The organism is Streptomyces sp. NPDC005811 (genome assembly GCF_040630405.1).
Lineage (GTDB): Bacteria > Actinomycetota > Actinomycetes > Streptomycetales > Streptomycetaceae > Streptomyces.
On record NZ_JBEXXK010000008.1, the window covers coordinates 1 to 230,104 of the forward strand.

The 230,104-nt window shown below is 72.0% G+C and carries 200 protein-coding genes, 1 tRNA gene and 2 pseudogenes (1 of these 203 cut by a window edge); 84 read left to right on the forward strand and 119 right to left on the reverse strand.

Annotation, left to right across the window (positions count from 1 at the left end):
* Positions 1-140 precede the first annotated feature (140 nt).
* A complete protein-coding gene (locus tag ABZ490_RS10630; protein ID WP_358987427.1) occupies positions 141-1,097 on the reverse strand; it encodes a heme o synthase in 957 nt (318 codons plus the stop codon).
* Between the two features lie 431 nt (positions 1,098-1,528).
* Between ABZ490_RS10630 and tkt the strand changes: the two genes are divergently transcribed.
* Genes tkt through pgl form a run of 5 tightly spaced genes read left to right on the forward strand, consistent with a single transcriptional unit; the run spans position 1,529 to position 8,287 of the window.
* Positions 1,529-3,616: a transketolase gene (gene tkt, locus ABZ490_RS10635; protein ID WP_358987430.1), complete on the forward strand. Its 2,088-nt coding sequence runs from the start codon at positions 1,529-1,531 to the stop codon at positions 3,614-3,616.
* A 34-nt stretch (positions 3,617-3,650) separates the two neighbouring features.
* Complete coding sequence (tal, locus tag ABZ490_RS10640; protein WP_358987433.1) at positions 3,651-4,769, forward strand: transaldolase; 1,119 nt, start codon at positions 3,651-3,653, stop codon at positions 4,767-4,769.
* Positions 4,770-4,773: 4 nt separating this feature from the next.
* Positions 4,774-6,312 carry a glucose-6-phosphate dehydrogenase gene (zwf, locus tag ABZ490_RS10645; protein ID WP_358987436.1) on the forward strand — a complete coding sequence of 513 codons (1,539 nt, stop codon included), beginning with the start codon at positions 4,774-4,776 and terminating at the stop codon, positions 6,310-6,312.
* Positions 6,309-7,508 carry a glucose-6-phosphate dehydrogenase assembly protein OpcA gene (gene opcA / locus ABZ490_RS10650; protein ID WP_358987439.1) on the forward strand — a complete coding sequence of 400 codons (1,200 nt, stop codon included), beginning with the start codon at positions 6,309-6,311 and terminating at the stop codon, positions 7,506-7,508. Before zwf ends, opcA begins: the two co-directional genes overlap by 4 nt.
* Entirely contained in the window at positions 7,505-8,287 is a 783-nt protein-coding gene (gene pgl, locus ABZ490_RS10655; protein WP_358987442.1) for a 6-phosphogluconolactonase, read from the forward strand. Before opcA ends, pgl begins: the two co-directional genes overlap by 4 nt.
* 27 nt (positions 8,288-8,314) lie before the next feature.
* Here pgl and ABZ490_RS10660 read toward each other — a convergent pair whose 3' ends face one another.
* The 13 genes and pseudogenes from ABZ490_RS10660 to uvrC all read right to left on the reverse strand — a co-directional run bounded on the left by ABZ490_RS10660 (position 8,315) and on the right by uvrC (position 24,102).
* Positions 8,315-9,094, reverse strand: a complete 780-nt coding sequence (locus ABZ490_RS10660; RefSeq protein WP_358987444.1) for a hypothetical protein — start codon at positions 9,092-9,094, stop codon at positions 8,315-8,317.
* A gap of 62 nt (positions 9,095-9,156) precedes the next feature.
* A complete protein-coding gene (gene pgi / locus ABZ490_RS10665) occupies positions 9,157-10,809 on the reverse strand; it encodes a glucose-6-phosphate isomerase (protein WP_358987452.1) in 1,653 nt (550 codons plus the stop codon).
* A 175-nt stretch (positions 10,810-10,984) separates the two neighbouring features.
* Positions 10,985-11,521 (reverse strand): annotated as a pseudogene (locus ABZ490_RS10670) (hypothetical protein); the annotation flags it as partial.
* A 32-nt stretch (positions 11,522-11,553) separates the two neighbouring features.
* The gene (locus ABZ490_RS10675) at positions 11,554-11,889 is read right to left on the reverse strand and encodes an RNA polymerase-binding protein RbpA (protein WP_003957010.1); all 336 of its coding nucleotides are present in this window, start codon (positions 11,887-11,889) and stop codon (positions 11,554-11,556) included.
* Between the two features lie 210 nt (positions 11,890-12,099).
* A complete protein-coding gene (gene secG / locus ABZ490_RS10680) occupies positions 12,100-12,336 on the reverse strand; it encodes a preprotein translocase subunit SecG (RefSeq protein WP_358987455.1) in 237 nt (78 codons plus the stop codon).
* A gap of 107 nt (positions 12,337-12,443) precedes the next feature.
* Positions 12,444-13,220: a triose-phosphate isomerase gene (gene tpiA / locus ABZ490_RS10685; RefSeq protein WP_358987458.1), complete on the reverse strand. Its 777-nt coding sequence runs from the start codon at positions 13,218-13,220 to the stop codon at positions 12,444-12,446.
* A 6-nt stretch (positions 13,221-13,226) separates the two neighbouring features.
* Positions 13,227-14,438 (reverse strand): phosphoglycerate kinase, encoded by a 1,212-nt coding sequence (locus ABZ490_RS10690; protein WP_358987461.1) that lies wholly within the window; start codon positions 14,436-14,438, stop codon positions 13,227-13,229.
* A gap of 133 nt (positions 14,439-14,571) precedes the next feature.
* Positions 14,572-15,582, reverse strand: coding sequence for a type I glyceraldehyde-3-phosphate dehydrogenase (gene gap / locus ABZ490_RS10695; RefSeq protein ID WP_055634811.1), 1,011 nt, complete (start codon positions 15,580-15,582; stop codon positions 14,572-14,574).
* A 228-nt stretch (positions 15,583-15,810) separates the two neighbouring features.
* The gene (locus tag ABZ490_RS10700; protein WP_358987465.1) at positions 15,811-18,765 is read right to left on the reverse strand and encodes a M14 family zinc carboxypeptidase; all 2,955 of its coding nucleotides are present in this window, start codon (positions 18,763-18,765) and stop codon (positions 15,811-15,813) included.
* A gap of 165 nt (positions 18,766-18,930) precedes the next feature.
* On the reverse strand, positions 18,931-19,920 hold the full coding sequence (gene whiA, locus ABZ490_RS10705; RefSeq protein WP_055634810.1) for a DNA-binding protein WhiA: 990 nt from the start codon (positions 19,918-19,920) through the stop codon (positions 18,931-18,933).
* Complete coding sequence (yvcK, locus tag ABZ490_RS10710) at positions 19,911-20,978, reverse strand: uridine diphosphate-N-acetylglucosamine-binding protein YvcK (RefSeq protein ID WP_358987468.1); 1,068 nt, start codon at positions 20,976-20,978, stop codon at positions 19,911-19,913. Before yvcK ends, whiA begins: the two co-directional genes overlap by 10 nt.
* Positions 20,975-21,976 carry an RNase adapter RapZ gene (gene rapZ, locus ABZ490_RS10715; protein WP_358987471.1) on the reverse strand — a complete coding sequence of 334 codons (1,002 nt, stop codon included), beginning with the start codon at positions 21,974-21,976 and terminating at the stop codon, positions 20,975-20,977. The genes yvcK and rapZ overlap by 4 nt, the downstream gene beginning before the upstream one ends.
* Entirely contained in the window at positions 21,973-24,102 is a 2,130-nt protein-coding gene (gene uvrC / locus ABZ490_RS10720) for an excinuclease ABC subunit UvrC (protein WP_358987474.1), read from the reverse strand. The genes rapZ and uvrC overlap by 4 nt, the downstream gene beginning before the upstream one ends.
* Before the next feature lie 464 nt (positions 24,103-24,566).
* On the opposite strand from uvrC, the gene ABZ490_RS10725 reads away from it, so the two are divergent.
* Positions 24,567-25,538 (forward strand): hypothetical protein, encoded by a 972-nt coding sequence (locus tag ABZ490_RS10725; RefSeq protein WP_358987477.1) that lies wholly within the window; start codon positions 24,567-24,569, stop codon positions 25,536-25,538.
* 222 nt (positions 25,539-25,760) lie between these two features.
* On the forward strand, positions 25,761-26,693 hold the full coding sequence (locus ABZ490_RS10730) for a carbohydrate kinase (protein ID WP_358987479.1): 933 nt from the start codon (positions 25,761-25,763) through the stop codon (positions 26,691-26,693).
* Positions 26,694-26,839: 146 nt separating this feature from the next.
* On the opposite strand, the gene uvrA is transcribed toward ABZ490_RS10730, so the two are convergent.
* Positions 26,840-29,818, reverse strand: a complete 2,979-nt coding sequence (gene uvrA / locus ABZ490_RS10735; RefSeq protein WP_358987482.1) for an excinuclease ABC subunit UvrA — start codon at positions 29,816-29,818, stop codon at positions 26,840-26,842.
* Between the two features lie 227 nt (positions 29,819-30,045).
* Here uvrA and ABZ490_RS10740 point away from each other — a divergent pair, with 227 nt between their 5' ends.
* The 5 genes from ABZ490_RS10740 (at position 30,046) to ABZ490_RS10760 (ending at position 34,275) form a co-directional block, all read left to right on the forward strand.
* Positions 30,046-30,732 (forward strand): maleylpyruvate isomerase family mycothiol-dependent enzyme, encoded by a 687-nt coding sequence (locus tag ABZ490_RS10740; RefSeq protein WP_358987485.1) that lies wholly within the window; start codon positions 30,046-30,048, stop codon positions 30,730-30,732.
* 10 nt (positions 30,733-30,742) lie between these two features.
* A complete protein-coding gene (locus ABZ490_RS10745; protein ID WP_358987488.1) occupies positions 30,743-31,399 on the forward strand; it encodes an MBL fold metallo-hydrolase in 657 nt (218 codons plus the stop codon).
* Positions 31,400-31,727: 328 nt separating this feature from the next.
* The gene (locus tag ABZ490_RS10750; RefSeq protein ID WP_358987491.1) at positions 31,728-32,612 is read left to right on the forward strand and encodes an ABC transporter substrate-binding protein; all 885 of its coding nucleotides are present in this window, start codon (positions 31,728-31,730) and stop codon (positions 32,610-32,612) included.
* A complete protein-coding gene (locus tag ABZ490_RS10755; protein ID WP_358987494.1) occupies positions 32,609-33,526 on the forward strand; it encodes an amino acid ABC transporter permease in 918 nt (305 codons plus the stop codon). Before ABZ490_RS10750 ends, ABZ490_RS10755 begins: the two co-directional genes overlap by 4 nt.
* Positions 33,523-34,275, forward strand: coding sequence for an amino acid ABC transporter ATP-binding protein (locus tag ABZ490_RS10760; protein WP_358987497.1), 753 nt, complete (start codon positions 33,523-33,525; stop codon positions 34,273-34,275). The genes ABZ490_RS10755 and ABZ490_RS10760 overlap by 4 nt, the downstream gene beginning before the upstream one ends.
* Before the next feature lie 54 nt (positions 34,276-34,329).
* On the opposite strand, the gene aroQ is transcribed toward ABZ490_RS10760, so the two are convergent.
* Positions 34,330-34,803, reverse strand: a complete 474-nt coding sequence (aroQ, locus tag ABZ490_RS10765) for a type II 3-dehydroquinate dehydratase (RefSeq protein WP_358987500.1) — start codon at positions 34,801-34,803, stop codon at positions 34,330-34,332.
* A 196-nt stretch (positions 34,804-34,999) separates the two neighbouring features.
* Here aroQ and ABZ490_RS10770 point away from each other — a divergent pair, with 196 nt between their 5' ends.
* Positions 35,000-36,271 carry an MFS transporter gene (locus tag ABZ490_RS10770; RefSeq protein WP_358987503.1) on the forward strand — a complete coding sequence of 424 codons (1,272 nt, stop codon included), beginning with the start codon at positions 35,000-35,002 and terminating at the stop codon, positions 36,269-36,271.
* A gap of 34 nt (positions 36,272-36,305) precedes the next feature.
* Here the strand turns inward: ABZ490_RS10770 and ABZ490_RS10775 are convergent, their stop codons facing one another.
* The 7 genes from ABZ490_RS10775 to ABZ490_RS10805 all read right to left on the reverse strand — a co-directional run bounded on the left by ABZ490_RS10775 (position 36,306) and on the right by ABZ490_RS10805 (position 45,069).
* Entirely contained in the window at positions 36,306-37,406 is a 1,101-nt protein-coding gene (locus tag ABZ490_RS10775) for an ionic transporter y4hA (protein ID WP_358987506.1), read from the reverse strand.
* 66 nt (positions 37,407-37,472) lie between these two features.
* A complete protein-coding gene (locus tag ABZ490_RS10780; RefSeq protein WP_358987508.1) occupies positions 37,473-37,790 on the reverse strand; it encodes a hypothetical protein in 318 nt (105 codons plus the stop codon).
* 125 nt (positions 37,791-37,915) lie between these two features.
* Entirely contained in the window at positions 37,916-38,917 is a 1,002-nt protein-coding gene (locus ABZ490_RS10785; RefSeq protein ID WP_358987510.1) for a TerC family protein, read from the reverse strand.
* A 233-nt stretch (positions 38,918-39,150) separates the two neighbouring features.
* On the reverse strand, positions 39,151-41,175 hold the full coding sequence (locus ABZ490_RS10790; RefSeq protein ID WP_358987513.1) for a TerD family protein: 2,025 nt from the start codon (positions 41,173-41,175) through the stop codon (positions 39,151-39,153).
* 54 nt (positions 41,176-41,229) lie between these two features.
* Positions 41,230-41,808 (reverse strand): TerD family protein, encoded by a 579-nt coding sequence (locus tag ABZ490_RS10795; protein ID WP_358987516.1) that lies wholly within the window; start codon positions 41,806-41,808, stop codon positions 41,230-41,232.
* Positions 41,809-41,968: 160 nt separating this feature from the next.
* Entirely contained in the window at positions 41,969-44,122 is a 2,154-nt protein-coding gene (gene uvrB / locus ABZ490_RS10800) for an excinuclease ABC subunit UvrB (RefSeq protein ID WP_358987519.1), read from the reverse strand.
* An 83-nt stretch (positions 44,123-44,205) separates the two neighbouring features.
* A complete protein-coding gene (locus ABZ490_RS10805; RefSeq protein WP_358987522.1) occupies positions 44,206-45,069 on the reverse strand; it encodes an MHYT domain-containing protein in 864 nt (287 codons plus the stop codon).
* Positions 45,070-45,345: 276 nt separating this feature from the next.
* On the opposite strand from ABZ490_RS10805, the gene ABZ490_RS10810 reads away from it, so the two are divergent.
* From ABZ490_RS10810 to ABZ490_RS10825, 4 genes are all read left to right on the forward strand, one after another.
* Complete coding sequence (locus ABZ490_RS10810; protein WP_358987525.1) at positions 45,346-46,218, forward strand: glycerophosphodiester phosphodiesterase family protein; 873 nt, start codon at positions 45,346-45,348, stop codon at positions 46,216-46,218.
* Between the two features lie 60 nt (positions 46,219-46,278).
* Positions 46,279-46,833, forward strand: a complete 555-nt coding sequence (locus ABZ490_RS10815; protein ID WP_358987528.1) for a methylated-DNA--[protein]-cysteine S-methyltransferase — start codon at positions 46,279-46,281, stop codon at positions 46,831-46,833.
* A 149-nt stretch (positions 46,834-46,982) separates the two neighbouring features.
* Positions 46,983-47,891, forward strand: a complete 909-nt coding sequence (locus ABZ490_RS10820) for a pseudouridine-5'-phosphate glycosidase (RefSeq protein WP_358987531.1) — start codon at positions 46,983-46,985, stop codon at positions 47,889-47,891.
* Positions 47,888-48,847: a sugar kinase gene (locus ABZ490_RS10825; protein ID WP_358987534.1), complete on the forward strand. Its 960-nt coding sequence runs from the start codon at positions 47,888-47,890 to the stop codon at positions 48,845-48,847. The genes ABZ490_RS10820 and ABZ490_RS10825 overlap by 4 nt, the downstream gene beginning before the upstream one ends.
* A 258-nt stretch (positions 48,848-49,105) precedes the next feature.
* On the opposite strand, the gene ABZ490_RS10830 is transcribed toward ABZ490_RS10825, so the two are convergent.
* Positions 49,106-49,900 carry a methyltransferase gene (locus ABZ490_RS10830; RefSeq protein WP_358987536.1) on the reverse strand — a complete coding sequence of 265 codons (795 nt, stop codon included), beginning with the start codon at positions 49,898-49,900 and terminating at the stop codon, positions 49,106-49,108.
* A 258-nt stretch (positions 49,901-50,158) separates the two neighbouring features.
* On the opposite strand from ABZ490_RS10830, the gene ABZ490_RS10835 reads away from it, so the two are divergent.
* Positions 50,159-51,286, forward strand: a complete 1,128-nt coding sequence (locus tag ABZ490_RS10835; protein ID WP_358987538.1) for a magnesium and cobalt transport protein CorA — start codon at positions 50,159-50,161, stop codon at positions 51,284-51,286.
* Between the two features lie 51 nt (positions 51,287-51,337).
* Here ABZ490_RS10835 and ABZ490_RS10840 read toward each other — a convergent pair whose 3' ends face one another.
* Positions 51,338-51,763, reverse strand: a complete 426-nt coding sequence (locus ABZ490_RS10840; protein ID WP_358987541.1) for a CBS domain-containing protein — start codon at positions 51,761-51,763, stop codon at positions 51,338-51,340.
* A 123-nt stretch (positions 51,764-51,886) separates the two neighbouring features.
* Entirely contained in the window at positions 51,887-52,528 is a 642-nt protein-coding gene (locus ABZ490_RS10845) for a uridine kinase (protein ID WP_358987544.1), read from the reverse strand.
* A gap of 122 nt (positions 52,529-52,650) precedes the next feature.
* On the opposite strand from ABZ490_RS10845, the gene ABZ490_RS10850 reads away from it, so the two are divergent.
* The 3 genes from ABZ490_RS10850 (at position 52,651) to ABZ490_RS10860 (ending at position 55,616) form a co-directional block, all read left to right on the forward strand.
* On the forward strand, positions 52,651-53,499 hold the full coding sequence (locus tag ABZ490_RS10850; RefSeq protein ID WP_358987547.1) for a DUF2293 domain-containing protein: 849 nt from the start codon (positions 52,651-52,653) through the stop codon (positions 53,497-53,499).
* Positions 53,500-53,501: 2 nt separating this feature from the next.
* Complete coding sequence (locus ABZ490_RS10855; protein WP_358988026.1) at positions 53,502-53,981, forward strand: anthrone oxygenase family protein; 480 nt, start codon at positions 53,502-53,504, stop codon at positions 53,979-53,981.
* A gap of 147 nt (positions 53,982-54,128) precedes the next feature.
* Positions 54,129-55,616, forward strand: coding sequence for a glutamate synthase subunit beta (locus ABZ490_RS10860; protein WP_358987550.1), 1,488 nt, complete (start codon positions 54,129-54,131; stop codon positions 55,614-55,616).
* Between the two features lie 134 nt (positions 55,617-55,750).
* Here the strand turns inward: ABZ490_RS10860 and ABZ490_RS10865 are convergent, their stop codons facing one another.
* The 3 genes from ABZ490_RS10865 to ABZ490_RS10875 all read right to left on the reverse strand — a co-directional run bounded on the left by ABZ490_RS10865 (position 55,751) and on the right by ABZ490_RS10875 (position 57,804).
* Positions 55,751-56,563, reverse strand: a complete 813-nt coding sequence (locus ABZ490_RS10865) for an SAM-dependent methyltransferase (RefSeq protein WP_358987553.1) — start codon at positions 56,561-56,563, stop codon at positions 55,751-55,753.
* A 125-nt stretch (positions 56,564-56,688) separates the two neighbouring features.
* Positions 56,689-56,943 carry a DUF397 domain-containing protein gene (locus ABZ490_RS10870; RefSeq protein WP_055638138.1) on the reverse strand — a complete coding sequence of 85 codons (255 nt, stop codon included), beginning with the start codon at positions 56,941-56,943 and terminating at the stop codon, positions 56,689-56,691.
* Positions 56,944-57,804: a helix-turn-helix transcriptional regulator gene (locus ABZ490_RS10875; RefSeq protein WP_358987556.1), complete on the reverse strand. Its 861-nt coding sequence runs from the start codon at positions 57,802-57,804 to the stop codon at positions 56,944-56,946. It lies immediately after the preceding gene.
* 274 nt (positions 57,805-58,078) lie between these two features.
* Between ABZ490_RS10875 and ABZ490_RS10880 the strand changes: the two are divergent.
* The 4 genes and pseudogenes from ABZ490_RS10880 to ABZ490_RS10895 all read left to right on the forward strand — a co-directional run.
* Positions 58,079-58,738: pseudogene (locus ABZ490_RS10880) on the forward strand (ATP-binding protein); the annotation flags it as partial.
* Positions 58,739-59,098: 360 nt separating this feature from the next.
* On the forward strand, positions 59,099-59,755 hold the full coding sequence (locus ABZ490_RS10885) for a hypothetical protein (RefSeq protein WP_358988049.1): 657 nt from the start codon (positions 59,099-59,101) through the stop codon (positions 59,753-59,755).
* Positions 59,752-60,192, forward strand: a complete 441-nt coding sequence (locus ABZ490_RS10890; RefSeq protein WP_358987559.1) for a hypothetical protein — start codon at positions 59,752-59,754, stop codon at positions 60,190-60,192. The genes ABZ490_RS10885 and ABZ490_RS10890 overlap by 4 nt, the downstream gene beginning before the upstream one ends.
* Positions 60,193-60,539: 347 nt before the next feature.
* On the forward strand, positions 60,540-62,402 hold the full coding sequence (locus ABZ490_RS10895; protein ID WP_358988029.1) for an ABC transporter ATP-binding protein: 1,863 nt from the start codon (positions 60,540-60,542) through the stop codon (positions 62,400-62,402).
* Between the two features lie 3 nt (positions 62,403-62,405).
* On the opposite strand, the gene ABZ490_RS10900 is transcribed toward ABZ490_RS10895, so the two are convergent.
* Both ABZ490_RS10900 and ABZ490_RS10905 read right to left on the reverse strand, forming a co-directional pair.
* Positions 62,406-62,582 carry a hypothetical protein gene (locus ABZ490_RS10900; protein ID WP_358987562.1) on the reverse strand — a complete coding sequence of 59 codons (177 nt, stop codon included), beginning with the start codon at positions 62,580-62,582 and terminating at the stop codon, positions 62,406-62,408.
* 154 nt (positions 62,583-62,736) lie between these two features.
* On the reverse strand, positions 62,737-63,393 hold the full coding sequence (locus tag ABZ490_RS10905; protein WP_358987565.1) for a DUF899 domain-containing protein: 657 nt from the start codon (positions 63,391-63,393) through the stop codon (positions 62,737-62,739).
* Positions 63,394-63,642: 249 nt separating this feature from the next.
* Between ABZ490_RS10905 and ABZ490_RS10910 the strand changes: the two genes are divergently transcribed.
* Positions 63,643-64,599, forward strand: coding sequence for an endonuclease/exonuclease/phosphatase family protein (locus ABZ490_RS10910; protein WP_358987569.1), 957 nt, complete (start codon positions 63,643-63,645; stop codon positions 64,597-64,599).
* A gap of 127 nt (positions 64,600-64,726) precedes the next feature.
* Here ABZ490_RS10910 and ABZ490_RS10915 read toward each other — a convergent pair whose 3' ends face one another.
* From ABZ490_RS10915 to ABZ490_RS10935, 5 genes are all read right to left on the reverse strand, one after another.
* Positions 64,727-66,616 carry an FUSC family protein gene (locus ABZ490_RS10915; RefSeq protein WP_358987572.1) on the reverse strand — a complete coding sequence of 630 codons (1,890 nt, stop codon included), beginning with the start codon at positions 66,614-66,616 and terminating at the stop codon, positions 64,727-64,729.
* Between the two features lie 513 nt (positions 66,617-67,129).
* Positions 67,130-67,861, reverse strand: a complete 732-nt coding sequence (locus tag ABZ490_RS10920) for a hypothetical protein (RefSeq protein ID WP_358987575.1) — start codon at positions 67,859-67,861, stop codon at positions 67,130-67,132.
* 41 nt (positions 67,862-67,902) lie between these two features.
* A complete protein-coding gene (locus ABZ490_RS10925) occupies positions 67,903-68,703 on the reverse strand; it encodes a nucleotidyltransferase domain-containing protein (RefSeq protein ID WP_358987578.1) in 801 nt (266 codons plus the stop codon).
* 146 nt (positions 68,704-68,849) lie between these two features.
* Positions 68,850-69,572 carry an aspartate/glutamate racemase family protein gene (locus tag ABZ490_RS10930; RefSeq protein WP_358987581.1) on the reverse strand — a complete coding sequence of 241 codons (723 nt, stop codon included), beginning with the start codon at positions 69,570-69,572 and terminating at the stop codon, positions 68,850-68,852.
* A 5-nt stretch (positions 69,573-69,577) separates the two neighbouring features.
* Positions 69,578-71,044, reverse strand: a complete 1,467-nt coding sequence (locus tag ABZ490_RS10935; RefSeq protein WP_358987584.1) for an NCS1 family nucleobase:cation symporter-1 — start codon at positions 71,042-71,044, stop codon at positions 69,578-69,580.
* Between the two features lie 147 nt (positions 71,045-71,191).
* Here ABZ490_RS10935 and ABZ490_RS10940 point away from each other — a divergent pair, with 147 nt between their 5' ends.
* Both ABZ490_RS10940 and ABZ490_RS10945 read left to right on the forward strand, forming a co-directional pair.
* Complete coding sequence (locus ABZ490_RS10940; RefSeq protein WP_358987587.1) at positions 71,192-71,869, forward strand: GntR family transcriptional regulator; 678 nt, start codon at positions 71,192-71,194, stop codon at positions 71,867-71,869.
* 41 nt (positions 71,870-71,910) lie between these two features.
* Positions 71,911-73,380: a LamG domain-containing protein gene (locus ABZ490_RS10945; protein WP_358987590.1), complete on the forward strand. Its 1,470-nt coding sequence runs from the start codon at positions 71,911-71,913 to the stop codon at positions 73,378-73,380.
* A gap of 27 nt (positions 73,381-73,407) precedes the next feature.
* On the opposite strand, the gene pip is transcribed toward ABZ490_RS10945, so the two are convergent.
* The 4 genes from pip to ABZ490_RS10965 all read right to left on the reverse strand — a co-directional run bounded on the left by pip (position 73,408) and on the right by ABZ490_RS10965 (position 76,983).
* Complete coding sequence (pip, locus tag ABZ490_RS10950) at positions 73,408-74,373, reverse strand: prolyl aminopeptidase (protein ID WP_358987593.1); 966 nt, start codon at positions 74,371-74,373, stop codon at positions 73,408-73,410.
* A gap of 72 nt (positions 74,374-74,445) precedes the next feature.
* Positions 74,446-75,198: a uracil-DNA glycosylase gene (locus ABZ490_RS10955; protein WP_358987596.1), complete on the reverse strand. Its 753-nt coding sequence runs from the start codon at positions 75,196-75,198 to the stop codon at positions 74,446-74,448.
* Between the two features lie 33 nt (positions 75,199-75,231).
* Complete coding sequence (locus tag ABZ490_RS10960) at positions 75,232-75,915, reverse strand: class I SAM-dependent methyltransferase (RefSeq protein ID WP_358987599.1); 684 nt, start codon at positions 75,913-75,915, stop codon at positions 75,232-75,234.
* Positions 75,916-76,050: 135 nt separating this feature from the next.
* Positions 76,051-76,983: an acyltransferase domain-containing protein gene (locus tag ABZ490_RS10965; protein ID WP_358987603.1), complete on the reverse strand. Its 933-nt coding sequence runs from the start codon at positions 76,981-76,983 to the stop codon at positions 76,051-76,053.
* An 84-nt stretch (positions 76,984-77,067) separates the two neighbouring features.
* Here ABZ490_RS10965 and ABZ490_RS10970 point away from each other — a divergent pair, with 84 nt between their 5' ends.
* Positions 77,068-77,334, forward strand: a complete 267-nt coding sequence (locus tag ABZ490_RS10970) for a DUF6343 family protein (protein ID WP_358987606.1) — start codon at positions 77,068-77,070, stop codon at positions 77,332-77,334.
* Positions 77,335-77,350: 16 nt separating this feature from the next.
* Here ABZ490_RS10970 and ABZ490_RS10975 read toward each other — a convergent pair whose 3' ends face one another.
* The 4 genes from ABZ490_RS10975 to rpsA form a co-directional block, all read right to left on the reverse strand.
* A complete protein-coding gene (locus tag ABZ490_RS10975; protein ID WP_055637991.1) occupies positions 77,351-77,731 on the reverse strand; it encodes a tetratricopeptide repeat protein in 381 nt (126 codons plus the stop codon).
* 50 nt (positions 77,732-77,781) lie between these two features.
* The gene (coaE, locus tag ABZ490_RS10980; protein WP_358987611.1) at positions 77,782-78,390 is read right to left on the reverse strand and encodes a dephospho-CoA kinase; all 609 of its coding nucleotides are present in this window, start codon (positions 78,388-78,390) and stop codon (positions 77,782-77,784) included.
* 93 nt (positions 78,391-78,483) lie between these two features.
* Positions 78,484-79,422 carry a PAC2 family protein gene (locus ABZ490_RS10985; protein WP_358987614.1) on the reverse strand — a complete coding sequence of 313 codons (939 nt, stop codon included), beginning with the start codon at positions 79,420-79,422 and terminating at the stop codon, positions 78,484-78,486.
* Positions 79,423-79,601: 179 nt separating this feature from the next.
* Positions 79,602-81,095 carry a 30S ribosomal protein S1 gene (gene rpsA / locus ABZ490_RS10990; RefSeq protein WP_358987617.1) on the reverse strand — a complete coding sequence of 498 codons (1,494 nt, stop codon included), beginning with the start codon at positions 81,093-81,095 and terminating at the stop codon, positions 79,602-79,604.
* Between the two features lie 341 nt (positions 81,096-81,436).
* Between rpsA and ABZ490_RS10995 the strand changes: the two genes are divergently transcribed.
* Together ABZ490_RS10995 and hrpB are read left to right on the forward strand one after the other, a co-directional pair.
* Complete coding sequence (locus ABZ490_RS10995) at positions 81,437-82,330, forward strand: class I SAM-dependent methyltransferase (protein ID WP_358987620.1); 894 nt, start codon at positions 81,437-81,439, stop codon at positions 82,328-82,330.
* A gap of 43 nt (positions 82,331-82,373) precedes the next feature.
* Positions 82,374-84,914, forward strand: coding sequence for an ATP-dependent helicase HrpB (gene hrpB / locus ABZ490_RS11000; RefSeq protein WP_358988032.1), 2,541 nt, complete (start codon positions 82,374-82,376; stop codon positions 84,912-84,914).
* Here the strand turns inward: hrpB and ABZ490_RS11005 are convergent.
* The 3 genes from ABZ490_RS11005 to ABZ490_RS11015 form a co-directional block, all read right to left on the reverse strand.
* Complete coding sequence (locus ABZ490_RS11005) at positions 84,904-85,896, reverse strand: DUF3068 domain-containing protein (RefSeq protein ID WP_358987623.1); 993 nt, start codon at positions 85,894-85,896, stop codon at positions 84,904-84,906. The genes hrpB and ABZ490_RS11005 overlap by 11 nt on opposite strands.
* 21 nt (positions 85,897-85,917) lie before the next feature.
* A complete protein-coding gene (locus ABZ490_RS11010) occupies positions 85,918-86,052 on the reverse strand; it encodes an SPW_0924 family protein (protein ID WP_358987627.1) in 135 nt (44 codons plus the stop codon).
* A 166-nt stretch (positions 86,053-86,218) separates the two neighbouring features.
* Positions 86,219-87,994, reverse strand: coding sequence for a lytic transglycosylase domain-containing protein (locus ABZ490_RS11015; protein ID WP_358987631.1), 1,776 nt, complete (start codon positions 87,992-87,994; stop codon positions 86,219-86,221).
* A gap of 333 nt (positions 87,995-88,327) precedes the next feature.
* Here ABZ490_RS11015 and ABZ490_RS11020 point away from each other — a divergent pair, with 333 nt between their 5' ends.
* A complete protein-coding gene (locus ABZ490_RS11020; RefSeq protein ID WP_358987634.1) occupies positions 88,328-89,191 on the forward strand; it encodes a DUF4184 family protein in 864 nt (287 codons plus the stop codon).
* Here ABZ490_RS11020 and ABZ490_RS11025 read toward each other — a convergent pair.
* On the reverse strand, positions 89,157-89,480 hold the full coding sequence (locus tag ABZ490_RS11025) for a hypothetical protein (protein WP_358987637.1): 324 nt from the start codon (positions 89,478-89,480) through the stop codon (positions 89,157-89,159). The two genes, ABZ490_RS11020 and ABZ490_RS11025, sit on opposite strands and share 35 nt — an antisense overlap.
* A 232-nt stretch (positions 89,481-89,712) precedes the next feature.
* Positions 89,713-92,439, reverse strand: coding sequence for a DNA polymerase I (polA, locus tag ABZ490_RS11030; protein ID WP_358987640.1), 2,727 nt, complete (start codon positions 92,437-92,439; stop codon positions 89,713-89,715).
* A gap of 247 nt (positions 92,440-92,686) precedes the next feature.
* Here polA and ABZ490_RS11035 point away from each other — a divergent pair, with 247 nt between their 5' ends.
* The 9 genes from ABZ490_RS11035 (at position 92,687) to ABZ490_RS11075 (ending at position 102,624) form a co-directional block, all read left to right on the forward strand.
* Positions 92,687-94,966 carry an FdhF/YdeP family oxidoreductase gene (locus tag ABZ490_RS11035; protein WP_358987644.1) on the forward strand — a complete coding sequence of 760 codons (2,280 nt, stop codon included), beginning with the start codon at positions 92,687-92,689 and terminating at the stop codon, positions 94,964-94,966.
* Positions 94,967-95,014: 48 nt separating this feature from the next.
* Complete coding sequence (locus ABZ490_RS11040) at positions 95,015-95,479, forward strand: hotdog fold thioesterase (protein WP_067245415.1); 465 nt, start codon at positions 95,015-95,017, stop codon at positions 95,477-95,479.
* A gap of 91 nt (positions 95,480-95,570) precedes the next feature.
* The gene (locus ABZ490_RS11045; protein WP_358987649.1) at positions 95,571-95,975 is read left to right on the forward strand and encodes a hypothetical protein; all 405 of its coding nucleotides are present in this window, start codon (positions 95,571-95,573) and stop codon (positions 95,973-95,975) included.
* Positions 95,972-96,607: a Tat pathway signal sequence domain protein gene (locus tag ABZ490_RS11050; protein ID WP_358987652.1), complete on the forward strand. Its 636-nt coding sequence runs from the start codon at positions 95,972-95,974 to the stop codon at positions 96,605-96,607. Before ABZ490_RS11045 ends, ABZ490_RS11050 begins: the two co-directional genes overlap by 4 nt.
* Before the next feature lie 288 nt (positions 96,608-96,895).
* Complete coding sequence (locus tag ABZ490_RS11055) at positions 96,896-98,125, forward strand: branched-chain amino acid ABC transporter substrate-binding protein (RefSeq protein WP_358987655.1); 1,230 nt, start codon at positions 96,896-96,898, stop codon at positions 98,123-98,125.
* Between the two features lie 110 nt (positions 98,126-98,235).
* Positions 98,236-99,168 carry a branched-chain amino acid ABC transporter permease gene (locus tag ABZ490_RS11060; RefSeq protein ID WP_358987658.1) on the forward strand — a complete coding sequence of 311 codons (933 nt, stop codon included), beginning with the start codon at positions 98,236-98,238 and terminating at the stop codon, positions 99,166-99,168.
* Between the two features lie 5 nt (positions 99,169-99,173).
* Positions 99,174-100,997 carry a branched-chain amino acid ABC transporter permease gene (locus ABZ490_RS11065; RefSeq protein ID WP_358987661.1) on the forward strand — a complete coding sequence of 608 codons (1,824 nt, stop codon included), beginning with the start codon at positions 99,174-99,176 and terminating at the stop codon, positions 100,995-100,997.
* Positions 100,998-101,002: 5 nt separating this feature from the next.
* Complete coding sequence (locus ABZ490_RS11070) at positions 101,003-101,911, forward strand: ABC transporter ATP-binding protein (RefSeq protein WP_358987663.1); 909 nt, start codon at positions 101,003-101,005, stop codon at positions 101,909-101,911.
* Positions 101,908-102,624 (forward strand): ABC transporter ATP-binding protein, encoded by a 717-nt coding sequence (locus tag ABZ490_RS11075; RefSeq protein ID WP_358987666.1) that lies wholly within the window; start codon positions 101,908-101,910, stop codon positions 102,622-102,624. Before ABZ490_RS11070 ends, ABZ490_RS11075 begins: the two co-directional genes overlap by 4 nt.
* A gap of 77 nt (positions 102,625-102,701) precedes the next feature.
* On the opposite strand, the gene ABZ490_RS11080 is transcribed toward ABZ490_RS11075, so the two are convergent.
* Entirely contained in the window at positions 102,702-103,358 is a 657-nt protein-coding gene (locus tag ABZ490_RS11080) for a response regulator (protein ID WP_358987669.1), read from the reverse strand.
* A 102-nt stretch (positions 103,359-103,460) separates the two neighbouring features.
* On the opposite strand from ABZ490_RS11080, the gene ABZ490_RS11085 reads away from it, so the two are divergent.
* Positions 103,461-103,533: transfer RNA gene (locus tag ABZ490_RS11085), tRNA-Leu, on the forward strand.
* A gap of 106 nt (positions 103,534-103,639) precedes the next feature.
* Positions 103,640-104,407, forward strand: coding sequence for a helix-turn-helix domain-containing protein (locus tag ABZ490_RS11090; protein WP_358987671.1), 768 nt, complete (start codon positions 103,640-103,642; stop codon positions 104,405-104,407).
* 7 nt (positions 104,408-104,414) lie between these two features.
* Here ABZ490_RS11090 and pyk read toward each other — a convergent pair whose 3' ends face one another.
* Together pyk and ABZ490_RS11100 are read right to left on the reverse strand one after the other, a co-directional pair.
* Positions 104,415-105,851 carry a pyruvate kinase gene (gene pyk, locus ABZ490_RS11095; protein WP_358987674.1) on the reverse strand — a complete coding sequence of 479 codons (1,437 nt, stop codon included), beginning with the start codon at positions 105,849-105,851 and terminating at the stop codon, positions 104,415-104,417.
* A gap of 156 nt (positions 105,852-106,007) precedes the next feature.
* Positions 106,008-106,712, reverse strand: a complete 705-nt coding sequence (locus ABZ490_RS11100) for an SIMPL domain-containing protein (protein ID WP_358987677.1) — start codon at positions 106,710-106,712, stop codon at positions 106,008-106,010.
* A gap of 174 nt (positions 106,713-106,886) precedes the next feature.
* Between ABZ490_RS11100 and ABZ490_RS11105 the strand changes: the two genes are divergently transcribed.
* Entirely contained in the window at positions 106,887-108,701 is a 1,815-nt protein-coding gene (locus ABZ490_RS11105; RefSeq protein WP_358987680.1) for a 5'-nucleotidase C-terminal domain-containing protein, read from the forward strand.
* A 27-nt stretch (positions 108,702-108,728) separates the two neighbouring features.
* Here ABZ490_RS11105 and ABZ490_RS11110 read toward each other — a convergent pair whose 3' ends face one another.
* The 4 genes from ABZ490_RS11110 to ABZ490_RS11125 all read right to left on the reverse strand — a co-directional run bounded on the left by ABZ490_RS11110 (position 108,729) and on the right by ABZ490_RS11125 (position 114,702).
* Positions 108,729-110,150 (reverse strand): SidA/IucD/PvdA family monooxygenase, encoded by a 1,422-nt coding sequence (locus ABZ490_RS11110; RefSeq protein WP_358987683.1) that lies wholly within the window; start codon positions 110,148-110,150, stop codon positions 108,729-108,731.
* Positions 110,147-111,592 carry an aminotransferase class V-fold PLP-dependent enzyme gene (locus tag ABZ490_RS11115; RefSeq protein ID WP_358987686.1) on the reverse strand — a complete coding sequence of 482 codons (1,446 nt, stop codon included), beginning with the start codon at positions 111,590-111,592 and terminating at the stop codon, positions 110,147-110,149. Before ABZ490_RS11115 ends, ABZ490_RS11110 begins: the two co-directional genes overlap by 4 nt.
* Before the next feature lie 132 nt (positions 111,593-111,724).
* Positions 111,725-114,208 carry an aminopeptidase N gene (gene pepN, locus ABZ490_RS11120; RefSeq protein WP_358987689.1) on the reverse strand — a complete coding sequence of 828 codons (2,484 nt, stop codon included), beginning with the start codon at positions 114,206-114,208 and terminating at the stop codon, positions 111,725-111,727.
* 143 nt (positions 114,209-114,351) lie between these two features.
* Positions 114,352-114,702, reverse strand: a complete 351-nt coding sequence (locus ABZ490_RS11125; RefSeq protein WP_055638471.1) for a chorismate mutase — start codon at positions 114,700-114,702, stop codon at positions 114,352-114,354.
* A 68-nt stretch (positions 114,703-114,770) separates the two neighbouring features.
* Here ABZ490_RS11125 and ABZ490_RS11130 point away from each other — a divergent pair, with 68 nt between their 5' ends.
* Positions 114,771-115,682 (forward strand): hypothetical protein, encoded by a 912-nt coding sequence (locus ABZ490_RS11130; protein WP_358987693.1) that lies wholly within the window; start codon positions 114,771-114,773, stop codon positions 115,680-115,682.
* A 72-nt stretch (positions 115,683-115,754) separates the two neighbouring features.
* On the opposite strand, the gene ABZ490_RS11135 is transcribed toward ABZ490_RS11130, so the two are convergent.
* Positions 115,755-117,188: an MFS transporter gene (locus tag ABZ490_RS11135; protein ID WP_358987696.1), complete on the reverse strand. Its 1,434-nt coding sequence runs from the start codon at positions 117,186-117,188 to the stop codon at positions 115,755-115,757.
* Between the two features lie 131 nt (positions 117,189-117,319).
* On the opposite strand from ABZ490_RS11135, the gene ABZ490_RS11140 reads away from it, so the two are divergent.
* Positions 117,320-117,781, forward strand: coding sequence for a MarR family transcriptional regulator (locus tag ABZ490_RS11140; RefSeq protein ID WP_358987699.1), 462 nt, complete (start codon positions 117,320-117,322; stop codon positions 117,779-117,781).
* Positions 117,782-117,805: 24 nt separating this feature from the next.
* Here the strand turns inward: ABZ490_RS11140 and ABZ490_RS11145 are convergent, their stop codons facing one another.
* The gene (locus tag ABZ490_RS11145) at positions 117,806-118,711 is read right to left on the reverse strand and encodes an SDR family oxidoreductase (protein ID WP_358987702.1); all 906 of its coding nucleotides are present in this window, start codon (positions 118,709-118,711) and stop codon (positions 117,806-117,808) included.
* Positions 118,708-119,466, reverse strand: coding sequence for an SDR family oxidoreductase (locus tag ABZ490_RS11150; protein ID WP_358987705.1), 759 nt, complete (start codon positions 119,464-119,466; stop codon positions 118,708-118,710). Before ABZ490_RS11150 ends, ABZ490_RS11145 begins: the two co-directional genes overlap by 4 nt.
* 55 nt (positions 119,467-119,521) lie before the next feature.
* Here ABZ490_RS11150 and ABZ490_RS11155 point away from each other — a divergent pair, with 55 nt between their 5' ends.
* Genes ABZ490_RS11155 through ABZ490_RS11170 form a run of 4 tightly spaced genes read left to right on the forward strand, consistent with a single transcriptional unit; the run spans position 119,522 to position 122,861 of the window.
* Positions 119,522-120,265 (forward strand): enoyl-CoA hydratase family protein, encoded by a 744-nt coding sequence (locus tag ABZ490_RS11155; protein ID WP_358987708.1) that lies wholly within the window; start codon positions 119,522-119,524, stop codon positions 120,263-120,265.
* Complete coding sequence (locus tag ABZ490_RS11160; RefSeq protein ID WP_358987710.1) at positions 120,266-121,102, forward strand: CoA-transferase; 837 nt, start codon at positions 120,266-120,268, stop codon at positions 121,100-121,102.
* A complete protein-coding gene (locus ABZ490_RS11165; protein WP_358987713.1) occupies positions 121,099-121,812 on the forward strand; it encodes a CoA-transferase in 714 nt (237 codons plus the stop codon). Before ABZ490_RS11160 ends, ABZ490_RS11165 begins: the two co-directional genes overlap by 4 nt.
* A complete protein-coding gene (locus tag ABZ490_RS11170) occupies positions 121,812-122,861 on the forward strand; it encodes a nitronate monooxygenase (protein ID WP_358987716.1) in 1,050 nt (349 codons plus the stop codon). The genes ABZ490_RS11165 and ABZ490_RS11170 overlap by 1 nt, the downstream gene beginning before the upstream one ends.
* Before the next feature lie 150 nt (positions 122,862-123,011).
* Here ABZ490_RS11170 and ABZ490_RS11175 read toward each other — a convergent pair whose 3' ends face one another.
* Genes ABZ490_RS11175 through ABZ490_RS11185 form a run of 3 tightly spaced genes read right to left on the reverse strand, consistent with a single transcriptional unit; the run spans position 123,012 to position 125,602 of the window.
* Complete coding sequence (locus ABZ490_RS11175; RefSeq protein ID WP_358987719.1) at positions 123,012-124,169, reverse strand: acetyl-CoA C-acetyltransferase; 1,158 nt, start codon at positions 124,167-124,169, stop codon at positions 123,012-123,014.
* A 17-nt stretch (positions 124,170-124,186) separates the two neighbouring features.
* Positions 124,187-124,798 carry a TetR/AcrR family transcriptional regulator gene (locus ABZ490_RS11180; RefSeq protein ID WP_358987722.1) on the reverse strand — a complete coding sequence of 204 codons (612 nt, stop codon included), beginning with the start codon at positions 124,796-124,798 and terminating at the stop codon, positions 124,187-124,189.
* A 15-nt stretch (positions 124,799-124,813) separates the two neighbouring features.
* Entirely contained in the window at positions 124,814-125,602 is a 789-nt protein-coding gene (locus ABZ490_RS11185; protein WP_358987725.1) for an SDR family oxidoreductase, read from the reverse strand.
* Positions 125,603-125,687: 85 nt separating this feature from the next.
* Between ABZ490_RS11185 and ABZ490_RS11190 the strand changes: the two genes are divergently transcribed.
* Positions 125,688-126,827 carry an acyl-CoA dehydrogenase family protein gene (locus ABZ490_RS11190; RefSeq protein ID WP_358987728.1) on the forward strand — a complete coding sequence of 380 codons (1,140 nt, stop codon included), beginning with the start codon at positions 125,688-125,690 and terminating at the stop codon, positions 126,825-126,827.
* Positions 126,827-127,777, forward strand: coding sequence for an acyl-CoA dehydrogenase family protein (locus tag ABZ490_RS11195; protein ID WP_358987731.1), 951 nt, complete (start codon positions 126,827-126,829; stop codon positions 127,775-127,777). Before ABZ490_RS11190 ends, ABZ490_RS11195 begins: the two co-directional genes overlap by 1 nt.
* Before the next feature lie 3 nt (positions 127,778-127,780).
* Here ABZ490_RS11195 and ABZ490_RS11200 read toward each other — a convergent pair whose 3' ends face one another.
* Entirely contained in the window at positions 127,781-128,272 is a 492-nt protein-coding gene (locus tag ABZ490_RS11200) for an FBP domain-containing protein (protein ID WP_358987734.1), read from the reverse strand.
* Between the two features lie 84 nt (positions 128,273-128,356).
* On the opposite strand from ABZ490_RS11200, the gene ABZ490_RS11205 reads away from it, so the two are divergent.
* Positions 128,357-128,926: a WHG domain-containing protein gene (locus tag ABZ490_RS11205; RefSeq protein ID WP_358987736.1), complete on the forward strand. Its 570-nt coding sequence runs from the start codon at positions 128,357-128,359 to the stop codon at positions 128,924-128,926.
* Complete coding sequence (locus ABZ490_RS11210) at positions 128,923-130,080, forward strand: GDSL-type esterase/lipase family protein (RefSeq protein WP_358987739.1); 1,158 nt, start codon at positions 128,923-128,925, stop codon at positions 130,078-130,080. Before ABZ490_RS11205 ends, ABZ490_RS11210 begins: the two co-directional genes overlap by 4 nt.
* Positions 130,081-130,084: 4 nt before the next feature.
* On the opposite strand, the gene ABZ490_RS11215 is transcribed toward ABZ490_RS11210, so the two are convergent.
* On the reverse strand, positions 130,085-130,807 hold the full coding sequence (locus ABZ490_RS11215; RefSeq protein ID WP_358987742.1) for a VWA domain-containing protein: 723 nt from the start codon (positions 130,805-130,807) through the stop codon (positions 130,085-130,087).
* Positions 130,808-130,898: 91 nt separating this feature from the next.
* Between ABZ490_RS11215 and ABZ490_RS11220 the strand changes: the two genes are divergently transcribed.
* Positions 130,899-131,762, forward strand: coding sequence for a rhomboid family intramembrane serine protease (locus ABZ490_RS11220; protein WP_358987745.1), 864 nt, complete (start codon positions 130,899-130,901; stop codon positions 131,760-131,762).
* 42 nt (positions 131,763-131,804) lie between these two features.
* On the opposite strand, the gene ABZ490_RS11225 is transcribed toward ABZ490_RS11220, so the two are convergent.
* Positions 131,805-132,533, reverse strand: coding sequence for an ABC transporter ATP-binding protein (locus ABZ490_RS11225; RefSeq protein WP_358987748.1), 729 nt, complete (start codon positions 132,531-132,533; stop codon positions 131,805-131,807).
* A 130-nt stretch (positions 132,534-132,663) separates the two neighbouring features.
* Between ABZ490_RS11225 and ABZ490_RS11230 the strand changes: the two genes are divergently transcribed.
* Genes ABZ490_RS11230 through ABZ490_RS11240 form a run of 3 tightly spaced genes read left to right on the forward strand, consistent with a single transcriptional unit; the run spans position 132,664 to position 139,638 of the window.
* On the forward strand, positions 132,664-135,951 hold the full coding sequence (locus ABZ490_RS11230; RefSeq protein WP_358987751.1) for an FtsX-like permease family protein: 3,288 nt from the start codon (positions 132,664-132,666) through the stop codon (positions 135,949-135,951).
* 1 nt (position 135,952) lies between these two features.
* On the forward strand, positions 135,953-138,673 hold the full coding sequence (locus ABZ490_RS11235; protein ID WP_358987755.1) for an ABC transporter permease: 2,721 nt from the start codon (positions 135,953-135,955) through the stop codon (positions 138,671-138,673).
* A complete protein-coding gene (locus ABZ490_RS11240) occupies positions 138,670-139,638 on the forward strand; it encodes an ABC transporter ATP-binding protein (RefSeq protein ID WP_358987758.1) in 969 nt (322 codons plus the stop codon). Before ABZ490_RS11235 ends, ABZ490_RS11240 begins: the two co-directional genes overlap by 4 nt.
* A 139-nt stretch (positions 139,639-139,777) precedes the next feature.
* Here ABZ490_RS11240 and ABZ490_RS11245 read toward each other — a convergent pair whose 3' ends face one another.
* From ABZ490_RS11245 to ABZ490_RS11255, 3 genes are all read right to left on the reverse strand, one after another.
* Entirely contained in the window at positions 139,778-141,238 is a 1,461-nt protein-coding gene (locus tag ABZ490_RS11245) for a glutamate synthase subunit beta (protein WP_358987761.1), read from the reverse strand.
* A complete protein-coding gene (gene gltB / locus ABZ490_RS11250) occupies positions 141,231-145,829 on the reverse strand; it encodes a glutamate synthase large subunit (RefSeq protein ID WP_358987764.1) in 4,599 nt (1,532 codons plus the stop codon). The genes ABZ490_RS11245 and gltB overlap by 8 nt, the downstream gene beginning before the upstream one ends.
* A gap of 372 nt (positions 145,830-146,201) precedes the next feature.
* Positions 146,202-146,933 carry a VIT1/CCC1 transporter family protein gene (locus tag ABZ490_RS11255; RefSeq protein ID WP_358987767.1) on the reverse strand — a complete coding sequence of 244 codons (732 nt, stop codon included), beginning with the start codon at positions 146,931-146,933 and terminating at the stop codon, positions 146,202-146,204.
* 283 nt (positions 146,934-147,216) lie between these two features.
* On the opposite strand from ABZ490_RS11255, the gene ABZ490_RS11260 reads away from it, so the two are divergent.
* From ABZ490_RS11260 to ABZ490_RS11290, 7 genes are read left to right on the forward strand one after another with little or no spacing between them, the layout of a single operon-like run.
* Positions 147,217-148,263 (forward strand): ADP-ribosylglycohydrolase family protein, encoded by a 1,047-nt coding sequence (locus tag ABZ490_RS11260; protein ID WP_358987770.1) that lies wholly within the window; start codon positions 147,217-147,219, stop codon positions 148,261-148,263.
* Positions 148,260-149,555 (forward strand): ADP-ribosylglycohydrolase family protein, encoded by a 1,296-nt coding sequence (locus ABZ490_RS11265; RefSeq protein ID WP_358987773.1) that lies wholly within the window; start codon positions 148,260-148,262, stop codon positions 149,553-149,555. Before ABZ490_RS11260 ends, ABZ490_RS11265 begins: the two co-directional genes overlap by 4 nt.
* 8 nt (positions 149,556-149,563) lie before the next feature.
* Positions 149,564-150,733 carry an ADP-ribosylglycohydrolase family protein gene (locus ABZ490_RS11270; RefSeq protein WP_358987776.1) on the forward strand — a complete coding sequence of 390 codons (1,170 nt, stop codon included), beginning with the start codon at positions 149,564-149,566 and terminating at the stop codon, positions 150,731-150,733.
* A complete protein-coding gene (locus ABZ490_RS11275) occupies positions 150,721-152,094 on the forward strand; it encodes an ADP-ribosylglycohydrolase family protein (RefSeq protein WP_358987779.1) in 1,374 nt (457 codons plus the stop codon). Before ABZ490_RS11270 ends, ABZ490_RS11275 begins: the two co-directional genes overlap by 13 nt.
* On the forward strand, positions 152,091-152,984 hold the full coding sequence (gene rbsK / locus ABZ490_RS11280; protein ID WP_358987782.1) for a ribokinase: 894 nt from the start codon (positions 152,091-152,093) through the stop codon (positions 152,982-152,984). The genes ABZ490_RS11275 and rbsK overlap by 4 nt, the downstream gene beginning before the upstream one ends.
* A complete protein-coding gene (locus ABZ490_RS11285) occupies positions 152,981-154,189 on the forward strand; it encodes a CoA transferase (RefSeq protein ID WP_358987785.1) in 1,209 nt (402 codons plus the stop codon). The genes rbsK and ABZ490_RS11285 overlap by 4 nt, the downstream gene beginning before the upstream one ends.
* Positions 154,186-155,019: a CoA ester lyase gene (locus ABZ490_RS11290; RefSeq protein WP_358987788.1), complete on the forward strand. Its 834-nt coding sequence runs from the start codon at positions 154,186-154,188 to the stop codon at positions 155,017-155,019. The genes ABZ490_RS11285 and ABZ490_RS11290 overlap by 4 nt, the downstream gene beginning before the upstream one ends.
* 66 nt (positions 155,020-155,085) lie before the next feature.
* Here ABZ490_RS11290 and lgt read toward each other — a convergent pair whose 3' ends face one another.
* The 10 genes from lgt to hisI all read right to left on the reverse strand — a co-directional run bounded on the left by lgt (position 155,086) and on the right by hisI (position 163,910).
* Positions 155,086-156,060, reverse strand: coding sequence for a prolipoprotein diacylglyceryl transferase (gene lgt, locus ABZ490_RS11295; RefSeq protein WP_358987791.1), 975 nt, complete (start codon positions 156,058-156,060; stop codon positions 155,086-155,088).
* Positions 156,061-156,142: 82 nt separating this feature from the next.
* The gene (locus ABZ490_RS11300) at positions 156,143-156,919 is read right to left on the reverse strand and encodes a thioredoxin domain-containing protein (protein ID WP_358987794.1); all 777 of its coding nucleotides are present in this window, start codon (positions 156,917-156,919) and stop codon (positions 156,143-156,145) included.
* Between the two features lie 106 nt (positions 156,920-157,025).
* Positions 157,026-157,844 carry a tryptophan synthase subunit alpha gene (gene trpA / locus ABZ490_RS11305; protein WP_358987798.1) on the reverse strand — a complete coding sequence of 273 codons (819 nt, stop codon included), beginning with the start codon at positions 157,842-157,844 and terminating at the stop codon, positions 157,026-157,028.
* The gene (gene trpB / locus ABZ490_RS11310) at positions 157,841-159,124 is read right to left on the reverse strand and encodes a tryptophan synthase subunit beta (protein ID WP_358987801.1); all 1,284 of its coding nucleotides are present in this window, start codon (positions 159,122-159,124) and stop codon (positions 157,841-157,843) included. Before trpB ends, trpA begins: the two co-directional genes overlap by 4 nt.
* A 296-nt stretch (positions 159,125-159,420) precedes the next feature.
* On the reverse strand, positions 159,421-160,230 hold the full coding sequence (gene trpC / locus ABZ490_RS11315; protein WP_358987804.1) for an indole-3-glycerol phosphate synthase TrpC: 810 nt from the start codon (positions 160,228-160,230) through the stop codon (positions 159,421-159,423).
* A gap of 122 nt (positions 160,231-160,352) precedes the next feature.
* Positions 160,353-160,787 (reverse strand): DUF2752 domain-containing protein, encoded by a 435-nt coding sequence (locus tag ABZ490_RS11320; protein WP_358987807.1) that lies wholly within the window; start codon positions 160,785-160,787, stop codon positions 160,353-160,355.
* A gap of 82 nt (positions 160,788-160,869) precedes the next feature.
* On the reverse strand, positions 160,870-161,127 hold the full coding sequence (locus ABZ490_RS11325; protein ID WP_358988035.1) for an HGxxPAAW family protein: 258 nt from the start codon (positions 161,125-161,127) through the stop codon (positions 160,870-160,872).
* Positions 161,128-161,294: 167 nt separating this feature from the next.
* Positions 161,295-161,945 carry a TIGR02234 family membrane protein gene (locus tag ABZ490_RS11330; RefSeq protein ID WP_358987810.1) on the reverse strand — a complete coding sequence of 217 codons (651 nt, stop codon included), beginning with the start codon at positions 161,943-161,945 and terminating at the stop codon, positions 161,295-161,297.
* Between the two features lie 67 nt (positions 161,946-162,012).
* Entirely contained in the window at positions 162,013-163,506 is a 1,494-nt protein-coding gene (locus ABZ490_RS11335) for an anthranilate synthase component I (protein ID WP_358987813.1), read from the reverse strand.
* An 11-nt stretch (positions 163,507-163,517) separates the two neighbouring features.
* On the reverse strand, positions 163,518-163,910 hold the full coding sequence (gene hisI, locus ABZ490_RS11340) for a phosphoribosyl-AMP cyclohydrolase (RefSeq protein ID WP_358987817.1): 393 nt from the start codon (positions 163,908-163,910) through the stop codon (positions 163,518-163,520).
* 83 nt (positions 163,911-163,993) lie between these two features.
* On the opposite strand from hisI, the gene ABZ490_RS11345 reads away from it, so the two are divergent.
* Entirely contained in the window at positions 163,994-164,629 is a 636-nt protein-coding gene (locus tag ABZ490_RS11345; protein ID WP_358987820.1) for a TIGR03085 family metal-binding protein, read from the forward strand.
* 36 nt (positions 164,630-164,665) lie between these two features.
* Positions 164,666-165,064, forward strand: a complete 399-nt coding sequence (locus ABZ490_RS11350) for a VOC family protein (protein WP_358987823.1) — start codon at positions 164,666-164,668, stop codon at positions 165,062-165,064.
* On the opposite strand, the gene ABZ490_RS11355 is transcribed toward ABZ490_RS11350, so the two are convergent.
* The 10 genes from ABZ490_RS11355 to hisD form a co-directional block, all read right to left on the reverse strand.
* Complete coding sequence (locus tag ABZ490_RS11355) at positions 165,065-166,327, reverse strand: MFS transporter (protein ID WP_358987826.1); 1,263 nt, start codon at positions 166,325-166,327, stop codon at positions 165,065-165,067.
* 14 nt (positions 166,328-166,341) lie between these two features.
* Positions 166,342-166,932, reverse strand: coding sequence for a helix-turn-helix domain-containing protein (locus tag ABZ490_RS11360; RefSeq protein ID WP_358987829.1), 591 nt, complete (start codon positions 166,930-166,932; stop codon positions 166,342-166,344).
* A 124-nt stretch (positions 166,933-167,056) separates the two neighbouring features.
* Positions 167,057-167,812 carry an imidazole glycerol phosphate synthase subunit HisF gene (hisF, locus tag ABZ490_RS11365; RefSeq protein ID WP_358987832.1) on the reverse strand — a complete coding sequence of 252 codons (756 nt, stop codon included), beginning with the start codon at positions 167,810-167,812 and terminating at the stop codon, positions 167,057-167,059.
* A complete protein-coding gene (locus tag ABZ490_RS11370) occupies positions 167,809-168,213 on the reverse strand; it encodes a RidA family protein (RefSeq protein ID WP_358987835.1) in 405 nt (134 codons plus the stop codon). The genes hisF and ABZ490_RS11370 overlap by 4 nt, the downstream gene beginning before the upstream one ends.
* The gene (priA, locus tag ABZ490_RS11375) at positions 168,210-168,935 is read right to left on the reverse strand and encodes a bifunctional 1-(5-phosphoribosyl)-5-((5-phosphoribosylamino)methylideneamino)imidazole-4-carboxamide isomerase/phosphoribosylanthranilate isomerase PriA (RefSeq protein ID WP_358987838.1); all 726 of its coding nucleotides are present in this window, start codon (positions 168,933-168,935) and stop codon (positions 168,210-168,212) included. Before priA ends, ABZ490_RS11370 begins: the two co-directional genes overlap by 4 nt.
* Positions 168,932-169,576: an imidazole glycerol phosphate synthase subunit HisH gene (gene hisH, locus ABZ490_RS11380; RefSeq protein WP_358987840.1), complete on the reverse strand. Its 645-nt coding sequence runs from the start codon at positions 169,574-169,576 to the stop codon at positions 168,932-168,934. Before hisH ends, priA begins: the two co-directional genes overlap by 4 nt.
* Complete coding sequence (locus ABZ490_RS11385) at positions 169,573-169,737, reverse strand: hypothetical protein (protein ID WP_055632935.1); 165 nt, start codon at positions 169,735-169,737, stop codon at positions 169,573-169,575. The genes hisH and ABZ490_RS11385 overlap by 4 nt, the downstream gene beginning before the upstream one ends.
* Positions 169,738-169,741: 4 nt before the next feature.
* Positions 169,742-170,335 (reverse strand): imidazoleglycerol-phosphate dehydratase HisB, encoded by a 594-nt coding sequence (hisB, locus tag ABZ490_RS11390; protein WP_358987844.1) that lies wholly within the window; start codon positions 170,333-170,335, stop codon positions 169,742-169,744.
* Complete coding sequence (locus ABZ490_RS11395) at positions 170,332-171,441, reverse strand: histidinol-phosphate transaminase (protein WP_358987847.1); 1,110 nt, start codon at positions 171,439-171,441, stop codon at positions 170,332-170,334. The genes hisB and ABZ490_RS11395 overlap by 4 nt, the downstream gene beginning before the upstream one ends.
* Positions 171,438-172,763, reverse strand: coding sequence for a histidinol dehydrogenase (gene hisD, locus ABZ490_RS11400; protein ID WP_358987850.1), 1,326 nt, complete (start codon positions 172,761-172,763; stop codon positions 171,438-171,440). Before hisD ends, ABZ490_RS11395 begins: the two co-directional genes overlap by 4 nt.
* A 156-nt stretch (positions 172,764-172,919) precedes the next feature.
* On the opposite strand from hisD, the gene ABZ490_RS11405 reads away from it, so the two are divergent.
* From ABZ490_RS11405 to ybaK, 4 genes are all read left to right on the forward strand, one after another.
* The gene (locus ABZ490_RS11405) at positions 172,920-174,497 is read left to right on the forward strand and encodes an oxidoreductase (RefSeq protein ID WP_358988038.1); all 1,578 of its coding nucleotides are present in this window, start codon (positions 172,920-172,922) and stop codon (positions 174,495-174,497) included.
* Positions 174,498-174,695: 198 nt separating this feature from the next.
* Positions 174,696-175,742: a hypothetical protein gene (locus ABZ490_RS11410; RefSeq protein ID WP_358987853.1), complete on the forward strand. Its 1,047-nt coding sequence runs from the start codon at positions 174,696-174,698 to the stop codon at positions 175,740-175,742.
* Between the two features lie 11 nt (positions 175,743-175,753).
* Complete coding sequence (locus ABZ490_RS11415) at positions 175,754-176,494, forward strand: LON peptidase substrate-binding domain-containing protein (RefSeq protein ID WP_358987857.1); 741 nt, start codon at positions 175,754-175,756, stop codon at positions 176,492-176,494.
* A gap of 35 nt (positions 176,495-176,529) precedes the next feature.
* Positions 176,530-177,033, forward strand: coding sequence for a Cys-tRNA(Pro) deacylase (gene ybaK / locus ABZ490_RS11420; RefSeq protein ID WP_358987860.1), 504 nt, complete (start codon positions 176,530-176,532; stop codon positions 177,031-177,033).
* A 119-nt stretch (positions 177,034-177,152) separates the two neighbouring features.
* Here ybaK and ABZ490_RS11425 read toward each other — a convergent pair whose 3' ends face one another.
* From ABZ490_RS11425 to ABZ490_RS11440, 4 genes are all read right to left on the reverse strand, one after another.
* Entirely contained in the window at positions 177,153-177,851 is a 699-nt protein-coding gene (locus ABZ490_RS11425; protein ID WP_358987863.1) for a hypothetical protein, read from the reverse strand.
* 34 nt (positions 177,852-177,885) lie between these two features.
* Complete coding sequence (locus ABZ490_RS11430) at positions 177,886-178,707, reverse strand: ABC transporter permease (RefSeq protein WP_358987866.1); 822 nt, start codon at positions 178,705-178,707, stop codon at positions 177,886-177,888.
* 109 nt (positions 178,708-178,816) lie between these two features.
* Positions 178,817-179,791, reverse strand: a complete 975-nt coding sequence (locus ABZ490_RS11435; RefSeq protein WP_358988041.1) for an ABC transporter ATP-binding protein — start codon at positions 179,789-179,791, stop codon at positions 178,817-178,819.
* Positions 179,792-179,897: 106 nt separating this feature from the next.
* Positions 179,898-181,118 carry an NYN domain-containing protein gene (locus ABZ490_RS11440; protein ID WP_358987869.1) on the reverse strand — a complete coding sequence of 407 codons (1,221 nt, stop codon included), beginning with the start codon at positions 181,116-181,118 and terminating at the stop codon, positions 179,898-179,900.
* Between the two features lie 224 nt (positions 181,119-181,342).
* Between ABZ490_RS11440 and ABZ490_RS11445 the strand changes: the two genes are divergently transcribed.
* On the forward strand, positions 181,343-181,507 hold the full coding sequence (locus ABZ490_RS11445; RefSeq protein ID WP_099053949.1) for a hypothetical protein: 165 nt from the start codon (positions 181,343-181,345) through the stop codon (positions 181,505-181,507).
* Between the two features lie 92 nt (positions 181,508-181,599).
* Here ABZ490_RS11445 and dnaE read toward each other — a convergent pair whose 3' ends face one another.
* On the reverse strand, positions 181,600-185,139 hold the full coding sequence (dnaE, locus tag ABZ490_RS11450) for a DNA polymerase III subunit alpha (protein ID WP_358987874.1): 3,540 nt from the start codon (positions 185,137-185,139) through the stop codon (positions 181,600-181,602).
* Between the two features lie 179 nt (positions 185,140-185,318).
* Between dnaE and ABZ490_RS11455 the strand changes: the two genes are divergently transcribed.
* The 4 genes from ABZ490_RS11455 to ABZ490_RS11470 all read left to right on the forward strand — a co-directional run bounded on the left by ABZ490_RS11455 (position 185,319) and on the right by ABZ490_RS11470 (position 190,105).
* Positions 185,319-186,644 (forward strand): DUF2252 domain-containing protein, encoded by a 1,326-nt coding sequence (locus ABZ490_RS11455; protein ID WP_358987877.1) that lies wholly within the window; start codon positions 185,319-185,321, stop codon positions 186,642-186,644.
* A 67-nt stretch (positions 186,645-186,711) separates the two neighbouring features.
* Positions 186,712-187,413, forward strand: coding sequence for a hypothetical protein (locus tag ABZ490_RS11460; protein ID WP_358987880.1), 702 nt, complete (start codon positions 186,712-186,714; stop codon positions 187,411-187,413).
* Between the two features lie 97 nt (positions 187,414-187,510).
* Positions 187,511-188,323 (forward strand): thioredoxin domain-containing protein, encoded by an 813-nt coding sequence (locus ABZ490_RS11465; protein WP_358987883.1) that lies wholly within the window; start codon positions 187,511-187,513, stop codon positions 188,321-188,323.
* A gap of 99 nt (positions 188,324-188,422) precedes the next feature.
* On the forward strand, positions 188,423-190,105 hold the full coding sequence (locus tag ABZ490_RS11470; protein ID WP_358987886.1) for an alkaline phosphatase D family protein: 1,683 nt from the start codon (positions 188,423-188,425) through the stop codon (positions 190,103-190,105).
* 16 nt (positions 190,106-190,121) lie between these two features.
* Here the strand turns inward: ABZ490_RS11470 and ABZ490_RS11475 are convergent, their stop codons facing one another.
* Positions 190,122-190,691: a dienelactone hydrolase family protein gene (locus tag ABZ490_RS11475; RefSeq protein WP_358987889.1), complete on the reverse strand. Its 570-nt coding sequence runs from the start codon at positions 190,689-190,691 to the stop codon at positions 190,122-190,124.
* A 98-nt stretch (positions 190,692-190,789) separates the two neighbouring features.
* Here ABZ490_RS11475 and ABZ490_RS11480 point away from each other — a divergent pair, with 98 nt between their 5' ends.
* Entirely contained in the window at positions 190,790-191,881 is a 1,092-nt protein-coding gene (locus ABZ490_RS11480) for a mechanosensitive ion channel domain-containing protein (RefSeq protein WP_358987892.1), read from the forward strand.
* Positions 191,882-191,890: 9 nt separating this feature from the next.
* Here ABZ490_RS11480 and ABZ490_RS11485 read toward each other — a convergent pair whose 3' ends face one another.
* The 6 genes from ABZ490_RS11485 to ABZ490_RS11510 all read right to left on the reverse strand — a co-directional run bounded on the left by ABZ490_RS11485 (position 191,891) and on the right by ABZ490_RS11510 (position 197,917).
* Complete coding sequence (locus ABZ490_RS11485; RefSeq protein ID WP_358987895.1) at positions 191,891-192,631, reverse strand: SDR family oxidoreductase; 741 nt, start codon at positions 192,629-192,631, stop codon at positions 191,891-191,893.
* A 98-nt stretch (positions 192,632-192,729) separates the two neighbouring features.
* On the reverse strand, positions 192,730-194,316 hold the full coding sequence (locus ABZ490_RS11490) for a Na+/H+ antiporter (protein WP_358987898.1): 1,587 nt from the start codon (positions 194,314-194,316) through the stop codon (positions 192,730-192,732).
* A gap of 72 nt (positions 194,317-194,388) precedes the next feature.
* Positions 194,389-194,862, reverse strand: coding sequence for a GNAT family N-acetyltransferase (locus ABZ490_RS11495; protein ID WP_358987901.1), 474 nt, complete (start codon positions 194,860-194,862; stop codon positions 194,389-194,391).
* Positions 194,859-195,803 carry an RluA family pseudouridine synthase gene (locus tag ABZ490_RS11500; protein WP_358987904.1) on the reverse strand — a complete coding sequence of 315 codons (945 nt, stop codon included), beginning with the start codon at positions 195,801-195,803 and terminating at the stop codon, positions 194,859-194,861. Before ABZ490_RS11500 ends, ABZ490_RS11495 begins: the two co-directional genes overlap by 4 nt.
* Positions 195,804-195,879: 76 nt before the next feature.
* A complete protein-coding gene (gene lspA, locus ABZ490_RS11505) occupies positions 195,880-196,488 on the reverse strand; it encodes a signal peptidase II (RefSeq protein ID WP_358987907.1) in 609 nt (202 codons plus the stop codon).
* Positions 196,489-196,555: 67 nt separating this feature from the next.
* Entirely contained in the window at positions 196,556-197,917 is a 1,362-nt protein-coding gene (locus tag ABZ490_RS11510; RefSeq protein ID WP_358987910.1) for a TraR/DksA C4-type zinc finger protein, read from the reverse strand.
* 603 nt (positions 197,918-198,520) lie between these two features.
* On the opposite strand from ABZ490_RS11510, the gene ileS reads away from it, so the two are divergent.
* Positions 198,521-201,658, forward strand: coding sequence for an isoleucine--tRNA ligase (gene ileS / locus ABZ490_RS11515; RefSeq protein ID WP_358987913.1), 3,138 nt, complete (start codon positions 198,521-198,523; stop codon positions 201,656-201,658).
* 183 nt (positions 201,659-201,841) lie between these two features.
* On the opposite strand, the gene ABZ490_RS11520 is transcribed toward ileS, so the two are convergent.
* From ABZ490_RS11520 to rsmH, 16 genes are all read right to left on the reverse strand, one after another.
* The gene (locus tag ABZ490_RS11520; protein WP_358987916.1) at positions 201,842-203,191 is read right to left on the reverse strand and encodes a DivIVA domain-containing protein; all 1,350 of its coding nucleotides are present in this window, start codon (positions 203,189-203,191) and stop codon (positions 201,842-201,844) included.
* Positions 203,192-203,243: 52 nt separating this feature from the next.
* Positions 203,244-203,528: a YggT family protein gene (locus ABZ490_RS11525; RefSeq protein WP_055633825.1), complete on the reverse strand. Its 285-nt coding sequence runs from the start codon at positions 203,526-203,528 to the stop codon at positions 203,244-203,246.
* Between the two features lie 83 nt (positions 203,529-203,611).
* Positions 203,612-204,253, reverse strand: a complete 642-nt coding sequence (gene sepF / locus ABZ490_RS11530) for a cell division protein SepF (RefSeq protein ID WP_055633826.1) — start codon at positions 204,251-204,253, stop codon at positions 203,612-203,614.
* Between the two features lie 128 nt (positions 204,254-204,381).
* Positions 204,382-205,101, reverse strand: coding sequence for a YggS family pyridoxal phosphate-dependent enzyme (locus ABZ490_RS11535; RefSeq protein WP_358987920.1), 720 nt, complete (start codon positions 205,099-205,101; stop codon positions 204,382-204,384).
* 5 nt (positions 205,102-205,106) lie between these two features.
* The gene (gene pgeF / locus ABZ490_RS11540; protein ID WP_358987923.1) at positions 205,107-205,835 is read right to left on the reverse strand and encodes a peptidoglycan editing factor PgeF; all 729 of its coding nucleotides are present in this window, start codon (positions 205,833-205,835) and stop codon (positions 205,107-205,109) included.
* Positions 205,832-207,028 (reverse strand): cell division protein FtsZ, encoded by a 1,197-nt coding sequence (ftsZ, locus tag ABZ490_RS11545; protein ID WP_358987926.1) that lies wholly within the window; start codon positions 207,026-207,028, stop codon positions 205,832-205,834. Before ftsZ ends, pgeF begins: the two co-directional genes overlap by 4 nt.
* Before the next feature lie 277 nt (positions 207,029-207,305).
* Positions 207,306-208,112: an FtsQ-type POTRA domain-containing protein gene (locus tag ABZ490_RS11550; protein WP_358987930.1), complete on the reverse strand. Its 807-nt coding sequence runs from the start codon at positions 208,110-208,112 to the stop codon at positions 207,306-207,308.
* 35 nt (positions 208,113-208,147) lie between these two features.
* Complete coding sequence (gene murG, locus ABZ490_RS11555) at positions 208,148-209,245, reverse strand: undecaprenyldiphospho-muramoylpentapeptide beta-N-acetylglucosaminyltransferase (RefSeq protein WP_358987933.1); 1,098 nt, start codon at positions 209,243-209,245, stop codon at positions 208,148-208,150.
* Positions 209,246-209,251: 6 nt separating this feature from the next.
* Complete coding sequence (gene ftsW / locus ABZ490_RS11560; protein ID WP_358987936.1) at positions 209,252-210,616, reverse strand: putative lipid II flippase FtsW; 1,365 nt, start codon at positions 210,614-210,616, stop codon at positions 209,252-209,254.
* Positions 210,617-210,737: 121 nt separating this feature from the next.
* The gene (gene murD / locus ABZ490_RS11565; protein WP_358987939.1) at positions 210,738-212,168 is read right to left on the reverse strand and encodes a UDP-N-acetylmuramoyl-L-alanine--D-glutamate ligase; all 1,431 of its coding nucleotides are present in this window, start codon (positions 212,166-212,168) and stop codon (positions 210,738-210,740) included.
* A complete protein-coding gene (gene mraY, locus ABZ490_RS11570) occupies positions 212,150-213,223 on the reverse strand; it encodes a phospho-N-acetylmuramoyl-pentapeptide-transferase (protein WP_358987942.1) in 1,074 nt (357 codons plus the stop codon). Before mraY ends, murD begins: the two co-directional genes overlap by 19 nt.
* Positions 213,220-214,635, reverse strand: coding sequence for a UDP-N-acetylmuramoyl-tripeptide--D-alanyl-D-alanine ligase (gene murF / locus ABZ490_RS11575; protein ID WP_358987945.1), 1,416 nt, complete (start codon positions 214,633-214,635; stop codon positions 213,220-213,222). Before murF ends, mraY begins: the two co-directional genes overlap by 4 nt.
* Positions 214,636-214,639: 4 nt before the next feature.
* Positions 214,640-216,295: a UDP-N-acetylmuramoyl-L-alanyl-D-glutamate--2,6-diaminopimelate ligase gene (locus ABZ490_RS11580; protein ID WP_358987947.1), complete on the reverse strand. Its 1,656-nt coding sequence runs from the start codon at positions 216,293-216,295 to the stop codon at positions 214,640-214,642.
* A gap of 57 nt (positions 216,296-216,352) precedes the next feature.
* The gene (locus tag ABZ490_RS11585; protein ID WP_358987950.1) at positions 216,353-218,314 is read right to left on the reverse strand and encodes a penicillin-binding protein 2; all 1,962 of its coding nucleotides are present in this window, start codon (positions 218,312-218,314) and stop codon (positions 216,353-216,355) included.
* Positions 218,315-218,319: 5 nt separating this feature from the next.
* Positions 218,320-218,856 (reverse strand): septum formation initiator family protein, encoded by a 537-nt coding sequence (locus ABZ490_RS11590; protein WP_358987953.1) that lies wholly within the window; start codon positions 218,854-218,856, stop codon positions 218,320-218,322.
* A 46-nt stretch (positions 218,857-218,902) separates the two neighbouring features.
* Positions 218,903-219,859 (reverse strand): 16S rRNA (cytosine(1402)-N(4))-methyltransferase RsmH, encoded by a 957-nt coding sequence (rsmH, locus tag ABZ490_RS11595; protein ID WP_358987956.1) that lies wholly within the window; start codon positions 219,857-219,859, stop codon positions 218,903-218,905.
* A 341-nt stretch (positions 219,860-220,200) separates the two neighbouring features.
* On the opposite strand from rsmH, the gene ABZ490_RS11600 reads away from it, so the two are divergent.
* From ABZ490_RS11600 to ABZ490_RS11615, 4 genes are all read left to right on the forward strand, one after another.
* Positions 220,201-220,746, forward strand: a complete 546-nt coding sequence (locus ABZ490_RS11600; RefSeq protein ID WP_055639095.1) for a carbonic anhydrase — start codon at positions 220,201-220,203, stop codon at positions 220,744-220,746.
* Positions 220,747-221,007: 261 nt separating this feature from the next.
* The gene (locus tag ABZ490_RS11605) at positions 221,008-222,045 is read left to right on the forward strand and encodes a MoxR family ATPase (protein WP_358987960.1); all 1,038 of its coding nucleotides are present in this window, start codon (positions 221,008-221,010) and stop codon (positions 222,043-222,045) included.
* A complete protein-coding gene (locus ABZ490_RS11610) occupies positions 222,045-223,427 on the forward strand; it encodes a DUF58 domain-containing protein (protein ID WP_358987963.1) in 1,383 nt (460 codons plus the stop codon). The genes ABZ490_RS11605 and ABZ490_RS11610 overlap by 1 nt, the downstream gene beginning before the upstream one ends.
* Positions 223,424-225,928, forward strand: coding sequence for a DUF3488 and transglutaminase-like domain-containing protein (locus tag ABZ490_RS11615; RefSeq protein WP_358987966.1), 2,505 nt, complete (start codon positions 223,424-223,426; stop codon positions 225,926-225,928). The genes ABZ490_RS11610 and ABZ490_RS11615 overlap by 4 nt, the downstream gene beginning before the upstream one ends.
* Positions 225,929-226,007: 79 nt before the next feature.
* Here the strand turns inward: ABZ490_RS11615 and ABZ490_RS11620 are convergent, their stop codons facing one another.
* The 3 genes from ABZ490_RS11620 to ABZ490_RS11630 all read right to left on the reverse strand — a co-directional run bounded on the left by ABZ490_RS11620 (position 226,008) and on the right by ABZ490_RS11630 (position 228,726).
* A complete protein-coding gene (locus tag ABZ490_RS11620) occupies positions 226,008-226,400 on the reverse strand; it encodes a DUF3040 domain-containing protein (protein ID WP_358987969.1) in 393 nt (130 codons plus the stop codon).
* A gap of 275 nt (positions 226,401-226,675) precedes the next feature.
* Entirely contained in the window at positions 226,676-227,446 is a 771-nt protein-coding gene (locus tag ABZ490_RS11625) for a methyltransferase (protein ID WP_358987972.1), read from the reverse strand.
* A gap of 716 nt (positions 227,447-228,162) precedes the next feature.
* Positions 228,163-228,726, reverse strand: a complete 564-nt coding sequence (locus ABZ490_RS11630) for an SAV_6107 family HEPN domain-containing protein (RefSeq protein WP_358987975.1) — start codon at positions 228,724-228,726, stop codon at positions 228,163-228,165.
* Between the two features lie 177 nt (positions 228,727-228,903).
* Here ABZ490_RS11630 and ABZ490_RS11635 point away from each other — a divergent pair, with 177 nt between their 5' ends.
* Both ABZ490_RS11635 and ABZ490_RS11640 read left to right on the forward strand, forming a co-directional pair.
* Positions 228,904-229,695, forward strand: coding sequence for an ATP-binding cassette domain-containing protein (locus ABZ490_RS11635; RefSeq protein WP_358987978.1), 792 nt, complete (start codon positions 228,904-228,906; stop codon positions 229,693-229,695).
* Positions 229,667-230,104 carry the 5' portion of a YhgE/Pip domain-containing protein gene (locus ABZ490_RS11640; RefSeq protein WP_358987981.1) on the forward strand. Its footprint extends 1,647 nt past the window's final position, so only the first 438 of its 2,085 coding nucleotides appear in the window; the start codon lies at positions 229,667-229,669; the stop codon falls past the right edge of the window. The genes ABZ490_RS11635 and ABZ490_RS11640 overlap by 29 nt, the downstream gene beginning before the upstream one ends.

Genomic DNA, 230,104 nt, shown 5'->3' on the forward strand with positions numbered 1-230,104 from the left:
CCCGGCCCTGCGCGTGGGCTGGTTGTTTTTGGGCGTGTCGTCCTTGGGTTTTTTGTTTCCGGCGGGTTTCACCCCCGGGGGCGGGGGGGGGGGGGGGCCCCCCCCCCCCCCCCCCGGCCGCGACACGGGAACGGAAGGGGCTAGCGCAGGAACGGGTCCACCGCGATCGCCACGAACAGCAGCGAGACATAGGTGATGGACCAGTGGAACAGCCGCATCTCCTTCAGCTTCGCGCCCGTGACCTCGCCCTTCGCACGGTTCTGGAGCGCGTGCGCCTCCCACAGCCACCAGCCGCCCGCCACCAGCGCGACGGAGGTGTAGAACCAGCCGGTGTAGCCGAGCGGGGTGAGCAGCAGCGAGACGGCGACCATCACCCAGCTGTAGATCACGATCTGCTTGGCGACCACCTTGTTGGAGGCGACGACCGGCAGCATCGGGACACCCACGCGCGCGTAGTCCTCGCGGACCTTCATGGACAGCGGCCAGTAGTGCGGCGGCGTCCAGAAGAAGATGACCAGGAAGAGGACCAGCGGCGCCCAGGACAGCGAGTTCGTCACGGCCGACCAGCCGATCAGCACCGGCATGCAGCCGGCGATGCCGCCCCAGACGATGTTCTGCGAGGTGCGCCGCTTGAGGATCATCGTGTACACCACGACATAGAAGAGGAGCGCTCCGAGCGACAGCCAGGCGGACAGCCAGTTGACGGTCAGCCCGAACAGCAGGGTCGAGACCACCGCGAGGGTGACGCCGAAGGCGAGGCACTCGCGCGGCGAGACCATGCCGGTGACCAGCGGGCGCTGCGAGGTGCGGTCCATCAGGGCGTCGATGTCGCGGTCGATGTACATGTTCAGCGCGTTGGCGCCGCCCGCGGACAGATAGCCGCCGAGGCAGGTGAGCAGCACCAGGCCGAGGTCCGGCACACCCTGCTGCGCCAGGAACATCACCGGAACGGTGGTGATCAGCAGCAGCTCGATGATCCGCGGCTTGGTCAGCGCCACGAACCCCATGACCCGGGCCCTCGGCGGCCGCCGGCTCGGGCTCTGGCTCGTCCCGATCTCCCCCACTGCCCAATGGGCGTGGGTGGTACCCCCACCCACTGGACGGGATTCAACGGCCGTCACGCACACCCCTGACAGAGACTCCCAGCAAGCCTCCCCATGTGAATGCGGGGTAAAGGCTCGCGCGTACCACGCCACTGTAGACGTTGCCCATACCCCGGCCTTCGCGGGGGTGGGGTCGTGTTGGGAGGGGCCCCGGAGAGGGGTGCGCGAAGGGCTTCGGATGAGTCGTACTGAGGCTCGATTGAGCAGTCAGATGAGCGGCTCCGTATTCAAGTGCCAAGTGCGGTTCCGGCCAGCCGGCGGGCGGATCGCGGCCAGGCCCGTCAGTCTGGAATGACTCGAAAAAACGCACGTCCCCGCAGGGGTAGGCTCGACAGCGGCCGGTGGGCATCCAGTCCCCCGGAAGCCGGTGGGCGCGTGCCCGGAACAGCCGGTATTCGACATGTGGAGAGGAGCCCTGACCCAGGGTGAGCACCAAGCCGACCACCACAGACCTCGAGTGGACCGCATTGGACCAGCGGGCCGTCGACACCGCGCGTGTCCTGGCCGCCGACGCCGTACAGAAGGTCGGCAACGGCCATCCCGGCACGGCGATGAGCCTGGCGCCCGCGGCCTACACCCTCTTCCAGAAGGTGATGCGGCACGACCCGGCGGACGCCGACTGGGTGGGCCGCGACCGTTTCGTGCTGTCCGCGGGCCATTCGTCCCTGACCCTCTACACCCAGCTGTACCTGGCCGGTTTCGGCCTTGAGCTGGACGATCTGAAGGCTTTCCGCACCTGGGGTTCGAAGACCCCCGGCCACCCCGAGTACGGCCACACGGTGGGCGTCGAGACCACCACCGGCCCGCTGGGCCAGGGCGTCGCGAACGCCGTCGGCATGGCGATGGCCGCCCGCTACGAGCGCGGTCTGTTCGACCCCGAGGCCCCCGCGGGCGAGTCCCCCTTCGACCACTTCGTGTACGTGATCGCGGGTGACGGCTGCCTCCAGGAGGGCATCTCCGCCGAGGCCTCCTCCATGGCCGGCCACCAGAAGCTGGGCAACCTGGTCCTGCTGTGGGACGACAACCACATCTCGATCGAGGGCGACACCGAGACGGCCGTCTCCGAGGACACCGTCAAGCGGTACGAGGCCTACGGCTGGCATGTGCAGCGCGTCGCCCCGAAGCCGGACGGCGACCTCGACCCGCACGCCCTCTACAACGCGATCGAGGCCGCGAAGCAGGTGACGGACAAGCCGTCCTTCATCGCGATGCGCTCGATCATCGCCTGGCCCGCCCCCAACGCGCAGAACACCGAGGCCGCGCACGGCTCGGCGCTCGGCGACGACGAGGTGGCCGCGACCAAGCGCGTCCTCGGCTTCGACCCGGAGCAGTCCTTCGAGGTCGCCGACGAGGTCATCGCCCACACCCGCCGGGCGCTGGAGCGCGGCGCGGACGCGAAGGCCGCGTGGGAGAAGTCCTTCCAGCTGTGGCGGGACGACAACGCCGAGCGCGCCGCCGAGTTCGACCGGATCGACGCGGGCGAGCTGCCGGCCGGCTGGGAGGACAAGCTCCCGGTCTTCGAGCCCGGCAAGGGCGTCGCCACGCGTGCCGCCTCCGGCAAGGTGCTCCAGGCCCTCGGCGCGGTGCTGCCGGAGCTGTGGGGCGGCTCGGCCGACCTCGCGGGCTCCAACAACACGACGATCGACAAGACGTCGTCGTTCCTCCCGGCGGACAACCCGCTGCCGGAGGCGAACCCGTACGGCCGCACGATCCACTTCGGCATCCGCGAGCACTCCATGGCCGCGGAGATGAACGGCATCGCGCTGCACGGCAACACCCGTGTCTACGGCGGCACGTTCCTCGTGTTCTCCGACTACATGCGCAACGCCGTCCGGCTCTCGGCGCTGATGCACCTGCCGGTGACGTACGTGTGGACGCACGACTCCATCGGCCTCGGCGAGGACGGCCCGACCCACCAGCCGGTCGAGCACCTGGCCTCGCTGCGCGCCATCCCCGGGCTGAACGTGGTCCGCCCGGCCGACGCCAACGAGACCGCGATCGCCTGGCGCGAGATCCTCAAGCGGTACACCAAGGTCTTCGGCAAGGGCGCCCCGCACGGTCTGGCGCTGACCCGGCAGGGCGTGCCGACGTACGAGCCCAACGAGGATGCCGCTCGTGGCGGTTACATCCTCTTCGAGGCGTCGAACGGCGCGCCGGAGGTCGTCCTCATCGCCACCGGCTCCGAGGTGCACGTGGCCGTCGGGGCGCGCGAGGCGCTGGAGGCCGACGGGGTGCCGACGCGGGTGGTGTCCATGCCGTCCGTGGAGTGGTTCGAGGAGCAGGACCAGGGGTACCGGGACAGCGTTCTGCCGCCGTCGGTGAAGGCGCGTGTCTCGGTCGAGGCCGGGATCGGTCTGACGTGGCACAAGTACGTCGGGGACGCCGGCCGCATCGTTTCCCTGGAGCACTTCGGTGCTTCGGCCGACGGCAAGGTCCTCTTCCAGGAGTACGGCTTCACTGCCGAGAACGTGGCGGCCAAGGCGCGGGAATCCCTCGCCGACGCCCGGCGCTGACGCTCACATACGACACGTAGGAGATGCATTTTCCATGACAGACGCACTCAAGCGCCTCTCCGAGGAGGGCGTCGCGATCTGGCTGGACGACCTGTCGCGCAAGCGGATCACGTCCGGCAACCTGGCCGAGCTGATCGACCAGCAGCACGTCGTGGGCGTCACCACCAACCCGTCGATCTTCCAGAAGGCGATCAGCGGCGGTGACGGCTACGAGCAGCAGCTCGCCGACCTCGCGGCCCGCAAGGTCACCGTCGAAGAGGCCATCCGCATGATCACCACGGCGGACGTCCGGGACGCGGCCGACATCCTGCGCCCGGTCTTCGACGCCACCGGCGGCCAGGACGGCCGGGTGTCGATCGAGGTCGACCCGCGCCTGGCGCACGAGACCCGTGCGACGGTCGCCGAGGCCAAGCAGCTCGCCTGGCTGGTGGACCGCCCCAACACGCTGATCAAGATCCCGGCCACCAGGGCGGGTCTGCCGGCGATCACCGAGGTCATCGGCAACGGCATCAGCGTCAACGTCACGCTGATCTTCTCGCTGGAGCGCTACCGCGAGGTGATGGACGCCTACCTGGCCGGTCTGGAGAAGGCCAAGGAGAAGGGTCTCGACCTCTCGCTGATCCACTCGGTGGCGTCCTTCTTCGTGTCCCGCGTGGACACCGAGATCGACAAGCGCCTGGACGCGCTGGGCACCGACGAGGCGAAGGCCGCGCGCGGCAAGGCCGCCCTCGCCAACGCCCGGCTCGCCTACGAGGCGTACGAGGAGGTGTTCTCGACCGAGCGCTGGAGCAAGCTCGAGAGCGCCGGCGCCAACAAGCAGCGTCCGCTGTGGGCCTCGACCGGGGTGAAGGACCCGGCGTACAAGGACACCCTGTACGTCGACGACCTGGTCGCGCCGAACACGGTCAACACCATGCCGGAGGCCACCCTCCAGGCCACCGAGCAGCGCGGCGAGATCACCGGCAACACCATCGCCGGGACCTACGAGCAGGCCCGCGCCGACATCGCGGCCGTCGAGCGGCTCGGCATCTCGTACGACGAGGTCGTGCAGCTGCTCGAGGACGAGGGCGTCGAGAAGTTCGAGGCGTCCTGGAACGACCTGCTCAAGTCGACCGAGGCGGAACTGGAGCGCCTCGCTCCTTCGGAGGGCTGATTCCTTGCCTCCCCTTTCCGGTTCCGGGGCGAATCCGCTTCGCGACCCCGCCGACCGACGGCTCCCGCGTATCGCGGGGCCGTCGGGCCTGGTCATCTTCGGCGTGACGGGCGACCTGTCCCGCAAGAAGCTGATGCCCGCCGTGTACGACCTCGCCAACCGGGGTCTGCTGCCGCCGGGCTTCTCGCTGGTCGGGTTCGCCCGCCGCGAATGGGCGCACGAGGACTTCGCTCAGGAGGTCCACGACGCCGTCAAGGAGCACTCCCGCACGCCCTTCCGTGAGGAGGTCTGGCAGCAGCTCATCCAGGGCATGCGCTTCGTGCAGGGCACCTTCGACGACGACGACGCCTTCGAGCGGCTGCGCGCGACGATCGAGGAGCTCGACAAGGCCCAGGGCACGGGCGGCAACTTCGCCTTCTACCTGTCGGTGCCGCCGCGCTCCTTCCCCGTGGTCATCCAGCAGCTGAAGAAGCACGGGCTGGCCGACCAGACGAAGGACTCCTGGCGGCGTGCCGTCATCGAGAAGCCGTTCGGGCACGACCTGGCCTCCGCGGAGGAGCTCAACAAGGTCGTCCACGAGGTCTTCGCCCCGGACCAGGTCTTCCGCATCGACCACTACCTGGGCAAGGAGACCGTCCAGAACATCCTGGCGCTGCGGTTCGCCAACACGATGTTCGAGCCGATCTGGAACCGGTCCTTCGTGGACCACGTCCAGATCACGATGGCCGAGGACATCGGCATCGGCGGCCGGGCGGGCTACTACGACGGCATCGGCGCGGCTCGTGACGTCATCCAGAACCACCTGCTCCAGCTGATGGCGCTGACCGCGATGGAGGAGCCCGCCTCCTTCGACGCGGACGCGCTGGCCGCGGAGAAGACCAAGGTGCTCGGGGCGGTACGGCTGCCCGAGGACCTGGGCCGGGACACCGTGCGGGCGCAGTACGCGGCCGGGTGGCAGGGCGGCGAGAAGGCCATCGGCTATCTCGAAGAGGACGGCATCGACCCCAAGTCGAAGACCGACACCTACGCGGCCATCAAGGTCGAGGTGGACAACCGCCGCTGGGCGGGCGTCCCCTTCTATCTGCGCACCGGCAAGCGGCTCGGCCGCCGGGTCACCGAGATCGCGGTCGTCTTCCAGCGCGCCCCGCACTCCCCCTTCGACCACACGGCGACGGAGGAGCTGGGCAAGAACGCGATCGTCATCCGCGTCCAGCCCGACGAGGGCGTGACCGTCCGCTTCGGCTCCAAGGTGCCCGGCACCTCGATGGAGATCCGGGACGTGTCCATGGACTTCGCCTACGGCGAGTCGTTCACGGAGTCCTCGCCCGAGGCGTACGAGCGCCTCATCCTCGATGTGCTGCTCGGCGACTCGAACCTCTTCCCCCGCACGGAAGAGGTGGAGCTGTCGTGGAAGATCCTCGACCCGATCGAGCGGTACTGGGACCAGAACGGCCGGCCCGCGCAGTACCCGGCCGGCACCTGGGGGCCCGTCGAGGCGGACCAGATGCTCGAACGAGACGGACGGAGCTGGCGCCGGCCATGAAGATAGACCTCACGGACACCACCGCCAGCAAGATCAACAAGGCGCTGGTACAGGGCCGCCGGGCGATCGGCACCCCGGCCGTGGGCATGGTGCTCACACTCGTCATCGTCACCGACGAGGAGAACGCGTACGACGCGCTCAAGGCCGCCAACGACGCCTCCCGCGAGCACCCCTCGCGCACGCTCGTGGTCATCCGGCGTGTCTCGCGCACGCCCCGCGACCGCACGCAGTCCCGGCTGGACGCCGAGGTGCGGGTGGGCGCGGACGCGGGCACCGGCGAGACGGTCGTGCTGCGGCTGCACGGCGAGGTCTCCGACCACGCCCAGTCGATCGTCCTGCCGCTGCTGCTGCCGGACGCCCCGGTCGTCGTGTGGTGGCCGGTGAACGCGCCGCTGGACCCGGCCGCCGACCCGCTCGGCGCGCTGGCCCAGCGCCGGGTCACCGACACCTACGCCTGCGAGCAGCCGGTGCGCGAGCTGGGCGCCCGCGCCGACACCTACACCCCCGGTGACACGGACCTGTCGTGGACCCGCATCACGCCCTGGCGCTCGATGCTGGCCGCGGCGCTGGACCAGGTCACCTGCGAGGTGGAGTCGGTCGAGGTGGAGGGCGAGGAGTTCAACCCGAGCTGCGAGCTGCTGGCGATGTGGCTCGCGGACCGGCTGGACGTCCCCGTCCGGCGCTCGCTGTCCGGTGGCCCGGGGCTGACGGCCGTGCGCATGGCCACCAGCAGCGGGCCGATCACCCTGGACCGGGCCGACGGTTCCCTGGCCACGCTCTCCATCGAGGGCCAGCCCGACCGTGCGGTGGCGCTCAAGCGCCGCGAGACGGCCGAGCTGATCGCGGAGGAGCTGCGCCGGCTGGACCCGGACGACACCTACGCCTCCGCGCTGCGGTTCGGGGTGGAGCGGCTGAACGCGTCGGCCGCGGCGGCGGTGCCGGCGCCGGCCGGGGTCGAGAAGGCCCGGGCCGCCCTGGAGAAGGCGGAGGCGGCGCTGGTGCAGGCCGGGGCCGCCGTGGAGCAGGCCGAGGCGGACTCCGAGCCGGAATCCGAGGTGGGCTCCGAGCCGGCCAAAGGAGAACGGGACGGCGAGGACGGCGTCGAAGGCCTTGCGGAAGCTCCCGGGGCGGAAGGGGCGGCGTCGGCACCACTGACGGCGGTCCCCTCCGGTCTGACCGGCAAGGCGGCGCGGTGAACGCCCCGCAGCTGGTCGTGCACCGCGACAAGGAACTGATGGCGCAGGCCGCCGCGGCCCGCCTCATCACCCGGATCGTGGACGCGCAGGCCTCCCGGGGCTACGCGTCCGTGGTGCTCACCGGCGGCCGCAACGGCAACGGTCTGCTGGCCGCGCTGGCGTCCGCGCCGGCCCGGGACGCGATCGACTGGGGCCGGCTCGACCTGTGGTGGGGCGACGAGCGCTTCCTGCCCGAGGGCGACCCGGAACGCAACGTCACCCAGGCCCGCGAGGCCCTGCTGGACGCCGTACCGCTGGACCCGAAGCGCGTGCACGCCATGCCCGCGTCCGACGGTCCGTACGGCGCCGACGTCGAGGCGGCCGCGGAGGCGTACGCGCAGGAGCTGGCCCGTGCGGCCGGCCCCGAGAACCATGGCACCGTGCCCACCTTCGACGTCCTGATGCTGGGCGTCGGCCCGGACACCCATGTGGCCTCGCTCTTCCCCGAGCTGCCGGCCGTACGGGAGACCGAGCGCACGGTGGTCGGGGTGCACGGCGCGCCCAAGCCCCCGCCGACCCGGGTCACGCTGACCCTGCCGGCCATCCGGGCGGCCCGTGAGGTGTGGCTGCTCGCGGCGGGCGAGGACAAGGCGAACGCCGCGGCGATCGCCCTGTCGGACGCGGGGGAGATACAGGCACCGGCGGCGGGCGCCCGCGGCCGGGCCCGCACCCTGTGGCTCCTTGACCAGGCGGCGGCCTCGCGGTTGCCCAGGTCGCTGTATCCGCCGGCGTCTCCCTGAGACGACGCGCTCACGGAACCCGTACGGTCAACCGCCGTACGGGTTCCGGCCGTTGTGGGCAGGGACGAGAAGGGCCGGGTGGGCCATGAGGCGGATGCCGTAGCGCTTCTTGAGGCGATGGGTCTCCAGCAGGGCGATCGCCGTGACCGTCACCGGAGCGGCCAGGATGCAGCCGACGCCGATGACGTTGTCCATACTGCGGTCACCGCTGTCGGCCAGATCGGACAGGGCCAGCACCCAGCTCGTCACCGTGGCCAGCAGGGGCGGCAGACAGCGGTGTACCGCTCCCGTACCGAAGAAGTTGCCGGTGAGCTGGACCGCTCCGGCGATCACGAAGAGGCCCGTCCACAGGCCGAGGCCCGCCAGGGCGATCTTCGGGAGCGTCCCGACCATGTCGCCGACCGCGAACAGCGCGAGACAGGCGAAGGCCGAGGCGGTGAAGAGCGAGAGCAGCTTGGCCGTGTCGAAAAGCCGCGCCCGCAGCCGACGCACGGTACCGCCGCGCCGCCACACCAGGAGCATCGCACCGGTCGCCAGCGGGGTGACGCAGAACAGCACGAGGGCCGCGGTCGCGGCGTTCCTCGGCAGCTCGTCCCAGGAGAACCTGATCTCGAAGAACAGGTGGACGCCGAGGGCCGCGACGAATCCGACGGCGACCCGGGCCTTCTTCAGGCGCTCCACGACCGGGTCGAGCGCCTCCGGGATCCACGCGGGGTGGAACACCGCGCGGGCCACTCGATGGGGCAGCAGGAAGGAGCCGAACGTCAGGTCACCGTCGGTCCACCGTCTGCGGTGTGTGTTGCCCACGTGAGGCTCCCGGACAGTCGTGTGCATGATCGCCCGGGAGTCTACACACGGGATGTTGTCGATTAACTGCCGCGCAGCTCGCGGTACTTGGCCACGAGTGCCCGGGTCGAGGCGTCCAGGCCGGGGACCTCGGCGCCCTCCGTCAGCGCGGGCTCGACGCGCTTGGCGAGGACCTTGCCGAGCTCCACACCCCACTGGTCGAAGGAGTCGATGTTCCACACGGCGCCCTGCACGAACACCTTGTGCTCGTAGAGGGCGACGAGCTGGCCGAGGACCGACGGGGTCAGCTCGGCGGCGAGGACCGTGGTCGTCGGGTGGTTGCCCTTGAACGTCTTGTGGGCCACCAGCTCCTCCGGCACGCCCTCCGCGCGCACCTCCTCGGGCGTCTTGCCGAAGGCCAGCGCCTGGGTCTGGGCGAAGAAGTTCGCCATCAGCAGGTCGTGCTGGGCCTTGAGCTCACCGCTCAGCTCGTCGACCGGGCGGGCGAAGCCGATGAAGTCCGCCGGGATCAGCTTGGTGCCCTGGTGGATCAACTGGTAGTAGGCGTGCTGCCCGTTGGTGCCGGGCGTGCCCCACACCACCGGCCCGGTCTGCCAGTCGACCTCCTTGCCGTCCCGGCCGACGTACTTGCCGTTCGACTCCATGTCCAACTGCTGGAGATAGGCGGCGAACTTGGACAGGTAGTGGCTGTAGGGCAGCACCGCGTGGGACTGCGCGTCGTGGAAGTTGCCGTACCAGATGCCCAGCAGGCCCAGCAGCAGCGGCACATTGGCCTCGGCGGGGGCGGTGCGGAAGTGGTCGTCGACGAGGTGGAAGCCGTCGAGCATCTCGCGGAAGCGGTCCGGGCCGATGGCGATCATCAGGGAGAGGCCGATGGCGGAGTCGTAGGAGTAGCGGCCGCCGACCCAGTCCCAGAACTCGAACATGTTGGCCGTGTCGATGCCGAAGTCCGCGACCTTCCCGGCGTTCGTCGACAGGGCGACGAAGTGCCGTGCGACCGCCTTCTCGTCGCCGCCGAGTCCGTCGAGGAGCCAGGTGCGGGCCGAGGTGGCGTTGGTGATCGTCTCGATCGTGGTGAACGTCTTGGACGCGATGACGAACAGCGTCTCGGCCGGGTCCAGGTCACGGGTGGCCTCGTGCAGGTCGGCGCCGTCGACGTTCGACACGAAACGGACCGTGAGGTCGCGGTCGGTGTAGCTGCGCAGCACCTCGAAGGCCATGGCCGGGCCGAGGTCGGAGCCGCCGATGCCGATGTTGACGACGTTCCTGATCCGCCGCCCGGTGTGGCCGGTCCAGGCCCCGGAGCGGACCCGGTCGGCGAAGTCGCCCATCCTCGCGAGCACGGCGTGCACCTGGGGCACGACGTTCTCGCCGTCGACCTCGATCACCGCGTCGGCGGGGGCGCGCAGGGCGGTGTGCAGGACCGCGCGGTCCTCGGTGGTGTTGATCTTCTCGCCGCGGAACATGGCGTCCCGCAGGCCGAAGACGTCGGCCGCCTCGGCCAGTTCCCGCAGCAGCCTCAGCGTCTCGTCGGTGACGAGGTGCTTGGAGTAGTCGATGTGCAGGTCGCCGACCTGCAGGGTGTATCCGCTGCCGCGCTGGGGGTCGGCGGCGAACAGCTCGCGCAGCTGTACCTCGCCGAGCTCCTCCCGGTGCTTGGCCAGAGCCGTCCACTCGGGCGTCTGGTTGAGCCTCGTACGGCCGTCTGCGTTCATGTCGGACTTCAGCCCTTCCTTGCCTGTCCGTGCTGCTGTGCACGGTGTGCCCCGCCGGTTCCAACCTAGTTGATCAGCGCGCCGCGCGAGCGGACGCGGAACCGTCCTGCGGGCCAACAAGAGGTACGTCCGCCCCGCCCGCGGGTATCAACGCGACGACGGCGAGGACGAACCTGCCGAGGGTGTACGCCGTCGTCGCGGCGGCGTGTCCGGTGCTGTCCGCGTGCAGCCGGCGCGTCACGTGCAGGACCAGGGTGGCGACGAGGGCGCCCATGCCGATGTCGTACAGGGTGCTGCCGGAGGGGCGCGGCTTCCGCTCGGGCGGCCGGGTGCGCGAAAAGACGACCAGGGCGGCGGCCGGCAGACAGGTGCCCGCGTCGGCGGCGAACGGCAGAAGGCGCCGGCGCCCGGCAGCAGGGGGGGGCCGAAGGGTCCGGCCGGCAGGCCGCCGGCCGGTCATCGGCCGGGCGTCGGCGCCGCCGAGCGCGGGGCCGTGGCGGCGTTGTCGCCGAACAGCAGCCAGGGGAGCTGCGCGCAGGCGGTCACGGAGGCGACGGCCAGCGGCTCGTCCGTGAGCCGCACGGCGAGCAGCGGCAGCGCGATGTCCGCGGCACGTCCCGCAGCGGGGGAGCACGGCGGCACTCCACAGCCGTCCGAGACCGCCGCGCCACGCGGGCGCCCGGGCCTCCCCCGTCACGACGGGTCCGGCCAGGCGCCCGTCGGGCACCCGGCCGGTGTCAACTGCTAGATCTCGCCCCGCAGTTTGGCGAGCGCCTCGGCGAGGATCGCCTCGCCGTCCGCGTCGCTGCGCCGCTCCCGCACATAGGCGAGGTGCGTCTTGTAGGGCTCGGTGCGCGGCGGGTCCGGGGGGTTGTCCCGGTCCTGTCCGGCCGGGAAGCCGCAGCGCGGGCAGTCCCAGGTGTCGGGGACCTGCGCGTCGCTGGCGAAGCTGGGCTGCGTCTCGTGCCCGTTGGAGCACCAGAAGGAGATGCGCAGGCGGGGCGCGGACTCGCCCCGCTCGGCCTCGCCCATCGGCCCCGCCCCGACCCGGCTTCCTCGGATCGCGTTGCCACTTGCCACGGTCGTAACTCCCTGCGTGATGGTGCCGCAAAGCGAGTCGGCGTTTCGCTTCGCTGCGAGCGCCTCAGTCTACGTAAGGCCCAACGCGCGTCCAGTGATTGGAGTTACAGCTCCCGCACCTAGACGCAAGCCCCATGATAGGCCGCGCTCAGCTGCGCGTACCGAACATGGGGCCTTACGTACGGATTGTGCGTGCCTGTGAGAGGCTTGTCAGCTGCTCGACTTCATGAGCATGCCGAGGACGATGATGCAGGCGAACCAGAGCACACCCACGACGATGGTGATGCGGTCGAGGTTGCGCTCGGCGACCGAGGAGCCGCCGACGGAGGACTGCATGCCGCCTCCGAACATGTCGGAGAGGCCGCCGCCCTTCCCCTTGTGCATCAGCACCAGCAGCATCATCAGCAGGCTGAAGACGATCAGGGCGATCGAGAACCCCAGAACCACGGCTGGACCAACTTCCTCGGATTCGGATGATGACGGGGGCACGGCACCGTGGCCATGCCCCCGCAAGGGTACGACGGATCGCCGCTACCGCCTACTCACGGCCCGGCTCACTGGTCGCGGAAGCGCACGATCTTGACGAACTCGTCGGCGTCCAGCGAGGCGCCGCCGACCAGCGCGCCGTCGATGTCGGCCTGCGCCATGATCTCGGCGACGTTGCCGGCCTTGACGGAGCCGCCGTACTGGATGCGGACCTTGTCGGCCAGCTCCTGGTCGTACAGCTCGGCGAGCTTGCCGCGGATGGCGGCGCAGACCTCCTGGGCGTCCCCGGCGCCGCAGACCTTGCCGGTGCCGATGGCCCAGACGGGCTCGTAGGCGATCACGACGGTGGCGGCCTGGTCGGCCGGGATGTCCTTCAGACCGCCCTCGACCTGGGCGAGGGTGTGGGAGACGTGGTGGCCCGCCTCGCGGACCTCCAGCTCCTCGCCGACGCACAGGATCGGGGTGAGGCCGTGCTTGAAGGCGGCCTTGGCCTTGGCGTTGACCTGCTCGTCGGTCTCGGCGTGGTACTGGCGGCGCTCGGAGTGGCCGACCGCCACGTACGTGCACTTCAGCTTGGCGAGCATGGGTCCGGAGATCTCGCCGGTGTAGGCGCCGGACTCCTGGGCCGAGATGTCCTGGGCGCCGTACTTGATGGCGAGCTTGTCGCCCTCGACCAGGGTCTGCACGGAGCGCAGGTCGGTGAAGGGCGGCAGGACGGCGACCTCGACGGCCTCGTAGTCCTTGTCGGACAGGGCGAAGGCGAGCTTCTGGGTGTGGGCGATGGCCTCGAGGTGGTTGAGGTTCATCTTCCAGTTGCCCGCCATCAGCGGCGTACGGGTGCTCATGTGCGGTCAGTCCTCCAGTGCGGCGAGGCCGGGGAGCGTCTTGCCCTCGAGGTATTCGAGGGAGGCGCCGCCACCGGTCGAGATGTGGCCGAATGCGTTCTCGTCGAAGCCCAGGATCCGGACGGCCGCGGCGGAGTCGCCACCGCCGACGACCGTGAAGGCCGAGGAGTCGAGGAGAGCCTGGGCGACCGACTTGGTGCCCTCGGCGAATTCGGGGTGTTCGAAGACGCCCATCGGGCCGTTCCAGAAGACGGTGGCGGCGTCGGTGATCTTCGAGGCGTACAGCTTGCCGGACGCCGGGCCGATGTCCAGGCCCATCCGGTCGGCCGGGATGGCCTCCGCGGCGACGGTGGTGGAGTCGGCCGGGGCCTTGGTCTTCAGGTCCGGGAAGGCGGGGGCGACCACCGCGTCGACCGGCAGGACCAGCTCGACGCCGGTCTTCTCGGCGCGCTCGATGTACTCCAGGACCGCCGGGATCTGGTCCTCCTGGAGGAGGGACGCGCCGACCTCGTGGCCCTTGGCCTTGAGGAAGGTGAAGGCCATGCCGCCGCCGATGAGGATGCGGTCGGCCTTGCCGAGCAGCTCGTCGATGACGGCGAGCTTGTCGGAGACCTTGGCGCCGCCGAGCACCACCACGTAGGGGCGCTGCACACCCTCGGTGAGCTTCTTCAGGACGCGGACCTCGGTGGCGATGAGGAAGCCCGCGGCGTGCGGCAGCCGGGCGGGGAGGTCGTAGACGGAGGCGTGCTTGCGGTGCACGGCGCCGAAGCCGTCGCCGACGTAGACGTCCGCGAGCCGGGCGAGCTCGTCGGCGAAGGCGCCGCGCTCGACGTCGTCCTTCGAGGTCTCGCCCGCGTTGAAGCGGAGGTTCTCGATGACGGCGACCTGTCCGTCGGCAAGGCCGGCGACGGTCTCCTGGGCGGAGTCGCCGACGGTGTCGGTCGCGAAGGCCACGGCGGTGCCGAGGAGTTCGCCGAGCCGGGCGGCGGCGGGGGCGAGGGAGAACGCCGGGTCCGGGGCGCCCTTGGGGCGGCCCAGGTGCGAGGCGACGACGACCTTGGCGCCCGCCTCCGCGAGGGCCGCGACGGTCGGCAGGACGGCGCGGATGCGGCCGTCGTCGGTGATGGTGGTGCCGTCCAGCGGCACGTTGAGGTCGGCGCGGACGAAGACCCGCCGGCCGGCCACTCCTTCGGCGAGGAGTTCGTCGATCGTCTTCATGAAAAGGGCTCCCGAGGGCTGGTGATGCTCCGTGATCGTAGACAGGGCGGTTCTGCACGTGACTCAGGGCCCGGGCGGCGCGTCCCTGCGCCGCCCGGGCCCTGCGTTCACACCGTGGTGCCTGATCCGACGATCAGAGCTGGCCGCCGACGAAGACCGTCAGGTCGACGAGGCGGTTGGAGTAGCCCCACTCGTTGTCGTACCAGCCGAGGATCTTCACCGTGTTGCCCTCCTGGACCATGGTCAGGGAGGAGTCGAAGGTGCAGGAGGCGGGGTCGCTGACGATGTCCGAGGAGACGATCTCGTCCTCGGTGTAGGCCAGGTAGCCCTTGAGGTCGCCGTCCTCGGAGGCCTTCTTGAACGCGGCGTTGACCTCGTCCTTGGTGACCTCGCGCTGGAGGGTGACCACGAGGTCGGTGGCCGAGCCGGTCGGGACCGGGACGCGCATGGCGATGCCGTCCAGCTTGCCCTTGAGCTGCGGGAGGACCAGGGCGGTGGCCTTCGCGGCACCCGTCGTGGTCGGGATGATGTTCTCGGCGGCGGCGCGGGCGCGGCGCAGGTCCGAGTGCGGGAAGTCCAGGATGCGCTGGTCGTTGGTGTACGCGTGGACCGTCGTCATCAGGCCCTTGACGATGCCGAAGTTCTCGTCGAGGACCTTGGCCATCGGCGCCACACAGTTGGTGGTGCAGGAGGCGTTGGAGATGACGTGGTGGTTCGCCGGGTCGTACTTGTCCTGGTTGACGCCCATCACGATGGTGATGTCCTCGTCCTTGGCCGGAGCCGAGATGAGGACCTTCTTGGCGCCGCCGGCGAGGTGCTTCGCGGCGTCGGCCTTCTTGGTGAAGATGCCGGTCGACTCGATGACGATGTCGACACCGAGCTCGCCCCACGGGATGTCGGCGGGGTTGCGCTCGGACAGGACCTTGATGGTGTGGCCGTCGACGGTGATCGTGTCGGCGGTGTGCGACACCTCGGCCTTGAGGCGGCCCAGGATGGTGTCGTACTTGAGCAGGTGAGCGGTGGTCGCGGTGTCACCCAGGTCGTTGACAGCCACGATCTCGATGTCAGCACCCTGCTCCAGCAGCGCGCGGAAGTAGTTACGACCGATGCGGCCAAAGCCGTTGATGCCTACGCGGATCGTCACGAACCGATCTCCTCGTTGGTACGCCGGCCATGCGGTGCCGGCGAGCTGTATTTGGGATGTCCCCGACCGCCTACGACCCTACCTCTCCGAGGCCCCGTCGGTGACATCGACTTCGCCCATACACGGCAGGACGGTCCGTACCCGCCAGTAGGGGTACGGACCGCCCAGGCCTGGGGCGTTTTGTGCCCTTATTCCGTCACGGTGCGTCGAGCGCCGTTGGCCGGTGTGTCACTGATCAAGTGATACGAGAGCCTTTCCGATGAGCGTTTTACGGTCCGCCGCGGAGGTCAGGTGCTCCAGGCCGAAGCCGAGCAGCACGGTGTCGTCGGTGGTGACCGCGCCGTACGTCTGGAACAGCGTTCCGGTGCGGGCCCAGTCCTTCAGGACGGCGGGGCTGCCCGCGGGCGGACCGGCGGCCCGCCAGGCGCCGAGCGAGGTCTCGAAGCCCTCGGTCTCGGTGGCCGTGCCGCCGACCACGAGCGAGGCGTCGTCGGCGAGGACGCCGTGGCCGCCGCTGCCGGGGTCGGTGACATAGCTGATCGAGACCTCGATGTTCTTGCCCGCGTAGGCGCTCAGGTCGAAGGAGACCTGCTGCCAGCCGTTGGAGGCGCCGGTGAGGGCGTTCCAGGAGCCGGTGGTGCCGTTCGCGGTGCAGGTGTTGTTCCCGAGGGTCAGGTAGTGCTTGAGCCACGGGTGGTCGGCGATGTAGAAGCCGGCGCCGCACTCGGCCGGGACCGCGGTGCCGGTCGCGCCGCCCTTCTCGGGGAGCGTGGTCCAGTCGTCGGCGCCGACGGTGTGGACCTCGACGATCGCGTTGTCGTAGCCGGGCTCGGTGTCCCAGAGCAGCCGGGTGCTCAGGGTGGGCTGGCTCGCCGCGGTGACAGCGCCGAGGTCGACGGTGCGGGTGAGGCGCTTGTAGGCGTCGTCGGTGTGCACCGCGGCGGCCATGTACGAGCCCGCGTACGGGCCGTACGGGTTGACCGTCCCGGAGAACTGTCCGGCGCCGGCGCTGGCGAACTGCGGGTACGTGGCGGCCGGCAGCTCGTCGGAGGTCGCACCGTAGGCGCCCGCCCTGTCCAGCGGGTTGCCGGGGGCGGCGCCGAGGGCCCCGCCGGCGCCCGCGAGCGCCCCGGAGCCGGTGAAGCCGGTGGCGCCGGGGGTCGACGTACGGGAGTAGGCGCCGAGGTAGTACTGGCTGAAGTCGTCGGAGGGGGTGCCGTCGCCGAGGTCGACGGTGCCGCCGGCCAGCTCGCCCGCCTCGATCAGCTTGCCGCCCTCGTTGAGGAAGGCGCGCAGTTCGAGCTGGGTCGGGTTGCCGGGGGTGCTCGCGCCCGTGTAGTGGACGACGGTCCGGAAGTGGTTCAGCACGCCGAGCGCGTCGGGCACGCCCTGGGTGGCGACGTCCCAGACGACCGCCTTGCGGCCGTTGGCCTTCAGCGCGTCGACGTAGGTCTGCGCCTGCGTGGCGGCCGCGCCCTCCTCGGCGACGACCAGGGTGTCGGCCTGGGGCCGTACGGCGACCGTGTAGGTGAAGTGCGCGCTGGAGACCTTCTTGCCGGCCTTGGTGGCGCCGGTGAACCACACCTCGACCTTGTCGCCGGGCCTGCCGCCCCGCACCTTGGCCCGGTACTCGTCGAAGTACAGGTTGTCGTCCCCGCCGTAGGTCTCGCCGCCCTTCCAGGCCTTGAGCGACCGGTCCTGCGTACGACCGCCGTTGACGCGGTACTTGAGCTGCTTGTCGCGCAGCGCCTTCCGTACGACGACGGAGACCTGCTGGTCGGCGCCGCGCGCGTACGAGGTGGTGAACGGCGCGAGGGTGAAGTCGGCGGCGCTCAGACCGACCGAGGACTTCGGCTGGTCGGGGCGGGCGGCGGAGTCGGCGACGGAGAGCGCGAACGGGATGTTCTTGGTGAACTCCTGCTGGATCAGCTTCTCGTCGTCGGGGAAGTTGAAGACCGACTGGCAGTCGGAGGCGTTCCACTGGTCGTTCGGGTCGATGTTCGACGCGGTCTGGCAGGTCGACATCTCCGGGGTGAACATCGCCGTGCCGTTGACGTTCGCCGCGTGGCCGTCCGCCTCGCCGTTGGTGGTGTACAGCTCCGAGGACACCTGCGGGTGGTAGCCCGGGATCGCGGAGTTGTCGGGGGTGCCGGCCAGCGTCCTGTAGAGGACGTCGTCCGGGGTGTCGGTGGCGACCTGCCAGCCGACGCCGTAGAGCAGCAGCTCGGCGGCGGAGTGGTAGTTGATGCCGTACGTGAACCCGATCCGCTTCTCGAAGGCGTCGAGCGCCTTCGTCTCGGGCTCGGAGCCGGCGCTCGCGCCGCGGTAGGTCTGGCTGGTGGGGTTGGGGGACGAACCCTCGTCGTCGTAGCCCCACTTGTAGGGGAAGTTGCGGTTGAGGTCGACGCCGTCGCCGGTGGAGATCACGCCGTCGCCGTTGACGTCCCGCAGGTTCTTGCGCCACAGGCGGTTGTCGGTGTTCTGGAAGGTGTAGTCGTAGCCATCGGGGTTGGCCGACAGGACGAACCACAGCTCGGTGGAGTCGACGATCTTCCTGATGCGCCGGTCGGTCTTGTAGTTGTCCAGGTAGTAGTGCATCAGCCGGCGGGTCATCTCCGGTGTGATCCACTCACGGGCGTGCTGGTTGGACATGTACAGCACCGAGGGCTTGGAGCCGTCCTTGGCCTTCTTCGCGTCCTTGGTCAGTTTGAGCGCGAGGATGTCCTGGCCGTTGACGGTCTTGCCGAGGGAGACGACCTTGGTCAGGCCCGGGTTCTGCTGCCCGGTGCGGACGATCTCCTCCTTCAGGCCGCCGCTGCCGCTGTACGGGCGGAACACTCCGTCGGAGGCCGCCTGCACCCGCTTCTCGGCCTTGGCCGAAAGGGTGTGCTCGGTGAGCTCGACGCCCTGCTTCTCCAGCTTGGCCGCCTGCTTGTCGGTGAGGTAGACCTCGACGGTGGCGGTGCCCTTCTCGGGCGCCTGCTCACTGAGTTCGTGGCCGTCCTGGCCGGCCGCCAGCAGCAGGGGTACCTGCTTCTTGGTGACCTCGGCCCGGAACACCTTGACCTCGTCCGGGTCGGGTTTCGCGGTGGATGCGGGCTGCGCCTGGGCGATGGGCGCGAGGGCCGCTCCGCCGAGCAGGAGTGCGCCGACAGCGAGGATCGATCTCGCTCTACGTCTCATGAACCCCCCTTGCGTAGGTTCGCCACAGCAGCGAACTCTGCCAGGCTCATGACAGTTCATGATCCAGTCAAGGGCGCCTCAAGGACAGCAAAACGCCGGTGATATCACCCTATTGGGTTACACCACCGGCGTCCTGAGAACGCGTCAACGCGTCCTGAGCGTCCGTCAGCCCACGAGGTTGTCGGCCAGCTCCTCGCTGAGGTTGGCCTCCGTGCCCGGGATGCCGAGGTCGGAGGCCCGCTTGTCGGCCATCGCCAGCAGCCGCCGGATCCGGCCGGCCACCGCGTCCTTGGTCAGCGGCGGGTCGGCGAGCGCGCCCAGCTCCTCCAGCGAGGCCTGCTTGTGCTCCATCCGCAGCCGGCCGGCCGCCGCGAGATGCTCGGGCACCTCGTCGGCGAGGATCTCCAGGGCGCGCTGCACCCGGGCCCCGGCGGCCACCGCCGCGCGGGCGGAACGGCGCAGGTTCGCGTCGTCGAAGTTGGCGAGCCGGTTCGCGGTGGCCCGCACCTCGCGGCGCATCCGGCGCTCCTCCCAGGCCAGCACCGACTCGTGCGCGCCGAGCCGGGTCAGCAGCGCGCCGATCGCGTCGCCGTCCCGCACGACCACCCGGTCCACCCCGCGCACCTCGCGGGCCTTCGCGGCGATCGACAGCCGGCGGGCGGCGCCGACCAGCGCGAGCGCGGCCTCGGGACCCGGGCAGGTCACCTCCAGGGAGGAGGAGCGGCCGGGCTCGGTCAGCGAGCCGTGCGCCAGGAACGCCCCGCGCCAGGCCGCCTCGGCGTCACAGGTCGCGCCGGAGACCACCTGCGGGGGAAGCCCGCGGATCGGCCGCCCGCGCCCGTCGACCAGACCGGTCTGACGGGCCAGCTGATCCCCGCCCGCGACCACGCGCACGACATAGCGCGAGCCGCGGCGCAGACCGCCCGGGGCCATCACGATCAGTTCCGAGCTGTGGCCGAAGATCTCCAGGATGTCCCGCTTGAGGCGGCGGGCCGCCATCGCCGTGTCCAGCTCCGCCTCGATCACGATGCGGCCGCTCACCAGGTGCAGGCCGCCGGCGAACCGCAGCACGGCGGAGACCTCCGCCTTTCTGCAGCAGGTCCGGGTGACGGGGAGCCGGGAGATCTCGTCCTTCACCGCTGCCGTCATCGCCATGGGCCGATCCTTCCATGCATCCGAAAAATACGGTCGTACGCGGCGGCGAGGAGCTCCGGGTCGTGCCGGGGCGTTCCGTCGGTCCGGGCCACCTTCGCCAGCTCGACAGCGGCCCCGAACCGGGTGGCGGCGTCGGTCAGGGAGTCGCGGTCGGGCACGGCGGCCTCGTCGGCCAGCACCACGTCCAGGGCGAGTTTAGGGGCGTGTCGTCCCAAAACCTCCAAATGACGCTGCGGGGAGAAGCCGTCGGTTTCTCCGGGCTGCGGCGCGAGGTTCAGCGAGAGTACCCGGCGTGCCTTGGTCTCGATGAGGGCGTCCAGCAGTTCGGGCACGAGGAGGTGCGGGATCACCGAGGAGAACCAGGACCCGGGGCCGAGGACCACCCAGTCCGCGTCCAGCACCGCCGCCACCGCCTCGGGGACGGCCGGCGGGTCGTGCGGCACGAGGTGCACGGACTGCACCTCACCGGGCGTGAGGGCCACGGTCGCCTGTCCGCGCACGGTGTCGACGTCCTCCGGGCGGCGCGGATCGTGCCCCTTGACCAGGGCCTGCAGCTCCAGCGGCACGGCGGACATGGGCAGCACCCGGCCGTGCGCGCCCAGCAGCTTGCCGACCAGGTCCAGGGCCTGGACATGGTCGCCGAGCTGCTCCCACAGGGCGACGATCAGCAGATTGCCGACCGCGTGGCCGTTGATCTCGCCCTGGGACTGGAAGCGGTGCTGGATGACCCGGGACCAGGTCTGGCCCCAGTCGTCGTCGCCGCACAGCGCGGCCAGCGCCTTGCGCAGATCGCCGGGCGGCAGCACGCCCAGCTCGTCCCTCAGCCGCCCGCTGGAGCCGCCGTCGTCGGCGACGGTGACCACGGCGGTGAGGTCACCGGTGATCCGGCGCAGCGCGGCGAGCGAGGCGGACAGGCCCATCCCGCCGCCCAGCGCGACCACCTTGGGCTGGGTGCCACGGCGGCGCGGCCTCGCGCCCCGGGCCTCGACCGGTCGGCTCGCGCGCCCCTCGGGGGGCATCCTGCGCAGTCGGCCCAGCCGCGGAGTACGTCCTGTCATTCCCGTCCCATGTCCCGGTGCACGACCACCGTCTCCACGCCCTCGGCCGCGAGACGCGCGGCGAGCTTCTCCGACATCGCGACCGAACGGTGCTTGCCGCCCGTACAGCCGACCGCGATGGTCACATAGCGCTTGCCCTCCCGGCGGTAGCCCGCGGCGATCAGCTGGAGGAGCTCCGCGTACCGGTCGAGGAACTCCTTCGCGCCGGGCTGGTTGAGGACATAGGTGGCGACCTCGTCGTTGAGTCCGGTGTAGGGGCGCAGCTCCGGGACCCAGTGCGGGTTGGGCAGGAAGCGCATGTCCACCACCAGGTCGGCGTCGACCGGGAGGCCGTACTTGAAGCCGAAGGACATGACGGTGGCCCGCAGCTCGGGCTCCTCCTCGCCCGCGAACTGGGCGTCCATCTTGGCGCGCAGCTCGTGCACGTTGAGGCTGGAGGTGTCGATCACCAGGTCGGCGTCGCCGCGCAGCTCGCGCAGCAGTTCGCGCTCGGCGGCGATGCCGTCGACGATCCGGCCGTCGCCCTGGAGGGGGTGCGGGCGGCGCACGGACTCGAAGCGGCGCACCAGGGCGTCGTCGGAGGACTCCAGGAAGACGATCCGCCGGGTGACGTTCTTCGACTCCAGGTCGGCGAGGGACTCGCGGAGGTTGTCGAAGAAGCGCCGGCCGCGGACGTCGACGACGACCGCGATCCGCGCCACGTTGCCCTGGGACCGGGCGCCCAGCTCCACCATGGTGGGGATCAGGGCGGGCGGGAGGTTGTCGACGACGAACCAGCCGAGGTCCTCCAGACACTTGGCTGCCGTCGAGCGGCCCGCCCCGGACATGCCGGAGATGATCACCAGCTCGGGGATGGCCGCCTCGGGGATCCCGGGCGGCGTGCTGTCCGTACTCACCTGTGCTCCGTCTTCGTGACCTGTGTCGTGTTCATGGGGCGCCGTGCCCGGCGCCTGGTCTCGCTCGTCCGTGGGATGCGCGTCGTGCTCGTGCTCGCTCATGTCTCCTGCCCCCGTCGTTCTTCCGGGGCGCCCGCGGTCACGGGATCTCCGGGGGAACCCGCCGTCGTACCGGGTTCCTCGTCTTCAATGATCTCTCCGGTCGCCGTGTTCACGGCGGGGGCGGGCGGAGCCGCCTGGGCGAGGGCCACGGCGATCGTCTCGGCCGTCTTGCGGCCTATGCCCGGGACCTCGCAGATCTGGTCGAGGGTCGCGGCGCGCAGCTTCTTCACCGAGCCGAAGTGCTTGATGAGCGCCTGTTTGCGCGTCTCGCCCAGGCCCGGTACGTCGTCCAGGGGGCCGGAGCGCAGCCGCTTGGCCCGCTTGGCGCGCTGGTAGGTGATCGCGAAGCGGTGGGCCTCGTCGCGGACGCGCTGGAGGAGGTAGAGGCCCTCGCTGGTGCGGGGCAGGATCACCGGGTCCTCGTCGTGCGGCAGCCAGACCTCCTCCAGGCGCTTGGCGAGGCCGCAGACGGCGATGTCGTCGATGCCGAGCTCGTCGAGGGCACGGCGGGCGGCCGCGACCTGGGGCCGGCCGCCGTCGACGACGACGAGCTGGGGCGGATAGGCGAAGCGCTTGGGGCGGCCCTCGTCGTCCTTGAGTCCGGCGGCGAGGGGGGCTTCCGTCCCGTTGGCGAGGATCGCCACGTCGGTGTCCTCGGCCACCTCGGGGCCGGGGCCGTCGCCGTCGGGGAGGGCGCTCCCGGCGTCGGTCCACTCCCCCGTGCGCTCCTTCTCCACGAGGTAGCGGCGGAAGCGGCGGGTGATCACCTCGTGCATGGAGCGGACGTCGTCCTGGCCCTCGAAGCCCTTGATCTGGAAGCGGCGGTACTCGCTCTTGCGGGCGAGCCCGTCCTCGAAGACGACCATGGAGGCCACGACGTCGTCCCCCTGGAGGTGCGAGATGTCGTAGCACTCGATCCGCAGCGGGGCGCTGTCCAGGTCCAGGGCCTCGGCGATCTCCTCCAGGGCACGCGAGCGCGTGGTCAGGTCGGAGGCGCGCCTGGTCTTGTGCAGGACGAGCGCCTGCTGGGCGTTGCGCTCGACGGTCTCCATCAGGGCCCGCTTGTCGCCGCGCTGCGGGATGCGCAGCGAGACGCCCGAGCCGCGGCGGACGGTGAGCCACTCCTGGACGGGTTCGACCGGGTCGGGCAGGGCGGGGACGAGCACCTCCTTGGGGACGGCGTCGCCGGTCTCCTCGCCGTAGAGCTGCTGGAGGGCGTGTTCGACGAGGGCGCCGGTGGTGATCTCCTCGACCTTGTCGGTGACCCAGCCGCGCTGGCCGCGCACCCGTCCGCCGCGGACGTGGAAGATCTGGACGGCGGCCTCCAGCTCGTCCTCGGCGACCGCGATCAGATCGGCGTCGGTCGCGTCCGCGAGCACGACCGCGTTCTTCTCCATGGCCTTCTTCAGGGCCTCGATGTCGTCCCGCAGCCGGGCGGCCCGCTCGTACTCCATCTCCTCGGCCGCCTCCGTCATCTGCCGCTCCAGACGGCGGAGGTGGGTGCCGGTGCGGCCGGCCATGAAGTCGCAGAACTCGTCGGCCAGTTCGCCGTGGTCCTCGGCGGAGATCCGGCCGACGCAGGGCGCCGAGCACTTGCCGATGTAGCCCAGCAGACAGGGGCGGCCGGTGCGGGAGGCGTTCTTGAAGACGCCCGCCGAGCAGGTGCGTACGGGGAAGACGCGCAGCAGCAGGTCGACGGTGTCGCGGATCGCCCACGCGTGCGCGTACGGCCCGAAGTAGCGGACGCCCTTCTTCTTGTGGCCGCGCATGACCTGCACCCGCGGGAACTCCTCGTTCATCGTCACCGCGAGGTAGGGGTAGCTCTTGTCGTCGCGGTACTTCACGTTGAACCGGGGGTCGTACTCCTTGATCCAGGAGTACTCCAGCTGCAGCGCCTCGACCTCCGTGGACACGACCGTCCACTCCACCGACGCGGCCGTGGTGACCATCGTGCGGGTGCGCGGGTGCAGGCCCGCGAGGTCCTGGAAGTAGTTCGCCAGGCGCTGGCGCAGGCTCTTCGCCTTTCCGACGTAGATCACCCGGCGGTGCTCGTCGCGGAACCTGTACACCCCGGGGGAGTCCGGGATCTGTCCCGGCTTGGGGCGGTAGCTGGAGGGGTCGGCCATGTCTCACACCCTACTGGCGCGGGGTGACACTCCGACGGCCCTGTGGACAACCTTCGGCCGCTGTCGGCGGCCCTGTGGAAAACCGTGGGGAACGCCTGTACGGCGGGGCTCGGGCGGCCAAGAGGTGCCGCGGGCCTGCACGGCGATTCCGCATGTTTCCGGACAGCCGGTCGTCATCCGCCCGTACGGCGTACCCCGTCCCCGCCGCCCGTGCCGGGCCCCGGGCGGTGCCCGGCCACGGGATCTCCGCCCGCCGGGCGAGCCGCGCACACCGGCCAGACGCATGTGCCACTCGGACATCAGGTGTTGTCGGGACTTGGTCAACACGCTTCAATGCGGGGGAACTCGGGGCCCTGAAGGACGCCTTACGGATGTGAAGGAGCCCCCCGGCGTCAACGGGGAAGCCCCGACCCCTCACGCGCGGTCCGACCAGCCGTCGCGAGCATTCACAGAAAGGCCCCTGCATGCCGCACGCCACACAGCACGCGGACGCCGCCGAGGACGTCGCCGTCGCGGAACTGGACACGGTCCTGCGGGGCGGCCCGTTCCATGTCGCGCTGCGTGCCGCGATCGCCGCCCGTGGACTGCCCCTGCAGCGCGTCCAGCACCATCTGTCGCGCCACGGGGTCAAGGTCGGCGTCACGAGTCTGAGTTACTGGCAGCAGGGCGCCCGGCGTCCCCAGCGTCCGGAGTCGCTGCGGGCCGTCCGCGCGCTGGAGGAGATCCTCCGCCTGCCGGACGAGTCCCTGATCCGGCTGCTGGAGGACCCGGGCGCGCAGACCGGCGCCACCACGGCCGCCGGGCAGCCCACGGGCCGCTCCTACCGCTCCGTCCTGGAGGCCTCGGACGTCCTTGAACGTCTGCACGCCGAACTGGAGTACCCACTCGACAGCGGGCTGCACACCCTGGGCCATCACGAGCGCGTCCGCATCGGGGCGCGCCGCGAGCTGCTGGGCCGCGAGTCGCAGCACATCGTGCGCGCCCATCGCGACGGCGTCGACCGCTTCCTCGCCGTCCACCAGGGGGATCCCGGCTGCGCGCCCGAGCGGATGACCGTGCACGCCCTGGAGAACTGCCGCGCCGGACGGGTCCGCCGCCACCACGACACCGGCGTCCTGGTGGCCGAGCTGCTGTTCGACACCCGGCTGCGGGCCGGTGAGACGTTTCTCTTCCGCTACGCCGTCGAGGACGGCACGGCCGGCGTCTGCCGGGAGTACGTCCGTGGTTTCGGCGCGGCGGGCGGCCAGTACGCGCTCCAGATCCGGTTCGCGGAGCAGGCGCTGCCCGTGCGCTGTCACCGGTTCACCCAGCACTCGGCGGCGGCACCGCGCGGCGGCCGTCAGGAGCTGCCGCTCAGCTTCCGCCACTGCTCGGTCCACCTCGTGGAGCCCCGGGTGCGGTCGGGGGTGGTGGGCATCGGCTGGGACTGGGAGTGAGCGGGGAGGGCGCGAGGGCAGGGCAGGGCGGGGGCGGCACGGGGGCTCGGCGGGGGCGCGGCGGGTGTCGGCCGTTCGGCTCCGGTGGCGGGGCGATCGGTGGGGGCGATCGGTGGGGGCGATCGCCCGGACTCGTCCGTTCCGTCCCGCGGCGCCTCGGGGAGCGGGCAGACTCGGCATGAGCCATGAGCAGCCCGAAGTGTCCGCGAAAGGAACCGCCCCGTGATCGTCGTCGCCGGTGAGGCCCTCATCGACCTGGTACCACGGGGCCCGGGTGCCCTCGCGGCGCTGCAGCCGGCGCTCGGCGGCGGGCCCTTCAACACGGCCGTCGCCCTCGGCCGGCTGGGCTCACCCACCGCCTTCTGCTCCCGGGTGTCGTACGACGCGTTCGGCGAGGCGCTGCTCGGCGGGCTGCGGGAGGCGGGCGTGGACGCCTCCGCCGTGCAGCGGGGGCCCGAGCCGACCACGCTCGCGGTCGCCACGGTCGGCGACGGGGGCTCGGCGGCGTATTCCTTCTACGTCGAAGGCACCGCCGACCGTCTCTTCACCGCACCGGCCGCCCTCCCGGCGGGGACGCGCGCGGTGTCGTTCGGCACCTGCTCGCTGGTGCTGGAGCCGGGTGCGAGCGCGTACGAGGAGCTGCTGCGGACCGCGGCCGGGCAGGGTGTGTTCACCGTGCTCGATCCGAACATCCGGCCGGGGCTGATCCCGGACGCCGACGCCTACCGCGCCCGTTTCAAGGGCTGGCTGTCCTCGGTGGACCTGCTCAAGCTGTCGGAGGAGGACGCCCTGTGGCTGGGCGGCACTCCGCAGGAGTGGCTGTCGGCGGGTCCTTCGGCCGTAGTCATCACGCACGGCGCCGCCGGGCTGAGCGTCGTGACCGGCGAGCACGCCGTGTACGCCGTCCCGGGCGAGGCGGTCGACGTCGTGGACACGATCGGGGCCGGGGACACCGTGAACGCCGCGCTGCTGCACGGTCTGGCGGTGCGGGACGCCCTGTCCCCGGCCGGTGTGGCGGGGCTGGGGGCCGAGGGCTGGCGGCAGCTGCTGGGGTTCGCCGCCCGCGCGGCGGCGATCACCTGCTCCCGGGCGGGCGCGGAGCCGCCGTACGCGTCGGAACTGGGCGACTCGTGGGCGGTCCCGGGCCGCGGCTAGGCGGTCCGGGGCCCCGGCGAGGCGGTCCTCGGCGGCCGCCGGACGATCCTGGGCGGCGGCCCCATCCGGTTCGACGAGCGGCGCCCCGCGGGAAGTTCCCGGGGGCGCCGTGTTCGTGACGGGGCAGGGCCGGCCCGCCGCGCGGCTCAGGCCTTGCGGGCCCGGGTCGTCCTCTTCGCGGGGGCGGCCTTCTTCGTCGCCGTGTTGTTGGCTGTCCTGGCCGCGGCCGTCTTCTTGGCCGCCGTCGTGCGCGGGGCCTTCACCGGCGCCGCGTCGCTGACGCGGTCGGCGCCGAGGATCTCGCGCAGGAACTTGCCGGTGTGGCTGGCCGGGACCCCGGCGACCTCCTCCGGTGTGCCCTCGGCGACGACCAGGCCACCGCCCGCGCCGCCCTCGGGGCCCATGTCGACGACCCAGTCGGCGGTCTTGATCACATCGAGGTTGTGCTCGATGACGATGACCGTGTTGCCCTTGTCGACGAGACCGGCGAGGACCTTGAGGAGCTTGCTGATGTCCTCGAAGTGCAGGCCCGTGGTCGGCTCGTCCAGGACGTAGACCGTACGGCCGGTGGAGCGGCGCTGGAGCTCGCTGGCGAGCTTGACGCGCTGGGCCTCACCGCCGGAGAGGGTGGTCGCGGACTGCCCGAGCCGGACATAGCCGAGCCCGACGTCCTTCAGCGTGTTGAGGTGGCGGGCGATCGCCGGGACGGCCTCGAAGAAGTCCGTGGCCTCCTCGATCGGCATGTTCAGCACGTCGGCGATGGACTTGCCCTTGTAGTGGACCTCCAGGGTCTCCCGGTTGTACCGGGCGCCGTGGCAGACCTCGCACGGGACGTAGACGTCCGGGAGGAAGTTCATCTCGATCTTGATGGTGCCGTCGCCCGCGCAGTTCTCGCAGCGGCCGCCCTTGACGTTGAAGGAGAAGCGGCCGGGCAGGTAGCCGCGGACCTTCGCCTCGGTGGTCTCGGCGAACAGCTTGCGGACGTGGTCGAAGACGCCGGTGTACGTGGCCGGGTTGGAGCGGGGGGTGCGGCCGATGGGCGACTGGTCGACGTGCACGACCTTGTCGACGAGGTCGTCACCGTCCACGCGGGTGTGCCGGCCCGGGACGTTCCTCGCGCCGTTGAGCTCGCGGGCCAGGTGGGTGTACAGGATGTCGTTGACCAGGGTCGACTTGCCGGAGCCGGAGACACCGGTGACGGCCGTGAACACGCCCAGCGGGAAGGACACGTCGATGTCCTGGAGGTTGTTCTCGCGGGCTCCGTGCACGGTGAGCTGCCGGGACGGGTCGCGCGGGCGCCGGATGTCCGGCAGCGGGATCGACTTCTTGCCGGCCAGGTACTGACCGGTCTGCGACTCCGCGTTGGCGAGCAGCTCCTTCAGGGAGCCGCTGTGCACGACCTTGCCGCCGTGCTCGCCGGCGCCGGGGCCGATGTCGACGACCCAGTCGGCGACCTTGATGGTGTCCTCGTCGTGCTCGACGACGATGAGCGTGTTGCCCATGTCGCGCAGCCGGACCAGGGTCTCGATCAGCCGGTGGTTGTCGCGCTGGTGCAGGCCGATGGACGGCTCGTCGAGGACGTAGAGCACGCCGACGAGTCCGGAGCCGATCTGGGTGGCCAGGCGGATGCGCTGGGCCTCGCCGCCGGAGAGCGTGCCGGCCGCGCGGTTGAGGGAGAGGTAGTCGAGGCCGACGTCGACGAGGAAGCGCAGTCGTTCGTTGACCTCCTTCAGGACGCGTTCGGCGATCTTCTTGTCGCGGGCGTTGAGCTTCAGCTCGCCCAGGAAGTCCGCGCAGTCGCTGATGGACATCGCGGAGACCTCGGCGATCGACTTCTCCATGACGGTGACCGCGAGGACGATCGGCTTCAGGCGCGTGCCCTGACAGGTGGGGCAGGGCACCTCGCGCATGTAGCCCTCGAAGCGCTCGCGGCTGGCGTCGCTCTCGGCCTCGCCGTGCCGGCGCTTGACGAACGGGACGGCGCCCTCGAAGGGCGTGGTGTACACGCGCTCGCGGCCGTAGCGGTTGCGGTAGCGGACCTCGATCTGGGTCTTGTGGCCGTACAGCAGGGCCTTCCTGGCGCGCTGCGGCAGGCCGGCGAAGGGGATGTCGGTCCGGAAGCCCAGCGCGTCCGCGAGGGCCCCGATGAGACGGCCGAAGTAGTCCTTGGTGTGGCCGTGCGACCAGGGGTGGATGGCGCCCTCGTCGAGGGACTTGTCCTCGTCCGGGACGATCAGCTCGGGGTCGACCTCCATGCGCGTGCCGATGCCGGTGCACTCGGGGCAGGCGCCGAAGGGCGAGTTGAAGGAGAAGGAGCGGGGCTCCAGCTCCTCGAAGGACAGGTCGTCGTACGGGCAGTAGAGGTGCTCCGAGAACATGCGCTCGCGCTCGGGGTCGTCCTCGGGGAGGTCGACGAAGTCGAGCACGACCATGCCGCCGGAGAGGCCGAGGGCGGTCTCCACGGAGTCGGTGAGGCGGCGCTTGGCGGAGTCCTTGACGGTGAGGCGGTCGACGACCACCTCGATGGTGTGCTTCTCCTGCTTCTTCAGCGTGGGCGGGCTGGAGAGCTGGATCGTCTCGCCGTCCACACGCGCGCGGGAGTAGCCCTTGGTCTGGAGGTCGGCGAAGAGGTCGACGAACTCTCCCTTGCGCTCGCGCACGAGCGGCGAGAGCACCTGGAAGCGGCTGCCCTCGGGCAGCTCCAGGACCCGGTCGACGATGGCCTGCGGCGACTGGCGGGAGATCGGGCGGCCGCACTCGGGACAGTGCGGCTTGCCGATGCGCGCGAAGAGCAGACGCAGGTAGTCGTAGACCTCGGTGATGGTGCCGACCGTCGAGCGCGGGTTGCGCGAGGTCGACTTCTGGTCGATGGAGACGGCCGGCGACAGACCTTCGATGAAGTCGACGTCCGGCTTGTCCATCTGGCCGAGGAACTGGCGGGCGTACGAGGAGAGCGATTCCACGTAGCGCCGCTGGCCCTCGGCGAAGATGGTGTCGAAGGCCAGCGAGGACTTGCCCGACCCCGACAGGCCCGTGAAGACGATGAGCGAGTCGCGCGGCAGGTCGAGCGAGACATTCTTGAGGTTGTGCTCGCGCGCGCCACGGACGATGAGACGGTCGGCCACGCCGGTCCGCACCTTTCTTGCTGGAGAGGAGTGACAGGGGCGGGGCCCCCGTCGTTCTCAGACTAGGGGGAGCCACTGACAGCGCCGGTTCGGATTCTCCGGTTCACAACAGTCCCCGGTCATCCAGCATGCCCGATGCCGCCACCGACCTTATAGCACGCACATTCGATTTTGGGCCGCGCTCCGCCACCTTCACCCGAAGGAGTGGCGGGACTAAGGTCAGCAGCATGATTGATCACGCTCATGACCTGGTGTCTGTACGTGAAGCGACCGACCGGCTCCTCAGCGCAGTCGGCAAACTGGACGACGCGGCGGTGGCGGAGCCGTCGCTGCTGCCCGGCTGGAGCCGGGGTCATGTCCTCGCCCATCTCGCCCGCAACGCGGACGCCCTCGTGAACGTCTTCGAGGGCCGCCCCATGTACGCCGACGCGTCCGTCCGCGACGCCGACATCGCCCGGGACGCCCCGCGTGCCCTGGAGGTCCAGCACGCCGACGTACGGGAGAGCGCGGCCCGCTTCCAGGCGGCCGCGGCCGTGCCCGCCGACTGGTCGCGCACGGTGGAACTGCGCAACGGCGTCACCGACCGGGCCGCCCTGGTGCCCTTCAGACGCTGGGGGGAGGTGGAGCTGCACCACGTCGACCTCGGCATCGGCTACGCGCTGGAGGACCTGCCGGAGGAGTTCACCGGGCGGGAGACCGGCTTCCTCGCGGACCGCTTCGAGGGGCACGCCGACGTACCGCCGACCCGGCTGACGGACGGCACGCACGCGTGGCGCACGGGACGGGAGGCCACCGACCCCGAGGTGACCGTCACCGGCGCCCCGGCCGACCTCCTGGGCTGGCTCTCCGGGCGCCGCGACGGATCCGGGCTGACGGTGTCCGGCGGTCCGCTCCCGGCCCTGCCGCCGCTATAGGCTGGCCGTCATGACGTACAGCGGAGAGGTGACGGTCGGCGGCCCGGCGGACGTGCACGAGCTCAAGGACCTGATGATCACCAAGATCGCGGTCGGCCCGATGAACAACAACGCCTATCTGCTGCGCTGCCGGGCGACGGACGAGCAGGTGCTGATCGACGCGGCCAACGACGCACAGGCGCTGCTCGGGACGATCGGTGACGACGGCATCGCGTCCGTCGTCACCACCCATCAGCACGGCGACCACTGGCAGGCGCTCGCCGAGGTCGTGGCGGCCACGGGCGCGCGCACGTACGCGGGGCGGGAGGACGCCGGAGGCATCCCCGTGCCGACCGACGTCCTGCTCGACGACGGCGACACCGTCCGCGTGGGGAACGTCGAGCTCACCGCGCGGCACCTGGTCGGGCACACACCGGGCTCGATCGCGCTCGTCTACGACGACCCGCACGGGCATCCCCATGTCTTCACGGGCGACTGCCTGTTCCCGGGCGGCGTGGGCAACACCCGGAAGGATCCGGAGGCGTTCGCCAGCCTGATCCACGACGTCGAGACGAAGATCTTCGCCGTCCTCCCGGACGAGACCTGGGTCTACCCGGGCCACGGCAACGACACCACGCTGGGCGCGGAGCGGCCGCATCTGCCGGAGTGGCACGCGCGCGGGTGGTGAGTTCGCGGTCGACACAGGGGCACGGGTGGTGAGTTCCTGGCACGGGGCGCGCGGAGTCGTTCGCGCGCCCCGTGTGAATCGTGCGCACGCGCCGGTGCCTCGCGCGCGCTCCCCGCACACGTGGTTGCGCGGTCAACTGGTCTCAGCCCCGCGCGGGATGACGGCTCCGGCGCGGAATGGGCCGCCGGTCTTCGATCCCCGCCCTCGGCCGGCGGCCCAGGCCCTCCCCTGGCGCACTTGTTCACGAGAACGCAACACCTGTTCCCACCATGCGGACAAACACGGGCGTGACCTGGACAGACGTCGATTTCGCTGCCACTCTCCCGCCATGCACCTCGCCCCTCGTGTTCTGCGCCGCGCCGCCGCCGGCGCCACCGTCGCCCTCCTCGCGACCGCGGTCGGCTGCGCCCCGCAGCCCGAGGCCGACGCGTCCGCCTCGTCCTCCGCCTCGGCCGGAAAGACCTGCGCCAAGGGCGAGTTGGCGACCAAGACCTCGGGAAAGCTGACGATCGCCACCGACGAACCGGCGTACGAGCCCTGGTTCAAGGACGACAAGCCGTCCGACGGCGAGGGCTTCGAGTCGGCGGTGGCCTACGCCGTGGCCCGCCAACTCGGGTACGACAAGGGCGCCGTCGTCTGGCAGAGCGTGCCGTTCAACAAGGCGTTCGCGCCGGGTGAGAAGACCTTCGACTTCGACATCAACCAGGTGTCCATCAGCGCCGAGCGCAAGCAGGCCGTGGACTTCTCCTCCGGCTACTACGACGTCCGGCAGGCCGTCATCGCGCTGAAGGGCAGCAAGGCCGCGAAGGCGAAGAGCATCGCGGACCTCAAGGGCCTCAAGCTGGGCGCCCAGGTCGGCACCACCAGCCTCGACTACATCGACGACCTGGTGAAGCCGAGTCGGGACGCCGCCGTCTACGCCAAGAACGACCAGGCCAAGTCCGCCCTGAAGAACGGCCAGGTGGACGCCATCGTGGTCGACCTGCCGACCGCGTTCTACATCACCTCCGCCGAGGTCACGGACGCCGAGATCGTCGGCCAGTTCGAGAACCAGGGCGGTACGCCCGAGCAGTTCGGGCTCGTCCTCGACAAGGGCAGCGCCCTCACCTCCTGCGTGACGGACGCCGTGGACGCCCTCCGCAAGGACGGCACCCTGGCGAAGATCGAGCAGCAGTGGCTCTCCGACGCCGTCGACGCCCCGGTGCTCAAGTGACGGTCACGAAGGAGGAGTCCGGCCAGGAGGGGTCGGACGACCAGGGCGACATGTCCGGGGGCGGCGACGCCTACGTCCCGTCGCAGCGCCGGCTGGACCGCGAGCGCTACCGGCGTACGCGGGCCCGTCGCGCCACGGCCGTCGCCGCCCTGTCGACGCTGGTCACCGCCGTCGTCCTCTATCTGGTCGTCGTCGGCGCACCCGGCTGGCCCCGCACCAAGGAGACCTTCTTCAGCGGGCAGTACGCGCGCGAGGCGTTCCCCAAGGTCCTGGAAGGGCTCTGGCTGAACGTCCGGCTGCTGTTCGTCTGCGGTGCCGCCGTCCTCGTCCTCGGCATGCTCATCGCCGTGGCCCGCACCCTGCGCGGTCCGGTGTTCTTCCCGCTGCGGGTGCTGGCGGCCGCGTACACGGACTTCTTCCGCGGACTGCCGCTGATCATCAACCTGATGATCGTGGTCCTCGGCGTTCCCGCGCTGCGGCTCCAGGGCGTGACGGTCGACCCGGTGCTGCTCGGCGGCACGGCGCTGACCCTGACGTACTCGGCGTACGTCGCCGAGGTGTTCCGCGCCGGCATCGAGTCCGTGCACCCCTCGCAGCGCGCGGCGGCCCGCTCCCTCGGCCTGTCCAACCGTCAGGCGCTGCGGTACGTCGTGCTGCCCCAGGCGGTGCGCCGCCAGGTGCCGCCGTTGCTGAACGACCTGGTGTCCCTGCAGAAGGACACCGGTCTGGTGTCGATCGGCGGCGCCATCGACGCCGTACGCGCGGCGGACATCATCGTGGGCCGCAGTCTCAACTACACGCCGTACATCGTGGCGGGGCTGGTCTTCGTCGCGCTGACCATCCCGATGACCCGCTTCACGGACTGGGTGACGGCCCGGATGGACGGCCGGCGGGCCCAAGGAGGAACGACATGAGCGACGCCCCGGTGCTGCGGATGGAGTCCGTCCGCAAGACCTTCGGCGACTCGGTCGTCCTGCGGGACGTCGACCTGGAGGTCGCCCCGCACACCGTGACCGCGCTGATCGGCGCCTCCGGCTCCGGCAAGTCCACCCTGCTGCGCTGCGCCAACCTCCTGGAGGACATCGACGACGGCGCGATCTGGCTGGACGGCGAGGAGATCACCGACCCGCGCACCGACCAGGACGCGGTACGGCGCCGTATCGGCGTGGTCTTCCAGTCGTACAACCTGTTCCCGCACATGACCGTGCTGGAGAACATCACGCTGGCCCCGCGCCGGGTGCACGGCGTGGCGCGCGCGGAGGCCGAGGAACGCGCCAGGGAGCTGCTGGAGCGGCTCGGGCTGGGCGCCCGGGCCGGGGAGTACCCCGACCGGCTCAGCGGCGGCCAGCAGCAGCGTGTGGCGATCGCCCGCGCCCTCGCCGTACGTCCCCGGCTGCTGCTGCTCGACGAGATCACCGCCGCGCTCGACCCGGAGCTGGTCGGCGAGGTCCTGAACGTCGTCCGGGATCTGAAGGGCGACGGCATGACCATGGTGCTGGCCACGCACGAGATGGGCTTCGCCCGCGAGGTCGCCGACCAGGTCTGCTTCCTGGACGGAGGCGTCGTGCTGGAGCGCGGCACGGCCGGGCAGATCTTCGGCGACCCGCAGCAGGAGCGCACCCGGCGCTTCCTGCGACGGATCGTGGAGGCCGGCCGGCTGTGACCGCCGGCGGGCGGGGGCGGCGCCGGTAAGGGGCGTGCTCCTGGAGGTCGGTGCTTACGTGTCGGCCTTCCCCGTGCCCGCCAGCGCGGCGACCCGCTCGACCCCGAACACGTACCCCTGCACCCCGCATCCCGCGATGACCCCGTCGGCGCGCAGGGAGACGTACGAGTGGTGGCGGAAGGACTCCCGCCGGTGGATGTTGGAGATGTGGACCTCCAGCACCGGCAGGCCGTCGCAGGTGTTGAGGGCGTCCAGGATCGCCACGGACGTGTGCGAGTAGGCGCCCGGGTTGATCACGATGCCGCAGTGGCCGAGGCGCGCCTCGTGGATCCAGTCGACGAGCTGCCCCTCGTGGTTGGACTGGCGGAAGTCGACCGTGCCGCCGTGGGCCGCCGCCGCCTTCACGCACAGCGCCTCGACGTCGGCGAGCGTGTCGGACCCGTAGATCTCCGGCTGGCGCTGACCCAGGAGGTTCAGGTTGGGGCCGTTCAGGATCATGATCGGGGCGGTGGCCAGGGTGTGCGGCACGGTTCCTCCGGTCCGTTCGGGGCGGTCCGTCGGGAACCGCCGCTCGGACCCGGTCTATCACGGGGGAACGGCGCACCGGGAAGCCGTCCCGGCCCTCCGCCGCCCCTGCGGTCACCCCCGTGCGCCCCCGTAACCGGTCGTCACCATGGGTAGTTGACGCGGCATGCACGATGTACGCACCGTAAAGGCGCCCTCCATGCCACGCCTCGCCACCGCCTCGCTCGCGGGGACGGCCATCGAGTTCTACGACTTCTTCGTCTACGGCACGGCGGCCGCGCTGGTCCTCGGGCCGCTGTTCTTCCCGACGTTCTCGCCGCTGGCGGGGACGCTGGCCGCGTTCGCGACGTTCGGCGTGGGCTTCGTGGCGCGGCCGCTCGGATCGGTGCTCTTCGGGCACATCGGGGACCGGCGCGGGCGGCGTCCGGTCCTCGTCGCCTCGCTGCTGCTGACCGGGGCGTCCACCGTCGCGGTCGGCTGCCTCCCGACGTACGACCGCATCGGGGTGACCGCGCCGCTGCTGCTGCTCGTGCTGCGGTTCCTCCAGGGGCTGGGGCTCGGCGGGGAGTGGGGCGGGGCGGTGCTGCTCACGGCGGAGCACGCGCCCGCCGACCGGCGCGGGCTGTGGTCGAGCTTTCCGCAGGTCGGACCGGCGGTCGGGTTCGTCCTGGCCAACGGGGTGGTGCTGGTGCTGTCGGCGACGCTGACGGAGGCGCAGTTCGCGGCGTGGGGGTGGCGGGTGCCGTTCTGGGCGGCCGGGGTGCCGGCCGTGCTCGGGCTGTGGCTGAGGTCGTCGCTCCCGGAGAGTCCCCGGTTCCTGGAGCTCGGCGACCACGCGCGCGTGCCGCTCGCGGAGGTCGTGCGCGACCACTGGCGGCTGGTCCTGCTGACCGCGGGCGGGCTGGCCGTCGGGTACGCGATCTTCTACGCCGTGACCACCTGGTCCCTCGCCTACGCCACCGAACGCCTCGGCGTGAGCCGCACCGTGATGCTGACCTGCATCATGGGCGCGGTGGTGGTGAAGGGCGCGCTGACGCCGGTGGCGGCGATGCTGGGCGACCGGTTCGGACGCCGGCCCCTGTGTCTCGTGGGCTGTGCGGCGGCTGCGTTGTGGATGCTGCCGATGGTGGCGCTGCTGTCGACCGGCGCTCCCCTGGCGATGTTCCTCGGGTTCCTGGGGGCGCTTCTCGCGTTCGTCACGATGTTCGGGGTGATCGCGGCCTATCTTCCCGAGCTGTACGAGCCGCGGGTGCGCTGCACGGGCGCGGCGGTCGGCTACAACCTCGGCGGTGTCCTCGGGGGTGCGCTCACGCCGATCGTGGCGACGGCCCTGGCGGAGCACTCGGGGCGGGTCCCGTGGGGGGTGGGCGCCTATCTCACGGTGATCGCGCTGGTCAGCCTGGGCTGCTTCGCGCTGCTGCCGGAGACCCGGCCGGTGCGGCTGCCGGCCGTGCAGCCGGTCCTGGAGTGATCCGTGGCGAAACGTCGGGGCGGCCGGGGCGGCGTCAGGGGTTGATCGCCAGTTCCAGGTAGGCCAGGAAGAGGACGAGGTGGACGCCGCCCTGGAGCGGGGTGGCCCGTCCCGGCACCACGGTCAGGGAGCTGACCACGACGGTCAGCGCGAGCAGCACCATGTAGGTGGCGCCCAGGCCCAGGACGAGGGGGCCGGAGAGCCAGACGGAGGCGAGGGCGACCGCGGGGATCGTCAGGCCGATGCTGGCCATGGCGGAGCCGAGCGCCAGGTTGAGGCTGGTCTGCACCCGGTCGCGACGGGCCGAGCGCAGGGCGGCGATGGTCTCGGGGAGCAGCACGAGCAGCGCGATGACCACGCCGACGACGGCATGGTGCAGTCCGGCCGCCTCCACCCCGGACTCGATCGTGGGCGAGACGCCCTTCGCCAGGCCCACCACCCCGATCAGGGCCAGGCCGAGGAGGCCGAGGCTGATCCGTGCCTCCCGGGAGGACGGGACTCCCGCGTGGTCGTCGGCGGTGATCACTTCTCCCTGGCGGGTGACCGGCAGGAAGTAGTCGCGGTGCCGGACGGTCTGGGTCGCCACGAACAGGCCGTACAGGATCAGTGAGGACAGTGCGGCGAAGGTGAGCTGGACGGCGGAGAACTCCGGTCCCGGTTTGCTGGTCGTGAAGGTCGGCAGGACCAGGCTGAGGGTGGCGAGTGTCGCCACGGTGGCGAGGGCGGCGCCCGTGCCCTCGGGGTTGAACACGGCCGTGCCGTGCCGCAGCGAGGCGACGAGGAGGCAGATGCCGACCACGCCGTTGCAGGTGATCATCACGGCGGCGAAGACCGTGTCCCGCGCCAGGGTCGAGGACTTGTCGCCGCCGTCCACCATGAGGGTCACGATCAGGGCGACCTCGATGACCGTCACGGCGATCGCGAGGACGAGGGAGCCGAAGGGTTCGCCGACCCGGTGGGCGACGACCTCGGCATGGTGCACGGCGGCCAGGACGGATGCGGCGAGGACCGCGGTGACCAGCACGACGACCGCCACAGGAAGGTCGCGGCCCCAGGTCAGGACCAGGAGCACCACGGCCAGCACCGGCACGAGGGTCGTCCACCGGGTGGTGAGCGTCCTGAGCCGAGCGATCATGCAGCGATCGTCGCAGAGCTGTCGGGGCTTCGCATTCCGGCTCCTACGGCCGGTGCGGCCCTCGCGTCATTCGAACGCGGTGACGTCCTCGACGTCGCAGTCGGTGAAGGACGGGGGCTTGGTGCAGAGCGCTGCCATCCGCTCGGCGAACTTGCTCGTCCCGGGGGATTCGCTGTTGCGCATGGCCTCCTCGTAGGAGTCGAACTCGACCACGACCAGGTAGCGGTCCGGCCGGGTCCTGTCCTTGAGGACGAGGCGCCGCACGGGGCCGCCGGCGCCGTCCCCGAGTGTCTGGTCGCCCTCCTCGGCGAGTGCGCGCATCTCGTCGATCCGGTCGGTCTCGAAGTCGATGATCTGGACGAACTTCTGTGAACTGCCGCTCATGGTGCCTCCGCCCGTAACGGGCGCCCCTGGTGCGGGCGCCCGTGTCCAAAGGAAGCACCGGGGGCGGCGGTCGGCAATGCGCCGCGCGCCGCCGGCCGGGCTGGTTGTTCCTACGTCGTCCGTGGTCAGGCCTGGATGCTGTCCTTCGGAGCGCCTTCGCTCTCCGTCCGCGCCGCCTCGGCCGCCGCCTGCTTCTTCGAGGCGCGCAGGCTGGTGATCGTGGTGACGATCAGGACGGCGCAGATGACGCCGAGCGAGACCGGGATGCTGATCTCGGGGACGTGGACGCCGGACTCGTGCAGTGCGTGCAGCACCAGCTTGACGCCGATGAAGCCCAGGATGATCGACAGGCCGTAGCTGAGGTGGACCAGCTTCTTCAGCAGGCCGCCGATGAGGAAGTACAGCTGCCTCAGGCCCATCAGCGCGAAGGCGTTGGCGGTGAAGACGATGTACGGGTCCTGCGTGAGGCCGAAGATCGCGGGGATGGAGTCCAGCGCGAACAGGACGTCGGTGGTGCCGATCGCGAGCATCACGACGAGCATCGGGGTCATGACCCGCTTGCCGTTCTGCTCGATCCACAGCTTGGTGCCGTGGTAGCGGTCGGCCACGCCGAACCTGCGCTCGACCGCCTTGAGCAGCTTGTTCTCCTCGAACTCCTCATCCTCCTCGTCGGCCCGGGCCTCCTGGATCAGCTTCCAGGCGGTCCAGATGAGGAAGGCGCCGAAGAGGTAGAACACCCAGGCGAAGCTGGCGAGGATCGCGGCGCCCGCGGCGATGAAGACGGCCCGCAGGACCAGGGCTATGAGCACGCCCACCAGCAGGACCCGCTGCTGGTACTGCGACGGGACGGCGAACTTCGCCATGACCAGGACGAAGACGAAGAGGTTGTCGACGCTGAGCGACTTCTCGGTGATGAAGCCGGCGAAGAACTCTCCGGCGGGCTGGCCGCCGCCGAAGACGAGGAGGCCGAGGCCGAAGAGCCCGGCCAGGGCGATCCAGACGACGGTCCAGATGCCCGCTTCCTTGATCGACACGTCATGCGGCTTGCGGCCGATGAAGAAGTCGACCGCGATCAGGGCGGCCAGACCCACGATGGTGAGAACCCACAGGTTCAGGGAAACATCCACTGCGCCTCCGGCAGTACGTAACGGCAGGTGATCAGCGTCGTCGCGCTGCCGGAGGTCTCTTCCACCCGTCCCCGGCGGGACGGGCCGGCGTCCCGGGATCCACTTCGATCCGTATTGACGGGTGCGCCGCAGCCAGGGAGTACTCCCCTCCGTACGGAAAACAGTACCCCAATCACCAAGGAAAGGTAAAGGGGCAAGTAAAAGAAAGACCAAATTCCCTGGTCAGGGCGGCTTTACGTGTACTTGGTACGCGCGCTCGCGACCTGGGCCAGCACCTGCTGGAGGATCTCGCTGCCGGGCGGCACGAGCGCCGGTTCATAGGTCCAGGCGTGCCCCACCCAGGGGTCCGCGAGATGGTCGTCGGGCACCGGGGTCAGCCGGAGCAGCCCCCGCCACAGCGGATCCAGCAACGGTCCGTAACCGGAGGCGTCCTCCCGGTCGGCGACCAGCATCAGATGGACACCCACGGCGGGACCCTCGTCCGCGAGGTACCGGAGCTGGTTGACGGCGCGGTCGTCGAAGCCGTGCGGGAAGTCGTTGACGACGAGGAGCTGCTGGGAGGTGTCGAAGCCGGGCGGGAGGGAGTCGGCGGCGCCTCCGCGCACCGCCATCTGCACCAGGTCGACGCGCTGGGTCAGCCGGCCCAGGACGTCCGCCACCCCCGCCGCGCCGGCGGCCGGCGGGGCCGCGAGCACCCCGGCCCGGACGAGCGGTGCGAGGGCCTGCGCCCCGGAGCCCGCCGGATCGACGACGTGCACGGTGAACTCGTCCGCCGGATACACCGCCAGCAGCCGGGCGGTGTGCGCCACGGCCGACACCAGGGCGAGATGCCGCAGCTCGTGGGAGTCGACGAACGGCTCCTCGGCCGATCCCGAGGCGCCGCTGTCGATCCACAGCCCGCGCTCCAGCGGGAGACGGACCAGCATCGGGATGCGCAGCGGGTCGCTCTCGGGGAGGTGGAGGTCGCCGAGGCGCAGCGCCATGGGCATCTCCATCGGGACGCGGTAGGCGTGCCAGACGGGGCTGTCCCAGCGGGCGTAGGCCGGGGGCAGCGCCGGTTCGACGACGTCGGACTCGGCGCCGAGCTGGACGAGGTCCCGCTCCAGGGCCTGCCGGGCCTGGTCGACGAGTTGGATGTGCCGGGCCTGGGCCGCCTCGCGGGCCGCGTCCCCCTGGCCGCCGATCCTGCTCCGCGGGTCGGACAGGACCTGGTCGAGCTCCTTCTCCATACGGGTGTCGGCGAAGTCGACGGCGGAGCGGTAGGCGGACGTGGTGCGGGCCAGGTCCTCGAACATGCCCCAGACCTGGTTGTAGAGCCGCTCCTCCATCGACCAGCCGGTCGCGTCGCCCGCGACGGGCACGGCGGGCTGCCCCGGCCGGGCCGGCGGCGCGGTGGGCGGGGGCGGCGGCGGAGCGGCGTTCCGTCGGCCGGGGTGGACGTAGTCGACCGGACCGCCGGCGGTGGGCGGAGTAGGTGGGACCGGCTGAGGGGTGCCGGAGTCCGCGGGTGCCGTGCCCGTGGGAACGGGATCCGACGGCCCGCCCGTCGGCGCGGAACCCGTGGGAGCGCCGGGCTGGTAGCCGGTGGCGCCCTGCGCGCCGTACCCGGAGCCGCTCTGGTCCGGGCCGAGGGCGGACGCGGCCGCCTGCCGGGACCGGTCACCGTCGGACGTACGCGAGGGCGGGGCCGGGACCGAACGGGCCAGCCCCTGGGCCACCGCCTCGTTGATTCCGGCCGCGAGCTGCTGCGCCTGCGGCAGTCCCTGGTCGGTGAGGAGTTCGGCGAGGCCGCCCGCGTACCCCTGGCCGACGGCCCGCACCTTCCAGGCGCCCTGGCGCCGGTAGAGCTCCAGGGCGACGACCGCCGACTCGGCGCCCAGACCGGTGACGGTGTACCCGGCGACCTCGGTGCCGTCGAGGCCGGTCACCTTGACGGCGGGGGGCGGCACGGAGCCGAAGCTGACCGGGCCTCCCCCGTCGCCGGTGGGCAGGGAGAGCAGGACGTTGACCCGGTGCACGCTCGCCGGCATGGCGTCCAGGTCCACGGCGAGCCGGTGATCGGCGGCCGCCTGCCGGGAGACCTCCAGACCGGGCAGGGTCGGGGAGCCCGGGTGGGCCACCCATTCGACGCCCTGCGCCCTGCCGTTCTCGTCGCTGAGCGTGGCCGCGGCCACGACCGGCGTGCCGGCCGAGATCCTGATCTCGAGGCGAACCGTGGAGAGCGGGTGGTTCTGCCCCCGCACCAGCTCGGCCGTCATCGCCTGTCCCCCTGTGTCGCGTGTGGTGATGTCGTGTCGGTCGGCCGGGGCCTGTTACAGGAGCGGCACGAGGGCCGGCATCAGGTCCTGGAAGGTACGGCCGTTGGCCGGGGCACCGAGGGCCGTCATGGTCCAGCCCGCGCCCGAGCGGTGCACCTTGGCCATGATCTGGGCCGTGTACGCGCCACCGCCCGCGAGCGTGTAGCGCGCCAGCTCCTGGCCGTTGGTCTCGTCGACCAGGCGGCAGAAGGCGTTCTGCACCTCCTGGAACGTCTGGCCCGTGAAGGAGTTCACGGTGAAGACGATCTGGTCGATGTGGACCGGGATGCGCGCGAGGTCGACGAGGATCGCCTCGTCGTCGCCGCCCTGGCCGACACCGCCGACGAGGTTGTCACCGGTGTGCCGGACGGAGCCGTCGTCGCTCACCAGGTGACGGAAGAACACGACGTCCACGGGCTGCTTGTCCGCGAACAGCACGGCGGAGGCGTCGAGGTCGATCTCCCGGGTACGGGAGCCGAACAGGCCACGCCGCGGGGCCGCCTGCCAACCGAGACCCATGCGGACCGCGGTCAGGCTGCCCCCGTCGTTCTTCTGCAGACTGATGGCCTGGCCCTTGGTCATGTTGACGGTCACGGGCTGATTCCCCTCTCGAACTGTCCCCTGTTGCCGCGGAGTCCGCGGTTGCGGAAAACCCTACGCACAGGCACTGACCGTGCCGTACCCGGGCACGCACTTTGTGTCGGTCTTGCAACACTGCGCGTCGCGGACCGGGCACGGCGACCGCACGGGTCCGTCAGGCCAGACCCGCCTCCCTCATCTGACGCAGTTCCTTCTTCATCTCGGAGACCTCGTCGCGGATCCGGGCGGCGACCTCGAACTGCAGGTCCGCGGCGGCGGCCCGCATGCGCTCCGTCATCTCCTCGATCTGCTCGGCGAGTTGGGCCGCCGGGCGGTCGGTGGGGACGGTCTCCTTGGCCTTGCCCTTGGCGGACTTGGACGGGGTGCCCCCGGCCGCCCGGGCCGCCTTGTCGCTGAGGGAGGGCACGGGGGCCTTGGTGCCGCGTCCGTCCTTCTTCGCCCGGTAGCCCGAGCCGAGCAGCTGCTCGGTGTCGACCTCCTCGCGGGCGATCTGCGCGACGATGTCGTTGATCTTCTTGCGGAGCGGCTGCGGGTCGATGCCGTTCGCCTTGTTGTAGGCGACCTGCTTCTCGCGGCGGCGGTTGGTCTCGTCGATGGCCCGCTCCATGCCGGGCGTGATCTTGTCGGCGTACATGTGCACCTGGCCGGAGACATTGCGCGCCGCGCGGCCGATGGTCTGGATCAGCGAGGTGCCGGAGCGCAGGAAGCCCTCCTTGTCGGCGTCGAGGATCGCCACCAGGGAGACCTCGGGCAGGTCGAGCCCCTCCCGCAGGAGGTTGATGCCGACCAGGACGTCGAACTCACCGGCGCGCAGCTCGCGCAGCAGCTCGATGCGGCGCAGGGTGTCGACGTCGCTGTGCAGGTAGCGCACCTGGATGCCGAGTTCCAGGAAGTACTCCGTGAGGTCCTCGGCCATCTTCTTGGTGAGCGTGGTGACCAGGACGCGCTCGTCCTTCTCCACACGGGTGCGGATCTCGTGCACCAGGTCGTCGATCTGGCCCTCGGTGGGCTTGACGACCACCTCGGGGTCGACGAGGCCGGTGGGGCGGATGATCTGTTCGACGACCCCGTCCCCGCGGGAGAGCTCGTACTTGCCGGGCGTCGCCGACAGATACACGGTCTGCCCGATGCGCCCCTGGAACTCCTCCCACTTCAGGGGACGGTTGTCGAGGGCGGAGGGCAGCCGGAAGCCGTGGTCGACGAGGGTCCGCTTGCGGGAGGCGTCGCCCTCGTACATCGCGCCGATCTGCGGGACGGTCACATGCGACTCGTCGATGACGAGCAGGAAGTCGTCCGGGAAGTAGTCGAGCAGGGTGTTCGGCGGGGAACCGGGCTCACGGCCGTCGAAGTGCATCGAGTAGTTCTCCACGCCGGAGCACGAGCCGATCTGGCGGAGCATCTCGATGTCGTAGGTGGTCCGCATCCGCAGCCGCTGGGCCTCCAGGAGCTTGCCCTGCTTCTCCAGCTCGGCCAGGCGCTCCCCCAGTTCCTTCTCGATGTCGTTGACGGCCCGCTCCATCCGCTCCGGGCCGGCGACGTAGTGGGACGCGGGGAAGACGTACAGATGCTCGTCGTCGCTGATGATCTCGCCGGTGAGGGGGTGCAGCGTGGACAGGGCCTCGATCTCGTCGCCGAACATCTCGATGCGGACGGCGAGCTCCTCGTAGACCGGGAAGATCTCGATGGTGTCGCCGCGCACCCGGAAGGTGCCGCGGGTGAACGCCAGGTCGTTGCGCGTGTACTGGATGTCCACGAAGCGGCGCAGCAGCTCGTCGCGGTCGATCTCCTCGCCGACCTTCAGCGGGACCATCCGGTCCACGTACTCCTGCGGTGTGCCGAGGCCGTAGATGCAGGACACCGAGGCGACCACGACGACGTCACGCCGGGTGAGCAGCGAGTTGGTTGCGGAGTGGCGCAGCCGCTCGACCTCCTCGTTGATCGAGGAGTCCTTCTCGATGTAGGTGTCCGACTGCGGTACGTACGCCTCGGGCTGGTAGTAGTCGTAGTACGAGACGAAGTATTCGACCGCGTTGTTCGGGAGGAGCTCGCGGAATTCGTTCGCCAGCTGGGCGGCCAGGGTCTTGTTCGGCGCCATCACCAGGGTGGGCCGCTGGAGCTTCTCGATCATCCACGCGGTGGTGGCGGACTTGCCGGTGCCGGTCGCGCCGAGGAGGACGACGTCCTTCTCGCCGGCCTCGACGCGCCGGGCGAGCTCGGCGATGGCCGTCGGCTGGTCGCCGCTGGGCTGGTAGGGGCTGACGACCTCGAAGGGCGCCACCGTGCGTTCGATGTGAGAGACGGGCCGCATGCCATCCACCGTACGACCCCCCACTGACAACGGGGCCGGATCAGCGGTTTCGTGCGGGCGGACCGCGTTCCGGAGGCGCGGGGTCAGCGGTTCTGCGGGGTGCGGGACTCGCGGTGGGAGACCTTGCGGCGGGGCCGCAGCACCGGGCGGCGGGCGGAGTGCTGCACGCTCGGATGCGCCGGGACACCGGGCTTGTGTTCGACGGGGGTCCAGCGGGGCTTGCCCACCATGAGGGGGTCGAACATCACGACGACGCCGGCCAGCACCAGGAAGGCAAGGGGGCCGATCAGCATCGGCGCGAGGAGGGTCGCGGGAGAGTCGCCCTCGGCCGGGCTGCCGGTCGTGTGCAGGTGGACGCTCAGCGCGGCCATGCCCGTGTAGTGCATGCCGGTGACGGCGAGCCCCATGACGAGGCTGGCGCCCACGCTCCACAGGAAGCCCCTGACCTGTCCGGCCGACCACAGTGCCGCGGTGGCCGCGGCCATGGCTATCGCGACGGAGAAGCCGACGGTGACGGTGTTGTACTCCAGCTTGCCGTTGAACCGCATCCCGGCCATGCCCAGGTAGTGCATCGACGCGATGCCCAGGCCGGTGATGGTGCCGCCGGTGAACAGGGCGGTTCCGGTCGCGCCCCGGTAGCCGACGATGAAGACCCCCACGCCCACCATGAGGATGGCGACGCCGAGGCTGGCGTAGGTCGTGGGCTTGTCGTAGTGGATCGGGGCACCCCTGACGGTGAAGCCCATCATCGCGATGAAGTGCATGGTCCAGATGCCGGAGCCGATCGCGGCGGAACCGAGGGCCAGCCATCCGGGGCGCCAGGAATGGGCGACGAGCAGGGCTCTGGTGGTGCAGCGCAGGCCGAGCGCACCGCCGAGGCAGGCCATGAGGTAGGCCACCAGCGGGGTGACGATTCCGTAGCTGAATCCGTCGACCGTGCCTTGCATGCGCGGTTGCCCTTCCGCCCTGTTGCTTGCTTTTTTCCTTTACGCGCCCCTCCCAGGGCCGCGCGAGCGGCCAAGGCTGAGAGAGAGTATGACTCCCACCGGAATGGTCGAACGATTTTCCGGCAAAGAAACACGTCCTTGCCGCACATGTGCGGCAGCGGTAAACAGCCTCGATCGTCTCCTTCTTTCATCCTCCGGTCATCCCGCACCCCCTCCGTCGTCGACTCTGTGCTGTCACAGTTGAGCTGTACGTGAGCGTCGACGCGAGGAGTACCCATGCATGCGCGCACAGTAGCCGTCGCGACCACCGCGCTCCTGGGTACCGTCGCCCTCGTGCTCCCCGTCCACGACGCCCGGGCGGGCATCGCCACCCACGCCGTGGTCGTCGCCCACCGGGGTGCCTCGGCGCTCGCCCCGGAGAACACCCTGGGCGCCGTCGACGAGGCGGCCGCCCTGGGCATCGTCTGGGTGGAGAACGACGTCCAGCGCACCAAGGACGGCGAGCTCGTGGTGATCCACGACGACAGCCTCCGCCGTACGACGAACGTGGCGGAGGTCTTTCCCGGCCGTGCACCCTGGAAGGTGAAGGACTTCACGGCGGCCGAGATCGCCCGGCTGGACGCGGGAAGCTGGTTCGGCGCGATGTACACGGGCACGCGCGTGCCCACACTGAAGCAGTACATGCAGCGCGTGGAGCACCATCACCAGAAACTGCTGCTGGAGATCAAGAACCCCGAGCTGTATCCGGGGATCGAGCAGCAGACGCTGAAGCTGCTGGGCAACGAGGGCTGGCTCGACCAGCAGCATGTGAGCGGACGGCTGATCGTGCAGAGCTTCAGCGCCGACAGTCTGCGCACGGTGCACGAACTGAAACCGGCGGTACGGACCGGCCTGCTGGGCAGGCCGGCCGAGGCGGACCTGGCGCGGTACGCGGTCTTCGCCGATCAGATCAACCCCTCGCACACCGGCCTGGCCCGGGACTATGTCGACGCGGTGCACGCCCTGAAGGGACCGCACGGCAAGCCGATGAAGGTCTTCGTCTGGACGGTCGACGACGCCGCCAGGGCGAGGACCGTCGCCCGGTACGGGGTCGACGGTGTGATCACCAACAAGCCCGACGTGGTGCGCAGGGCCCTGTACCGGTACTGAACGGCCTGGTCAGGGCCGTTGTCGGCGGCGTTGTCAGTGGCAGGCCGTACGGTGGGGCCCATGAACAGTCTTGGGCGGGACGGGCAGCAGGTCGTCTGGGCCGTGGTCGGCACCGACATCGGTCCGCTGCTGCTGGCCGCGACCCACGAGGGCCTGGTCAACGTCGTGTTCCACGCCACCGGGGCGGTCCGTGACCAGGCGCTCGGCAGGCTCGCGGGCCGACTGGGCGCGGAGCCCGTCGAGGCGCCCGGCTCCCCGCTGCTCGCCGAGGCGATACGCCAGGTCGACGCCTATTTCGCGGGTGAGCGGCACACGTTCGACCTGCCTCTGGACTGGTCGCTGATCTCGGGCTTCAACCGCCAGGTCCTGCGCGAGCTGGCCTCCGGAGTGCCGTACGGCGCGGTCGTCGGCTACGGCGATCTGGCCCGGCGGGTCGGGCAGCCGGGGGCGGCGCAGGCGGTGGGGACGGCGATGGGCGCCAATCCGCTGCCGGTCGTCGTGCCCTGTCATCGGGTCGTCGAGCGCGACGGCGGCATCGGCGGGTTCGGGGGCGGTCTGGAGACCAAGCGGAAGCTGCTCGCGCTGGAAGGGGTCCTGCCCGAGCCCCTGTTCTGAGGGTCCTCCGGGCCACCGGGCTCCTCGCCGACGGACGTCGCCTCCGCCATGCGTCGCGGGCCGGTGGTGTCCCCCACAGACGGCCGGGGTTTGGCCGGGTGCGCCGCCCGCCAGAGATGAGGGAAGGCCCGAGGACAGGAGACAGGCACATGGTGCTGGTGGTGTCGGAAGAGGTGCGGGAGGCGGTCGACGCGCGTCGCCCCGTGGTGGCTCTGGAGTCCACGATCATCGCTCATGGGCTGCCGCGCCCGCGCAACCTCCAGGTCGCGCGGGAGCTGGAGGCCGCCGTCCGCGCGGAGGGCGCCGTTCCGGCGACGATCGCCGTACTGGACGGGCGGCCCCATATCGGCCTCGACAAGGAGCAGGTGGAGCGGGTCGCCAACGAGGACGGCATCCGCAAGCTGGGCCATCGTGATCTGCCGCTCGCGGTGGCCTCGGGGGCGAGCGGGGCGACCACGGTGTCGGCGACGGCGCTGCTCGCGGCGCTGGCGGGGGTCCGGGTGTTCGCGACGGGCGGGCTCGGCGGGGTGCACCGGGAGTGGACGGTGACCCAGGACGAGTCGGCCGACCTGGGGCTGCTCGCGCGGACCAGGATCACGGTGGTGTGCGCGGGCGTGAAGTCGATCCTGGACGTTCCGGCGACCTTGCAGCGTCTGGAGACCCTGGGCGTGGCCGTCGCCGGATACGGCACGGACCGCTTCCCGGGCTTCTATCTGTCCGACTCGGGGCATCCGGTGGGCTGGACGCTGGAGACGCCCGCGCAGGTGGCCGGAGTGATGCGGGCCCAGGACGCGCTCGGCGGGCCGGAGTCGGCGCTGATCGTCGCCAACCCGGTGCCCGAGGAGGAGCAACTGGATCCCGAGGTGCACGCGCGGGTGCTCGCGGACGCGCTGCACGCGTGCGAGGAGGCGGGCGTCACCGGTCAGGGGGTCACTCCGTTCCTCCTCGACCACCTGGTCCGGCACACCGACGGGGCGTCGCTGAGCGCGAATCTGGCGGCCGTGCGCGGCAACGTCCGCCTGGCGGCCCGGATCGCGGCGGCCTGGGCCGAGGGATGACCGGACGCCCGGGCGGGGCGCTGCTGGTCGTCGGGGACGTGGTGACGGACGTCGTCGCACGGCACCGGGGGCCGCTGACGCCGGGAACGGACACGGCGGCCGTGATCCGGACCCTGCCGGGTGGCGCGGGCGCCAACGTGGCGTGCTGGGCGGCGCACCGGGGCTGTGCGGACGTACGGCTGCTCGGCCGGGTGGGTGCGGACTCGGCGGCCTGGCACGAACGCGAGCTGACCGCGTGCGGGGTACGGCCCCGGCTCGTCGTCGATCCGCAGGCACCGACCGGGACGGTGATCTGTCTGGTGGACGCGCAGGCGGCGGCCGAGCGGACGTTCCTCACCGACAGCGGGGCCGCGCTCCGGCTGGAGCCCGACGACTGGTCGGACACCCTGCTGGACGGGGTGGGCCGTCTGCATCTGTCGGGCTATCTGATGTTCTCCGCGTCCGGTCGGGCCCTGGTCCGTACGGCGTTGGCGTCGGCACGGGCGCGCGGGGTGCCGACGAGCCTCGATCCGGCGTCGGCGGGCTTCCTCGTGGAGCTGGGCGCCGAGCGTTTCCTCACGCTCGTCGCGGGGGTGGACATCCTGCTGCCCAGCCGTGACGAGTCGTGTCTGCTGACCGGGTCCCCGGACGGGGCGGAGGCGGCGGCCGAGCTGAGCCGCCGGGTCCCGCTGGTGGTGGCCAAGCAGGGGGCCGACGGGGCGCTGATCGCGCGCGGCGGCGCGGTCGTCGCCGCCGTCCCGGCCGTCCCCGCGACGCCCCGCGACACCACGGGCGCGGGCGACGCCTTCACGGGCGCCTTCCTCGCCTCCCTCCTCCGGGGCGACGAGCCCGCGGAAGCGGCCGCCGAGGGGTGCCGGGCGGGAGCCCGCGCGGTGGAACGGATCGGCGCCCGCCCGCCCACGCCGGGCGACGAGACGACCCAGGCGGTCACGAACGGGGCCCGGGTCACCGGATGAGGCGACGTCGACGGGACGCATCGGCTCGGTCACCGGCGGGTGGCCGAGCGGTCTCCGGCGCGTGGATGAGCAGTTTCCGGGGGGGACGGCCCAGTGGTCCCCTGATCGGGTGGCCCGGTGCTTGACGGACGGCCGACGGGTGCTCGGCGGACGGCCGGGCCGGCGCCGGGCGCCGGCGCTGGCGCTGGCGCTGGCCGTGGACATCCGATCGCGGGACCGCTGGGCCGTCGCCGTCCCCGACGGGCAGTCCCTTCGGCTCTACGCCTTGCGCCCCCACGCGGAGATCATGGGTGCCGTGGCCAGGTCCATCGTGCCGGAGGCGACATGGGTCAGGTGGCGGTCGATCTCCTCGGCGGTCGCGAGACCGGCGCTGACGAGTCCGTCGCGGATCTGGCGGACCGTCGCCGACTCCAGGGCGGCGCACGCGGGTGAGGTGACCGGGAAGTAGGCGTCGGCCTCGACGCGCTGGAGTCCGGCCTCGCGAAGCAGGCGGGGGAGCTTACGGCCGTAGGAGAGGTCGGCGCCGCGGTCGGCGAGCAGCGTGCGGAAGCCGTGGCGCAGCCGGTTGGCGAGCTGCTGTTCGGGGCCGTGCTCGTCGGGGCAGAGCAGGGGCTGAAGGGCGGGGTCGCCGTCCTCGACGAGCAGGCGTCCGCCGGGGCGCAGGGCCGCCACCATGGAACGCAACGCCCGCTCCCGGTCCGGGACATGGACCAGGACGAGCCGGGCGTGCACCAGGTCGAAGCCCTCGGCGGGCGGTTCCTCGACGCCGACGTCGTGGACGCGCACCTCGACCGGGGGGCGAGCGGCGGCGGCGAGCCGTGAGGTGTCGATGTCGGTCGCGACGACCTTCCCGGTGGGGCCGACCTTCTTCGCCAGCCAGGCCACGACCGAGGTCCCGCCGGCCCCGACCTCCCAGCAGCGCCAGCCGGGGCCGACGCCCAGCCCTTCGAGGTGGCGGAACGTCGTGGGGTCGAAAAGGGTGGCGAAGGCGTCGAAGCGTTCCGCCGCCTCGGACTGCCGGTTGTCGAGAAGGTACCCGTCGGTTCGCGTCATGTGCTGATCATCCCAGTTTCCCCTCTTTCCGGAGGCGGTCGACGCGGCCATGAATCCATGGCGGGGCACAGGGGTGTTCCTCTCGGAGAGGGCGGGGAATCGGTACCGGTGGTGGCCCGCAGCCCCGTTGTCCACAGGCGGGAACAAACCGGAACCAGCCCTTTCCACAGGCTTACCCACGGCATACGCGAGCCTGGCAGACTGGCCCGACCAGGGCGCGGGAGTACGGCGCGAGGAGAGCCACGCAAGGAGATCCAGATGACCATGGCAGGGAATCTGCGGAAGGTCACCGGCCTCGGCCGGGTCGGCGGCCTGCGCGGGGTGGCCCGGCTGGCCCGGCGCCGTGCCCGGGTCGATCTCAGTCACCACGCGCGCTCCCCGCTGGGCTCCTCGGTGGTGAACTGCGTGACCTACCAGGAGGGTGTGAGGGCCCCTGTCTGCGAGGATCTGGTCGAAACGGTCGAGCGGGTCCGCAAGAGCGGCCAGGGCTTCGTCTGGCTGGGGCTGCACGAACCGACGAACGCCGAGTTCGCGGGCATCGCCGAACTCTTCGACCTGCATCCGCTGGCCGTGGAGGACGCCGTCGAGGCCCATCAGCGCCCCAAGGTCGAGCGGTACGGCGAGACGCTGTTCGCGGTGTTCAAGACGGTCTGCTACGTCGAGCACGAGGAGCTCACCGCGACGAGCGAGGTGGTGAACACCGGCGAGATCATGGTGTTCGTCGGCCAGGACTTCGTCGTCACGGTCCGGCACGGGCGGCACGGCTCACTGGGCCCGCTCCGCGAGGAGCTGGAGTCCGATCCGGGGCAGCTCGCCAAGGGCCCGTCGGCGGTGCTGCACGCCATCGCGGACCATGTCGTGGACGACTATCTGAACGTCACGGACGCCGTGCAGGCGGACATCGACCAGGTCGAGGCGGACGTCTTCGCGGAGAACGGGGCACGGGCCGACCCGGGGCGCATCTACCAGCTCAAGCGTGAACTCCTGGAGCTGAAGCGGGCGGTGGTCCCGCTGAAGCGCCCGCTGCTGGACCTCGCCGACCGTCCGGTCCGAGTGATCGAACCGGAGATACAGGCGTACTTCCGGGACGTCTCCGACCATCTGCTGCGAGCCACGGAACAGATCGCCGCGTTCGACGAACTGCTGAACTCGATCCTTCAGGCACACCTGGCGCAGGTCACGGTCGCGCAGAACGAGGACATGCGCAAGATCACCGCCTGGGCCGCGGTGATCGCGGTGCCGACGATGGTCTGCGGGGTGTACGGCATGAACTTCGACCACATGCCGGAGCTGCACTGGAGGTTCGGCTATCCGCTGGTCATCGGCGTGATATCCGTGGCCTGCCTGGTGCTGTACCGCGGCTTCCGGCGCAACGGCTGGCTCTGAGGGCACCCGGCCCCGGGCGGCGGCAGGGCCGGGTCGTCGTGGGGGGCGCGGTCAGGGACCGGTCCTGGCGTAGACGCTCTCGGCCCAGGAGGCGATCTGACCCTCGGTCAGATGCCGGGCGAGGTCGGCCTCGCTGATCATGCCGACCAGTCGCTTGTTCTCGATGACGGGGAGCCTGCGGATCTGGTGGTCCTGCATCTCGCCGAGCACGTCACCGACGTCGGCGCCCGCGTCGATCCAGCGCGGGGTGCCCCGGGCCATCTCCCCGGCGGTGACCTTCGCCGGGTCGCGGCCCATGGCCACGCAGCCGACGACGATGTCGCGGTCGGTGAGGATGCCGCAGAGCCGGTCGTTGTCGTCGCCGATGGGCAGGGCTCCGACATTGAGTTCGCGCATCAACTGTGCGGCGCGGTCGAGGGTTTCATGGGCGGGGATCCAGCGGGCGCCCCGGTGCATGATCTCTCCGGCTGTGGTCATGGGTACCTCCCGGTACCGGACGGCCGGCGCGGCACGGAGAGCACCGCTCGTCCCGGCGCCCCTCCATTCTCGCCGTGCCCGCGGACACCCGCATCTCACCCGGCGGGCCACCCGCGCCCCGGCTCACCCGCCCCACGCCGGGTGGCGCGGATCGTCCGCACGGACCAGGACGTCGGCCGTGGCGGCGGGGTCGGTCTCGGTGGCGTAGGTGTCGAAGGCGGGAAGCGTCCACCGGTCCGCGTCCGGGGTGCGCCGGCGCAGGGCGGCCGGGGAGAGCTGGACATGGACGGTGAGGTCGAAGGGAAACCAGTGTCGCAGGAGGAGGGGGCCGTGCAGCAGCAGGAAACCGCCCGGCGGGAGGTCGACGTAGGAACTGCGGGTGGCCCGGTCGGTGGCCGGGTCCCAGAAGTCGGGCAGGATCCGCCCGTCGCCGCCTGCCTCCAGGGGGCCGAACACCTCGCGCCAGAGGGTGCCGGTGTCGAACCAGCCGTCGTAGTAGGCCTCGACGTCGTGCCGGCCGTACTCCAGACGGAGGGAGGCGGGACGCAGGAAGCCGTGCGCGTCCACGACGCGGGAGGCGCGGCCACGTATCCGCAGCGCCTCGGCGACGCGGGTGGCGAGGTCCCCGGGGCGGGCCGCCGGGGCGCCGTCGAAGGCGATGCGGGGCCAGGGGCTGCCGTCCGCCGGCTTCAGATCGAGCAGCCGCTCGGCGAGGAGGTCGCCGAGCCGTTCCCAGGTGATCGCTTCGAGTCGCACACGGCCCATGATGCGTCAGGCACCGGTCGCGACGCGTCGCGGTCGCCGTCCGGCGGCGGATCGCCCCGTGCCGGCGCGACCCGAGATGCCGGCCGGGTGCTACCGCGCCCACCAGCGGGAATGAAGCCTGCATGGCAGCACTGGCAACTCCCCCGCCCCGCACCGGCCTTCTCGTCGTGCAGCCGCTCCGGCGGAAGTACTGCGCGGGCTGCCGCCGGGGGCCGCAGCCGATGCTGGTGCTGGAGGAGGGCGGGTCCCACTGCCTGGACTGCGCCGACCTGGGGCACCTGGTGTTCCTGCCACGCGGGGACACGGCGCTGACGCGCAGATCGCGGGAGGAGAGCGGGCTGTCGGCGGTGGTCGTGCGGTTCAACCGGCGCAAGGGGCGCTACGAGCGGCAGGGCGTCCTGGTCGAGGAGGCGGGACTCGCCCGGGCCGAGCAGCGGTGCCTGGCCGACGCCGACGCCCGGCAGCGGCGCCGGCTGCGGGACGCGCGGCGGCGGGCGGCGGCGGACGCGCGCTTCACGGAGGCGTTCGCGGCGGAGATCCTGCGCCTGCTGCCCGGCTGCCCGGTGACGCGGGCCCGGGAGATCGCGGCCCACGCCTCCGTGCGGGGCAGCGGGCGGGTGGGCCGTAGCGCCGCCGGGCGGGCGTTGACCGAGGGCGCGGTGATCTCGGCGGTCGCGGCCTCCGTACGGCATCTGGAGACGCCGTACGACGAACTGCTGATGAACGGCGTGCCGCGCAACGAGGCGAGACGGCGGATCGGCGCGCGGGTGGAGGCTCGGCTGCGGGAGTGGCGGGGGGCGCGGGAGGGTGGGGGTGGGTGGGGTGGGGAGGGGGGAGGGGCCCCCTCCCCGGTCGGCACCACACCGGTCCGACCGGCACCACAACGGTCACCGACCACATCCGGGATATCACTTGAGGTGACAGTGCCGGGACAGGCAGGATCTTCGGACGACAGGGGGAGTTCAGGGTGACAGTGATCGACGGGCCGTATCCGATGCTCGCGCTGCTCGGCGCCGTCACGACGGGGGTGATGGCGGGGGTGTTCTGCGCGTTCTCGGTGCTGGTGATGCGGGGGCTCGCCAAGCTGCCGGCGGCGCAGGGGGTCGCCGCGATGAACGCGATCAACTCCTCGGCGATGACGCCGGTGTTCCTGGTGCTGTTCCTGGGGGCGGCGGGGCTGTGCGCGGGGATCGCGATGGTGACGTTCCTACTGTGGCCGGACGAGGGGACACTCCCGTTGCTGCTGGGCAGCGGGCTGTATCTGGTCGGTGCCTTCGGGGTGACCGTCGTGGCGAACGTGCCGCGCAACGAGACGCTGAGGAAGCTGGAGCCGGGGGCGCCGGAAGCGGCGGCGTACTGGCCGACGTACGTACGCCAGTGGACGCGCTGGAACCATGTGCGGGCCGCCACCTCGGCGGCGGCGGCGATCGTGTACGCGATATCTCTGGTCTGAGTCAGGGTCTCGGGTCCGGGTCGGCCCGGTCTCTGTTCGGGCCCGGTGTCCGCCTCTCTGCACGGCGTACGGACCGGACGTATCGTGGCCGAAAGAGTGCCGCCCGCTGACGCTCGGCCTGTCCACGCGTACGCAAGGAAGACGCCCATGGCCGATCCCAAGGGATTCATGACCACCCCCCGCCAGGACTGGCCCCGTCGGCCGGTCGAGGAGCGGGTCCGGGACTGGGACGAGGTGTACGTCCCCGGCGCGCTCCTGCCCATCGTCAGCAAGCAGGCCGACCGCTGCATGGACTGCGGCGTCCCGTTCTGTCACGACGCGTGTCCGCTCGGCAACCTGATCCCGGAGTGGAACGACCTGGTGTCGCGGGAGGACTGGCGGGCGGCGAGCGACCGGCTGCACGCGACGAACAACTTCCCCGAGTTCACCGGGCGGTTGTGTCCGGCGCCGTGCGAGGCGGGGTGCGTCCTCGCCATCAACCAGCCCGCCGTGACGATCAAGAACGTCGAGGTGGCGATCGCCGACCGGGCCTGGGCCGACGGGTTCGCGCCGCCGAATCCGCCGGACCGGCTCTCGGGGAAGACGGTGGCGGTGATCGGTTCCGGACCGACGGGGCTGGCCGCCGCGCAGCAGCTGACCCGGGCCGGGCACACGGTCGCGGTGTACGAGAAGGACGACCGGATCGGCGGGCTCATGCGGTACGGGATCCCCGCGTTCAAGATGGAGAAGCACCATCTGGACCGGCGGATCGAGCAGATGGTCGCCGAGGGGACCCGGTTCCGTACGGGGACGGCGGTGGGCCGGGACGTGGGTGCGGCGGAGCTGCGGGCGCGCTACGACGCCGTGGTGATCGCCACCGGGGCGACGGCCTGGCGGGAACTTCCGGTGCCGGGCCGGAAGCTGGCCGGGATCCATCAGGCGATGGAGTATCTGCCGCTGGCCAACCGGGTGTGCGAGGGCGATCTCGAGGTCTCGCCGATGTCGGCGGCCGGACTGCACGTGGTGATCGTCGGCGGCGGGGACACCGGGGCGGACTGCCTGGGGACGGCGGTTCGCGAGGGCGCGGCCTCGGTGACCCAGCTGGACATCTACGCCCAGCCCGGCGCGGTCCGCGACGAGGACACGGATCCCTGGCCGACGTACCCGAAGATCTACCGGCTGTCGGCCGCGCACGAGGAGGCGCGGGATCTGCGCAGTGCGCCGGCGGCCGACGCGGACGCGCGCCTGTTCGCGGCGTCCACGCTCCGCTTCGCCGGGGACGAGGACGGGCGGGTGCGGTCGTTGCATCTCGTCGAGGTGGACGCGGCGCGGCAGCCGGTGGCGGGCAGCGGGCGGGAGCTGCCGGTGGACCTGGTGCTCCTGGCGCTCGGTTTCTCCGGGCCCGACCGGGCGGACGGGCTCGTGGACCAGTTGGGGCTGACGCTGGAGCCGCGCGGCACCATCGCGCGGGACCGTGATTTCGCGACGAACGTGCCGGGCGTGTTCGCCGCCGGGGACGCGGCACGGGGCCAGTCGCTGATCGTGTGGGCGATCGCGGAGGGGCGTGCGGTGGCGGCGGCCGTGGACCGCCGGCTCTCGGGCGGGTCGCGACTGCCGGCGCCCATATCGCCGTACGACCGGCCCATGAGCGTGTGACGAGCCGTCCGGGACGGCGTAAGCCATCCGGGACGGCGTACCGGAATCCCCTGGCGGCCTCCCGCTGTAGGGAGGCCGCCAGGGGATCAGGATCCCGGGGGTCCGGGCTACGGCTGGTGGGCTGCGGCTGGCGGCTACGGCTTGCGGGCCACCGCCCCGTAGCCCGGGATGACCCCATCCTCCTGGCCCGGGACCGGCTCGCCGAGTTCGGGGTGCCAGTCGGGTACGACCGCCACGCCCGGGTCGACCAGGTCGAGGCCGTCGAAGAAGCGGCCGAACTCCTCGCGGGAGCGCAGGGCCAGGGTGACGCCCGCGGCCTTGAGTTTCGCCGTGGCCGCCGCGGACTCCTCCGGGGTGAAGTCGGCGGTGGCGTGGGTCATCATCAGGTAGCTGCCCGAGGGGAGTTCGGCGAGCAGCCGGTCGACGAGTTCGTGCGCGCCGTCCTCGTCGGGGACGAAGTGCAGCAGCGCGACCAGCGACAGGGCCACCGGCCGGGTGAGGTCCAGGGTCTTCCTGGCCCCCTCGACGATGGCGGCCGGGTCGCGGACGTCCGCCTGGAGGTACTCGGTGGCACCGCCGGGCGTGCTGCGCAGCAGTGCCGCCGCGTGGGCCAGGACGATCGGGTCGTTGTCGCAGTAGACGACGCGGGCGTCCGGCGCGATCTCCTGGGCGACCTGGTGCAGATTGGGCTCGGTGGGGATGCCCGTGCCGATGTCCAGGAACTGACGGACGCCGTTGTGGGCCAGCCAGCGCGTGGCGCGGTGCATGAAGGCGCGGTTGACTCGTGCCATCACCGGCACGCGCGGGTCGAGCGCGAGCATCTGGCGGCCCATGGCCTCGTCGACGGGGTAGTTGTCCTTGCCGCCGAGGTACCAGTCGTACATCCGCGCGGGATGGGGCTTGCTGGTGTCGATCTCGACAGCGGGGGCGGGTTCCTGCCCGGTCATGAAACGCTCCGTAAGACGCAACGAATAATCAAGTCAGTGCCAAATCAAGGAAGTTGAAGGACAGAGGTGAACAGGGTGGCGGCAGGGCAATCGAGAGGCATCGATGGCGATCAGGTCAGAACAGGTCAGGACAGCAGGAAGTCGGCATCCCCCGCCTTGGCCCCCTCGATGAAGGCCGTCATCTCGTCGGTGGTGTAGATCAGCGCCGGACCGTCCGGGTCGGTCGACTGGCGGACGGCTATCCGGCCGTCGGCGAGCTTCATCGCCTCCAGGCAGTTGCCGCCGTTCCCGCCGCTCCAGGGCTTGTGCCAGCCTTCGCTGCCCAAGTCCCGCGCGGGCATGCCGTTGTAGACCCGTTTGCGCGGCTTGATGCGATCCATTCACAGCTCCTTGCGGAAATCCCTGAGGATCTCCTTCGTGCGATGTGCAGTAGCGGCCTGCGCCGCCATGCGGTCCATGACCTCGAGATGGGTCGCCACCTCGGTGCGCGCGTCGAGATAGACGGCGCCGGTCAGGTACTCGCTGTAGACCATGTCCGGAAGCTCCGGCATGGCGAATCGGAAGAGCACGAAGGGCCCGTAGGTGCCGGGGTGCGGCCCGTTCGAGAACGGGGCCACCTGAAGCGTCACGTTGGGCAGCTTCGTCGCCTCGAGCAGTTTGTCGATCTGCGCGCGCATCACCTCCGGGCCGCCCACCGGGCGGCGCAGCACCGTCTCGTCCATCACGACCCACAACCGGGGCGCGTCCTCACGAGTGAGCAGTTCCTGGCGTTGCATGCGCAGGTCGACGAGACGCTGGATGTCCTCCGGCCGGGTCTGGCCGATGGCTCCGGACTTCAGGACCCCGCGCGCGTAGTCCTCGGTCTGGAGCAGACCGGGGACGAAGTGCGGTTCGTACTGGCGGATCAGGGCGGCCGCGCCCTCCAGGCTGACGTGCATGGAGAACCAGCCGGGCAGGACGTCGTGGAAGCGCTGCCACCAGCCGGGCCTGTTGGCCTCCTCGGCCAACTGCACGAACCCCTCGGCCTCCTCGTCCGTGACGCCGTAGGCCTTCAGCAGCAGCTGGAGATACGGGATCTTCAGGCCGACCTCGGCCATCTCCATCCGGCGGACGGTGGCGGGGGCGACCCGGAGGATACGGGCGGCCTCCTCGCGCTTGAGCCCTGCGCGTTCCCGCAGGTCCAGCAGGCGCCGGCCGAGGACGACCTGTCCGACGGTCGGCGCGGACCGCGGTTCGCTCACGCTCCACCTCCACGAAGAGCCCCGGCCGCCCGGTCGTCTCGGCCGCGCTGAGCAGCCTCCGACCGGCCGGTGACGGAACGAATCCTGACAGCCTTACGGCGCCATTCGAAGACCTATTCGAACGATCTGTACGACTACGTACGGATCTCCGGTGATCCCAACTGGCGCCGCTCAACATGCTGTTGCGAGCAGTGTGCCACGGCCCTCCACCGCGTCACACAGCACTCTGCATTTTTCAGAGTGACACTTGCCAAGTGTTCACGGCGCGGCGATAGTGGCAAGCGTGATTCCGTCCGCGCCTTTAGGAACAGACGCCGCCGCAGGCCGCCCCCAGGGTCTCGGTGCCGCCCCGGGAGCAGGCCCCGACCAGGCCGCTGCCGAGCGCCGGTTCCGATTCGAACTGGCCGCCCATCCGGGTTCCCCAGCCCAGGCCAGACGCCTGGCACGGGCCCGGCTGACCGGCTGGTCGGTGTGCGAGGACACCTGCGACACCGCGGCTCTCGTCATATCCGAGCTGGTCACCAACGCGATCGTGCACACGGCCAGTGATGTCGTCGTGTGCGAGCTGCTCGACGGTGACGACGTGCTGCGCATAGCCGTACGCGATCAGGGCTGTACCGCCGACGATCCGCATCCCTCCCCGCAGCGTCCCGAGGAGGAGCACGGGAGGGGATTGCTCCTCGTCGAGGCCCTCTGTCACGCGTGGGGTGCGCAGGAGCACGGCTCCGGTCTGCTGGTCTGGGCGGACTTGCCGCGCGGTGCGGACGGACCGGCGACGGCCGCGGAGCCGCAGGCCGACACCGATGCCGACACCGACACCGACACCGACACCGACGCCTTCGTCGAGGATCACGCGGAACCGCGCGACGATCTCGGCTGGGGTGCCCGCCCGAAACCCGGCCCGGCCGACGGCTCCGGGGACGAGGACGAGGCGGTGGAGCAGCTCCACCGCGAGCGGGTCCGGCCCGGCCAGATCCACCCCGGCCGGTCCGATCGCGACCGGTCTGATTCCGCCGTGATCGATTCCGAAGCGGCCGATTCCGAAGCGGCCGATCACGATTCGGCGGATCACGATCGGCCAGATCGCGACCGGACCGATCGCAACCAGCTCCACAGCGACCGGCTCCCTCGGAACGGGATCCGCCCCGGCCAGGCCCGCCCCGACCAGTCTCACCGCGAACAGGCCGACTCCGAGCGATCTCACTCCGACCAGGCCGGTCCGGAGCGGTCCCGCCGCGAGCAAGCCGACCGCGACCAGGCCCGTCGCGATCGTGGACCGCAGGGTTCCGCCCCGGTGCCGCGTCCCGCACCCTCGCGCGGTGCGGCGGAGGCGTACGCGGCCGAGCTGATGCGCCGGGCCCCGTCCGGTATGCCGAAGCCCGGCCAGAACCCGGGCAGGCCCCCGGCCAAGGAGCACCACGGCCCGGAGCAGCGCGCGGCCAACCCCTTCGGCCCGGAGCGCCGCACCCCGGAGCAGCGGGTGTCCGACCTCTGCGTCCTGGAGCACCAGGGCCCGAGCCACCACGCCCTGGACCAGACCGCCTTCGGGCACGCGCCGCTGGGCCACACCTGCGTGAGCCACAGCCACGGTCACGGTCCGCTGAACCACCGCGCGACAGATCACCGCACGGCCGATCACCGCACGCCCGACCACTGCGCACCGGCCCACCGCGCACAGGATCACCGCGCCCCGGAGCACCGCACCGCCGACGCCCTCCGCGCGGACGAGCGAGGCCCGGACCACCGCATCCCACCCCAGCACCAGGCGACCGGCCACTCCACCGGCCGCTCCCCCGCTCCAGCCGTCCCCGTGGCCCCCGCCACTCCCGTCGGCGCCGCCACCCCCGTCCCGTCCGTCGGTGAAGCCTCCGTCCCGCTCCCGTTCCCCGGCGTCGGGGGCGGTTCGGGGCTCGCTCGGTTCGAGAGAAGCCGAGAGCGAGGGAGGGCATGAGCGGCGCGCCCGGCCGCAGGCCGGTGCGCTCCCTCGACACGCTCGTCCGGCTGCGGCGCGACCTGGGCCCCGTCCCGGAGCCTCCCCGCCGGCTGACCGTGCCGGACGGCATGATCGCCCCGTTGGGCTGCGACGCCGTGGCCGTACCGGCCGGTATCGGCCCGCTGCTCATGCCCCGCCTGCCCCGCGTGGGCTGCATCTACGCCGACGAGGCGCACTGGTGGTGGCTCGTCCCGTCCGACTCCGACTACGCCCTGGACTGGCCCGCCCCCGCGCGCTACACGCCCGGCGCGATCGTCCCGGAGTCGCTGCCCGCCCCGGATCTCGTCCACCGGCCGGAGGGCACACTCCCGTACACCCCGCCGATCCCGCTCTACCTGGCCCTGTGCCGCCTCACGGGCACGACGCCCACCTGGTCCCGTCCGATCAGCGCCTAGCACCCCTCCCACGCCCCTCCCGCCCCCCTCCGGCCACCCCTGCCCCGCCACCCCCGGCGTACGCCCCCGCGCATCCCGCTTCCGCGTCCCGCGCCCTGTCCTGCCCCGTCGCCTCTCGGGATAGTGGCCGTTCGTCCACGATCGCGGGAGGCGCAGAGGTGGGGAAGGTGGGGCAGGCGGGGAAGTCAGGGGAGTCGGGAGCGACGGGAGCCACAGGAACAACGGGAGCCGCAGGAACAACAGGAGCGACAGGGGCGACCGACGAGGCGCCGAAGCCGAAAGGGCCCGACGACCGCGAGGTCTCCGAGTCCGAGCGGCTGCTCTTCGGCGGCCCGCTCCGCTACGACATGGGCTGGAACCAGCACCGGGACGCCTTCCTGGAGCTGACCTTCCGCGCGATGGTGACCCGGCTGCCCTCCCTGCTGGGCGTGAGTCTGCGGCTGGCCCGGCAGGCCGACCCGCGGGCCGCCCGCACCGTGCTGACCGCTGAGGTCGGCCGAGGCCTGGCCCAGGCCGTGGGGCTGCTCGCGGTGAACTCGGTGCTGAGCCGGCTGATCGGCGGCGGCCCCATCGAGGACCGGCTGCGCGGGGCGCTTCCCGCCCTGGTCGTCATGGCCGTCGTCCTCCTCGTCGGAGCGCTGCTGCGGGCCGCGTCCACGTACGCCACGGGGCGGCTGGAGCCCAAGGTGGAGCGGGTGGCGACCGAGCTGTACCTGGAACGGGCGGCGGCGGTGGAGCTGGCCGCGATCGAGGACCACGCCTTCCACAAGCTGCTGGACACCGCGCAGTACGGCGCCTCGTCCGCCCGGCGGATGATCATGTACGGCACGCGCGTGGTGAACGCGATGATCTCGCTGGTGGCGGCGGCCGGTGTGCTGACGGTGCTGCATCCGCTGCTGCTGCCGCTGCTGATCACGATGACGCTGCCGAGCGCCTGGAGCGCGCTGACGAACGCGCGGCGCCGCTACGAGTCGTTCCACACGTGGGTGCAGCACGCGCGCGCGGGGCATCTCATCGCGTCCCTGCTCACCGAGCCGGAGGCGGCGCCGGAGATCCGGGTGCACGGGGTCGGCCCGTTCCTGCTGCGCCACTTCCGGGCGATGTCGGAGACCGCGGAGGCGGAGCAGGCCCGGCTGGCCCGGCTCGCCGCCCGCACCGGGCTGTTCGCGGCCACCTGGACGGGCCTGGCGACGCTGGGGACGTACGCCACGCTCGGCGGGCTGCTGCTCACCGGGACGATGGCGCTGGCGGTGGCGGGCACCGCGGTGATCGCGATCCGCAGCGGTTCGGCGAGCCTGAACACGCTGGTCCTGGAGGTCAACCAGCTGCACGAGGAGGCCCTGTTCGTGGGGGATCTCCAGCGGTTGTACGTCGAGGCGGCCGAGCGGGCGATCCCGGTGGGCGGGGCGGCCCTGCCGGAGGATCCGCGGGAGATCCGCTTCGAGAACGTCACGTTCGGCTATCCGGGCGAGTCGGCCCGGCCCGCCCTGGAGGACGTCACGCTCTCCCTCCCGCTGGGCCGGATCGTCGCGCTGGTCGGGGAGAACGGGTCCGGCAAGACGACGCTGGTGAAGCTGCTGGCCGGGCTGTACCGGCCGGACCGGGGGCGGATCCTGTGGGACGGCGTGGACGCGGCGGACGCGGACCGGCACCAGCTCGCGGAGCGGATCGCGATGGTGGCGCAGGACTTCAAGCGGTGGCCGTTCACCGCGCGGGTGAACGTGGCGGTGGGGCGTTCGTCGGCGCCGCTGACGGAGGAGCGGCTGGCGGACGCGGTCGCGCAGGCGGGCGCCGAGGAGGTGGTCCGGGATCTGCCGCGCGGTCTGGACACCTTGCTGGCCCGGAACTTCAGCGGCGGGCACGAGCTGTCCGGCGGCCAGTGGCAGCGGCTCGGCATCGCGCGGGCGGCGTTCCGGCGTGGCCGCATCCTGATCGTGGACGAGCCGACGGCGGCCCTGGACGCCCGTGCGGAGCTGGAGGTCTTCGACAAGATCCGTGCGCTGGCGGGCAGCGGCCAGACGGTCGTCCTGATCACGCACCGGCTGGCGTCGGTGCGCCACGCGGATCTGGTGCACGTCCTCGACCAGGGCCGGCTGGTGGAGTCCGGGACCCCGGACGAGCTGCTGGCCTGCGGCGGTGTCTACGCGGAGCTGTACGCGCTCCAGGCGGAACAGTTCAGCCCCGCGGCGCCCACGTCGAGCGTCGGCTGAGGGTCAGTCCGTGGCGTCGCCGCCCCGGACGATCACCAGGAAGGTGTCGGTCGCGAGGTCCATGACGACCTCGGCGGCCAGTCCCTCCATGCGGCGTGCGTGCGCGAACTCCTCCGCGGGCCACGATCCGCGCGGCCCGCCCGCGGGGAAGCGCTCGATCACGGTTCGCCCGTTCACCATCTCGGACCTCCAGGAAGCGTCGTACTCGTAGGAGTTAACGCCTTCCGGAGGCCGGGAAGCTCGCTCGGTTGCGTTACTGAGACGTAGTTGACACGGGTTCGGCGCGGACCGTGAGGATCCGGTCACGTTCCGGACATCTCCGGCACGGCACGTGTCAGAGGTCGTACGCGTCGTGATGGCGGACGGGGGCGCCGGCCGGCGGTTCCAGGGCGGTGAGGTCCAGGAGGCCGGGGAGGGAGCCGAGCCCGTCGAGGCCGTCGCCGTGCACCGAGTAGGTGTGGAAGACCCGGTCGCCGTCCCGCAGGAAGCAGCTCAGGCCGGGCCGCTCGACGAGAGCGCCGTCCTGCTCCCGGGTGGCCTCGAAGTCGCGGTTGAAGTCGTTGGTGTACGACGAGTACCAGGGCAGCATCCAGCCCATGCGCGCCTTGAACTGGAGCAGGCGCGGATACGGCGCCCGGGAGACGGCCGCGAAGGAGACGCCGCGCGCCCGGAGGTGGGCGAGGTGGCCGAGCTGGTCCAGGAAGGCCGAGCAGTGGGGACAGCCCTCCTCCCACTCCGGCGCGAACCTGAAGTGGTGGAGCACGAGTTGCCCGTGCCCGTCGAAGAGGTCGAGCAGGGTCGCCTTGCCGGCGTCGCCCTCGAAGACGTACTCCGTGCCGATCTCGACCATGGGCAGGCGCCGTCGTCGCACGGTCAGCGCCTCGCGTGCGCGCGCCACCGCCTCCTCCTCGGCGAGCAGTTCCGCGCGTGCCGCGCGCCATGCGGCACGCGACACGATCTCCGGCAGTCCCGGAAGCTCCGGATGCGCCATGGGCCCCTCCTGTACAGCGGTCGACTCGAAGGGGTGACCGGCGGGTGGTGCGGAACTCATCGGCGGCGCCGGGAGTTTTTCGCGTGCGGGGCTTTTTCCGGGGCGGGCGGCGGAGAGGGGGTCATCGTGTCGACGTAGGCCGGTGTCGTGCCCTCGTGCGAGCCGTGGCCCGCATCGTGTCGGGGCCCTGTCGTCGTGCGCGGCGGCCGGGCACGCTGGCGGCACGACACCTCCCGGAGGGATCCCGGCATGCTCCTCGGCACCTGGAACCTGGAGAACCTGTACCGGCCCGGCGGGCCGTTCGGCCCGAAGGACAAGGCGGCGTACGAGGCGAAGCTCGCGGCGCTCGCCGGCGTGGTCGGCGCGCTGGACCCGGGGGTGCTCGGGGTGCAGGAGGTCGGGGAGCCGGAGGCGCTGGCGGACCTGCTGGAGGCGGTGGGCGGCACCTGGCACACGGCGCTCTCCGCGCTGCCGGACGGCCGGGGCATCCGGGTCGGGGTGATCAGCCGGACGCCGTTGGAGGTGCTGGCGGACACGCGCGCGTTCCCGCCGCGGGTGCGGCCGGTGCAGTCGGACGACTCCGGCGCGGTCGCGGACGGGGCGGGGCGCGGGTTCCTGGCGGTGGAGACGGTGACGGAGGCGGGGCCGCTGCGGGTGGCGGTGGCGCATCTGAAGTCCAAGCTGCTGTCGTATCCGGGTGACCGTTTCTTCCCGCGCGACGAGGGCGAACGGGCCCGCTACGGCGCGTACGCCCTGTACCGCCGGGCCGCGGAGGCGACGGCGCTGCGGGCGCTCGCCGAGGAGCTGCTGGCCGGGGACGGCCGGGCGCGTGATGTGGCGGTGCTGGGCGATCTGAACGACGAGGTGCGGGCGGCGACCACCCAGATCCCGCTCGGTCCGCCCGGTTCGGAGATCGGCACGCCCGGCTTCGAGACACCGGACAAGGGCGACGCGGCCCGGCTGTGGGACGTGGCCCCGCTGATCCCCATCGACCGGCGCTACTCGCGGATCGACTCGGGGCGCCGTGAGCTGATCGACCACATCCTGACGAGCCATCGGCTGGTCCATCGGGTGGCGGAGGCGGGGACGGGCGGCGGACCGGGGGCCGAGGGGGTACTACGGCTGCCGTCGGTCGGGGCGGATCCGGCGGCGCACCGCAGTGAGTCGGGGTCGGACCACGCCCCGGTGTGGGTGCGGATCGGCTGACGGGACGCCCTGAAGGGGCGCGGGGAACTGCGCGACCGGCCACGACGGCGCCGCACCCGACGACGGCACATCGCGGCACCTCCCCCTCCCTCTCGGCTCCTCCGGCACGGCGTCTCGGGCAAGGAGTTCAGCCTGCGAGCGGCAGCACCGGCACCCGCACCGGAGCGGTCAGCCCCACCCGTTCCCTCCGTACGGCGAGCGCGCCGAGGAGTTCGGCGAGCTGAGCCCGGTGCCCGGGGCTGAGGCGGCCGGTGTCGTCGAGGTGGACGGCGCAGGCGGTGGTGGTGTCGACGAGCCGTTCGAGGAGGGCGGCGACCTCGTCGGTGCCCTCGGTGTGCCGGGCGAGGGCGGGCAGTTCATGGGCGGCGAGGGCGATGGCGGTGCGGGCCTCGGCGAGGGTGCGGTAGGCCTCGCGGCGCAGGGTCCAGCGGACGGCGCGGTCGTCGGGGCCGTCGGGGCCGTCGAGGACATGGCCGAGGTAGGTGTGCGCGGCGCCGGTGGCCGCGGCGAGCCGGGCGCGGACCTGGCCGCCGCGCTCCCCCGGCATCGGCAGATGCCCGACGACGATGACGATCGCGCAGGCCAGCAGCGTCTCGGCGATGCGGCTGACGGAGGCCTGCGGTTCGCCGCCGACCATCACCAGGGACAGCACGAGCACGGTGACGACGGCGGTCTGCGCGGCGAAGTGCCGGGTGGAGACGGGGATCAGCGCCCCGCAGACGGCGACCAGCGCGACGAGTCCCTCCGGCCGGGGCAGCACGGCGGCGAACGCGGCGAACAGCAGCGCGCCGAGCACGGTCCCGGCGGCCCGGCACAGCACCCGGGACACCAGCGGTCCGAGGTCGGGCTTGACGAGGAAGACGGCGGTGGCGGGCAGCCAGTACCAGTGGGTGTGCTGCCCGTACCAGTGGGAGTGGTGCAGGGCCTGGGCGATGGCCACGCTGGCCCCGAAGCAGAGGGCGACCCGCAGGCCGTACTCGCGCCCGCCCGCCCCGAACGCGGTCCGCAGCAGATCGCGCGGGCTGCGCCGGCGGGTGTGCAGATCGCCTCCGCCGCCCTGGTCGAAGGCCTCGGCGGCGTGCAGGAGCGCGTCGTCGAGGGCGCGCAGCGCGGGCGCGGACCGGGAGGGGGCGGGCAGCGGCCCGGTGGGGGTGTTGTCGCGTACGGCGGCGGCGAGCCGTCGGGGGCCTTCGGCGGCGCGGGCGGAGACGGCGTCCCCGGCCCAGGCGAGGGCGGTCGCGGCCTCGGCGAGGGGCAGGGCGGCGGCGTACTGGGCGTGCAGGCGCCGTTCGGCGGCGGAGCTGGCGAAGCGGCGCAGTCGGGGGCCGGTGAGGGCGTCCTGGGCGTGGTCGAGGGCGGCGGTGAGGGCGGCACGGCGGGCGGTGGCGCGGGAGGTGCCGGTGGCGTCGAGGAGGTCGGCGACGGCGTCGTACACCCCGGAGACGGCGGCGCGCTCCCCGTCGAAGCGGAAGTCACCGGTCAGGGCGCCGGGCGTGGGCAGCGCGAGCCGGAGCGCGAGCAGCCAGCCGGCGCCGGCGAGAAAGGCGAGGGCGCGTGTCCAGCCGGCCTCGGGCACCGGCATCCCGGCGCCGATGGCCGCCGCGACCAGCAGCTGTGTCCCGGCGCCGGAGGCGACGGGGCCGATGGCGCTCATCGCGCCGGCGAGCAGGCCGAGAGCGGTCAGTACGGCCGTCAGCGCGAGGGCGCCCACCTGGTCGCCGACGTACGTCCCGACGAGCATTCCGCCCGCTCCCGCGAGGGCGGGCGCGCCGAGCCGTCTGACGGCGGCCCGACGGCTGCCGGGCCGGTCGTTGATCCCGGCGAGCATCGCGGCGATGGCGGCGACGACCCCGAGGGAGGCACGGCCGGTGAGGACGGCGGCCGTCAGCAGCGGTCCGGCGGCGAGCGCGCCGCGGGTGACCGCGCTCCAGGGGACGGGTCCGCGCTGGGCACGCAGGGCGTGGGCGAGCCAGGGCGGTGGGACGGTGCGCGCGGCGCCGGCGGAACGCGGGGACACGGGGCTCCTGTCGTGTCGAGGGCGGGTGTGCCTTCGGGCGACGGCGGCCGGGGCGGTCAGCGGTGTGCTGTGGTGTCCACGGTAGGGGGTGGTTCCGGGGATCGTGGGGCGGTTGCGTTGCGGCGAGGTGACGGCCGGCCCGGATCCCGCTTTCTTTATGAACGCAATGCCGGGGAACGGGAGCGGGACCGGAGGCGTAGCCTGCCCCCGGCCCCTGTCGATGCCGCCCATGGGGCACGCCGGCACGCTTGAGGACCCAGGTGAGTCTGATGTCGTCGCGTCCTGCCTTTGGACCACCGCGCATCGAGCTGCGCGGGCTGGACTTGAACCAGCACTTCGACGTCCGGGGCCCTGGGCCCGGTCGATCCGGCGATCGGCGGCGAATGCTGAGTCTGGAGCGAGAGTCTGAGATTCAGTGATCACCTATTATTGGTGATCCTCACGACAGGCTTCAGTTTCAGCTTGCGCTCCTCGCGCACCCCGGCCGCTGTGGGCCGGGGGGTCTGCAATGGGTTACTCGAAGAGGTAACCGAATACCGCGTCACCGATCCGCTGGTCGACGACCTCGACGCCGTTCGCCTCTTCCCGCGCGAATTTTACGGCCTGCTGCACCTTCTCCACGCGGGCGAGGATTTCGTTGACCCGGCGGGCCGGGAGCGCTCCGGAGAACTTCACGGTCGTCCAGTAACCGACCGGCACGTCCTCGTAGTACACCTCGACCTGCGCCGGGTGCTTCTCGGTGGCCTCCGCCTTCACATGGTTGCGGGGCACCTTCTTGGTCCGCAGGGTGCGCACCGGCTCGGTCTTCCAGGCGTCGGTGGAGGGGTCCTCGACCCAGGCCTCGGAGGCGTCGAGGACCGGCAGCTTCCGTACGAAGGTGTTGAGGTCGACGAGCTGCTTCTCCAGGAACAGCAGGTAGGAGACGGGGGCGTCGGCGACGAGGACCCGTCCGTCCACCTTCACGTCGGCGCGGGCGGTGCAGTTGGCCCAGTCCTTCGTGGCGGTCACGTCGAACAGGCGGGTCAGGGTGGCCGCGGTCTCCCGCAGCACGTCCTCGGCCTGCACCTGCACCCGCGTCGACTCGGGCGGCAGCTGCTCGCCCTCCTCGTCCTTGGGCTGGTAGGTACGGGAGATACCGGCCAGCAGCGCGGGCTTCTGCAGCCCGTGATGAGCCGCGGTCAGGTCCTGGTGAGCCTTGGACTTGATGCCCTTCTCGACTGCGATGATCTGATTGAGTTTCGCCACGGGAAGGAAGGTAGCAACGCCAACTCCGTCCTCTCCACCGATTATTCGAGCATCTGATGGACGAGGGCCTCCCGCACGCATTCCCCGAAGAGGGAATCGGCTCGCCCGAGTGCGTCCGCGATTCCGTCGGATTCGGAAATCCCGAGCAGGGCGACGAGTTCGTCGACCCGTCGCAGTCCCGCCCTTTCCAGCAGCCGTTTCTCGTTCGTCACCCATTCCCCGCGCGCCGCCAGCACCGCGTGCCCCACCTGCGCCGCCGCCACGGCGAGCGCCCCGGCGGCCTCGGTGCGCCGGCCGGCGGCCGCGTGGGCGGCCCTGGCGTAGTCGAGGGTGGCGCGGGCGGTGCCGTACCAGCGCTCGGGCGCGGTACGGCGGAGCGCCCGGGGATAGACCGAGGGCTGCCGCAGCTCACCGCGCAGCACCCGGTCGACGGCCAGCTCGGCGACGACGAGATAGCTGGGGATCCCCGCGAGATGGAACATCAGCGGCTCGACCCGGAACCGCCCCTGCTCCGCCTCGGCCCACTCGTGCTCCACGACGTCGAGGTCCCGGTAGTGCACATCGACCCGCCGCCCGTCGACGGTCAGCCAGGCACCCCCGTTGAACACTCCGCCGCCCCACCCGCCGACCTCCGACACCTCCCCCTCCCAGCCGACGGCCCGCAGATCGCCGGGATCGAAGGCCCCCCGGTAGTAGACGGCCAGATCCCAGTCGCTGTCGGGCCGATGCGTCCCTTCGGCCCGCGACCCACCGAGCGCCACGGCCCGGACCGTGGGGAGCGCGGCGAGCCGGTCGGCGGTGGTGTCGAGGAACTCGGCGTCGCTCTGGGCGGGCACGGGCATCGGTCTCCCGAAAGTCACGGTGACGGCGGTGGGACGGGATGAGGTGGTTGAGGTGGGGGGCGGAGGTGCTCCGGGAGGCAAGGGTGGCGGCGCGGCACGGCCGGTGTCGAACGGTTATCGCCGTCAGTGCCCCGGTGGCGTCGCGCTCAGGGTGTCCCCCACACCCGCCTCTTCGGCACCGGTCGGCCGAAGCTTCCCGTGCGGCTCGTCGTCAGGTTCAGGGCCACCAGGGACTCCGCCAGCTTCACCGCGGCTCCCACGCCGTCCACCACCGGGAGGCCCAGTTTCTCGGACACCGTCGTCTGGAGGCCCGTCATGCCGGCGCAGCCGAGGACCAGGACCTCCGCGCCCGCGTCGCGGGCGCGTTCGGCCGCCGTGAGGAACGCCGCCTCGGTGCGTTCCGCGTCGCCGAGGTCGAGGACGCCGAGGCCGGTGCCGACGACGGCGGCGCAGTTGCGGCCGACGCCGGCGAGTTCGAGGCTGTCCTCGATCTGGCCGCAGGAGCGCTCCAGGGTGGTGACGACGCCGTAGCGGCGGCCGAGGAGGCAGGCCAGGTGGGCGGCGGCCTCGGTGATGTCGACGACGGGGACGTCGACCAGCTCCCGGACGCCCTCGCGGCCGTGTTCGCCGAAGCCGGCCATGACGACGGCGTCGTAGGGCGGGCCGTCGTAGGTGCGCAGGAGGTCGATGACGGCCGCGGCCGAGAGGTAGCTGTCGAGCCAGCCCTCCGCCGACTCCGGTCCCCACGCGGGGGTGAGGCCGCGCACGGCGGTGCCCGGGCCTGCCGCGGCCCGGGCACCTCGCACGATCTCCTCGGTCATCTCCTGCGTGGTGTTGCAGTTGGTGACGACGATCCGTACGTTCCGCACGCTTCTCAGACCTCCGTGGGCTGTTCGGGGACGGCCGCCCGCTCGGTGCGGGTCAGCAGGACGTAGAGGCCGGCCGCGAGGGCCGTACCGATGAACCAGGAGTAGGGGGCGATGTCGCTGAAGGTCTTCACCAGGGCGAGGACGGCCGCGACCGCGGCGGAGGGCAGGAACGCCCACAGGGCCTTGGGGTTGACGCCCTTGCGGTAGTAGTAGCGGGAGCCGGGGGTGGCGTCGAAGAGTTCGTTCACGTCGACCTTGCCGCGCTTGACCAGGTGGTAGTCGACCATGATCACGCCGAACAGCGGGCCGAGGAAGGCGCCGAGGCCGCCGAGGAAGTAGTTGACGACGGTCGGGTTGGAGAAGAGGTTCCAGGGGGTGACGACCAGCGCGGCGACCGTGCTGATCATGCCGCCGACCTTGAAGCTGATCTTCTGCGGCCAGACGTTGGCGAGGTCGTACGCCGGGGAGACGAAGTTGGCGACGATGTTGACGCCCATGGTGGCGACGGCGAAGGTGAACGCCCCCAGGACCATCACCCAGGTGTTGCCGACCCTGGCGACCAGTTCGGCCGGGTCGGTGATGGCCTCGCCGAACACCTCGAGCGAGCCGGCCGTCACGATCACCGAGACGACCACGAAGGCCGTCGAGTTGATCGGCAGGCCCCAGAAGTTGCCGCGCCGGACCGTCCTGTAGTCGGGGGCGAAGCGGGAGAAGTCGCAGAAGTTGAGCATCAGGGTGCCGTAGGTGGCGAGGATCAGTCCGATCGCGCCGAACCACTGGCGCCACTGCTCGCCCACGGAGACGGGGTGCGGGGTGGTGGTGAGCGAGATGGTCCAGCCGGCCTTGGACAGCACCCAGACCGCCAGCGCGATCATGACCAGCCAGATCGCGGGGCCGCAGAAGTCCTGGAACTTGCGGACCGACTCCATGCCCTGGCTGATGATCAGCGCCTGGATCAGCCAGAGGGAGACGAACGAGACCCAGCCGAGGGCGTCGAGGCCGAGGAAGGAGTGGTGGGTCCAGGACTCCAGTCCCGGCCAGGCCGCGAGCAGCATGACGTTGACCGCGACGGACGCCAGATAGGTCTGGATGCCGTACCACATGATGGCGATCACGGCCCGGATGAGGGCGGGGATGTTGGCGCCCCAGACGCCGAAGCTGATCCGGCTGACGACCGGGAAGGGCACGCCGTGGCGCTGGCCGATCCTGCCCATCCAGTTCATGCCGATGTAGATGAGCACGAAGCCGACGAGGAGGGAGGTGAAGACCTGCCAGACGTTCATGCCGAGAATCAGCAGACCGGCGGCGAACGTGTAGTTGCCGAGATTGTGGACGTCGGACATCCACATGGCGAAGAGGTCGAAGACCTTCCAGTTCCGCTTCTCGGCGGGGGCGAGGTCTTCGTTGGTGAGCCGGGGATCGGGGACGAACGCGGGTGCGCCGGTGGCTTCGGCGCTGTCGGCGAGGGACACGGGGGCCTCCAGGAGGGGGAACGCCGGATGCGGAATCCTCGTTTGGTATACCAAACTGCGGTCATGGTCCTCCCGTCAAGCGTTGTGACCGATGTCCGTCCCGTTACGGCTCCGTAAAAGCACCCCCGGGTCGGCGAAGATGGCCCCATGAGCCCCACGGCGAAGATCGAACCCCTCGGCGCGGTGCGCGAACGCGTCCTGGCCACCCTGCGGCAGGACATCATCGCGGGCCGCCTGCGCCCCGGTGACCGGCTCGTCGAACGCGAACTGGCCGAACGGTTCGGTGTCTCCCGGGTGCCGGTCCGGGAGGCCATCCGGTCCCTGGTCGCCGAGGGCTTCGTCCTCTTCGAATCGGCGCGCCGCACCGTCGTCCGCCGCCTCACCCCCGACGACGTCAAGGAACTCTTCGAGCTGCGGGAGGCGTTGGAGGTGTACGCGGCCGGGCTGGCCGCCGCCCGCGCCACCCCGGAGGCCCTCGCCGAACTGCGCGATCTCCTCGACCAGGCGGCCACCGCGACCGCCGCCGACGACGCCGAGACGATCACCGACGTCAACACCCGCTTCCACGACGCCATCCTCGCGATGGCGGGCAACAGCCTGCTGATCTCGGTCATGGAACCCGTCGACGGGCGGATGCGCTGGCTCACCCGGCGGAACGAGGAGTGGCCCCTGCTCCTCACCGAACACCGGGAGCTGTACGACGCCATCGCCTCCGGCGACCCCGAGCGGGCCCGCACCCACGCCCTGCGTCACGTCCAGGCCAACCACCGCTCCAGCGTGCGGCATCTCTTCGGCGACCCCCCTCCCGAACAACCGTCCGAATAGACTCCCCGGGTCGGACACCCAACGGGAGGAGAACAAGGACCATGGTCAGCAGACGCGGGCTGTTGAGCGGAGCCGCACTCGTGGGGGCGGGCGCGATGACCGGCGTGATCGGCGGCGCGGGGAACGCCGCCGCCGACGCCCCGCTCGGCACCCCGTTCACCCCGGTCGCCGCCCCGCATCTCCTGGAGGCCGAGCGGATGGTCCAGTACCAGCGGCTGCTGGCCGCCGGCCATCTGCCGGGCGGCCTCGCCGGGCACTGGCCGCTGGACGGCTCGGGCGCCGACCGCTCCGGCCGCGACCGGCCCCTCACCCTCGGCACCGGCGCGACCTGGTCGGCTCTCCGGGCCGGCGGCGAGCTCGGCCTGGACGGCACCTCCGGGGCGTACGCCGCCACCGCCTCCGTCCTGGACACCACCGCCCCCTTCACCGTCTCGGCCTGGGTACGCCTCGCCCCCGACGCCGACCCCGCGAACATGTACACCGCCGTCAGCCAGGACGGCACCCGGTGCAGCCGCTTCCTGCTCCAGTACGACGACACGGCCGCCACCTGGGCCTTCAAGGTGCGCGCCGAGGACCAGAGCACCAAGGTCTCCGCTCTCGCCACCACCGCCGCCGTCCCCGGTCGCTGGACCCATCTGACCGGCGTCTGGGACGGCACCCGCATCCACCTCTACGTGGACGGCAGCCTCGAAGGCAGCGCCGACACGGCCCTCTCCTGGGCCGCCGGCCAGGGCTTCGGCATCGGCCGGGCCCGCTGGGACGGCGCCTACGTGAACCGCTTCAAGGGCGCGACCGACGACGTCCGCGCCTACGGCCGCGCCCTCACCGCCGACGAGGTCTCCCTGATCAGCGGGCGCACGGCACGCGCCCACAACGTCTACCTGATCGACGCCCCCTCGACCCTGACCTGGGGCACCCCCGACGACCTGACGAGCTGGACCGCCCACGCCCGCTGCTCGTCCTTCGTCACCTGGGTGCTCCGGCACACCTACGGCTGGGCCGACGACGCCTACTTCCGCCAGTGGTTCCAGGACCGCATCCCCGAGGCCGCCGACTACCGCAAGGCCTTCGCCGACGGCACCGGCGGCCCCCGCTTCCAGCACATCCGCAAGGTCACCGACCTGCAGCCGGGCGATCTGATCGCGGTCGACTACCTGGGGACGGTCGAGAACAACACCGGACACATCGTCATGGTCCGCGAGGTCAAGGGCGTCTTCAGCGGGGTGGCCGACTTCAGCGGCGAGACCCAGTACGCCGTCGAGGTCGTCGACTGCACCGCCGAACCGCACGGCGTGTACGGCCGGACCAACTACCCCGCGTACCCCGACACCCGCATGGTCAGCGACGTGGACGGCGAGAACTTCGAGGGCGTCGGCATCGGCCACATGATGTTCTACGCCTCCGACACCACCGGCGAGTTCTCCCGCTACCGCTGGAGCGTCAACTCGGCCCGGTCGACGAACACCTGGCCGGTGGCGGAGCGTCCGGTGGCGGCGGCACGGATCGTGTGACCTAGGGCGGCGCGCGCGGGTGGGCGGTCAGCGACGGGCATACCTGTCGGTGGCCGCCACCAGCGCCTGCGTCATGCCGGGCGCGCTCGCGTTGTGCCCGACCTGGTCCACCACCACCAGCTCGCTGCCGGGCCAGGCATGGTGGAGCCGCCAGACGACTCCGACGAGGTTGCCGAAGTCGAGGCTGCCCTGGACGAGGGTGCCCGGGATGCCCTCGAGGAGATGCGCGTCGCGCAGGACCACCCCCTCCTCCCCCTCCTCGCCGAGGAAGTGCCCGTTGCCCCAGTAGTGCGTGACGGTACGGGCGAACCCCATGCGGAACGCCGGATCCTCGTACCGCTCCACCGAACGCGGCGGCGCCGGGATGATCGCCGTCTCCCAGTCGGTCCACGCCCGCGCCGCCCGCTCCCGCACCTGCGGATCGGGCGACTCCAGCAGCCGGTTGTAGGCGGCGGGCAGATTCCCCTCCCGCGCCGCCCCCTCCGGCAGCACACCCAGGAACTCCTCGAAGGCCGCCGGGTAGAACGTCCCGAGCCCCCGGGTCAGCAGCTCCACCTCGGCGTCGGATCCCGACGCCACCCCGGTCAGCACCAGTTCGCTCACCGCGCCGGGGTGGGTCTGCGCGTACCGCAACCCCAGCACCGACCCCCACGACACACCCCACACCAGCCATCGCTCGATGCCGAGCCGCTCCCGCAGCAGCTCCAGGTCCGCCATGAGGTGGGCCGTCGTGTTGACGCTCATGTCGGTGTCGTACGCGCTCGCGTGCGGCGTGGAACGCCCGCACCCCCGCTGGTCGAGCAGCACGATCCGGTACGCCTGCGGATCGAACAGCCGGCGCGCCCACGCACTCGCCCCCGACCCCGGCCCTCCGTGCAGCACCAGCGCCGGCTTGCCCCGTGGATCCCCGCAGGTCTCCCAGTACACGCGGTTGCCGTCCCCCACGTCGAGCAGGCCGTGGTCGTACGGTTCGATCTCCGGATACAGGCTCATCCGGGCACCCTAGTTGGGACGGCAGACCGGGGTCGCGCCGATTTCCGCCACCCCGTCGGGGCCTCTGGGCCTCTACGCGGGCAGTCCCGCCGCGTCCGCCGCCGTGCGCAGGACGTCCTCGAGCATCTCGGGGGTGAGCCGGCCGGTGAAGGTGTTGCGCTGGCTGACATGGAAGCAGCCGAACAGGTCGAGCGGGCCCTCCTTCCTCTCCAAGGTCACCCGTACCCCGTGCCCGAACGCCGGCCGCGGACGGGGCACCTCCCAGCCCGCCTCGGCGAACGCGGGCAGCGCGGCCTGCCAGCCGAATCCGCCGAGGACGACGACCGCGCGCAGCGTCGGCCGCAGCAGCCGCAGTTCCCGGACGAGCCAGGGCCGGCAGGTGTCCCGCTCGTCGGGGGTGGGCTTGTTGGCGGGCGGTGCGCAGTGCACCGGAGCGGTCACCCGGACCCCGTACAGCCGCAGCCCGTCATCAGCGGAGACGGAGGTGGGCTGCGAGGCGAGCCCCACCTCGTACAGCGCCCGGTACAGGACGTCCCCGGAGCGGTCGCCGGTGAACATACGGCCCGTGCGGTTGCCACCGTGCGCCGCCGGGGCGAGCCCCACGATCAGCAGCCGCGCGTCCGGCGGACCGAAGCCGGGCACCGGGCGGCCCCAGTACGTCCAGTCGGCGAAGGCCGCCCGCTTGGCAGCGGCCACCTCCTCCCGCCACTCCACCAGCCGGGGACACGCCCGGCATCCCACGACCTGCCGATCGAGACCGGCGAGATCGGTGGGACCTGCGAGTTCGGTGGGACCCGTGGGACCGACGCGGTGTGCCGCAGCCATGCCTCCACCGTACGCGCCGCCGACCGCCCGTCGTCATCGATCCGACCGCACCGCTCTCACCCAGATCCCGTCCTCCGTCAGATACCGGTCGACCTTCAGACCCGCCTCCGCCAGCGCCTCCTCGAACTGTTCCTCGGTGAGGGGGCGGGCGAGGAAGGTCTGGGTCCAGGTGGCGTCCGGGAACACGTACTCCGCGTGGACGGAGTGGACGCCGTCGCCGATCGGCTCCGAGGAGACCATGCGCAGGGTGAAGCCGGTCGGGTCGACGCGTTCGCGGGGCAGGCCGGTGTGGTAGTCGGCGCCCTCACGCTGGATCAGGACGCACCCTCCGTCGGCCAGATGCCGGGCGCAGACGCGGAGCATGCCCCGGCGGACCTCGATGTCACCGCTGTGGACGAGGAAGGAGGCGAGCAGCACCACGTCGAAGGTCTCGTCCAGGTCGAGGGCCTCGATGGAGGCGCATAAGGTGCGCGCGCCCCGGACGCGTTCCAGCATGTCCGGGGACTCGTCCACCGCGGTCACGGTGAACCCGCGGTCCACGAGGGCGTGGGTGACGCGGCCGACTCCGCTGCCCAGTTCGAGGATGTGCGCGCCGGCGGGCACCGCCGCGGCGATGACGTCGGGTTCGTCCCGCACCGGCAGCCGTGAGTAGAGCTCGACCGCGCAGCCGTCCGGGGTGATCGCTCCGGGGCCCGTGCCCGCGTATCCGTGTCGCATCTCAAGTCGCATGCCCGCCCAACGGCCCGCTCTCGGTCAGCCGTTCCTCTCTCGCACAGGTTCACCCGTTCGTGTCAGCGGGAGCCGACCGTGTCGCAGCGGGAACCGACCATGTCGCAGCGGAAACCGCCCGGTTCAGAGCGGAAGCCAACCGTGTCCGACGAACCAGTGCCCGCCCTCCCGCAGATGGTCCAGGACCGCCCGCTGGAGGACCGTGTCGCGCGGCAGCCGTTCCCAGGGCCGGTCGGTGGTGCCGAAGACGAAGCGGACGGGCACCGCATCCTCCGGTTCGGCCGGCGGGGGGCCGAGACGGAACCGGTCCTGGAAGCGGACGATGTGGGAGTCCGCGGGCAGGTAGCGCTTGAACTGCGGGTCGAGGAGCCAAGAAGCGCAGGTCGCCACCGTGTACCGCTCCTCGGGGTGGTGGCGGGGGAAGAACTCCCGGGCCAGCGCCAGGGAACGGTCCACGGCTTCGGCGGTCAGCGGGCCCATGAAGTCCGGGACGTGCAGGGCGAGCGCCGGGTCGCCGGGGCCGACGGGGAGCCCGGCCGCGGCGAGCGAGGCTCCGGTCCGGCCGCCGATACGGGTGCGCTGGAACTGGAGCCGCCCCAATTGGTAGAGCTCACCGCGGAAGTGCAGGGTCGGCCACCCCGCCTTCAGGACGCCGCCGGTGCCGTGCCGGCGGCGGTGCAGGGCGACACACCGTCCGACGTCGGCCAGGGTCCGCCGGCTGACCGGCTCCGGGACCCCCCGCGCGCGGTGCAGGGCCCGCGTCCGGGGCAGCGCCGCGGCGAACACGTACAGGGGGAAGTAGCGGGCGTACGGGCCGGCGGTGTCCGCGAGCTCGGGCAGCTCGATCGGTCCGAGGATCCCCGCCGTCGTCGAGCGGCCGCTCCCGCCGGTCCCGTCGGCCTCCGGAACGAGTTCCGCGACGGTCTCCTCCAGCAGCCGCAGGGCCTCGCTGTCGGCGGCGAGGCGGCGGCTCAGCCGTACCGCTTCGTCGATGTCCTCGTACGGTACGCCGAGGTCGAGCAGCGCCTCGGCCAGTTCGTCGCCGTCCGGCAGCACGGGGCCCGCCCTTCTCCGTCGCTGGGTCTCCCTGGAGAACGTCCGGGCGGAAGAGTACGTTTCAAGGGAGGAGTGGTGATCCCGATGCGTACGGGCAGTGAGCCGACGACAGCGCGCAGTGCACTGCGGATGCGTGCCTGGCTGAGCGTGTGGGGCCTGGTGTGGGCGATCTTCGGGACGGCCGCGTTCTCCCTCGCGGGGCGTCCCGGCTGGGCGGCCGCCTGCGGGGTGCTCTGGGTCGTGGTCACCGTGGATCTGGCGATGATCCTCCGGCACCTCCGGCAGGGCCCGCACTACCAGCCCGGTCGCGACATCCCGCCGTACCGGCCGCCGGAGCAGCGTCATCCGTGAGCGCCGGGCCCCCCGGTCAGGTCTCGAAGCGGGCCGCCTTGAGGTACTGCGGGTTGGGGTCCAGCGCGGCCGCCAGCCGGAAGTGGCGTTTGGCCTGGTCGCCGCGGCCCTGCCGCTCGTAGGTGCGGGCCAGCGCGAAGTGCGCGTACGCGTTGTCCGGCTCCCGCTCCAGGACGACGGTGAACTCCAGCTCGGCGGGCCTGAGTTGGGCGGCGGCGAAGAAGGCGCGGGCGCGCAGCAGGCGGGCGGCGGTGTTCTCGGGGTGGGCGGCTATGACACTGTCGAGCAGTTTCACCGCGCCCCGCGGGTCCCGTGCGGCGAGCAGCTGCTCCGCGGCACGGAAGTCGATGACATGCGTCTCCGGAGTACGTCCGGTCGAACCGCTGGTATCGGGCACGGAAAAATCCTTCCCTTGCTGGGAGGGTTCAACGCGCGGAACGAGCGCCCCTATTCCGTGGACTGCCGGCCTCTGCGCGTCAGCTCGGCCCACACGTCCTTCACGCGCCGCTCCAGCTCCGCCAGCGGTACGTCGTTGTCGACGACGATGTCGGCGGTCTTCCGGCGTTGCTCGCGGGTGGCCTGGGCGGCCATCCGGGCGCGGGCGTCGTCCTCGGTCATGCCGCGCAGCCGGACCAGCCGGTCGAGCTGGGTCTCGGTGGCCACGTCGACGACGATCACGAGGTCGTAGAGCGCGGCGAGGCCGTTCTCGGTGAGGAGCGGGACGTCGTGGACGACGACGGCGTCCTCGGGGGCGGCGCTCTCCAGTGCGCGGGAGCGGGCGCCGACCAGCGGGTGCACGATCGCGTTGAGGACGGCCAGCTTTTCGGGGTCGGCGAAGACGATCGAGCCCAGCCGCGGCCGGTCGAGGCTGCCGTCCGCCGTCAGCACCTCCTCGCCGAAGGCGTCGACGACCGCCGTGAGCCCGGGCGTTCCGGGCGCGACGACCTCGCGTGCGATGCGGTCCGCGTCGATGAGGACGGCTCCGCACTCGACGAGCAGCCGCGACACCTCGCTCTTGCCGGCGCCGATCCCGCCGGTCAGGCCCACCTTCAGCATGAGCCGAAGCTTAGGGCCTGCCGACGACCGCCGTCCCGGCAGGACCCGTCCCGGCAGCCTCCGTCCGGGCAGGCCCCGTGCCGCCGCGGTGGCTCAGTTGTCGCCTTCGCGTTCCGCCAGGAAGCGCTCGAACTCCAGGCCGATCTCGTCCGCCGAGGGGATGTCGGCCGGTTCGGCGAGCATGTTGCCCCGGGTCTCGGCGCCGGCGGCGGCGTCGTACTGGTGCTCCAGGCCCTGGACGAGGGAGGTGAGCTCGTCGTCGCCCTCGCGGATCTGGCGCTCGATCTCGGTCTGGGTGCGGTGGGCGTCCGTGCGGAGGCTGTGGGCGATGCCGGGCAGGACCAGTCCGGTCGCCGCGGTGATCGCTTCGAGGACGGTGAGCGCCGCGTCGGGGTAGGCGGAGCGGGCGATGTAGTGCGGGACGTGCGCGGCGACGCCCAGGACGTCGTGGCCGGCCTCCATGAGGCGGTACTCGACGAGCGCCTCGGCGCTGCCGGGGACCTGGGCCTCGTCGAAGGGGCTGCGGTGGCCCGGCACCAGGTCGGTGCGGCTGCCGTGCGGGGTCAGGCCGACCGGGCGGGTGTGCGGGACGCCCATGGGGATGCCGTGGAAGTTCACCGACAGGCGGACGCCGAGGCGCTCGACGATCTGCTTCACGGCGACGGCGAAGCGCTCCCACTCGACGTCCGGCTCGGGGCCGGACAGGAGCAGGAAGGGCGCGCCGGTGGTGTCCTGGACGAGCCGTACCTCGATGGCGGGTTCCTCGTACTCCGTCCAGCGGTCGCGCTTGAAGGTCAGCAGCGGCCGGCGGGCGCGGTAGTCCACCAGTCGGTCGTGGTCGAAGCGGGCGACGAGCTGGTGGGGCAGCGAGTCGAGGACCCGGTCGACGATCTGCTCGCCGGTCTCGCCCGCGTCGATGTATCCGTCGAAGTGGTAGAGCATGACAAGTCCGGCCGACTCCTGGGCGAGCGCCATATCGACGACGGCCAGCCCTTTCGGCTCCCATGCGTACAAACCCTGCGGATCAAGCACCTGGACCGCTCCTCCTCGTGTTCCCCCCATGTCAACGCGCGTACAGGCGTGGGCATTCCCGCCCTACGGGTGCTTGCTCAGCGAGGGGCACCCCCAACCCCCTGGAAAGGCTGAGGGGCCGCACCTCGAAAGGTACGGCCCCTCAGTCAGGAGCTACTGCTCAGTGAGCGATCAGCTGATCAGCTCTGGCCGCCGGCCAGCTTCTCGCGCAGCGCGGCGAGCGCCTCGTCCGAGGCCAGGGCACCGGAGGTGTCCGCGCCCTCGGAGGAGTACGAGCCACCGCCGGTCGCGGCCGGAGCCGCGGCCTCGCCGCCCTCGGCGGCAGCGGCCTCGTCGGCCTCGCGGGACTTGATGACCTGCTTCTGGTGCTGCTCGAAGCGGGTCTGCGCCTCCGCGTACTGCTGCTCCCACGTCTCCCGCTGGGTCTCGTAGCCCTCGAGCCAGTCGTTGGTCTCGGGGTCGAAGCCCTCGGGGTAGATGTAGTTGCCCTGGTCGTCGTAGGACGCGGCCATGCCGTACAGGGTCGGGTCGAACTCGACCGAGGCCGGGTCGGCACCGAAGGACTCGTTGGCCTGCTTCAGCGAGAGGCTGATGCGACGACGCTCGAGGTCGATGTCGATGACCTTGACGAAGATCTCGTCGTTGACCTGGACGACCTGCTCCGGGATCTCCACGTGGCGCTCGGCCAGCTCGGAGATGTGGACCAGACCCTCGATGCCCTCGTCCACGCGGACGAACGCACCGAACGGCACCAGCTTCGTGACCTTGCCGGGCACGACCTGGCCGATCTGGTGGGTGCGGGCGAACTGCTGCCACGGGTCTTCCTGGGTCGCCTTCAGCGACAGGGAGACGCGCTCGCGGTCCATGTCGACGTCGAGGACCTCGACCGTGACCTCCTGGCCGACCTCGACGACCTCGGAGGGGTGGTCGATGTGCTTCCAGGACAGCTCGGAGACGTGGACCAGACCGTCGACGCCACCCAGGTCCACGAAGGCACCGAAGTTGACGATCGAGGAGACCACGCCGGAGCGGACCTGACCCTTCTGGAGGGTCGTGAGGAACGTCTGGCGGACCTCGGACTGGGTCTGCTCCAGCCAGGCACGGCGGGACAGGACCACGTTGTTGCGGTTCTTGTCCAGCTCGATGATCTTCGCCTCGAGCTCCTTGCCCACGTAGGGCTGGAGGTCGCGGACACGACGCATCTCGACGAGGGAGGCCGGAAGGAAGCCACGGAGGCCGATGTCGAGGATGAGACCACCCTTGACGACCTCGATGACGGTACCGGTGACGATGCCGTCTTCTTCCTTGATCTTCTCGATCGTGCCCCAGGCACGCTCGTACTGAGCGCGCTTCTTGGACAGGATCAGACGGCCTTCCTTGTCCTCCTTCTGGAGGACAAGGGCCTCGATCTCGTCACCGACGGCGACGACCTCGTTGGGGTCGACGTCGTGCTTGATGGAGAGCTCGCGGCTGGGGATGACGCCTTCGGTCTTGTAACCGATGTCGAGCAGGACCTCGTCCCGGTCGACCTTCACGATGACGCCGTCGACGATGTCGCCGTCGTTGAAGTACTTGATCGTCTCGTCGATCGCGGCGAGGAAGGCTTCCTCGTTACCGATGTCGTTGACCGCAACCTGCGGGGTGGTGGCGGTGGTCTCGGTGCTGCTCGTCATGTGGGAAAGGGCTCCGGTTACGGACAGAAAGTCGTAGGTACTGCTACGCCGGGAGCCCGTATCGCTCTGATGAAGCCGGACAGCTCAAGAAGCGCCCCACCGGCCGAACCGGTGATGCGCCTCGACAACCGAGGGGACATACAACAGATGCGAGCGCAGCCTGCTCCGTCTGAGGTGCGCAGGCCCGCAGCGCAACTTGTAGCATACGGGGGCAGCCGGGCAGGGTCAATGCGCGAAGGCGCACACCCGGGGCAGAACCCCGCATAACCGGCACACAACCTTTCTCCTGAGGTCACGCAGGCCGCAGGAAGCCCCTCCGGTGACGCCCCGGGAGACTCCGGGTGGACACCGTCGGGCGGGTTGCACGGAAGAGCCCGCAGACTAATACGAGGGAGCCGATCATCCAAGAGTCCGCATCGTCCGCGCCCCTGTCCGAGCCGGCCGTCGAGCCGGAGGCCACCAGGCGCGACGCCGACGTCACGGAGAGCTCCCGGGCCAACCGGGGCTGGTGGGACCGCAACGCCGACGAGTACCAGATCGAGCACGGCACGTTCCTCGGCGACGACCGCTTCGTGTGGGGTCCCGAGGGCCTGGACGAGGTGGAGGCCGAGCTACTCGGCCCGGCCGAGGACCTCAAGGGCAAGGACGTCCTGGAGATCGGCGCCGGCGCGGCCCAGTGCTCGCGCTGGCTGGCCGCCCAGGGGGCGCGCCCGGTCGCTCTGGACCTCTCGCACCGCCAGCTCCAGCACGCGCTGCGGATCGGCGCGGCGTTCCCGCTGGTGTGCGCGGACGCCGGGGCGCTGCCCTTCGCCGACGGCTCCTTCGACCTGGCCTGCTCGGCGTACGGGGCGCTGCCCTTCGTGGCCGATCCGGTGCTGGTGCTGACGGAGGTCCGCCGGGTGCTGCGGCCGGGCGGACGGTTCGTGTTCTCGGTGACCCACCCGATCCGCTGGGCGTTCCCGGACGAGCCGGGCCCGGAGGGGCTGACCGTCTCGGCCTCGTACTTCGACCGGACGCCGTACGTCGAGGTGGACGAGGGGGGTCGGGCGGTCTACGTCGAGCACCACCGCACGCTGGGCGACCGGGTCCGTGACATCGCGGCGGCCGGTTTCCGCCTGGTCGACGTCGCGGAGCCGGAGTGGCCGGTGTGGAACACCTCCGAGTGGGGCGGCTGGTCCCCGCTGCGCGGCAGCCTGATCCCGGGTACGGCGATCTTCGTCTGCGAGCGGGACTGAGCCTGTCGTACGGCACCGGCCGCCGTACGACACTGGGGGCGTGATCCTCCGTGACGACGCCCTGGCCGCGCTGCCCGTCCGTGCCGCCCTGCCCGCCCTGAACGAGGCTCTGGACGGGCACGGCACCGCCGTCCTGGCCGCGCCGCCCGGCACCGGCAAGACGACGCTCGTCCCCCTGGCGCTGGCCGGGCTGCTGGGCGAGGGGCCGGCGCGGCGGGTGGTCGTGGCCGAGCCGCGCCGGATCGCGGCGCGGGCGGCGGCCCGGCGGATGGCGTGGCTGCTGGGCGAGAAGGCCGGCGGGACCGTCGGGTTCACCGTGCGCGGGGAGCGGGTCGTGGGGCGGCACACGCGCGTGGAGGTCGTCACGACCGGTGTCCTGCTGCAGCGGCTCCAGCGCGACCAGGAGCTGGCCGGCGTGGACGTCGTCGTGCTCGACGAGTGCCACGAGCGGCATCTGGACGCGGACACCTCGGCCGCCTTCCTGTGGGACGTACGGCAGACCCTGCGGCCCGAGCTGCGGCTGGTGGCCGCGTCCGCGACGACCGACACGGAGGGGTGGGCGCGGCTGCTGGGCGGAGCGCCGGTCGTGGAGGCCCACGGGTCGGCGTACGACGTGGAGGTGGTCTGGGCGCCGCCGGTCCGTCCGGTACGGCCGCCGCACGGGATGCGGGTGGATCCGGCGCTGCTCGCGCATGTGGCGTCGGTGGTGCGGCGGGCGCTGGCCGAGCGGGCCGGGGACGTGCTGTGCTTCCTGCCGGGCGTCGGGGAGATCGCGCGGGTCGCCGGGCGGCTCGGGGGCCTGGACGGGGTGGACGTGCTCCAGGTGCACGGGCGGGCGCCGGCCGCGGTGCAGGACGCGGTGCTGGCCCCGGGCGAGCGGCGCCGGGTGGTGCTGGCGACCTCCGTCGCGGAGTCCTCGCTGACGGTTCCCGGGGTGCGGGTGGTCGTCGACTCGGGGCTGGCGCGGGAGCCGCGGGTGGACCATGCGCGCGGGCTGAGCGCGCTCGCGACCGTACGGGCCTCGCGGGCGGCGGCGCGGCAGCGGGCGGGGCGGGCCGGGCGGGAGGCGCCGGGGGTGGTGTACCGGTGCTGGACGGAGGCGGAGGACGCCCGTCTGCCGCGTTTCCCGGCGCCGGAGATCAAGGTGGCCGACCTCACCGCGTTCGCCCTCCAGGCGGCCTGCTGGGGCGATCCCGAGGCGTCGGGGCTGGCGTTGCTGGATCCGCCGCCGGGTGGGGCGATGGCGGCGGCGAGGAGTCTGCTGACGGCTGTGCGGGCGGTCGACTCCGCCGGTCGGGCCACGGACAAGGGGGTCCGGCTGGCCCGGCTGGGGCTGCACCCCCGGCTGGGGCGGGCGTTGCTGGACGGTGCCTCGTCGGTGGGGGCGGAGCGGGCCGCGGAGGTCGTCGCGCTGTTGAGCGAGGAGGCTCCGCGGGAGTACGGGGACGATCTGGGCGCCGTCTTGCGTGGGGTCCGGCGTGGGGGTGACGCCTATGCCGGGCGGTGGCGTGCGGAGGTTCGGCGGCTGCGGGGCGTTCTCGCCGATCTTTCCCACCCACCCGCCCATGGCTCTTCGCCGGAGGGCGAGCCCGGGGCCCGACCGGGTGCCCCTGACGACCAGGTCGCGGGGCTCGTCGCCGCCCTCGCTTTCCCGGAACGTGTCGCCAAGGCCGACGGCGGCTCGTATCTCATGGCTTCCGGGACCAGGGCCGAACTCCGTGACGGCTCACCCCTGCGGTCCGCGTCCTGGCTCGCCGTCGCCGTCGCCGACCGGCCCCTGGGGAAGGGGCACGCGCGGGTGCAGCTCGCCGCGGTGGTGGACGAGGACGTGGCGCGCGGGGCCGCCGGGGCGTTGCTGGAGGAGCGGGACGAGGTGCGCTGGGCGGACGGGGACGTCGTCGCGCGGCGGGTCGAGCGGCTCGGGGCGGTGGAGCTGAGGGTGCGTCCGCTGCGGGACGCCGACGCCGGTCTCGTACGGGACGCCCTCCTGGCGGGGCTCCGGCAGGAGGGGCTGGGGCTGCTGCGGTGGTCCGCGGAGGCGCGGACGCTGCGTCAGCGGCTGGCGTTCCTGCGGCTGCACCTGGGTGAGCCCTGGCCCGAGGTGTCGGACGAGGCGCTGCACGCGCGCGTGGACGCCTGGCTGGAACCCGAGCTGGGCCGGGCCCGGCGGCGGGCGGACCTGGGGCGGATCGACGCCGGGGAGGCGCTCGGGCGGCTGCTGCCGTGGGCGTCCGGGGAGGCGGCCCGGCTGGACGAGCTGGCGCCGCAGCGGATCACCGTGCCGAGCGGGTCCGCGATCCGGATCGACTACGCGGATCCCGCGCAGCCGGTGCTGGCGGTGAAGGTGCAGGAGATGTTCGGGCTCCAGGAGTCCCCGCGGATCGCCGGGGTGCCGCTGCTGGTGCATCTGCTGTCGCCCGCCGGGCGGCCGGCCGCCGTCACCGCCGATCTCGCGTCCTTCTGGAAGGACGGGTACAGGGGTGTGCGGGCGGAGCTGCGGGGGCGGTATCCGAAGCATCCGTGGCCGGAGGACCCCGCCGGCGCCGAGCCGACGCGGCACACGAACGCGCGGCTCAGGCGGTGACCGGTTCCTTTGCGGCCGCCCGTGCCGGTGGCGGGTCCGCCGGGCGGCGGGCCCGGGCCTCCAGCCAGAGGGCCAGGGCGAGCAGCAGGGCGCCGAGGGTGAGGCAGCCCCGGGGGACGTAGGACGTCATGAGCAGGACCAGGGTGCGGTTGTGCTTGACGAGGGCGACGGTGTGCTCGGTGTAGTCCTCGCGCATCTTCACATCGCCCGCGAAGGCGGTGACCTTGGCCCGGTCGCCGAGGAGGGTGCCGCCGCGCAGTTCCTCCTTGTGGATCTCCTCGCCGTAGACGGGTGCGCCGGTGAGCGGTTCCACCCAGAACTTGCGGACCGTCGTGTACCAGCGGGTGGTGCCGGTCCTGGCCACGGTCTCGGGGGTGATGCCGGCGACGGGCATCGTCCTGGGCAGGGAGACCTTGGTCCAGGGGATGGTCTGCTCGAAGTAGTAGACCTTCACGCCGCGGAAGTCCTGGGTGCCCTTGTAGTGGATGGGGTTGCTGGTGCGGGTCTGGGCGTCGAAGTACTCGTAGTCGCGTTTCTCGGTCAGGAAGGGCCATTTGAACTCGATGCCCTCGCGGCGGACCGGGTCGCCGTCGACGGACTCGCCGGTGGCGTGGACGGGCTCCTGGGTGTGGGCGTCGAAGATGTAGCGCTCGGGGACCTTGGAGACCATCTTGCCGTCGGGGCCCTGGATGTAGGACAGGCCGTCCCAGACGACGACGTCCCGGCCGGCGGTCTTCTCGATCTTCTCGGAGGCCGCCACATCGCCCTTGAGGGTCTGCACGATCGTCACCTTGGGGACCGTGCGGGCGGTCATGGTGCCGTAGTCGAGGAGGGTGGCGTTCTTCGCCTCGAGGACCATCGTCTGGTATTCGTTCGCCGGGATCTTGGCCAGGCGCGGGAAGGCGTACCAGCGCACGAGCGGGGCGAGTGCCGCGCAGAACACGGCGAGGGCGAGCAGGACCAGGCTTGTCGTGCGGCGCATCTCGGCCTCCCTGCGGGGCGGTCACGGGTGTGGGGGCACGGTCGTCAGCAGTGGTTTCGGCGAGGTCCTGCCGGCGGGCGTGCCGATCGCGGAGACGGTGAGGACGAGGGCGAGCGCGACGGCGAGACCGGTCGCGGCGGCGATCAGGGCGCGCATGCGGACCTCCCGGCGAGAACGGTCTCCTGACCGACGGAGCTGACTGGGCGTCAGATGCGGCACGGTAGCAACCGGCGGGTGAGATGAGAACACGTCGGACAGCACTGCGGCGCCCCTCCGTCGGGAGGGGCGCCGCAGTGGCCGTACGGAAGCCGATGCGAGCGGGCTACGACCCGGAGGACGATGCCGACGACGACGCAGACGCAGACGCGCTCGCCGAGGCCTCGGTGCTCGCGCTCGAACCGGCGGTCGGGGACGGGCTCGTGCTCGACGACTCGCTGGGCGTCGGGTCCGGGGTGGTGGACGCGGCGGCCGTGACGGTCAGTTCGACCGTGAGGGTCGCGCCGCCGGTGGTGGTGATGCGCAGCAGGTAGGTGCCGGCGGTGTCGTCTGCGTACAGCTTCGGCAGCTGCAACTGGCCGTCCGCGTCGGTCTGGAGGGCGGTGAGGGTGCGGACGGCGTTGCCGGAGGCGTCCTTGAAGTAGGGGCCCTTGTCGTTGGCGGTCGGGTCGTCGGCCGAGGTGATCAGGGTGGCGGTCGCGGCGACCTTGTCGGCGACGGCGCCCTGATAGGTGGCCTTCACCGTGACCTGGTCGGCGAACTCGCCGCCGGCGACGGCGGTCAGCGCGGTGTCGGCGGTGCGGGCGAGGGCGTCGGCGGCGCGCGCGGTGACGGTGGCCTTGTAGTCGACGGCGGTGATCGTGCGGCCCACGATGGTGGCGCGGACGGTGAACGTGCCGGTCTTCTCGCCAGCCCGGAGGGCGGGCGCGACGGCGACGCCCTTGCTGTCGGTGACGACGGTGGCGACGTTCTCGCCGCCGGTGAACGCGAGGTCGGTGTCACCGACGATGGTGAAGCGGACCCTGACCTTGGCGACGGCCTTGCCGGCCGCGGTCTCCGCGCGGGTGCTGACCTTCGTGGTGAAGGCGTCGCCCGCCATGGCGGTGAGCTTGGCCGTGCTGCCCGCGTTCTCCAGGTGGTCGACCGTGTCGGTCGGCGTGGGCGGGGTGCTCGGCGTCGAGGGGGTGCTGGGCGTGCTCGGCGTCGAGGGCGTGCTGGGCGTCGACGGGGTGGACGGCGTGCTCGGCTCGTCGTCGCTGCGGTCGGAGGGCACGGTGCCGGTGCCGTCGGGGATGGAGTGGGTGCCCTTGCGGTAGTACTCCAGCCACGACATGACGGTGTTGTAGTACTCCGTCGAGTTGTTGTAGCTGAGGATCGCGCTGCGCATGCCCGAGGTGGTGGACATGTCCCAGTTGTTGCGGCACAGGTAGTGGCCGGCGGCGAGCGCGGCGTCGTAGATGTTGTTGGGGTCCTTCTTGCCGTCGCCGTTGCCGTCGCGGCCCGCCCAGGCCCAGGTGGAGGGGATGAACTGCATGGGGCCGACGGCGCGGTCGTAGGTGCTGTCGCCGTCGTAGGCGCCGTTGTCGGTGTCGCTGATGTTCGCGAAACCGTTGCCGTCGAGGACGGGGCCGAGGATCGGCGAGAGGGTGGTGCCGTCGGCGCCGACGTTGCCGCCGCGGGCCTGGCCCGACTCGACCTTGCCGATGGCGGCGAGGAGTTGCCAGGGCAGGTTGCAGCCGGGCTTGGACTGCGCGAGCTCCGTCTCGGCCTTCTTGTAGGCGTCCAGGACGGTCGCGGGGATGCCCGCCTCGGAGCTGCCGGTGCCGACCGGGCTGGTGGTGGCGCTCGAGCTGGGCGCGGGGTTCGGGCTGTTCAGCGGCGGCAGGTCCGTGTAGTACGGCGAGTTGCCGGTGGCGCTGCCGTCGGTGCTCGTGTCCGCGGCGGCCGGGGTGTCGGCGGCGGTCTGTCCGCTGCCGCTCCCGCTCACACCGGCTGTGACGTCCGGTGCCTGGGACGCGGCCAGGGCCGCGACCGCCAGTGCGGCCACGGTCGTGTTGACCGCTCCCTTGCGCAGCCTCCTGCCGAAATGCGCCGACGACATGAAGCGAACCCCTCCCGTGGACGCCCCGCGTCCGTGTCCGTGTCTGCGCCACGCCCTTGTGGACGGTGGCGACCCCTGCGGCTGTTGTGACGATCGGACCGCCCCGAGGGTTGCACCCGGAGCGCCCGACTGGGTCTGTTCTTTTGTTCGACTGCCCGCGGCGGCACGGCAACCCCAGCGACCCTACGACAACTTCTTTTGCACCGGCACCCGTTCGCACCTCCATTTCACCGGTTGGCCGGGTTCCGTTCGTCCGGGAACCACTGCCGCATACTGGACGTCTTCCGTGACCGTGCCCGTCCGGACCCCCACCCTCCGCCCCAGGGAGCCGCGTTGCCGTTCACTCTGAGCCATGCGGCGGCGGTGCTGCCCGGGGTGCGCGCCGACGGGACCGGCCGCGGACGGCTGGTCCCGGCCGTTCTCGTGGCGGGTTCGTTCGCGCCCGATCTGACCTACTACGCGGCGAGTGTCCTGTCCGGGGCGATGGAGTTCGGCGATGTCACGCACTCCTTCCCCGGGGTGTTCACCGTCGACGTGGTCATCGCCTGGGCGCTGGTGGGGCTCTGGCTGCTGCTGCGCGAACCGCTGGTGGCGCTGCTGCCGGCGGCGCGGCAGGCGCGGACGGCCGCGCTGACCCGGTGCGGTGCGCCCCACGCGCGCGTGCGGCCCGCCACCGCGGCGTGGTGGTACGCCTCCGCGGTGCTCGGCGCGCTGACCCATGTGGTGTGGGACGCGTTCACGCACCTGGACCGCTGGGGCATGCGGCTGTTCCCGGTGCTGGGCGAGACGGTGGCCGGTTCACCGCTGTACTGGTATCTCCAGTACGGCGGTTCGGCCGTGGCCGCCGTGGTGATCACCGCGTTCGTGGCGCACGCGCTGCGCCGGGCTCCGGCGGACCGGCCGGCCCGGGTGCCGGCGCTGTCCGCGCGGGACCGGTGGACGGCGGCGGCGGTGATCGGCGGGTGCGCCCTGGCCGGGGCCGTGCAGCGGGTGTCGCGGTGGTGGACCTCCTGGGAGACACGCGGCGCGAAGCCGTGGGAGCTGGTCCCGACGGTCTGCTTCGGGGCGGGCGCGGGCCTGGTGCTGGGGCTGCTGCTGTACGCCGTCGGCGTGCGCGTGTGGCGTCCGCTCGTCGGCGGTGCGGCGGGCGGGCCGGCGGAGGTCAGCGTGGGGCGGAGTCGTCAGGGCGTGCGCTGAGGGGCGGCGGCGTCACGACGAAGACGGTGATACGGCGGGTCGGCTTCCGTCGGTGCGGACGGCCGAGGGCGGCCAGCGCGAGGGTGAGGCAGGCGCGGGTCTGCTCGGCCCACAGGCGCGGGCCGGCACCGGTGCCGCCCCGGGTGCCGGGGACGCGGGCGGTGGAGGCACCGGGCGCCCGGGCGGGGAGCATGCGCCGGGGAGGGGCCGGGTCGCGGTCACCCTGCGTGTCTGCGGTCGCCGTGCCCGGGGTGAGGGCCGTCCGGCGGTGGTGCGTACGTATACCCATGGCGGCATCGTGGCGGGCCGGGACGGTGAGGGGCGTGTTCTCGGGGGCCACGTGGGTGAGGGCCCTTCGGGGGATGTACCGGGGGTGACGGGTGGCGGGGCGCAAGGGGCCCGGAGATGGGGCAAGGAGCAGGGGCACGAAGAAGGGGCCCTGTCCGTGCCGACAGGACCCCTCGACGCTCGCCGGGGAAGCGGTCCCCGCTTGAGGCGGGTCCCCGCTCCCCCGCCGGAGGCTAGTGCGCCGCCGACTCCCAGTCGGTGCCCGCGCCCACCGAGACGTCCAGCGGGGCCCTGAGGTGGACCGCGCCCGCCATCTCGCGGCGGACGATCTCCTCCACCGCCGCGCGCTCGCCCGGGGCGATCTCCAGGACGATTTCGTCGTGGACCTGGAGCAGCATGCGGGAGGTGAGGTCCGCGGCGCGCAGGGCGCCGTCCACCTTGAGCATGGCGATCTTGACGATGTCGGCCGCGGTGCCCTGGATCGGGGCGTTGAGGGCCATCCGCTCGGCCGCCTCGCGGCGCTGGCGGTTGTCGCTGTTGAGGTCGGGGAGGTAGCGGCGGCGGCCGAAGAGGGTCGCCGTGTAGCCGGTGGCCCGGGCCTCGTCGACGGCGCGGCGCAGATAGTCGCGGACGCCGCCGAACCGCTCGAAGTAGGCGTCCATCAGGGCGCGCGCCTCGCCCGCCTCGATGTTGAGCTGCTGGGACAGCCCGAACGCCGACAGACCGTAGGCCAGGCCGTACGACATGGCCTTGATCTTGCGGCGCATCTCCGCGTCCACCGCGCCCGGTTCGACGGCGAAGACCTGGGAGGCGGCCGTGGTGTGCAGGTCCTCGCCGGAGGTGAACGCCTGGATGAGGCCCTCGTCCTCGGAGAGGTGGGCCATCACGCGCAGTTCGATCTGGCTGTAGTCGGCGGTCATCAGGGACTCGAAGCCCTCGCCGACGACGAAGCCGCGGCGGATCGCGCGGCCCTCGTCCGTGCGGACCGGGATGTTCTGGAGGTTGGGGTCCGTGGAGGACAGCCGGCCGGTCGCGGCGACGGTCTGGTTGAACGTGGTGTGGATCCGGCCGTCGGCGGCGATCGTCTTGATCAGGCCCTCGACGGTGACGCGGAGCTTCGCCTGCTCGCGGTGGCGGAGCATGATGACGGGCAGTTCGTTGTCCGTCTGGCCGGCGAGCCAGGCCAGGGCGTCGGCGTCGGTGGTGTAACCGGTCTTGGTCTTCTTGGTCCTGGGCAGGGCCAGCTCGCCGAAGAGGACCTCCTGGAGCTGCTTGGGCGAGCCCAGGTTGAACTCGTGCCCCGCGGCCGCGTGCGCCTCCTTCACGGCCTGCTGGACCGCGCCGGCGAACATCTGCTCCATGGCCTCGAGATGGGCGCGGTCGGCGGCGATGCCGTGCCGCTCCATACGGGCGAGGAGGGTGGAGGTGGGCAGCTCCATGTCCTGGAGCAGGTCGGCCGCGCCGACCTCTTCGAGCTTGTCGCGGAAGGCCTCGCCGAGGTCGAGGATCGCGCGGGCCTGCACCATGAGGGCCTCGGCCTCGGCGCCGTCGTCCGCGCCGAAGGCGAGCTGGCCGTCGGCCGCGGCGGCCGGGGCCAGTTCGCGGCCCAGGTACTCCAGGGAGAGCGCGTCCAGGTCGAAGGAGCGCCGGCCCGGCTTGACCAGGTAGGCGGCGAGGGCGGTGTCCATGCACACGCCGGCGACGGACCAGCCGTGCTCGGCGAACACCCGCATGGCGCCCTTGACGTTGTGCAGGACCTTGGGGCGGTCCGCGTCGGCCAGCCAGGCCGCCCAGGCCCGCTCGTCGGCCTCGTCGAGCTGGGTGGGGTCGAACCAGGCGGCGGGGCCGTCGGCGGCGGCCAGCGCGATCTCGGCGACCGAGCCGGTGCCCAGGGCCCAGGTGTCGACGGTGGCGACGCCGAGGGGCTGCTCGGCGTGGCCGGCGAGCCAGCCGGCCAGTTCGCCGGTGCCCAGCACGGCGCCGTCCAGTTCGACGCCGGCGGTGACGACCGGCGTCGTCTCGGCCTCGGCGTCGCCCGGGTCGACGGCGAGGAGCCGCTCGCGCAGGGAGGGGTTCCTGATCTCCAGGGTGTCCAGGACCATCGCGACGGCCGTGCGGTCGTACGGGGCGCGCTCCAGGTCGGTGACCGTCTTCGGGAGGTCGACCGTGCGGACCATCTCGGTGAGGCGGCGGTTGAGCTTGACGGCCTCCAGGTGGTCGCGGAGGTTCTGCCCGGCCTTGCCCTTGACCTCCTCGACGCGCTCGACGAGCTCCGCGAACGAGCCGAACTGGTTGATCCACTTCGCGGCCGTCTTCTCGCCGACGCCGGGGATGCCCGGGAGGTTGTCGGACGGGTCGCCGCGCAGCGCCGCGAAGTCGGGGTACTGGGCGGGCGTCAGCCCGTACTTCTCGACGACCTTCTCCGGGGTGAACCGGGTCAGCTCCGAGACGCCCTTCGTCGGGTACAGCACGGTCGTGTGCTCGCTGACCAGCTGGAAGGAGTCGCGGTCGCCGGTGACGATCAGCACCTCGAAGCCCTCGGCCTCGGCCTGGGTGGCGAGCGTGGCGATGACGTCGTCGGCCTCGAAGCCGTCGACCGCGAACCGCGAGACGTGCATCGCGTCGAGCAGCTCGCCGATCAGCTCGACCTGGCCCTTGAACTCGTCCGGGGTCTTGGAGCGGTTCGCCTTGTACTCGGTGAACTCCTCGGAGCGCCAGGTCTTGCGGGAGACGTCGAAGGCGACCGCGAAGTGCGTGGGCGCCTCGTCACGCAGGGTGTTGGCCAGCATCGACGCGAAGCCGTAGATCGCGTTCGTCGGCTGGCCCGTCGCGGTGGTGAAGTTCTCCGCGGGCAGCGCGAAGAACGCGCGGTAGGCCAGCGAGTGCCCGTCCATGAGCATCAGGCGCGGGCGGGCGCCGGCGTCGGGGGTCTCGGTCTTCTTCGATGCTGTCTCTGCCACGCCCCCGATCCTGCCACGCTCCACTGACACTCGGCCCCGCCCGCGGTCCGCGCGCACCGACGCGCCGTGACCGGGCCGTCACCGCACCCCGAGAATGTTGCCCCTTCCGCAACCATTGCCCTATACGCAACCATGAAGGGGGTCCTCGCCCGCCCGGCCGCCGTGACCGTCGGTGCCCCGTGCGAGGATTCGCACGCGTGTCGCCCACGGCACCGGCGCACACCGCAGGACACAAGGGGAGGGTGCGATGGCAACGAAGCCGCCCGAGGCTGATCCGGTCCAGGACGTGCCGGAGGTCGCCGAGCCGAAGCACGCGGCGGCGGGTCTGCCGGCCGTCGGACACTCCCTGCGGATCGCACAGCAGCAGATGGGGGTCAGGCGCACCGCGTTGACACTGCTGCGGGTCAACCAGAAGAACGGCTTCGACTGCCCCGGCTGCGCCTGGCCCGAGCCGGAGCACCGGCACGCCGCCGAGTTCTGCGAGAACGGCGCGAAGGCGGTCGCGGAGGAGGCCACCCTGCGCCGGGTCACCCCGGAGTTCTTCGCCACCCACCCGGTCGCCGACCTCGCCGGCCGCAGCGGCTACTGGCTCGGCCAGCAGGGGCGGCTCACCCACCCCATGTACCTCCCCGAGGGCGGCACGCACTACGAGCCGGTCGCCTGGGAACGCGCCTTCGACATCATCGCCGAGGAGACGGCCGCGCTCGCCTCGCCCGACGAGGCCGTCTTCTACACCTCGGGCCGCACCAGCAACGAGGCCGCGTTCCTCTACCAGCTCTTCGCGCGCGAGCTCGGCACGAACAACCTGCCGGACTGCTCCAACATGTGCCACGAGTCCTCCGGCTCGGCCCTGTCGGAGACCATCGGCATCGGCAAGGGCAGCGTCCTGCTGGAGGACCTGCACCGGGCCGACCTGATCATCGTCGCCGGGCAGAACCCGGGCACCAACCACCCGCGGATGCTCTCCGCCCTGGAGAAGGCCAAGGCCGGCGGGGCGAGGATCATCAGCGTGAACCCGCTGCCCGAGGCGGGCCTGGAGCGGTTCAAGAACCCGCAGACCCCGCAGGGCATGCTCAAGGGCGCCGCCCTCACCGACCTGTTCCTCCAGATCCGCATCGGCGGCGACCAGGCCCTGTTCCGGCTGCTGAACAAGCTGGTCCTGGAGACCGAGGGCGCCCTCGACGAGGGGTTCATCGCCGAACACACCCATGGCTTCGAGGAGTTCGCCGAGGCCGCCCGCGCCGCCGACTGGGACGAGACGCTCACCGCGACCGGCCTCACGCGCGCGGAGATCGAGGAGACCCTGCGCATGGTGCTAGCCTCGCGGCGCACCATCGTCTGCTGGGCCATGGGCCTCACCCAGCACAAGCACTCCGTGCCGACCATCCGCGAGGTGGTCAACTTCCTCCTGCTGCGCGGCAACATCGGCCGCCCGGGCGCGGGCGTGTGCCCGGTGCGCGGCCACTCCAACGTGCAGGGCGACCGCACCATGGGCATCTTCGAACGGCCGGCCCCGGCCTTCCTCGACGCCCTGGAGAAGGAGTTCGGATTCGCGCCCCCGCGCGGGCACGGCTTCGACGTGGTGCGCGCCATCCGCGCCCTGCGCGACGGCGAGGCGAAGCTGTTCTTCGCCATGGGCGGCAACTTCGTCGCCGCCTCCCCCGACACCGACGTCACCGAGGCGGCCATGCGGCGCGCCCGGCTGACGGTGCATGTGTCGACCAAGCTGAACCGCTCGCACGTCGTCACGGGCGCGCGTGCCCTGATCCTGCCGACGCTCGGGCGCACCGAGCGCGATCTCCAGGGCGGCGGCGAGCAGTTCGTCACCGTCGAGGACTCCATGGGCATGGTGCACGCCTCACGCGGCCGGCTGGCCCCCGCGAGCGGCCACCTGCTGTCCGAGCCGGCCATCGTCAGCCGGCTGGCCCGCCGGGTGCTCGGCGCGGACAGCAAGGTGCCGTGGGAGGAGTTCGAGAAGGACTACGCGACGATCCGCGACCGGATAGCCCGCGTGATCCCCGGCTTCGAGGACTTCAACGCGCGCGTGGCCCACCCGGGCGGCTTCACCCTCCCGCACGCCCCGCGCGACGAGCGCCGCTTCCCGACCGCCACCGGCAAGGCCAACTTCACCGCCGCGCCGGTCGAGTACCCGAAGCCGCCCGAGGGCCGGCTGCTGCTCCAGACCCTGCGCTCGCACGACCAGTACAACACCACGATCTACGGCCTCGACGACCGCTACCGGGGCATCAGGAACGGCCGCCGGGTCGTCCTGGTCAACGCCGAGGACGCCCGCGCGCTGGGGATCGCGGACGGCTCGTACGTGGACCTCGTCGGCGAGTGGGACGACGGCGTGGAGCGGCGGGCGCCCGGTTTCCGGGTCGTGCTGTACCCGACCACCCGGGGCTGCGCGGCCGCCTACTACCCGGAGACGAACGTGCTGGTGCCGCTGGACGCCACCGCCGACACGAGCAACACCCCGGCCAGCAAGTCCGTCGTGGTGCGTCTGGAACAATCGTCGACCGACTGAGCGTTTGCTCAGTGACTGGACCCGGATCGACGAACGGAGCCCGGCCCCATGGGCGAGCAGCAGCATGTGAAGTTCCCGCCGGAGGTCATCGCGGAGTACGCCGCGCTCGGCATCGACATCGTGGCCCTGTTCTCGGCCGGACACCTCGGCTCCCGCATGGGCGTGGAGATCGTCGAGGCCTCCGCGGACCGGGTCGTCGGCACCATGCCGGTGGAGGGCAACACGCAGCCGTACGGCCTGCTGCACGGCGGCGCCTCCGCGGTGCTGGCCGAGACCCTCGGCTCGGTCGGGTCGATGCTGCACGGCGGCAGCTCCAAGATCGCCGTCGGGGTCGACCTGAACTGCACCCATCACCGGGGCGTCCGCTCCGGCCTGGTCACGGGCGTGGCCACGCCCGTGCACCAGGGGCGGTCCACGGCGACGTACGAGATCGTGATCAGCGACGAGGAGGGGCGCCGGGTGTGCACCGCCCGGCTGACCTGTCTGCTGCGGGACGCCCCCACGGCGGGCTGACGACCCCGGGGCGGGCCCCGCGGACGGCCCCCGACGCGACGCGCCGCCGGGCCCGTTGCCCCCTGGCGCCCCGGCGCCCTAGCGTCGGGGCATGACCACGGGAGGCGCGCACGGAGCGCGGACGGCGGCACGGCTGGCGGGGTGGGTGCTGCTCGCCTCGCTCTCGGCGGCCGGCTGCGGCGACACCGCCCGGAGCCAGGCCCCCGCCGCCTCCCGCACCGCCTCCCCGTCCACCACCTCACCCGAGGAGCTGTGCACGCGCGTGGTCGCCCACTGGTCCCGCGAGGTCCTGGACAGCCGCACCTACGGCGACTACCAGTCGATGGGGCTCTCCAACGGCCAGTACGACATCCTGCGCACCGTCGTGGACGCGGCGCGGGCCGAGAAGAAGCGCCAAGGGGCCGCGGCCGCCGACGCGTTGATCGACCGCGAGGCCCGCGCGGGCTGCGCCGGCTGGTACCGCTCCGGCGGCCCGGGCGAAGGCCCCTGGCAGTGAGCGGCGTCGGCCCGATCGAGCCCGGCGAGGGCACGCACGCGTGGGACACGCGCCCGGCGGAGCCCCCGGCCGACGCCCCCGCTCCCCCGCGCACTCCCCTGCCCCGTCTGCGCGGCTTCCTGGCGGACCACCGCAGATCCGCCCTGGCCGCTCTCGTCACCGTCGGCCTTCTCGCCGTCTGCGGCCTGCTCTACGCGACCCGCCCCGAGGAGCGGAAACCGGCCATCTCCAGACCGCCGTTCCCCGCCCAGGTCGTCGATGTCACCTATATCGGCGAACACACCGTGCCACCGGGCACCCGGCCGCACACCCTCGCCTTCGAGGTGCTGCTGAGCGTGGATTCCGGCCCGCCGGTCACGGTGACCCGGGTGTCCCAGCCGTACGCCGGTGTCTCCCTGACCTCGGCGCCCCGGGCCCCGTTCCGTACGGATGCGGGCTCCGCCCGCAAGATCGTGATCACCATGCATGTGGCGGAATGCGGGAAAGTACCGGAGAATGCCGGGCTTCCTTTCATCGACGTAACTCTGCGTAATACGCGTGCAATACAAGTGCAGAGTTTCATCCTGGGGCCCCGCTACGCCCAGGACCTCTCCCGGGCCCTACAAGTCGCCTGTAGCAACGAATCTGGGTAATCACCAAAACGCCCGAGACACCTGAACAGACCTGGGTTCATCCTGCGCGTTCTCAGCATGCGGACAGGGCGAATCGGCCTGAAATTCGCTGTTCCACCCGCCAAGTACCGCTCTGCATTACCTCGTGTCATAACAAGAGAGTCACAGCCTGGTTCAGACCCTCCTCCCCGTTCCCTCCACCCGCTTAGAGTCACGCCCAGTCACCGCGCGGCTGGAATACCCCTTCGGCCTCAGCGCTCGACTCGGCCTCTTCCAGGGGGGAGGGCCGCCCAGGGAAAGGACTGGAACGTGCGTCAACGTTCGCTCATCGCCATCACCGCCGCGCTGTCCGCCGGAGCACTCACCCTCACCGCCTGCGGTTCGCGTGACAGCGGCGGCGACAAGGGCTCCGACAGCGGCGGCACCACCGTCACCATCGGCGTCGACGCCCCGCTCACCGGCGACCTCTCCGCGCTGGGCCTCGGCATCAAGAACTCGGCCGACCTCGCCGCCAAGACGGCCAACAAGCAGAAGTTCGTCGACGGCGTCACCTTCAAGGTCGTCGCCAAGGACGACCAGGCGCAGCCCTCCGCCGGCCAGCAGAACGCCACCGCGCTCGTCGCCGACAAGAGCGTGCTCGGCGTGGTCGGCCCGCTGAACTCCTCCGTCGCCGAGTCGATGCAGAAGGTCTTCGACGACGCCAAGCTGGTCGAGGTCTCCCCGGCCAACACCAACCCGGCGCTCACCCAGGGCACCGACTGGGCGAACACCAAGAAGCGCCCCTACGCGTCGTACTTCCGCACCGCGACCACGGACGCCATCCAGGGCCCGTTCGCCGCGCAGTACGTCTTCAACGACGCCAAGAAGAAGAAGGTCTTCGTCATCGACGACAAGAAGACCTACGGCGCCGGCCTCGCCGCGACCTTCACCGAGGAGTTCAAGAAGCTCGGCGGTTCGGTCGTCGGCACCGAGCACATCAACCCCGACAGCAAGGACTTCTCCGCGGTCGCCACCAAGGTGAAGACCTCCGGCGCCGAGGTCGTCTACTACGGCGGCGAGTACCCGCAGGCCGGCCCGCTCAGCAAGCAGATCAAGGCCGCCGGCGCCAAGATCCCGCTGGTCGGCGGCGACGGCATCTTCGACCCGACCTTCATCAAGCTGGCCGGCACCGACGCCACCGGCGACCTGGCCACCTCCGTCGGCGCCCCGGTCGAGGAGCTCGACTCCGCCAAGGAGTTCGTCGCCAACTACAAGGCCGCCGGATACAAGGAGGAGTACGCCGCGTACGGCGGTTACTCCTACGACTCCGCGTGGGCGATCATCGAGGCCGTCAAGAAGGTCGTCGACGACAACAAGGGCAAGCTGCCCGACGACGCGCGCGCCAAGGTCACCGCGGCCATGCAGAACGTCTCCTTCGACGGTGTGACCGGCAAGGTCTCCTTCGACGAGTTCGGTGACGCCACCAACAAGCAGCTCACCGTCTACGCCGTCGAGAACGGCGCCTGGAAGGCCGTCAAGTCCGGCACCTACTCCGGCTGACCCACCCGCACCACTTCCTGAGCCGCGCGGGGCGCTGTTCCACTGGCGCCCCGCGCGGACTCACATCCGGCCCCCCGTCGAAACATCCGAACCGTCTCGGAGGACATGCGGTGAACGAACTGCCGCAGCAGCTGGTCAACGGCCTGCTACTGGGATCCATGTACGGCCTGGTCGCCATCGGCTACACAATGGTCTATGGCATTGTCCAGCTCATCAACTTCGCCCACGGCGAGATCTTCATGACCGGAGCGTTCGGCGCTCTCACGGTCTATCTCTACATTCTGCCCGACGGCACCTCGATGGCCATCGCCCTGCCGCTGATGCTGGTGGGCGCGGTCATGGTCTCCGTCATCGTCGCCGTGGGAGCGGAACGGTTCGCCTACCGTCCCCTCCGCAACGCACCACGCCTCGCCCCGCTCATCACCGCCATCGGTCTCTCCCTGGCGCTCCAGCAGGCCGTGTGGGCCTGGTACCCCGACGCCACCTCGGCCCTCACCTTCCCGGAGATCCCGGGCGGCCCGTTCGAGATCGGCAACGTCACCATCCAGACCGGTGACGTCTTCCTGCTCGTCGCCGCCCCCATCAGCATGGCCTTCCTCGGCTACTTCGTCATGAAGACCCGCACCGGACGCGGTATGCAGGCCACCGCCCAGGACCCCGACACCGCCAAGCTCATGGGCGTCAACACCGACCGCATCATCGTGATCGCGTTCGCCCTCGGTGCCGCCTTCGCCGCCATCGGCGGCGTCGCCTACGGCCTCAAGTACGGCCAGATCGACTTCCGCATGGGCTTCCTGCTCGGCCTCAAGGCCTTCACCGCGGCCGTCCTCGGCGGTATCGGCAACATCTACGGCGCCATGATCGGCGGCATCGCCCTCGGCATCGCCGAAACCCTGGCCACCGCCTACATCGCCGACATCCCCGGCATGGACAAGTTCGGCAGCAACGCCTGGGCCGACGTCTGGGCCTTCGTACTCCTCATCCTCGTGCTGCTGTTCCGGCCCCAGGGCCTGCTCGGCGAGCGCGTCGCGGACAGGGCGTGACACCGATGACGACACAGACCACCACACCCGAGGCCTTCGGCGACACCACGCCCGCCCGCGCCGGCCTCATCGGCATCCCGGAGAACGCCGCCCGCGCCCTCGCCACCGGCGGCGCCGCCCTCACCATCGTCTCCACCTTCCTGGCCTGGACCTGGACCCCCGACTTCCCCGGCGACCTCACCTTCTACGGCAACCCGGGCGGCCTCCAGGTCCTCGTCCTCATCGGCGGCCTGCTCACCACCCTGTTCTCCCTGGCCTCCTACGCCGTCAAGGGCTTCGGCTGGCTCGTCCCCGCCGGCGCCGACGGCGCCATCAAGTTCGCCGCGCTCGCCACCTTCGGGACCGCCTGGTACACCGTCATCGCGATCAGCGCCGACCTCGGCGGAGTCGTCAACCTCGAACCCGGTGGCTACATCGTCGCCGTGGCCAGCCTCGCCGCCCTCCTCGGCGCCCTGGCCCTGCCGTTCGAGCACCCCGAGCCCGACCCGATCGACCCCGACGAAACGTCGTGGGAGCACACCAAGCACAAGCTCGGCCACCAGTGGCAGACCGTCCGGGCCGCCTTCGGCTCCGGCACCCCGCGCCCCGCCCCGGCCCTGCCCGCGTACGCCGAGATCCTGATCATCGTCCTCGTCCTCGCCCTCGCCCTCACCGTCTTCACCTACGGCATCGGCACCGAGTACGACGAGCTGTTCATCGGCTTCCTGATCACCGCCGGCTTCGGCTTCGCCGCACTCACCAAGTCCGGCCTCGTCGCCCAGGCCAGCCAGATCACCGCCCGGCACCAGAACGTCACCATCTGCGGCGCGTTCCTCGCGGCAGCCCTGTTCCCCTTCACCCAGACCGACGACCAGTACGCGACCGTCGGCGTCTACATCCTCATCTTCGCCACCGTCGCCCTCGGCCTGAACATCGTCGTCGGCCTCGCGGGCCTCCTCGACCTCGGTTACGTCGCCTTCCTCGGCGTCGGCGCCTACGCCGCCGCGATGGTCTCCGGCTCCCCGAGCTCGCCGTTCGACGTGCACTTCCCCTTCTGGGCCGCCGCCCTCGTCGGCTGCGCCGCCTCCCTGGTCTTCGGCGTCCTCATCGGCGCCCCGACCCTGCGACTGCGCGGCGACTACCTCGCCATCGTGACCCTCGGCTTCGGTGAGATCTTCCGCATCACCGCCAACAACCTCGACGGCACCTCCGGACCCGACATCACCAACGGCTCCAACGGCATCTCCTCGATCCCGAACCTCAACATCCTCGGATTCGACTTCGGAACCGTCCACGACATCGCCGGCTTCAGCATCGGCCGCTTCGCCAACTACTTCTTCCTGATGCTGATCATCACCGCCATCGTCGTACTCGTCTTCCGGCGCAGCGGTGACTCCCGCATCGGCCGCGCCTGGGTCGCCATCCGCGAGGACGAGACCGCCGCCCTCGCCATGGGCATCAACGGCTTCCGCGTCAAGCTCATCGCCTTCGCCGTCGGCGCCTCGCTGGCAGGCCTCGCGGGCACGGTCCAGGCCCACGTGACGTACACCGTCACCCCCGAGCAGTACGTCTTCGCCGGCGCCATCCCGCCCAACTCCGCCTTCCTCCTCGCCGCGGTCGTCCTCGGCGGCATGGGCACCATCGGCGGCCCCCTCATCGGCGCCTCGCTGCTCTTCCTCATCCCCAACAAGCTCCAGTTCCTGGGCGACTACCAGCTCTTCGCCTTCGGCCTCGCACTCATCCTGCTGATGCGCTTCCGGCCGGAGGGCATGATCCCCAACCGCCGCCGCCAGCTCGAGTTCCACGAGGAAGCGGAAGCGCCCACCGTCCTCACGAAGGCAGGGGCCTGACCACCATGACCACCGACACCACCACCCCGGTCGCCCCCACCGGCGAGACGGTCCTCGACGCACGCGGCGTCACCATGCGCTTCGGCGGCCTCACCGCCGTCCGCGACGTCAACCTCACCGTCAACAGCGGAGAGATCGTCGGTCTCATCGGCCCCAACGGCGCCGGCAAGACGACCTTCTTCAACTGCCTCACCGGCCTCTACATCCCCACCGAGGGCGAGGTCCGCTACAAGGGCACCGTCCTGCCGCCCAAGTCCTTCAAGGTCACCGCCGCCGGCATCGCCCGCACCTTCCAGAACATCCGTCTCTTCGCCAACATGACGGTCCTGGAGAACGTGCTGGTGGGCCGTCACACCCGGACGAAGGAAGGTTTCTGGTCGGCCGTCCTGCGCCTCCCCGCCTTCCACAGGGCCGAGGCGGCCTCCCGCGAACGCGCCATGGAACTCCTGGAGTTCGTCGGACTGGAGAAGAAGGCCGAACACCTCGCCCGGAACCTGCCGTACGGCGAGCAGCGCAAGCTGGAGATCGCGCGCGCCCTGGCCAGCGAGCCCGGCCTGCTCCTCCTCGACGAGCCCACGGCCGGCATGAACCCCCAGGAGACGCGGGCCACCGAGGAACTGGTCTTCGCCATCCGCGACAAGGGCATCGCCGTCCTCGTCATCGAGCACGACATGCGCTTCATCTTCAACCTCTGCGACCGCGTGGCCGTCCTGGTCCAGGGCGAGAAGCTCGTCGAGGGCGACAGCGCCACCGTCCAGGGCGACGAACGCGTCGTCGCCGCCTACCTCGGCGAACCCTTCGAGGACGCCCCCGGCGACGAAGAGATCGCCGAAGTCGAAGCCGCCGAGGCCGGCGCCGCCCCGGCCGAAGCCGCCCCGGCGGACGCCGCGCCCGGCAAGGAGAACGACCGATGACCGCACTGCTCGAAGTCGAGGACCTCCGGGTCGCCTACGGCAAGATCGAAGCCGTCAAGGGCATCTCCTTCAAGGTCGAGGCCGGCGAGGTCGTCACCCTCATCGGCACCAACGGCGCCGGCAAGACCACCACCCTGCGCACCCTGTCGGGTCTGCTGAAGCCGGTCGGCGGCCAGATCAAGTTCAACGGCAAGTCGCTGAAGAAGGTCCCGGCCCACGACATCGTCTCGCTGGGGCTCGCCCACTCCCCCGAGGGGCGGCACATCTTCCCCCGCATGACGATCGAGGACAACCTCCGCCTCGGCGCCTTCCTCCGCAGCGACAAGGCGGGCATCGAGAAGGACATCCAGCGCGCCTACGACCTCTTCCCGATCCTGGGAGAGCGCCGCAAGCAGGCCGCGGGCACCCTGTCCGGCGGCGAGCAGCAGATGCTCGCCATGGGCCGCGCCCTGATGTCCCAGCCGAAACTGCTCATGCTGGACGAGCCCTCCATGGGTCTCTCCCCCATCATGATGCAGAAGATCATGGCCACGATCGCCGAGCTGAAGTCCCAGGGCATGACGATCCTGCTCATCGAGCAGAACGCCCAGGCGGCGCTGTCCCTGGCGGACCACGGGCACGTCATGGAGGTCGGCAACATCGTCCTCTCCGGCACCGGCCGGGACCTGCTCCACGACGAGTCGGTCCGCAAGGCCTACCTCGGCGAGGACTGAGGTTTCTCCGTACTGCGACTACGACGAGGCCCGCACCCCTTCTCCGGGTGCGGGCCTCGTCGTATGTGCGGCGGGGGTCAGCCCTTGCCGGCCTTCTTCTCCTCGGCGTCCTGGATGACGGCCTCGGCGACCTGCTGCATCGACATCCGCCGGTCCATGGACGTCTTCTGGATCCACCGGAACGCGGCGGGCTCGGTCAGGCCGTACTCCGTCTGGAGGACCGACTTCGCGCGGTCGACCAGCTTGCGGGTCTCCAGCCGGAGCGTGAGGTCGGCGACCTCCTTCTCGAGCTCCTTGAGTTCATTGAACCGGCTGACGGCCATCTCGATCGCCGGCACGACGTCACTCTTGCTGAACGGCTTCACGAGGTAGGCCATGGCCCCGGCATCGCGAGCCCGCTCGACCAGATCCCGCTGCGAGAAGGCGGTGAGCATCAGCACGGGCGCGATGCGCTCTTCCGCGATCTTCTCGGCGGCGGAGATGCCGTCCATCTTGGGCATCTTCACATCGAGGATGACCAGGTCGGGCTGGTGCTCGCGGGCGAGCTCGATGGCCTGCTCACCGTCACCGGCCTCACCGACGACGCTGTAGCCCTCCTCCTCCAGCATCTCTTTGAGATCGAGCCGGATCAGGGCCTCGTCCTCGGCGATGACGACACGGGTCGTCAGCGGCGGCACGTGCGACTTGTCGTCATCGGGCACGTCTACGGGCTGGGGCGACTCGGGGGCGGTCACGGGGGCTCCTCGTTCAGGGGCAGAGGTACTGCTGACAAGAGCGTACCTAGCTGCGGTAAGGTAGTGACACAGCGGGTGACCGCTGACCTTCGTTTCGAAGGGGCCCCGGTAGCCCAGCGGTAGAGGCCATGGATTCAAAACCCATACAGCGTCGGTTCGAATCCGACTCGGGGCACTTTTCCTTGGTTCCCAAGGTCACCACAGAAAAGCGGATGTTCTCGTTCTCGTGAACATCCGCTTTTTGCTGCGTGTCGCTGTGATCACCCTCCCAGAGTGGCCATATGTACGACATCAGCACACGCAAGCTAGCAGTCGCACTGGTCGCACAGGGCCGCAGTTTGAACTCGGTAAGCAAAGAGACGGGTATCTCCCGGTCTGCGATCAGCCGTTGGCTGACCCGGATTGAGCCGCTTGAGCGAACCCCGCCCTGCTTCCGCTGCCGGGATACGCCAGGAATCCCAGAGAACACCGCAGCGTACGCCTACCTTTTGGGCCTCTACCTCGGCGACGGCTACATCATCTCCAAGCCGAGACAGCACTATCTGATGGTCACCTGTACGGCTTCATGGCCCGGGCTGATCGATGCTGCCGAAAGCGCAATGCGTCAGGTTCTGCCCGAGCCAAGTGTCACCCGCCTACAACGGACTGGGTGTGTCGATGTCAAATCCTTCACCAAGCACTGGACCTGCGTCTTCCCCCAACACGGCCCCGGCAAGAAACACGAACGCCCGATCATCCTCGAGCCCTGGCAGCAAGGCATCATCGACGCTGACCCCTGGGAGTTCATTCGGGGCCTCATCCACTCCGACGGATGTCGGCTCACCAACTGGACCACACGCGTCGTCGCCGGGGTGCGCAAGCGCTACGAATACCCCCGCTACTTCTTCACCAACGTCTCCGACGACATTCGGCAGCTCTACACCGACACGCTCGACAAGCTGGGCATCGAGTGGACGCATTGCACCCGCCACGGAAACCCGTACAACATCTCCGTCGCCCGCAAAGCCTCCGTCGCCCTCCTCGACGCCCACGTAGGCCCCAAACACTGACTGACCCCTACTTCGGGCTGTCGTCCTCGCCCACGTGGTGGATTCGGACCAGGTTCGTCGCGCCCGAGACTCCTGGCGGGGAGCCTGCCGTGATGACGATGATGTCGCCCTTCTGGCAGCGGCCGTACCGCAACAGCAGCTCGTCCACCTGGGCGACCATCGCGTCCGTGGAGCCCACCGGCGGGACCAGGAAGGTTTCCGCGCCCCAGGTGAGGGTCAGCTGGGAGCGGGTGGACTGTTCCGGGGTGAAGGCGAGGAGCGGGATCGGGGAGCGGTAGCGGGAGAGGCGGCGGGCCGTGTCTCCCGTCTGGGTGAAGGCGACCAGGAGCTTGGCGTTCAGGAAGTCGCCGATCTCCGCCGCCGCCCGGGCGACCGCGCCGCCCTGGGTGCGGGGCTTGTTGCGTTCGGTCAGGGGCGGGAGGCCCTTGGCCAGGATGTCCTCCTCCGCCGCCTCGACGATCTTCGCCATCGTACGGACGGTCTGGATCGCGTACTTGCCCACGCTCGTCTCGCCGGACAGCATGACCGCGTCCGTGCCGTCGATCACGGCGTTCGCGACGTCCGAGGCCTCCGCCCTCGTCGGCCGGGAGTTCTCGATCATCGAGTCGAGCATCTGCGTCGCGACGATCACCGGCTTGGCGTTGCGCTTCGCCAGCTTGATCGCGCGCTTCTGGACGATCGGGACCTGTTCGAGGGGCATCTCGACGCCCAGGTCGCCCCGCGCGACCATGATGCCGTCGAAGGCGGCGACGATGTCGTCGATCGCCTCCACCGCCTGCGGCTTCTCCACCTTCGCGATCACCGGGAGGCGGCGGCCCTCCTCGTCCATGATGCGGTGGACGTCGAGGATGTCGCGGCCGCTGCGCACGAAGGACAGGGCGATCACGTCGCAGCCCGTGCGGAGCGCCCAGCGCAGGTCCTCCTCGTCCTTCTTCGAGAGGGCGGGGACCGAGACCGCGACTCCTGGCAGGTTCAGACCCTTGTGGTCGGAGATCACCCCTCCCTCGACCACCCTCGTGTGGACCTCCGCGCCCACGACGTCCATGACCTCCAGGCAGACCTTGCCGTCGTCGACGAGGATCCGTTCGCCCGGGGTCACGTCCTGCGCGAGGCCGGCGTACGTGGTGCCGCAGCGCTTGCCGTCGCCCGCGACGCCGTCCTCGACGGTGATCGTGAAGGTGTCGTCGCGTTCGAGGAGTACCGGTCCTTCCGCGAAGTGGCCGAGGCGGATCTTCGGGCCTTGAAGATCGGCGAGGACGCCGACGCTGCGGCCGGTCTCGTCGGAGGCCTTGCGGACGCGGTGGTAGCGCTCCTCGTGTTCGGCGTGGCTGCCGTGGCTGAGGTTGAGTCGGGCGACGTCCATTCCGGCCTCGACCAGGGCTTTGATCTGGTCGTAGGGGTCGGTGGCGGGGCCCAGGGTGCAGACGATTTTTGCTCGGCGCATGAGTCGAGCCTATGACTTACCGGGCAGTAGTGAATTGGGGGGACGTGACCGGGCAACAACCTTTTAGTGAAGGGGAGTTGACAAGTGTTGAATTGTGCGGGGTGCCGCTCTTATGAGCATACCGATTTCCCGGTCGCATTCCCCGAAAGGGTGAATTCATAGAGTCGGCGGCACCATCGTGAAGTGTGCGCTCACCTCGGCCCGGACCCGCATCCGCTCCGGCTCGAGGTTCAGGGGTTCGGGTGCGGACTCCAGGTCGTCCGCCGCCGCCGACATACGGCGTGCTCGGCGGCCGAAGCCGGACGGCGGCCGGCCGGGCGCCGTACCGGTTCCGGTGTCGGCCAGCTCGATCAGGGCGCCGATCGTCGTGCCGAGCGCCTCCGCGTACTCCTTCGCCCGCCGGACGGCGTCCCGCACCGCCTGCTGTCGGGCGCGACGGTGGACCGGCGAGTCGGGGCGCAGGGTCCACCAGGGGCCGTCCACCTGGGTGAGGTCCTGGTCGGCGAGGCGGGTGGTGAGTTCGCCGAGGGCGGTGAAGTCGGTCAGTCCGGCGGTGAGGTGCACGCGGCCGTGATAGGCGCGGACGCGTTCGCCGCGGCCGCGCTGTCCGAGTTCGGGGGTGATCGACACCGCGCCCGTGGAGACGTCGTCGACCGCGTCGCCGTAGGACTTGATCAGCTCGACGACCGTGGCGTTGCGGCGGGTGAGGTCGTCGAGGGTGGTGCGGCGGTCCTTGCCGCGTGCGGTGACGGTGATGCCGATGCGGGCGAGGTCGGGGTCGGTCTCCAGTTCCGCCTCGCCGCGTACGGCGAGGAGGGGCGCGTCGGGGGTGCCGTACGGGGGAATCCGCGGTGAGGTCATACGCCCCACCATGTCACGCCTTTCCCTTTTGCCGGGGCGGAGTTGACCCCTGGTCGCCCCCTCTGGTCACCAGATCGAAACCTCCGGGACCTGTTGCGGCCGGTCATGTCCGGGTCAGAATCTACGCGCGTTTGTCTACGCGCGTTGTTGACCATTCCCCTAGGAGCTCGCGACATGCCGTTGAACCGCCGGAAGTTTCTGAAGAAGTCCGCCGTGACCGGGGCCGGAGTGGCGATCGCGGGGGCGGCTGCGGCTCCGGCGGCGCAGGCCGCGGAGGCGAAGAAGCCGGGGAAGCCCGTCAAGCAGCCGAAGCGGTACGCGCTGACCGTGCTGGGGACTACGGACCTGCACGGCCATGTCTTCAACTGGGACTACTTCAAGAACGCGGAGTACACGGACAAGGCGGGCAACGCCCAGGGTCTCGCGCGCATCTCGACCCTCGTCAACCAGATCCGTGCCGAGAAGGGGCGGGAGAACGTCCTGCTGCTGGACGCGGGCGACACGATCCAGGGCACTCCTCTGACGTACTACTACGCGAAGGTGGACCCGATCACCGCCAAGGGCGGTCCGGTGCACCCGATGGCGCAGGCCATGAACGCGATCGGGTACGACGCGGCGGCGCTGGGCAACCACGAGTTCAACTACGGCATCGAGACGCTGCGGAAGTTCGAGTCGCAGCTGCGGTTCCCGCTGCTGGGCGCGAACGCGGTGGACGCCAAGACGCTGCGGCCGGCCTTCCAGCCGTACGCCATCAGGACGTTCTGCGTGAAGGGCGCGCCGCCGGTCAAGGTGGCGATCCTGGGTCTGACCAACCCCGGTATCGCGATCTGGGACAAGGCCTACGTGCAGGGCAAGCTGGCGTTCCCGGGGCTGGAGGAGCAGGCCGCGAAGTGGGTGCCGAGGCTGAAGGCGCTGGGCGCGGACGTGGTGGTCGTGTCGGCGCACTCGGGCTCGTCGGGCACGTCCTCGTACGGTGACCAGCTGCCGTACGTCGAGAACTCGGCGGCGCTGGTGGCGCAGCAGGTGCCGGACATCGACGCGGTGCTGGTCGGGCACGCGCACGTGGAGATTCCCGAGCTGAAGGTGACGAACGCGAAGACCGGGAAGACGGTCGTCCTGTCGGAGCCGCTGGCGTACGCGGAGCGGCTGTCCGTGTTCGACATCGAGCTGGTGTTCGACAAGGGGCGGTGGACGGTCGAGTCCGTGGCGTCGAAGGTGCTGAACTCCAACACCGTGGCCGACGACCCGAAGATCACCAAGCTGCTCTCGGACGAGCACGCGAAGGTCGTGGAGTACGTCAACCAGGTGGTCGGTTCGGCGACGGAGACGCTGACGACGGTCGAGGCGCGGTACAAGGACGCCCCGATCATCGACCTGATCACGAAGGTCCAGGAGGACGTCGTCAAGGCGGCGCTGGCGGGGACGTCGTACGCGTCGCTGCCGGTGATCTCGCAGGCGTCGCCGTTCTCCCGTACGTCGGAGATCCCGGCCGGCAATGTGACGATCCGGGATCTGTCGAGCCTGTACGTGTACGACAACACGCTGGTGGCGAAGCTGCTGACGGGTGCGCAGGTCAAGGCGTACCTGGAGTACTCGGCGGAGTACTTCGTGCAGACGGCCGCGGGCACCGTCGTGGACGTCGACAAGCTGACGAACGCGAACAACCGGCCGGACTACAACTACGACTATGTGTCGGGGCTGTCGTACGACATCGACATCGCGCAGGCGCCGGGTTCGCGCATCAAGAACCTGACGTTCGGCGGGGCGGCGCTGGACGACGCCCAGCAGTTCGTGTTCGCGGTGAACAACTACCGGGCGAACGGTGGCGGCGCGTTCCCGTATGTGGCCTCCGCCACCGAGCTGTGGTCGGAGTCGACGGAGATCCGGACGCGGATCGCGGAGTGGGTGACCGCGAAGGGCGTGCTGGACCCGAAGGACTTCTCGTCGGTGGACTGGAAGCTCACGCGGGACGGTACGCCGGTGTTCTGAGCCGTGCTCTGAACTGAGGTGGCGGCCTCAGATCGCGTCGCGCAGGGGGGTCAGTGTGGGGGGCCGGCGTGCGGGCGGGATCTGGGGCTGTCGCTGTTCCAGGCCGAAGGTGGTGAAGGCGGTGCGGGTGGGCAGGGGGTAGTTGTCCTTGCCGGTGAGGGTGTTGAGGACGGTGGCGCTGCGCCAGGCGGCGAGGCCGAGGTCGGGGGCGCCGACGCCGTGGGTGTGGCGTTCGGCGTTCTGGACGTGGATCTGGCAGCCGGTGGCGGTGATGGAGGGGTCGAGGACGAGGCGGAACTGCGCGTCGATGCGGGGGCGTCCGGCGCTGTCGCGGCGCAGATAGGGGTCGAGCCCGGCGAGCATGCGGTCGAGGGGGCGTTCGCGGTGGCCGGTGGCGAGGACGACGGCGTCGGTGGTGAGGCGGGAGCGGGTGTTCTGCTGGGTGTGTTCGAGGTGGAGTTCGACGCGGTGGGTGGAGATGCGGCCGGCGGTGCGGACCTGGACGCCGGGGGTGAGGACGGCGTCGGGCCAGCCGCCGTCGAGGGTGCGTCGGTAGAGCTCGTCGTGGATGGCGGCGAGGGTGCCGGCGTCGATGCCCTTGTGGAGCTGCCACTGTGCGCCGACGAGGCGGTCGCGGACGGGTTCGGTGAGGGCGTGGAAGTAGCGGGTGTAGTCGGGGGTGAAGTGTTCGAGGCCGAGCTTGGAGTACTCCATGGGGGCGAAGGCCTCGGTGCGGCCGATCCAGTGGAGCCGTTCGTGACCGGCGGGGCGGTGCCGTAGGAGGTCGAGGAAGACCTCGGCGCCGGACTGTCCCGATCCGACGACGGTGACATGGCCGGCCGCGAGGAGGGTGTCGCGGTGGGCGAGGTAGTCGGCGGCGTGCAGGACGGGGACGCCGGGGGTGTCGACGAGGGGGCGCAGGGGGTCGGGGACGTGGGGTTCGGTGCCGATGCCGAGGACGACGTTCCTGGTGTGGGTGCGGCCGAGGGCCTCGGCTTCGCCGTCGGTGTCGAGCTGGGTGAAGTCGACTTCGAAGATGTCGCGTTCGGGGTTCCAGCGGACGGCGTCGACCTGGTGGCGGAAGTGGAGTCCGGGGAGGTGGTCGGCGACCCAACGGCAGTAGGTGTCGTACTCGGCGCGCTGGATGTGGAAGCGCTCGGCGAAGTAGAAGGGGTAGAGGCGGTGGTGGGTTCTGAGGTAGTTGAGGAAGCTCCAGGGGCTGGTGGGGTCGGCGAGGGTGACGAGGTCGGCGAGGAAGGGGACCTGGACGCGGGCGCCGTCGATGAGGAGGCCGGGGTGCCAGTCGAAGCGGGGGCGTTGTTCGTAGAAGACGGCGTCGAGTTCGGCGAGGGGGTGGGCGAGGGCGGCGAGGGAGAGGTTGCTGGGGCCGATGCCGATGCCGACGAGGTCGCGGGGGGTGTCGATGTCCGGGGGTGGGGGCGTGTTCATGCGGGGGTGCTTCCTTCGAGGAGGGCGGCCAGGTCGTGGGGGCGGGTGTGGGGGTTGAGGAGGGTGGCCTTGAGCCAGAGGCGGCCGTCGAGGCGGGCGCGGCCCAGGACGGCGTGGCCGTCGGTGAGGAGGCGGCGGCGTATCTCCGCGACGGCGGTGTCGGTGGCGCCGGTGGGGCGGAAGAGGACGGTGCTGATGGTGGGCGGGGCGTGGAGTTCGAGGCCGGGGTGGTCGCGGACGAGGGCGGCGAAGGCGTGGGCGTGGTCGCAGACCTGGTCGACGAGGGCGCCTAGGCCGTGGCGGCCGAGGGTCTTGAGGGTGACGGCGATCTTGAGGACGTCGGGTCGGCGGGTGGTGCGCAGGGAGCGGCCGAGGAGGTCGGGGAGCCCGGCTTCGGTGTCGTCGTCGGCGTTGAGATAGTCGGCGTGCTGGTGCAGGGCGGTGAGGTCGGCGGGGTCGCGGACGGCGAGGAGTCCGGCGGCGACGGGTTGCCAGCCGAGTTTGTGCAGGTCGAGGGTGACGGTGTGGGCGGCGTCGAGTCCGGCGAGCCGGGGGCGGTGGCGGTCGCTGAAGAGGAGGCCGCCTCCGTAGGCGGCGTCGATGTGGAGGCGGGCGCCGTGGGCCGCGCAGACGGCGGCGAGGTCGGGGAGGGGGTCGATGAGTCCGGCGTCGGTGGTGCCCGCGGTGGCGGCGACCAGGTGGGGGCCGGGGACGGCGGTGAGGGCGGCGTCGAGGGCGGCCGGGTCGAGGGTGCCGGCGGGGGCGGGGACGACGACGGGCCGCGGCAGACCGAGGAGCCAGGCGGCGCGGGCCAGGGAGTGGTGGGCGTTGGCACCGCACAGGAGGCGGAGGCCGGGTCCGAGGGTCTCGCGGGCAAGGAGGAGGGCGAGCTGGTTGGCCTCGGTGCCGCCGGTGGTGACGAGGGCGTCGGGGTGGGGCGGCTGCGGTGCGTCGACGGCGGGTGCCTGGCTCGCCACGGCCCGCGGCGGAGCCGCATCTCGACGGGGCCCCGCGTCCCCGGGCGTCTCGCCGTAGACCTCCTTCGCGAGGGCCCGTGTCACCAGGGCCTCCAGTTCCGAGGCCGCGGGGGCCTGGTCCCAGGAGTCGAGGGAGGGGTTGAGGGCGGAGACGGCGAGGTCGGCGGCGGTGGCGACGGCGAGCGGCGGGCAGTGCAGATGGGCGGCGCAGCGGGGGTGCGCGGGGTCGGCGGAGCCTTCGGCGAGGGCGCGGACGAGGGTGGGCAGGGCCTCGGGGTCGCCGTGTTCGGGGAGTACGTCGCCGACGGCGGCGCTCAGCCGGGCGGCGACCGCGTCGGGGCCGCCGGCCGGGAGGGGTCCGCCGCGGGCGGTGCGGCCCGCGTCCAGGGCGTCGAGGACGGTGGCGAGGAGCGGCCGGAGTGCGTCGGTGGCTTCGGGGCCTGAGGCGAGCGGCGGGGTGCTCATGGGGTCCTCCGGGCGGGCGCGTGGCGGGGGGTTCCACCTTGTACGCCGGTGCGGGGACACGCCCGAAGAGAGCGACGATCGGTACCCGAAAGGGGGTACCGATCGTCACGGTCGTCGCGGGCCGGGCCGGTGCTAGGCGGTGCGCACCTTCAACGCTCGGCGCAGGTCGTCGAGTTGGTCGGTGAGTTTGCGGCGCAGGGCCGGGATGGGGTCGGTGTCGCGCAGGCAGGTGTCGCCGAGGGCGAGGGCCTCGGGGTCGACGGCGTGGGCGGGGAAGGCCCAGTGGCCCGCGGCGTCGGCGATGGCGGGGCCGCGGCGGGCGGCGACGGCGACGGCGTCCTCGTAGTAGCGGGAGACGTACGGGCGGACCAGGTCGGCCTGTTCGGGCTGCCAGAAGCCCTGGGCGGTGGCGGTGAAGAGGTAGTTGGAGAGGTCGTCGGAGGCGAACATGGCGGCCCAGGCCCTGGCCTTGGCGTCCTCGTCGGGGAGTGCGGCGCGGCAGCGGGCGGCGCCCTCGCGGCCGGTGGCGGAGGGGTCGCGGTCGAGTTCGGCGGCGATGGCGCTCTCGTCGGTGGCGCCGAGGACGGCGAGCCGGGCGAGGACGCGCCAGCGCAGGTCGGGGTCGAGTTCGGGGCCGCCGGGGACGGTGCCGTCGGCGAGCCAGGCGGCGATGGTGTCGGGTTGGGCGGCGACGCTGATGAAGTGGCGTACGGCGATCAGGCGCAGGCCGGGGTGGTCGCCGTCCTCGGTGCGGCGGATGAGTGCGCGGCACAGGGCGGAGAGGGAGGCGAGGGCGGCGGGCCGGTCGGCGGGATCGAGGTAGCGGCCGGCGATCTGGCCGCCGGCGAAGGCGAGGACGCCCTGGGCGAGGGCGAGGTCGGTCTCGTGCGGGAGGTGGGCGCGGGCGGCGTCGAGGTAGGCGGTGGGGGCGAGTTCGCCGTCGCGGACGGCGTCGCGCAGGGCGTTCCAGACGACGGCGCGGGTGAGCGGGTCGGGCAGTCCGCAGAGGTTGGCGGTGACGCCCTGGAAGGAGTGGGCGTCGAAGCGGATCTTGGCGTAGGTGAGGTCGCCGTCGTTGAGCAGGAGCAGGGTGGGGCGCTTGCCGATGGGGACGGGTGCGTCCTGCGGGACGTCGAGTTCGAGGCGGGCGCGCCGGGTGAGGCGGCCCTCGTCGCCGGGGAGGTCGAGGTCGTAGAGGCCGACGGCGATGCGGTGGGGGCGGTTGCCGGTGCGTTCGACGGTGAGGTGGTGGTCGCCGTTGTCGCCGGTGACGGCGGGGGTGAGGGTGTCGACGCCGGTGGTGCGCAGCCAGGCGTCGGCCCAGGCGTGGACGTCGCGGTCGGTGCCGGCGGCGAGGGAGTCGATGAAGTCGGCGAGGGTGGCGTTGGCGAACCGGTGGCGGGCGAAGTGGGTGTTGATGCCGGCCAGGAAGTCCTTCTCGCCGAGCCAGGTGACGAGTTGGCGCAGGGCGGAGGCGCCCTTGGCGTAGGAGATGCCGTCGAAGTTGAGGAGGGCGGAGGCGGTGTCGGGGACGTCCTCGGGGGCGACGGGGTGGGTGGAGGGGCGCTGGTCGGCGTCGTAGCCCCAGGCCTTGCGGACGACGCCGAAGTCGGTCCAGGTGTCGGTGAAGCGGGTGGCTTCGGTGAGGGTCTGGTAGCCCATGTACTCGGCGAAGGACTCGTTGAGCCAGATGTCGTCCCACCAGGTGAGGGTGACGAGGTCGCCGAACCACATGTGGGCCATCTCGTGGGCGACGACCATGGCGCGGGTCTGGCGTTCGGTGTCGGTGACGGCGGAGCGGTAGACGAACTCGTCGCGGAAGGTGACGAGTCCGGGGTTCTCCATGGCGCCGGCGTTGAACTCGGGGACGAAGGCCTGGTCGTAGGAGTCGAAGGGGTAGGGCTCCTCGAACTTCTCGTGGTAGCGGTCGAAGCACGCGCGCGTGATGTCGAGGAGTTCGTCGGCGTCGGCGTCGAGGTGGGGGGCGAGCGAGCGGCGGCAGTGCAGGCCGAAGGGCAGGCCGCGGTGCTCGGTGCGCACGGAGTGCCAGGGGCCGGCGGCGACGGCGACGAGGTAGGTGGAGATGAGGGGGGTGGTGGCCGCGCGCCACTGTCCGTCGCCGAGGTGTTCGGTGATGCCGTTGGCGAGGACGGTCCAGCCCTCGGGGGCCCGGACGGTGAGGTCGAAGACGGCCTTGAGGTCGGGCTGGTCGAAGGCGGCGAAGACGCGCTGGACGTCGTCCATGAAGAGCTGGGTGTAGAGGTAGGTCTCACCGTCGCTGGGGTCGGTGAAGCGGTGCATGCCCTCGCCGGTGCGGGAGTAGCGCATGTCGGCGTCGACGCGCAGTTCGTGTGCGCCGGCGGCGAGGTTCTTCAGGGCGATCCGGTTGCCGTCGAGGCTGTCGGGGTCGAGGGGCTGTCCGTCGAGCGTGACCGAGCGCAGTTCGGCGGGCTTGATCTCGACGAAGGTGTCCCCATCGGTGTGCGCGGTGAACCTGATGGCGGTGCGGGAGCCGAAGGTCTCGTCGCCGGTGGTCAGGTCGAGCTCGATGGTGTAGCGGTGGACGTCGAGGAGCCGGGCACGGCTCAGCGCTTCGTCGCGCGTCAGTACGGACATGCACGACATGCTGCCTGATGCCGCAGGCCGGGCACAGGGGCGGTTCGTTACGCGCCCAATGTCCCTTCTCGCGCCGGAGGCGCCGGGCATCGCCCGTGGATGGGGGCGGGGCCCGGCCGGATCTCGCCGTCGGGGCGGGCCGGTCAGCCGGCCGTGGGGGCGGCGGTGTCCTCGGCGATGCGCTCGTGGTGGCGGATCACCTCGGCGATGATGAAGTTGAGGAACTTCTCGGCGAACGCGGGGTCGAGCTTGGCGTTCTCGGCGAGGGTGCGCAGCCGTTCGATCTGGCGGGCCTCGCGGGTCGGGTCGGCGGCGGGCAGCTGGTGGCGGGCCTTGAGGTGGCCGACCTGCTGGGTGGCCTTGAAGCGCTCGGCGAGCATGTGGACGACGGCCGCGTCGATGTTGTCGATGCTGTCGCGCAGCCGGTCGAGTTCGGCGCGGACGGCGGGGTCGACGTCTCCGGTGCCGGTTCCGGGGGTGTTGCGGGTGGTCATGGGCGATCACCCTAGCGACCGTGTCCTCGTACAGTGGAGTCGGGTGCAGACGTCTTGGGGGTGCGGGCGTGGCCAACGGTGGACCGGTCGAGCACGGTTTTCCGCATCTGGAGACGGTGCGGGCCGCTGTCACGGCGTTGTACAGGAGGTTGTCGTACGACACGATCCACCAGTTCGCGGCGAGTGTGCCGCCGGTGGACGTGGCGTTCTGCGACACCGACGATCTGCATCTGGGGACGCAGCGGGTGGCGCGGGAGCTGGTGCGGCACTACCGGCTGCCGGACGCGCGGATGATCGTGGCGTTCCGGGAGATGGAGCACGCGGCGCATGTGGAGCTGGCGGCGGGGCCGGAGTACTTCGTCGAGCTGAACGACCGTTTCCGGACACATCGGCGGGACATCGGGGCGGCGCTGGCGCACGAGATCATGCATGTGTATCTGCACCGGCTGGATCTGTCGTTCCCGGGGACGCGGGACAACGAGATCCTCACGGACACGGCGACGACGTATCTGGGCGCGGGCTGGCTGCTGCTGGACGCCTACCGGGAGGACGCGGCCTCCTCGCAGAAGCTGGGGTATCTGACTCCGGAGGAGTTCGGGTACGTGCTGGCGAAGCGGTCGCTGGTGTTCGGGGAGGATCCGTCGGTGTGGTTCACCAGCGCCGAGGCGTACACGGCGTATGTGCGCGGCCGTGAGCGGGCTCTGCACGACGGGCGGCAGCCGCCGCTGACGGCGGCGGGGTGGGCGGGGCGGCGCCGGTACGCCCGGGACCGGCGGCACGCGCAGGGCCGTGGGCACGGCGAGGAGCACCGGCCGGTGTCGGCGGCGGACCCGCCGTACGCGTTCGCGCCGGATCCGCGGGGGCCGCTGCGGGTGACGTTCCCCTGTCCCACCTGCCATCAGCGGATCAGGGTGCCCGTGAAGGGCCGGGTCCGGGCGCGGTGCGGGCTGTGCCGGACGGTCCTGGAGTGCGACACCTAGGGACGGGTGTACGGCGTCCCGCGTACGGCGACCGGTGGACGGCGGCCGGTGCACGGCCCGGTCAGGAGCCGGTCAGGAGCCGGAGATCGCCGTGCGGGGCAGTGCCGTGCACAGCAGCGCGCACACCACGAACCCGCCGGTCACCCAGGGCATCGCGGTGCCCAGCGCCGCGGTGAGCCCTTGGTCCGCGTGGCCGAAGAACACGGTGCCGAGGATCGCCGCGCCGAGGGCGCCGCCGAACTGCTGGGCGGTGGAGAAGATCCCGGAGGCGCCGCCGGCGAGGTCGGCGGGTACGGCGGACAGGACGACGTTGACCAGGGGCACCACCAGGAAGCCGAGGCCGGCGCCGGCGACGGCCAGGCCGGGGGCGAGCGGCCAGGCACCCGTGTGGACGGCGGCGGCGTGGTCGACGGCAGCCCACACCCAGCCGAAGCCGGCGGCCATGAGCAGGGCTCCGGCGGCCAGGACGAGCCGTCCGTGGCGTACGGCGAGCGCGTCGGCGGCCGGGGCGGTGAGGAAGCCGCCGGCGGAGAAGGCGACGGTGAGCAGACCGGCCTGCATCGGGGTGTAGCCCTCGCCGGACTGGAGCCAGACGGCGAAGACGAGGAAGAAGCCCTGCATGGCGACGGAGAAGAGGAGCTGGACCAGGACGCCGACGGAGAACGCGGGGAGCCGGAAGGCGCGGGCGGGGAGGAGGGGCACGGTGGTGGCGGAGTGGCGCCGGGCCTGGAGGACGCCGAGGCCGGTGACGGTGAGCACGCCGGCGGCCAGGCAGATCCAGCCCCACAGCGGCCAGCCGTTCTCGCGTCCCTGGACGAGGGGCAGCACGATCGCGACCAGGGCGGCGGCCAGGACGAGGCTGCCGAGGGCGTCGGGGCGGCCCGCGGAGCGTTCCCTGGTGGCGGGGACGAGGAGGGCTCCGGCGACGAGGGTGATCAGGGCGACGGGCACGTTCACCAGGAACACCGACCGCCAGCCCCAGCCGAACAGGTCGGCGTCGGTGAGCACACCGCCGAGCAGCAGTCCGACGGCGGAGGCGAAGCCCGCGACGGCGCCGTACATCCCGAAGGCGGCGCCGCGTTCGCGGCCCTGGAAGAGGGTGCGGAAGGACCCGATGACCTGGGGGACGAGAACGGCGGCGAGGACGCCCTGGACGGCGCGGGCGGCGATCAGCTGGCCGGGGGTCTGGGCGGTCCCGCAGGCGAGGCTGGCCAGTCCGAAGCCGGCGGTGCCGACGAGGAAGAGGGTGCGGCGGCCGTAGCGGTCGCCGAGGTGGCCGGAGACGATCAGGACGGCGGCGAAGCCGAGGAGGTAGGCGGAGACCGTCCACTGGAGCGCGCCGGCGGAGGCGTGCAGGTCCTGGGCGATGGACGGGATCGCGACGTTGACGATGGTGGTGTCGAGGAGGTCCATCAGGGCGGCCACCATCATGACGACGGCGGCGGCCCAGCGGTGCGGATGCGGTTCCGCCGCGAGGGTCGGCGGGGCGGTGAGGGGGGCGGTCATGGGAGCCTCCGGAACGCGTGACGGATGTGCGGCGGATTTATTTCGTTCGACCTAACGAAAGACTTGCACCGGCGGCACTGCCCGCGCAAGTCGTTAGTTCGTACGAACGAAATATTTGTTAGCCTGGCCCCATGACCGACGAACGGCGGGCCGCCGCGCTGGCACACCTGATGACCGTGGGCCGGCAGCACAGCATGGTCACGGTGATGTTCCACTCGGCGATCGCGGCGAAGCAGGGGCTGAACGCCACGGAGGAGAAGACCCTCGACGTCCTCCAGCGCAAGGGCCCGCTCACCGCGAAGGACCTGGCCGAGCACACCGGACTGGCCCCGGCCTCGGTCACCGGCATGCTCGACCGGCTCGAGGCCAAGGGGTTCGTCCGCCGGGTCAAGCACCCCACGGACAAGCGGCGCGTGCTCGTCGAGCTCGACGAGGCCAAGCTCGCCGAGCTCGCGGGGTTCTTCGAGGAGTGGGCCCGTGACATCGTCCGGGCGTGCGAGGGGTTCGACGCGCAGGAGCTGGAGACGGTGAACCGGTTCCTGGAGGTCATGACGGAGGCCCAGAGCCGCGCGACGGCCCGGCTCACCGGCTGACGCGCCGGGACGTCGCGGACGGGCCTACGCCCCGTACACGGCGCCGGGCGGCTCGGCCGCCGCCAGCAGTTTCTGTACGGCCTCCCCCGCCTCCGCCGGGCTCCAGCGCGCGCCCTTGTCGGCGGTGGGGCCCGGCCGCCAGCCCTCCATCACGGTGATCCGGCCGGCCTCCGCCTCGAAGACCCGGCCGGTGACCCCCGCGCTCGCGGCGGAGCCCAGCCAGACCACGAGCGGCGAGACGTTCTCCGGGGCCATCGCGTCGAAGCCGGACTCGGGGGCCGCCATGGTCTCGGCGAAGGTGCGTTCCGTCATCCGGGTGCGGGCGGCCGGCGCGATCGCGTTGACCTGGACGCCGTAGCGGGCGAGTTCGGCGGCGGCGACCAGGGTCAGGCCGACGATCCCGGCCTTCGCCGCGCTGTAGTTGCCCTGCCCGACCGAGCCCAGCAGCCCGGCACCGCTGCCGGTGTTGACGATCCGGGCGACGGGCGCGCGCCCTGCCTTGGCCTCGGCGCGCCAGTGCGCGGCGGCGTGCTTCAGCGGCAGGAAGTGGCCCTTGAGGTGGACGCGCAGGACGGCGTCGAAGTCGTCCTCGTCCAGGTTGACCAGCATCCGGTCGCGCAGGAAGCCCGCGTTGTTGACGAGGGTGTCGAGCCGGCCGTACGTCTCCAGGGCGGTGGCGATCAGGGAGGCGGCGCCCTCGGGGGTGGCGATGTCGCCGCCGTGGGCGACCGCCTCGCCGCCCGCCGCGCGGATCTCCGCCACCACCTGTCCGGCCGGGCTGCCGGGTCCCGGCACCCCGTCCAGGCCCACGCCCAGGTCGTTGACGACGACCCGGGCACCCTCGGCCGCGAACGCACGCGCGTGCGCCCGCCCGAGGCCGCGTCCCGCGCCCGTGACGACGACCACCCGGCCGTCGCAGAGTGCTGTCATCCCACGCCTCCTTGCTGACTGTCCCGGTTGGCTGTCGCGGCGTCGAGGAACGCGGGGCGCTCCCCTCCCCCGTGCACGAGCAGACTCGCCCCGCTGATGTACGCGGCCGCGTCGGAGGCGAGGAAGACGGCCGCCGCGCCCACGTCGGCGGGCTGGGCGAGCCGGCCGAGCGGGACCGTGCGGGAGACGCCCTCGACGCCCTCGGGGCCGCCGTAGTGGAGGTGCGCCAGCTCGGTGTGGACCATGCCGACGACCAGGGTGTTGACCCGCACCTCAGGAGCCCACTCGACGGCCATCGAGCGGGCGAGGTGCTCCAGACCGGCCTTGGCGGCGCCGTAGGCCGCCGAGCCCGGTGAGGGACGGCTGCCGCTCACACTGCCGATCATCACCACCGCGCCGCCGGCCCGCCGCAGGTGCGCGTGGGCGGCGAGGGAGACGGTCAGCGGGGCGAGCAGATTGAGCTCGACCACGCGCGCGTGGCGCTCGGCCGGGGCGTCGGCCAGCGGACGGTACGGCGCGCCGCCCGCGTTGTTGACCAGCACGTCGCACCGGGGCAGCCCGGCGAAGAACTCCCGTACGGCGTCGGCGTCCCGCACGTCCAGGGCCGCGAACTCGGTCCTGGGCAGCGGGACGTCCGGGGGGCGGCGGGCGACGACCACCACCTCGGCGCCCGCGCGCGCGAAGGAGCGCGCGATGCCGGCACCCACGCCCCGGGTGCCGCCCGTGACGACGGCGACCTTCCCGTCCAGCTCCATTCGCTGCTACCTTTCCACCTAACAAACGTTTGGTGGAAAGGTAGCTGATGCTTCCATGGGTGTCTCCACCTCGTCCCCCGAAAAGGGGATTTCCCTGGTCACCGTCGACGTCCCACCGGTCAACGCGCTGCCGGTGAGCGGCTGGTTCGCGCTGGCCGACGCGGTGCGCGCGGCCGGCCGCGACCCCGGGACCCGGTGTGTGGTGCTGGCCGCCGAGGGGCGGGGGTTCAACGCGGGCGTGGACATCAAGGAGCTCCAGAGCCAGGGACCGGGCGCGCTCGTCGGCGTCAACCGCGGCTGCTTCGAGGCGTTCGCGGCGGTGTACGAGTGCGAGGTCCCGGTGGTCGCGGCGGTGCACGGCTTCTGTCTGGGCGGCGGCGTCGGGCTCGTCGGCAACGCCGACGTGATCGTGGCGAGCGAGGACGCGGTGTTCGGGCTGCCCGAGCTGGACCGGGGCGCGCTCGGCGCGGCGACCCATCTGGCCCGGCTGGTCCCCCAGCACCTGATGCGCGCCCTGTACTTCACCTCGCGCACGGTCACCGCGGCCGAGCTGCACAGGCACGGCTCGGTGTGGCGGGTGGTCGGGCGCGAGGAGCTGCGCGCGGCCGCGCTGGAGGTGGCGCGGGAGATCGCCGCCAAGGACGGGGAGCTGCTGCGGCTGGCGAAGGCGGCCCTCAACGGCATCGACCCGGTCGACGTGCGCCGCAGCTACCGCTTCGAGCAGGGGTTCACCTTCGAGGCGAGCGTCTCGGGGGTGGCCGACCGGGTCCGCGACACGTTCGGGAAGGAGCGCGGATAGGTGACCGACAAGACGATGACCGCCGAGGAGGCGGTCTCCCGGCTGGAGAGCGGCATGACCCTCGGCATCGGCGGCTGGGGCTCGCGCCGCAAGCCGATGGCCCTGGTCCGGGCCCTGCTGCGGTCCGGCGTCACCGATCTGACCGTGGTGTCGTACGGCGGCCCGGACGTCGGGATGCTGGCGGCGGCCGGGCGGATCCGCAAGCTGGTCGCCGCGTTCGCCACGCTCGACTCCATCCCCCTGGAACCGCACTACCGCGCGGCCCGTGAACGCGGTGCGTTCGAGCTGACGGAGGTGGACGAGGCGATGTTCCTGTGGGGGCTGCGGGCCGCCGCCAACCGGCTGCCGTTCCTGCCGGTGCGGGCGGGGATCGGCTCGGACGTGATGCGGGTCAACCCCGCCCTGCGGACGGTGACCTCGCCGTACGACGACGGGGAGACGTTCGTCGCGATGCCCGCCCTGCGGCTGGACGCGGCCCTGGTGCACGTCAACCGGGCCGACCGGCTGGGCAACGGGCAGTATCTGGGCCCGGACCCGTACTTCGACGACCTGTTCTGCGCGGCGGCGGACACCGCGTACGTGTCCTGCGAGCGGATCGTCGACACGGCCGAGCTGACGAAGGCGGGGCCGCCGCAGAGCCTGCTGATCAAGCGGCATGCGGTGACGGGGGTGGTGGAGGCGCCGGGCGGCGCGCACTTCACGTCCTGCGCGCCCGACTACGGCCGGGACGAGGCGTTCCAGAAGAGGTACGCGACCACGCCGTGGGAGGAGTTCGCGGCACGGTATCTGGCCGGGGACGAGGCGGCGTACCGGGCGTCCGTCGAGGAGGACGCATGACCACGCGTGCCGAGTACTGCGTGATCGCCTGCGCCGAGGCCTGGCGGGACGGCGGCGAGATCCTGGCGAGCCCGATGGGGCTGATCCCCTCCGTGGGGGCCCGGCTGGCCCGGCTCACCTTCGCGCCGGACCTGCTGCTCACGGACGGCGAGGCGACGCTCGTCCGGCCGGACGGCACCGCCGAGGGCTGGCTGCCGTACCGGCAGCATCTGGAGCTGGTCACCGGCGGGCGGCGGCACGTGATGATGGGCGCGAGCCAGATCGACCGGTACGGCAACCAGAACATCTCCTGCATCGGCGACTGGGCGCGGCCGCGGCGCCAGCTCCTCGGGGTGCGCGGGGCGCCGGTCAACACCCTGAACAACCCGACCAGTTACTGGGTGCCCAAGCACTCCCGGCGGGTGTTCGTGGAGCGGGTCGACCTGGTGTGCGGGGTCGGGTACGACCGGGCGGCCGGCGCCCGGTACCACCGCATCCCGCGGGTCGTCTCCGACCTGGGCGTCTTCGACTTCGCCACGCCGGACCGCGCGATGCGGCTGGCCTCGGTGCATCCGGGGGTGACGGTGGAGGAGGTCCGGGAGGCGACGGGGTTCGAGCTGGTCGTCCCGGACGAGGTGCCGTGCACCCGTGAGCCGACCGCCGCCGAGCTGCGGCTGATCCGCGAGGTGCTCGATCCGGGGAACACGCGCGCGCGGGAGGTCCCGCTCTGATGGAGACGGCGCTGACGCGACTGGTCGGGGTGCGGCATCCGCTCGTGCAGACCGGGATGGGCTGGGTGGCGGGGCCCCGGCTGGTGTCGGCGGTGGCGGAGGCGGGCGCGCTGGGTGTGCTGGGCTCGGCGACGATGACCGTGGACGGGCTGCGGGAGGCGGTACGGGAGGTCAAGTCCCGTACGGACGCGCCGTTCGGGGTGAATCTGCGGGCGGACGCGGGGGACGCGGGCGACCGGGTGCGGATCGTCGTCGACGAGGGGGTGCGGGTGGCGTCCTTCGCGCTGGCGCCCTCCCGGGAGCTGATCGCCGAGCTGAAGGAGGCCGGGGTCGTCGTGATCCCGTCCGTGGGGGCGCGCCGGCACGCCGAGAAGGTCGCGGCGTGGGGGGCGGACGCGGTGCTGGTGCAGGGCGGGGAGGGCGGCGGGCACACCGGTGAGGTGGCGACGAGCGTGCTGCTGCCGCAGGTGGTGGACGCGGTGGACATCCCGGTGGTGGCGGCGGGGGGCTTCTTCGACGGGCGGGGTCTGCTGGCGGCGCTGGCCTACGGGGCGGCGGGCGTGGCGATGGGCACGCGCTTCCTGCTGACGTCGGACTCGACGGTGCCGCACCCGGTGAAGGCCCGCTATCTGGCGGCGACGGTCGGGGACATCACGGTCACCCGCGCGGTGGACGGCCTTCCGCACCGCATGCTCCGCACGGACCTGGTGGACGCCCTGGAACGCTCGGGCCGCCTGCGCGCGCTGCTGCACGCGGTGCGGCGGGCGGCGGCCTTCCGGAAACTGTCGGGACTGTCCTGGCCGGGCATGGTCCGCGACGGCCTCGCCCTGCGCCACGGCAAGGACCTGTCCTGGAGTCAGGTCCTGCTGGCCGCCAACACCCCGATGCTGCTGAGATCGGCGATGGTGGACGGCCGCACGGACCTCGGCGTGATGGCCTCCGGCCAGGTCGCCGGCCTCCTGGACGACCTGCCGTCGTGCGCGGAACTGGTGGCCCGAATCATGAGGGAGGCCGAGACGGTCAGGGAACGCCTCACCGCCTCTCAATGATCGTCACGTCCACCCAACCGCCGCCCCCACCCATCGACACCCTCCCCAACGGCCCCCTCACACCGCCCGCCCCCGGGGGGCCGCACAGGCTTCGCAGGCCTGCGCCGGACTCCGTCCGCCGAAGTGGGGGCCGGGCAGGCGTCGGCGCCCTCACAGCCTCTCGATGATCGTCACGTTCGCCTGGCCGCCGCCCTCGCACATCGTCTGGAGGCCGTAGCGGCCTCCCGTGCGCTCCAGTTCGTGCAGGAGGGTGGTCATCAGTTTGGTGCCGGTGGCGCCCAGGGGGTGGCCGAGGGCGATGGCGCCGCCGTTGACGTTGACCTTGTCCGGGTCGGCGCCGGTCTCCTTCAGCCACGCGAGGACGACGGGGGCGAAGGCCTCGTTGATCTCGACGAGGTCGATGTCGTCGATGGTCAGCCCGGTCTTCTTGAAGGCGTAGGCCGTCGCCGGGATGGGCGCGGTCAGCATGCGGATGGGGTCCTCGCCGCGTACGGAGAGGTGGTGGACGCGCGCCCGGGGGGTGAGCCCGTGTTCGCGGACCGCGCGTTCGGAGGCGAGGAGCATGGCGGCGGCGCCGTCGGAGACCTGGGAGGAGCAGGCGGCGGTGACGGTCCCGCCGTCGATGACGGGCTTCAGGGCGGCCATCTTCTCCAGGGAGGTGTCCCGGCGCGGCCCCTCGTCGGCCGTCACGTCACCGAGGGCGACGGTCTCGCGGTCGAAGCGGCCCTCGTCGATGGCCCGGGCCGCCCGCCGGTGGGAGCGCAGGGCGAACTCCTCCTGGTCCCGGCGGCTGATGCCCCACTTCGCGGCGATCATCTCGGCGCCGGCGAACTGGTTGACGGGCCGGTCGCCGTAGCGGGCGCGCCAGCCCTCGCTGCCCGCGAAGGGGCCCTGGGTGAAGCCGAGGGGCTCGGCGGCCTGGCGGGTGGCGAAGGCGATGGGGATCTGCGACATGTTCTGCACCCCGCCCGCGACGACCAGGTCCTGGGTGCCGGAGAGCACGGCCTGCGCGGCGAAGTGGACGGCCTGCTGGGAGGAGCCGCACTGGCGGTCGACGGTGACGCCGGGCACCTCCTCGGGCAGCCCGGCGGCCAGCCAGCTGGTGCGGGCGATGTCCCCGGCCTGCGGTCCGACGGCGTCCAGGCAGCCGAGGACGACGTCCTCGACGGCGGCCGGGTCGACGGCCGCGCGGGCGATCAGTTCCTTCAGCACGTGTGCGCCGAGATCGGCCGGGTGGACCCCGCTCAGCCCTCCCCCGCGCCGCCCGACGGGCGTACGGACCGCTTCGACGATGTAGGCCTCGGCCATGGCAACTCCCCAGTGGGTTACGTGCGTACGGCGATCCCGTCCAGCACCATCGACAGGTACTGCCGGGCGATCTCCTCCGGACTGTGCTGTCCGCCGGGCCGGTACCAGGACGCGGCGACCCAGACGGTGTCGCGGACGAACCGGTAGGTGAGACGGACGTCGAGGTCGGCGCGGAACACCCGGAGCGCGACCCCGCGTTCCAGCGTGGCCAGCCACGCCTTCTCGAATCTGCGCTGGGACTCGGCGAGGAACGCGAACCGTTCCTGCGCGACCAGCTGTCGGCTCTCCTTCTGGTAGATCGCGACGGCGGCGCGGTGCCGGTCGATCTCCCGGAACGACTCGGTGACCAGCGCTTCCAGGGTCTCGCGGGGGCCGAGGCCGGCGTCGAGGACGGTGTCGTAGCCGTCCCACAGCTCGTCGAGGAAGGTGCGCAGGATCTCCTCCAGCATCGATTCCTTGGAGTCGAAGTGGTAGTAGAGGCTGCCGGCGAGCATGCCCGCGTGGTCGGCGATCTTGCGGACGGTGGTGGCGTTGTAGCCCTGCTCGGCGAAGACCTCGGCGGCGGTGTCGAGGAGTTCACGGCGCCGGGCGGGCGCGGCGGTCACCTGGGGCTTCTTCTTGGTCGGCACGGGCCCATTGTCGTCCTACGCGTGCTGGCTGCTGACGGAGACGGTCTCGCCCGTCAGGTACGAGGAGTAGCCGGACGCGAGGAACACGATCACGTTGGCGACCTCCCAGGGTTCGGCGTACCGGCCGAAGGCCTCGCGCGCGGTCAGCTCCCGGAGGAGTTCGGGTGTGGTCACCTTCACCAGGTGCGGATGCATGGCGAGGCTCGGCGCGACGGCGTTGACGCGGACGCCGTAGGCGGCGGCCTCGACCGCCGCGCAGCGGGTCAGCGCCATCACCCCGGCCTTGGCGGCGGCGTAGTGGGCCTGTCCGGCCTGGGCGCGCCAGCCGACGACGGAGGCGTTGTTGACGATCACGCCGCGCCCGCTGTCGCGCATCAGGCGGAGCGCGGCCCGGGTGCAGCGGAAGGTGCCGTTCAGTGTGACGTCCAGGACGCGGGTCCACTGGTCGTCGGTCATGTCGACGAGGGGGGCGGTGCCTCCGAGGCCTGCGTTGTTGACGACGACGTCGAGCCGTCCGTGCGTCTCCACGGCGGTGTCGAACAGGGCGCGGACCTGGCTGTCGTCGGTGACGTCACAGGGCGTCGCGGTGACCGAGGCCGCGCCGAACTCCCCGGCGAGTTCCGCCTCGTACTCCTTCAGGCGGCGGGTGTGGGCGTCGCTGATGACGACGCGGGCGCCCTCCTCCAGGAAGCGCCGGGCGGTGGCGCCGCCGATGCCCGCGCCGGCCGCCGCGGTGATGACGGCGGTGCGGCCCGTGAGCAGTCCGTGGCCGGGTACGTACGCCGGAGTCTCGACGTCTGTCATACCGCCACGCTAACCTACCAAACACTTGTTAGAAAAGGTCGGTCGCGCAGGAAAGGCCGGCCGCCCAGGAAAAGGGGAGCCGCTCATGGATCTCGCCCTCACCCGGGAGGAGGAGGCGTTCCGTGCCGAGGCCCGCGCCTGGCTCGACGCGCATGTGCCCGCCCTCGCGCCGCCCTCGCTGGAGACGGCCGAGGGGTTCGCGGCGCACCGCGCGTGGGAGGCCGAACTGGCCGCGGACGGCTGGTCGGTGGTGGACTGGCCCGCACGCTACGGCGGCCGGGAGTGCGGGCTGGTCCGCTGGCTGCTGTTCGAGGAGGAGTACTACGCGGCGGGCGCCCCGGGGCGCGTCAACCAGAACGGGATCAGCCTGCTGGGGCCGACCCTGCTGGAGCACGGCACACCCGAGCAGCGCGACCGGGTGCTGCCGCCGATGGCCCGCGGCGCGACCGTGTGGGCGCAGGCCTGGTCGGAGCCGGAGGCCGGTTCGGACCTGGCCTCCCTGCGCTCGCGGGCGGTCCGCACGGCGGGCGGCTGGCTGCTGAGCGGTCAGAAGACCTGGTCGTCCCGCGCGGCCTTCGCGGACCGCGCCTTCGGTCTGTTCCGCAGCGACCCGGACGCGCCGAAGCCCCACCAGGGCCTCACCTACGTGATGTTCGACCTGCGCGCGGCCGGGGTGACGGTGCGTCCGATCGGCCGGCTCGACGGGAGGCCGGCGTTCGCGGAGCTGTTCCTGGACGAGGTGTTCGTGCCGGACGAGGACGTGATCGGCGCGCCCGGGCAGGGCTGGCGGATCGCGATGTCGACGGCGGCGAACGAGCGGGGGCTGACCCTGCGCTCCCCGGGCCGCTTCCTCGCCTCGGCCGACCGCCTGTACGACCTGTGGCGCGCGACGGGCGGCCCCGCCGAGTCGGCCGCGCGGGTCGCGGACGCGCTCGTCGGGGCCCGCGCCTACCAGCTGTTCACCTACGCGGCCGCCTCCCGCTTCCTGGCGGGCGAGCGGCTCGGCCCGGAGTCCAGCCTGAACAAGGTCTTCTGGTCGGAGTACGACATCGCGCTGCACGAGACGGCGCTCGACCTGCTGGCCGGGGACGGCGAGCGGGCGGACACCGAGTGGGCGGAGCGGTATGTGTTCTCGCTGGCCGGTCCGATCTACGCGGGCACCAACGAGATCCAGCGCGACATCGTCGCCGAGCGGCTGCTCGGCCTGCCGAAGGGACGCCGCTGATGCGCTTCCTCCTCGACGCCGAGCAGCGGGCGTTCGCCGGTTCGCTGGACGCGCTGCTGACGGCGTCCGGCACGCCGCGGACGGTGCGGGAGTGGAGCCGGGGGGACCACGCGGGCGGGCGGGCGCTGTGGTCGCGGCTCGCCGACGCGGGGGTGTTCGCGCTGGCGGTCCCGGAGGAGTACGAGGGGCTGGGGCGCCGGCCGGTCGACCTGGCCGTGGCGTTCGTGGAGCTGGGGCGGCACGCGGTACCGGGTCCGCTGGTGGAGACGGTGACCGCGGCGGCCCTGATCCGTGAACCGGGGCCCGCGAAGCGGCTGTTGCCGGCGCTGGCGGCGGGCGGTTCGGTGGCGACGGTGGCGTACGAGGGGGCGTACGCGCTCGACGGCGACCTGGCGGACGTACGGCTGTCCGTCACGGCCGACGGGGTGCGGCTGGCCCCGGGGCACGACCCCGTTCGGCCCTCCCTGGACCCGGCGCGGCGGCTGACCCGGCTGCGGCCGGGCGGAGAGCTGCTCGCCGCCGGGCCGCCCCCGCCGGAGGCCCTGCTGCTGGCCCGGCTCACCACCGCCGCCCAGGCGCTCGGGGTCGGTCTCGCGCTGCTGGAGCGGACGGTGGCGTATGTGCGGCAGCGCACGCAGTTCGGGGTCGCGGTGGGGTCGTTCCAGGCGGTCAAGCACCGGCTGGCGGACGCGCGCATCGCGCTGGAGTTCGCCCGGCCGCTGGTGCTGGGCGCCGCCGTGACGATGGCGCCGGCGGACGTGGCGGCGGCGAAGCTGACCGCCTGCGAGGCGGCGTACGCCTGTGCGCGCACGGCGCTTCAGCTCCACGGCGCGATCGGGTACACGCAGGAGTACGACCTTTCGCTGTGGCTGACCAAGGCGCGGGCGCTGCGGTCGGCGTGGGGCAGCCCCGGGGAGTGCCGGGCGGAGGTGCTGGCGGCGCGCGGCTGAGGGTCAGCCGGTCACCTTGGCGATGAAGGCGGCGAGGTGCGTCACCGTCCGCCGGATCTTCTCCTCCAGGGTGATCGTCTCGGGCAGCCGGGCGCCGATGCCGGCGTCGCGCAGTCCGCGCACATAGAGGGAGCAGGCGAGGTCGGCGCAGAGGTAGGCGCCGACCGAGTTGCCCTGCTGGCCCGCCCGGCCCGCCTTGGGGGCGACCATCAGGGCGACGCCGCCGGAGTGGGTGGTCAGGCACATCGAGCACATGCTGCGCCGGGCCTGCCCGACGGCACCGGCGGAGGCGCGCAGGGCGAGGGCCGTGGGACGGCCGTCCCGTTCGGCGACGAGGTAGGCCCGGTCGGGGGCCCGGGGGTCGCGCCAGCCGAGGTAGTCCAGGTCGTCCCAGGGCCGCTCGGCCAGGTCGCGCGGGACGGAGAGGCGCTTGGCCTCGCCCTTGGTGCAGTTCACGAAGGCGGCGCGGATCTGCTGCTCGGTCAGGGGCTTCATAAAGTCGACGGTAATTTGCCTAAAGCTTTTAGGCAAATACATACTTGCTTCAGGCCAAGGATGAAGAGGGAAGGGAGAATCCACATGGTGCGGATCGGGCTGACCACGGACCGCCTGGTGCGGGCGGGCGCCGAGCTGGCCGACGAGGTCGGCTTCGACGAGGTGACCGTCTCGGCGCTGGCCAGACGGTTCGACGTCAAGGTGGCGAGTCTGTACTCCCATCTCCGCAACTCCCAGGACCTGCGGACCCGGATCGCCCTGCTCGCCCTGGAGGAGCTCGCCGACCGGGCCTCCGAGGCGCTGGCCGGACGGGCCGGCAAGGACGCCCTGAGCGCGCTGGCCAACGTCTACCGCGACTACGCCCATGAGCACCCCGGCCGCTACGCCGCCGCCCAGCTCCGGCTCGACCCGGAGACGGCCGCCGCGAGCGCGGGAGTCCGGCACGCGCAGATGACCCGGGCCATCCTGCGCGGCTACGACCTCGCGGAACCGGACCGGACCCATGCGGTCCGCCTCCTCGGCAGCGTCTTCCACGGCTATGTCAGCCTGGAGCTGGGCGGCGGCTTCAGCCACAGCGCCCCGGACACGGACGAGACCTGGACCCGCGTCCTGGACGCCCTCGACGCGCTGCTGCGCACCTGGCCCGCCGTATGACCGGGCCAGCGTGGATCACCACGCCGGTCACCGCGGACCTGCTGCGCGGCGCCCTGGACGTCGAGCGCACCGAGCACGGCGTCCTGCCGCACCGGCTGCCGGCCCGGGCCCGCGCCCAGTGCTCCGACGGACAGCTGCTCATGGCCGAGTCCCAGCCCTCGGGCGTACGGCTGGTCTTCCGCACCGCCGCCACCACCGTGGAACTGGACGCCCTGCCCACCCGGCGGGCCTATGTGGGCGCGCCGCCCCGGCCGGACGGCGTGTACGACCTGCTCGTCGACGGCCGCCCGGCCGGGCACGCGAGCGTGACGGGCGGCGGCCACACGCTGACCGTCGACCTGGCGTCCGGGACCGGCGACCTCCGCCCCGGGAAGCCGGGCACCGTCCGTTTCGCCGGGCTGCCGGGCGGGACGAAGGACATCGAGATCTGGCTCCCGCACAACGAGACCACCGAGCTGCTCACGCTGCGCACCGACGCCCCGGTCGGGCCCGCCCGGCCCTCGGGCCGCAAGGTGTGGCTGCACCACGGCAGTTCGATCAGTCACGGCTCCGACGCGGCGACCCCGACGGGCGTCTGGCCGGCGGTCGCGGCGCGGCTCGCCGGGCTGGAGCTGATCAACCTCGGCCTGGGCGGCAGCGCCCTGCTCGACCCGTTCACCGCCCGCGCCCTGCGCGACACGCCCGCCGACCTGATCAGCGTCAAGATCGGCATCAACCTGGTCAACACCGATCTGATGCGGCTGCGCGCCTTCGGCCCCGCCGTCCACGGCTTCCTCGACACGATCCGCGAGGGCCGGCCGACCGTCCCGCTGGTGGTCGTCTCACCGATCCTGTGCCCCCTGCACGAGGACACCCCCGGCCCGACGGCCCTGGACTTCACCACGGTCGCCTCGGGGCAGCCGTGGTTCCAGCCGATGGGCGACCCCGCCGAGGTGGCGTTCGGCAAGCTGACCCTGCGCGTCGTCCGCGACGAACTCGCCCGCCTGGTCGAGCAGCGCGCGGCCGACGACCCGCACCTGCACTACCTGGACGGCCGCGAGCTGTACGGCGAGGCCGACGCCGCCGAACTCCCGCTCCCCGACGGCCTCCACCCGGACGCGGCGACCCACCGTCGCATGGGAGAGCGCTTCGCCGAACGGCTGCCCACCTGGTAGCACGCTACGGCCGTACGATCCCCGCCGCCCGTGCCGCCACCAGCCACTTCGGGAACTCGCCCACCAGCCGGTCGTACAGCTCCGCGTCGGAGACCCGGCGCGGATCCGGACCCGCGTGGAAGAAGCCGGCGTTGTCGACCACCCGCTTGCCGGGCACGGCGAGCTCGTCGAGCTTGCGCAGGAAGTCGAACTGCTTGCTGCCCCGGTCGCCGAAGCCGACGAACTGCCAGAACAGAGGCAGCCGGGCCGCCTTGCACAGATAGCGTTCGGCGGCGAGCTTGTTGATCGGCCCGCCGTCGGTCTGGAAGACGACGAGGGCGGGCTCGCGCGCACCGCTGTCGAGGTAGTGGTCGATGACCGCGTCCATCGCCAGGTGGTAGCTGGTCTTGCCCATGTGCCCGAGCCCGGCCGCGATCCGCTCCACCCGGCCCTGGTGGGAGGCGAGTTCGATGTCGGTGACGGCGTCGACGTCGGTGGAGAAGAACACCACGGGGACCCGGCCGTCGTCGTCGAGGTGCGCGGAGAGGCCCAGCACCCGGTCGGCCAGCGCCTGGACACTGCCGTCCTGGTAGTACGGTTTCATCGAGCCCGAGTAGTCGACCACCAGGTAGACGGCGGCCCGTTGCCCGTCGAGACCGTGCTTCGTGAGGGACACCCCGGCGCTCTTGTAGAGGTTCACCAGCGCGGGAGCGGTCTCCTGGACCTTGCTCAGACTGATCGCGACCATGGCCCCCACCCTCCCACATCAGCCGCGTTCGCTATTTTGTTCGCTCTTGCCGAGAAGCGCCCAGCCGAGAAGCGCCCAGAGGAGCCGGTCCGTGGAGTCCGAGTCCACCGTCACCACCTGCTACCGCCATCCCCAGGTGGAGTCCTACGTCAGCTGCACCCGCTGCGAGCGGTTCATCTGCCCGGACTGCATGCGGGAGGCGGCCGTCGGCCACCAGTGCCCCGAGTGCGTGAAGGAGGGCGCGCGGTCGGTGCGCCGGGCCCGCACCGTCGTGGGCGGCCAGATATCGGCGGTGCCGCTGGTGACGTACGTGCTGATCGGGCTCAACGTGCTCGCGTATCTGGCGGAGGTGGTGGACGCGGACGTCGTCGACCGGTTCGCGATGCTCGGCAGCACGCCGCGGGGTTACGTCCCCTGGGGCGTCGCGCACGGCGAGTGGTACCGGCTGCTCACCGGGGCGTTCCTGCATCAGCCGCCGACCCAGGGCACGTTCGGGATCCTGCACATCGTGATGAACATGGTGTCGCTGTGGTATCTGGGCCGTGTGGTGGAGTCCCGGCTCGGCCGGATCCGCTACCTCGCGCTCTACCTGCTGTCGGCGCTCGGCGGTTCGGTGCTGGTGCTGCTGATCGTCCCCATGGTCTTCACGGTCGGCGCCTCCGGCGCGGTCTTCGGCGTGGGCGCCGCCTACTACGTCCTGGCGCGCCGCCTGGGCGCCGACATGAACCAGGTCAACCGGTTCATGGCGGGCCTGCTGCTGTGGCTGGTGGTCTCCGCGGGCCTGACCTCCTGGCAGGGACACCTCGGCGGCCTGTTGGCCGGCGGCGCGGTGGCCCTGGCCTTCGCCCACGCGCCCCGGGACGGGCGGCGGCCGTGGATCCAGGCGGGGGCGTGCGTGGCGCTGCTGGTGCTGCTGGTGGTGTGCGCGTGGGCGAAGGTCCACCAGCTCACCTGATCAGGGGCTCTCGATCAGGGGCTCTCGATCAGGGGTTCTTGATCAGGGGCTCTCGACCACCTCGCCGTCGGCGAGCTCCAGCACCCGGTCGGCGAGGCCCAGGAGTTGCGGGTCGTGGGTGGCGACGAGGGCCGTGACGTCCTCGCTGCGCACCACGGCCCGCAGCAGCTCCATCACCGCGAGGCCGGTGGCGGCGTCGAGCTGGCCGGTCGGCTCGTCGGCGAGCAGCAGAGCGGGCCGGTTGGCGAGGGCGCGGGCGATGGCGACCCGCTGCTGCTGGCCGCCGGACAGCTCGGCCGGCCGCTGAGTCTCGTGGCCGGCGAGCCCCACCAGGGCCAGCAGCAGGGCCACCCGCTCCTCGCGTTCACGCGACTCGGCCCGGCGCAGGCGCAGCGGCACCCCCACGTTCTCGGCGGCGGTGAGGATGGGGATGAGCCCGAAGGACTGGAAGACGAAGCCGATCCGGTCGCGGCGCAGCTCCAGCAGCCCGCTCTCGCCGAGCTCCGACAGATCGGTGCCGTCGAGGACGATCCGGCCGCGCTGCGGGGAGTCGAGGCCGCCGATGAGATGCAGCAGGGTCGTCTTTCCGGAGCCCGAACGGCCCTTGAGGGCGACCAGTTCGCCGCGCCGGACGGCGAAGGACGCCCCGCGCAGCGCGTGGACGGCGGCGGCGCCCGTGCCGTAGGAGTGGTGCAGATCCTCCACCAGGAGCATGGGGTCCGCCGCACGATCGGTGGTGCCGGTCGCGAGGGCGGCGGTGTTCTCCGTCATCCCGGCATCACATCCGGTGCCCGCCCGCACCGTCAAGAGCCGTAGGCATCCGGCACCGCACACATGTGCCCGACCGGTAACTCCGTGATATGCATGCCGCCTAGGGGACTTCGGGGGGAGCGGGGGACGCGTGACGGGCTTCTTGGTGCTGCGCGTGCGCGCGCACCGGCTGCTGCTCGCCGCCGCCCTGCTCGCGGTGCTGCTGACCGCCTCCGTGCTCGCCGCCCTCGCCGCGTTCTCCGGTTCCGTCGGCGACGCCGCCCTGCGCGGCACGCTCGGCGGACGGGCCGCGGCCTCGGCGGCGCTGGTGGTCGACACGGACGCGTCCCGGGACGAGACGGCGGCGGAGGTGACCCGGCGGGCGCGGGAGGCGTTCGGCGGGCTGCCGGTGACCGTGCGCGCGCTGGAGCGCTCGACGGCGTACGCCCTGCCCGGGACCCCGCGGGCAGGGCAGCCGGACCTCACCTTCCTCGGCACCCTGGACACCTCCCGGATCCGGCTGGTCGCGGGCGCGCTGCCCGGACCGGCGGCCGGGACCGCGCCGGTGCCGGTCGCGCTGCCCGAGGCGGCCGCCGACCGGCTGGGGCTGAGGCCCGGGGCCCGGGTGGAGCTCACCGACCGGCTGACGGGGAAGCCCCTCGCGGTCCGGGTGACCGGGGTCTACCGGGCGGCCGACACCGCCGACCCGTACTGGCAGGCGGACACCCTCGCCGGACACGGGGTGCGCACGGTCGTCTTCACCACCTACGGCCCGCTGCTCACCGACGCCTCCGTGCTCGCGTCGGGCCGCGCCGCCCTCGACGGCACCACCTGGGTGGCGACGGCCGACTACCGCACGCTCACCACCGCCGGCATCGACCGGCTGAGCGCGGCGAACGCACGGGCCGCCGGGGAGCTGCGCACGGCGCTCGGGGAGAGCGCGTCCGTGCACAGCGAACTGCCCGCCCTGCTCGACCGGACCGCGCGGGCCCTGCTCGTCTCCCGCTCCACCCTGATGATCGTCTCGGTGCAACTGGTGCTGCTCGCCGGGTACGCGCTGCTGCTGGTGGCCCGGCTCCTCGACGGCGAGCGGGCGGGCGAGACCGAACTGCTGCGCGCCCGGGGCGGATCGCGCGGCCGGATCGCCGGACTCGCCGCGCTGGAGGCGCTGCTGCTGGCGGTGCCGGCCGCGGCCGGCGCCGCGCTGCTGTCCGGTCCGCTGGCCCGGCTGCTCGCCCACTGGTCCTCGCTCGACCGGATCGGGCTGCGCCTCGACGCGGCCCCCGCGGGCCGGGTGTGGCTGGTCGCGGGCGCGGTGGCCGCGGCCTGCGCGACGGCGGTCGTAGCGCCCGCGCTGGCGGCGACGGCCCAGGCGCCCGTACGGCTGCGGCGGATCCGGGCCACGGCCTCGGCCGCGCCGGTGCGCGCCGGAGCCGATGCCGCGCTGCTGCTGATCGCCGGGATCGCCTACTGGCAGCTCGGCCGACGGTCCGACGCGGACGGCGGCGCGCTCAGCCGGGACCGGGCCGGGGAGCTGGGCGTGGATCCGCTGCTGGTCGCCGCGCCCGCGCTGGCGCTGCTGGCGGGCACGGTGCTGACGCTGCGGCTGCTGCCGCTCGCGGCCCGGCTCGCGGAGCGGCGGTCGGCGAGCGGCCGGGGGCTGCCGGCGGCGCTCGCGGGCTGGCAGTTCAGCCGGCGTCCGCTGCGCGGGGCGGGTCCCGTGCTGCTGCTGGTCGTCGCGGTGGCGACGGGGATGCTGGCGATCGGGCACGGCGCGTCCTGGGACCGGTCGCAGGACGACCAGGCCGACTTCCGCACCGGCGCGTCCGTGCGGGTCCTCGACACCCGGCCGGGCAGCCCCGGCCAGACCGGTCTGTACGCCGCGCTGCCCGGGGCCCGCGACGCCGCCCCCGCGCACCGCACCACCCTGGACCTCTCCGGCGGCCGGACCGCCACGGTCCTCGCCCTGGACACCGCGCACGCCGGGGAGGATCTGCTGCTGCGCGGCGATCTCGCCGGGGAGACCCCGTCCCGGCTGCTGCGGGCGCTGGCCCCCGCCGGGCAGGACACCGACCGCGCGATCCGGCTGCCCGACGGCACCCGGCGGCTCGCGCTCGACGTGCGAATCACCGACGTCACGGACCCGAAGAACCGCCCCTCCGGTCTCGCGGCGCAGCTCACCCTGGTCGTCGAGGACGGCTACGGCATCGCCTACCGGATGAGCGCCGGGAAGATCCCCGTCGACGGCCGGGTGCACCGGGCCGCCGTGGACCTGGACCGGACGGCGACCGGCGGCCGGGCCGCCCCGGCCGGGCCGGTGCGGCTGACCGGGCTGCAACTCGACGGCACCTCTCCCGAGGGTCGTCCCCAGGGCCACCGGCTCACCGTCGAACGCCTGCTCGCCACCGGCCCGGACGGCGCCGCGCGGACCGTCCCGGCGCCCGCCGGACTGCGCTGGTCGGGTGGCTGGACCGTGGCGGTGAACGGCGCGGTCATGGCCCGCACGGTGCTGAGGCCCCTGACCGCCCGGGCGCCGCTGACCGTCGAGTACGCCACGGGCGTCGACAACGGACGCGGCCTCGCCCCGCCGACGTTCACCGTCCGCGTCGACACGGCCGGCGCCCCGGCCGCGGCGAGTCTGCCCGGCCTCGCCACCGAGGGGTTCCTGCGCTCCGCCGGCGCGAAGGTCGGCGACGGCATCGACGTGACGCTGGCCGGGGAGCGGCTGCGGGTGCGGATCGTCCGGTCCGTCGAGGCCCTGCCGACGACCGCCGCCGGCCCGGAAGGGCGGGCCGTGGACGGCGGGGCGCTGCTGCTCGATCTGCGGGCCGTGGACGCGGCGCTGGCCCGGCGGGCGAGTGTGCCGCTCACCCCGAACGAGTGGTGGGTGGACGCCGCCCCCGGCCGGGCCGCCCGGGTCGCCGCCGCGCTGCGGGCGCGTCCCGATCTCACCGCGGACCAGGTGCTGGTGCGTGACGAGACCGCCGCCGCACTGCTGCGGGACCCGCTCGGCGCCGGGCCCCGCTCGGCCCTGACGGCGGTCGCGGCGGCCGCCGTGGCCCTGGCGGCCGGGGGGTTCGCGGTGAGCGCGGCCGGGGCGCGCCGGGAGCGGTCGGCGGAGTTCGCGGTGCTGCGGGCGCTGGGCGCGCCGCGCCGGGACCTCGCCCGGCTGGTCGCGACCGAGCAGAGCCTGCTCGTCGGGGCCGGACTGCTCGCCGGGCTGGGTCTGGGGACCGTGCTGACCCGGGCCGTCGTCCCGCTGATCGTGCTGACCTCCGACGCGACGACGCCCGTCCCGCCCGTCCTGGTGGAGCTGCCGCTGCCGAGGGTGGCGCTGCTGCTCGCGGGGGTCGCCGCCCCGCTCCTGCTGATCACCGCCGTCTCCGCGCTGCGCCGGACGGAACCCGCGGTCGCGCTGCGCCACCAGGGGGAGGACTGAGATGCGCCCGGACCGTCATGGCGCGCCCTGGGTGCGCACCCGGCTGCGGACCGCGCCGGTGGCCGCCGTCGCCTTCGGTGCGCTGGTGCTGCTCACCGCGTTCCTCGCGGCCCTGCTGCCCCGGGCCGCCGAGTCGTACGGGACGCGGGGGCTGCGCGAGGCCGTCGCCGACGCTCCCCCGGCGTCCACGGTGCTGGAGCTGAAGGCCCCGCAGCCGGGGCTCGAACTGCCGCAGGCGGCCCGGGAGGAGGCCGTGCGGCCCGGGGCGCTCGCGGCCGTCGACGCCAGGGCCTCGGCCGCGCTGCCCGGACCGCTGCGGGCGGACGCGGCCGAGTCCGCCTACGGGGTGCGGACCGCGAAGAGCCTGAAGGCGCAGGAGGCGTCCCTGCCCCGGCCCGACGGACTGCCGCCCCGGTTCACCCTGCTGACGCAGTCGGGGATCGCGGGGCACGCCACCGTGCGTGAGGGCCGGCTGCCCGCCGCCGAGGAGCCGGTGACGGCGGACACCCGGGTGCTGGAAGGCGCCGTGACCGAGGGGACCGCCCGGACGCTGGGGCTGCGGGCCGGCTCCACCGTCACGCTGGACGGGTTCACCGGCGCACCGCTGACCGTCCGGATCACCGGGATCCTCGCGCCGCGGCATCCGCGGGGGAGTTACTGGGCGGTGGAGCCGACCCTGCGCACCCCCGCCCTGGCCTACATCAAGGAGACTCCGCCCCAGTTCTACTGGGAGGCGGCCCTGCTGCTGCCGCCCGAGGCGGCGCCGGCGCTGCTGGGCGGCCGGGGCGAGCCGGAGAAGTACTGGCGGATCGCGCCCGCCACCGCGGGGCTCACCGGGCGGGACGCCACCCCGCTCGTCGACGCGGTCGCCTCGCTGGAGGGCGGGCCCGGGCTGCTGCGGCTGCGCGCGGCGGCCGGTCCCACCGCCGCGCTCTCCACCGGGCTGGAGCAGGTCGTCGGGGCCGGCACCGCGGTCCGTGACGCGATCACGCCCGTGGTGGCCGTCGGCGCCGTCGGGATCGCCGCGGTCGCCGTCGTCGTCCTGGTCATGAGCGCCGGTCTGGCGGCCGCCCGCCGTGAGCGGGAACTGGCCCTGCTGCGGGCCCGGGGCGGCTCCCTGCGCGGTATCGCGGGGCGGCTGCTGGGCGAGACGGCCGTGGTGGCGGTGCCCTCGGCGGCCGGCGGACTGCTGCTCGCCGTGGTCGCGGTGGACGGGGCGCGGCTGCTGCCCGCGGTGCTCGGCGCGGGCGCCGTGGCGGTGCTCGCCTGTGCGGCGCTCCCGGTGCGCGCGGTCGTCGCCCACCGCAGACCGCGGGCGCATCAGGAGCGGGACGACCTCGCCCACGCCCGGCCCGGCGCACGCCGCACCGTCGCCGAACTGACCCTGCTGGTGCTGGCCGTGGGCTCGGTGGCGGCGCTGCGCCGCCGGGGCACGGGCGCGTCGGGCGATCTGCTGGTGAGCGCGGCGCCGGTGCTGGTCGGGCTGGTCGCCGCGCTGATCCTCGTACGGCTGTATCCGCTGCCGCTGCGGTGGGCCGCCGGGCCGGCCGCGCGGCTGCGGGGCGCGGTCGGGTTCCTGGCGCTGGCCCGTGCGGGCCGCTCCTCGGCCGGGGTCGCGGCGCTGCCGCTGCTCGCCCTGCTGACGGCCCTGACGACGGCGGCGTTCGGGGGGTCCGTGCTGTCGGGGGTCGCGGATGCCCGGGACCGGGCCGCGCTGCTGACGACGGGCGCGGACGCGCGCATCTCGACGACCGACGGCACCCCGCTCCCGGCGGACCTGGTGCGGGCGGTGCGGGGCGTGGCGGGGGTACGGGAGGTGGCGGGCGTAAGGATCGAGCGGGCCTCGACGAGCGCGTCCGACGAGACGCATCCGCTGACCGTGGTCGGGGTCGAGCCCGACGCGTACGCGAGGCTGGCCCGGCAGGTCGGGCTCGGCGGTTTCCCGGACGGGCGGCTGACGTCGGCGGGCGGGGTGCTGGACGCCGTCGCCTCGCCCGGGGTCGCCGAACGGCTGGGGCGGGCGGCGCGCCGGATCGTGACGCCGGGCGGGGTCGTCACCGTGCGGATCACGGCGGTGCGCGACCGGACGCCCGCCGTGCCCGAGGGGGAGTTCCTGCTGGTCGACGCGGCGGGGCTGAAGGGTTCCGGTGGTCCTACGACCCTGCTGGCGGCCGGTGCCGGACTCGACGCGCGGGCGCTGCGGGCGGCCGTGCGCGGGGCGGACCGCACGGTGACGGTGCGCGCCGAGGAACGCGCGGTGCTGTCCGACACCCCGCTCCAGGAGGGCGCCGGGCGGATCTACGGCTGGGCGGTCGTCGCGGGCGCCGGGTACGCCGTACTCGCGCTGGTGCTGTCGCTGCTGCGGGCCGCGCCGGAGCGGGCCGCGCTGCTGGCCCGGCTGCGCACGCTGGGCCTGACGACCCGCCAGGGCCGGCGGTTGCTCGGGCTGGAGGCGCTGCCCCAGGCGCTGATCGCGGCCGGCGGGGGTGTGGCCGTCGGCTGGGCCACCGTCCGGCTGCTCGCGCCGGGCGTCGACCTGGACCGGCTGGCCCTGCCGGCCGGCACCACCGTGCACGGCGCGGCCCTGCGGACCGACCTGTGGTCGCTGGTGCTGCCCGCCGCGGGCGCGGTGCTGCTGGCGGGCGCGGTGGCCGTCGGGCAGGCCTGGTGGGCGGGGCGCCGGACACCGATCACCCATCTCAGGGCGGGAGACATGCGATGAGCGGGACCACACGGTCGCTGGCGGAGCTGGAGCGGCGGGCGGCGGACCGGCGGGACCGGCCCGTGTACGGGCACGACGCGCTGATCGCGTGCGACCGGCTGGTGCGGATCTTCGCGGGGCACGGGGGCGGGCGCGGCGGCGGGGACGCGGTGGAGGTGCAGGCGCTCCAGGGGCTCGATCTGCTGGTCCGGGAGGGCGAGCTGATGGCGCTGGTCGGCGCGTCCGGCAGCGGCAAGTCGACGCTGATGAACATCCTCGCGGGCCTGGACGTCCCCACGGCGGGCTCGGCGCGGGTGGCGGGCCGCGATCTGCTGGCGATGGACGCGAAGGCGCGGCTGCGGTACCGGCGTGAGGTGGTGGGCTTCGTGTGGCAGCAGACGGCGCGGAATCTGCTGCCGTATCTGACGGCCGCCCAGAACGTGACGCTGCCGATGCAGCTGGCGGGGGTGCGGCGCGGGAAGCGGGGCGGGCGGGCGGCGGAGCTGCTGGCGCTGCTCGGGGTCGCCGACTGCGCCGAGCGGTATCCGCGGCAGCTGTCCGGGGGCCAGCAGCAGCGGGTCGCGATCGCCGTGGCCCTCGCCAACGCGCCCTCGGTGCTGCTCGCCGACGAGCCCACCGGTGAGCTGGACTCGGCGACCGGGCAGCAGGTGTTCGCCGCGTTCCGGCGGGCCAACGAGGAGCTGGGGACGACGATCGTCGTGGTCACCCACGACCAGGCGGTGGCCGGGGAGGTCCGGCGCACGGTCGCGATCCGTGACGGCCGCACCTCGACGGAGGTGCTGCGGCGCACGGAGGTCGACGAGGAGGGCCGGGAGTCCCTGGTGGCGCGGGAGTACGCGATGCTCGACCGGGCGGGACGGCTTCAGCTGCCCGCCGAGTACACGGCCGCGCTGGACATGGCGGACCGGGTGCTGCTGGAGCTGGAGGAGGACCACATCCAGGTGTGGCCGGACGGGAACAGCTGAAGCTCGCGCGCACATGCGGCGGCGCCTGCCAGTTCGTCCGGTCGGGGACAGTGAGGCAGGCGCCGGCCTGTGTTCCGTACGCCGTTGTACGTCACGTGTGCGGGGCCCCGGTGTCGCACCGGGGCCGGTGGGGTGTCCGTCAGACCATCAGTGAGCGGTCCGTCGGGCGGATCGGGGCCGGCAGGTCGCTGGCGCCGGTGAGGAAGCGGTCGCAGCCGCGGGCGGCGGAGCGGCCCTCGGCGATCGCCCACACGATGAGCGACTGGCCGCGGCCCGCGTCACCGGCGACGAAGACGCCCGGCACATTGGTCTGGAAGTCGGCGTCGCGGGCGACGTTGCCGCGCTCGTCGAGGTCAAGACCGAACTGCTCCACAAGACCGTTGTCGCGGTCGGTGCCGGTGAAGCCCATGGCGAGGGTGACGAGCTGCGCGGGGATCTTGCGCTCGGTGCCCGGCTTCTGGGTGAGCCTGCCCTCGACGAACTCGACCTCGGCCAGGTGCAGCCACTGGACGTTGCCGTCCTCGTCGCCCTCGAAGTGGGTGGTGGAGACGGAGTAGACCCGCTCGCCGCCCTCCTCGTGCGCGGAGGTGACCTTGTAGAGCATCGGGAACGTCGGCCACGGCTGGTGCGGCGCGCGGTCCTCGCCCGGCCGGGGCATGATCTCCAGCTGGGTGACGGAGGCCGCGCCCTGGCGGTGGGCGGTGCCCACGCAGTCGGCGCCGGTGTCGCCGCCGCCGATGACGACGACGTGCTTGCCCTCGGCCGTGATCGGGGAGGTGACGTAGTCGCCCTCCTGGACCTTGTTGGCCAGCGGCAGGTACTCCATCGCCTGGTGGACGCCCTTGAGCTCACGGCCGGGGACCGGGAGGTCACGGGCGGTCGTGGCGCCGGCGGCGATGACGACCGCGTCGTACCGCTTCTTCAGGTCGGTCGCCTTGAGGTCGCGGCCGATCTCGATGCCGGTGCGGAAGCGGGTGCCCTCCGCGCGCATCTGCTCGATACGGCGGTTGATGTGCCGCTTCTCCATCTTGAACTCGGGGATGCCGTAGCGGAGGAGGCCTCCGACGCGGTCCGCGCGCTCGTAGACGGCGACGGTGTGGCCGGCCCGGGTCAGCTGCTGGGCGGCGGCGAGACCCGCCGGGCCCGAGCCGATGACGGCGACGGTCTTGCCGGAGAGGCGCTCGGGGGCCTGCGGGGCGACGGTGCCCGCGTCCCACGCCTTGTCGATGATCGAGACCTCGACGTTCTTGATGGTCACGGCCGGCTGGTTGATGCCGAGCACGCACGCCGACTCACAGGGCGCCGGGCAGAGGCGGCCGGTGAACTCCGGGAAGTTGTTCGTGGCGTGCAGGCGCTCCGACGCGGCCGACCAGTCCTCGCGGTAGGCGTAGTCGTTCCACTCGGGGATGAGGTTCCCGAGCGGACAGCCGTTGTGGCAGAACGGGATGCCGCAGTCCATGCACCGGCTGGCCTGCTTGCTGATGATCGGCAGCAGCGAGCCGGGGACGTAGACCTCGTTCCAGTCCTTGAGGCGCACGTCGACGGGGCGGGACCTGGCGACCTCGCGGCCGTGGTTCAGAAAGCCCTTCGGGTCAGCCATTGATCGCCGCCTCCATCATCTTCTCGGTGATCTCGGACTCGGAGAGTCCCGCCTGCTCGGCGGCGTCCTTGGCGGCGAGCACTGCCTTGTACGTGCTGGGGATGATCTTGCTGAAGCGGGTCACGGACGTGTCCCAGTCCACGAGGAGCTTCTCGGCGACCGTGGAGCCGGTCTCCTCGGCGTGCCGGCGCACGACGTCGTGCAGCCACTGCGCGTCCGCGGCGTCCAGCGCCTCCACGGAGTCCAGGTTGCCGACGTTGACGTTGTCGCGGTCGAGGTCGATCACATAGGCGACACCGCCGGACATGCCGGCTCCGAAGTTGCGGCCCGTCTCACCGAGGACCACCGCGCGACCGCCGGTCATGTACTCGCAGCCGTGGTCGCCCACGCCCTCCGAGACGACCAGCGCGCCGGAGTTGCGGACGCAGAACCGCTCACCGGTGCGGCCGCGCAGGAACAGCTCGCCGCCGGTCGCGCCGTACGCGATGGTGTTGCCCGCGATGGTGGAGTACTCGGCGAGGTGGTCGGCGCCCCGGTCGGGACGGACGATCACCCGGCCGCCGGAGAGGCCCTTGCCGACGTAGTCGTTGGCGTCGCCCTCCAGGCGCAGCGTGACACCGCGCGGGAGGAAGGCGCCGAAGGACTGGCCCGCGCTGCCGGTGAAGGTGATGTCGATGGTGTCGTCGGGCAGGCCCGCGCCGCCGAACTTCTTCGTCACCTCGTGGCCGAGCATGGTGCCGACCGTGCGGTTGATGTTGCGGACCTTGACCTGGGCGCGCACCGGCTGGGCCTCGGTGGCGTCGGAGGCGGCCAGGGCGTCGGCGGCGAGCTTGATCAGCTCGTTGTCGAGCGCCTTCTCCAGACCGTGGTCCTGGGCGACGGCGTGGTGCAGCACCGCGCCCTCGGGCAGCTCGGGGACGTAGAACAGCGGGGCCAGGTCGAGGCCCTGCGCCTTCCAGTGGTCGACGGCGCGCTGCACGTCGAGGACCTCGGCGTGGCCGACGGCCTCCTCGATGGAGCGGAAGCCCAGCTCGGCCAGCAGCTCGCGGACCTCCTGCGCGATGAACGTGAAGAAGTTCACCACGTACTCGGCCTTGCCGGAGAAGCGGTCGCGCAGGACCGGGTTCTGGGTGGCGATGCCGACCGGGCAGGTGTCCAGGTGGCAGACGCGCATCATGACGCAGCCGGAGACGACGAGCGGCGCGGTCGCGAAACCGAACTCCTCGGCGCCGAGCAGCGCGGCGATGACGACGTCACGGCCGGTCTTGAGCTGACCGTCGGTCTGGACGACGATCCGGTCGCGCAGGCCGTTGAGCAGCAGGGTCTGCTGGGTCTCGGCGAGGCCGAGCTCCCAGGGGCCGCCCGCGTGCTTGAGCGAGGTCAGCGGGGACGCGCCCGTGCCGCCGTCGTGGCCGGAGATGAGCACGACGTCCGCGTGCGCCTTGGACACACCGGCCGCGACCGTGCCGACGCCGACCTCGGAGACCAGCTTCACGTGGATCCGCGCCTGCGGGTTCGCGTTCTTCAGGTCGTGGATCAGCTGGGCGAGGTCTTCGATGGAGTAGATGTCGTGGTGCGGCGGCGGGGAGATCAGACCGACACCGGGGGTGCTGTGCCGGGTCTTGGCGACCCACGGGTAGACCTTGTGGCCGGGCAGCTGGCCGCCCTCGCCGGGCTTGGCGCCCTGGGCCATCTTGATCTGGATGTCGTCCGCGTTGACCAGGTACTCGCTCGTCACGCCGAAGCGGCCGGAGGCGACCTGCTTGATCGCGGAGCGGCGCGCCGGGTCGTACAGGCGCTCCGGGTCCTCGCCGCCCTCACCGGTGTTGGACTTGCCGCCCAGCTGGTTCATGGCGATGGCGAGGGTCTCGTGCGCCTCCATGGAGATGGAGCCGTACGACATGGCGCCGGTGGAGAAGCGCTTGACGATCTCGGAGACCGGCTCGACCTCGTCGATCGAGATGGCTTCCCGGTCGCTGCTGAACCCGAACAGACCGCGGAGCGTCATCAGGCGCTCGGACTGCTCGTTCACCCGGTCCGTGTACTTCTTGAAGATGTCGAAGCTGCCCGAGCGCGTCGAGTGCTGGAGGCGGAAGACCGTCTCCGGGTCGAACAGGTGCGGCTCGCCCTCGCGGCGCCACTGGTACTCGCCGCCGATCTCCAGCGCGCGGTGCGCGGGAGCGATGCCGGAGGCCGGGTAGGCCTTGGCGTGGCGGGCGGCGACCTCCTGGGCGACGACGTCGATGCCGACGCCGCCGATCTTGGTGGCGGTGCCGTTGAAGTACTTCTCCACGAAGGCGTCGTCGAGACCGACGGCCTCGAAGACCTGGGCGCCGCGGTAGGAGGCGACGGTGGAGATGCCCATCTTGGACATGACCTTCAGGACGCCCTTGCCGAGGGCGTAGATCAGGTTGCGGATGGCCTTCTCGGACTCGATGTCCGACAGGAAGGTGCCGGCGCGGACCAGGTCCTCGACGGACTCCATCGCCAGGTACGGGTTGACGGCGGCGGCGCCGAAACCGATCAGCAGGGCGACGTGGTGGACCTCGCGGACGTCACCGGCCTCGACCAGCAGGCCCACCTCGGTGCGCTGCTTGGTGCGGATGAGGTGGTGGTGGACGGCCGCGGTGAGCAGCAGCGAGGGGATCGGCGCGTGCTCGGCGTCCGAGTGGCGGTCCGACAGGACGATCAGCCGGGCGCCGTTGTCGATGGCGGCGTCGGCCTCGGCGCAGATCTCGTCGATGCGCGCGGCGAGGGCGTCACCGCCGCCGTGCACCCGGTACAGGCCGGAGAGCGTCGCGGCCTTGAAGCCGGGCATGTCGCCGTCGGCGTTGATGTGGATGAGCTTGGCCAGCTCGTCGTTGTCGATCACCGGGAAGGGCAGGGTGACCGTACGGCAGGAGGCGGCCGTCGGGTCCAGCAGGTTGCCCTCGGGGCCCAGCGAGGAGCGCAGGGAGGTGACCAGCTCCTCGCGGATCGCGTCCAGCGGCGGGTTGGTGACCTGCGCGAACAGCTGGGTGAAGTAGTCGAAGAGCAGGCGCGGGCGCGAGGACAGCGCGGCGATCGGCGAGTCGGTGCCCATGGAGCCGATCGGCTCGGCGCCGGCCTTGGCCATCGGCGCGAGGATGACGCGCAGCTCCTCCTCGGTGTAGCCGAAGGTCTGCTGGCGGCGGGTGACCGAGGCGTGGGTGTGCACGATGTGCTCACGCTCGGGCAGGTCGCCCAGCTCGATCTCGCCGGCCTCGAGCCACTCGGCGTACGGGGCCTCGGCGGCGAGCTGCGCCTTGATCTCGTCGTCCTCGATGATGCGGTGCTCGGCGGTGTCGACGAGGAACATCTTGCCGGGCTGGAGGCGGCCCTTGCGGACGACCTTGGCGGGGTCGATGTCGAGGACGCCGACCTCGGAGCCGAGGACGACGAGGCCCTCGTCGGTGACCCAGTAGCGGCCGGGGCGCAGACCGTTGCGGTCGAGGACCGCGCCGACCTGGGTGCCGTCGGTGAAGGTGACACAGGCCGGGCCGTCCCAGGGCTCCATCATCGTGGAGTGGAACTGGTAGAAGGCGCGCCGGGCCGGGTCCATGGAGTCGTGGTTCTCCCACGCCTCCGGGATCATCATCAGCACGGAGTGCGGCAGCGAGCGGCCACCGAGGTGGAGCAGCTCGAGCACCTCGTCGAAGGACGCCGAGTCGGAGGCGTCCGGCGTACAGACGGGGAAGATCCGCTCGATGGCGTTCTCCTCCGGGCCGAACAGGTCGGAGACGAGCTGCGACTCACGGGCGCGCATCCAGTTGCGGTTGCCCTTGACGGTGTTGATCTCACCGTTGTGCGCGACGAAGCGGTACGGGTGCGCGAGCGGCCACGACGGGAAGGTGTTCGTGGAGAAGCGCGAGTGGACGAGCGACACGGCCGAGGCGAAGCGGCGGTCGGACAGGTCCGGGAAGAAGGGCTCGAGCTGGCCGGTGGTCAGCATGCCCTTGTAGACGATCGTGCGGGCGGAGAGCGACGGGAAGTACACGCCGGCCTCGCGCTCGGCGCGCTTGCGCAGCACGAACGCCTTGCGGTCGAGGGCGATACCCTCGCTGGCGCCGTCCATGACGAAGATCTGCCGGAAGGCCGGCATCGTCGAGCGGGCGGTGGCGCCGAGCAGCTCGGGGGCGACGGGGACGTCGCGCCAGCCGAGCACGGTCAGGCCCTCGTCGGCGGCGATCGTCTCGATCCGCGAGACGATCTCCTCGGTGCCCTGCTCGGGCAGGAAGGCGATGCCGACGGCGTAGGAGCCGGCCTCGGGCAGCTCGAACCCGGTCACCTCGCGGAAGAACGCGTCGGGGACCTGGGTGAGGATGCCCGCGCCGTCGCCGGAGTCCGGCTCGGAGCCGGTGGCGCCGCGGTGCTCGAGGTTGCGCAGAACGGTCAGCGCCTGCTCGACCAGCGTGTGGCTCGCCTCACCGGTGAGGGTGGCCACGAAGCCGACGCCGCAGGCGTCGCGCTCGTTGCGGGGGTCGTACATACCCTGCGCAGCAGGGCGAGCATCCATGAAGGACCAGTTCTGGCCATTCGCGGAATGCTGGGACGGCTGGCGCGGCGTACGCATCGGCTCTCCCGTCGTCGTCTCAAGTGGCATATCTGCGTGCCGAGGGACGACGTTGGCCCTCTGCGTGTGCGCAAAATTTCGTGCAGGTTACATGATGGAGCGGTTCTCGGGAACCGGATACTCCGTTCCAACATGCGGACGCCACGGGCGTGCGGCGGGGGTACCGTGCGCGTGGCTGAAAGTGTGTGGGGGGATCGAACGGGACAGATCGGTGTCCGTCGATCCGGGGCGGGAAGAGCGTCGTCGTTCACCCCGCGAGTGCGCCGCAGGCGTCTTTGCCCACAGCGCTTACGGCTCATGCCCGCTGGTTAAGCTCTCGAAACCAGTCAGTAACGGCTACTTATGCGGCCCATCGCATAAGTAGCAGTCGAACTATCCTACGGCCGTTCCGAACAAACTGCCCAGGGCGTACGTCACACCGGCCGCGGCACCACCGAGGGCGAGCTGCCGCAGCCCGCTGTACCACCAGGTCCGCGCGGTCACCCGGGCCACCACGGCCCCGCAGGCGAACAGCCCGAACAGCGCCAGCAGCACGGCCGGCCACAGGGTGCTCGCACCGAGCAGATACGGCAGTACGGGCAGCAGCGCGCCGAGCGCGAAGGAGCCGAAGCTCGACACCGCGGCGACCAGCGGCGAGGGCAGGTCGGAGGGGTCGATGCCCAGCTCCTCGCGGGCGTGGATCTCCAGCGCCTGCTCGGGGTCGCGGGAGAGCTGCGCGGCGACCTGCCGGGCGAGGTCGGCGTCGACGCCCCGGGCCTCGTACAGGGCGGCGAGCTCGGCCTCCTCGTCCTGGGGGTGCTTGCGCAGCTCCCGGCGCTCGACGTCCAGCTCGGCCTCGACGAGTTCACGCTGCGAGGCGACGGAGGTGTACTCGCCGGCGGCCATGGAGAAGGCGCCGGCGGCCAGCCCGGCCAGCCCGGTCAGCACCACGGCCTGCTGACCGACGGCCCCGCCGGCCACACCGGTCATCAGGGCGAGGTTGGAGACCAGGCCGTCCATCGCGCCGAAGACGGCGGGGCGCAGCCAGCCGCCGTTCACATCCCGGTGCGTGTGGTTGTCGCGGTGCGCCTCGTGGAGCGGTGCCTCGATGTCGATGACGGCCATGAAGATCCCCCAGAGAACGGAGCAAGGAAGGTGAGCCAAAGCTAACTTTGGACAGATTCTAATTTCTGACAACGCCAAAGTACGTCGCTTTCTTCCCCCTCGCCAGCAAGGAAAGGCTCGGCTAACCTGCGCTTTTACCCTCGCGCGCTCATTCGATCGGGAGTCTGCACAAATGTCGACCGGGTGATATGAGGGCATCCGAGGCTCGGGTCAACCGCCGATGGTGGGACACATCCGCAAACGGTTCCGCGTCCGTGCGGAGCCGGCGGAGGAGAGGCCCTGCATGCCAACCATCCGTGAACGAGCCCGCGGCGCCCTGCTCGGCCTCGCCGTCGGAGACGCCCTCGGGGCACCGGCCGAGAACCTGAAGCCCTCCGAGATCCGCGCCCGCTGGGGCCGTATCACGGGCTATGTCAGCGACCGGCCGGCCGGCACGGACGACACCGAGTACACGATCTTCTCGGGTCTGCTCCTCGCCCGGCACGGCTCGGCCCTCACCCAGGCGCACGTCGAGGCCGCCTGGCACGAGTGGATCGCCGACCGCGACGAGGGCCCCTTCCGGGGCGCCGGCTTCAGCGAGCGCGGCACGCTGGAGAACCTGCGCCGGGGCCTGGCCGCCCCGATCTCCGCCCAGCACCGCCACGCCTGGAGCGACGGGCTGGCCATGCGCGCGGCCCCCTTCGGGGTCTTCGCGGCGGGCCGCCCCGCCGAGGCGGCCCGCCTCGTCGCCGTCGACGGCGCGGTGAGCCACGACGGCGAGGGCATCTACGGCGGCCAGGCGGTCGCGGCGGGCGTGGCGGCGGCGATGGGAGGCGCACCGACGACCGCGGTGGTCGCCGCCGCGCTCGCCGTCGTCCCCGAGGACTCCTGGACGGCCCGCTCCCTGCGCCGCGCGGTGGCCGTCGCGCACCGGGGCGAACGGGCGGTGCGCTCCGCCGTCGTCATCGGCGGCTACCCCTGGACCGACCTCGCCCCCGAGGCCGTCGCGCTCGCCTTCGGCGCGTACGCGGCGGCGGACGGCGACTTCCCGGAGGCGGTGCTGACAGCCGTCAACATGGGCCGCGACGCCGACACCACCGCGGCGGTGGCCGGCGCCCTCGCCGGCGCCACCCAGGGCGTCCCTGCGATCCCCACCACCTGGGCGGCGGCCATCGGCCCGGCGCGCGGCACCTGCCTGCCCGCCATGGCCGGCCACCACATCCTCGACGTGGCGGAACTCCTGGTCCCGGACGACGGCGGCAAATGGGGAGCGGACCTGGTGACCCCGGAATCGATCACGGACCTCCTCCACCGCGTCCACGACACCACCACGACGGAGGTCCCGGCATGAAACCACCAGGACCATGGGACGAGGGCGCACCCTCGGGAACGGCGGACGAAAGGGGAGCGGCGGAGCCGGACGAACCCGCGGACGCCGACGGCGGGTACGCCCCACCGGGGCCACCCGCAACCGACGACGAAACCCGCACGGGTGGTGCGGGTGAGAAACGACGGGCCGACGGCGAGGCCGGGGCCCGCGTCCACGGCCTCCTCCTCGGCCTCGCCGCAGGCGACGCCGCCGGCTGGCCCGCCGCCCGCCACCGCGCCTCCCGCATGCCCGACTGGACCCGCCGCCTCACCCGCGAACTCGACACCTTCGCCGAACACAACGCGACGACCACCCTCCCCGTCCCCATCGCCCTCAACCAACCCCCCGAACCCCTCCGCCTCGGCCCCTCCGACGACGCCGAATGGGCCGCCTTCGCCGCAGAAGCGGTCCTCAGGGCGGGCGACGACACCGCCCTCGGCGACCTCAGCCGGGAACGCCGTATGCGCGCCGCCATCGACCTCACCTGGAACGCCCTGGCCTGCGAGATCGCGGCGGCAGCCGACCGCGCCCCCGAGATCGAGTCCGCCGTCCTCCCCCTGCGCGCCCGCATCTCCGTCCGCGCCGGCCTCGGCAACCTCGCCGCCGGCCTGCGGCCCCCCGCCACCGGTCACGACAACCCGCACTACTTCGACGACGCCGCCTGCGTCCGCGCCTGCGTCCTCGCCGTGGCCCACCCCGGCGACCCCCGACTCGCCGCCGAACTGGCCGAGTTCGACGCCCGCTACACCCAGGACGGCGACGGCGTGCACGGCGCCCGCGCGATGGCCGCGGCCGTCTCCCTCGCCCTGACCGGCGCACCCCCCGAGGTCTGTACGGCCGCGGCCCTCGCCGAACTCCCCGAGCACACCGAGATCGGCCGCAACGCCCGCCACGCCCTGCGCCTCGCGCACGAGGCCGACAGTGCCTTCGCCCTGATCCCCCTCCTGGAACACCAGATCGTCGACCACGTCTACAGCTACGGCATCGCCGCCGCCGAGACGGTCCCGGTGGCCCTGGCCCTGGTCGGCGCCGCCGAGGGCCGGATCAACGAAGCGGTACCGGCGGCGGCCTGTCTGTCCCGGGTCGCCGACTCGGCCCCGGCGCTGGCGGGCGCGCTGGCGGGCGCCCTCGGCGGCAACGACGCGATCCCCGCCGCCTGGCGCGACGCCTGCCGCGTCCTCTCCGGCTGCGCGCTCCCCCGCCTCACCGGCACCGATCTCGTGGAACTCGCCGAACTCCTGGAAGCGACACAACCGGCGCCACCAGGAGGATGATTCGGGGCATGACGCCCAAAGAAACAGAAACCTCTCTGGAAGAACGGATCACCGGGGCCCTCGTGGGCGCGGCGGTCGGCGACGCCCTGGGCGGCCCCGTCGAGGGCTACTCCCCCGACCGGATCGTGGAACGGCACGGCGGCCGCGTCCACGGCGTCGTCGGCCCCTGGAACGGCGACGCCTGGCGCACCGCCCGCCCGATCGCGCCGTACCACAAGGGCGACGGACACATCACCGACGACACCTTGATGACCCATGCCCTGATCAGGGTCTACGACCGGGTCCGCGACCACCTGGACGCGTACGCGATCACGGACCACCTGGTCCCCGACCTGATGACGACCCCCCGCTGGATCCCGGAACTGGAGACCGAGGCCCTCCCCCTGCACCGGCTCTTCCTGGCGGAGAAATGGCTGGTGACCAGGCTCCACTACGGCCACGCGGACCCCCGCGAGGCCGGTACCGGCAACATCGTCAACTGCGGTGCGGCGATGTACATGGCCCCGGTCGGCCTGGTCAACGCGGCGCACCCGGCGGGCGCGTACGCCGAGGCCCTGGACATCGCGGGCGCCCACCAGTCCTCGTACGGCCGTGAGGCGGCGGGCGTCTTCGCGGCGGCCGTGGCGGCGGCCTGCGCCCCGGACGCCACCCCGGACTCGGTCGTCACCGCCTGCCTCGCCCTGGCCAAGGACGGCACGCGCACCGCGATCGAGAAGGTCTGCGAAGAGGCCTCCCGGCACCGGGACTTCGAGTCGGCGCTGCTCCCGCTGCGGGAGGCGGTGGCCCCGTACGACACGGTGGGTCCCGACTACCGGGCCCCCTCCCTGGCCGCCCGCCGCCCCTCCCGTCTGCACGCGATCGAGGAACTCCCGATCGCCCTGGGCATGCTGCTGGTGGCGGGCGGCGACTACCGCCACGCGGTGCTCGGCGCGGTGAACTACGGCCGGGACTGCGACTCGATCGCCACGATGGCGGGCGCGCTGGCGGGCGCCCTCGGCTCCCCGGTCCCCGACGACTGGTCGAAGCAGGTCGCGGAGGCGAGCCGCCTGGACCTCTGGGAACCGCCCCGCACCCTGGCCCGGGTCGCCCGGGAGATCTTCGCGAAGGACGTCCGGGCCCGCCGCTCCCACGAGACGGCGTTCACCACCCTGCTCGGAGGCCGGGAATGCTCCGCCTGACCTGGGTCCAGCCGGAGGACCTCCTGGGCCACGAACTGCGCCAGGCGACGGAGGACGGCCGCGAACCCTGGGCCGTCGCAGCCCGCTGGCGCGCGGCAGGCGGCCCAGAGGCCCCGGCCGGAGCGGGAGCGTCCACCCGACGCGCCTCCCGTTATCTGCGCCAGCTGGCGGAGGACCTGCTGGACGAACTAGCCGATCTCCCCAGCAGGTTGGCGGAGGACGAGCCGACGGAGCTGACCGCGATCCGGCGCAGCTGCGACTGGCCCCGCCCGGCCGCGGCCGTTCCCTCCGCCCCCACCCCGGCCGCCCTGGAAGCCGCCTGGCTCGGCCGGGCGGTCGGCTGCCTCCTCGGCAAACCCGTGGAGAAGCTCCCCCTCGACGCGATCCGCGCCCTGGCCGGAAGCACCGGCAACTGGCCCCTGAACACCTACTTCACCGCGCGAGGCGTACCGCGGGCCCTCCTCACCGACCACCCCTGGAACCGCCGCTCCGCCACCACCTCCCTCGCCGAGAACATCGACGGCATGCCCGAGGACGACGACCTCAACTACCCCCTCCTCAACCTCCTCCTGCTCCAACGCCACGGCCCCACCTTCACCTCCACAGACGTGGCGAAACTCTGGCTCGACGAACTGCCCCCCGGCCGCACCTTCACCGCCGAACGCATCGCCTTCCGCAACCTCCTCTCCGGCATCGAACCCCCGCACACCGCCCGCCACCGCAACCCCTTCCGCGAATGGATCGGCGCCCTCATCCGCGCCGACGTCCACGGCTGGACCAACCCCGGCAACCCGGGAACGGCCGCGGAACAGGCCCACCGCGACGCCACCCTCACCCACACCGCCAACGGCGTCTACGCGGCGATGTTCACGGCGGCCACCCTCGCTACGGCCGCGACCGGCGCGCACGACATCCACACCTGCCTCCGCACCGGCCTCACGGTGGTCCCACCCCGCTCCCGCCTCACGAAGGCCGTCACCCACGCGATCCAACTCGCGCATACGCACACCGACTTCGACACGGTCGTGGACGAACTCCACACCGTCCACAAGGATGTGCACTGGGTCCACGCGATCCCCAACACCGCCCTGATCGCCGCCGCCCTCACCCACGCCGACGGCGACTTCACCGGCTCGATCTGCCGCGCGGTGTCCGGCGGTTGGGACACCGACTCCAACGGCGCGACGGCGGGCAGCATCGCCGGACTCCTCGCCGGCGACCCCGCCGCCCTCCCCGCCCGCTGGACGGCCCCGCTGAAGAACCGCCTCGCCACCTCCGTCACCGGCTTCGACGGCAGCGGTTTCGACGCCCTCGCCCACCTCACCTGGTCCCTCACCCACCGGGAGGCATCCCGCCCATGACCGACATCGTCGTGCTCGGCAGCACGAACATGGACCTCGTCGCCTACGTCGAGAAGGCCCCACAGCGCGGGGAGACCGTGACGGGACGGGAGTTCCGTACGATCCCCGGCGGCAAGGGCGCCAACCAGGCGATCGCCGCCGCCCACGCCGGAGGCACCGTCTCGATGATCGGCGCGGTCGGCAACGACGCCTTCGGCGCCCGGCTGCGCTCCTCCCTGGAGCACTCGGGTGTCAACACCGACCACCTGCGCACGGTCGAGTTCCCGTCCGGCACCGCGCACATCGTCGTGGACGACGAGGGCGGCAACGCGATCGTCGTCGTCCCCGGCGCCAACGGCACCGTCGACCACCTCGCCCCCGGCGACGAGGGCCTCATCGCCTCCGCCGACGCGCTCCTGCTCCAGCTGGAGATCCCGCTGCCCGCGGTCGTCGCGGGCGCCCGCGCGGCCCGCGCCCACGGGGTCCGTACGATCCTCACCCCGGCCCCCGCCCAGCCCCTGCCGCCCGAACTGCTCGCCGCCACCGACCTGCTGGTGCCCAACGAGCACGAGGCGACCACGCTCACCGGCCGCACCGACCCCCGCGAGGCCGCCGCCGCCCTGCTGGAGCTGGTCCCGGAGGTCGTCATCACCCTCGGGGCGGCCGGCAGCCTGCACGCCGCGCGCGGCGCCGAGCCGTTCACCGTCCCCGCCCCGCAGGTCGCCGCCGTCGACTCCACCGGCGCGGGCGACACCTTCGTCGGCTCCCTCGCGGTCGCCCTCGGCGAGGAACGGCCCGTACGGGAGGCCCTGGCCTGGGCGGCCGCGGCGGCCGCGCTCTCGGTCCAGCGGCCGGGCGCCTCCGCGTCGATGCCGTACCGCTCCGAGATCGAGAAGCAGTACACGTCATGACCGGGACCGCCACCGCAACCGTCCCGCCGCTGCACGGTCTGCGCGTCCTCGACCTCGCCACCCTCTTCGCCGGCCCGCTCGCCGCCACCCTGCTCGGCGACTTCGGCGCGGAGGTCGTCAAGGTCGAGCACCCCACGAAACCCGATCCGTCCCGGGGCCACGGCCCCTCCAAGGACGGCATCGGTCTGTGGTGGAAGCTCCTCGGCCGCAACAAACGCACGATCACCCTGAACCTCTCCACCCCCGGAGGCCGCGCCACCCTGCTGCGGCTCGCCGCCGACGCCGACGTGATCGTCGAGAACTTCCGCCCGGGCACCCTGGAGAAGTGGGACCTCGGCTGGGAGGAGCTGTCCGCCGCCAACCCCCGGCTGGTCCTCACCCGGGTCACCGCCTTCGGCCAGTTCGGGCCCTACGCCCACCGCCCCGGCTTCGGCACGCTCGCCGAGGCGATGAGCGGCTTCGCCGCGATCACCGGGGAGCCGGACGCGCCGCCGACGCTCCCGCCGTTCGGCCTCGCCGACTCCATCACCGCCCTGGCCACCGCCTACGCCGTCATGACCGCCCTCGCCGCCCGGGAGCGCACCGGCCGCGGCCAGGTCGTGGACATGGCGATCATCGAGCCGATGCTCGCGGTCCTCGGCCCGCAGACCCTCTGGTACGACCAGCTCGGATACGTCCAGCAGCGCACCGGCAACCGCTCCGCCAACAACGCCCCGCGCAACACCTACCGCACGGCCGACGGCACCTGGGTCGCCGTCTCCACCTCGGCCCAGTCGATCGCGGAACGCGTGCTGCGCCTGGTCGGCCGCCCGGAGCTGATCGACGAGCCGTGGTTCGCGACGGGCGCCGGCCGGGCCGAACACGCCGACGTCCTCGACCGGGCCGTCGGCACCTGGATCGCGGCCCGCCCCCGCACCGAGGTGCTCGCCGCCTTCGAGAAGGCGGAGGCCGCCGTCGCCCCGGTCCAGGACGTACGGGACGTGATGGACGACCCCCAGTACCAGGCCCTTGGCACGGTCACCGCCGTGGACGACCCGGAGCTGGGGCGGATCCGTATGCAGAACGTCCTGTTCCGGCTCTCGGCGACCCCCGGCGCGATCCGCTGGACCGGCCGCCCGCACGGCGCCGACACCGACGAGGTGCTCACGGAGCTGGGCCTGACCCCGGCCGAGCTGGCCGCCCTGCGAGCGGAGGGCGCCCTGTGACCCCGTTCCCGCTGACCTGGCTGTACGCCCCCGGGGACCGCCCGCACACCGTCACCAAGGCCCTCGCCTCGGGCGCCGACGTCGTGATCATCGACCTGGAGGACGCGGTCGCCCCCGACCGCAAGACCTACGCCCGCAAGGCCACCGCCGAACGCCTCGCCGAGCCCCAGCCCGTCCCGGTGCACGTCCGGGTGAACGCCCTCGACGGACCGCTGGCCTCCGCCGACCTCCAGGCGGTGGCCGCCCTGCCGGGCGTGGCGGGACTGCGGCTGCCGAAGGTGACGGCCCCGCACCAGATCACCCGCATCGCCGAGACCACCGCTCCCGCCGACGGCGGGGCACCCCCGCTCCACGCCCTGCTGGAGAGCGCCCTCGGCATCGAACACGCCTTCGCCATCGCCGGCGCGCACCCGGCCCTGCGGGGCATCGCCCTCGGCGAGGCCGACCTCCGCGCCGACCTGGGCATCCGCGCCGACGCGGGCCTCGACTGGTGCCGCTCCCGGGTCGTCGTCGCGGCCCGCGCCGCGGGACTCGCCCCGCCGCCGCAGTCCGTCCACCCCGACACCCGGGACCTCAACGGCCTCGCGGCCTCCTGCGCCCATGGCCGCACCCTCGGCTTCCTGGGCCGCGCCGCGATCCACCCGCGCCAGCTCCCCATCATCGAGCGCGCCTATCTGCCCACCGAGCAGGAACTGGACGAGGCCGAGACGATCGTCAAGGCGGCGGTGACGGAACAGGGCGCCCAGGCCCTGCCGGACGGCCGCTTCATCGACGCGGCGGTGGTGGCGGCGGCCCAGCGCACGTTGTCCCTCGCGACCCGCCACGGCTGATCTCCTTCCGGCACGACGGAGGGCGCCCGGCAGACCCGGGCGCCCTCGACGTCGTAGAACCAGCCGTCAGCTCTTCTTGGCCGCCGACTCGGCCTCGTCCTTCTCCTCGACCTCAGCCTCGACCTCAGCCTTGTCCTCGGCCTTGTCCTCGGTCTTGTCGCCGGCCTTGTCCTCCGGGTCGCTCTTCGACTCGTCCGCACCGTCGGTTTCGGCCTCGCCGTCGGAGACACCGGGCTCGACGACCTCTTCCCGGCCCGGCCGCTTCTTCGCCGACACCACGATGTAGATCACCGCGAGCAGGAAGACGATCAGTGCGGTCCAGTCGTTCAGCCGCAGACCGAGGATGTGGTGGGCGTCGTCGACGCGCATGTACTCGATCCACGCCCGGCCCACGCAGTACGCCGCGACGTACAGCGCGAACGCCCGGCCGTGCCCGAGCTTGAAGCGGCGGTCCGCCCAGATGACGAGGAGGGCGACACCGATGCACCACAGGGACTCGTACAGGAAGGTCGGGTGGTAGTAGCCCGGCACCCGGCCGTCCGCGGAGGACGTGATGTGCAGGGCCCAGGGCAGGTCGGTCGGCTTGCCGTACAGCTCCTGGTTGAACCAGTTGCCCCAGCGGCCGATGGCCTGCGCGAGGGCGATACCGGGGGCGATGGCGTCGGCGTAGGCGGGCAACGGGATGCCCCGGCGGCGGCAGCCGATCCAGGCGCCGACGGCCCCGAGGGAGATCGCGCCCCAGATACCGAGGCCGCCCTCCCAGACCTTGAAGGCGTCCACCCAGTCACGGCCCTCGGTGAAGTAGAGCTCGTAGTCCGTGATCACGTGGTAGAGCCGTCCGCCGACCAGGCCGAAGGGCACCGCCCAGACCGCGATGTCGGCCACCGTGCCGACCCGCCCGCCCCGGGCGAGCCAGCGCTTGTTGCCGAGCCAGACCGCGACGAAGACGCCGATGATGATGCAGAACGCGTAGCCGCGCAGCGGAATGGGGCCGAGGTACAGCACCCCGCGCGACGGGCTGGGAATGTAGGCAAGTTCCATGGCAGGTCCGACGCTACCCTGCCGCACCGGGCCCACGGCGGGCGGCCCGGCTACGGCTCCATAACGGGCCGGTGAGAAACGCTCACCCCTGGTTGGCCTCCTCCACCATCTGCTTGAACTTCGCCGGAGTCATCGTCTGGTCCTGGTAGATGTTCTTGCCGTTGAACAGCACGGTCGGCGTGCCGCCGAAGCCGCCGCTCTGGAAGGCCTGGTTGGACTTCACGACCCAGCTGGTGTGCGTGCCCTTCTCGACACAGGCGCGGAACGCCGGCGTGTCGAGGCCGTCGACCTTGCCGGCCAGCTCGATCAGCTTGCTGTTCTTGCTGAAGGCGTCGTCCGTCTCCTCCGGCTGGTTCTCGTACAGCACGTCGTGGTACGCGGTGAACTTTCCGGCGTCCTGGGCGCAGGCCGCCGCGTTGGCCGCGTTGCGGGAGCCGCTGCCGCCCATGTTGCCGTCGATGAGGGTGGCCAGGTGGTACTCGACGCGGAGCTTCCCGGCGCCGGTCAGTTCGTGGATCGTCGGTCTGTACGCCGTCTCGAATGCCTTGCAGGCCGGACAGCGGAAGTCCTCCCACACGGTGAGCGTGGCCCTGGCGTCGTCCTTGCCGACCGGGATCGCCAGGGCGTCCTTGCCCTGGGCCCCCGAGGGCGCCACGACGGGGCCGGACTTGGCGCTGTCCTCGTCCTTGCCGGAGTTCGCCGCGACGACACCGATCACCGCGGCCAGGCCCAGCACACAGACGACGCTGGCGCCGACGATCAGTGTGCGCCGCCGCCGCTCGGCGGCCTTCTGCTTCTCGCGCTCCACCGCCAGCCGCTCCCGGGCGGTGCGCTTTCCCTCACGATTCTTCTCGCTCACACCCCCAGAACGAACCGGGGAGGCGCATTGCGCCTCCCCGGTCCCAGGTCCACCCGTACGGGTGAACCACACGAAATGTCCCGCTCTGTTACGCCCGTCCGCCCGGTTACGCCTGTCCGCGCACGCCCTTCGCCAGCTCCCCGGCGAGCGCACGGACGGCCTCGACGCCGGCCGCGGCGTCCGGGGCCTCCAGCATCCGCTTGACGAAGGCCGAGCCGACGATCACCCCGTCGGCGAAGCCGGCGACCTCGGCGGCCTGACGGGCGTCGGAGACGCCGAGGCCGACGCAGACCGGCAGGCCGGAACCGGTGGCCCGGGTGCGTTCGACCAGGTCCTGGGCCTGCGCGCCGACCGACTCACGGGTGCCGGTGACGCCCATCAGCGAGGCGGCGTAGACGAAGCCGCTGCCCGCCGCGGTGATCTGCGCGAGCCGCTCGTCCTTGCTGCTGGGCGCCACGACGAAGACCGTCGCGAGGCCGTGCTTGTCGGCGTGCTCCCTCCACAGCCCCGCCTCCTGCACCGGCAGGTCGGGCAGGATGCAGCCCGCGCCGCCCGCCTCGGCCAGCTCGGCGGTGAACCGCTCGACGCCGTAGCGGTCGATGGGGTTCCAGTACGTCATGACGAGCACCGGCTTCCCGGTGGCCTCGTGGGCCTCCTTCACCGTGCGCATGACGTCCGCGATCCTGACGCCGCCGCGCAGGGCGATGTCGTCGGCGGTCTGGATGACCGGGCCGTCGAGGACGGGGTCGCTGTGCGGCAGACCGACCTCGACGACGTCCGCGCCGCCGTCGAAGACGGCCTTGATCGCCTCGATGCCGCCGTCCACGGTCGGGAACCCGGCCGGGAGGTAGGCGATGAGCGCGGAGCGCCCCTCGGCCTTCGCGGCGGCGAGGGTGTCCGACAGCAACTGGATGTTCCCGCTCACCGGGCGTCCCCCTCGATCTCGGCGACGTCGGCGGCGTTGGCCGCGACCTCGGCGTCGGTGTCGTACAGCCCGAAGTAGCGGGCGGCCGTGTCCATGTCCTTGTCGCCGCGGCCGGACAGGTTGACGACGATCAGGCCGTCCTTGCCCAGCTCCTTGCCGACCTCCAGCGCGCCGGCGAGGGCGTGCGCGGACTCGATGGCCGGGATGATGCCCTCGGTGCGCGACAGCAGCCGCAGGGCCTGCATCGCGGCGTCGTCGGTGACCGCGCGGTACTCGCCGCGGCCGCTGTCCTTGAGGTAGGAGTGCTCGGGGCCGATGCCCGGGTAGTCCAGGCCCGCCGAGATGGAGTACGGCTCGGTGATCTGACCCTCGTCGTCCTGGAGCACGTAGGAGCGCGAACCGTGCAGGATGCCGGGCTCGCCTGCGGTGAGGGTCGCCGCGTGCTCGCCGGTCTCCACGCCGTGGCCGGCCGGCTCGCAGCCGATCAGCCGGACGGAGGCGTCCGGGATGAAGGCGTGGAAGAGGCCGATGGCGTTGGAGCCGCCGCCGACGCAGGCGATCGCCGCGTCGGGGAGGCGTCCGGCGCGCTCCAGGAGCTGGCGGCGGGCCTCGACGCCGATCACCCGGTGGAAGTCGCGGACCATCGCCGGGAAGGGGTGGGGACCGGCGACCGTGCCGAAGAGGTAGTGGGTGCGGTCGACGTTGGCCACCCAGTCGCGGAACGCCTCGTTGATGGCGTCCTTCAGGGTGCGGCTGCCGGACTTCACCGCGACGACCTCGGCGCCGAGCATGCGCATCCGGGCGACGTTGAGGGCCTGACGCCGGGTGTCGATCTCCCCCATGTAGATCGTGCACTCGAGGCCGAACAGGGCGCAGGCGGTGGCCGTGGCCACGCCGTGCTGGCCCGCGCCGGTCTCGGCGATGACCCTCGTCTTGCCCATGCGCTTGGTGAGCAGGGCCTGGCCGAGGACATTGTTGATCTTGTGGGAGCCGGTGTGGTTGAGGTCTTCCCGCTTCAGGAAGATCGTCGCTCCGCCGGCGTGCTCGGCGAACCGCGGCACCTCGGTCAGGGAGCTGGGGCGGCCGGTGTAGTGGACCAGCAGGTCGTCGAGTTCGCGGGCGAACTCCGGGTCGTGCTTGGCCTTGTCGTACTCGACGGCCACCTCGTCCACGGCGGCGACGAGGGCCTCCGGGATGAACTTGCCGCCGAACGCGCCGAAGTAGCCTTCGGCGGTGGGGACGTGACCCTCGGGGTCGGGAATGAAGAAGTCGCTGGGCATGCGGAAACCTCACGGTGAGTGTTGGTCGAAACACGATTCGCCGTGGGGGCGGGGGTTGTCGGACGGCGTCAGGCCGTCAGTGGCTTGTCGCGCAGTTCCCCGCGCCCCTGAAGGGCACGCTGCCATCGACGTCCGTTGACCTGTCCCGGTTCGTCTCCGATGACGTACCGCACGCGACGGCCGTGGACACGCCTCGCCGGGGCTCGGCAGCCCCTCGGGCGGCAGCCGCGCGCGAGGCGGGCGTACCGGTCCACGGTCGTCACGGTGAGAGTCATCGGGGTCAGCCTAGCGGGTGATCAGCCCCGGCCGTGGCGCAGTGCGGGATGTTCGCCCGCCGCCACCAGGTCCGCCACCGCCGTCTTCGGGTCGCGGCCCGTCACCAGGGACTCGCCGACCAGGACCGCGTCGGCGCCCGCGTTGGCGTACGCGATGAGGTCGTGGGGGCCGCGGACGCCGGACTCGGCGACCTTGACGATGTGGTCGGGGATCTCGGGGGCGACCCGCTCGAAGGTGGAGCGGTCGACCTCGAGGGTCTTCAGGTTGCGCGCGTTGACGCCGATGATCCGGGCGCCCGCGTCGACCGCGCGCTCGACCTCCTCCTCGTCGTGCACCTCGACGAGCGGGGTGAGACCGATGGAGACGGCGCGCTCGATCAGCGACTCCAGGGCCGGCTGGTCGAGGGCGGCCACGATCAGCAGCGCGAGGTCGGCGCCGTGCGCGCGGGCCTCCCAGAGCTGGTACGCGGTGACGATGAAGTCCTTGCGCAGGACCGGGATGTCCACCCGCGCGCGGACGGCGTCCAGGTCGGCCAGGGAACCGCCGAAGCGGCGCTCCTCGGTGAGGACGGAGATGACGGCGGCGCCGCCCGCCTCGTAGTCGGCGGCCAGGCCGGCCGGGTCGGCGATGGCGGCCAGCGCGCCCTTGGACGGGCTGGAGCGCTTGACCTCGCAGATCACCTTGACGCCGTCGCCCTTGAGCGCGGCGACGCCGTCCTTGGCGGCGGGCGCCTTGGCCGCGCGCTCCTTGAGCTCGTCGAGGCTGACGCGCGCCTGCCGCTCCGCGAGGTCGGCCCGGACTCCGTCGATGATCTCGTCGAGCACACTCACGCGAGCGGCCCCCTTTCACGCAACCAGTGGAAAACGATGGTCACTGCGATGGTATCCGCAGGAGGGGTGCGGCCTCACATCCGGTGGAGCGCGGTCCCACTACCTGGACGTTCGGTCATTGATCAAGGGTGCAGCCAGCCACCGAACGGCAGGTTCCGGACAACCGTGAAGACCAGCACCAAGGCGCCCAGCGACCACAGGGCGACCGGGGAGAGGTCGATCCGCAGGGGCCGTCCGCGGACCGCGCGGACCACCCAGACGGTCCACAGGACGGCGAAGAGCAGATAGCCGGCCACCGCGAGCGCGTTGGCGTGCAGGGCGGTGAGGAGGTCCCCGTGGACGACGGCGTGCGCGCTGCGCAGACCGCCGCAGCCGGGGCAGTACAGGCCCGTGACACGCAACAGGGGGCAGACGGGGTAGTGGCCGGGTTCGTTGGGGTCGACGGCGCCGACGTAGGCGAAGGCCCCGGCGACGGCGGCGAGGATCCCGGCGGGCACGGCCAGGCGTCCCGCGGCCGTGGTCGTCACGCGCTGGCTGTCGGCGTTCACGTCTCGCATTGTGCCCCGCGCGGGACGCACACGCGCGTGAGGGGCGGCCGGTGTGCTCACCGGCCGCCCCTCACGGGGAGTCTGCGGACGCTCAGCCCTCGGCGGCGGCGGGCTCGGCCTTCACCGTCGCCGCAGCCTTGCGCACCGGGTGGGTGTCCTTCGGCTGCCCCAGTCCGGCGGCGCGCATGGCGGCACCGACGACCCCGCTGAGGGCCACGATCGCCATGCCGGCCCAGAAGCCCACGGGCTGGGCCATCACCATGAACGCGCCCGCGACGCAGAAACCGATGATGGCGATGGTGACACCGGTCCAGGCGGCCGGGGTGTGTCCGTGGCTGCTGCCCGCCATGACTTGCTCCTCATTGCTGTCCATGTCGCCGACTGTGTGTCGCTGACTGTGTGTCCGTCCGAGCCGGGGGCTCGTGGTCCATTGTCCCGTACGCGCACGCGTGGCGGACGCGGGGGTGGCTTCCGTTCGCGTCTGGTTCACCACATCGGGAAGCCGTGCCCTGCCGGTCAGGCGGGGTCGGCGCCGGTCGGGTCCTCGCCGCGGTCCAGGGCCTTCCAGATCTCCTCGGGCCGCTCGGGGTCCACGGGCTTGGCGGCCCGCCGCTGACGGGGGGCGCCGGAGCGTTCGTAGCGGCCGGACATGGCGGGCCACTGGCGGCCGTAGCGCAGGGCCAGCAGGCCCGCGAGGAGGATGAGGACACCGCCGACGACCGCGACGTAGGGCCAGGCGGTGTGGGTGAAGGAGGCGACGGAGGCGGAGGTGTCGCCGGAGGCCCGCGCGGCCTGTTCGTCGAGCGCGGAGTCGTCGGAGGCGCCGGTCAGGGCGGCCACGGCGATGCCGGCGCCGGAGAGCGCGAGGAGGGCGGAGACCGCGAGCCGGCCGGCCTTGCGGACGGCGAAGACGGCGACGAGCGCGGCGAGACCGACTATGGCGAGCGCCGCGGGCACGCCCGTGACATCGCTGCCCCTGGCGGTGAGGGCGAAGGGGCCGCCGGCCACCGTCGCCGTGCCCTCGGACCAGCGCTGCCGGGTGGAGAGCAGGGCCACGGCTGCGCCCAGCGCACCGGACAGCAGGGCGAGGCCGAGGCTCAGCCGGCCGGCCCGGGCGGAGGCGGCGGATACGGAACGGGGGTGAGGTACAGCAGTCACGGGGTCCACTATCGCCTGAACCCCGGGCGAAGCGTCACCCGGGGCTCAGTGATTCGCGCCCCACCGCGCGGGAGGGCTACTTCACGAGCCGGTTCGCGGTGTGGACCGCGCGCAGGACCGCGGCCGCCTTGTTGCGGCACTCCTCGTCCTCGGCGACGGGGTCGGAGTCGGCGACGATGCCCGCACCGGCCTGGACGTAGGCGGTGCCGTCGCGCAGCAGGGCGGTGCGGATGGCGATGGCGGTGTCCGAGTCGCCGGCGAAGTCCAGGTAGCCCACGCAGCCGCCGTACAGGCCGCGCCGGGACGGCTCCAGCTCGTCGATGATCTGCATGGCGCGGGGCTTGGGCGCGCCGGAGAGGGTGCCGGCGGGGAAGCAGGCGGTGAGGACGTCGAAGGCGGTGCGGCCCGGGGCGACCTTGCCGGTCACGGTCGAGACGATGTGCATGACGTGCGAGTACCGCTCGATGGACATGAAGTCGACGACCTCGACGGAGCCGGGCTCGCAGACCCGCCCCAGGTCGTTGCGGCCGAGGTCGACGAGCATGAGGTGCTCGGCGCGCTCCTTGGGGTCGGCGAGGAGTTCGTCGGCGAGGGCCTGGTCCTCCTGCGGGGTGGCGCCGCGGTGCCGGGTGCCGGCGATGGGGTGGACCATGGCCTGCCCGTCCTCGACCTTGACCAGGGCCTCGGGGGACGAGCCGACGACGTCGAAGGCACCGCCCTCGCCGTCGGAGAAGCGGAACAGGTACATGTACGGCGAGGGGTTGGTGGCCCGCAGGACGCGGTAGACGTCCAGCGCGCTCGCCGTGCACGGCGTCTCGAAGCGCTGGGAGGGGACGACCTGGAAGGCCTCGCCCGCGCGGATGCGCTCCTTGATGTCCTCGACGGCCTCCCGGAAGTCGGGGCCGCCCCACAGCGCGGTGTACTCGGGCAGTTCGGAGGGCGGCAGTACGGCCGGGGGCTGGGCCACCGCGCGCGTGAGGTCGGCCTCCATGGCGTCGAGGCGGGCCACCGCGTCCGCGTGGGCCTCGTCGACGCCGGTGTCGAGGTCGTTGTGGTTGATCGCGTTGGCGATCAGCAGGACCGAGCCCTCCCAGTGGTCCATGACGGCGAGGTCGCTGGTGAGGAGCATGGTCAGCTCGGGCAGCCGCAGGTCGTCGCGCTCGCCGGGGCCGATCTTCTCCAGGCGGCGCACGATGTCGTAGCCGAGGTAGCCGACCATGCCGCCGGTGAAGGGCGGCAGGCCCTCCTGGTGGGGGGTGTGCAGGGCCTCGATGGTGGCGCGCAGCGCGGCGAGCGGGTCGCCGTCGACGGGGACGCCGACGGGCGGGGCGCCGAGCCAGTGGGCCTGTCCGTCGCGGGCCGTCAGGGTCGCCGCGGACCGGACGCCCACGAAGGAGTACCGGGACCACGAGCGGCCGTTCTCCGCGGACTCCAGCAGGAAGGTGCCGGGGCGCTCGGCGGCGAGCTTGCGGTAGAGCGCGACCGGGGTGTCGCCGTCGGCGAGGAGCTTGCGGGTGACCGGGATGACCCGTCGGTCGGTGGCCAGCTTGCGGAACGTCTCGAGGTCCATGGCGGCTGACCTTACTGATCCGAGGCGGTTACGCCGGAATCGGCGTCCTTGAGGAGCACGTCGGCGTCGAAGCAGGTGCGCGCGCCGGTGTGGCAGGCGGCGCCGACCTGGTCGACCTGGACCAGCAGGGTGTCGGCGTCGCAGTCCAGCGCCACGGACTTCACCCACTGGAAGTGGCCGGAGGTGTCGCCCTTGACCCAGTACTCACGGCGGCTGCGCGACCAGTAGGTGCAGCGGCCGGTGGTGAGGGTGCGGTGCAGCGCCTCGTCGTCCATCCAGCCGAGCATGAGCACCTCACCGGTGTCGTACTGCTGGGCGATGGCGGGGACGAGCCCGTCGGCGCTGCGCTTCAGGCGCGCGGCGATCCCGGGGTCCAGGCTGGTGGGCGGGGGCGTGCTGGTCATGGGTGCCATTGTGCCGCGCGCGACGGAGGGTGACGGGCCGGTGTCCACTGTGCGGACCCCGTACGTGGTCGTAGGCTGACAGCATGTCGACTTTCGCCAAGCGTGAACGGCTCCTTCTCGCCGACCTCTTGGAGACGGCCGGTCCGGGCGCCCCGACCCTCTGCGAGGGCTGGGAGACGCAGGACCTGGCCGCGCACGTGGTGGTGCGCGAGCGTCGTCCGGACGCCGCCGGGGGCATCCTGATCAAGCAGCTGGCACCGCGGCTGGACAAGGTGATGGCGGAGTTCGCGGCCAAGCCGTACGAGGAGCTGATCCAGCTGATCCGTACCGGCCCGCCGCGCTTCTCACCCTTCCAGCTGAAGCAGATCGACGAGGCGTCCAACACGATCGAGTTCTACGTCCACACCGAGGACGTGCGGCGGGCGCAGCCCGACTGGACGGGCCGGGAGCTCGACCCGGTCTTCCAGGACGCCCTGTGGTCCCGGCTGGAGCGCACGGCACGGCTGATGGGCCGCGGTGCCCCGACCGGTCTGGTGCTGCGCCGCGCGGACGGCCGTACGGTGGTCGCACAGCGCGGCGCGCCGGTGGTGACGGTCACCGGGGAGCCGTCGGAGCTGCTGCTGTTCCTGTACGGCCGGCAGAGCGCCGCGAAGGTGGAGCTGGACGGCGACGAGGACGCCGTCGAGAAGCTGCACAGCGGCAGGCAGCTCGGCATCTGAGCGGGCTGAATCCGAGCGGGCTGAAAGGGCACCCCCGTGATCAAAGTAGCCATGACCAGCGTGTACGTCGACGACGTCGCGAAGGCCCACGCGTTCTACACGGACGTGCTGGGCTTCGAGACCCGGATGCACATGGACCTGGGCGGCGGCACCCTGTTCGTCACCGTCGGCGCGGCCGAGGGCGCCCAGCAGGACCTTCAGCTGCTGCTGGAGCCCGGGCAGGGCCCCATCGCGGAGCCGTACCGCACGGCCGTGAAGCTGGCGGGGCTGCCGTGCATCGTCTTCTCCGTGGACGACGTCCGGCAGGAGTACGACCGGCTGCGCGCCCTGGGTGTCGCGTTCACGCAGGCCCCGACCGAGCAGGGTCCGGTGATCACGGCCGTGCTGGACGACACGGTGGGCAATCTGGTGCAACTGGCACAGCCGAAGGGCTGATCAGCGGGGCAGCTCGGCGCGGCGCAGGGCGGGGACGCAGAGGGCGACGACCCCGCCGAGTCCGCAGACCGCCGCGCTGACCAGGAAGACCGGACCGGTGCCCCAGGTTCCGATCGCGGCGGCGGACAACGGCATGCTGAGCGGGCTCAGCCCGAGGCTGGCCAGACTGGACACGGCGGTGACCCGCCCGAGGTACGCGGGGTCGGCCTGGGTCTGCAGCAGGGCGCCGCACATGGCGCCGCTGAGCCCGGCCAGCAGTCCCACCAGCAGGGCCGTGCCGACGGCGACGGCGACCGTCGGCGCGTGCGCGAGGGCGCCGATGGCGAGCGAGCCCGCCAGGATCGACCAGCCGGCGACCTGCCCGGCATGCGGGAGCCGCCCTCGTACGGTCAGCAGGAGTGAGACGGCGCCCGCGCCGACGCCGAACCCGGCGAGCACCCAGCCCATTCCGGAGGCACCCCAGCCGCGTTCGTCGGCCAGCAGGGTCAGGCCCACGTTGAGCGGTCCGACGAAGCCGAGGTCCCCCAGGGTGATGGCCAGCATCAGCGGCGCGAGCACGCGGTGGCGGCGGATGTACCGCAGGCCCGCCATCAGGTCGGCCCGGGCGGTGCCGCCGGAGGCGGTGGCCCCGTCGTCGGCGGTCAGCTCCCGTGTCCGGACGGAGAGCAGCAGCGGCAGGGAGGCCGCGATCAGCAGCCCCGCCAGCCCGAACGCGGCCGCCGCCCCGCCCGCCGCCACGCCGAAACCGCCGAGGGGTGCGCCGACGACGCTCGCGAACCGGATCGCGAGCCCCCGCATGCCCTGTACGCGCGCGAGCTGGCCGGGATGGGTCACGCGCGCGGGCAGGGCGCCCACGGCGGGCACGAACACGGCGTCGACGGTGCCGAAGGCCACGGCCAGCAGGGCCAGCGGCCACAGACCGGGGCTGGCCAGGAACAGCAGCGCGGCCACCGCGAGGACGGCCGCACAGCGCACGGCGTCGCTGCCGATGACGACCCGCCGGGGACCGAACCGGTCGGCGATCACTCCCCCGCCGAGCATCAGCAGGGCCCGCGGTACGGCGCTCGCCGTCATCACGAGTCCCGCCTGCGCGGGTGTGCCCTCCTGGACGGCGGCCCAGGACAGAGCGATGTAGTACACGCTGTCGCCGACCATCGAGGAGGTGTAGGCGCCGAGCCAGCGCAGCACGTTGGGGTCGCGGTGCGCGGCGCGCTCTTCGGCCGGGGCCGTGCGGACGAGGGCCGGGCTCGCGGCGGGGCTCATGGCGGGGCTCCTTCTCAGGTCCGGAACGGGAACGCGTACGTGTGCACGGCGACGCTCTCGCGGCCCTCGCGGTCCCCGGCCTCGTCGGCGGCCCGGCCCCGCTCCTCGTAGCGGCGGAGCAGGGCGAGGACCTCGCGGTTGAGTTCGGTGAGTTCGGCCGCGGTGAGGCGCATGTGGGACTCGGAGGACTCGGCGGCGGAGTTCCACGCCTCGCCCCAGTGGATGCGCTCGTCGAGGAAGCGGCGGTACATGTCGGCGCGCTGCTCGAAGAAGAGGCGGCTGGCGGCGGTGTGCGCGGCGGCCTTCTCGGGCGCGTCGCGGAAGTCCTCGTCGTGGATGCTCACTCCGTCGGAGGAGGGCTGCCACCAGCGTTCGCGGCCGTCGGCGCTCTGCGGCTCGGCCTCCTCGACGAGCCCGTGCTCGGCGAGTTTGCGCAGGTGGTAGCTGACGAGGGAGACGGCCTCGTCGACCTGTTCGGCGAGCTGCGAGGCGGTGGCCGTGCGGGCGACGGTCAGCGCCCGGTAGAGCCGCATCCGCAGGGGGTGGGCGAGCGCCTTGAGGGTGCCGAGGTCGGTGATGCGGCGGTTCCGCTCCTTGCCTGTCATGCACCCACCGTAAATGCGAAAGAAAAGTTGCGCAATTATTTTTGCGCAACTTTTCTTTTGCATCTGCCCATGGGCAAGCCCCGGCCGCCAGGTGGCCGGGGCTTGCCTCGAGCCGGGCGGAGCGTCACCGCACCGGGTGGCCCGCCTCCTTCAGTGCCTGCTTCACTTCGCCGATCCGCAGGTCGCCGAAGTGGAACACCGACGCGGCCAGCACCGCGTCCGCGCCCGACGCGACGGCCGGCGCGAAGTCGCCGAGCCTCCCGGCGCCGCCGGAGGCGATGACCGGGACCGTGACGTGCTTGCGGACAGCGGCGATCATCTCCAGGTCGTAGCCGTCCTTGGTGCCGTCCGCGTCCATCGAGTTCAGCAGGATCTCGCCGGCGCCCAGCTCGGCCGCCCGGTGCGCCCACTCGATCGCGTCGATGCCGGTGCCCTTGCGGCCGCCGTGGGTGGTCACCTCGAAGGAGCCCGGAGCGGTGCGGCGCGCGTCCACCGACAGCACCAGCACCTGGCTGCCGAAGCGTTCGGCGATCTCCTTGATCAGCTCCGGGCGCGCGATGGCCGCCGTGTTGACGCCCACCTTGTCGGCGCCGGCCCGCAGCAGCTTGTCGACGTCCTCGGGGGTGCGCACACCGCCGCCGACGGTCAGCGGGATGAACACCTGTTCGGCGGTGCGGCGCACCACGTCGTAGGTGGTCTCGCGGTTGCCGGACGAGGCGGTGATGTCCAGGAAGGTCAGCTCGTCGGCGCCCTCGGCGTCGTAGACCTTGGCCATCTCGACGGGGTCGCCCGCGTCGCGCAGGTTCTGGAAGTTGACGCCCTTGACGACCCGGCCGTTGTCCACGTCCAGGCAGGGGATGACTCGGACCGCCAGGGTCATGATTTCACGGCTCCTCTGAATGCCTCTAGTTCCACTTCGACCAGGATGCGCGGGTCGACGAACCCCTCCACGACCAGCAGGGTCGAGACCGGGCGCACGGCGTCGAAGATCTCCTTGTGGGCCCGGCCCACGTCGTCGACGTCCCGCTGATGTGTCAGATACATCCTGGTACGGATCACGGACTCCACACCGAGCCCGAACGCGCCGAGCGCCTCGAGCGCGCCGGTGAAGGCCACCTTGGCCTGCTCGTAGGGGTCGCCCTCCCCGTAGAGCACGCTGTCCTTGAAGGACGTGGTGCCCGCCACCAGCACGCGGTCTCCCGCCGCGACGGCGCGTGCGAACCCGAAACTCTCCTCCCAGGGACTTCCGCTCTGCACCCGCCGTACGGCTTCGGACGTCATGACGACACTGCCTCCAGTGCTTCTTCCAGGGTGAACGCCTTCGCGTAGAGCGCCTTCCCGACGATGGAGCCCTCGACACCGAGGGGTACCAGCTCGGCGATGGCGCGCAGGTCGTCGAGGGACGACACGCCGCCCGATGCCACGACCGGCCGGTCGGTGGCGGCGCAGACGTTCCGCAGCAGCTCCAGGTTGGGGCCCTGGAGGGTGCCGTCCTTGGCGATGTCGGTGACGACGTACCGGGCGCAGCCCTCCTGGTTGAGCCGCTCCAGCGTCTCGTAGAGGTCGCCGCCGTCGCGGGTCCAGCCGCGGCCCTTCAGGGTCGTCCCGCGGACGTCCAGACCGACGGCGATCCTGTCGCCGTGCTCGGCGATGACCTTGGCGACCCACTCGGGGGTCTCCAAGGCGGCGGTGCCGAGGTTGACGCGGGTGCAGCCGGTGGCCAGCGCGGCGGCGAGCGAGGCGTCGTCGCGGATGCCGCCGGACAGTTCCACCTTGATGTCCATGGCCCCGGTGACCTCACGGACCAGATCCCGGTTGTCGCCGGTGCCGAACGCGGCGTCCAGGTCGACCAGGTGCAGCCACTCGGCGCCCGCCCGCTGCCAGGCGAGGGCGGCCTCCAGCGGGGAGCCGTAGGAGGTCTCCGTGCCGGACTCGCCGTGGACGAGACGGACGGCCTGGCCGTCGCGGACGTCGACGGCGGGGAGGAGTTCGAGCTTGCTCACAGGGTTCCGATCCAGTTGGTGAGGAGCTGGGCTCCGGCGTCGCCGGACTTCTCGGGGTGGAACTGCGTGGCCCACAGGGCGCCGTTCTCCACGGCGGCCACGAACGGCTTGCCGTGCGTCGTCCAGGTCACCTTGGGCGCGCGCATGGCCGCGTTGCGGGTCTCCAGCGACCAGTCGTGGACGGCGTAGGAGTGCACGAAGTAGAAACGGGCGTCCGCGTCGAGCCCGGCGAACAGCTCGGAGTCGGCCGGCGCGTCCACGGTGTTCCAGCCCATGTGGGGGACGATCTCGGCCTGGAGCGGCTCGACCGAGCCGGGCCACTCGTCGAGGCCCTCGGTCTCGACGCCGTGCTCGATGCCCCGGGCGAACAGGATCTGCATACCGACGCAGATGCCCATCACCGGGCGGCCGCCGGACAGCCTGCGGTCGATGATCCAGTCGCCGCGCGCCTCGCGCAGGCCGGTCATACAGGCGGCGAAGGCGCCGACGCCGGGCACCAGCAGCCCGTCGGCGTTCATCGCCCGGTCGAAGTCACGGGTGATCTCGACCTCGGCCCCGGTGCGTGCGAGGGCGCGCTCGGCGGAGCGGACGTTGCCGAAGCCGTAGTCGAAGACGACGACCTTCTTGCTCACCGCGCTCAATTCCACACCTCCAGCCGCAGCACACCGGCGACCAGGCACATCCCGGCGCCGATCGACAGCAGCACGATCAGGCTCCTGGGCATGTCCTGCTTGACGAAGGAGTAGATGCCGCCGGCCAGGAACAGGCCGACGACGATCAGAAGGGTCGACAGACCGGTCATGGCTTTACAGCGCACCCTTCGTGGAGGGGAGGATGCCGGCCGCGCGCGGGTCGCGCTCGGAGGCGTAGCGCAGGGCCCGGGCCAGGGCCTTGAACTGGCACTCCACGATGTGGTGGGCGTTGCGCCCGTAGGGCACGTGCACGTGCAGCGCGATCTGGGCCTGGGCGACGAAGGACTCCAGGATGTGCCGGGTCATCGTGGTGTCGTACTCGCCGATCATCGGCGCCATCTTCTCGGGCTCGGTGTGCACGAGGTACGGGCGGCCGGACAGGTCCACCGTCACCTGGGCGAGGGACTCGTCCAGCGGGACCGTGCAGTTGCCGAAGCGGTAGATGCCCACCTTGTCGCCGAGGGCCTGCCTGAAGGCGGCGCCGAGGGCGAGGGCGGTGTCCTCGATGGTGTGGTGCGAGTCGATGTGCAGGTCGCCGTCGGTCTTCACGGTCAGGTCGAACAGACCGTGCCGGCCGAGCTGGTCGAGCATGTGGTCGTAGAAGCCGACGCCGGTCGACACGTCGACCTTGCCGGTGCCGTCGAGGTTGATCTCGACGAGGACCGAGGTCTCCTTCGTCGTGCGCTCTATACGTCCTACGCGGCTCATGCGCTCTGCTCCTTCTTGACTTCACGGACCGCGTCGAGGAACGCGTCGTTCTCTTCGGGGGTTCCGGCGGTGACCCGCAGCCAGCCCGGTACACCGTTGTCGCGGACCAGGACGCCCCGGTCGAGGATCCGCTGCCAGACCTCGTGGGCGTCGGCGAACCGGCCGAACTGCACGAAGTTGGCGTCGGACGCCGTGACCTCGTAGCCGATCGCCAGCAGTTCGCTCACCAGCCGGTCCCGCTCCGCCTTCAGCTGCTCGACGTACTTCAGCAGCGTGTCGGTGTGCTCCAGGGCGGCCAGCGCGGTCGCCTGGGTGACGGCCGACAGGTGGTACGGCAGCCGCACCAGCTGGACGGCGTCCACCACGGCCGGGTGCGCGGCGAGGTAGCCGAGGCGCAGCCCGGCCGCGCCGAAGGCCTTGGACATCGTCCGCGAGACGACGAGATGCGGCCGGCCCTCGATCAGCGGCAGCAGCGAGTCGCCGTGGCTGAACTCGATGTACGCCTCGTCGACCACCACCATCGACGGCTTCGCCGCCTGCGCGGCCTCGTACAGCGCGAGGACCGTCTCGGCCGGGACCGCGGTGCCGGTGGGGTTGTTGGGGGTGGTGATGAAGACGACGTCCGGGCGGTGCTCGGCGAGGGCCTTCTCGGCGGCCGCGAGGTCGATGGTGAAGTCCTCGTTGCGAGGACCCGAGATCCAGCCGGTGCCGGTGCCGCGCGCGATGAGCCCGTGCATCGAGTACGACGGCTCGAAGCCGATCGCCGTACGGCCCGGTCCGCCGAAGGTCTGGAGCAGCTGCTGGAGGACCTCGTTGGAGCCGTTGGCGGCCCAGACGTTGGCGAGCGAGACCTCGTACCCGGAGGTGTCCGTCAGGTACTGCGCGAGCCGGGTGCGCAGCTCGACGGCGTCCCGGTCGGGGTAGCGGTTGAGGTCGCGGGCCGCCTCACGGACCCGCTCCGCGATCCGCTCGACCAGCGGCTCGGGCAGCGGGTAGGGGTTCTCGTTGGTGTTCAGCCGTACGGGGACGTCCAGCTGGGGCGCGCCGTAGGGGGACTTGCCGCGCAGCTCGTCCCGTACGGGGAGATCGTCGATTCCGGGGTTCACTTGCTCGTCGGTACCTTCCACCCGAACCTTGCCTTGATCGCCGCGCCGTGCGCGGGCAGGTCCTCCGCCTCCGCCAGCGTGACCACGTGGTGCGCGACCTCGGCCAGCGCGTCCTTCGTGTAGTCGACGATGTGGATGCCGCGCAGGAAGGACTGGACCGACAGGCCCGAGGAGTGGCAGGCGCAGCCGCCGGTGGGCAGCACGTGGTTGGACCCGGCGGCGTAGTCGCCGAGGGAGACCGGGGCCCAGGGGCCGATGAAGATCGCGCCGGCGTTCTTGACCCGGTCGGCCACGGCCGCCGCGTCCGCCGTCTGGATCTCCAGGTGCTCGGCGCCGTACGCGTCGACCACCCTGAGGCCCTCGTCGATGCCGTCGACGAGCACGATCGCGGACTGCCGGCCCTTGAGGGCCGGGACGATCCGGTCGTCGACGTGCTTGGTGGCCGCGATCTGCGGCTCCAGCTCCTTCTCGACGGCGTCCGCGAGCTCGACGGAGTCGGTGACCAGGACGGCGGCGGCCAGCGGGTCGTGCTCGGCCTGGCTGATCAGGTCGGACGCCACGTGCACCGGGTCGGCCGTGTCGTCGGCGAGGACCGCGATCTCGGTCGGGCCGGCCTCGGCGTCGATGCCGATCCTGCCGGTGAAGTAGCGCTTGGCGGCGGCGACCCAGATGTTGCCGGGGCCGGTGACCATGGCGGCGGGCGCGCAGGACTCGGTGCCGTAGGCGAACATCGCGACGGCGGTCGCGCCACCGGCCGCGTACACCTCGTCCACGCCCAGCAGGGCGCAGGCGGCGAGGATCGTGGGGTGCGGCAGGCCGCCGAACTCGGCCTGGGCCGGCGAGGCGAGGGCGACGGACTCGACGCCGGCCTCCTGTGCGGGCACGACGTTCATCACGACGGAGGACGGGTAGACCGACCGGCCGCCGGGCGCGTACAGCCCGACGCGCTCCACGGGCACCCACTTCTCGGTCACGGACCCGCCGGGCGCGACCTGGGTCGTGCGGGTCGTGCGGCGCTGCTCGCGGTGGACGAGCCGGGCGCGGCGGATGGACTCCTCCAGCGCGGCGCGCACGGCCGGGTCGAGCTGCTCCAGCGCGTCCGCGAGGGCCTGCGCGGGGACACGGACGGATTCCAGCCGTACGCCGTCGAACTTCTCCGCGAAGTCGATCAGTGCCGCGTCGCCCCGATGATGCACGGCCTCGCAGATCGGACGCACCTTCTCCAGGGCGGCCTGTACGTCGAAGTCGGCTCGGGGCAGCAGGTCACGCAGTGCGGGGCCCTCGGGAAGGGCGTCGCCGCGCAGATCGATTCGAGAGATCACAGCCCAATTCTCTCAGACCGGGTTCCGGCGCGGTCCGCGCGTATCAGTGGCTGATACGGAGCGTGGCCGGAACCCGGAAGATCACCTTCACGTCTTGCTTCCGAGGGGTCACGCAAGGGCATCAAGGGCTGTGGGGGAGCAAGGGGGTGACAGATGGTGACCGAAGGGGACGGAGCGGCCGCGGGGGACATCCCGGATGATCTGACCGCCGCCGAGGCCGGTATGTGGCAGGCCTTCCGCAACGGCAGCGTGTACGACCTGAGCAGCGGGGACACGGTCGTGGACGATCCGCACGGCGGGCATCCGTGGGGCGGGGAGCGGACCGTACGGGCCAGGATCGTCGCCTGGCTGCTGCTGGCCGGGCCGCCCGCGCTGGCGGGCCGGGTGTCCAGCCTCAAGCTGGTCGGCGTGCGGATCAGCGGCAGCCTCGATCTGGCGGGCGGCACGGTGGTGCCGTACGTCGAGCTGCGGCGCTGCCGGTTCGAGCGGGACGTGCTGCTGCCGGAGGCGCGGTTCGCGACGCTGCGGATGGTGGACTGCGCGGTGCCGCGGCTGGAGGCGGCCCGGCTGCACACGGAGGGCGATCTGCATCTGCCCCGCTGCCGCTTCCACAACGGCGTACGGCTCACCGACGCGCACATCGGCACGGACCTGATGCTGAACCAGGCGATCGTGTACCGCGACCGGACGGGCCGCTCGATCGCCGCCGACGGGATGACGGTCGGCCAGGACCTCCAGGCGGAGCTGCTGGAGTCGCACGGCGAGCTGAGCCTGCGCAGCGCCAAGATCGGCGTGTCGCTGAGTCTGCGGGGCGCCCGGCTGGTCAACCCGTACACCCGGCTCGCGCTGAACGCGCCGCAGCTGACGGTGGAGCGCTCGCTGTACCTGACCCCGGCGGGCGTGGGCCGGCAGGCGCTGAGCGGGACGACACCCGCGCGCGGGACACGGATCCAGCGGTTCGAGTGCCGGGGCGGGGTGCGGCTGGACGACGGGCGGTTCGGGGACGCGGTCGACCTGGAGCGGGCCCGGTTCACCTTCACGGACGACCAGGAGCTGTCGCTGGTCCGGGTCCAGACGCCCGAGCTGCGGTTCCTCGGGGAGCGGCCGCGGCGCGGCAGGGTGGTGCTGTCCGGCGCCCGGGTGATCAACCTGGTGGACCGGGCGAGCGCGTGGCCGGGCCCGGGCAGTCTGCACATGGGCGGCTTCGCGTACGAGAACCTGGTGCCGCAGGGCCCGTTCCCGCTGGCCGCGCGGCTGGAGTGGATCGCCGCGGCGACCGCCGAGTACGCGCCGGAGCCGTACGAGCGGCTGGCGACGGTGCTGCGGGAGGGCGGCGAGGACGAGGACGCCCGTGAGGTGCTGCTCGCCAAGCAGCGCCGCCGCCGCGAGACGCTGCCGCCGGCCGCGAAGCTGGTGGGCTACGCGCAGGACTGGACGGTCGCCTACGGGTACCGGCCGGGCCGGGCGGCGGTGTGGATGGCGGTGCTGTGGGCGGCGAGCACCCTGGCCTTCGCGAACGCCCCGCATCCCCCGGTGAACCCGGGCGGGCACCCGCCCTGGAACCCGGCCCTGTTCAGCCTGGACCTGCTGCTGCCGGTGATCGACCTGGGCCAGGTCGGCCAGTGGCAGCTCACCGGCGGCTGGCAGTGGCTGTCGACGGCGCTGATCCTGCTGGGCTGGGTCCTGGCGACGACGGTGGCGGCGGGGGCCACGAGGCTGCTGCGCCGGGGGTGACGCGGTCCGTGCGACGGGGGCGACGGGCCCGCTCCCGGCAGGCTGAAACCCGTACGGCCGAATCTCCACACAACCCCCTTGTCCGTGCACGAACAATCCCTGAACAGGGCTCACTTTTTACGGTTCCTTGACCTGGGGGCGTACAACTTTCCCAGGCTTGCCCGCACCCTCTGGCGGAACCCGACCTGCGGCTTTTCAATGGGCGGCACCATGGCTCTGCTGCCCCCCTTCATCCGTGCCTCCCGGATCTCCCGGGCGGCACGGACGACCGCCGCCCCCCACCCCGGCGCCGGGCTTCCCGCCGACGACGAGGTGCTCCTCGATGTGCCCGACGACCGGCTCGGCCCGGTCCTGGTCGCGGCCGGACGGGGCTCGTACGAGCCGGCCGCCGCCCTGCTCACCCGCACCCGGGAACGGGCCGAGTGGGAGTACCGCGACCGCTATGTGACCCGTCTGGCCTCCTTCGCGCACTCCCGCACGGAGTGGTTCGAGGAGTGGCGCGCCGCGGCGCCCCGCGACCCGGACCTGCTGCTGGTCTCGGCCCAGCTCGCGGTGGACCGGGCCTGGCTGTCACCGGCGCGGGCCGAACTGCTGCGCGAGGTGAGCCCGCTGATCACGGCGGCCGCGCAGAGCGACCACGGCGACCCGGTGCCGTGGCGGATCGCCCTGGACCACGCCCGCGGCGCGCGGGCCGGGCACAAGTACTTCGGCGAACTGTGGGAGGCGGCGGTGCGCCGCGCCCCGCACCACTACGGCTGCCATGTCGCCGCCAAGCGCTATCTCGCCGAGTCCTGGCACGGCTCGCACCGCGAGTGCTTCGACTTCGCCGACCGGGCCGCCCAGGACGCCCCGGCGGGCTCGCTCGTCCAGGCGCTCCCGGCCCGGGCGGCCTTCGCCTATCTCACCGACGGCTGCGGCCCCGAGCTGCCGCGCGAGCGGCTGGACGCGGCGGCCGACCGCGCGATCGCCCTGTCTGCGCGTTTCCCGTCCCTGGACCCCTGGCCGGCCGAGATACGCAACCTGCTGGTGTACGTCCTGGTCCGCCTCGGCCGCCTCGACGACGCCCTCGTCCAGCTGCGTCTGATCGGCCCGTACGCCACCTCCTTCCCCTGGAGCCGGCTCTCCGACGACCCCCTCGGCCACTTCCTCGCGGTGCGCGAGGCCGTGTACACGGGACGGGCCGTGCCCGAACCGTGGCAGCCACGAAAGGGGCACGGCGACCGAGCCCACCCGGACGACCATTAGGCTTCTGCGCCGTGACCACCGTCCGTCTGCCGCTCTTCCCCCTGAACTCGGTGCTGTTCCCGGGTCTGGTGCTCCCGCTGAACGTCTTCGAGGAGCGCTATCGCGCCATGATGCGCGACCTCCTCAAGACCTCCGAGGACGAACCGCGCCGGTTCGCCGTCGTCGCCATCCGCGACGGCCACGAGGTCGCGCCCAGCGCGCCGGGGCTGCCCGACCCGACCGCGCTGCCCGAGCGCGGCCCGACGGCCGGCTTCGGCGACGATCCCGTCAAGGCCTTCCACGGCACCGGCTGCATCGCCGACGCCGCCACGATCCGCGAGCGTGCCGACGGCACCTTCGAGGTCCTGGCGACGGGCACGACCCGGGTGCGCCTGGTGTCGGTGGACGCCTCGGGCCCGTTCCTCACCGCGGAACTGGAAGAGCTCCCCGAGGCACCGGGCGACGAGGCCGGCGCGCTCGCCGAGGGCGTCCTGCGGGCCTTCCGCCAGTACCAGAAACGCCTGGCGGGCGCCCGGGAACGCTCCCTCACCACCGGCGCGGACCTGCCCGACGACCCCGCGGTGGTGTCCTACCTGGTGGCCGCGGCGATAATGCTCGACACGCCCACGAAGCAGCGCCTCCTCCAGGCCCCCGACACCGCCTCCCGGCTCCGCGACGAACTGAAACTCCTGCGCACCGAGACGGCGATCATCCGTAGCCTGCCCTCGCTGCCCGCGTCGGACCTGACGCGCGGCCCGACGAGCCTCAACTGACCTCCCGAACCGCATTCCCGAAGGCGCCCGCACCCATGGCGAAGAAGCCGAAGAAGCAGCAGCAGTCCGGCGGCACCCCCGCCACGGTGGCCCTCACCTCGGCGGGCGTGGACTTCACGGTCCACGCCTACGACCACGACCCGGGCCACCCCTCCTACGGCGAGGAGGCCGCGGAGGCGATGGGCGTGTCCCCCGACCGGGTCTTCAAGACGCTGGTGGCGGACGTGGACGGCGCGCTCACGGTCGCGGTGGTCCCGGTGGCCGGTTCCCTCGACCTGAAGGCCCTGGCCTCGGCGGTGGGCGGCAAACGCGCCGCCATGGCCGACCCCGCCCTGGCCGAACGCACCACGGGCTATGTCCGGGGCGGCATCTCGCCCCTCGGCCAGCGCAAGCGGCTGCCCACGGTCCTCGACGCCTCGGCCACCACCCACGCCACGATCTGTGTCTCTGCGGGCCGCCGGGGCCTGGAGGTGGAACTCGCCCCGGCCGACCTGGCCACCCTGACCGCGGCGGTCCTGGCCCCGATCGGCCGCGGCTGAGGGGTGTTTCAGCGCCGGCTCACGTAATCCAGCCCGTCCGGCGTTCGAGGACGAGGCCCGTTCAGGGCCGATCGGGGGTCCAGGGGGCGGAGCCCCCTTGGCGGGGGCGAGAACCGCCGCTACGCGAGCGGCGCGCCGTACGCGTCCTTCGGGGCCTGGCCCTGGCCGTACGGGTCGGGGTCACGCGGGCCGAACAGGGCCGTGAGGCCCAGGTGGACCAGCAGGGCAGCGAACGACCAGGCCAGCAGCGCACCCCGCGCGCCCAGCTTCAGCGGCGCCGAGAACGTCACGCCCTTGCCCGCGGCCTTGGCCTGGGCGATCACGTCCGACCCGGGCCCCAGCCACACCCCCAGCCGCCACGCCAGCACCGACCCGAGCAGGCCCCCGGCCATCAGCGCCACCACCAGCGGCACGCCCCCGCGCCGCCGCCAGGCGAACACCACCGCCGCGCTCACGGCCCCGAACACCAGCGCCAGCAGGGTGAACGTCCCGTCCACCCCGATCGCCTGCTCCCCCTCGGTGTCCTTGAGGTAGACGACCCACCCGCCGTTCACCACGTCCCCCACCAGGGGCACGGAGGGCGCCAGATACTTCCACAGCACCCCGAGCAGCACCCCGGCCACCGCGACCGCCACCGTCACCACGGCGGCCTCCCGCAGTTCGGTCTTCATCCCGGGCCCGTCCTGTCCGTACGCGGCGTCCTGCGGCACGGCCGCCACGCCCAGCGGCCCCCCAGGCTCCCCGGGCGGAGGCGGCCAGGCGGCCCCCTGCGGGGACGGTTCGTGCGGCGGCGGAGGCGGAGTCAGCGGTGCGGTCACCCTGACATCGTGCCAGGCCCGGCTGTCCGGCGCGTCACCGGACGGCGGCCCGGCGATAGGCCCAGGTGGCGACGGCCAGCGAGACGACGCCCACCCCGGCGCACACCGCGAGGTCCCCGAGCACCAGCGCCCAGTCCGGATCCGGCCCGAAGGTCCGCGCGAAGGCCTCCACGCCGTACGTCGACGGCAGCAGGTCCCGGGCGAACCGCACCGCCTCCGGCATCCGGTCCGGCGGCAGCACCCCCAGCAGCAGCGCGGCGGACATCCCCAGCTGGCCCAGCACGGTCGCCAGCTCCGGCCGCGGCGCGAGCAGCCCGAACGCCGCGCCCAGCCCGGACAGCGCGGCCCCGGCCAGCGGGATCACGGCCACCAGCACCCACAGATGCGTCAGCGGCAGCCCGAACAGCACACACCCGAACACCGCGGTCACCAGGGTCCCCGGCACGGTGAAGGAGGCGTACGCCCCCGCCGCGCCCAGCACCACGGCCGCCGGCGGCACCGGCAGGGTGGCGTAGTGGTCCAGCCCGCCGCTCGCCCGCAGCTGCCCGAAGTACTGCGCGAGCAGATTGAGCGCGACGAACGCGACGACGAGCACCGCGGAGCCCGCGACCACCGCCTCGGCCTCGCTGCCGCCGTCCACGACACCCCGCATCATGATCAGGATGCCGACCGACTGGAAGGTCGCCACGAACAGCAGCGGGATCCGCGCCACCCGCGCACGGGAGAGCTGCGCCCGGTACACGGCCACGAGCGACGGCCACAGCCGCGCACGCGGCGCCAGCTCGGCGGCCGCGCGGACCGTGCCGGTGACGGCCCGGGCGCTGCCCGGCAGAACCTCGGCGGGTACGACACTCACGTGGCGCTGCTCCTCTTCCCTGCGGCTCTCATACCGTCCCCCACGCCCCCTGCCGAGCGTACGGGCCCCAGGGACCATACGGCCCCGGGGCGCACCCTGCTCAGATCGCTCACGCCCGCACCAGGCCCTGCCGCGCGGCCCCGCCCAGCGCCAGGTACACGTCCTCCAGGCTGGGCGTGGCCAGGGTGAAGTCGTCCAGGGCGGCGAAGGCGGCCCCGCCGGTGACGGTGGCGACGATCGCGCGGGCCTCGTCGGGGGCCAGCCGCAGCGTCCAGCGGCGCCCGGACTCCACGGCCCGCTCGCGCAGCGCGGCGACCTCGGGGACGTCCAGCGGCGCCCGCTCCCGCCACACCAGCTCGACCCGGACCTCGCCGGCCACCTGCTCCTTGAGCCCGGCCGGCGTGTCGCAGGCGATGACCCGGCCCCGGTCGAGGACGGCGACCCGGTCGAGGACGGTCTCGGCCTCGATGACGTTGTGGGTGACCAGCAGGACGGTCGTGCCGCGCTCGGCGCGTCGCCGGTCCACGGCGGACCACACGGCGCGCCGCGCGACCGGGTCCATCCCGGTGGTCGGCTCGTCCAGCACCAGCAGCGGCCGCTCCCCCACCAGCACGGAGGCGAAGCAGGCCAGCCGCCGCTGTCCGCCGGAGAGCTTGCGCAGGGTGCGGCCGGCGAGCGGGGTGAGCCCCAGTTCGTCGAGGACGTCGTCCCGTTCCCGCCGGGCCTGCCGTACGTCGAGGCCGCGCAGCCGTCCGGTGGTCTCGGCGGCCAGGGAGACGGTGAGCTCGTCGAGGGCGCTGGACTCCTGGCCGAGGTAGGCGAGGATGCGCGCGGCCCGCTCGGGGTGGCGCACGATGTCGTGGCCGAGGATCTCGACGGTGCCCGTGTCGGGCCGCATCAGCCCGGTCAGCTGGCGTACGAGGGTGGACTTGCCGGCGCCGTTCGGGCCGAGCAGCCCGAAGATCTCCCCGCGGCGGATGTCCAGCTCCACGCCGTCGGTGGCCCGTACCTCGGCGGTCGCCGGGGTGCCGCGCCGGCCCCGTACCGCGGGATAGGTCTTGGTCAGTCCGCGCACGGCGCACACGACCTCGTCCGGGTGCCGGATGGCCGATGCCGCGCGCGTACTCACAAGGGACGAGCCTACGGGGTCGGGGAGCCCCGCTCGTCCTCGGGGCCGCTCCCGGGGGCCCTCAGTCCCCGGCGGGCGCGTGCTCGGTGGCGGTCCGGACGTCGACCTCGCGCCAGAAGCCCGCCCGGATGGCGTAGCGGTCGTGCTCGTCGATCTGGTCGTCCTTGTGCGCGAGCAGTCCGAAGCGGGCCGCGTACCGGAGCAGCTCGCCGTCGATGCGGTGCGGGATGCGCGGGTACATGCCGGCCAGCTTCTGCAGATGGCCCTGGTCGCCGAGGCGGCCCATCCAGCGCCGGGCGAAGACCTGTCCCACCTCGAACGGGTCGCCGCCGACGGTGGTGATGTCCTCCTCGCGGTCGGCCCAGCGCTGCTCGGCCGTGGTCAGCTGGGCGAGCGTCGGCATGGAGGAGGCCTCGGCGGGCTCGGCGACGACACCGGGCCGGTCCACCCAGCCCTTGTCGGAGGACCAGCGCAGGGTGGCGGTGGCGGGGTGCGGGGCGGGATGGCCGCCGGGTGCGCGCAGCGCGGCCAGGTCCTTGGGGGTGGGGACGCCCTTGGTGGCGGGCAGGCGCTCGGGGACGCCGGAGCGGTCGGCGGCGTCCGCGCCGGCGTGCTCGGGCTCCTCCGCGGGCCGCTCGGCGGCGGGGGCGAGGCCGGTGTCGGGCAGCGGCGCGGAGAGGATCGCGGCGATCTCGGGCCGGGGCACGGGCGGCGGCGCGCACACTCCGCCGAGATCCTTGGCGCGTACGGCCTTGGTGATCCACGTACGGTCCAGGACGCGCCGTTCGTCGGCCTCGGCGACCAGGTCCTCGGACTGGTTGTAGTCGCCGTCGGCGGCCTGGACGGCCCACAGGTGGACGGCGACGCCGTGTTCCTTGGCGGCCATCATGCCGGGCAGCAGATCGCCGTCGCCGGTGACGAGGACGACGTCGGAGCAGGCGCGGTTGCGGGCCAGCTCGGTCAGTTCGGCATGCATCGCGGCGTCGACGCCCTTCTGGGCCCAGCGTCCGTCGCTGCGGGTCAGGGCGCCGAGCCGGACGGTGACCCGGGGCATCACGCGCAGCCTGCGGTGTTCGGGCTGGGGGACGCGGTCGGGGGCGCCGTCGAACCAGTAGATGCGCAGCAGCGGGCGCTCGGTGTCGGACTCGGCCTGTTCGCGCAGTCCCTGGACGAGGGCGGAGTGGTCGACGGTGATACGGGACCGCGAGGGTTCTCCGGCGAGGAGGCTCGCGGCCGCCCCCAGCAGATACCCGGCGTCCACCAGGACGATGCAGCGGTCCACACGACTCACCCTCTTCCCGGGAGGTTTGCTTCGGGCTTCCTTCGAGTCTGCCCGACCGTGCGGGGGTTAACGGCCCGAACTCGATCTTCGGCGTGGCGTTTCGGGGCGATGCGCTCCGAGAACCCCTGTCACGGACGGTAATTATCCGAAATGCGCCTTGTGTCAGCCTATGTGAATCTGGTCGCGGTTCTGGTCCCTACATCCCCCGCAGGAGGCAGATCCCCATGGCCAAGAACAAGAAGCAGGACCGTAAACAGCCGCAGTCCGAGCGTGGTCAGCAGCAGGCCCAGCAGTCCTCGATGCAGGAGCAGGCCGAACAGCGGATCTCCCAGGTGACCCCGGCCGACGTCGCCCGCAAGGGCCGGCAGAAGCGGTTCGGGCACAACTGACGTCCGCGCAGTGGGCTGTTGCAGCCCAGGCACACCGAGGGGCGCGTCCGGATCCGGACGCGCCCCTCGCGCTGGTCTCCCGGGTCCCGGCCTCAGCCCGCCAGGCAGGACGGGCCGAGCAGCACCTTCAGATCGCCGAACAGCGCCGGGTCGGGCTTGACCCGGTGCCGGTCCAGACGCAGGACGGTCGTCCGGGTCGGGCCCTGGAGCTTGATGCGGACCTCGCTGTCGCCCCGGTGGTGGGTGAGGATCTCGTTGAGGCGGCTGACCATCGGCGGGGTGACCCGGGTGGCCGGGATGGTGAGGATCACCGGCGCGTTGGTGCCCGCGTTGGACAGGTCGGGGACCTGGAGCTCCATCGCGACGAGCCGGGGCACGTCCTCGCGCTTGTCGAGCCGGCCCTTGACGAAGACCACCGCGTCCTCGACCAGTTGGGTCGACACCAGCTGGTAGGTCGCGGGGAAGAACATGCACTCGATGGAGCCCGCGAGGTCCTCCACGGTGGCGATGGCCCAGGCGTTGCCCTGCTTGGTCATCTTGCGCTGGAGGCCCGAGATGATGCCGCCGATGGTGACGACCGCGCCGTCCGCGTGCTCACCTCCGGTGAGCTGGGCGATGCCCGCGTCGGCCTTGTCGGAGAGCACGTGCTCCAGGCCGAACAGCGGGTGGTCGGAGACGTAGAGGCCGAGCATCTCCCGCTCCTGGGCGAGCAGATACGTCTTGTCCCACTCGTCCTCGGTGAACTGCACGTCGAGGCCGAAGCCGGGCTCGCTGTTGTCCTCCTCGCCCATGCCCCCGAAGAGGTCGAACTGGCCCTCGGCCTCCTTGCGCTTGACCGCGACCACATTGTCGATCATCGGTTCGAACTGGGCGGTGAGGCCCTTGCGGGTGTGCCCGAGCGTGTCGAACGCGCCCGCCTTGATCAGCGATTCCGTGGTGCGCTTGTTGCAGGCGACCGCCTCGACCTTGTCGAGGTAGTCGGGGAAGGAGGCGTACTTGCCCTTGGCCTTGCGGCTCCTGATGATCGACTCGACCACGTTGGTGCCGACGTTGCGGACGGCCTCGAGGCCGAAGAGGATCACGTCGTCGCCCTGGGCGGCGAAGTTGTGCACCGATTCGTTGACGTTCGGCGGCAGGACCTTGATGCCCATGCGCCGGCACTCGTTGAGGTAGACGGCCGACTTGTCCTTGTCGTCCTTGACGGAGGTGAGCAGCCCGGCCATGTACTCGGCGGGGTGGTTGGCCTTGAGATAGGCGGTCCAGTACGAGACCAGTCCGTACGCGGCGGAGTGCGCCTTGTTGAAGGCGTAGCCGGCGAACGGGACCAGCACGTCCCACAGGGCCTGGATGGCCTCGTCGCTGTAGCCGTTCTTCTGGGCGCCGGCCTGGAAGATGGTGAAGTTCTTGGCCAGTTCGTCGGGCTTCTTCTTGCCCATCACGCGGCGCAGGATGTCGGCCTCGCCCAGCGAGTACCCTGCGATGATCTGGGCGGCCTTCTGCACCTGCTCCTGGTAGACGATCAGGCCGTAGGTGACGGCCAGGACCTCTTCGAGGGGCTCCTCCAGCTCCTTGTGGATCGGGGTGATCTCCTGGAGCTTGTTCTTGCGCAGCGCGTAGTTGGTGTGCGAGTCCATGCCCATCGGGCCGGGACGGTAGAGCGCGGAGACGGCGGAGATGTCCTCGAAGTTGTCCGGCTTCATCAGGCGCAGCAGGGAGCGCATGGGGCCGCCGTCGAACTGGAAGACGCCGAGGGTGTCGCCGCGCTGGAGCAGTTCGAAGGTCGTCGGGTCGTCGAGCGGCAGGGCCAGCAGGTCGAGGTCGACGCCCTTGTTGGACTTCACCATCTTGACGGCGTCGTCCATGATCGTCAGGTTGCGCAGGCCGAGGAAGTCCATCTTCAGCAGGCCGAGCGACTCGCACTGCGGGTAGTCCCACTGGGTGATGGTCACGCCGTCCGTGTGCCGCACCCAGATGGGGGCGTGGTCGACGATGGGCTCGCTGGACATGATGACGCCGGCGGCGTGCACACCCATCTGCCGGACCAGGCCCTCGACGCCCTTGGCGGTGTCGATGACCTTCTTCACATCGGGTTCGTTCTCGTACATCGCGCGGATCTCGCCCGCCTCGCTGTAGCGCGGGTGCGAGGGGTCGGTGATGCCGTTGAGGTCGATGCCCTTGCCGAGGACGTCGGCGGGCATGGCCTTGGTGAGGCGGTCGCCCATGGCGTACGGGTAGCCCAGCACGCGCGCGGAGTCCTTGATCGCGTTCTTGGCCTTGATCTTGCCGTAGGTCCCGATCATGGCGACCTTGTCGGAGCCGTATTTCTCCGTCACGTACCGGATCACCTCGACGCGCCTGCGCTCGTCGAAGTCGATGTCGACGTCGGGCATCGAGATGCGCTCGGGGTTGAGGAACCGCTCGAAGATCAGGCCGTGCGGGATGGGGTCGAGGTCGGTGATGCCCATGGCGTACGCGACGATCGAGCCGGCCGCGGAGCCCCGGCCGGGGCCGACCGCGATGCCCTGCTTCTTGGCCCACATGATGAAGTCGGCGACGACGAGGAAGTAGCCGGGGAAGCCCATCGAGATGATGGTGTCCATCTCGTACTCGACCTGCTTCATGCGGTCGTCCGGGATGCCTCCGGGGAAGCGGCGGTGCATGCCGCGCATGGTCTCCTCGCGGAACCAGGTGACCTCGGTGTAGCCGTCGGGGATGTCGAACTTCGGCATGAGGTTCCTGGCCTCGAACATGCCGGCGGTGTCGATCTGCTCGGCCACCAGGAGGGTGTTGGCGCAGCCCTCCTGCCAGGCGTCCGAGGAGTCGATGGCGTACATCTCGTCCGTGGACTTCAGGTAGTAGCCGGTGCCGTCGAACTTGAAGCGGTCGGGGTCGGAGAGGTTCTTGCCGGTCTGGATGCACAGCAGCGCGTCGTGCGCGGTCGCCTCGTGCGCGTACGTGTAGTGCGAGTCGTTCGTCACCAGGGGCGGGATGCCGAGCTTCTTGCCGATCTCCAGGAGGCCGTCGCGGACCCGGTGCTCGATCTCGATGCCGTGGTCCATCAGCTCCAGGAAGTAGCGGTCCTTGCCGAAGATGTCCTGGTACTCGGAGGCCGCCTTCAGCGCCTCGTCGTACTGGCCGAGGCGCAGCCGGGTCTGGAGCTCGCCGGAGGGGCAGCCGGTGGAGGCGATGAGCCCCTCGGACCACTGGGCGATGGTCTCCTTGTCCATGCGCGGCCACTTCTGGAGCCAGCCCTCGGCGTAGGCGTCGGAGGAGAGGCGGAAGAGGTTGTGCAGGCCCGTCGCGTTCGCCGCCCAGATCGTCTTGTGGGTGTAACCGCCGGAACCGGAGACGTCGTCGCGCTTCTGGTGCGGCTGGCCCCACTGGATCTTGCGCTTGTTGCGCCGCGACTCGGGCGCGACGTACGCCTCGATCCCGATGATCGGGGTGACCCCGGACTTCTTCGCGGTGTGGAAGAAGTCGTACGCCCCGTGCAGGTTGCCGTGGTCGGACATGGCGATGTGCGTCATGCCCATCTCATTGCAGGCGTTGAACATGTCCTTCAGCCGCGCGGCACCGTCCAGCAGCGAGTACTGGGTGTGGACGTGCAGGTGCGTGAACGGCGGCTTCGACACGGCGTGGCCTCCAAGGGAAACACTCGACGACTGGCGGGCGGACAGTCCGGGGGTCAGCGTCGAAGTCTATGCCTCGCCACTGACACCCGGCGGGCACTCCCACGTACCGTCGGACGTTGCAAGGGGACGGACGATCCGTCCCGAGGTCACGCATCACCTGTCCCAGGAGGCACCCAGCGATGTCGGTTCCCCAGCTCAACGACGAGCAGCGCGGCGAGGAGATCCTCTCCGTCTTCGACACCGCCTTCGGCGAGCTCCTGGCCGCCGACCCGGCCGCGTTCCGGGTGAAGTTCCGCAAGATGGCGGCCTCCGCGTTCGCGTTCTACCGGGGCACGGCGGCGCTGTTCTACCACGACCTGGACGCAGAGAAGCAGGGCGGGCCGTTCCTGGACGACCGCACCTCGCGCGTGTGGATCCACGGCGATCTGCACGCGGAGAACTTCGGCACGTACATGGACTCCACCGGCCGGCTGATCTTCAACGTCAACGACTTCGACGAGGCCTACGTCGGCCCCTTCACCTGGGACCTCAAGCGCTTCTCCGCCTCGATCGCCCTCATCGGGTACGCGAAGGCGCTCGGCGACGAGCAGATCACCGAGCTGGTCGGGGTGTACGCGGGCGCGTACCGCGAACGGATGCGCGCGCTGGCCACCGGCGCCAAGAGCGACGAGGTACCGCCGTTCACCCTGGACACCGCCGAGGGCCCGCTGCTGGACGCCCTGCGCGACGCCCGCTCCCTGACCCGCTTCGGGCTGCTGGACTCCATGACGGAGATCCGTGACTTCGAGCGCCGTTTCGCGCCCGGCGGCGGCTCCATAGAGCTGGACGCGGCCACCCGCTACAAGGTCCTCGCGGCCTTCGACGGCTATCTGGAGACGCTGCCGGAGACCTCCCTGGCCCGCCCGGACTCCTACCGGGTGAAGGACGTCGTGGGCCGCCGCGGCATCGGCATCGGCTCCGCGGGCCTGCCGTCGTACAACATCCTCCTGGAGGGCCACAGCGACGCCCTGGAGAACGACGTCGTGATCTACATCAAGCAGGCCCAGACCCCGGCCGTCTCCCGGCACATCACCGACCCGGCGATCCGCGGCTACTTCCAGCACGAGGGCCACCGCACGGTGATCTCCCAGCGCGCCCTCCAGCAGCACGCGGACCCGTGGCTGGGCTGGACCGAGCTGGGCGGCGCGGGCCAGCTCGTCGCCGAGGTCTCGCCGTACGCCGTCGACCTGGACTGGGGCGACATCGACGACCCGGAGGAGATCGCGGGCGTCGTCGCCGACCTGGGCCGGGCCACCGCCACCATGCACGCGGCGGCGGACGACACCTCCGGCGAGTCCCTGGTGCCGTTCTCCACCGAGCGGGCCATCGACGCGGCCATCGCCGCCGACGAGGAGGGCTTCGCGCCGCTCCTGGTGGACTTCGCGCACAGCTACGGCGCCCGTGCCCGTGCCGACCACCAGATCTTCGTCGACCTGTTCCGCAACAGCAGGATCCCGGGCCTGTAACAGTCGGCGTTCTCACAGGGACCTTTTAGGGGTCTCTTACGGGAGCGCGTGACACACTTCCAGCGCAATGGACATATCCGGGACCCGACTCAGAGCCGTACGCGCGGCGCTGTTCACGGCGGTCGTCGTGACGCTCAGCACCGCGTCGCACGTCCTGCTGTCCCGGGCCCCGCTGCCGTTCAACACGGTGGCCGCCGTCGCGGCCGCCGTGTTCCTCCTCGCGTACGCCCTCGCGGGCCGCGAGTGCGGCTTCGGGCGGATCGCCGCCCTGCTGATCCCGCTGGAGCTGGCGGCCGACACGATCTTCACCACCGGCCAGCACGTCTGCTACGGCCGGGCCGGCGGCCCGGTCGCGGGCCCACTGGCCGCGGTCGGCTGGGACGTGCTGTGCGGCGACGGCAGCCGGGTCGGCACCCCGCTGGCCCGGGTCACCGGCGCCGACCCCGACCGGCTCGCCGGGCTGATGGCCCACTCCGACCCGGTCACCGCCTGGCTGCTGCTCGCCGCGCACCTCACCGTCGGCCTGATCGCGGCCGCCTGGCTGCGCCGGGGCGAGCGGGCGCTGGCCCAGCTGCTGCGGGCGGCCGGCGCGACCACCTTCCGGCCGCTGCTCCTCGCGGTCCGTGCCGTGACCGTACGACGCGCCCCAGCGGCCCGCCGCCTGCCGCGGCCCGCGCACCGTACGGCCGCCGCCCGGGACCTGATCCTCGTGCACTCCCTGGGCCGGCGCGGACCACCGCGCCCGGCCGCCCTCGCCCTCGCCGCCTGAGCGGCACGCCCCGGCGGCCTCCGGATCGCCGAGCACGAGCAGTCCCTCACACGTATCCCGCGCACGTCCGTGCGCGTCCCCGATGGAGAACACCGACATGAGCAAGCGAAACAGCGCGGCGGCGAAGACGGCGGCCCGGGAGCGGCTGCGCGCCGAGCGCGAGAAGCAGGCCAAGCGGGCCAAGGCCAAGCGGCAGATCATCGTCGCCGCCTCGGCGGTCGGCGTGCTGGCCGCGGCCGGCGGCATAGGCTACGCCGTCGTCCAGGCCAACCAGCCCAGCTACTGGGAGGAGGCCAAGACCGCCAAGCTGGTCGAGCCGGCCAACACCAGCGGCAAGAACGGCACGACGGTCGTCCTCGGCAAGGAGAGCGCCAAGAAGACCCTCGTGATGTACGAGGACCCGCGCTGCCCGATCTGCGCCCAGTTCGAGCAGACCGTCGGCTCGACGGTGAAGAAGGACTTCGACGACGGCAAGTTCAAGATCCAGTACGTCGGCGCCACCTTCCTCGACCGCAGCCTGACCGGTGAGGGCTCGAAGAACGCGCTGAGCGCCCTCGGTGCCGCGCTGAACGTCGGCCCCGAGGCGTTCCTCGAGTACAAGACCGCCCTGTACTCGGCGAAGTACCACCCCGACGAGACGGACGACAAGTTCAAGGACGACTCCTACCTGATCAAGGTCGCGGACACCGTCAAGGAGCTGAAGGGCAACACCGCGTTCCAGAACGCGGTGAAGAACGGCACCTACGACCGCTGGGCGCTGGAGATGTCGAAGACCTTCGACAAGAGCGGTGTCTCGGGCACCCCGACCCTGAAGATGGACGGCAAGACGCTGACAGCCGCCGGCAGCCAGAACGCGCCGATGACCGTCGCCGACTTCAACACGGCGATCGAGGCGGCCCTCAAGGGCTGACCCGGTCGAGTCCCCTCAGAACGAAACACAGCCGAAGAGCGGGCGAACATTTCACGTTCGCCCGCTCTTTCGTCGTACTGGTCAGTAATCTGATCGCCCGTGACCAGTCGACACAGATCACCCGAGAGCGCCGGCACTCCGTCAGAGCGCGCCAACTCGCTGTCCCCGCGCCGCCGTACGGTCGTCAAGGCCGCGGCGGCGACGGCTGTCCTGGCCGGACCGCTCGCCGCCGCGATACCGGCCCGCGCGGCCGCCGAGGCCCCGGCCTTCCTGCACGGTCTCGCCTCCGGCGACCCGCTGCCCGACGGCGTCCTCCTGTGGACGCGGGTGACGCCTTCCGCCGAGGCCATACCCGGCTCCGGGCTCGGCCCGGACACCGAGGTGAGCTGGGTCGTCGCCACCGACAAGGCGCTGACGAACGTCGTCGTGCGGGGCTCCCTGACCGCGACCGCCGCCTCCGACCACACGGTCAAGGCCGACATCCGCGGCCTGGCGCCCGCCACCGACTACTACTTCCGCTTCTCGGCCGGCGGCACGAACTCCCCGGTGGCGCGCACCCGCACCGCGCCGGCGGCGGACGCCTCCGTCGGCGGTCTGCGCTTCGGCGTGGTCTCCTGCGCCAACTGGGAGGCCGGCTACTTCTCCTCGTACCGCCATCTCGCCGCCCGCGGCGACCTGGACGCCTGGCTGCACCTCGGCGACTACATCTACGAGTACGGCACCGGCGAGTACGGCGCGCGCGGCACGGTCGTCCGGCAGACCTCGCCCACGCACGAGATCCTCACGCTCGCCGACTACCGGACGCGGCACGGCAAGTACAAGACGGACCCCGACCTCCAGGCCCTGCACGCGAAGGCGCCGGTCGTCGCGATCTGGGACGACCACGAGTTCGCCAACGACGCCTGGTCGGGCGGGGCGGAGAACCACACCGAGGGCACCGAGGGCACCTGGGCGGGCCGTCAGGCGGCCGCCAAGCAGGCCTACTTCGAGTGGATGCCGGTCCGTCCGGCGATCGCCGGCACCACCTACCGCCGGCTGCGTTTCGGCAAGCTGGCCGATCTGTCCCTGCTCGACCTGCGGTCCTTCCGCTCACAGCAGGTCAAGGTCGGCAACGGCTCGGTCGACGACCCGGACCGCACCCTCACCGGCCGCGCCCAGCTCGACTGGCTGAAGGCCGGTCTGAAGGCGTCCGACACCACCTGGCGGCTGGTCGGCAACTCGGTGATGATCTCGCCGTTCGCGATCGGCTCCCTCTCCGCCGATCTGTTCAAGCCGCTCGCCAAGCTGCTTGGTCTGCCCCAGGAGGGCCTGGCCCTCAACACCGACCAGTGGGACGGCTACACCGACGACCGCCGTGAGCTGCTGGCGCACCTGCGCGCCAACGCCATCGGCAACACGGTCTTCCTGACCGGTGACATCCACATGGCGTGGGCCAACGACGTGCCGGTGGACGCGGGGACCTATCCGCTGTCGGCCTCGGCCGCCACCGAGTTCGTGGTCACCTCGGTGACCTCCGACAACCTCGACGACATCGTCAAGGTCCCCGAGGGCACGCTGACGGCGATCGCCTCGCCGATCATCCGGGCCGCCAACCGGCACGTCCACTTCGTCGACACCGACCGCCACGGCTACGGCGTCCTGGACATCACCGCCGACCGCGCGCAGATGGACTACTACGTCCTGTCCGACCGCACCAGCGCCACCGCGACCTCCTCCTGGTCCCGTTCGTACCGCACGCGCAGCGGTACGCAGAAGGTGGAGCGCACGTACGACCCGGTGTGACAGCCGGCCACGCCGGCTACAGGGTCTCGAGGAAGCCGAGTGCCACCCGCCAGGTGGCCTCGGCGGCCTCCTCGTCCCAGTCCGGCAGGTCGGGGTCGGTGTACAGGTGCCCGGCGCCCGCGTACCGGTAGACCTCCACGTCGGCGCCCGCCCGGCCCATCTGGAGGTACCAGGCGCTCAGCCAGTCGTCGGGCTCGAACGGGTCCGGCTCGGCCACGTGCAGCTGGACCGGCAGCTCGTCCACCGAGGCGTTCGGCGCGAGGTCCGAGGTGCCGTGCAGGAGCAGCAGGCCGCGCGCCTTGTCGTCGCCGAGGGCGAGGGTCTGTGCGATCGCCGCGCCCAGCGAGAACCCGGCGTACGCGAGCCCTCGCTCCGAGTAGGGCGCGGCCGCCAGGACGGCTCTCTTCAGCAGCTCGTCCTTGCCGATCTCCTCCTGGTGGTCCCGGGCCTCCTCCACCGTCTCGAACGTGCGTCCCGCGAAGAGGTCCGGGGTCCACACCTCGTGCCCCGCGGCGCGCAGCCGGTCGGCCGCCGCGCGCACGGCCGGGCGCAGTCCGTAGATCGAGTGAAAGAGCATGATGTTCATGCGCCCATGGTGCCAGCCCGCACCGACAACGCCGTGTGTGCGTCTCTGCACGGAAGTCACATGTTCAAGCCCCCGCCCGCCCGGTTACTTTCGGGGGCATGGAGAACCTGATCCGCCCCGTGATCGTGGTCGGCGGCTCGGTCCTGCTGACCGTCCTCATCGGCTGGGCCACCGACCTACTGCTGCGCAAGGCCGACACCCGGCACAGTGAGACACCGCTGTGGGGTCTGCTGCGGCGCGGCCGCATCCCCTACCAGCTGGTGCTCTGCGCGGCCCTGCTGAGAGGCTCGTACGACCAGGCGAAGCTGCTGGAGGACCATCGCACCGGCATCGGCCGGGCGCTCACCCTGGTGCTGATCGGCTCGGTGGCCTGGCTGGTGATCCGGATCGCGGCGGCGGTCGTGGAGACGTCGTACTCCCGCTACGCGCGCGTGCACCGCGATCCGGCGCGGGTGCGGCGGGTGCGGACCCAGGTGTCGCTGATCATGCGGGTGGTGTCGGCCGTCGTCGGGGTGATGGCGGTGGCGTCGATGCTGCTGACGTTCCCGGCGATGCGGGCGGCGGGCGCCTCGCTGCTGGCCTCGGCCGGCGTCCTCGGCATCGTCGCCGGTGTGGCCGCCCAGTCGACGCTGAGCAATATGTTCGCGGGGCTCCAGATCGCCTTCGGCGACATGGTGCGCATCGGCGACACGGTGGTGGTGGACGGCGAGTGGGGCACCGTCGAGGAGATCACGCTGACCTTCCTGACGGTGCGGACCTGGGACGAGCGCCGGATCACCATGCCCGTGTCGTACTTCACCTCCAAGCCGTTCGAGAACTGGTCGCGCGGGACGCCGCAGATGACCGGCATCGTCTACTTCCACGTCGACCACACGGCACCGGTGGACGTGATGCGCGAGAAGCTGCGGGACATCCTGCGCGAGTGCCCGGCCTGGGACGGCCGCGCCTGTGGGCTGGACGTCACGGACACCACCCCGAACACCATGCAGGTGCGGGCCCTGGTCACCGCGAAGGACGCCGACGACATCTGGAAGGTGCGGGTCACGGTCCGCGAGCAGATGGTCCGCTGGCTGGCCAAGGAGCACCCGTACGCGCTGCCGCGCGTCAACACGGCGGACGCGACGCCGCCGCCGGCCCGGATCCCCGGCCAGTCCGCCTCCTCGGACGGGGCGGCGGCGCACCACCCGTGACGCGGGGGCTCAGTTGCCGCGTTCGGCGCCGCCGTTGACCTGGACGACCTGCGAGGTGATGTGCGCGGCGCCGGGCGAGGCCAGCCAGTGCAGGGTGGCGGCGACGTCGCCGGGCGTCCCCGCCCGCCCGTCGAAGGTCTCGCCGACCAGCCGTTCGCGCCGGGCGGGGTCGATGGCCTCGCCGAAGAACCCGGTGTCCTCGATGTAGCCGGGCGCGACGGTGTTGGCGGTGATCCCGCGCGGGCCCAGCTCCCGGGCGAGATCGCGGGCGTACGGGTGCAGCGCGGCCTTGGCACCGGCGTACGCCCCGTTCCCGGACCCGCGGTAGGCGGCGATGGAGCTGACGAACAGCACCCGTCCGCCTGGGGAGGCCAGCCGGTCCTTCAGTGCCTCGGTGAGGAGGGCGGCGGTGAGCGTGTTGATCCGGAAGTTCACGGTCCACCGGTGGGCGACCCGGTCGAGCGGATCCGCGCTGTCGCTCGGCGGCTCCAGATGTCCGGCCCCGCCCGCGCTGTGGACCAGCACATCGACGGTCCCGAACTCCTCCGCGACGAGCCGGGCGACCCCTCTGACCTCCTCCACCCGGCTCAGATCGGCGGCACGGACCAACGCCCCGTCGACCCCGGCCTTCTCCAGCACCTCCAGCCGCCGCCCGAGCAACAGCACCCGGTCCCCGTCGGCCGCGAAGACCCGAGCCGCGGCCAGCCCGATTCCCGTACCACCGCCACTGATCACCACGTTGCGTGCCATGATCCGAAGGGTAGTCAGGGAAACCCGCCGACGGCGGGCAACCACCGAAGGTCGGGTCGCCTCTCAGCCGACCGAACAGGCGATGCGCGGGTGGGAGATCATCGAAGGCTGCGCACGTCCAGCTGGCGCAGCACCCGGTCCACCACCTCCGGATCCGCCCCCACCTCACTGCGCGCCGCCAGCACCTCGTGCCGCGCCGCGCTGAGCAGCTCCCCCTGGATCCGCCGCACCCGCTTCAGCCTCCGCACCCGCGCGTCATGCCCCTCCCGCCGCTCCTCCTCCCCCATCTCGGGACTGATCCGCACCCCGATCTCGAACGCCCGCCGCAGCATCTGCTCGCTCAGCTCCTCCGGCAGCTCCTCCACCTCCTCGATCTCCCGCAGCCTGCGCTTCGCCGCCTTCGCCGCCCGCACCGCCAGCTCCCGCTCGAACGCCTTCTCCCGCTCGGTGTCGGCCCGCACCCCGAGCCGTTTCACCAGCCACGGCAGGGTGAGCCCCTGGAGCACCAGCGTCGCCATGATCACCCCGAACGCGACGAAGACGATCTCGTCCCGGTCGGGGAACGCGTCCCCCGCCTCCGTCTCCAGCGGAATCGCCAGCGCCAGCGCGACCGACGCCACCCCCCGCATCCCGGACCACCACATGATCACGGTCTCCCGCCAGCTGAGCGGGATGTCCTCGTCGTAGTCCCGCCGCGCGTGCAGCCGTTTGGTCAGCCAGGTCGCCGGCAGCAGCCATGCCAGCCGTACGACGATCACCACGGCCGCGACGATCCCGGCCCAGCCGAGCATCTCGCCCCAGCGCCCGGACGCCGTACGGATCGCGTTGTGCAGTTCGAGCCCGATCAGCCCGAACGCCACCCCGGTCACCAGCGTGTCGACGATGTCCCAGAAGGCGTGCCCGGCGAGCCGGGTCAGCACGTCGTCGGGGTCGGTGGCGTACTCCGCGAGGAACAGCGCGCAGGTGAGCACGGCGAGCACACCGGAGCCGTGCAGCTCCTCGGCCAGCACGTAGGCGGCGTACGGCACGAGGAGGGTGAGCCCGATCTGGAGGGTCGCGTCGCCGAGCAGGTCGAGCAGCCGGTTGGCGCCCCAGCCGAGCCCGACGCCCACGGCGACCGCGACCACGGCGGACAGCACCAGCTCCAGGGCCGCCTCCCCGGGCACGAACTCCCCGCTGACGGCGGCGGCGATCGCCACGTGGTACAGGACGATGGCGGTGACGTCGTTGAACAGTCCCTCCCCCTCCAGGATGGAGACGAGCCGGCGCGGCAGCCCGAGCTGCCCGGCGACTGCGGTCGCGGCCACCGGGTCGGGCGGCGCGACCAGGGCACCCAGCGCGACCGCGGCGGCGACCGGCAGCCCGGGGATCACCGAGTGGGCGACGGCGGCCACACAGACCGTGGTGACGAACACCAGCGCCACGGCGAGCAGGAAGATGGGCCGTTTGTTGGCGGCGAACTGCCGCCAGGAGGTGCGCCGTACGGCCGCGTAGAGCAGCGGCGGCAGCACCAGGGGCAGGATCAGGTCCGGCGGGACGTCGACGTTGGGCACGAAGTCCGCGACCGCGAGGACGATCCCGAGCAGGGTCATCAGCACCGGCGAGGGCAGCCCGAACCGGTCCCCGACCGGGACGCTCACCACGGCCCCGAGCAACAGCACGAACAGCAGGGCCAACTGATCCACGGGCGGCGCTCCGGACGGCTAGACGATCAGGGCATCCAGACAGACGCCCAGCCTCGCACGCGCCACCGGTCGCTAGAGAGAACGCCGCATGGACCGGTGCGGAATGCCCGCCTCCAGCTCCTCGGGGCCGTACGCCGTGTATCCCAGCCGTTCGTAGAAGCCGAGGGCCCGGGTCTGTGCGTGCAGGTCGACGGCCGCCAGCCCCCGCGCGCGTGCCGCCTCCTCGACGGCCCGCACCAGCGCGACCCCGACCCCGAGCCTGCGCGCCTCCCGGGCCACCGCCAGCCGCCCCAGCGACCCGACCGCGGGGTCGCCGCCGGTGCGCTCCGCGGCCGCCGCGCCGAACAGCAGCCGCCCCGTCCCGAGCGGGGTGCCGTCCGCGCGGACCGCCAAGACGTGCACCGCGCCGGCGTCGTGCTCGTCGTACTCCAGGTCCTCCGGGACGCCCTGCTCGCGGACGAAGACCTCCTTGCGCACCGCGAAGCACGCCTCCAGGTCGGCGGGGTCCCCGGCGACGCGCACCGTGTACGCGGGCGTGCCGCTCATCCCCAGGTCTCCTCGCGGACCTGCTCCAGGGCCTTCTGGAGGTCGGCCGGGTAGTCGCTGGCGAACTCCGCCCACTGCCCGTCGCCGGGGTGTTCGAAGCCCAGCCGCACGGCGTGCAGCCACTGGCGGGTCAGCCGCAGCCGCTTGGCGAGCGTCGGGTCAGCGCCGTAGGTCAGGTCGCCGACGCAGGGGTGGCGGTGGGCGGACATGTGGACGCGGATCTGGTGCGTGCGGCCGGTCTCCAGCTTCACGTCCAGCAGGGAGGCCGCGCGGAAGGCCTCGATCAGGTCGTAGTGCGTGACGGAGGGCTTGCCCTCGGCGGTGACCGCCCACTTGTAGTCGTGGTTCGGGTGCCGGCCGATGGGCGCGTCGATGGTGCCGCTGGTCGGGTCCGGGTGGCCCTGGACCAGCGTGTGGTAGCGCTTGTCGACCGTGCGCTCCTTGAACTGGCGCTTGAGCGAGGTGTACGCCCGCTCCGACTTGGCGACCACCATCAGGCCGGACGTGCCCACGTCGAGGCGGTGCACGATGCCCTGGCGCTCGGCGGCGCCGGAGGTGGAGATCCGGTAGCCGGCGGCGGCCAGCCCGCCGATGACGGTGGGGCCGCTCCAGCCGGGCGAGGGGTGCGCGGCCACGCCCACCGGCTTGACGATCACCACGACGTCGTCGTCGTCGTGCACGATCTCCATGCCCTCGACGGGCTCGGCGACGATCTGCACCGGCGCGGGCGCCTGGGGCATCTCGACCTCCAGCCAGGCCCCGCCGTGCACCCGCTCGGACTTGCCGACGACCGAGCCGTCGACCGAGACCTTCCCCGCCGCGGCGAGTTCCGCGGCCTTCGTGCGGGAGAAGCCGAACATGCGGGAGATGGCGGCGTCGACGCGCTCGCCCTCCAGGCCGTCCGGCACGGGCAGGGTACGGATCTCGGGAATCGTGCTCACCCGTCGAGTATGCCGGACGGCTCCGACCGCCCCGTACGGGCCTGTGGACAACCTCGACCGTGCCCCCGGGGCAGGGTCAGTCCTTGTGGACGGTCCCGTCCGGGTCCAGCCCCTTGAAGGACAGCAGCACGATCAGGATGCCGCCGCACACGATCGCCGAGTCGGCGAGGTTGAAGACCGCGAAGTGCTTCGGCGCGATGAAGTCGACGACCGCGCCCTCGAAGACACCCGGCGAGCGGAAGATCCGGTCGGTGAGGTTGCCCAGCGCGCCGCCCAGCAGCAGGCCCAGCGCGATCGCCCAGGGCAGGCTGTAGAGCTTGCGGGCGAGCCGCGCGATGACCACGATCACCGCCGTCGCGATGACGGTGAAGATGATCGTGAAGGCCTCGCCGAAACCGAAGGCCGCGCCCGCGTTGCGGATGGCCTCGAACCTCAGCCAGTCCCCGACGATCTCGATCGGCGCGTGGTGCTCCAGCTTGGCGACCACGATCATCTTGCTGACCAGGTCGATGGCGTACGCGAACCCGGCGACGGCGAAGAGCACGGCGATGCGGCGCTTGCCCCTGGGCCGCGCCTCGGTGCTCTCCTGCCCGTCCGGGAGGTCCGGGCCGGACGACTGCTCCGGCTCGGCTCCCGCCGCCTCTGGGATGTCCGGCGTACCGATGATGCGCTCCGCCTCTGCCACGTGAGTCCCTCAACCTAGGTACCTGACTGAGGACGAGGGTACGACACGCCCCCGCACCGGCACGCGATCAGTACCGGCGCTCTTGTTTCTGCTTGCACTCGACGCACAGCGTGGCCCGGGGGAAGGCCTGCATCCGGGCCTTGCCGATGGCCTTGCCGCAGTTCTCGCACAGACCGTACGTACCGGCGTCCAGCCGCTCCAGGGCGTGCTCGGTCTGGATGAGCATCTCGCGCGCGTTGGCGGCCAGCGCCAGTTCGTGCTCGCGCGTGATGTTCTTCGTCCCGGTGTCCGCCTGGTCGTCGCCCGCGCCGTCCCCGGAGTCCCGCATCAGCCCCACCAGGGCCGTCTCGGAGGAGGCCAGCTCGGCCCGCAGCCGCTCCTTCTCGGACTGGAGCTCGGTCCGGGCCTCCTCGACCTCCTCGGGGGTCCAGGGATCCTCCCCGGGTCGTACGGCGAGCTCGCCGGGTTCCACCGCGGTGAACCGCGCCTTGGGAACGGCGGTCTTCGCCGCCGTGGCCGTGCCAGGAGTCTTCTTCGCAACCACCGTCGTGGCTCCCGTCTGCTCCGCGGCCGTGGCCGCGCCCACCTTCTTGGCCGTGCTCTTCTTTCCCGCACCCGCCGCCGCCACGCCCTCGGCGCGCGCAGCCTTGCCACCGGCGACCGCCTTCCTGCCGCCCGCCTTCTTCCCGGCAGCCTTCTTCCCGGCAGCCGCGGAACCTCCGGCCTTCTTGGCCGCCACCTTCTCGGCACCCGCAGAAGCCCCGGTCTTCTTGCCTGCCACCGCCTTCCCGGCAGCCACATCAGGGACGACCCCCTTCCCACCGACCACCTCAGAAGCCGCCGCCTTCCCACCGGTCGCCTCAGAAGCTGCAGCCTTCCCGCCGGCCACCGCAGCCTTCCCACCGGCCGCCCCGGAAACGCCCGCCTTCTCGGCAGCCGCCGCCTTCTTCCCGGACACCTCAGAACCAGCCGCCTTCCCAGCCCCCGCCTCGGAAACCACCGCCTTCCCACCGGCCGCCCCCGAAACGCCCGCCCTCTCGGCAGCCGCCCCGGAAACGCCCGCCCTCTCGGCAGCCGCCGCCTTCTTCCCGGACGTCTCGGACGCCTTCGCCTTCCCGCCGGACGGCTCGGCAGCCTTCGTCTTCCCGCCGGCGACCCCGGAGGCCGTCTTCTTGGTGGCCGCCCGGGGAGCCGTCGTCCGGTCGGGGGCGGCCTTCTTCGCCGTCCCCGCGGTACCGGCCTCCCGCGCGGCGGCGGCAGGCTCACCCCGGGGCGACTTCTCCCCGGTGGTCCTCCTGGCAGGGCTCCTGCGCCCTGCCCGTTTCCCGGCAGCGCCCTTCACGGCGGACACCGACCGTGCGGCCCTCGCCTGCGCCGCCGACGTGTCGGCAGTCACCTTCGGCTGCTCGGCAGTGGTCTTCTTCGCCACCATGGCCGCGGCCCCTTCACATATGGTGATCTTGCGCGCGAATCGTGCTGGGACGATAAATCGACTTGAGAGCCGCGGCAACGGGGCACACCGCCGAAATCGCCCGCCTCGCGCACGCCACGCGGTCGGCCTGCCTGCGTTGTGCCCAGCTCCCCGACGGGTAATCCGCCCGGCCGACCGCCCCGGAACGCGAACCCGCGTACCCCTCCGTGGGGCCACCAATCGGGTCACCCCGCACCGGTCCGCCCGCCCCGCCCGAAGACCGCGAAAACCGGTCGGCCGCTGTCCGTGCGGCGCCGTACACTGGGCGGAGCGAAAAGCGTGGATGGGGACGAGTAGCGACGTACGCAGCCCAGAGCGACCCGGGGACGGTGGAAGCCCGGGGGCGAGCGCGACGTGAAGATCACCCCGGAGCCGCCGGAGGAAAGCCCGCACCGGGCGAGTAGAACCGGCATCGCGACCCCAATGAGGGGGCTCACCGGAGCGCAGGACGCGCCGGAGGGCCAAGGAGGGTGGTACCGCGGGAGCGCGCCGCACACGGCGTAGGACACGAAGGCTCTCGTCCCTCCGACGGAAGGCAGTACGTCCGCCGGAGGAAGATCGATGACGCAGTACCGACAGGTGCCCGCCCAGGTCGACCTGCCCGCCCTCGAGCACGCCGTGCTCGATTTCTGGCGCGAGCAGAAGATCTTTGCCAAGAGCCTGGAGCAGTCCGAGGGCCGCCCCGAGTGGGTGTTCTACGAGGGCCCGCCCACCGCCAACGGCATGCCTGGCGCCCACCACATCGAGGCGCGCGTCTTCAAGGACGTCTTCCCCCGCTTCCGCACCATGCGCGGCTACCACGTGGCCCGCAAGGCCGGCTGGGACTGCCACGGCCTGCCGGTGGAGCTCGCGGTGGAGAAGGAGCTCGGCTTCGCCGGCAAGAAGGACATCGAGGCGTACGGCATCGCCGAGTTCAACGCCAAGTGCCGTGAGTCCGTGCTGCGCCACACCGACGCCTTCTCCGAGCTGACGACCCGCATGGGCTACTGGGTCGACCTCGACGACGCGTACGTCACGATGGACCCCGAGTACATCGAGTCGGTCTGGTGGTCGCTGAAGGAGATCTACGACAAGGGGCTGCTGGTCCAGGACCACCGCGTCGCCCCCTGGTGCCCGCGCTGCGGCACCGGCCTGTCCGACCACGAGCTGGCCCAGGGCTACGAGACGGTCGTCGACCCGTCCGTGTACGTCCGTTTCCCGCTCACCTCCGGTCCGCTGGCCGGCCAGGCCGCGCTCCTGGTGTGGACGACGACCCCGTGGACCCTGGTGTCCAACACGGCCGTGGCCGCGCACCCCGAGGTCGCCTACGTCGTCGCGACGAACGGCGAGGAGAACCTCGTCGTCGCCGAGCCGCTGGTGGCCAAGGCGCTCGGCGAGGGCTGGGAGACCACCGGTCAGCGCTTCACCGGTGCCGAGATGGAGCGCTGGACCTATCAACGTCCGTTCGAGCTCGTGGAGTTCCCGGCCGAGGCGCATTTCGTCGTCAATGCCGAGTACGTGACGACCGAGGACGGTACGGGACTGGTGCACCAGTCCCCCGCGTTCGGCGAGGACGACCTCAAGGTCTGCCGCTCCTACGGGCTGCCCGTGGTCAACCCGGTCCGCCCGGACGGCACCTTCGAGGAGTCCGTCCCGATGGTCGGCGGGGTCTTCTTCAAGAAGGCGGACGAACAGCTCACCGAGGACCTCCAGCAGCGCGGCCTCCTCTTCAAGCACATCCCGTACGAGCACAGCTACCCGCACTGCTGGCGCTGTCACACCGCGCTCCTCTACTACGCGCAGCCGTCCTGGTACATCCGCACCACCGCCGTCAAGGACCGTCTCCTCCAGGAGAACGAGAAGACCAACTGGTTCCCGGACACGGTCAAGCACGGCCGCTTCGGCGACTGGCTGAACAACAACATCGACTGGGCGCTCTCCCGCAGCCGCTACTGGGGCACCCCGCTGCCGATCTGGCGCTGCGAGGACGACCACCTCACCGTCGTCGGCTCGCGCGCGGAACTGAGCGGGCTGACCGGCAGCGACCAGTCCGAGCTGGACCCGCACCGCCCGTTCATCGACGCGGTCACCTTCGCCTGCCCGCAGGAGGGCTGCGGGAGCACCGCCACGCGCGTGCCGGAAGTCATCGACGCCTGGTACGACTCGGGTTCGATGCCGTTCGCGCAGTGGGGCTACCCGTACAAGAACAAGGACCTGTTCGAGTCCCGCTACCCGGCGCAGTTCATCTCCGAGGCCATCGACCAGACCCGCGGCTGGTTCTACACGCTGATGGCGGTCGGCACCCTGGTCTTCGACAAGTCCTCCTACGAGAACGTCGTCTGCCTCGGCCACATCCTCGCCGAGGACGGCCGCAAGATGTCCAAGCACCTGGGCAACATCCTGCAGCCGATCCCGCTCATGGACCAGCACGGCGCCGACGCCGTCCGCTGGTTCATGGCGGCCGGCGGCTCGCCCTGGGCGGCCCGCCGCGTCGGCCACGGCACCATCCAGGAGGTCGTCCGCAAGACGCTCCTGACGTACTGGAACACGGTCGCCTTCCAGGCGCTGTACGCCCGTACGTCCGCGTGGGCGCCCAGCGCGGCCGACCCGGCCCCGGCCGAGCGCCCGCTGCTCGACCGCTGGCTGCTCTCCGAACTGCACGCGCTCACCGACCAGGTGACCCAGGCGCTGGAGGCGTACGACACCCAGCGCGCCGGCAAGCTGCTCTCGGCGTTCGTCGACGACCTGTCCAACTGGTACGTCCGCCGCTCCCGCCGCCGCTTCTGGCAGGGCGACAAGGCCGCGCTGCGCACCCTGCACGAGGTCGTGGAGACGGTCACCAAGCTGATGGCCCCGCTGACCCCGTTCATCACCGAGCGGGTCTGGCAGGACCTGGTCGTGCCCGTCACCCCGGGCGCCCCGGAGTCCGTGCACCTCGCCGCCTGGCCCGAGGCCGACCTGAGCGCGATCGACCCGGAGCTGTCGAAGCAGATGGTCCTGGTCCGCCGCCTGGTGGAGCTGGGCCGCGCCACGCGCGCGGAGTCGGGCGTCAAGACCCGCCAGCCGCTGAGCCGGGCCCTGGTCGGCGCGGCCGGCTTCGACGCGCTCTCCCCCGAGCTGCACGCACAGATCACCGAGGAGCTGAACGTCGAGTCCCTCGCCTCCCTCTCCGAGGTGGGCGGGTCACTGGTCGACACCACCGCCAAGGCGAACTTCCGGGCCCTCGGCAAGCGGTTCGGCAAGCGCGTCCAGGACGTGGCCAAGGCCGTCGCGAACGCGGACGCGGCCGCGCTGTCCCTCGCCCTGCGCGAGGGCACCGCCTCGGTGGACGTCGACGGCGAGACGATCACCCTCGCCCCCGACGAGGTCATCATCACCGAGACCCCGCGCGAGGGCTGGTCCGTCGCCTCCGACGCCGGCGCCACCGTCGCCCTGGACCTGGAGATCACCGAGGAGCTGCGCCGGGCCGGTCTCGCCCGGGACGCGATCCGGCTGATCCAGGAGGCCCGTAAGAACAGCGGCCTCGACGTCGCCGACCGTATCGCGCTGCGCTGGACCGCGACCGACCCGGCGACCGTGGACGCGCTCACCGGTCACGCCGGGCTGATCGCCGACGAGGTCCTGGCGACGGACTTCGCCCGGGGCGAGGCGGACGAGACGTACGGCACGGCGTTCACCGACGACGGCTTGACGCTGACGTTCCGCCTGCGCAAGGCGTAAGGACGGCGCGGAAGGGCCCGGTCTCCACGAGACCGGGCCCTTCTGTGTACACCACCGGCACCACCTGCTCCGCCGCCCCCCGCCTGCACCATCGTCAACACGCGTAAAAAGGGCGGGGCCCCGGATCGGAATCCGGGGCCCGCCCTTTGAACGCTGCCGACGCCTAAGGCGTACTACTGGCCGTCAGTTGTCGTCCTCGTCGATGAGGAAGCCACGCATCGGCGAGGGAGCCTGGCCCATCGGGGAGGGACCCTGCGGACGAACCGGTGCCATCGGCTGAGTCATGGCCGGCGACATCTGCTGCTGCCCGCCGTAGGACGGCGCGGCGGGGCTGGGCGCGCCCATGCCCGAACCCATGCCCGAACCCATGCCCGAGCCCATGCCGGACCCCATACCCGGAGCACCGGAGCCGTAGGACGGCGCACCGGCGCCGGCCGGAGCCATGGAGGGCGCCGGGGACGGCGGCAGGGAAGCGGCGGCCGGGGTACGCGGCGGAGCGAGGGAGTCGTCGGCCTGGGTCTCCAGCTGACGCAGCTGGGACTCGAGGTACGACTTCAGACGCGTGCGGTACTCGCGCTCGAAGCCGCGCAGGTCCTCGACCTTGCGCTCCAGCGTGGCGCGGGCGGACTCCAGGGAGCCCATCGCGACGCGGTGCTTCTCCTGCGCGTCCCGCTCCAGGGCGTCGGCCTTGGCACGGGCGTCACGCTCCAGACCCTCGGCACGCGAACGCGCCTCGCCGACGATCTTGTTGGCTTCGGAGCGGGCCTCGGCGATCGCCTGGTCGGCGGTCTGCTGGGCCAGCGAGAGGACGCGGGCGGCACTGTCGCCACCGGGGCCCTGACCGGGGCCGCCCATCGGACCGCCCATGGGGCCGCCCATCGGGCCACCCATCTGCTGCTGCATCGGGGGCTGGCCGCCCATGGGACCACCCATGGGACCCTGACCCATGGGCCCCTGGCCCATCGGACCCTGGCCCATCGGACCCGGACCCATCGGGCCGGGACCCTGCGGACCACCCTGACCGCCGGGGCCGGCGGGCAGCTGCGGGGCACCGCTCGGCAGCTGGGGCGGGCCACCCATGGGGCCACCCATCTGCTGCTGCGGCGGGCCCGATATGCCGGCGGGCACCGGAGCGCCGGGACCTCGCATGCCCTGCTGCGGCATCCCCTGCGGAGGCATTCCCTGCTGGGGCATTCCCTGCGGAGGCATGCCCTGCTGCGGCATCCCCTGCGGCATGCCCTGCTGGGGCATACCGCCCTGCTGCATGCCGCCCTGCTGCATCCCACCCTGCTGAGGCATGCCGCCCTGCTGGTCCTGCGGCTCCGGAGGCTTGCGCATGTTCTGCTGGTTCTGGGCAGCAGCACGCGTCGCCGCGGCCAGTTTGGCGCGCAGGTCCTCGTTCTCGCGGAGCAGGCGGGTCAGTTCGGCTTCGACCTCGTCGAGGAAGGCATCGACCTCGTCCTCGTCATAGCCTTCTCGGAGGCGGACGGTCGTGAACTGCTTGTTCCGCACATCCTCGGGGGTCAACGGCATCTCTTCACCTCAACGTAGTCGTCGGCATCGGCAAGACGGTAGTTCACATCGCTCACAGCCGGCTCACGATCGAGATCAGGATGTAAACAATGATCATCAGTACGAAGAAGGACAGGTCGAGCGCCACGCCCCCGAGACGCAACGGCGGGATGACTCGCCGCAGAAGCTTGAGCGGTGGATCGGTGACAGTGTAGGTGGCCTCCAGAACGACCACCATCGCCTTGCCGGGCTGCCATGAGCGGGCGAACTGGAAGACGTAGTCCATGACCAACCGGAAGATGAGCACGATGAGGAAGACCATCAGCGCGATGTAGACGACATCCAGGACCACGCCCATGTTCGGTGCTTCCCTCTCCCCTGTTTCCGTGCCGCTCTGTACTGCGGTGTACTTCTTTGTACTGCCTTTTCCGGTCTTGCGTCTCAGCTCTGGTTGAAGAACCCGCCCTCTGCGATGCGGGCCTTGTCCTCCGCCGTGACATCGACGTTAGCAGGAGACAACAGGAACACCTTCTGGGTCACCCGCTCGATGCTGCCGTGAAGACCAAACACCAAACCGGCCGCAAAGTCGACAAGTCGCTTCGCGTCTGTGTCATCCATCTCAGTCAGATTCATGATCACCGGGGTGCCCTCACGGAAGTGTTCCCCGATGGTACGGGCCTCGTTGTAGGTCCGGGGGTGAAGCGTGGTGATCCGGTACGGCTCTCGTTCCGACACGACCTTGGGCATGATCACCGGTGCGTTCTTCTCCAGGGACTGACGTTCTTGTGTGATGGATGCCACGGGCGCGATGCGCGCCGGGCGCCCGGATTCCGCGGCGAGCGAGGCGGATCGGGCCACCGGCTCACGCGGAGCGGGCGGCTGCACGATTCGCACCTCTTCGTCCCTTTGGGACTGGTGCGCTCCGTGCGACTGATGGGACGGCTCGTGTCGCCGGTGGTCCCGCTCGGGTTCCGGGTCGAGCTCGGGTTCGAAGTCGTCATCGGGGTCGAAGCCCCGGCCGTCGTACCCATCGTCCTCCACGAGGCCGAGGTAGACCGCCATCTTGCGCATCGCGCCGGCCATGCTCTGAGTCCTCCGCTCTGTGGTGGATCGGCTTTCGACTGCCAAGTCCCGCGATCCACGTGGCCCTTGTGCCCGCCTACCGGCGGTAATGACCATATTTTCTGCTGTGGTCCGACTTCCTGGCGACGTTACCCGAGCCTGGCGCGGACTCCGAGTACCGCAGTGCCGACGCGTACATGTGTCGCCCCGGCAGCCACGGCCTCCTCGAGGTCCGCACTCATCCCCGCGGACACCATGTTCGCACCGGGATGGGCTCGGCGCAGGTCAGTCGACAAATCCATCAACCGCTCGAACGCGGCACGTTGGCGCCCGGCGTACTCACCGGTCAGAGGTGCGACGGTCATCAGTCCGGCGAGTCCCAGTCCCGGCGCGCCGGCCACCTGAGCGGCCAACTCCTCGATCCCGCCGGGCGCCACGCCGCCCCGGTCCCCGTGCCCGCTCTCGCCGGCGTCGAGGGCGACCTGGATCAGGCACCCGACCTCCCGCCCGGCGCGCACCGCCTCCTTCGACAGCGCACCGACCAGCCGGGCGCGGTCCACGGACTGCACGAAGTCCGCGTAACCGACCACGGATCGCACCTTGTTGGTCTGCAACTGGCCGACGAAGTGCCAGGAAAGCGACAGGTCCGAGCAAGTCGCGGCCTTGGGCGCGGCGTCCTGGTCCTTGTTCTCGGCGACGTGCCGCACCCCGAGGTCGGCGAGGATCCGCACGTCGTCGGCCGGGTAGGTCTTGGTGACCACGATCAGGGTCACCTCCTCCCGGGCCCGGCCGGCGGCGGCGCACGCGCGGGCGATGCGCTCCTCCACCTTCGCCAGGTTCACGGCGAGTTCGTCCTTACGGTCCGTCATGCCCCTCAGTCCAGCCAGACATATCCCGCGAGTCGCCCTGTGGCGCGATCGCGGCGGTAGGAGAAGTGGTCCCCGGACTCACGGGTGCACACCGGCGACTGCTCCCGGTCGCACACCCCGAGCCGGTCGAGCTGCGCGTGCACCCCCGCGGTCACGTCGACCGCCGGCGTGCCCCAGCTGGTCTCGGCGTGCGCGGCGGGTTCGACGGCGGCGACCTCGGCCCGCATCTGCTCCGGCACCTCGTAGCACCGGCCGCAGACGGCGGGTCCGGTGCGGGCGACGATCCGGGACGGCTCGGCGCCGAGCTCCACCATGGCCCGTACGGCGGCGGGGACGATCCCGGCGACCATGCCGGGCCGGCCCGCGTGGGCCGCGGCGGCGACCCCGGCGACCGGGTCGGCGAGCAGGACGGGGGTGCAGTCGGCGGTGAGGACGGCGAGGGCGAGTCCGCGCCGCGCGGTGACGATCGCGTCGACCCGCGGCACCGGCCGGTCGCCCCAGGGGCTGTCGACGACCACCGCGTCGGCGCCGTGCACCTGGTTCATCCAGACCACGTCCGACGGATCCAGCCCCAGCGAGGTGGCGGCCAGCTCCCGGTTGGCGTGCACGGCCGCGGTGTCGTCGCCGACGGCGCCGCCGAGGTTGAGCTCCTCATACGGAGCGGCGCTCACCCCGCCCCACCGGTCGGTGAAGGCGAAGTGCGCGCCGCTCACGCTCTCGCGCTGTCCTATCACTTCAGGAAGTCCGGCACGTCCAGCTCCTCGGCCGCGCTGTCCGAGTAGGTCCGCGACTGCGGGACCGGCGGGGCGACCGGGATCTCGGCCACCGGCTCGGGGGCGGGCTCCGGCTCCTCCTTCGGCGTGACGCTGCCGAGCGAGCCGAAGGACGGGCGGCTCTCCGGCTGCCGTACCGGAGCGGGCTCCTCGCGGCGGGAGGAGGCCGCGGCCGAGCCGAGGACGTTGTCCCGGCGGGCCGGGGGCTGGCCGCCGTCGAAGCCGGCCGCGATGACCGTGACCCGGACCTCGTCGCCGAGCGCGTCGTCGATGACGGCGCCGAAGATGATGTTGGCCTCCGGGTGGGCGGCCTCGCTGACCAGCTGGGCGGCCTCGTTGATCTCGAACAGGCCGAGGTCGGAGCCGCCGGAGATGGAGAGCAGCACGCCCCGGGCGCCGTCGATGGAGGCCTCCAGGAGCGGCGAGGAGATCGCCATCTCGGCAGCGGCCACCGCGCGGTCGTCGCCGCGGGCCGAGCCGATGCCCATGAGTGCCGAGCCGGCCTCGGACATGACCGACTTGACGTCGGCGAAGTCGAGGTTGATGAGGCCGGGGGTGGTGATGAGGTCGGTGATGCCCTGGACACCCGAGAGCAGGACCTGGTCGGCCGACTTGAAGGCGTCCAGGACCGAGACCTGGCGGTCCGAGATGGACAGCAGCCGGTCGTTGGGGATGACGATGAGGGTGTCGACCTCTTCGCGGAGTTCCGCGATGCCGTCCTCGGCCTGGTTGGCCCGGCGCCGTCCCTCGAAGGTGAACGGCCGGGTGACCACGCCGATGGTCAGCGCGCCCAGGGAGCGGGCGATGTTGGCCACGACGGGCGCGCCGCCGGTGCCGGTGCCGCCGCCTTCACCGGCCGTCACGAAGACCATGTCGGCCCCCTTGAGGACCTCCTCGATCTCCTCGCGGTGGTCCTCGGCCGCCTTGCGGCCGACGGCCGGGTTGGCGCCGGCGCCGAGTCCGCGGGTCAGTTCGCGGCCGACGTCGAGCTTGACGTCGGCGTCGCTCATCAACAGCGCCTGCGCGTCGGTGTTGATGGCGATGAACTCGACGCCCTTGAGACCGACCTCGATCATCCGGTTGATGGCATTGACACCACCGCCGCCGACACCGATGACTTTGATGACTGCGAGGTAGTTCTGCGGTGCTGCCACGTCGAAGGCCTCTCGCCTCGAGTTACGTGTCGCCGCCTCGCAGATGGTGCGATCCGACGACTGATGCCGAATGGGACGGTCCGTTTCGCCGACCCGAACCCTAACGCTGAAGTTTAGGGTTACCAGTGTGTCTGTTCCTTGGAGTCTTCTGAACAGGACACTAAGTCGACAAGTGGCGCCCGTTCAACGAACACGCCGAACCTCCCGTTTTTCTTTTCACCCTATGTGATCAGCCGTGTCGCTGCCCAACCAGGGTGCTGGCCTGCGCCGATGTGCGTCAACTCCCCGATGACGCAGGGGCCGTGGGAGCGCTGACATCGAAGTGCCGGGCGGTCGGGGAGGCTTTCATGAGAGCACCGAGCGTACGCGCCTTCAGGGCACCCTGGTCGGCACTTCCCCAGGCGACCGTGCGGCCGTCCGTCAGTTCCAGCGAGATGTCGTCGTAGGAACGGACTTTGAGGCCGCGGGTCTTCTGGGCGACGGCGTCCGGAATGTCGCCGGCAACCTCCACCGCCGCACGCACCAGCCGGTCCTCGCCGAAGCGGCGCAGGCTCGCGGCGCCGGAGCCGCCCGAACGCGACGCGGAGACGGCCATTTCGAGAAGCGGTACGTTCTTCAGCGCCTGGGAAATCGTGGCGAAACGGACGCCTTTGTCGTCCACTTCGATGAAGTTCGACCCTTTTCCGATGAGCAGGACGGGCTGTCGTTCGGTCACTTTCAGGCCGATTCCATGGGGCCAGGAACGCTCCACGTCGACCGTGTCGATTCTGGGCAGCCGTGCGCGCAGACGCGCCGCGATCGCCCCGGTGTCGACGGAGACGAGCGGCGAGCCGACCGGTACGGCGGCGGCCTCGCGCACCTGGTCGGGCGTCAGGACGTCCGTGCCGGACACCGTGACGCGCTCGACCTTCGTCCACGAGGAGCCGTACAACACCCAGACCGTGCCCCCGCCGAGGAGGAGTACGGCGAGCGCCAGGATGATGATCATACGGAATCGGCGCGGGCCGCCCAGCCTTCGGACGAGGGGCGGACCGGACGGCTCCTCCTGGCGTGCACCGCGCTCGACGGTGGCGGATCCGGCCACGCTCCCTGCCCTTTCGCTCGACTGGTGGACGGCGCCTATCGCTGGGCGCGACTCGCCGCGATCGCCTCGTACACCATGCCGACGAGCAGGTCGTCGGCGTCCCGGCGGCCGAACTCGCTGGCGGCGCGGGACATCTCGTACAGCCGGTGCGGATCGGCGAGCACCGGCAGGACGCTCTCGCGCACCCACTCGGGGGTGAGTTCCGCGTCGTCGACGAGGAGCCCGCCGCCGGCCTTGACCACCGGCTGGGCGTTCAGCCGCTGTTCACCGTTGCCGATGGGCAGCGGGACGTAGGCGGCCGGCAGTCCGACGGCGGAGAGTTCGGCGACGGTCATCGCGCCCGCGCGGCAGAGCATCAGGTCGGCCGCGGCGTACGCGAGGTCCATCCGGTCCAGATACGGTACCGGGATGTACGGGGGCATTCCCGGCATCTGCTGGACATGGGGCAGTTCGTTCTTCGGGCCGACCGCGTGCAGGATCTGGATGCCGGCCTGCTGGAGCCAGGGCGCGACCTGCTGGACGACCTCGTTGAGCCGGCGGGCGCCCTGCGAGCCGCCGGAGACGAGCAGCGTCGGCAGATTGGGGTCGAGGCCGAACATGTGCCGGGCCTCGGGACGGGCCGCGGCGCGGTCCAGGGTCGCGATGGAGCGGCGCAGCGGGATGCCGATGTAGCGGGCGTCGCGCAGCTTGCTGTCGGGCGTGGAGACGGCTACGCGGGCGGCGTACCGGGAGCCGATCTTGTTGGCCAGGCCGGGGCGGGCGTTGGCCTCGTGGACCACGATCGGCACCCCGAGGCGCTTGGCGGCGAGGTAGCCGGGCAGGGCCACGTAACCGCCGAAGCCGACGACGGCGTCGGCCTTGGTCCGCTCCAGGATCTGCTCGGCGGCCTTGATCGTGCCGCGCAGCCGGCCCGGGACGGTGATCAGCTCGGGGGTGGGCTTGCGCGGCAGCGGCACGGCCGGGATCAGCGCGAGGTCGTAGCCCCGCTGCGGGACGAGCGTGGTCTCCAGACCGCGCTCGGTGCCCAGGGCCGTGATCCCCACGGTGGGGTCCTGCCTGCGCAGGGCGTCCGCGAGGGCGAGCGCGGGCTCGATGTGGCCGGCGGTCCCCCCACCAGCGAGTACGACATGCACCGAAATTCACCGCTCTCCGGACGGACGCGCCGCCGAGGCACGCCGTCGCATCGTGTTCCATCTCCGGGGTTCCCGTTTCACCGCGGAACCCCCGGCCCCCCGCTTTCTACCAAAGCGGGGTTGCCGCATCGCAAGCGCCGTCCGTGCAGCGGGGTCGTCACGTGCGAAGGCGATCAGCAGCCCGATCGCGAACATGGTCGGCAGCAGGGCGGAGCCCCCGTAGGAGAACAGCGGGAGGGGGACGCCGGCGATCGGCAGCAGACCGAGCACCGCACCGATGTTGATCACGGCTTGCGCGGTGATCCAGGTGGTCACACCTCCCGCGGCGTACCTCACGAAGGGGTCCTCCGTGCGTCCGGCCACGCGGATACCCGCATAGCCTAGAGCCGCGAACAGGGCGAGGACCGACAGCGTCCCCGCGAGACCCAGTTCCTCACCGGTGACGGCGAAGATGAAGTCGGTGTGGGCTTCAGGGAGTTGTCCCCATTTCTCCACACTCGCCCCGAGTCCGGAGCCGAAGATGCCGCCGGAGGCGAGGGCGTAGATCCCGTGCACGGCCTGCCAGCAGTCGGCGGCCCCGGACTTGGGCTCGGTGGCGCCGATGCAGGCGAGCCGGGCCATCCGGTTGGGGCTGGTCTTGATCAGGACGAACCCGATCGCGGCGGCGATCGACAGCACGCCGACGAACAGCCGGGTGGGCGCCCCCGCGAGCCACAGCAGCCCGAAGAGGATGGCGGTCAGGATGATCGCCGTCCCCATGTCGCCGCCGAGCATGATCAGCCCGAGCAGCATGAAGGCGACCGGGACCAGTGGCACCAGCATGTGCTTCCACTGGGCGAGCAGCTTCCTGTCCTGCTTGCGGGCGAGCAGATCGGCGCCCCACAGCACCAGGGCGAGCTTGCCGAACTCGCTGGGCTGGATCTGGAAGGAGCCGCCGAGGGAGATCCAGTTCTGGTTGCCGTTGACGGCCATCCCTATTCCGGGCACCTGCACCAGGGCCATCATGAAGACGGCTCCGGCGAGGATCGGGTAGGCCAGCGCCCGGTGCAGCTTGACCGGCATCCGGGAGGCGACCAGCAGCAGCACGGCCCCGATGGAGGCGGCCAGGAACTGCTTGCGGAAGAAGAACGACCCGGGCAGCGACATCTGCAGCGCGGTGATCTGCGAGGCGGAGTACACCATCACCAGCCCGAGCACGGTGATCAGCAGACTGCCGCCGAGGATCACGTAGTAGGCGGTGAGCGGCCGGTCCCAGGCCTTACGCGCGCGCGTGTAGGCCCGCAGAACGGGGTTGTCCCGGCGCGGACGCGCGGCGGGGGGTCGACGGACAGCCCGCTGAACGGGCGGCCTCCCGGTACGACTACTGGGCACGTGACTACAACCCCCTAGGGGCGCGGGCCCCTGACATCTGCGGCTCCGCCGCGCGGGCGCGACAAGCCCCCACAGACCCGCACCCGACCGACACAGTCACGCGCCCTCCAAAGACCCGCCCTCAGGCGAGTTCACGCACCGCCTCGGCGAACGCGTCCCCGCGCTGGTTGTAGTTGACGAACATGTCCATGGAGGCGCAGGCCGGGGCGAGCAGCACCGTGTCTCCCGCGCGGGCGAGGCGCCGGGCCTCCTGGACAGCCGCGAGCATCGCCCCAGTGTCGGTCCGGTCGAGGTCCACGACGGGTACTTCCGGGGCGTGTCGCGCGAGGGCTTCGGCGATCAGCGCGCGGTCGGCGCCCATCAGGACGGCCCCGCGCAGCCGCGGCGCGGACTTGGCGACGAGTTCGTCGAAGGTCGCGCCCTTGGCGAGCCCGCCGGCGATCCAGACAATCGACGGGTAGGCCGCCAACGAGGCTTCCGCCGCGTGGGTGTTGGTGGCCTTGGAGTCGTCGATGTACGCGACGCCGTCCACGTCGGCCACGTGGGCGATGCGGTGGGCGTCCGGGGTGAAGGCCCGCAGGCCGTCCCGTACGGCCGTGGGAGGCACGCCGAAGGCGCGGGCGAGGGCCGCCGCGGCGAGGGCGTTGGCGATGTTGTGCGGGGCGGGCGGGGTGACGTCCGTGACCTCGGCGAGCTCCTGGGCGTTCTTCTGCCGGTTCTCGACGAACGCGCGGTCGACCAGGATGCCGTCGATCACGCCGAGTTGGGACGGTCCCGGGGTGCCGAGGGTGAAGCCGATGGCGCGGCAGCCCTCCTCGACGTCCGCCTCGCGCACCAGGTCCTCGGTGGCCTTGTCGGCGACGTTGTAGACGCAGGCGACGCGATTGCCCTCGTAGACGCGGCCCTTGTCGCGCGCGTACGCCTCCATCGAGCCGTGCCAGTCGAGATGGTCGGGGGCGAGGTTCAGCACGGCCGCCGAGTGCGCCCGCAAGGAGGGCGCCCAGTGCAGCTGGTAGCTGGACAGCTCCACGGCCAGGACGTCGTACTCCTCGTCGCCGAGGACGGCGTCGAGCAGGGAGACGCCGATGTTGCCGACGGCCGCGGTGCGCAGTCCGGCCGCCTTGAGGATGGAGGCCAGCATCTGGGTGGTGGTCGTCTTGCCGTTGGTGCCGGTGACGCACAGCCAGGGGGCCGCGTCGGGCCCCCTGAGACGCCAGGCCAGCTCGACGTCCCCCCAGACGTCCACGCCGGCTTCGGCGGCCGCCGAGAAAAGCGGCTTGTCCGGCTTCCAGCCCGGTGCGGTGACGATGAGTTCGGTGCCCTCGGGCAGGGTCGCCCCGTCGCCGAGGCGCACGGTGACGCCCAGCGCCTCCAGCTCGGCGGCCTGCTCACGCGCGCGTGCGTCGTCGCCGTCGTTGACGACGGTGACGATCGCCCCGCGCGCGTGCAGCACCTTGGCCGCCGGGACACCGGAGACGCCGAGCCCGGCGACGGTGACGTGCTTGCCCGTGAAGTCCGGGGACACCGAGGAGGTCACTTGTCTGCTGCCCATCCCGCGTAGAAGAGGCCCAGTCCGACGATCACACAGATGCCCTGAATGATCCAGAAACGGACCACAATGAGGACTTCGGACCAGCCCTTGAGTTCGAAGTGGTGCTGGAGTGGCGCCATGCGGAAGACGCGCTTCCCGGTCAGCCGGAACGAGCCGACCTGGATGACCACCGACATGGTGATGAGGACGAACAGACCGCCCATGATGGCCACAAGGAGCTCCGTGCGGGAGCAGATGGCGAGGCCCGTGAGGACACCGCCGAGCGCCAGCGAACCGGTGTCGCCCATGAAGATCTTGGCCGGCGACGTGTTCCACCACAGGAAGCCCAGGCAGGCGCCCATCAGCGCGGCGGAGACCACCGCGAGATCCAGCGGATCGCGCACCTCGTAGCAGGCGTTGGGGTTCGTCAGGGTCTCGCCGTTGGCGCAGGACTCCTGGTACTGCCAGACGCCGATGAACGTGTAGGCGCCGAAGACGAGGACGGAGGCGCCGGTGGCGAGGCCGTCCAGACCGTCGGTGAGGTTCACGCCGTTGGACATGGCGAGGATCATGAACAGGGCCCAGACGACGAACAGCACGGGGCCGATCGTCCAGCCGAAGTCCGTGATGAACGACAGCTTGGTGGAGGCCGGGGTGTTGCCGCGGGAGTCCGCGAACTGGAGCGAGAGCACCGCGAAGGCGATGCCGACGATCAACTGGCCCGCCATCTTCGCCTTGGCCCGCAGACCCAGCGAACGCCGCTTGACGATCTTGATGTAGTCGTCGAGGAAGCCGACCAGACCCATGCCGCACATCAGGCCCAGCACCAGCAGACCGGTGTAGGTCGGCGGCTTGCCCGTGATCACCTTGGACAGGAAGTACGCCGCGACCGTCGCCAGTATGAACGCGATACCGCCCATGGTCGGCGTACCGCGCTTGCTGGCGTGCCCGCGCGGGCCGTCGTCGCGGATGTACTGGCCGTAGCCCTTGCGCGCCAGCAGCTTGATCAGCAGCGGCGTACCGATCAGTGTCAGGAAGAGGCCAATGACACCCGCGAACAGGATCTGCTTCATCATCGGGCGGAAACCTCACCCTCGGCACCGGTCGCGAGCAGCGCCTGCGCGACGCTCTCGAGGCCGACCGATCGGGACGCCTTCACGAGTACGACGTCCCCCGGGCGCAGCTCGCTGCGCAACAGGTCGACCGCCGCCTGTGCGTCGGACACGTGCACCGACTCCTCACCCCACGAACCCTCGTTATATGCGCCCAGTTGCAGCCAGGCGGCTTCCCTGCCCCCGACCGCGACGAGCTTGCTGACGTTGAGCCGGACGGCGAGCCGTCCGACCGCGTCGTGCTCGGCGAGCGCCTCGTCCCCGAGCTCGGCCATCTTGCCGAGCACCGCCCAGGTCCGCCTCCCCTTGCCCATGGCCGCCAGCGCACGCAGAGCGGCTCGCATGGACTCGGGGTTCGCGTTGTAGGCGTCGTTGACGATCGTCACGCCGTCCGGGCGCTCGGTGACCTCCATCCGCCAGCGGGAGAGGGAGCCCGCCTCGGAGAGCGCGGTGGCGATCTCTGTTACGGACATGCCCAGCTCATGGGCGACGGCGGCCGCGGCGAGCGCGTTCGACACGTGGTGCTCACCGTACAGGCGCATGGTCACATCGCTGCACCCGGAGGGTGTGTGAAGGCTGAAGGAGGGCTGTCCGCTGTCCGTGAGTCGTACGTTCTCGGCCCGTACGTCCGCTTCGCCGGACTCTCCGAAAAGGACCACCTTCGCCTTCGTACGGGAGGCCATGGCCCGGACCAACGGGTCGTCGGCGTTGAGGACCGCGACCCCGCCGTCGCTCGCCGGGGGAAGGCTCTCGACCAGCTCGCCCTTTGCCTGTGCGATCTGTTCGCGGCCGCCGAACTCGCCGATGTGGGCGGTGCCGACGTTCAGGACGAGGCCGACCTTCGGGGGCGTCAGACCGGTGAGGTAGCGGATGTGCCCGATGCCGCGGGCGCCCATCTCCAGAACCAGGAACCGGGTTTCCCCGGTGGCCGACAGCGCGGTCAGCGGCAGCCCGATCTCGTTGTTGAGGGAGCCGGGGGTGAAGACGGTCGGCGCCTTGCGCCGGAGCACCTGGGCGATGAGGTCCTTGGTGCTGGTCTTGCCGGCCGAGCCGGTGAGCGCGACGAGGGTCGTGCCGAGCTTGTGCACGACGTGCCGGGCGAGGGCGCCGAGGGCGGCCTGGACGTCGTCCACGACGATCGCGGGCACGCCGACCGGGCGCGAGGCCAGTACAGCCACCGCGCCCGCCTCGACGACCGCGGCCGCGTAGTCGTGGCCGTCGACGCGTTCGCCGACGAAGGCGACGAAGAGGCTGCCGGGCTCCACCTCGCGGGAGTCCCGGACGACCGGTCCGGTGACTTCCGCGGACGGATCCGGTATGTCGTACGTCTGCCCGCCGACGACTGCTGCGATCTCGGCGAGGGAGAGGGCGATCACAAGTTCATCCCTGGGTCTGCTGGATAGCTTCGCGAAGCACCTGGCGGTCGTCGAACGGACGGACCACCCCGGCGATGTCCTGGCCCTGCTCATGGCCCTTGCCCGCGACCAGCACGGTGTCCCCGGCGTGCGCGCGGGCGACGGCGGCGGCGATCGCGGCGGCCCGCTCCTCGAACAGGAGCACCTCGCCGCGCTCGTGCGCGGGCACCGAGGCGGCCCCTTCGAGCATGGTCGCGAGGATCGCGAGGGGGTCCTCGGAGCGGGGGTTGTCGGAGGTCAGTACGGCGGTGTCGGCGAGCCGTGCCGCGGCGGCGCCCATCGGCGCGCGCTTGGTGCGGTCCCGGTCGCCGCCGCAGCCGATGACGACGTGCAGCCGGCCCTTGGTGACCTTGCGCAGGGCCCTGAGCACCGATTCGACGGCGTCCGTCTTGTGGGCGTAGTCGACGACCGCGAGATAGGGCTGGCCGGCGTCGACGCGCTCCAGCCGGCCCGGCACGCCCGGTACGGCGGCGACGCCGTCGGCGGCGGTCTGCGGGTCGAGTCCCGCGGCGGCGAGGGCGACGATCGCGGCGAGGGTGTTGGCCACGTTGAACGAGCCGGGCAGCGGCGCCCTGGCGGCGACGCGCACCCCGTCCGGGCCGAGGACGGTGAACGTCGAGTCCATCGGGCCGATGTGGACCTCGGTCGCGCGCCAGTCGGCGTCGGGGTGTCCCTCGGCGGAGAAGGTGACGACCGGGACCTCGGCCTCGCGGGCCAGCCGGCGGCCGTACGCGTCGTCGAGGTTGACCACGCCGAGTTTGCTGCGCTTAAGGGTGAACAGCTGTGCCTTGGCCCGGAAGTAGTCCTCCATGTCGGAGTGGAACTCCATGTGTTCCGGGCTGAGGTTGTTGAAGACGGCGATGTCGAAGACGCAGCCGTCGACCCGGCCGAGGACCAGGGCGTGGCTGGACACCTCCATGGCGACCGCCTCGACCCCGCGTTCGCGCATGACGGCGAACAGGGCCTGGAGGTCGGTGGCCTCGGGGGTGGTGCGCTCGGACTTGATGCGCTCCTCGCCGATGCGCATCTCGACCGTGCCGATCAGCCCGGTGGACTTCAGCGACTTCAGTCCGCCCTCCACCAGGTAGGCGGTGGTGGTCTTGCCGGAGGTGCCGGTGATGCCGATCTGGAGCAGGTCGCGGCCCGGGCGGCCGTAGATCGTGGCGGCCAGCTCGCCCATCCGCGCGCGCGGGTCGTCGGCGACCAGGACCGGCAGTCCGGTGGCGGCGGCGCGCTCGGCGCCGGTCGGGTCGGTGAGCACGGCGACCGCGCCGAGTCCGGCGGCCTGGGTGACGAAGTCGGCCCCGTGCAGCCGGGCGCCCGGGAGGGCGGCGTACAGGTCGCCGGGGCGGACGGCGCGCGAGTCGTGGGTGATGCCCGTGACGGCCGCCTCGCTCCGTACGGCGGTGGCCCCCAGCTGGTCGGCGAGCTCCGCGAGGGGTGTGGCGGAGACCTGGACCGGCCTGGGCGGTCCCGGGTAGGTCACGGATGCGCCCTTCTGGGTGGTTTGGGACTGATCAGCGTGTGGCACGGCGGTGAGCGTACCGGGCCCACCCGCCTGCGGGCGAAGCGAGGCGGAGGGGGACGCGTGGTTCCCGGGGTCGGGAGTGATCATGGTCACGGGCTGGTTCCTGGCTGGTTCGGCGCTGAACAGCGATGGACGGGGCGGGCGGGGACGTCAGGGGGAGAAGGTGACGGGCAGGTTCGCGGCCTTCGCCCCGGTCGGCGGGATCTGGAGGGTCTTCAGGGCGAACTCCATGACCTGCTTGAAGATGGGTCCGCAGATCTGACCGCCGAAGTAGCTGCCCTGGGTGGCGTTCTGGATCGCGCAGTAGACGGTGACCCGGGGCTCGTCGGCGGGGGCGAAGCCGGCGAAGGAGGAGGTGTATCCCTTGTACTTGCCGGTGGCCGGATCCACGCGGTTCGCCGTGCCCGTCTTGCCCGCGACGCGGTAGCCGGGGATGCGCGCCTTGGTGCCGGTGCCCTCCTGGTCGTCCACCACCGACTCCAGCATCTGGGCGAGGGTCTTCGCCGTCTTGGCGCTGACCACCCTGGTCTTCTCGGGTGCGGCGGCGGGGGTGAAGCGGCCGTCGGGGCCCTGCGTGCCGCGCACGAGGGTCGGCTCGATCCGTACCCCGCCGTTGGCGATGGTCGAGTAGACGGAGGCGGCCTGGAGCGCGTTGAGGGAGACGCCCTGTCCGAAAGGGATCGTGTACTGCTGCGAGGTCGACCAGGTGTCCGGCGCGGCGAGGATGCCCTTGGTCTCGCCGGGGAAGTCGAGGCCGCTGTAGCTGCCGAGGCCGAACTTGCGCAGGTAGGAGTAGAGGACCCGGTTGGCCTCGGCCTGGGTCTTGCCGAGTTCCCCGGTGGCGAGGATCGTGCCGATGTTGCTGGACTTGGCGAGCACGCCGTTGAGCGTCAGGTTCCAGGTCGCGTGGTCGATGTCGTCCTTGAAGAGCCGGTCGCCGCGGTGCAGCCGGTTCGGTACGACGACATGGGTGAGCGGGGTGGCGACGTTCTCCTCCAGGACGGCCGCCATCGACATGATCTTGGCGGTGGAGCCGGGCTCGTAGGCGTCCTGGAGGGCCGCGTTGCCGAGGGCGTCCGGGTCGGCGGTGGTGAGGTCGTTGGGGTCGAAGCCGGGCGAGTTGGCCATGGCGAGGATCTCACCGGTGCGGGTGTCCTGGACGACGACGTAGCCGCGGTCCGCCTTGGAGGCCTTGACCTGCTCGGTGATGGCGTTCTGGGCGGCCCATTGGATGTCCCGGTCGATCGTCAGCTCGATGTCGGAGCCGGGCACGGCGGGGGTCTCGGTGGAGCCGGCGGTGGGGACCTGGAGGCCGCCGGACTGGGCGTAGCGGATCTTGCCGTCCTTGCCCGCCAGGACGGAGTTCAGCTGCTGCTCGATGCCGCCGCCGCCCTTGCCCTCGGCGTTGACCCAGCCGAGCACGGAGGCGGCGAGGTCGCCGTTGGGGTACACGCGCTTGCTGCTGGGGACCGCGAAGAGACCGGCGAGGACGTTGACCGTGGTGCCGTCGGACCGGGACTTGGCGGCGAGCGCGGAGCGCAGGTCCTTGATCTGCTTCCAGACCTCCGGGGTCTGCCGGACGGCCAGCAGCGCGTACTGCGACCTGGTGTTCTTCGGCCGCAGCTTGGCGACGATCGTGGCCTGCTCCTGGCCGAGGATCGGGGCGAGAAGGGCCGCGGCCTGCTCGGGGCCGTCGTCGATCCTCAGGTTCTCGCGGTTGAACATCGTCGGGTCGGCGGTGATGTCGTAGGCGTCCTCGCTGCTCGCGAGAGCGACCCCGCTGCGGTCGGTGATCTCGCCGCGCTCGGCGGCCAGCACCTGGCCGACGTACCGGTTCCGGTCGGCCTTGGCGGCGTAGGTGCCGGCGTCGACGGCCTGGACCTGGAGGAGGCGTACGACGAAGGCGGCCATCACCAGGGTCAGGGCGAGGCCGACCATGCGCAGCCGGGGGCGGGGGCTGCCGAGCCGGAGGGCGCGCGGGGCCGGGGGGCGCGGGGCGGCCGGACGGCGGGCCGGGCGGGCGCCGGGGCCGGGGCGGCGCTGGGCGGAGGCGGGGCGGGAGGGCCGGGCGGGGCCGGGCACGCGGCGGCGGGGCGGTTCCCTGTCGGACACTTCCGTCACCTGCCGGGGGTCGTGGGAAGGGCTGCGGTCGGAGCCGGCGAGGCGCTCGGCGCGGGAGTTCCACCGGGCGGTGCGGTCGGGGGTGACGCCGCGGGCGAGGCGATCGTCTGGGAGAGCGTCATCGCCTCGGGCGGCCGTACGACGTCGGCGGCGCCCTGCGCGGACTGCCCGGCCGCGGGCGAGGGAACGCCCTTGACGGTGCCGTCGGGGTCCAGGAACGCGGGGTCGCCGCCGGGGACCATGCCGAGTTCACCGGCGCGGCGGCGGAGGGCGTCCGGGGCGGAGTAGGAGTCGATGTCGCGCTGGAGCGCCTGTTCCTCGTCGGTGAGGTTCTTGGTGTCCCGCTGGAGGTCGCCCATCCGGAACGAGCCCTCGCTGAGCGCGGAGTTCAGCACGAGCAGTCCGATGAGGCCGCCGCCGAGGAGGAGGACGACGAGGAGGACGAAGGGGGTGCGGGCCGCCTGGCGCGGTCCCGCGGGGAACAGCCGGGCCAGCCGGGCCGCCCTCCCCTTGAGTTCGGGTTTCCTGCTCACTCGCCCTCCCCCGAGTCCGGTTTTCCCACCTGCGCCCGCCGCGCCCTCATTCGATGGACTCCCTGATGCGTTCGGCCCCGCGCAGCCGGGCCGGGGCCGCGCGCCGGTTCTCGGCGACCTCTTCCTCGGTGGGAAGTTCGGCACCGCGGGTCAGCAGCTTGAGCCGGGGCTGGTAGCGCTCGGGGACGACGGGCAGCCCGGGCGGGGCGGTGGTGGCGGCGCCGGCCGCGAGCACCTGCTTGACCAGCCGGTCCTCCAGCGAGTGGTACGACAGCACGGCGATCCGCCCGCCCACGTCGATCGCCTCGACGGCGGCCGGGATCGCCCGCTCCAGCACCGACAGTTCGCCGTTGACCTCGATGCGCAGCGCCTGGAAGGTGCGCTTGGCCGGGTTGCCGCCGGTGCGCATGGCGGCCTGCGGCAGGGCGCCGCGGATCAGCTCGACCAGCCGGGCGCTGTTGCTGAACGGCTCCTTGTCGCGTTCGCGGACGATCGCGGAGACGATCCGCTTGGCCTGCTTCTCCTCGCCGTACGCCCGCAGGATCCGCACCAGTTCGCCGGGCGGGTAGGTGTTGAGGACCTCGGCGGCGCTGATGCCGGTCGTCTGGTCCATGCGCATGTCGAGCGGGGCGTCCTGGGCGTAGGCGAAGCCGCGGCCGGCCTCGTCGAGCTGCATGGAGGACACGCCGAGGTCGAACAGGACGCCCTGGACGTGCGGGAGGCCGAGCCGGTCGAGGACGTCGGGGAGTTCGTCGTAGACGGCGTGCACCAGGGTGGCGCGCTCGCCGAAGGGGGCGAGGCGCTCGCCGGAGAGCCGCAGGGCCTCCTTGTCGCGGTCGAGGGCGACGAGCCGGACCCCGGGGAACCGGGTGAGGAGGGCTTCGCTGTGGCCGCCGAGGCCGAGGGTGCAGTCGACGACGACGGCGCCGGGCCGCGTCAGGGCGGGGGCCAACAGGTCCAGGCACCGCTGGAGCATCACCGGGACGTGTCGACTCTGGCTCAAGGGGCCCTCTCAGATCCGGCGGGAACGCGCACCGCCGGGTCCCCGCCCTCTCGTCTGGGGAAGGCCTGCCGCGGCATGCGGGGAAGTCAGTCCAGCAGGGAGATCGCCGTCGAGCCGCCGCCTCCCGCTTCGCGTCACTTTAGTCCACGGTGTCTCGCGGTCAATCAACCGGCCTGCGCGTCGCGGGCGGGCGCCGTCGTGAAGCGCCGGAGCGGCGGAAATCACCCGGCCGGGTGGCGCGACCTCACTCCTGTGGCCTACCTCACAAGTGCGACGTGATGACGCTCTTTTTCCCTTCTCACAACAGGACCGCAAGGGCCGTGACCAGTACCGTCATGGTTATGACGACTTCTGCATCCGTACCCACCGAGTCCGAAGGCGCCATACGCGGCGGCACGGTGACCGACCGTCTCGTCGACGCGAACGAGCGGTACGCCGCCGCCTTCACCGACCCCGGCATGGACGCCCGGCCCGTGCTGCACGTGGCGGTCGTGGCCTGCATGGACGCCCGTCTCGACCTGCACGCGGCGCTCGGCCTGGAGCTGGGTGACTGCCACACGATCCGCAACGCGGGCGGGGTGGTCACCGACGACGTGATCCGGTCACTCACGATCAGCCAGCGCAAGCTGGGCACGCGCAGCATCGTGCTGATCCACCACACGGGCTGCGGCCTGGAGGCGATCACCGAGGACTTCCGCACCGAACTGGAGATGGAGGTCGGCCAGCGTCCGGCCTGGGCCGTGGAGGCCTTCCGGGACGTGGACCAGGACGTACGGCAGTCCATGCAGCGGGTGCGCACCTCGCCGTTCCTGCTGCACGCCGACGACGTGCGCGGCTTCGTGTTCGACGTGAAGACGGGCCTGCTGCGCGAGATCGACCCCGCCTGACGGCCTCGCCGACCGCCCGCACCGTTGCCGGTTCGCTGTCATTTGCCTGTTGATTTCTCCTGCACCGGTACTCAAAAGGCCATAGAACCGACATATCGCGGGCAGTTGTCCATAGGCGAGTGACACGAATCGGTAACGGCAGCAAGAATGCGGTTGTGACGCCACGCCGAACATTTCACGGGTGGCGCACGTGATTCGGGGTGGGCCGGTTCGCGGTGAAGAGCGTCGGCCCGGAGCAATGTAAGGGCCGAGGAGGGCCGGGTGACGACCTATGACGAGCGAGCGAGCCTCACGGATCTGACCGCCACTGTGGATCGAGTCCGCAGTTCGGTGGAGGGAGTGATCGAGGGCAAGCCCGAGGTCGTACGGCTTTCGCTGACCGTGCTGCTCGCCGAGGGACATCTTCTGATCGAGGACGTCCCCGGCGTCGGCAAGACGATGCTCGCCAAGGCGCTGGCGAAGTCCATCGACTGTTCGGTGCGCCGGATCCAGTTCACACCGGACCTGCTGCCCTCGGACATCACGGGCGTGTCGATCTGGGACCAGCAGCGCCGCGACTTCGAGTTCAAGCCGGGCGCGATCTTCGCCCAGATCGTGATCGGCGACGAGATCAACCGGGCCTCGCCCAAGACGCAGTCCGCGCTCCTGGAGTCCCTGGAGGAGCGCCAGGTCACCATCGACGGGCAGACGTACGAGCTGCCCAGCCCGTTCATGGTGGTGGCCACGCAGAACCCGGTCGAGATGGAGGGCACCTATCCGCTGCCCGAGGCCCAGCGCGACCGTTTCATGGCCCGGGTCTCCATCGGCTACCCCAGCGCGGAGGCCGAACTGCAGATGCTCGACGTGCACGGCGGGGTCAGCCCGCTGGACGACCTCCAGCCGGTCGCCCACGCGCACGAGATCGTGAAGCTGATCGACGCCGTCCGCACGGTCCACGTCGCCGAATCGGTTCGCCGCTACGCCGTCGAACTGGTCGGCGCCACGCGCACCCACCCGGACCTCAGACTCGGCGCCTCGCCGCGCGCGACGCTGCACCTGCTGCGCGCGGCGAAGGCGTCCGCCGCCCTCTCGGGCCGGGACTACGCGCTGCCGGACGACGTGCAGCACCTCGCCGTGGCCGTCCTGGCCCACCGTCTGCTGCCCACGGCACAGGCCCAGCTCAACCGCCGCACGGCGGAACAGGTCGTCGAGGAGATCCTGCAGCGCACCCCGGTGCCCACCGGCGGCCAGCAGCACACCTACGGCGGCCTGGGCCAGAACACGCCCGCGTACCCGCAGCAGCCGCCGCGGAGGATCTGATGACCACCGGGGGGACCGGCCGGACCGGACAGCCCCAGGGCGGCCGCCTCGAGAAGGGCGGCGCCCGGACCGCTCTGGCGGGTCTGACCACCCGCGGGCGCTCCTTCCTGGCGGCCGGCATAGCCGCCGCCGTCTGCGCGTACGTGCTCGGGCAGCCCAATCTGCTGCGGGTCGGGCTGCTGCTGGCCGCGCTCCCGCTGATCTGCGCGGCCGTCGTCTACCGCACCCGCTACCGGGTCGCCGGCAGCCGCCGGCTGGCCCCCGCGCGCGTGCCGGCCGGCAGCGAGGCCCGCGTCCATCTGCGGATGGACAACGTCTCACGGCTGCCCACCGGCCTGCTCATGCTCCAGGACAAGGTGCCCTACGTCCTCGGCCCGCGCCCCCGGTTCGTCCTGGACCGGGTGGAGGCGGGCGGCCGGCGCGAGGTGTCCTACCGGGTCCGCTCCGATCTGCGCGGCCGCTATCCGCTGGGCCCGCTCCAGCTCCGGCTGAGCGACCCGTTCGGCATGTGCGAACTGACCCGGTCCTTCTCGACGTACGACACGCTGACGGTGATCCCCCGGGTGGAGCCGCTGCCGCCGGTGCGGCTGAGCGGCGAGGCCAAGGGGTACGGCGACGGGCGGCAGCGCGCGGTGGCGCTGGCCGGCGACGACGACGTGATCCCGCGCGGCTACCGCTACGGCGACGACCTGCGCCGGGTGCACTGGCGTTCGACCGCCCGGTACGGCGAGCTGATGGTGCGCCGCGAGGAGCAGCCCCAGCGGGCCCGCTGCACGGTGCTCCTGGACACCCGGGCCCTGGCCTACGAGGGCGCCGGCCCGGACTCCGCCTTCGAATGGGCGGTCTCGGGCGCCGCGTCCGTCCTCGTGCACATGCTGGAGCGGGGCTTCTCGGTCCGGCTGCTGACGGACACCGGCACCTCGGTGCCCGGGGAGGGCGCCGACGGGTTCGCCGGGGCCAGCGGGGAGTCGGCGGACGCCGCCGGGCTGATGATGGACACCCTCGCGGTGGTCGACCACTCCGACGGCGCGAGCCTGTCGCGCGCCTACGACCTGCTGCGCAGCGGCAACGAGGGACTGCTGGTGGCGTTCCTCGGCGACATCGACGAGGAACAGGCGGCGATCGCCGCGAAGATGCGCCAGCGCAGCGGGGGCGCGGTCGCCTTCCTGCTGGACAGCGACACCTGGGGGCGTGAACCGAACGGCATGGCCCATCCGATGAACAGTCAGGAGGAGCGGCTGCGGTTGCTGCGCGAGGCGGGCTGGACCGCCCTCGGCGTACCGCGGGGCACCTCGCTGGACGAGCTGTGGCGTCAGGCCGACCGCGAGCGGGCGGGCGTCGTCACGGCGGGCGGGACACGTGCGGGGGAGGCGGGATCATGAGCGGACGGGCTCGGCTGACACTGTGCTCGGCGGCGGCCACGCTGATGGCGTCGTGCGCCCTGCTGCCCCTCGTCGACCCGGCGACCTGGATCCTCCAGGCGGCGGTGCTGCTGGCGATCCAGTCCGGGGTGGGCGCGGCCGCCCGCCGGGTGCCGCTGGCCCGGCCGCTGACGGTGGCCGCCCAGGCGCTGGTCTCGCTGCTGCTGCTCACCCTGGTCTTCGCCCGGGAGCAGGCGCTGCTCGGGGTGGTCCCGGGCCCGGAGGCGATCCAGCACTTCGGGGAGCTGCTGCGGGCGGGCACCGAGGACGTCGGGCAGTACGCGATCCCCGCCCCGCTGTCCGACGGCATCCGGCTGATGACGGTCGGCGGAGTCCTGGTGATCGGCCTGGCGGTGGACACCCTCGCGGTGACCTTCCGCAACGCCGCGCCGGCCGGTCTGCCGCTGCTCGCGCTGTACTCGGTGGCCGCGGGACTGTCCAACGGGTCGAGCGACTGGGTGTGGTTCCTGATCGCCGCGGCCGGCTATCTGATGCTGCTGCTGGCCGAGGGCCGTGAGCGGCTCTCCCAGTGGGGCCGGGTCTTCGCCGGCGCGCCACGCACCCCGGGCGAGCAGCCGGGGGCGGTGGCGCCGGTGCGCACCGGCCGGCGGATCGGCATGGCCGCGCTGGGCGTGGCCCTGGTGGTGCCGCTGCTGCCCCTGCCGGCGATCCAGGGCGGCCTGCTGGCGGGCGCCGGGACGGGCGTGGGAGCGGGCAACGGCAGCGGGGGGACGATCTCCGCGGTCAACCCGGTGGTGTCCCTGCGCGACAGCCTGAACGTGAACGACGACCGCACGGTCCTGACGCTGAGCACCAACGCCGACGACCTGTCGGACATGTATCTGCGGATCGTCTCCCTGGACGACTTCGACGGCACCACCTGGAAGCCCTCCAAGCGCCACATCGTCGCCGTGCCGGACGAGTTCCCCACGCCCACCGGACTGGGTCCCGACATCAAGCGCGCGGTGGTCTCCACCCGGATCTCGGCCGCCGCCGGCTACGCCCAGGCCTGGCTGCCGATGCCGTATCCGCCGAGCGGCGTGACGATCAAGGGCGACTGGCGGTACGAGCCGGTCGGCATGACCCTCGTCGGCGACCACGGCGAGGACACCAGCGGCAAGACGTACGAGGTGACGAGCCTCGACGTGCAGCCGACGGCGAAGCAGCTGGAGGCGGCGCCGAAGGCGCCGAGCTCGATCCGGGACGAGTACACCAAGGTGCCGGGCTCGCTGCCGAAGCTGGTGTCGCGCCAGGCGAAGGAGATCACCGCGGGCGCGACCAGCGACTACGCGAAGGCGGTCGCGCTCCAGGACTACTTCGCGGTCACGGGCGGCTTCGAGTACGACACCGATGTGGAGGTCGGCTCCGGGCCCGACGCGATCGCCCGCTTCCTGCGGGACAAGCAGGGCTTCTGCGTCCACTTCTCGTTCGCGATGGCGGCGATGGCCCGCACGCTGGGCATACCGGCCCGGGTCGCGGTGGGCTTCGCGCCGGGTTCCCCGCAGGCGGACGGTTCGGTGGCGGTGAGCCTGAAGGACGCGCACGCCTGGCCCGAGCTGTACTTCGAGGGCGTGGGCTGGACCCGCTTCGAGCCGACCCCGACGCGCGGGACGACCCCGTCGTACACGGTGCCGGACTCCTCGAACGCGGACACCCCCGACCTGCCGCAGTCCTCCCAGTCGGCGGACGCGGCTCCCTCGGCGGCTCCCTCGGCGAGCACGAGCTGCTCGGCGCAGGACAAGAAGCTCGACGGCTGCGGTGCGGCGCTCCCGCTGGACGAGGCGGAGCAGGGCGACCAGGGCACCCCGCTGTACGAGACCATCGGCTGGATCCTGCTGGGCGCCCTGGCGCTGGCCCTTCCGTCGCTGCCGATGCTGTGGCGGCTGCGCCGGCGGTCGGTGCGGCTGGCGTCGGCCCGGCACTCCGGGGCCGGGCCGGCCGGCGGACGGCAACCGGCGGCCGGCACCGACGGGCTCGCGGCGGAGGGCCCCGGTTCCGCGGTGCTGCTGGACGAGCCGTCCCACGAGGCGGCCGGGGCCGCGACGGCACATGTGCTGGCGGTCTGGCGCGAGCTCGTCGACACGGCCTGGGACTACGGCATCGAACCGGACGACGCGCTGACCCCCCGGCGGGCGGCGGCGCGGATCGTGCGGATCGGGGAGCTGGACGAGACGGCGGCCGACTCGGTGCACCGGGTGGCCGGGGCCGTGGAGCAGGTGCTGTTCGCGCCGCACCCGCGCGCCGGGACCGGGCTGTCCGAGGAGGTCCACCGGGTGCGGGCGGCGCTGCGGGCGAGGGTCGGCTGGACCACCAGGGTGCGGGCGGTCGTGGCACCCCGTTCGGCCGTCCGGGCGGTCTGGGACCTCGCGGACCGCTGGACGGCCCTCAAGGCGTCCTGGGCGGGCCGGGCGGACCGGCTGGCGAGCCTGCTGCGCCGGCGCCCCTCGGGCCAGCAGAGCTGAGCGGAGGACGCGGACACGCGGAGGGGGTGACCACCCGGTGGGTGGTCACCCCCTCGACGTCGTCCGGGGTGGGGGCCGGTCAGTGGCCGCCCTGCTCGTCTCGGCGGCGCTGCCAGCGCTGCTCGATCCGGTCCATCAGTGAGCGCTTCTGCCGTCCCTGGCCACGGGTGTGGTGCGCGCCCGCGGGGTGTTCGCCCGGCTTGGGCGCCTTGCGCCAGCCGGTGACCGCGAGCACCGCACAGCCCAGCATGACGAGGAAGCCCACGACACTGAGCCACACCTGCTTGGCGACCATGCCCGCCATGAGGAGCGCGATACCCACGAGGAAGCCCGCGACCGCCTGGTAGACCCGCCGCCGGGTGTACGTACGCAGCCCGCTTCCCTCGAGCGCCGACGCGAACTTGGGATCTTCGGCGTACAGCGCTCGCTCCATCTGCTCGAGCATGCGCTGCTCGTGCTCCGAGAGCGGCACGGAGTCCTCCTCATCGTGCAGTCGCCGGGGCGACTCGGGGGTCCCTTCAGGATAGGCAGGGATCCGCCCCCGTGAAACCCGCCCCTCTACGCCAATTGGCCAACCGGAGCCCGCCATGGGCGTCCCGGTCCGCTGAGGCTTCCATTCCCCGGCGGCCGACCCGTCATGCCGGGCGGTCTCCCTCGATCATACGGCGCGCCGCGCCCGAACGGGGGGCCTGTGGCGTACTCCATGTGCCGCCAAGCCCCTGATCAGCGGGCGGGGTCCGGGAGCGCTCAGGCCTCCTGGGTCCCCCGTGTCTCACCGAGCACGTGGAGCTGGGTGGCGACGGAGTGGAAGGCGGGGAGTTCGGCGGCGGCCTCCTCCAGCTTGAGCAGGGCGTCGAGGGCGCCGGGCTCGGTGTCCACGAGGACGCCGGGGACGAGGTCGGCGAAGACCCGTACGCCGTGCACGGCGGTGACGTCGAGGCCCGCGCCCTCGACGAGCCCGGTGAGCTGCTCGGCGGTGAAGCGGCGCGGCACGGGGTCGCCGCTGCCCCAGCGGCCGTCCGGGTCGGAGAGGGCCTGCCGGGCCTCCTTGAAGTGGCCGGCGAGGGCCCGGGCGAGGACGGCTCCGCCGAGGCCGGCGGCGAGGAGGCTGAGGACGCCCTCGGGGCGCAGGGCGGCCACGGTGTTGCGGACGCCTTCGGCGGGGTCGTCGACGTACTCCAGGACGCCGTGGCACAGGACGGCGTCGTAGCCGCCGCGCTCGACCACGTCGAAGAGGCCGTGGGCGTCGCCCTGGACGCCGCGCACGCGGTCGGCGACGCCGGCCTCGGCGGTGCGGCGCTCCAGCGCGAAGAGCGCGTTGGGGCTGGGGTCGACGACCGTGACCCGGTGGCCGAGCCGGGCGACGGGCACCGCGAAGTTGCCGCTGCCGCCGCCGGTGTCGAGGACGTCGAGCGCCTCGCGGCCGGTGGCCTTGACCCGGCGCTCGAGGGCGTCCTGGAGGACCTCCCAGACCACGGCGGTACGGAGAGCGGCACGGGGGCGGATCGGGTCCGGCACGGCGGTTGACTCCTCGGCGCGGCACCGCCTCTTGCGCGGCGGAGCGAACGGGCTGCCTCCCGGACCGGCGCGACCGGAGCGGTCCGGGCGGAGGGAAGGCTTCAAACAGCGTCCACCCTATTGCCTCCGGCACCCGGACCGGGCACGGCGTCCGCCCACGCCCGACATCCCCGTCCGGCTCCGGTCCAACCCCCGTCCGGCTCCGGTCCGGCCCCAGCGGGAGGGCCCGACAGGGCGGGGGCCGGCCCGGTCTCAGCCCACGCCCGCATCCCCGTGCCGGTCCCGGCCGGGACGACCCTGGCAGGACGGCCCTACAGGACGAGAGTCCCGGCAGACGGCCCCGACAAGCGGGCCGGGCAGGGTGCGAGCCGGCCCAGCCTCAACCCTCGTCCGGCGTCCCCGTCCTCCGGCATCCCCGTCCCGGTCCCGGCAAGACGGCCCGGCAGGACGAGAGTCCCGGCAGACGGCCCCGACAAGCGGGCCGGGCAGGGTGCGAGCTGGCCCAGCCTCAACCCTCGTCCGGCGTCCCCGTCCTCCGGCATCCCCGTCCCGGCCCCGGCAAGACGGCCCGGCAGGACGAGAGTCCCGACGAGCGGGCCCGGCAGGGCGCGGGCCGGTCCGGTCTCAGCCCGCGTTCGGCGTCGCCGGCCCGGCGGGACGGTCCTGGCAGGGCGGCCTCGCCAAGCGGGGCCGGCACGGCCGGGGGCCGGCCCGGCTCAGCCCGCGTCCGGTATCGGCCGTCCCGCTCCCCTGCCGTCCGGGTCGTCCCCGTCCTGGCGGGGCTGGGGCAGGACGGGCTGGAGGACCAGCAGGCGCTCGACGAGGCGGATGAACATCGCCACGTCGCGTATCAGATCGTCGGCGTCCCGGCGGCCGGCCGCGCCCTGGATGCCCGCCTCGGCCCGGGCGCGGCGCCCGGCCCCGGAGGCGAACAGGGCGCTCCACTCGGTGAGTTCGGGCGCGATCTCGGGGAGCACCTCCCAGGCGCTGCGGATGCGCGCCCGCTTACGGGGGGAGGGGTCGGGGCGGCCGCGCGCGGCGAGGACGGCGGCGGCGGTGCGCAGGGCGGCGAGATGGGCCGTGGCGTAGCGCTCGTTGGGGGTCTCGAGGACGGCCGCCTCCTCCAGGCCGGCGCGGGCCTGGGCGAGCAGGTCGAGTGCGGCGGGCGGTGCCGTCGTCCGGCGCAGCACGGGGTGGACGTCGCTCGCCGGGCCGGTCAGTGAGGGGGCAGGGCCGGTGGCGCGGCGCCGGTGTGCGGCGGCTGCGTGGGAGCTGGCCATGACGAACCTCCTGTCGTCTGGGTGACGGCACTCCCTGCCGGGTGGTGCCGTATGTGCCCATCGTGCGGTATGCCACTGACAATCCGTTCTGACCTCGGCTTTTGCTTCGATCGAAGGTTCGGGTTAGTTTTTGCACTGACCAGTCAGTTCAAAATCACCACGGAATCAGGGGGGACTGTGGGCGGCGTCCGCATCACAGCCGAAGGCCTCGGCCTCGAGGGCCCCCGCGGTTGGGCCTTCCGCGGCGTGGACCTCGACGCGGAACCCGGCTCGCTGCTCGCGATCGAGGGACCGTCCGGCTCCGGCCGTACGAGCCTGCTGCTCGCGCTCACCGGCCGGATGAGGACCACCGAGGGAACGGCGACCGTGGGCACGGCACGGCTGCCGAAGCAGTCGGCGGCCGTGCGCCGGACCGGCGCGCTCGCGCATGTCGCCGGCGTCACCGACCTCGACCCGGCGCTGACCGTCGACGAGCACCTGCGGGAACGGGCCATGCTCCAGCGGCGGTTCGGCGGATCCGTACGGGAGCTGCTGCGCCCGCGCGCGGAGCGGGCCGCGGCGGCGGACCACGGCATCGACACCGCACTGGAGGCGGCCGGTCTCGACCGGGCGGCCCTGCCCAAGGGCGGGCGGACAGCCGTACGCGATCTGGAACGGATCGAGGCACTGCGGCTGTCGGTGGCCCTCGCGCTCGTCGGACGGCCGGCGCTGCTCGGCGTCGACGACACCGACCTGAAGCTGTCCGAGGCCGAACGCGGCGCGGTCTGGGACCTGTTGAGGGCGATCGCCGCGTCCGGGACCACCGTCCTGGCGGTCTGCGCCGAGGCCCCCGACGGGATCACCGCGGTGTCCACCCGCACCCCCGGGGACCCGGCAGCGGACACCGAGGCGTCCGCCACCGAGGCCCCCGTCACCGGACCCGACGAGAAGGAGAAGGCCGATGCGCTCGCCCCGACTGGCCGCGCTTGAGCTGCGCCGCTTCGGCAGGGGGAAGCTCCCGCGGGCCGCCCTGGTGGCGCTTCTGCTGCTGCCCCTGCTCTACGGGGCGCTGTACCTGTGGTCGTTCTGGGACCCCTACGGCCGGCTCGACCGCATCCCGGTGGCGCTGGTGAACGACGACAAGGGGGCGACGGCCGACGGGAAGCGGATCACCGCCGGCGACGACATCACCCGCGGGCTGCGGGACAGCGAGGTCTTCGACTGGCACGAGGTGAGCGCCGAGCAGGCACGCGCGGGCGTGGAGGACGGCACGTACTACCTGTCGCTGACCATGCCCGCCGACCTCAGCGCGCGGATCGCCTCCAGCGCGGGCGACACACCGCAGACCGGCGCCCTGCGGGTGCGGACGAACGACGCGAACAACTACATCGTCGGACAG

Excerpts from the sequence above, each read along its gene's own strand:
- ABZ490_RS11190 (WP_358987728.1), top strand. The coding sequence starts at position 125,688 with ATGGATCTCGCCCTCACCCGGGAGGAGGAGGCGTTCCGTGCCGAGGCC.
- sepF (WP_055633826.1), bottom strand. The coding sequence starts at position 204,253 with ATGGCCGGCGCGATGCGCAAGATGGCGGTCTACCTCGGCCTCGTGGAG.
- ABZ490_RS10815 (WP_358987528.1), top strand. The coding sequence starts at position 46,279 with ATGAACAGTCTTGGGCGGGACGGGCAGCAGGTCGTCTGGGCCGTGGTC.
- ABZ490_RS11335 (WP_358987813.1), bottom strand. The coding sequence starts at position 163,506 with ATGGACCTCGAGACGTTCCGCAAGCTGGCCACCGACCGACGGGTCATC.
- ABZ490_RS10780 (WP_358987508.1), bottom strand. The coding sequence starts at position 37,790 with ATGAGCGGCAGTTCACAGAAGTTCGTCCAGATCATCGACTTCGAGACC.
- ABZ490_RS10845 (WP_358987544.1), bottom strand. The coding sequence starts at position 52,528 with ATGGGCCGTGTGCGACTCGAAGCGATCACCTGGGAACGGCTCGGCGAC.
- ABZ490_RS11610 (WP_358987963.1), top strand. The coding sequence starts at position 222,045 with ATGACCACCGGGGGGACCGGCCGGACCGGACAGCCCCAGGGCGGCCGC.
- murD (WP_358987939.1), bottom strand. The coding sequence starts at position 212,168 with ATGGGCAGCAGACAAGTGACCTCCTCGGTGTCCCCGGACTTCACGGGC.
- ABZ490_RS11485 (WP_358987895.1), bottom strand. The coding sequence starts at position 192,631 with ATGGCACGCAACGTGGTGATCAGTGGCGGTGGTACGGGAATCGGGCTG.
- ABZ490_RS11005 (WP_358987623.1), bottom strand. The coding sequence starts at position 85,896 with ATGCGCCGCACGACAAGCCTGGTCCTGCTCGCCCTCGCCGTGTTCTGC.
- ABZ490_RS10820 (WP_358987531.1), top strand. The coding sequence starts at position 46,983 with ATGGTGCTGGTGGTGTCGGAAGAGGTGCGGGAGGCGGTCGACGCGCGT.
- ABZ490_RS11070 (WP_358987663.1), top strand. The coding sequence starts at position 101,003 with ATGACCACCGACACCACCACCCCGGTCGCCCCCACCGGCGAGACGGTC.
- mraY (WP_358987942.1), bottom strand. The coding sequence starts at position 213,223 with ATGATGAAGCAGATCCTGTTCGCGGGTGTCATTGGCCTCTTCCTGACA.
- ABZ490_RS10870 (WP_055638138.1), bottom strand. The coding sequence starts at position 56,943 with ATGGATCGCATCAAGCCGCGCAAACGGGTCTACAACGGCATGCCCGCG.
- tpiA (WP_358987458.1), bottom strand. The coding sequence starts at position 13,220 with ATGAGCACCCGTACGCCGCTGATGGCGGGCAACTGGAAGATGAACCTC.
- ABZ490_RS11115 (WP_358987686.1), bottom strand. The coding sequence starts at position 111,592 with ATGAGCACCCCGCCGCTCGCCTCAGGCCCCGAAGCCACCGACGCACTC.
- ABZ490_RS11475 (WP_358987889.1), bottom strand. The coding sequence starts at position 190,691 with ATGAACATCATGCTCTTTCACTCGATCTACGGACTGCGCCCGGCCGTG.
- ABZ490_RS10690 (WP_358987461.1), bottom strand. The coding sequence starts at position 14,438 with ATGAAGACGATCGACGAACTCCTCGCCGAAGGAGTGGCCGGCCGGCGG.
- ABZ490_RS11345 (WP_358987820.1), top strand. The coding sequence starts at position 163,994 with ATGTCGACTTTCGCCAAGCGTGAACGGCTCCTTCTCGCCGACCTCTTG.
- opcA (WP_358987439.1), top strand. The coding sequence starts at position 6,309 with ATGAAGATAGACCTCACGGACACCACCGCCAGCAAGATCAACAAGGCG.
- pyk (WP_358987674.1), bottom strand. The coding sequence starts at position 105,851 with ATGCGCCGAGCAAAAATCGTCTGCACCCTGGGCCCCGCCACCGACCCC.
- tal (WP_358987433.1), top strand. The coding sequence starts at position 3,651 with ATGACAGACGCACTCAAGCGCCTCTCCGAGGAGGGCGTCGCGATCTGG.
- hisB (WP_358987844.1), bottom strand. The coding sequence starts at position 170,335 with ATGAGCCGCGTAGGACGTATAGAGCGCACGACGAAGGAGACCTCGGTC.
- ybaK (WP_358987860.1), top strand. The coding sequence starts at position 176,530 with ATGGCGAAGAAGCCGAAGAAGCAGCAGCAGTCCGGCGGCACCCCCGCC.
- pip (WP_358987593.1), bottom strand. The coding sequence starts at position 74,373 with ATGAGCCTGTATCCGGAGATCGAACCGTACGACCACGGCCTGCTCGAC.
- ABZ490_RS11410 (WP_358987853.1), top strand. The coding sequence starts at position 174,696 with ATGGGCGGCACCATGGCTCTGCTGCCCCCCTTCATCCGTGCCTCCCGG.
- ABZ490_RS10890 (WP_358987559.1), top strand. The coding sequence starts at position 59,752 with ATGAGCGGCGCGCCCGGCCGCAGGCCGGTGCGCTCCCTCGACACGCTC.
- ABZ490_RS11600 (WP_055639095.1), top strand. The coding sequence starts at position 220,201 with ATGACGACTTCTGCATCCGTACCCACCGAGTCCGAAGGCGCCATACGC.
- ABZ490_RS11245 (WP_358987761.1), bottom strand. The coding sequence starts at position 141,238 with ATGGCTGACCCGAAGGGCTTTCTGAACCACGGCCGCGAGGTCGCCAGG.
- ABZ490_RS11265 (WP_358987773.1), top strand. The coding sequence starts at position 148,260 with ATGAAACCACCAGGACCATGGGACGAGGGCGCACCCTCGGGAACGGCG.
- ABZ490_RS10850 (WP_358987547.1), top strand. The coding sequence starts at position 52,651 with ATGGCAGCACTGGCAACTCCCCCGCCCCGCACCGGCCTTCTCGTCGTG.
- ABZ490_RS10945 (WP_358987590.1), top strand. The coding sequence starts at position 71,911 with ATGGTCAGCAGACGCGGGCTGTTGAGCGGAGCCGCACTCGTGGGGGCG.
- ABZ490_RS11150 (WP_358987705.1), bottom strand. The coding sequence starts at position 119,466 with ATGGAGCTGGACGGGAAGGTCGCCGTCGTCACGGGCGGCACCCGGGGC.
- ABZ490_RS10810 (WP_358987525.1), top strand. The coding sequence starts at position 45,346 with ATGCATGCGCGCACAGTAGCCGTCGCGACCACCGCGCTCCTGGGTACC.
- uvrB (WP_358987519.1), bottom strand. The coding sequence starts at position 44,122 with ATGCGGCCCGTCTCTCACATCGAACGCACGGTGGCGCCCTTCGAGGTC.
- ABZ490_RS10775 (WP_358987506.1), bottom strand. The coding sequence starts at position 37,406 with ATGATCGCTCGGCTCAGGACGCTCACCACCCGGTGGACGACCCTCGTG.
- yvcK (WP_358987468.1), bottom strand. The coding sequence starts at position 20,978 with ATGACAGGACGTACTCCGCGGCTGGGCCGACTGCGCAGGATGCCCCCC.
- ABZ490_RS11170 (WP_358987716.1), top strand. The coding sequence starts at position 121,812 with ATGGAGACGGCGCTGACGCGACTGGTCGGGGTGCGGCATCCGCTCGTG.
- ABZ490_RS11045 (WP_358987649.1), top strand. The coding sequence starts at position 95,571 with ATGACCACGGGAGGCGCGCACGGAGCGCGGACGGCGGCACGGCTGGCG.
- ABZ490_RS11385 (WP_055632935.1), bottom strand. The coding sequence starts at position 169,737 with ATGACCGGTCTGTCGACCCTTCTGATCGTCGTCGGCCTGTTCCTGGCC.
- ABZ490_RS11210 (WP_358987739.1), top strand. The coding sequence starts at position 128,923 with ATGACCGGGCCAGCGTGGATCACCACGCCGGTCACCGCGGACCTGCTG.
- ABZ490_RS10790 (WP_358987513.1), bottom strand. The coding sequence starts at position 41,175 with ATGACGGCCGAGCTGGTGCGGGGGCAGAACCACCCGCTCTCCACGGTT.
- ABZ490_RS11040 (WP_067245415.1), top strand. The coding sequence starts at position 95,015 with ATGGGCGAGCAGCAGCATGTGAAGTTCCCGCCGGAGGTCATCGCGGAG.
- ABZ490_RS11615 (WP_358987966.1), top strand. The coding sequence starts at position 223,424 with ATGAGCGGACGGGCTCGGCTGACACTGTGCTCGGCGGCGGCCACGCTG.
- ABZ490_RS10700 (WP_358987465.1), bottom strand. The coding sequence starts at position 18,765 with ATGAGACGTAGAGCGAGATCGATCCTCGCTGTCGGCGCACTCCTGCTC.
- ABZ490_RS11140 (WP_358987699.1), top strand. The coding sequence starts at position 117,320 with ATGACCGACGAACGGCGGGCCGCCGCGCTGGCACACCTGATGACCGTG.
- rpsA (WP_358987617.1), bottom strand. The coding sequence starts at position 81,095 with ATGACGAGCAGCACCGAGACCACCGCCACCACCCCGCAGGTTGCGGTC.
- hisF (WP_358987832.1), bottom strand. The coding sequence starts at position 167,812 with ATGACCCTGGCGGTCCGAGTCATCCCCTGCCTGGACGTGGACAACGGC.
- ABZ490_RS11215 (WP_358987742.1), bottom strand. The coding sequence starts at position 130,807 with ATGGTCGCGATCAGTCTGAGCAAGGTCCAGGAGACCGCTCCCGCGCTG.
- ABZ490_RS10805 (WP_358987522.1), bottom strand. The coding sequence starts at position 45,069 with ATGCAAGGCACGGTCGACGGATTCAGCTACGGAATCGTCACCCCGCTG.
- ABZ490_RS10770 (WP_358987503.1), top strand. The coding sequence starts at position 35,000 with ATGCCACGCCTCGCCACCGCCTCGCTCGCGGGGACGGCCATCGAGTTC.
- ABZ490_RS11105 (WP_358987680.1), top strand. The coding sequence starts at position 106,887 with ATGCCGTTGAACCGCCGGAAGTTTCTGAAGAAGTCCGCCGTGACCGGG.
- gltB (WP_358987764.1), bottom strand. The coding sequence starts at position 145,829 with ATGCGTACGCCGCGCCAGCCGTCCCAGCATTCCGCGAATGGCCAGAAC.
- ABZ490_RS10825 (WP_358987534.1), top strand. The coding sequence starts at position 47,888 with ATGACCGGACGCCCGGGCGGGGCGCTGCTGGTCGTCGGGGACGTGGTG.
- ABZ490_RS11480 (WP_358987892.1), top strand. The coding sequence starts at position 190,790 with ATGGAGAACCTGATCCGCCCCGTGATCGTGGTCGGCGGCTCGGTCCTG.
- ABZ490_RS11520 (WP_358987916.1), bottom strand. The coding sequence starts at position 203,191 with ATGCCGTTGACCCCCGAGGATGTGCGGAACAAGCAGTTCACGACCGTC.
- ABZ490_RS11370 (WP_358987835.1), bottom strand. The coding sequence starts at position 168,213 with ATGACGTCCGAAGCCGTACGGCGGGTGCAGAGCGGAAGTCCCTGGGAG.
- ABZ490_RS10905 (WP_358987565.1), bottom strand. The coding sequence starts at position 63,393 with ATGGCGCATCCGGAGCTTCCGGGACTGCCGGAGATCGTGTCGCGTGCC.
- ileS (WP_358987913.1), top strand. The coding sequence starts at position 198,521 with ATGACGCAGTACCGACAGGTGCCCGCCCAGGTCGACCTGCCCGCCCTC.
- ABZ490_RS11010 (WP_358987627.1), bottom strand. The coding sequence starts at position 86,052 with ATGCGCGCCCTGATCGCCGCCGCGACCGGTCTCGCCGTCGCGCTCGCC.
- ABZ490_RS10840 (WP_358987541.1), bottom strand. The coding sequence starts at position 51,763 with ATGACCACAGCCGGAGAGATCATGCACCGGGGCGCCCGCTGGATCCCC.
- ABZ490_RS11495 (WP_358987901.1), bottom strand. The coding sequence starts at position 194,862 with ATGAGCGGCACGCCCGCGTACACGGTGCGCGTCGCCGGGGACCCCGCC.
- ABZ490_RS10835 (WP_358987538.1), top strand. The coding sequence starts at position 50,159 with ATGACCATGGCAGGGAATCTGCGGAAGGTCACCGGCCTCGGCCGGGTC.
- ABZ490_RS11445 (WP_099053949.1), top strand. The coding sequence starts at position 181,343 with ATGGCCAAGAACAAGAAGCAGGACCGTAAACAGCCGCAGTCCGAGCGT.
- ABZ490_RS11630 (WP_358987975.1), bottom strand. The coding sequence starts at position 228,726 with ATGGCCAGCTCCCACGCAGCCGCCGCACACCGGCGCCGCGCCACCGGC.
- coaE (WP_358987611.1), bottom strand. The coding sequence starts at position 78,390 with ATGCTGAAGGTGGGCCTGACCGGCGGGATCGGCGCCGGCAAGAGCGAG.
- ABZ490_RS10830 (WP_358987536.1), bottom strand. The coding sequence starts at position 49,900 with ATGACGCGAACCGACGGGTACCTTCTCGACAACCGGCAGTCCGAGGCG.
- hisI (WP_358987817.1), bottom strand. The coding sequence starts at position 163,910 with ATGACCAGCACGCCCCCGCCCACCAGCCTGGACCCCGGGATCGCCGCG.
- ABZ490_RS11165 (WP_358987713.1), top strand. The coding sequence starts at position 121,099 with ATGACCACGCGTGCCGAGTACTGCGTGATCGCCTGCGCCGAGGCCTGG.
- pgi (WP_358987452.1), bottom strand. The coding sequence starts at position 10,809 with ATGAACGCAGACGGCCGTACGAGGCTCAACCAGACGCCCGAGTGGACG.
- ABZ490_RS10760 (WP_358987497.1), top strand. The coding sequence starts at position 33,523 with ATGAGCGACGCCCCGGTGCTGCGGATGGAGTCCGTCCGCAAGACCTTC.
- ABZ490_RS11225 (WP_358987748.1), bottom strand. The coding sequence starts at position 132,533 with ATGACGGAGAACACCGCCGCCCTCGCGACCGGCACCACCGATCGTGCG.
- ABZ490_RS10955 (WP_358987596.1), bottom strand. The coding sequence starts at position 75,198 with ATGGCTGCGGCACACCGCGTCGGTCCCACGGGTCCCACCGAACTCGCA.
- ABZ490_RS11325 (WP_358988035.1), bottom strand. The coding sequence starts at position 161,127 with ATGGCGGGCAGCAGCCACGGACACACCCCGGCCGCCTGGACCGGTGTC.
- ABZ490_RS10970 (WP_358987606.1), top strand. The coding sequence starts at position 77,068 with ATGCGTACGGGCAGTGAGCCGACGACAGCGCGCAGTGCACTGCGGATG.
- ABZ490_RS11125 (WP_055638471.1), bottom strand. The coding sequence starts at position 114,702 with ATGACCACCCGCAACACCCCCGGAACCGGCACCGGAGACGTCGACCCC.
- ABZ490_RS11135 (WP_358987696.1), bottom strand. The coding sequence starts at position 117,188 with ATGACCGCCCCCCTCACCGCCCCGCCGACCCTCGCGGCGGAACCGCAT.
- ABZ490_RS11200 (WP_358987734.1), bottom strand. The coding sequence starts at position 128,272 with ATGAAGCCCCTGACCGAGCAGCAGATCCGCGCCGCCTTCGTGAACTGC.
- ABZ490_RS11025 (WP_358987637.1), bottom strand. The coding sequence starts at position 89,480 with ATGGGTATACGTACGCACCACCGCCGGACGGCCCTCACCCCGGGCACG.
- ABZ490_RS10740 (WP_358987485.1), top strand. The coding sequence starts at position 30,046 with ATGATTGATCACGCTCATGACCTGGTGTCTGTACGTGAAGCGACCGAC.
- ABZ490_RS11075 (WP_358987666.1), top strand. The coding sequence starts at position 101,908 with ATGACCGCACTGCTCGAAGTCGAGGACCTCCGGGTCGCCTACGGCAAG.
- rbsK (WP_358987782.1), top strand. The coding sequence starts at position 152,091 with ATGACCGACATCGTCGTGCTCGGCAGCACGAACATGGACCTCGTCGCC.
- pepN (WP_358987689.1), bottom strand. The coding sequence starts at position 114,208 with ATGTCCGTACTGACGCGCGACGAAGCGCTGAGCCGTGCCCGGCTCCTC.
- ABZ490_RS10745 (WP_358987488.1), top strand. The coding sequence starts at position 30,743 with ATGACGTACAGCGGAGAGGTGACGGTCGGCGGCCCGGCGGACGTGCAC.
- ABZ490_RS10910 (WP_358987569.1), top strand. The coding sequence starts at position 63,643 with ATGCTCCTCGGCACCTGGAACCTGGAGAACCTGTACCGGCCCGGCGGG.
- ABZ490_RS11145 (WP_358987702.1), bottom strand. The coding sequence starts at position 118,711 with ATGACAGCACTCTGCGACGGCCGGGTGGTCGTCGTCACGGGCGCGGGA.
- ABZ490_RS11065 (WP_358987661.1), top strand. The coding sequence starts at position 99,174 with ATGACGACACAGACCACCACACCCGAGGCCTTCGGCGACACCACGCCC.
- rapZ (WP_358987471.1), bottom strand. The coding sequence starts at position 21,976 with ATGAGCGAGCACGAGCACGACGCGCATCCCACGGACGAGCGAGACCAG.
- ABZ490_RS11360 (WP_358987829.1), bottom strand. The coding sequence starts at position 166,932 with ATGACAGGCAAGGAGCGGAACCGCCGCATCACCGACCTCGGCACCCTC.
- ABZ490_RS10940 (WP_358987587.1), top strand. The coding sequence starts at position 71,192 with ATGAGCCCCACGGCGAAGATCGAACCCCTCGGCGCGGTGCGCGAACGC.
- ABZ490_RS11110 (WP_358987683.1), bottom strand. The coding sequence starts at position 110,150 with ATGAACACGCCCCCACCCCCGGACATCGACACCCCCCGCGACCTCGTC.
- ABZ490_RS11255 (WP_358987767.1), bottom strand. The coding sequence starts at position 146,933 with ATGGCCGTCATCGACATCGAGGCACCGCTCCACGAGGCGCACCGCGAC.
- ABZ490_RS11100 (WP_358987677.1), bottom strand. The coding sequence starts at position 106,712 with ATGACCTCACCGCGGATTCCCCCGTACGGCACCCCCGACGCGCCCCTC.
- ABZ490_RS11175 (WP_358987719.1), bottom strand. The coding sequence starts at position 124,169 with ATGGCCGAGGCCTACATCGTCGAAGCGGTCCGTACGCCCGTCGGGCGG.
- ABZ490_RS10865 (WP_358987553.1), bottom strand. The coding sequence starts at position 56,563 with ATGACCGGGCAGGAACCCGCCCCCGCTGTCGAGATCGACACCAGCAAG.
- ABZ490_RS10895 (WP_358988029.1), top strand. The coding sequence starts at position 60,540 with ATGGGCTGGAACCAGCACCGGGACGCCTTCCTGGAGCTGACCTTCCGC.
- ABZ490_RS11535 (WP_358987920.1), bottom strand. The coding sequence starts at position 205,101 with ATGACGGACCGTAAGGACGAACTCGCCGTGAACCTGGCGAAGGTGGAG.
- whiA (WP_055634810.1), bottom strand. The coding sequence starts at position 19,920 with ATGGCGATGACGGCAGCGGTGAAGGACGAGATCTCCCGGCTCCCCGTC.
- ABZ490_RS11240 (WP_358987758.1), top strand. The coding sequence starts at position 138,670 with ATGAGCGGGACCACACGGTCGCTGGCGGAGCTGGAGCGGCGGGCGGCG.
- ABZ490_RS10960 (WP_358987599.1), bottom strand. The coding sequence starts at position 75,915 with ATGCGACACGGATACGCGGGCACGGGCCCCGGAGCGATCACCCCGGAC.
- ABZ490_RS10860 (WP_358987550.1), top strand. The coding sequence starts at position 54,129 with ATGGCCGATCCCAAGGGATTCATGACCACCCCCCGCCAGGACTGGCCC.
- ABZ490_RS11015 (WP_358987631.1), bottom strand. The coding sequence starts at position 87,994 with ATGTCGTCGGCGCATTTCGGCAGGAGGCTGCGCAAGGGAGCGGTCAAC.
- ABZ490_RS11155 (WP_358987708.1), top strand. The coding sequence starts at position 119,522 with ATGGGTGTCTCCACCTCGTCCCCCGAAAAGGGGATTTCCCTGGTCACC.
- ABZ490_RS11275 (WP_358987779.1), top strand. The coding sequence starts at position 150,721 with ATGCTCCGCCTGACCTGGGTCCAGCCGGAGGACCTCCTGGGCCACGAA.
- ABZ490_RS11460 (WP_358987880.1), top strand. The coding sequence starts at position 186,712 with ATGGACATATCCGGGACCCGACTCAGAGCCGTACGCGCGGCGCTGTTC.
- ABZ490_RS11235 (WP_358987755.1), top strand. The coding sequence starts at position 135,953 with ATGCGCCCGGACCGTCATGGCGCGCCCTGGGTGCGCACCCGGCTGCGG.
- ABZ490_RS10750 (WP_358987491.1), top strand. The coding sequence starts at position 31,728 with ATGCACCTCGCCCCTCGTGTTCTGCGCCGCGCCGCCGCCGGCGCCACC.
- ABZ490_RS11320 (WP_358987807.1), bottom strand. The coding sequence starts at position 160,787 with ATGCGAGACGTGAACGCCGACAGCCAGCGCGTGACGACCACGGCCGCG.
- ABZ490_RS11465 (WP_358987883.1), top strand. The coding sequence starts at position 187,511 with ATGAGCAAGCGAAACAGCGCGGCGGCGAAGACGGCGGCCCGGGAGCGG.
- ABZ490_RS11525 (WP_055633825.1), bottom strand. The coding sequence starts at position 203,528 with ATGGGCGTGGTCCTGGATGTCGTCTACATCGCGCTGATGGTCTTCCTC.
- ABZ490_RS10900 (WP_358987562.1), bottom strand. The coding sequence starts at position 62,582 with ATGGTGAACGGGCGAACCGTGATCGAGCGCTTCCCCGCGGGCGGGCCG.
- ABZ490_RS11285 (WP_358987785.1), top strand. The coding sequence starts at position 152,981 with ATGACCGGGACCGCCACCGCAACCGTCCCGCCGCTGCACGGTCTGCGC.
- ABZ490_RS10925 (WP_358987578.1), bottom strand. The coding sequence starts at position 68,703 with ATGCCCGTGCCCGCCCAGAGCGACGCCGAGTTCCTCGACACCACCGCC.
- lgt (WP_358987791.1), bottom strand. The coding sequence starts at position 156,060 with ATGGAACTTGCCTACATTCCCAGCCCGTCGCGCGGGGTGCTGTACCTC.
- ABZ490_RS11090 (WP_358987671.1), top strand. The coding sequence starts at position 103,640 with ATGTACGACATCAGCACACGCAAGCTAGCAGTCGCACTGGTCGCACAG.
- ABZ490_RS11035 (WP_358987644.1), top strand. The coding sequence starts at position 92,687 with ATGGCAACGAAGCCGCCCGAGGCTGATCCGGTCCAGGACGTGCCGGAG.
- ABZ490_RS11260 (WP_358987770.1), top strand. The coding sequence starts at position 147,217 with ATGCCAACCATCCGTGAACGAGCCCGCGGCGCCCTGCTCGGCCTCGCC.
- ABZ490_RS11195 (WP_358987731.1), top strand. The coding sequence starts at position 126,827 with ATGCGCTTCCTCCTCGACGCCGAGCAGCGGGCGTTCGCCGGTTCGCTG.
- ABZ490_RS11205 (WP_358987736.1), top strand. The coding sequence starts at position 128,357 with ATGGTGCGGATCGGGCTGACCACGGACCGCCTGGTGCGGGCGGGCGCC.
- ABZ490_RS10725 (WP_358987477.1), top strand. The coding sequence starts at position 24,567 with ATGCCGCACGCCACACAGCACGCGGACGCCGCCGAGGACGTCGCCGTC.
- ABZ490_RS11355 (WP_358987826.1), bottom strand. The coding sequence starts at position 166,327 with ATGAGCCCCGCCGCGAGCCCGGCCCTCGTCCGCACGGCCCCGGCCGAA.
- uvrC (WP_358987474.1), bottom strand. The coding sequence starts at position 24,102 with ATGGCCGACCCCTCCAGCTACCGCCCCAAGCCGGGACAGATCCCGGAC.
- trpB (WP_358987801.1), bottom strand. The coding sequence starts at position 159,124 with ATGCCCAGCGACTTCTTCATTCCCGACCCCGAGGGTCACGTCCCCACC.
- ABZ490_RS11185 (WP_358987725.1), bottom strand. The coding sequence starts at position 125,602 with ATGACAGACGTCGAGACTCCGGCGTACGTACCCGGCCACGGACTGCTC.
- ABZ490_RS11455 (WP_358987877.1), top strand. The coding sequence starts at position 185,319 with ATGTCGGTTCCCCAGCTCAACGACGAGCAGCGCGGCGAGGAGATCCTC.
- ABZ490_RS11270 (WP_358987776.1), top strand. The coding sequence starts at position 149,564 with ATGACGCCCAAAGAAACAGAAACCTCTCTGGAAGAACGGATCACCGGG.